The organism is Aurantimonas marina, assembly GCF_017183135.1.
Taxonomy (GTDB): Bacteria; Pseudomonadota; Alphaproteobacteria; order Rhizobiales; family Rhizobiaceae; genus Aurantimonas; species Aurantimonas marina.
In genome coordinates, this window is the sequence record NZ_JADDXW010000007.1 from 1 (window position 1) to 191,515 (window position 191,515).

At 65.6% G+C, this 191,515-nt stretch carries 192 protein-coding genes, 2 tRNA genes and 3 pseudogenes; 109 read left to right on the top strand and 88 right to left on the bottom strand.

All coding sequences use genetic code 11. The features are described from left to right. Window positions 1-106: 106 nt before the first annotated feature. The 3 genes from ING15_RS09660 to ING15_RS09670 all read left to right on the top strand — a co-directional run bounded on the left by ING15_RS09660 (window position 107) and on the right by ING15_RS09670 (window position 2,060). Window positions 107-886 carry a 3-hydroxybutyrate dehydrogenase gene (locus ING15_RS09660; protein ID WP_206454600.1) on the top strand — a complete coding sequence of 260 codons (780 nt, stop codon included), beginning with the start codon at window positions 107-109 and terminating at the stop codon, window positions 884-886. Window positions 887-931: 45 nt separating this feature from the next. Continuing rightward, window positions 932-1,090: a DUF3096 domain-containing protein gene (locus ING15_RS09665; protein ID WP_206454601.1), complete on the top strand. Its 159-nt coding sequence runs from the start codon at window positions 932-934 to the stop codon at window positions 1,088-1,090. 124 nt (window positions 1,091-1,214) lie between these two features. After that, window positions 1,215-2,060, top strand: coding sequence for an SDR family NAD(P)-dependent oxidoreductase (locus tag ING15_RS09670; RefSeq protein ID WP_206454602.1), 846 nt, complete (start codon window positions 1,215-1,217; stop codon window positions 2,058-2,060). On the opposite strand, the gene ING15_RS09675 is transcribed toward ING15_RS09670, so the two are convergent. After that, window positions 2,035-3,549, bottom strand: a complete 1,515-nt coding sequence (locus ING15_RS09675) for a cobyric acid synthase (RefSeq protein WP_206454603.1) — start codon at window positions 3,547-3,549, stop codon at window positions 2,035-2,037. The two genes, ING15_RS09670 and ING15_RS09675, sit on opposite strands and share 26 nt — an antisense overlap. A gap of 108 nt (window positions 3,550-3,657) precedes the next feature. Here ING15_RS09675 and ING15_RS09680 point away from each other — a divergent pair, with 108 nt between their 5' ends. From ING15_RS09680 to cobM, 10 genes are all read left to right on the top strand, one after another. Beyond that, on the top strand, window positions 3,658-3,909 hold the full coding sequence (locus ING15_RS09680; RefSeq protein ID WP_206454604.1) for a type II toxin-antitoxin system Phd/YefM family antitoxin: 252 nt from the start codon (window positions 3,658-3,660) through the stop codon (window positions 3,907-3,909). Next, window positions 3,909-4,349 carry a type II toxin-antitoxin system VapC family toxin gene (locus ING15_RS09685; protein ID WP_206454605.1) on the top strand — a complete coding sequence of 147 codons (441 nt, stop codon included), beginning with the start codon at window positions 3,909-3,911 and terminating at the stop codon, window positions 4,347-4,349. Before ING15_RS09680 ends, ING15_RS09685 begins: the two co-directional genes overlap by 1 nt. A gap of 254 nt (window positions 4,350-4,603) precedes the next feature. Then, window positions 4,604-5,752 carry a sirohydrochlorin chelatase gene (locus ING15_RS09690; RefSeq protein ID WP_206454606.1) on the top strand — a complete coding sequence of 383 codons (1,149 nt, stop codon included), beginning with the start codon at window positions 4,604-4,606 and terminating at the stop codon, window positions 5,750-5,752. An 881-nt stretch (window positions 5,753-6,633) separates the two neighbouring features. Further along, entirely contained in the window at window positions 6,634-7,311 is a 678-nt protein-coding gene (locus ING15_RS09695) for a precorrin-8X methylmutase (protein WP_206454778.1), read from the top strand. 2 nt (window positions 7,312-7,313) lie between these two features. Continuing rightward, window positions 7,314-8,537, top strand: coding sequence for a precorrin-6y C5,15-methyltransferase (decarboxylating) subunit CbiE (gene cbiE / locus ING15_RS09700; protein ID WP_206454607.1), 1,224 nt, complete (start codon window positions 7,314-7,316; stop codon window positions 8,535-8,537). Then, window positions 8,534-9,277: a precorrin-2 C(20)-methyltransferase gene (cobI, locus tag ING15_RS09705; protein ID WP_206454608.1), complete on the top strand. Its 744-nt coding sequence runs from the start codon at window positions 8,534-8,536 to the stop codon at window positions 9,275-9,277. The genes cbiE and cobI overlap by 4 nt, the downstream gene beginning before the upstream one ends. Then, window positions 9,274-11,097, top strand: coding sequence for a precorrin-3B C(17)-methyltransferase (gene cobJ, locus ING15_RS09710; protein ID WP_206454609.1), 1,824 nt, complete (start codon window positions 9,274-9,276; stop codon window positions 11,095-11,097). Before cobI ends, cobJ begins: the two co-directional genes overlap by 4 nt. Before the next feature lie 32 nt (window positions 11,098-11,129). Then, window positions 11,130-11,417 carry a toxin-antitoxin system TumE family protein gene (locus ING15_RS09715; protein ID WP_206454610.1) on the top strand — a complete coding sequence of 96 codons (288 nt, stop codon included), beginning with the start codon at window positions 11,130-11,132 and terminating at the stop codon, window positions 11,415-11,417. Then, window positions 11,410-11,775, top strand: coding sequence for an HVO_A0114 family putative DNA-binding protein (locus ING15_RS09720; RefSeq protein ID WP_206454611.1), 366 nt, complete (start codon window positions 11,410-11,412; stop codon window positions 11,773-11,775). The genes ING15_RS09715 and ING15_RS09720 overlap by 8 nt, the downstream gene beginning before the upstream one ends. Further along, window positions 11,772-12,551 carry a precorrin-4 C(11)-methyltransferase gene (gene cobM, locus ING15_RS09725; RefSeq protein WP_206454612.1) on the top strand — a complete coding sequence of 260 codons (780 nt, stop codon included), beginning with the start codon at window positions 11,772-11,774 and terminating at the stop codon, window positions 12,549-12,551. The genes ING15_RS09720 and cobM overlap by 4 nt, the downstream gene beginning before the upstream one ends. 1 nt (window position 12,552) lies before the next feature. Here the strand turns inward: cobM and ING15_RS09730 are convergent, their stop codons facing one another. After that, window positions 12,553-13,308, bottom strand: coding sequence for a cobalt-precorrin-6A reductase (locus ING15_RS09730; RefSeq protein ID WP_206454613.1), 756 nt, complete (start codon window positions 13,306-13,308; stop codon window positions 12,553-12,555). Next, complete coding sequence (locus ING15_RS09735) at window positions 13,292-14,425, bottom strand: cobalt-precorrin-5B (C(1))-methyltransferase (RefSeq protein WP_206454614.1); 1,134 nt, start codon at window positions 14,423-14,425, stop codon at window positions 13,292-13,294. Before ING15_RS09735 ends, ING15_RS09730 begins: the two co-directional genes overlap by 17 nt. A 50-nt stretch (window positions 14,426-14,475) precedes the next feature. On the opposite strand from ING15_RS09735, the gene ING15_RS09740 reads away from it, so the two are divergent. The 3 genes from ING15_RS09740 to cbiB are packed head-to-tail and all read left to right on the top strand — an operon-like array spanning window position 14,476 to window position 17,788. Continuing rightward, the gene (locus ING15_RS09740; protein ID WP_206454615.1) at window positions 14,476-15,783 is read left to right on the top strand and encodes a cobyrinate a,c-diamide synthase; all 1,308 of its coding nucleotides are present in this window, start codon (window positions 14,476-14,478) and stop codon (window positions 15,781-15,783) included. Then, window positions 15,783-16,814, top strand: a complete 1,032-nt coding sequence (cobD, locus tag ING15_RS09745; RefSeq protein ID WP_206454616.1) for a threonine-phosphate decarboxylase CobD — start codon at window positions 15,783-15,785, stop codon at window positions 16,812-16,814. The genes ING15_RS09740 and cobD overlap by 1 nt, the downstream gene beginning before the upstream one ends. After that, the gene (cbiB, locus tag ING15_RS09750) at window positions 16,811-17,788 is read left to right on the top strand and encodes an adenosylcobinamide-phosphate synthase CbiB (protein ID WP_206454617.1); all 978 of its coding nucleotides are present in this window, start codon (window positions 16,811-16,813) and stop codon (window positions 17,786-17,788) included. Before cobD ends, cbiB begins: the two co-directional genes overlap by 4 nt. Window positions 17,789-17,799: 11 nt before the next feature. Here cbiB and ING15_RS09755 read toward each other — a convergent pair whose 3' ends face one another. After that, a complete protein-coding gene (locus ING15_RS09755) occupies window positions 17,800-18,573 on the bottom strand; it encodes an adenosylcobinamide-GDP ribazoletransferase (RefSeq protein WP_206454618.1) in 774 nt (257 codons plus the stop codon). 110 nt (window positions 18,574-18,683) lie between these two features. On the opposite strand from ING15_RS09755, the gene cobT reads away from it, so the two are divergent. Both cobT and ING15_RS09765 read left to right on the top strand, forming a co-directional pair. Then, a complete protein-coding gene (cobT, locus tag ING15_RS09760) occupies window positions 18,684-19,700 on the top strand; it encodes a nicotinate-nucleotide--dimethylbenzimidazole phosphoribosyltransferase (RefSeq protein WP_206454619.1) in 1,017 nt (338 codons plus the stop codon). Window positions 19,701-19,865: 165 nt separating this feature from the next. Beyond that, window positions 19,866-20,963, top strand: a complete 1,098-nt coding sequence (locus ING15_RS09765) for a YeeE/YedE family protein (RefSeq protein WP_206454620.1) — start codon at window positions 19,866-19,868, stop codon at window positions 20,961-20,963. 13 nt (window positions 20,964-20,976) lie between these two features. Here ING15_RS09765 and ING15_RS09770 read toward each other — a convergent pair whose 3' ends face one another. Then, entirely contained in the window at window positions 20,977-21,393 is a 417-nt protein-coding gene (locus ING15_RS09770; protein ID WP_206454621.1) for a universal stress protein, read from the bottom strand. 194 nt (window positions 21,394-21,587) lie between these two features. Between ING15_RS09770 and ING15_RS09775 the strand changes: the two genes are divergently transcribed. The 4 genes from ING15_RS09775 (at window position 21,588) to ING15_RS09790 (ending at window position 24,223) form a co-directional block, all read left to right on the top strand. Continuing rightward, window positions 21,588-22,109, top strand: a complete 522-nt coding sequence (locus ING15_RS09775; RefSeq protein ID WP_206454622.1) for a prolyl-tRNA synthetase associated domain-containing protein — start codon at window positions 21,588-21,590, stop codon at window positions 22,107-22,109. Continuing rightward, window positions 22,106-23,152, top strand: a complete 1,047-nt coding sequence (gene trxA / locus ING15_RS09780; protein ID WP_206454623.1) for a thioredoxin — start codon at window positions 22,106-22,108, stop codon at window positions 23,150-23,152. The genes ING15_RS09775 and trxA overlap by 4 nt, the downstream gene beginning before the upstream one ends. 138 nt (window positions 23,153-23,290) lie before the next feature. After that, window positions 23,291-23,971 carry an LON peptidase substrate-binding domain-containing protein gene (locus ING15_RS09785; RefSeq protein ID WP_206454624.1) on the top strand — a complete coding sequence of 227 codons (681 nt, stop codon included), beginning with the start codon at window positions 23,291-23,293 and terminating at the stop codon, window positions 23,969-23,971. A 60-nt stretch (window positions 23,972-24,031) separates the two neighbouring features. Continuing rightward, the gene (locus ING15_RS09790) at window positions 24,032-24,223 is read left to right on the top strand and encodes a Trm112 family protein (RefSeq protein ID WP_206454625.1); all 192 of its coding nucleotides are present in this window, start codon (window positions 24,032-24,034) and stop codon (window positions 24,221-24,223) included. Between the two features lie 68 nt (window positions 24,224-24,291). Here ING15_RS09790 and ING15_RS09795 read toward each other — a convergent pair whose 3' ends face one another. From ING15_RS09795 to ING15_RS09830, 8 genes are all read right to left on the bottom strand, one after another. After that, on the bottom strand, window positions 24,292-24,603 hold the full coding sequence (locus tag ING15_RS09795; protein WP_206454626.1) for a hypothetical protein: 312 nt from the start codon (window positions 24,601-24,603) through the stop codon (window positions 24,292-24,294). A 317-nt stretch (window positions 24,604-24,920) separates the two neighbouring features. Next, window positions 24,921-26,585 carry a sulfate adenylyltransferase subunit CysN gene (gene cysN, locus ING15_RS09800; protein WP_206454627.1) on the bottom strand — a complete coding sequence of 555 codons (1,665 nt, stop codon included), beginning with the start codon at window positions 26,583-26,585 and terminating at the stop codon, window positions 24,921-24,923. Between the two features lies 1 nt (window position 26,586). After that, the gene (gene cysD, locus ING15_RS09805; protein ID WP_206454628.1) at window positions 26,587-27,489 is read right to left on the bottom strand and encodes a sulfate adenylyltransferase subunit CysD; all 903 of its coding nucleotides are present in this window, start codon (window positions 27,487-27,489) and stop codon (window positions 26,587-26,589) included. Then, on the bottom strand, window positions 27,486-28,274 hold the full coding sequence (locus ING15_RS09810; protein WP_206454629.1) for a phosphoadenylyl-sulfate reductase: 789 nt from the start codon (window positions 28,272-28,274) through the stop codon (window positions 27,486-27,488). The genes cysD and ING15_RS09810 overlap by 4 nt, the downstream gene beginning before the upstream one ends. Window positions 28,275-28,278: 4 nt before the next feature. Continuing rightward, complete coding sequence (locus ING15_RS09815; protein WP_206454630.1) at window positions 28,279-28,785, bottom strand: DUF934 domain-containing protein; 507 nt, start codon at window positions 28,783-28,785, stop codon at window positions 28,279-28,281. After that, window positions 28,782-30,473 (bottom strand): nitrite/sulfite reductase, encoded by a 1,692-nt coding sequence (locus ING15_RS09820; protein WP_206454631.1) that lies wholly within the window; start codon window positions 30,471-30,473, stop codon window positions 28,782-28,784. The genes ING15_RS09815 and ING15_RS09820 overlap by 4 nt, the downstream gene beginning before the upstream one ends. A gap of 77 nt (window positions 30,474-30,550) precedes the next feature. Continuing rightward, on the bottom strand, window positions 30,551-30,901 hold the full coding sequence (locus ING15_RS09825; protein WP_206454632.1) for a DUF2849 domain-containing protein: 351 nt from the start codon (window positions 30,899-30,901) through the stop codon (window positions 30,551-30,553). Between the two features lie 199 nt (window positions 30,902-31,100). Beyond that, window positions 31,101-32,351, bottom strand: coding sequence for a ubiquinone biosynthesis hydroxylase (locus ING15_RS09830; protein WP_206454633.1), 1,251 nt, complete (start codon window positions 32,349-32,351; stop codon window positions 31,101-31,103). Window positions 32,352-32,491: 140 nt separating this feature from the next. Here ING15_RS09830 and tesB point away from each other — a divergent pair, with 140 nt between their 5' ends. The 3 genes from tesB (at window position 32,492) to ING15_RS09845 (ending at window position 35,342) form a co-directional block, all read left to right on the top strand. Continuing rightward, a complete protein-coding gene (gene tesB / locus ING15_RS09835; protein WP_206454634.1) occupies window positions 32,492-33,364 on the top strand; it encodes an acyl-CoA thioesterase II in 873 nt (290 codons plus the stop codon). Between the two features lie 241 nt (window positions 33,365-33,605). After that, window positions 33,606-33,944, top strand: a complete 339-nt coding sequence (locus ING15_RS09840; protein ID WP_206454635.1) for a P-II family nitrogen regulator — start codon at window positions 33,606-33,608, stop codon at window positions 33,942-33,944. Between the two features lie 21 nt (window positions 33,945-33,965). Further along, window positions 33,966-35,342 (top strand): ammonium transporter, encoded by a 1,377-nt coding sequence (locus tag ING15_RS09845; protein ID WP_408628688.1) that lies wholly within the window; start codon window positions 33,966-33,968, stop codon window positions 35,340-35,342. A 1,277-nt stretch (window positions 35,343-36,619) separates the two neighbouring features. Here the strand turns inward: ING15_RS09845 and ING15_RS09850 are convergent. Beyond that, a complete protein-coding gene (locus ING15_RS09850; protein ID WP_206454636.1) occupies window positions 36,620-36,895 on the bottom strand; it encodes a GNAT family N-acetyltransferase in 276 nt (91 codons plus the stop codon). 201 nt (window positions 36,896-37,096) lie between these two features. On the opposite strand from ING15_RS09850, the gene ING15_RS09855 reads away from it, so the two are divergent. The 3 genes from ING15_RS09855 to ING15_RS09865 all read left to right on the top strand — a co-directional run bounded on the left by ING15_RS09855 (window position 37,097) and on the right by ING15_RS09865 (window position 41,748). After that, window positions 37,097-39,916, top strand: coding sequence for a DNA translocase FtsK (locus ING15_RS09855; protein ID WP_206454637.1), 2,820 nt, complete (start codon window positions 37,097-37,099; stop codon window positions 39,914-39,916). 157 nt (window positions 39,917-40,073) lie between these two features. Then, window positions 40,074-40,730, top strand: coding sequence for an outer-membrane lipoprotein carrier protein LolA (locus tag ING15_RS09860; RefSeq protein ID WP_206454638.1), 657 nt, complete (start codon window positions 40,074-40,076; stop codon window positions 40,728-40,730). A 214-nt stretch (window positions 40,731-40,944) separates the two neighbouring features. Continuing rightward, the gene (locus ING15_RS09865; RefSeq protein ID WP_206454639.1) at window positions 40,945-41,748 is read left to right on the top strand and encodes an exodeoxyribonuclease III; all 804 of its coding nucleotides are present in this window, start codon (window positions 40,945-40,947) and stop codon (window positions 41,746-41,748) included. 52 nt (window positions 41,749-41,800) lie between these two features. On the opposite strand, the gene ING15_RS09870 is transcribed toward ING15_RS09865, so the two are convergent. Next, entirely contained in the window at window positions 41,801-42,256 is a 456-nt protein-coding gene (locus ING15_RS09870) for a cyclic nucleotide-binding domain-containing protein (protein ID WP_206454640.1), read from the bottom strand. A gap of 247 nt (window positions 42,257-42,503) precedes the next feature. Then, window positions 42,504-43,187 (bottom strand): response regulator transcription factor, encoded by a 684-nt coding sequence (locus ING15_RS09875; RefSeq protein WP_206454641.1) that lies wholly within the window; start codon window positions 43,185-43,187, stop codon window positions 42,504-42,506. 123 nt (window positions 43,188-43,310) lie between these two features. Between ING15_RS09875 and ING15_RS09880 the strand changes: the two genes are divergently transcribed. Then, the gene (locus ING15_RS09880) at window positions 43,311-43,844 is read left to right on the top strand and encodes a L,D-transpeptidase family protein (protein WP_206454642.1); all 534 of its coding nucleotides are present in this window, start codon (window positions 43,311-43,313) and stop codon (window positions 43,842-43,844) included. 10 nt (window positions 43,845-43,854) lie between these two features. On the opposite strand, the gene ING15_RS09885 is transcribed toward ING15_RS09880, so the two are convergent. The 5 genes from ING15_RS09885 to tsaD form a co-directional block, all read right to left on the bottom strand. Beyond that, the gene (locus ING15_RS09885; RefSeq protein ID WP_206454643.1) at window positions 43,855-44,517 is read right to left on the bottom strand and encodes a class I SAM-dependent methyltransferase; all 663 of its coding nucleotides are present in this window, start codon (window positions 44,515-44,517) and stop codon (window positions 43,855-43,857) included. Window positions 44,518-44,539: 22 nt separating this feature from the next. Beyond that, on the bottom strand, window positions 44,540-44,977 hold the full coding sequence (locus tag ING15_RS09890; RefSeq protein WP_206454780.1) for an EVE domain-containing protein: 438 nt from the start codon (window positions 44,975-44,977) through the stop codon (window positions 44,540-44,542). Between the two features lie 14 nt (window positions 44,978-44,991). Then, a complete protein-coding gene (locus ING15_RS09895; RefSeq protein WP_206454644.1) occupies window positions 44,992-45,282 on the bottom strand; it encodes a YciI-like protein in 291 nt (96 codons plus the stop codon). 79 nt (window positions 45,283-45,361) lie between these two features. After that, a complete protein-coding gene (locus tag ING15_RS09900; RefSeq protein WP_206454645.1) occupies window positions 45,362-46,342 on the bottom strand; it encodes an NAD(P)H-dependent glycerol-3-phosphate dehydrogenase in 981 nt (326 codons plus the stop codon). Beyond that, window positions 46,339-47,427 (bottom strand): tRNA (adenosine(37)-N6)-threonylcarbamoyltransferase complex transferase subunit TsaD, encoded by a 1,089-nt coding sequence (gene tsaD, locus ING15_RS09905; RefSeq protein WP_206454646.1) that lies wholly within the window; start codon window positions 47,425-47,427, stop codon window positions 46,339-46,341. Before tsaD ends, ING15_RS09900 begins: the two co-directional genes overlap by 4 nt. 158 nt (window positions 47,428-47,585) lie before the next feature. Between tsaD and hemC the strand changes: the two genes are divergently transcribed. Together hemC and ING15_RS09915 are read left to right on the top strand one after the other, a co-directional pair. Continuing rightward, window positions 47,586-48,524 (top strand): hydroxymethylbilane synthase, encoded by a 939-nt coding sequence (hemC, locus tag ING15_RS09910; protein WP_206454647.1) that lies wholly within the window; start codon window positions 47,586-47,588, stop codon window positions 48,522-48,524. Window positions 48,525-48,552: 28 nt separating this feature from the next. Further along, window positions 48,553-49,251 carry a uroporphyrinogen-III synthase gene (locus ING15_RS09915; protein WP_206454648.1) on the top strand — a complete coding sequence of 233 codons (699 nt, stop codon included), beginning with the start codon at window positions 48,553-48,555 and terminating at the stop codon, window positions 49,249-49,251. On the opposite strand, the gene ING15_RS09920 is transcribed toward ING15_RS09915, so the two are convergent. Beyond that, a complete protein-coding gene (locus tag ING15_RS09920) occupies window positions 49,210-50,112 on the bottom strand; it encodes a hypothetical protein (RefSeq protein ID WP_206454649.1) in 903 nt (300 codons plus the stop codon). The two genes, ING15_RS09915 and ING15_RS09920, sit on opposite strands and share 42 nt — an antisense overlap. A 16-nt stretch (window positions 50,113-50,128) precedes the next feature. Here ING15_RS09920 and ING15_RS09925 point away from each other — a divergent pair, with 16 nt between their 5' ends. Genes ING15_RS09925 through ING15_RS09945 form a run of 5 tightly spaced genes read left to right on the top strand, consistent with a single transcriptional unit; the run spans window position 50,129 to window position 54,887 of the window. Further along, on the top strand, window positions 50,129-51,214 hold the full coding sequence (locus ING15_RS09925; RefSeq protein WP_206454650.1) for a COG4223 family protein: 1,086 nt from the start codon (window positions 50,129-50,131) through the stop codon (window positions 51,212-51,214). A 9-nt stretch (window positions 51,215-51,223) separates the two neighbouring features. Continuing rightward, window positions 51,224-52,873, top strand: coding sequence for a heme biosynthesis protein HemY (locus tag ING15_RS09930; protein ID WP_206454651.1), 1,650 nt, complete (start codon window positions 51,224-51,226; stop codon window positions 52,871-52,873). Beyond that, window positions 52,870-53,385, top strand: coding sequence for a tellurite resistance TerB family protein (locus tag ING15_RS09935; protein WP_232845679.1), 516 nt, complete (start codon window positions 52,870-52,872; stop codon window positions 53,383-53,385). Before ING15_RS09930 ends, ING15_RS09935 begins: the two co-directional genes overlap by 4 nt. After that, complete coding sequence (locus ING15_RS09940) at window positions 53,385-54,173, top strand: glutamine amidotransferase (protein ID WP_206454652.1); 789 nt, start codon at window positions 53,385-53,387, stop codon at window positions 54,171-54,173. Before ING15_RS09935 ends, ING15_RS09940 begins: the two co-directional genes overlap by 1 nt. Before the next feature lie 9 nt (window positions 54,174-54,182). Next, window positions 54,183-54,887: an HAD family hydrolase gene (locus ING15_RS09945; RefSeq protein WP_206454653.1), complete on the top strand. Its 705-nt coding sequence runs from the start codon at window positions 54,183-54,185 to the stop codon at window positions 54,885-54,887. 23 nt (window positions 54,888-54,910) lie between these two features. Here the strand turns inward: ING15_RS09945 and ING15_RS09950 are convergent, their stop codons facing one another. Together ING15_RS09950 and ING15_RS09955 are read right to left on the bottom strand one after the other, a co-directional pair. Further along, the gene (locus ING15_RS09950; RefSeq protein WP_206454782.1) at window positions 54,911-56,134 is read right to left on the bottom strand and encodes an MFS transporter; all 1,224 of its coding nucleotides are present in this window, start codon (window positions 56,132-56,134) and stop codon (window positions 54,911-54,913) included. Window positions 56,135-56,275: 141 nt separating this feature from the next. After that, window positions 56,276-56,351 (bottom strand) — tRNA-Ala (locus ING15_RS09955). A 150-nt stretch (window positions 56,352-56,501) separates the two neighbouring features. Between ING15_RS09955 and ING15_RS09960 the strand changes: the two genes are divergently transcribed. Further along, complete coding sequence (locus ING15_RS09960) at window positions 56,502-56,804, top strand: YggT family protein (protein WP_206454654.1); 303 nt, start codon at window positions 56,502-56,504, stop codon at window positions 56,802-56,804. A gap of 4 nt (window positions 56,805-56,808) precedes the next feature. Then, complete coding sequence (locus ING15_RS19475; protein WP_206454655.1) at window positions 56,809-57,120, top strand: DUF167 family protein; 312 nt, start codon at window positions 56,809-56,811, stop codon at window positions 57,118-57,120. Window positions 57,121-57,245: 125 nt separating this feature from the next. Here the strand turns inward: ING15_RS19475 and ING15_RS09970 are convergent, their stop codons facing one another. The 4 genes from ING15_RS09970 to ING15_RS09985 all read right to left on the bottom strand — a co-directional run bounded on the left by ING15_RS09970 (window position 57,246) and on the right by ING15_RS09985 (window position 59,427). Further along, the gene (locus ING15_RS09970; RefSeq protein WP_206454656.1) at window positions 57,246-57,395 is read right to left on the bottom strand and encodes a DUF1127 domain-containing protein; all 150 of its coding nucleotides are present in this window, start codon (window positions 57,393-57,395) and stop codon (window positions 57,246-57,248) included. A gap of 215 nt (window positions 57,396-57,610) precedes the next feature. Then, on the bottom strand, window positions 57,611-58,147 hold the full coding sequence (ppa, locus tag ING15_RS09975) for an inorganic diphosphatase (RefSeq protein WP_206454657.1): 537 nt from the start codon (window positions 58,145-58,147) through the stop codon (window positions 57,611-57,613). 187 nt (window positions 58,148-58,334) lie between these two features. After that, window positions 58,335-58,841, bottom strand: a complete 507-nt coding sequence (locus ING15_RS09980; protein WP_206454658.1) for a GNAT family N-acetyltransferase — start codon at window positions 58,839-58,841, stop codon at window positions 58,335-58,337. Between the two features lie 205 nt (window positions 58,842-59,046). After that, on the bottom strand, window positions 59,047-59,427 hold the full coding sequence (locus ING15_RS09985; RefSeq protein WP_206454659.1) for a PH domain-containing protein: 381 nt from the start codon (window positions 59,425-59,427) through the stop codon (window positions 59,047-59,049). A gap of 215 nt (window positions 59,428-59,642) precedes the next feature. Between ING15_RS09985 and ING15_RS09990 the strand changes: the two genes are divergently transcribed. Beyond that, on the top strand, window positions 59,643-60,878 hold the full coding sequence (locus ING15_RS09990; protein WP_206454660.1) for a pyridoxal-phosphate-dependent aminotransferase family protein: 1,236 nt from the start codon (window positions 59,643-59,645) through the stop codon (window positions 60,876-60,878). A 115-nt stretch (window positions 60,879-60,993) separates the two neighbouring features. Here ING15_RS09990 and typA read toward each other — a convergent pair whose 3' ends face one another. The 3 genes from typA to ING15_RS10005 form a co-directional block, all read right to left on the bottom strand. After that, window positions 60,994-62,820 (bottom strand): translational GTPase TypA, encoded by a 1,827-nt coding sequence (gene typA / locus ING15_RS09995; RefSeq protein ID WP_206454661.1) that lies wholly within the window; start codon window positions 62,818-62,820, stop codon window positions 60,994-60,996. A gap of 163 nt (window positions 62,821-62,983) precedes the next feature. Further along, window positions 62,984-64,771, bottom strand: coding sequence for an adenylate/guanylate cyclase domain-containing protein (locus ING15_RS10000; protein ID WP_206454662.1), 1,788 nt, complete (start codon window positions 64,769-64,771; stop codon window positions 62,984-62,986). Window positions 64,772-64,898: 127 nt separating this feature from the next. Continuing rightward, window positions 64,899-66,956 carry a M3 family metallopeptidase gene (locus ING15_RS10005; RefSeq protein WP_206454663.1) on the bottom strand — a complete coding sequence of 686 codons (2,058 nt, stop codon included), beginning with the start codon at window positions 66,954-66,956 and terminating at the stop codon, window positions 64,899-64,901. A gap of 170 nt (window positions 66,957-67,126) precedes the next feature. Between ING15_RS10005 and ING15_RS10010 the strand changes: the two genes are divergently transcribed. Next, entirely contained in the window at window positions 67,127-67,618 is a 492-nt protein-coding gene (locus ING15_RS10010) for a MarR family winged helix-turn-helix transcriptional regulator (protein WP_206454664.1), read from the top strand. 152 nt (window positions 67,619-67,770) lie between these two features. Next, window positions 67,771-69,003: a multidrug effflux MFS transporter gene (locus ING15_RS10015; RefSeq protein WP_206454783.1), complete on the top strand. Its 1,233-nt coding sequence runs from the start codon at window positions 67,771-67,773 to the stop codon at window positions 69,001-69,003. A gap of 19 nt (window positions 69,004-69,022) precedes the next feature. Here the strand turns inward: ING15_RS10015 and ING15_RS10020 are convergent, their stop codons facing one another. The 5 genes from ING15_RS10020 to ING15_RS10040 all read right to left on the bottom strand — a co-directional run bounded on the left by ING15_RS10020 (window position 69,023) and on the right by ING15_RS10040 (window position 74,585). Further along, window positions 69,023-70,147: a site-2 protease family protein gene (locus tag ING15_RS10020; protein WP_206454665.1), complete on the bottom strand. Its 1,125-nt coding sequence runs from the start codon at window positions 70,145-70,147 to the stop codon at window positions 69,023-69,025. A 134-nt stretch (window positions 70,148-70,281) separates the two neighbouring features. Beyond that, window positions 70,282-70,869, bottom strand: a complete 588-nt coding sequence (locus ING15_RS10025; RefSeq protein WP_206454666.1) for a protein-S-isoprenylcysteine O-methyltransferase — start codon at window positions 70,867-70,869, stop codon at window positions 70,282-70,284. Beyond that, entirely contained in the window at window positions 70,866-72,056 is a 1,191-nt protein-coding gene (locus ING15_RS10030) for a hypothetical protein (protein WP_206454667.1), read from the bottom strand. Before ING15_RS10030 ends, ING15_RS10025 begins: the two co-directional genes overlap by 4 nt. Window positions 72,057-72,268: 212 nt before the next feature. After that, window positions 72,269-73,279 carry an LLM class flavin-dependent oxidoreductase gene (locus ING15_RS10035; RefSeq protein ID WP_206454668.1) on the bottom strand — a complete coding sequence of 337 codons (1,011 nt, stop codon included), beginning with the start codon at window positions 73,277-73,279 and terminating at the stop codon, window positions 72,269-72,271. A gap of 85 nt (window positions 73,280-73,364) precedes the next feature. Next, window positions 73,365-74,585 carry an argininosuccinate synthase gene (locus tag ING15_RS10040; RefSeq protein ID WP_206454669.1) on the bottom strand — a complete coding sequence of 407 codons (1,221 nt, stop codon included), beginning with the start codon at window positions 74,583-74,585 and terminating at the stop codon, window positions 73,365-73,367. A 195-nt stretch (window positions 74,586-74,780) separates the two neighbouring features. Here ING15_RS10040 and ING15_RS10045 point away from each other — a divergent pair, with 195 nt between their 5' ends. Further along, on the top strand, window positions 74,781-75,425 hold the full coding sequence (locus ING15_RS10045) for a LysE family translocator (RefSeq protein WP_206454670.1): 645 nt from the start codon (window positions 74,781-74,783) through the stop codon (window positions 75,423-75,425). Window position 75,426: 1 nt separating this feature from the next. Further along, window positions 75,427-75,879, top strand: a complete 453-nt coding sequence (locus tag ING15_RS10050) for an EamA family transporter (RefSeq protein ID WP_206454671.1) — start codon at window positions 75,427-75,429, stop codon at window positions 75,877-75,879. A gap of 6 nt (window positions 75,880-75,885) precedes the next feature. Here the strand turns inward: ING15_RS10050 and ING15_RS10055 are convergent, their stop codons facing one another. The 7 genes from ING15_RS10055 to thpR all read right to left on the bottom strand — a co-directional run bounded on the left by ING15_RS10055 (window position 75,886) and on the right by thpR (window position 80,700). After that, on the bottom strand, window positions 75,886-76,545 hold the full coding sequence (locus ING15_RS10055; protein ID WP_206454672.1) for a glutathione S-transferase family protein: 660 nt from the start codon (window positions 76,543-76,545) through the stop codon (window positions 75,886-75,888). A 61-nt stretch (window positions 76,546-76,606) separates the two neighbouring features. Beyond that, window positions 76,607-76,828: a BrnA antitoxin family protein gene (locus ING15_RS10060; protein ID WP_206454673.1), complete on the bottom strand. Its 222-nt coding sequence runs from the start codon at window positions 76,826-76,828 to the stop codon at window positions 76,607-76,609. A gap of 6 nt (window positions 76,829-76,834) precedes the next feature. After that, window positions 76,835-77,296, bottom strand: coding sequence for a hypothetical protein (locus ING15_RS10065; RefSeq protein WP_206454674.1), 462 nt, complete (start codon window positions 77,294-77,296; stop codon window positions 76,835-76,837). 50 nt (window positions 77,297-77,346) lie between these two features. Next, window positions 77,347-78,588: a 23S rRNA (adenine(2503)-C(2))-methyltransferase RlmN gene (rlmN, locus tag ING15_RS10070; RefSeq protein WP_206454675.1), complete on the bottom strand. Its 1,242-nt coding sequence runs from the start codon at window positions 78,586-78,588 to the stop codon at window positions 77,347-77,349. A 189-nt stretch (window positions 78,589-78,777) separates the two neighbouring features. Next, a complete protein-coding gene (locus ING15_RS10075) occupies window positions 78,778-79,284 on the bottom strand; it encodes an invasion associated locus B family protein (RefSeq protein ID WP_206454676.1) in 507 nt (168 codons plus the stop codon). A 342-nt stretch (window positions 79,285-79,626) separates the two neighbouring features. Then, window positions 79,627-80,007, bottom strand: coding sequence for a YkvA family protein (locus ING15_RS10080; protein WP_206454677.1), 381 nt, complete (start codon window positions 80,005-80,007; stop codon window positions 79,627-79,629). Between the two features lie 48 nt (window positions 80,008-80,055). Beyond that, window positions 80,056-80,700 carry an RNA 2',3'-cyclic phosphodiesterase gene (gene thpR / locus ING15_RS10085; RefSeq protein ID WP_206454678.1) on the bottom strand — a complete coding sequence of 215 codons (645 nt, stop codon included), beginning with the start codon at window positions 80,698-80,700 and terminating at the stop codon, window positions 80,056-80,058. A 173-nt stretch (window positions 80,701-80,873) separates the two neighbouring features. Here thpR and ING15_RS19935 point away from each other — a divergent pair. Together ING15_RS19935 and ING15_RS19485 are read left to right on the top strand one after the other, a co-directional pair. Beyond that, window positions 80,874-81,299, top strand: a pseudogene (locus ING15_RS19935) (N-acetyltransferase family protein); the annotation flags it as partial. A 33-nt stretch (window positions 81,300-81,332) separates the two neighbouring features. Continuing rightward, window positions 81,333-81,566, top strand: coding sequence for a hypothetical protein (locus ING15_RS19485; RefSeq protein ID WP_232845682.1), 234 nt, complete (start codon window positions 81,333-81,335; stop codon window positions 81,564-81,566). Here the strand turns inward: ING15_RS19485 and ING15_RS10095 are convergent. Further along, on the bottom strand, window positions 81,508-82,209 hold the full coding sequence (locus ING15_RS10095) for an arylesterase (RefSeq protein ID WP_206454680.1): 702 nt from the start codon (window positions 82,207-82,209) through the stop codon (window positions 81,508-81,510). The genes ING15_RS19485 and ING15_RS10095 overlap by 59 nt on opposite strands. Window positions 82,210-82,273: 64 nt before the next feature. On the opposite strand from ING15_RS10095, the gene ING15_RS10100 reads away from it, so the two are divergent. The 4 genes from ING15_RS10100 to ING15_RS10115 all read left to right on the top strand — a co-directional run bounded on the left by ING15_RS10100 (window position 82,274) and on the right by ING15_RS10115 (window position 87,274). Next, the gene (locus ING15_RS10100) at window positions 82,274-83,011 is read left to right on the top strand and encodes an ABC transporter ATP-binding protein (protein WP_206454681.1); all 738 of its coding nucleotides are present in this window, start codon (window positions 82,274-82,276) and stop codon (window positions 83,009-83,011) included. Next, window positions 83,008-85,602: an ABC transporter permease gene (locus ING15_RS10105; protein WP_206454682.1), complete on the top strand. Its 2,595-nt coding sequence runs from the start codon at window positions 83,008-83,010 to the stop codon at window positions 85,600-85,602. Before ING15_RS10100 ends, ING15_RS10105 begins: the two co-directional genes overlap by 4 nt. Before the next feature lie 232 nt (window positions 85,603-85,834). Then, window positions 85,835-86,605 (top strand): Bax inhibitor-1/YccA family protein, encoded by a 771-nt coding sequence (locus ING15_RS10110; protein WP_206454683.1) that lies wholly within the window; start codon window positions 85,835-85,837, stop codon window positions 86,603-86,605. A 105-nt stretch (window positions 86,606-86,710) separates the two neighbouring features. Next, window positions 86,711-87,274 carry a GNAT family N-acetyltransferase gene (locus ING15_RS10115; protein WP_206454684.1) on the top strand — a complete coding sequence of 188 codons (564 nt, stop codon included), beginning with the start codon at window positions 86,711-86,713 and terminating at the stop codon, window positions 87,272-87,274. Window positions 87,275-87,288: 14 nt separating this feature from the next. Here ING15_RS10115 and ING15_RS10120 read toward each other — a convergent pair whose 3' ends face one another. From ING15_RS10120 to acnA, 4 genes are all read right to left on the bottom strand, one after another. Further along, the gene (locus tag ING15_RS10120) at window positions 87,289-88,431 is read right to left on the bottom strand and encodes a YihY/virulence factor BrkB family protein (RefSeq protein WP_206454685.1); all 1,143 of its coding nucleotides are present in this window, start codon (window positions 88,429-88,431) and stop codon (window positions 87,289-87,291) included. 134 nt (window positions 88,432-88,565) lie between these two features. Then, window positions 88,566-88,943 (bottom strand): DUF2794 domain-containing protein, encoded by a 378-nt coding sequence (locus ING15_RS19490; RefSeq protein ID WP_332873810.1) that lies wholly within the window; start codon window positions 88,941-88,943, stop codon window positions 88,566-88,568. 166 nt (window positions 88,944-89,109) lie between these two features. Next, window positions 89,110-89,898 (bottom strand): DUF1223 domain-containing protein, encoded by a 789-nt coding sequence (locus ING15_RS10130; RefSeq protein ID WP_206454687.1) that lies wholly within the window; start codon window positions 89,896-89,898, stop codon window positions 89,110-89,112. A gap of 234 nt (window positions 89,899-90,132) precedes the next feature. Then, window positions 90,133-92,907, bottom strand: a complete 2,775-nt coding sequence (gene acnA / locus ING15_RS10135) for an aconitate hydratase AcnA (RefSeq protein WP_206454688.1) — start codon at window positions 92,905-92,907, stop codon at window positions 90,133-90,135. 384 nt (window positions 92,908-93,291) lie between these two features. On the opposite strand from acnA, the gene ccmA reads away from it, so the two are divergent. The 6 genes from ccmA to ING15_RS10165 all read left to right on the top strand — a co-directional run bounded on the left by ccmA (window position 93,292) and on the right by ING15_RS10165 (window position 96,974). Beyond that, window positions 93,292-93,984 (top strand): heme ABC exporter ATP-binding protein CcmA, encoded by a 693-nt coding sequence (ccmA, locus tag ING15_RS10140; RefSeq protein WP_210348852.1) that lies wholly within the window; start codon window positions 93,292-93,294, stop codon window positions 93,982-93,984. Next, a complete protein-coding gene (ccmB, locus tag ING15_RS10145; RefSeq protein WP_206454690.1) occupies window positions 93,981-94,640 on the top strand; it encodes a heme exporter protein CcmB in 660 nt (219 codons plus the stop codon). The genes ccmA and ccmB overlap by 4 nt, the downstream gene beginning before the upstream one ends. An 83-nt stretch (window positions 94,641-94,723) precedes the next feature. Continuing rightward, window positions 94,724-95,482 (top strand): heme ABC transporter permease, encoded by a 759-nt coding sequence (locus tag ING15_RS10150; protein ID WP_206454691.1) that lies wholly within the window; start codon window positions 94,724-94,726, stop codon window positions 95,480-95,482. 9 nt (window positions 95,483-95,491) lie between these two features. Next, complete coding sequence (ccmD, locus tag ING15_RS10155) at window positions 95,492-95,683, top strand: heme exporter protein CcmD (RefSeq protein WP_206454692.1); 192 nt, start codon at window positions 95,492-95,494, stop codon at window positions 95,681-95,683. Then, window positions 95,680-96,360: a DsbE family thiol:disulfide interchange protein gene (locus ING15_RS10160; RefSeq protein WP_206454693.1), complete on the top strand. Its 681-nt coding sequence runs from the start codon at window positions 95,680-95,682 to the stop codon at window positions 96,358-96,360. Before ccmD ends, ING15_RS10160 begins: the two co-directional genes overlap by 4 nt. Before the next feature lie 50 nt (window positions 96,361-96,410). Further along, window positions 96,411-96,974 carry an NUDIX domain-containing protein gene (locus ING15_RS10165; protein ID WP_206454694.1) on the top strand — a complete coding sequence of 188 codons (564 nt, stop codon included), beginning with the start codon at window positions 96,411-96,413 and terminating at the stop codon, window positions 96,972-96,974. 3 nt (window positions 96,975-96,977) lie between these two features. Here ING15_RS10165 and ING15_RS10170 read toward each other — a convergent pair whose 3' ends face one another. The 9 genes from ING15_RS10170 to ING15_RS10210 form a co-directional block, all read right to left on the bottom strand. Further along, entirely contained in the window at window positions 96,978-97,763 is a 786-nt protein-coding gene (locus ING15_RS10170; RefSeq protein WP_206454695.1) for a tellurite resistance TerB family protein, read from the bottom strand. A gap of 84 nt (window positions 97,764-97,847) precedes the next feature. After that, a complete protein-coding gene (locus tag ING15_RS10175; RefSeq protein WP_206454696.1) occupies window positions 97,848-98,513 on the bottom strand; it encodes a septation protein A in 666 nt (221 codons plus the stop codon). A 105-nt stretch (window positions 98,514-98,618) separates the two neighbouring features. Then, complete coding sequence (gene ftsY, locus ING15_RS10180; protein ID WP_206454784.1) at window positions 98,619-99,992, bottom strand: signal recognition particle-docking protein FtsY; 1,374 nt, start codon at window positions 99,990-99,992, stop codon at window positions 98,619-98,621. A 62-nt stretch (window positions 99,993-100,054) separates the two neighbouring features. Beyond that, window positions 100,055-100,375, bottom strand: coding sequence for a hypothetical protein (locus ING15_RS10185; protein ID WP_206454697.1), 321 nt, complete (start codon window positions 100,373-100,375; stop codon window positions 100,055-100,057). Window positions 100,376-100,393: 18 nt separating this feature from the next. Continuing rightward, window positions 100,394-101,689 (bottom strand): tRNA (N(6)-L-threonylcarbamoyladenosine(37)-C(2))-methylthiotransferase MtaB, encoded by a 1,296-nt coding sequence (mtaB, locus tag ING15_RS10190; protein WP_206454698.1) that lies wholly within the window; start codon window positions 101,687-101,689, stop codon window positions 100,394-100,396. Continuing rightward, the gene (dapF, locus tag ING15_RS10195) at window positions 101,689-102,603 is read right to left on the bottom strand and encodes a diaminopimelate epimerase (RefSeq protein WP_206454699.1); all 915 of its coding nucleotides are present in this window, start codon (window positions 102,601-102,603) and stop codon (window positions 101,689-101,691) included. The genes mtaB and dapF overlap by 1 nt, the downstream gene beginning before the upstream one ends. Before the next feature lie 170 nt (window positions 102,604-102,773). Beyond that, entirely contained in the window at window positions 102,774-103,157 is a 384-nt protein-coding gene (locus ING15_RS10200; RefSeq protein ID WP_206454700.1) for a hypothetical protein, read from the bottom strand. An 89-nt stretch (window positions 103,158-103,246) separates the two neighbouring features. Then, window positions 103,247-103,903, bottom strand: coding sequence for a DUF1236 domain-containing protein (locus ING15_RS10205; protein ID WP_206454701.1), 657 nt, complete (start codon window positions 103,901-103,903; stop codon window positions 103,247-103,249). Window positions 103,904-104,038: 135 nt separating this feature from the next. Continuing rightward, on the bottom strand, window positions 104,039-105,127 hold the full coding sequence (locus ING15_RS10210) for an endonuclease/exonuclease/phosphatase family protein (protein ID WP_206454702.1): 1,089 nt from the start codon (window positions 105,125-105,127) through the stop codon (window positions 104,039-104,041). Window positions 105,128-105,551: 424 nt separating this feature from the next. On the opposite strand from ING15_RS10210, the gene ffh reads away from it, so the two are divergent. The 7 genes from ffh (at window position 105,552) to rplS (ending at window position 111,807) form a co-directional block, all read left to right on the top strand. Further along, a complete protein-coding gene (ffh, locus tag ING15_RS10215; RefSeq protein ID WP_206454703.1) occupies window positions 105,552-107,090 on the top strand; it encodes a signal recognition particle protein in 1,539 nt (512 codons plus the stop codon). A 95-nt stretch (window positions 107,091-107,185) separates the two neighbouring features. Beyond that, complete coding sequence (rpsP, locus tag ING15_RS10220; RefSeq protein ID WP_206454704.1) at window positions 107,186-107,632, top strand: 30S ribosomal protein S16; 447 nt, start codon at window positions 107,186-107,188, stop codon at window positions 107,630-107,632. 121 nt (window positions 107,633-107,753) lie between these two features. Next, window positions 107,754-109,277, top strand: a complete 1,524-nt coding sequence (locus ING15_RS10225) for a sensor domain-containing diguanylate cyclase (protein ID WP_206454705.1) — start codon at window positions 107,754-107,756, stop codon at window positions 109,275-109,277. A gap of 156 nt (window positions 109,278-109,433) precedes the next feature. Beyond that, window positions 109,434-110,012 carry a ribosome maturation factor RimM gene (gene rimM, locus ING15_RS10230; RefSeq protein WP_332873812.1) on the top strand — a complete coding sequence of 193 codons (579 nt, stop codon included), beginning with the start codon at window positions 109,434-109,436 and terminating at the stop codon, window positions 110,010-110,012. Window positions 110,013-110,126: 114 nt separating this feature from the next. Then, window positions 110,127-110,429: a putative quinol monooxygenase gene (locus ING15_RS10235; protein ID WP_206454706.1), complete on the top strand. Its 303-nt coding sequence runs from the start codon at window positions 110,127-110,129 to the stop codon at window positions 110,427-110,429. A gap of 7 nt (window positions 110,430-110,436) precedes the next feature. Further along, window positions 110,437-111,120, top strand: coding sequence for a tRNA (guanosine(37)-N1)-methyltransferase TrmD (gene trmD / locus ING15_RS10240; protein ID WP_206454707.1), 684 nt, complete (start codon window positions 110,437-110,439; stop codon window positions 111,118-111,120). 228 nt (window positions 111,121-111,348) lie between these two features. Next, window positions 111,349-111,807 (top strand): 50S ribosomal protein L19, encoded by a 459-nt coding sequence (gene rplS / locus ING15_RS10245; protein ID WP_206454708.1) that lies wholly within the window; start codon window positions 111,349-111,351, stop codon window positions 111,805-111,807. A 135-nt stretch (window positions 111,808-111,942) separates the two neighbouring features. On the opposite strand, the gene ING15_RS10250 is transcribed toward rplS, so the two are convergent. Beyond that, on the bottom strand, window positions 111,943-112,185 hold the full coding sequence (locus tag ING15_RS10250; protein WP_206454709.1) for a DUF2061 domain-containing protein: 243 nt from the start codon (window positions 112,183-112,185) through the stop codon (window positions 111,943-111,945). Between the two features lie 310 nt (window positions 112,186-112,495). On the opposite strand from ING15_RS10250, the gene ING15_RS10255 reads away from it, so the two are divergent. Next, window positions 112,496-113,275, top strand: a complete 780-nt coding sequence (locus tag ING15_RS10255) for a transcriptional regulator (protein WP_232845683.1) — start codon at window positions 112,496-112,498, stop codon at window positions 113,273-113,275. Window positions 113,276-113,290: 15 nt separating this feature from the next. On the opposite strand, the gene ING15_RS10260 is transcribed toward ING15_RS10255, so the two are convergent. Continuing rightward, window positions 113,291-114,613, bottom strand: a complete 1,323-nt coding sequence (locus tag ING15_RS10260; RefSeq protein WP_206454710.1) for a cation:proton antiporter — start codon at window positions 114,611-114,613, stop codon at window positions 113,291-113,293. 167 nt (window positions 114,614-114,780) lie between these two features. On the opposite strand from ING15_RS10260, the gene ING15_RS19735 reads away from it, so the two are divergent. Together ING15_RS19735 and leuC are read left to right on the top strand one after the other, a co-directional pair. After that, window positions 114,781-114,909, top strand: coding sequence for a hypothetical protein (locus tag ING15_RS19735; RefSeq protein ID WP_269812743.1), 129 nt, complete (start codon window positions 114,781-114,783; stop codon window positions 114,907-114,909). Between the two features lie 96 nt (window positions 114,910-115,005). Continuing rightward, complete coding sequence (gene leuC, locus ING15_RS10265; protein ID WP_206454711.1) at window positions 115,006-116,424, top strand: 3-isopropylmalate dehydratase large subunit; 1,419 nt, start codon at window positions 115,006-115,008, stop codon at window positions 116,422-116,424. Window positions 116,425-116,466: 42 nt separating this feature from the next. Here leuC and ING15_RS10270 read toward each other — a convergent pair whose 3' ends face one another. Further along, window positions 116,467-117,654 carry a GGDEF domain-containing protein gene (locus tag ING15_RS10270; protein ID WP_206454712.1) on the bottom strand — a complete coding sequence of 396 codons (1,188 nt, stop codon included), beginning with the start codon at window positions 117,652-117,654 and terminating at the stop codon, window positions 116,467-116,469. 306 nt (window positions 117,655-117,960) lie between these two features. Here ING15_RS10270 and ING15_RS10275 point away from each other — a divergent pair, with 306 nt between their 5' ends. The 14 genes from ING15_RS10275 (at window position 117,961) to ING15_RS10340 (ending at window position 130,580) form a co-directional block, all read left to right on the top strand. Continuing rightward, entirely contained in the window at window positions 117,961-118,440 is a 480-nt protein-coding gene (locus ING15_RS10275; protein WP_206454713.1) for a GNAT family N-acetyltransferase, read from the top strand. Window positions 118,441-118,662: 222 nt separating this feature from the next. Then, the gene (gene sdhC, locus ING15_RS10280) at window positions 118,663-119,055 is read left to right on the top strand and encodes a succinate dehydrogenase, cytochrome b556 subunit (RefSeq protein WP_206454714.1); all 393 of its coding nucleotides are present in this window, start codon (window positions 118,663-118,665) and stop codon (window positions 119,053-119,055) included. A gap of 11 nt (window positions 119,056-119,066) precedes the next feature. Further along, on the top strand, window positions 119,067-119,447 hold the full coding sequence (gene sdhD / locus ING15_RS10285; RefSeq protein WP_206454715.1) for a succinate dehydrogenase, hydrophobic membrane anchor protein: 381 nt from the start codon (window positions 119,067-119,069) through the stop codon (window positions 119,445-119,447). Between the two features lie 2 nt (window positions 119,448-119,449). Beyond that, on the top strand, window positions 119,450-121,312 hold the full coding sequence (sdhA, locus tag ING15_RS10290) for a succinate dehydrogenase flavoprotein subunit (protein WP_206454716.1): 1,863 nt from the start codon (window positions 119,450-119,452) through the stop codon (window positions 121,310-121,312). A 12-nt stretch (window positions 121,313-121,324) separates the two neighbouring features. Then, window positions 121,325-122,182, top strand: a complete 858-nt coding sequence (locus tag ING15_RS10295; RefSeq protein ID WP_206454717.1) for a hypothetical protein — start codon at window positions 121,325-121,327, stop codon at window positions 122,180-122,182. Window positions 122,183-122,311: 129 nt separating this feature from the next. Then, on the top strand, window positions 122,312-122,965 hold the full coding sequence (locus ING15_RS10300) for a hypothetical protein (protein ID WP_206454718.1): 654 nt from the start codon (window positions 122,312-122,314) through the stop codon (window positions 122,963-122,965). Between the two features lie 99 nt (window positions 122,966-123,064). Continuing rightward, complete coding sequence (locus tag ING15_RS10305; protein WP_206454719.1) at window positions 123,065-124,204, top strand: App1 family protein; 1,140 nt, start codon at window positions 123,065-123,067, stop codon at window positions 124,202-124,204. Between the two features lie 185 nt (window positions 124,205-124,389). Further along, the gene (locus ING15_RS10310) at window positions 124,390-125,169 is read left to right on the top strand and encodes a succinate dehydrogenase iron-sulfur subunit (RefSeq protein WP_206454720.1); all 780 of its coding nucleotides are present in this window, start codon (window positions 124,390-124,392) and stop codon (window positions 125,167-125,169) included. A 255-nt stretch (window positions 125,170-125,424) separates the two neighbouring features. After that, complete coding sequence (locus tag ING15_RS10315; RefSeq protein ID WP_408628689.1) at window positions 125,425-126,168, top strand: cell wall hydrolase; 744 nt, start codon at window positions 125,425-125,427, stop codon at window positions 126,166-126,168. Window positions 126,169-126,250: 82 nt separating this feature from the next. Further along, a complete protein-coding gene (locus ING15_RS10320) occupies window positions 126,251-127,714 on the top strand; it encodes an alkaline phosphatase D family protein (RefSeq protein ID WP_206454722.1) in 1,464 nt (487 codons plus the stop codon). Between the two features lie 239 nt (window positions 127,715-127,953). Next, window positions 127,954-128,346 (top strand): septal ring lytic transglycosylase RlpA family protein, encoded by a 393-nt coding sequence (locus ING15_RS10325; RefSeq protein ID WP_206454723.1) that lies wholly within the window; start codon window positions 127,954-127,956, stop codon window positions 128,344-128,346. Window positions 128,347-128,702: 356 nt separating this feature from the next. Further along, window positions 128,703-128,873: a hypothetical protein gene (locus ING15_RS10330; RefSeq protein ID WP_206454724.1), complete on the top strand. Its 171-nt coding sequence runs from the start codon at window positions 128,703-128,705 to the stop codon at window positions 128,871-128,873. A gap of 70 nt (window positions 128,874-128,943) precedes the next feature. Continuing rightward, window positions 128,944-129,732, top strand: a complete 789-nt coding sequence (locus ING15_RS10335) for a polysaccharide deacetylase family protein (protein ID WP_206454725.1) — start codon at window positions 128,944-128,946, stop codon at window positions 129,730-129,732. Next, window positions 129,729-130,580, top strand: coding sequence for a GNAT family N-acetyltransferase (locus tag ING15_RS10340; protein ID WP_206454726.1), 852 nt, complete (start codon window positions 129,729-129,731; stop codon window positions 130,578-130,580). Before ING15_RS10335 ends, ING15_RS10340 begins: the two co-directional genes overlap by 4 nt. A gap of 13 nt (window positions 130,581-130,593) precedes the next feature. Here ING15_RS10340 and ING15_RS10345 read toward each other — a convergent pair whose 3' ends face one another. Then, a complete protein-coding gene (locus ING15_RS10345; RefSeq protein WP_206454727.1) occupies window positions 130,594-131,946 on the bottom strand; it encodes an adenylate/guanylate cyclase domain-containing protein in 1,353 nt (450 codons plus the stop codon). Window positions 131,947-132,128: 182 nt separating this feature from the next. Between ING15_RS10345 and ING15_RS10350 the strand changes: the two genes are divergently transcribed. From ING15_RS10350 to ING15_RS10385, 8 genes are all read left to right on the top strand, one after another. Then, window positions 132,129-133,382, top strand: coding sequence for a glycosyltransferase family protein (locus ING15_RS10350; protein WP_206454728.1), 1,254 nt, complete (start codon window positions 132,129-132,131; stop codon window positions 133,380-133,382). Further along, the gene (locus tag ING15_RS10355; protein WP_206454729.1) at window positions 133,379-134,536 is read left to right on the top strand and encodes a glycosyltransferase family 4 protein; all 1,158 of its coding nucleotides are present in this window, start codon (window positions 133,379-133,381) and stop codon (window positions 134,534-134,536) included. Before ING15_RS10350 ends, ING15_RS10355 begins: the two co-directional genes overlap by 4 nt. Further along, window positions 134,536-135,693, top strand: a complete 1,158-nt coding sequence (locus ING15_RS10360; RefSeq protein WP_206454730.1) for a glycosyltransferase family protein — start codon at window positions 134,536-134,538, stop codon at window positions 135,691-135,693. The genes ING15_RS10355 and ING15_RS10360 overlap by 1 nt, the downstream gene beginning before the upstream one ends. A 151-nt stretch (window positions 135,694-135,844) precedes the next feature. Then, complete coding sequence (locus tag ING15_RS10365; protein WP_232845684.1) at window positions 135,845-137,770, top strand: ABC transporter ATP-binding protein; 1,926 nt, start codon at window positions 135,845-135,847, stop codon at window positions 137,768-137,770. A 1-nt stretch (window position 137,771) separates the two neighbouring features. Next, window positions 137,772-140,477, top strand: coding sequence for an ABC transporter ATP-binding protein (locus ING15_RS10370; RefSeq protein ID WP_206454732.1), 2,706 nt, complete (start codon window positions 137,772-137,774; stop codon window positions 140,475-140,477). Between the two features lie 69 nt (window positions 140,478-140,546). Next, window positions 140,547-140,999, top strand: coding sequence for a cyclic nucleotide-binding domain-containing protein (locus ING15_RS10375; RefSeq protein WP_206454787.1), 453 nt, complete (start codon window positions 140,547-140,549; stop codon window positions 140,997-140,999). Next, window positions 140,996-141,850, top strand: coding sequence for an MBL fold metallo-hydrolase (locus tag ING15_RS10380; RefSeq protein WP_206454733.1), 855 nt, complete (start codon window positions 140,996-140,998; stop codon window positions 141,848-141,850). The genes ING15_RS10375 and ING15_RS10380 overlap by 4 nt, the downstream gene beginning before the upstream one ends. 1 nt (window position 141,851) lies before the next feature. Continuing rightward, the gene (locus ING15_RS10385) at window positions 141,852-143,084 is read left to right on the top strand and encodes an adenylate/guanylate cyclase domain-containing protein (protein WP_206454734.1); all 1,233 of its coding nucleotides are present in this window, start codon (window positions 141,852-141,854) and stop codon (window positions 143,082-143,084) included. Window positions 143,085-143,092: 8 nt separating this feature from the next. Here the strand turns inward: ING15_RS10385 and ING15_RS10390 are convergent, their stop codons facing one another. From ING15_RS10390 to ING15_RS10400, 3 genes are read right to left on the bottom strand one after another with little or no spacing between them, the layout of a single operon-like run. Further along, complete coding sequence (locus ING15_RS10390; protein ID WP_206454735.1) at window positions 143,093-144,247, bottom strand: ABC transporter permease; 1,155 nt, start codon at window positions 144,245-144,247, stop codon at window positions 143,093-143,095. Next, entirely contained in the window at window positions 144,244-145,242 is a 999-nt protein-coding gene (locus ING15_RS10395) for an ABC transporter permease (RefSeq protein ID WP_206454736.1), read from the bottom strand. The genes ING15_RS10390 and ING15_RS10395 overlap by 4 nt, the downstream gene beginning before the upstream one ends. Continuing rightward, on the bottom strand, window positions 145,239-147,221 hold the full coding sequence (locus ING15_RS10400; protein ID WP_206454737.1) for an ABC transporter substrate-binding protein: 1,983 nt from the start codon (window positions 147,219-147,221) through the stop codon (window positions 145,239-145,241). The genes ING15_RS10395 and ING15_RS10400 overlap by 4 nt, the downstream gene beginning before the upstream one ends. A gap of 195 nt (window positions 147,222-147,416) precedes the next feature. Here ING15_RS10400 and ING15_RS10405 point away from each other — a divergent pair, with 195 nt between their 5' ends. The 3 genes from ING15_RS10405 to ING15_RS10415 all read left to right on the top strand — a co-directional run bounded on the left by ING15_RS10405 (window position 147,417) and on the right by ING15_RS10415 (window position 149,703). Continuing rightward, window positions 147,417-148,640, top strand: a complete 1,224-nt coding sequence (locus ING15_RS10405) for a glycosyltransferase family 4 protein (protein ID WP_206454738.1) — start codon at window positions 147,417-147,419, stop codon at window positions 148,638-148,640. Continuing rightward, window positions 148,637-149,434 (top strand): polysaccharide deacetylase family protein, encoded by a 798-nt coding sequence (locus ING15_RS10410; protein ID WP_206454739.1) that lies wholly within the window; start codon window positions 148,637-148,639, stop codon window positions 149,432-149,434. The genes ING15_RS10405 and ING15_RS10410 overlap by 4 nt, the downstream gene beginning before the upstream one ends. A gap of 179 nt (window positions 149,435-149,613) precedes the next feature. Next, window positions 149,614-149,703 (top strand) — tRNA-Ser (locus ING15_RS10415). A 462-nt stretch (window positions 149,704-150,165) separates the two neighbouring features. Here the strand turns inward: ING15_RS10415 and ING15_RS10420 are convergent. From ING15_RS10420 to ING15_RS10475, 12 genes are all read right to left on the bottom strand, one after another. Beyond that, window positions 150,166-150,789 (bottom strand): cysteine hydrolase family protein, encoded by a 624-nt coding sequence (locus ING15_RS10420; RefSeq protein ID WP_206454740.1) that lies wholly within the window; start codon window positions 150,787-150,789, stop codon window positions 150,166-150,168. Window positions 150,790-150,816: 27 nt separating this feature from the next. Continuing rightward, a complete protein-coding gene (locus tag ING15_RS10425) occupies window positions 150,817-152,187 on the bottom strand; it encodes an amidase (RefSeq protein ID WP_206454741.1) in 1,371 nt (456 codons plus the stop codon). Then, window positions 152,184-152,954, bottom strand: coding sequence for an RraA family protein (locus ING15_RS10430; RefSeq protein ID WP_206454742.1), 771 nt, complete (start codon window positions 152,952-152,954; stop codon window positions 152,184-152,186). The genes ING15_RS10425 and ING15_RS10430 overlap by 4 nt, the downstream gene beginning before the upstream one ends. A 67-nt stretch (window positions 152,955-153,021) precedes the next feature. Further along, window positions 153,022-153,762: an SDR family NAD(P)-dependent oxidoreductase gene (locus tag ING15_RS10435; protein WP_206454743.1), complete on the bottom strand. Its 741-nt coding sequence runs from the start codon at window positions 153,760-153,762 to the stop codon at window positions 153,022-153,024. 37 nt (window positions 153,763-153,799) lie between these two features. Next, window positions 153,800-155,116, bottom strand: coding sequence for a type I glutamate--ammonia ligase (locus ING15_RS10440; RefSeq protein ID WP_206454744.1), 1,317 nt, complete (start codon window positions 155,114-155,116; stop codon window positions 153,800-153,802). A gap of 46 nt (window positions 155,117-155,162) precedes the next feature. Next, window positions 155,163-156,053: a MurR/RpiR family transcriptional regulator gene (locus ING15_RS19740; RefSeq protein WP_206454745.1), complete on the bottom strand. Its 891-nt coding sequence runs from the start codon at window positions 156,051-156,053 to the stop codon at window positions 155,163-155,165. After that, entirely contained in the window at window positions 156,050-156,841 is a 792-nt protein-coding gene (locus ING15_RS10450; protein WP_206454746.1) for an N-formylglutamate amidohydrolase, read from the bottom strand. The genes ING15_RS19740 and ING15_RS10450 overlap by 4 nt, the downstream gene beginning before the upstream one ends. A gap of 71 nt (window positions 156,842-156,912) precedes the next feature. Beyond that, window positions 156,913-158,076, bottom strand: a complete 1,164-nt coding sequence (locus ING15_RS10455) for an ABC transporter substrate-binding protein (RefSeq protein ID WP_206454747.1) — start codon at window positions 158,074-158,076, stop codon at window positions 156,913-156,915. Window positions 158,077-158,090: 14 nt separating this feature from the next. Next, the gene (locus ING15_RS10460) at window positions 158,091-159,122 is read right to left on the bottom strand and encodes a branched-chain amino acid ABC transporter permease (RefSeq protein ID WP_206454748.1); all 1,032 of its coding nucleotides are present in this window, start codon (window positions 159,120-159,122) and stop codon (window positions 158,091-158,093) included. Further along, window positions 159,119-160,015: a branched-chain amino acid ABC transporter permease gene (locus ING15_RS10465; RefSeq protein ID WP_206454749.1), complete on the bottom strand. Its 897-nt coding sequence runs from the start codon at window positions 160,013-160,015 to the stop codon at window positions 159,119-159,121. The genes ING15_RS10460 and ING15_RS10465 overlap by 4 nt, the downstream gene beginning before the upstream one ends. Beyond that, window positions 160,015-160,740 carry an ABC transporter ATP-binding protein gene (locus tag ING15_RS10470; protein WP_206454750.1) on the bottom strand — a complete coding sequence of 242 codons (726 nt, stop codon included), beginning with the start codon at window positions 160,738-160,740 and terminating at the stop codon, window positions 160,015-160,017. The genes ING15_RS10465 and ING15_RS10470 overlap by 1 nt, the downstream gene beginning before the upstream one ends. Next, on the bottom strand, window positions 160,727-161,527 hold the full coding sequence (locus ING15_RS10475; RefSeq protein ID WP_206454751.1) for an ABC transporter ATP-binding protein: 801 nt from the start codon (window positions 161,525-161,527) through the stop codon (window positions 160,727-160,729). The genes ING15_RS10470 and ING15_RS10475 overlap by 14 nt, the downstream gene beginning before the upstream one ends. Before the next feature lie 172 nt (window positions 161,528-161,699). On the opposite strand from ING15_RS10475, the gene ING15_RS10480 reads away from it, so the two are divergent. Together ING15_RS10480 and ING15_RS10485 are read left to right on the top strand one after the other, a co-directional pair. Beyond that, window positions 161,700-162,344: an isochorismatase family cysteine hydrolase gene (locus tag ING15_RS10480; RefSeq protein ID WP_232845685.1), complete on the top strand. Its 645-nt coding sequence runs from the start codon at window positions 161,700-161,702 to the stop codon at window positions 162,342-162,344. Continuing rightward, window positions 162,344-163,264, top strand: a complete 921-nt coding sequence (locus ING15_RS10485; RefSeq protein ID WP_206454753.1) for an NAD-dependent epimerase/dehydratase family protein — start codon at window positions 162,344-162,346, stop codon at window positions 163,262-163,264. Before ING15_RS10480 ends, ING15_RS10485 begins: the two co-directional genes overlap by 1 nt. Before the next feature lie 57 nt (window positions 163,265-163,321). Here ING15_RS10485 and ING15_RS10490 read toward each other — a convergent pair whose 3' ends face one another. Then, window positions 163,322-164,683, bottom strand: coding sequence for an amidase (locus ING15_RS10490; RefSeq protein ID WP_206454754.1), 1,362 nt, complete (start codon window positions 164,681-164,683; stop codon window positions 163,322-163,324). A gap of 217 nt (window positions 164,684-164,900) precedes the next feature. Here ING15_RS10490 and ING15_RS10495 point away from each other — a divergent pair, with 217 nt between their 5' ends. Genes ING15_RS10495 through ING15_RS10510 form a run of 4 tightly spaced genes read left to right on the top strand, consistent with a single transcriptional unit; the run spans window position 164,901 to window position 168,171 of the window. Further along, window positions 164,901-165,803, top strand: coding sequence for a branched-chain amino acid ABC transporter permease (locus ING15_RS10495; protein ID WP_206454755.1), 903 nt, complete (start codon window positions 164,901-164,903; stop codon window positions 165,801-165,803). Further along, window positions 165,800-166,741: a branched-chain amino acid ABC transporter permease gene (locus ING15_RS10500; RefSeq protein ID WP_206454756.1), complete on the top strand. Its 942-nt coding sequence runs from the start codon at window positions 165,800-165,802 to the stop codon at window positions 166,739-166,741. Before ING15_RS10495 ends, ING15_RS10500 begins: the two co-directional genes overlap by 4 nt. Beyond that, the gene (locus ING15_RS10505) at window positions 166,734-167,465 is read left to right on the top strand and encodes an ABC transporter ATP-binding protein (RefSeq protein ID WP_206454788.1); all 732 of its coding nucleotides are present in this window, start codon (window positions 166,734-166,736) and stop codon (window positions 167,463-167,465) included. The genes ING15_RS10500 and ING15_RS10505 overlap by 8 nt, the downstream gene beginning before the upstream one ends. Then, on the top strand, window positions 167,452-168,171 hold the full coding sequence (locus tag ING15_RS10510; RefSeq protein ID WP_206454757.1) for an ABC transporter ATP-binding protein: 720 nt from the start codon (window positions 167,452-167,454) through the stop codon (window positions 168,169-168,171). The genes ING15_RS10505 and ING15_RS10510 overlap by 14 nt, the downstream gene beginning before the upstream one ends. A 108-nt stretch (window positions 168,172-168,279) precedes the next feature. Here the strand turns inward: ING15_RS10510 and ING15_RS10515 are convergent, their stop codons facing one another. Then, window positions 168,280-169,497, bottom strand: a complete 1,218-nt coding sequence (locus ING15_RS10515; RefSeq protein ID WP_206454758.1) for an ABC transporter substrate-binding protein — start codon at window positions 169,495-169,497, stop codon at window positions 168,280-168,282. A gap of 197 nt (window positions 169,498-169,694) precedes the next feature. On the opposite strand from ING15_RS10515, the gene ING15_RS10520 reads away from it, so the two are divergent. From ING15_RS10520 to ING15_RS10550, 7 genes are all read left to right on the top strand, one after another. Next, on the top strand, window positions 169,695-170,543 hold the full coding sequence (locus tag ING15_RS10520) for a helix-turn-helix transcriptional regulator (protein ID WP_206454759.1): 849 nt from the start codon (window positions 169,695-169,697) through the stop codon (window positions 170,541-170,543). Window positions 170,544-170,756: 213 nt separating this feature from the next. Next, entirely contained in the window at window positions 170,757-171,746 is a 990-nt protein-coding gene (locus ING15_RS10525; protein ID WP_206454760.1) for a TRAP transporter substrate-binding protein, read from the top strand. A gap of 74 nt (window positions 171,747-171,820) precedes the next feature. After that, a complete protein-coding gene (locus ING15_RS10530) occupies window positions 171,821-172,348 on the top strand; it encodes a TRAP transporter small permease (RefSeq protein ID WP_206454761.1) in 528 nt (175 codons plus the stop codon). 2 nt (window positions 172,349-172,350) lie between these two features. After that, window positions 172,351-173,628 (top strand): TRAP transporter large permease, encoded by a 1,278-nt coding sequence (locus ING15_RS10535; RefSeq protein WP_206454762.1) that lies wholly within the window; start codon window positions 172,351-172,353, stop codon window positions 173,626-173,628. Between the two features lie 43 nt (window positions 173,629-173,671). Beyond that, complete coding sequence (locus ING15_RS10540; protein ID WP_206454763.1) at window positions 173,672-174,388, top strand: ribonuclease activity regulator RraA; 717 nt, start codon at window positions 173,672-173,674, stop codon at window positions 174,386-174,388. Then, window positions 174,364-175,125 (top strand): FadR/GntR family transcriptional regulator, encoded by a 762-nt coding sequence (locus ING15_RS10545; RefSeq protein WP_206454764.1) that lies wholly within the window; start codon window positions 174,364-174,366, stop codon window positions 175,123-175,125. The genes ING15_RS10540 and ING15_RS10545 overlap by 25 nt, the downstream gene beginning before the upstream one ends. 33 nt (window positions 175,126-175,158) lie before the next feature. Then, complete coding sequence (locus ING15_RS10550) at window positions 175,159-175,905, top strand: SDR family NAD(P)-dependent oxidoreductase (protein WP_206454765.1); 747 nt, start codon at window positions 175,159-175,161, stop codon at window positions 175,903-175,905. Window positions 175,906-176,159: 254 nt separating this feature from the next. Here ING15_RS10550 and ING15_RS10555 read toward each other — a convergent pair whose 3' ends face one another. Genes ING15_RS10555 through ING15_RS10565 form a run of 3 tightly spaced genes read right to left on the bottom strand, consistent with a single transcriptional unit; the run spans window position 176,160 to window position 179,011 of the window. Then, window positions 176,160-177,065, bottom strand: coding sequence for a sugar kinase (locus tag ING15_RS10555; RefSeq protein WP_206454766.1), 906 nt, complete (start codon window positions 177,063-177,065; stop codon window positions 176,160-176,162). Continuing rightward, entirely contained in the window at window positions 177,062-178,258 is a 1,197-nt protein-coding gene (gene uxuA / locus ING15_RS10560) for a mannonate dehydratase (protein ID WP_206454767.1), read from the bottom strand. Before uxuA ends, ING15_RS10555 begins: the two co-directional genes overlap by 4 nt. A gap of 12 nt (window positions 178,259-178,270) precedes the next feature. Further along, window positions 178,271-179,011, bottom strand: coding sequence for a GntR family transcriptional regulator (locus ING15_RS10565; protein WP_206454768.1), 741 nt, complete (start codon window positions 179,009-179,011; stop codon window positions 178,271-178,273). A 72-nt stretch (window positions 179,012-179,083) separates the two neighbouring features. On the opposite strand from ING15_RS10565, the gene uxaC reads away from it, so the two are divergent. The 5 genes and pseudogenes from uxaC (at window position 179,084) to ING15_RS19750 (ending at window position 182,989) form a co-directional block, all read left to right on the top strand. Then, window positions 179,084-180,490 carry a glucuronate isomerase gene (uxaC, locus tag ING15_RS10570; protein ID WP_206454769.1) on the top strand — a complete coding sequence of 469 codons (1,407 nt, stop codon included), beginning with the start codon at window positions 179,084-179,086 and terminating at the stop codon, window positions 180,488-180,490. A 5-nt stretch (window positions 180,491-180,495) separates the two neighbouring features. After that, window positions 180,496-180,651, top strand: a pseudogene (locus ING15_RS19500) (TRAP transporter large permease); the annotation flags it as partial. A 5-nt stretch (window positions 180,652-180,656) separates the two neighbouring features. Continuing rightward, window positions 180,657-182,174 (top strand): mannitol dehydrogenase family protein, encoded by a 1,518-nt coding sequence (locus ING15_RS10575; RefSeq protein WP_210348849.1) that lies wholly within the window; start codon window positions 180,657-180,659, stop codon window positions 182,172-182,174. 77 nt (window positions 182,175-182,251) lie between these two features. Further along, window positions 182,252-182,613: pseudogene (locus ING15_RS19745) on the top strand (DegT/DnrJ/EryC1/StrS family aminotransferase); the annotation flags it as partial. Between the two features lie 64 nt (window positions 182,614-182,677). Then, on the top strand, window positions 182,678-182,989 hold the full coding sequence (locus ING15_RS19750) for a DegT/DnrJ/EryC1/StrS family aminotransferase (protein WP_269812746.1): 312 nt from the start codon (window positions 182,678-182,680) through the stop codon (window positions 182,987-182,989). Between the two features lie 660 nt (window positions 182,990-183,649). Here ING15_RS19750 and ING15_RS10585 read toward each other — a convergent pair. From ING15_RS10585 to ING15_RS10610, 6 genes are all read right to left on the bottom strand, one after another. After that, the gene (locus tag ING15_RS10585) at window positions 183,650-184,975 is read right to left on the bottom strand and encodes a TRAP transporter large permease (protein WP_206454771.1); all 1,326 of its coding nucleotides are present in this window, start codon (window positions 184,973-184,975) and stop codon (window positions 183,650-183,652) included. After that, window positions 184,972-185,526, bottom strand: a complete 555-nt coding sequence (locus tag ING15_RS10590; RefSeq protein ID WP_206454772.1) for a TRAP transporter small permease subunit — start codon at window positions 185,524-185,526, stop codon at window positions 184,972-184,974. Before ING15_RS10590 ends, ING15_RS10585 begins: the two co-directional genes overlap by 4 nt. Window positions 185,527-185,668: 142 nt before the next feature. Further along, entirely contained in the window at window positions 185,669-186,736 is a 1,068-nt protein-coding gene (locus ING15_RS10595) for a C4-dicarboxylate TRAP transporter substrate-binding protein (protein WP_206454773.1), read from the bottom strand. A gap of 50 nt (window positions 186,737-186,786) precedes the next feature. After that, window positions 186,787-189,168, bottom strand: a complete 2,382-nt coding sequence (locus ING15_RS10600; protein ID WP_206454774.1) for a xanthine dehydrogenase family protein molybdopterin-binding subunit — start codon at window positions 189,166-189,168, stop codon at window positions 186,787-186,789. Further along, entirely contained in the window at window positions 189,165-189,680 is a 516-nt protein-coding gene (locus tag ING15_RS10605) for a (2Fe-2S)-binding protein (RefSeq protein WP_206454789.1), read from the bottom strand. The genes ING15_RS10600 and ING15_RS10605 overlap by 4 nt, the downstream gene beginning before the upstream one ends. A gap of 5 nt (window positions 189,681-189,685) precedes the next feature. After that, window positions 189,686-190,537, bottom strand: a complete 852-nt coding sequence (locus ING15_RS10610; protein ID WP_206454775.1) for an FAD binding domain-containing protein — start codon at window positions 190,535-190,537, stop codon at window positions 189,686-189,688. A 195-nt stretch (window positions 190,538-190,732) separates the two neighbouring features. Here ING15_RS10610 and ING15_RS10615 point away from each other — a divergent pair, with 195 nt between their 5' ends. After that, window positions 190,733-191,347, top strand: a complete 615-nt coding sequence (locus ING15_RS10615) for a TetR/AcrR family transcriptional regulator (RefSeq protein ID WP_206454776.1) — start codon at window positions 190,733-190,735, stop codon at window positions 191,345-191,347. Here the strand turns inward: ING15_RS10615 and ING15_RS10620 are convergent. Next, a partial coding sequence (locus ING15_RS10620) for a hypothetical protein (RefSeq protein ID WP_206454777.1) occupies window positions 191,332-191,515 on the bottom strand: 184 nt, incomplete at its 5' end. The genes ING15_RS10615 and ING15_RS10620 overlap by 16 nt on opposite strands.

A 191,515-nucleotide genomic window follows, 5' to 3' on the forward strand; every position in this document is an offset into this window, starting at 1 on the left:
GGAGAGCGGGTCGCAGCATCAATAAATTCGGTCGAAAGGGCCGGCGGGAACTTTAAGTCCTCGCCGGCCCTTCCATGTCCGCGGACGGACAACAAGGAGCGCGGTCATGCAACTGGAAGGCAATGTCGCCGTCATCACCGGCGCCGGCTCGGGTATCGGCAGGGAAATCGCCCTCGCCTTCGCGCGCAAAGGTGCCAGGATCGCGGTCTGTGACATCGATGTAGATGGGGCCGACGCGACCGTCGCCGAATTGGAAGCGGCCGGCGCCGAAGCGATGGCGGTGACGATGGACGTGACCGACGAGAGCGCCGTAAACGCCGGGGTCGATGACGTCGCGGCCCGATTCGGCCGCGTCGACACGATGGTCTCCAATGCCGGCATCCAGATCGTCCACCCGATCGAGGACTTTCCCTATTCCGAGTTCCGCAAGCTGGTGGCGATCCATCTAGACGGGTCGTTCCTTTTGACCAAGGCCTGCGTGAAACACATGTATCCCCGGAAATCCGGCGCGCTGATCTATATGGGCTCGGTCCACAGCCACGAAGCCTCGGCGCTGAAGTCGGCTTATGTCGCGGCCAAGCACGGCATTCTCGGGCTCTCCCGGGTGATGGCCAAGGAGGGCGCCAGGCATGGGGTGCGGTCCAACACGATCTGTCCAGGCTTCGTGAAGACGCCGCTGGTGGAAAAGCAGATTCCCGAGCAGGCGCGCGATCTCGGTATTTCCGAGCAGGAGGTCGTCGACCGGGTGATGCTCGGCGAGACCGTCGACCAGGAATTCACGACGATGGCGGATGTCGCCGCGGTCGCCGTCTTCCTCGCCGGTTTCCCCTCGAACGCGTTGACCGGCCAGTCGATCGTGCCGAGCCATGGCTGGCACATGGCCTGACGCGATTCGCGTCCTATCTCTTTCGCCGGAAGAAGGAGTCTCCCCATGGAAATCATCACCCTCCAGCCGATCGTCGCGCTGGTCGCCGGCATTTTGATCCTGATCATGCCGCGGCTGCTCAGCTACATCGTCGCGTTTTACCTGATCTTCGTCGGATTGACCGCGATGTTCCCGGACCTCTTGACCCGCTTCACGGCCGGTTGAGGTGCGAAATCGGCGCCGGCCTCGGCGTTCAGGCAGGCCATCTGCGATGACGCCGCGAGCCTGACGGCCCGGACGGTGGAACGCCGCGGCCATTCCCCGCGAACTCACGCGAAAGGAGATCGTGATGACCCATCCCATCATTGCCGAAGGCCGCGTCGCCGTCGTCACCGGCGGCGCCTCCGGTATCGGGCTGGCCGCAGCCAAGCGCTTCGCCGAAGCCGGCATGACGGTCTGTCTCGTCGACCGGGCGGCCGAGCGCCTGGCCGAAGCGAAGGAAGCGGTTGCGGCGCTGAGCCCGTCCGGCAGCGTGCTGACCTCGCACACCGACGTCGGCGATCGCGCGGCGGTCGAGGCGCTGGCGAAGAACCTGTTCGGGCGCTTCGGGACGGTTCATCTGCTCTTCGACAATGCCGGAATTCAGCCCGGCAGCGACATCTTCGGGCCGGTCGCCAATTGGGACGCGGTTCTGCGCGCCAATCTGCACGGGATCATCCATTTCGCCCAAATCTTCGGCGAGCGGATGGTTGCCGAGGGCGAGCCGGGGCTGATCGTCGTCACCGGCTCCAAGCAGGGCATCACCACGCCGCCGGGCGATCCCGCCTACAATGTCGCCAAGGCCGGGGTGAAGGCGTTCACCGAAGCGCTGCAGCATGATCTGCGCAACCGGGAGGGCTGCCGGATCGAGGCGCGCCTGATGATCCCCGGCTTCGTCTTCACCCCTCTGACCCAAAAGGGGCGCACCGGGAAACCCGAGGGAGCCTGGACCCCGGAGCAGACCGCCGATTTCATGCTGGAAAAGCTCGGCACCGAGGATTTCTACATCCTTTGCCCGGATGGCGAGGTGACCCGCGAGATGGACGAAAAGCGCATCGCCTGGGCGGCCGGCGACCTCGTCGAAAACCGCCCGCCGCTGTCGCGCTGGCACACGGACTGGGCCGAGAAGTTCAAGGCGTGGGCGAAAGGGACTTAGGACGGTTAGCTGTGGCTTTCGCTATGGTCAGCAGCCCTTCCACATCCACCACCCGCTCCAGCGCGTCGGCGATTTCGTCCAGCGCGGCCTCGACACCGGCGCGGTAGCCGGGTCCGGCGGCCTCCAGCCCGAAGCGCGACAGATAGCGCCGGCGCCAGTCGTCGGCGCCGAACAGCCCGTGTAGATAGGTCCCGAAGACGCGGCCGTCGGGCGATGTCGCGCCGTCCGGCTGCCCCTCGATGAGGCACACCGGCCGGGCGCAGTCCGGGCCGCTCGTCCGTCCGAGATGGATCTCGTAGCCTTCCAGTGGCTCGCCGTCGGGGGTCGTCGCGCGGGCCTCGCGCACGGTCTTTTCCGGCTCCATCACGGTTTCGACGTCGAGGAGGCCGAGCCCCGCCGCCTCGCGCACCGGACCCTCGATGCCGTCCGGATCGCGGACGCGGCGCCCCAGCATCTGGTAGCCGCCGCACAGCCCGACGACATCGCCGCCGCGCGCGTGATGTTCGGCAAGGTCCCGGTCCCAGCCATTCGCCCGGAAGGCGGCGAGATCCGCGATGGTCGATTTCGAGCCCGGAACCAGCACCAGCGCCGCGTCGTTCGGCAGGCTTTCGCCGGGTCGTATGAACGCGACCGCGATATCCGGCTCGGCCTTCAGCGGATCGAGATCGTCGAAATTGGCGATCCGACCGAGCAAGGGAACGGCGATCTTGAGCTTGCCTGACCGGCCGCCGCGCGACAGGCGCTCCAGCGCGACGGAATCCTCGGCCGGCAGTTTCGCCGCCGCATTCAGATGCGGCACGACGCCGAAGGACGGCCAGCCGGTAAACCGGGTGATGGCGGCAAGCCCGTCGTCGAACAGCGAGACGTCGCCTCGGAACTTGTTGATCAAAAAGCCCGCCACCATCGCCCGGTCGTCTTCGCTAAGGATCGCATGGGTGCCGACGAGCGAGGCGATGACGCCGCCGCGATCGATATCGCCGACGAGGATCACAGGCACCTTCGCGGCTGTGGCGAATCCCATATTGGCGATGTCACCGGCCCTCAGATTGATCTCGGCCGGCGAGCCGGCGCCCTCGACGATAACGAGATCGGCCTCGGCCGACAGCGCCGCGAAGCTGTCGAGCACGTTCTGAAGGAGGGTCGGTTTCAGACGCTGGTAGTCGCGGCCCTTGGCCTCGCCGGCGACGCGGCCGCGCACCACGATCTGGCTGCCGGTCTCCGATTGCGGCTTGAGGAGAACCGGGTTCATGTCGACGGTCGGCGGCGTGCCGCAGGCCAGCGCCTGCAGCCATTGCGCCCGGCCGATCTCGCCGAAATCCGCCGTGCCGGGAATGGCGGCAACGGCCGCGTTGTTCGACATGTTCTGCGGCTTGAACGGGCGGACGGCGAGCCCGCGCCGGGCGAACAGCCGGCAGAGCCCGGCGACGAGCACCGTCTTGCCGACATCGGAGCCGGTGCCCTGCAGCATGATGGCGGCGGTCTGGCGCATGTTCCCCTCCTCGCCTGCCGCGCGGCCCAAGTCCAGTACCCGACCACAGCTTGATCGTCCCGGATGCCCGTATTACATTTGAGAAAACGTAATACAGATGGGGCGGCCATGCGGACCTTCGGCAGCCGCGAATTCAATCAGCAACATGGCCGCGTCAAGGATGCGGCGCGGAAGGCTCCCGTTCGCATCACCGAGCGCGGGGAGCCGGCCTTCGTCCTGATGTCCGAGGCGGAATACCGGCGGCTGTCGCGCCAGCGGCAGACGCTTCTCGACCTCCTGGCCGACCCTCGCCCCGAAGCCGATTTCGCGTTTTCCCCCGAACGCGTGGACATTATGAGCCGAGACATTGACCTCGGCTAATGCGCTATCTGTTCGACACCAACGTAATTTCCGACAGCCGGCGGCCTGAGCGGACCAACGATCATTTCAGGGGCTTCATCGCGGCAATCGCGCCGGAGGATTTCGGTGTGTCGGTCGTGACGATCCTCGAAATCGAATTCGGCATCCTGCGCCAGGAGAGGCGGGACGCGAACTTCGCGCGACTGCTGCGCGAATGGCTCGAAGCGCTGGTTCTGCCGCTGCTGGAAAACCGCGTCATCGACGTGACGCTGCCGATCGCGCGGCGCTGCGCGACACTTCCGACGCCGAACAGCGCGTCCACGAACGACGCGCTCATCGCGGCAACGGCGCTGGAGCTCCAGCTCCCTGTCGTCACCCGCAATATTGGCCATTTCGAACGATTCGGCGTCGAGATCATCGATCCGTGGCAGGCGGATCGCTCCGGTCCGCACCCGCGATAAGAGGCTTGCCGCAGGTGCCCGCTTCAATTTCCCGGCGTCGGGCGACCCCCGCTTTCGCAGACTCCGTTTGACCGTGTGGCTCTCCCGGTCTACGCGTTCCGTCGAAACTGACGGTGCCCGGTTACGGGCTGAAACACATTCCGGTGCGGCCGACCCAAGCAGGGGGCCAAGACGGAGCTGTCGGACCGAACCGCGCTCCGGATTCGCCGGGCGCGGCTCCTCCGGCGTCGGAACGAGATGAACGGAGGCCGATCATGAAGGCTCTGATGCTGTGCGGCCATGGTAGCCGCGACCAGGGCGCGATGACCGAGTTCGGCGGCTTGGCGGACAAGCTCCGCGCGCGCCTGCCGGACTGGCATGTCGAACACGGCTATCTGGAATTCGCCAAGCCGGTCATTCGCGACGGCCTCGACCGCCTGCGGGAAAGCGGCGCGGACACCGTCCTGGCATTGCCGGGAATGCTGTTCGCCGCCGGTCACGCCAAGAACGACATTCCCTCGGTCCTCAACACCTATGCGGCCGCCAACGGACTTCGGATCGAATATGGCCGCGAGTTGGGCATCGATCCGAAGATGATCCGGGCCGCCGGCGATCGGATCCGGGAGTGTCTGCGGGCCGATGGCTGGCGCGAGGGCGAGCCGCTGCATGACACCATGCTGGTCGTCGTCGGGCGCGGCGCCTCCGACCCCGACGCCAACTCCAACGTTTCCAAGGTCATGCGGATGCTGTGGGAAGGCCTCGGCTTCGGCTGGGGCGAGACCGCCTATTCGGGCGTCACCTTCCCGCTGGTGGAGCCGGGTCTCGACCACGCCGCGCGGCTCGGCTACCGGCGCATCGTCGTCTTCCCCTATTTCCTGTTCACCGGCGTACTGGTGCGGCGCATCTACGATCAGACCGACAATGTCGCGGCCCGCCATCCCGAAATCCGCTTCCTCAAGGCCGGCTATCTCGCCGCTCATGATCTGGTCGTGGAAACCTTCGTCGATCGCCTGAACGAGATCCTCGAAGGCACCAACAACATGAACTGCCAGATGTGCAAATATCGCGAGCAGGTGCTGGGTTTCGAGGCGGAGGTCGGGCTCGCCCAGGAGAGCCATCACCATCACGTCGAGGGCGTCGGCTCCTCCGCTGACTGCACACTTTGCGACACGGTCTGCACCGGTGCCTGCCGCGCGGCGGCGCAGGAGCCAGACCACGGTCATCAAATCGCCCACGGTACCGGGCATGTCCACCATGACCATACGCATGAAGGAGGGCAGGCGCATCATCACGATCATGACCACGGCCATTCGCATGGCGACGCCGGCCATCACCACCACCCCTATCCGCAGGCCGACCATCCGCTTGGTCCGCGGTCTATGAAAGCCGGGACGATGCCGAGCGCGGCCGTGAGCAAGCCATGAAGCCGCTATTCGACCGCTACGCGATCGTCGACTGGTCCGCGTCCAACACGCCGACCACCGGCAAGGATTCGATTTGGATCGCCTTTGCCGATCGCGACGGGGCCGAGACGCGCCTTCTCGAGACGGTGAACCCGTCGACGCGGGAAGCCGCGATGGCGAAATTGCGCCAGTTCTTCCGCGACGCCTTGGCCGAGGAGAAGCGCGTCTTCGCCGGCTTCGACTTTCCCTTCGGCTATCCGGCCGGCGCCACCGGCGCGATCGCCGGCGCGCCGGGCTGGCAGGCGCTGTGGGGTTTTTTCGCCGATGCGCTCAAGGATCGCGACGACAATTTCACCAACCGTTTCGAAGTCGCCGGTCGGCTGAACCGCGAGGCCTTGGCCACGGCGCCGATGTATTGGGGCCGCCCGATGCATCAGGAGATTCCGGGCCTGCCGGTCGCCAAGCCCGAGCCCTATCCGACCGGGCTGGCCGAGCGGCGTCTCGCCGAGCGCCGGGCGGTCAAGGCCCAGCCGGTGTGGAAGCTCGCCTTTGCCGGCAGCGTCGGCAGCCAGGCGATCACCGGCATCGCTCGGCTGGAGCATCTCAGGCGTGATCCGGAATTCGCCGAGCATCTGGCCGTCTGGCCGTTCGAGACAGGCTTTGCCGAAAATCTCGCCGCGACCATCGTGCTGGCGGAGATCTATCCTGGGCTGGTGCCGGTCGAGCAGGGCGAGAAATCCTGCCTCGACGAGGCGCAGGTCGAAACCCTCGCCGACATCTTCGCGCGCTTCGACGCGGAAGGGCGCCTCGGCGAGCTTTTGTCGGCGCCGGCCGATCTCTCCGAGGCCGAGTCCGCCGCCGTGTTGTCCGAGGAGGGCTGGATCGCGGGGCTCGGACATCGGCTGGGTGAGACCGCTGCCGAAGAGTCCGACCCTTATCTCGCCCCCGGCGCGCGCCTCTCCTACATCCGCAACCCGGCGGCGATCTACGCCGAAAGCTTCCGGCTGATCCGCCAGGAAGCGGATCTGTCGACCATTCCCGAGATCGGTCATGATCTGGCGATCCGCCTGGTCCACGCCTGCGGCATGCCGGACATTCTCGCCGATCTGGTTCTGTCCGACGGCGCGATCGAGGCAGGACGCGCGGCGCTCGAAAGCGGGGCGCCGATCCTGTGCGATGCCGAAATGGTGTCGCACGGTATCATCTCCGCCAAGCTGCCGCGCCAGAACAAGATCGTCTGCCGGCTCGGCGATCCGCGCACAAGGCGGATCGCCGAGCGCGAGGGCACCACGCGCTCGGCCGCGCAGGTCGATCTGTGGACCGATCTGATGGAGGGGGCTGTGGTCGCGATCGGCAACGCGCCGACGGCGCTCTATCGCCTGCTGGAAAAGCTGGATGAAGGGGCGCCCCGTCCGGCTCTGATCATCGGCCTGCCGGTCGGTTTCGTCGGCGCGGCGGAATCGAAGGCCGAGCTCGCGCGCGACGTCCACGGCGTGCCCTTCGTGACGCTGACGGGGCGGCGCGGCGGCAGCGCCATGGCGGCGGCGGCGGTGAACGCGCTGGCAACCGGTCTCGACTGACGATGGCGGAGACGGCCGGGCCGTGGCTGACGGTGATCGGTATCGGGGACGGCGGCCTGACGACGCTCAACGACGAATCGCGCGCCGCGCTCGCTACGGCCGAGACCGTCTTCGGCGGCGAGCGGCATCTGGCGATGCTCGGGGATTCGCAGGCCCGGACCGTCGCCTGGGCCAAACCCTTCGCGGATTCGCTCGCGGCGCTGAAAACCTGCGCCGGCACGCCGACCGTGGTGCTCGCCACCGGCGACCCGATGTGGTTCGGCGTCGGCGCGACCCTGACGCGGCATTTTTCGCCTGAGGAGCTGCTTGTCATCCCGGCGCCGTCGGCGTTTCAGCTCGCGGCGGCCCGCCTGGTCTGGCCGCTGGCCGGCTGCCGCTGCCTGACGGTGCATGGCCGGCCGGTCGAGACCGTCAATCGCTATCTGGCGCCCTCGGTGCGGCTTTTGATCTATTCCGAGGATGCGTCGTCGCCGCAGGCTATCGCGCGGCTCCTGACCGGACGCGGCTTCGGGCCGAGTCGGCTCGTCGTGCTGGAGCATCTCGGCGGCGACCGCGAACGCGTCCGCGAGACCACCGCCGCCGGTTTCGACCTCGCCGACATCGCCGATCTGAACACCGTCGCGGTCGAGTGCGTGGCCGGCCGGGCGGCGACGCCGCGACCGCTGGTGGCCGGGCTTTCGGACGACGCCTTCGTCAATGACGGCAAGATGACCAAGCGCGTGTTGCGGGCGCTCGCCGTCGTCGCGCTCGAACCGCTGCCGGGCCAGCTGCTCTGGGATGTCGGGGCTGGCTCTGGCTCGATCTCGATCGAATGGCTGCGCTCCGGCGCCGGCATGTCGGCCGTCGCGATCGAGCCGGTGGCCGAACGCCGGGCAATGATCGCCGAGAACGCCGCCGCGCTGGGCGTGCCCGAACTCGCGATCGTCGGCGGCGAGGCACCGGCCGCCTTCGCGGGGCTGGCGCAGCCCGACGCGGTGTTCATCGGCGGCGGCCTCACCGACGGCGTATTCGACGCGGCCTGGGGCGCGCTGAAGCCGGGCGGCCGGATGGTCGCCCATGCGGTGACGCTGGAATCGGAAGCGATCCTGATCGCGCTGCATGCCAGGCTGGGCGGGGAATTGATGCGGATCGGGGTCGAGCGGGCCGAAAAGGTGGGACCCTATCGCGGCTTCAAGCCGGCGATGCCGGTCGTTCACTGGCACGTCACCAGGGGCGATGCTCCATGAGCGCGGCGACCGGCACGCTCTACGGTCTCGGCGTCGGGCCGGGCGACCCGGAACTGATAACGCTGAAGGCCCTGCGCCTGCTCAGGGCGGCGCCGGTCGTCGCCTATCCGGCGCCCGATCACGGCACCAGCTTTGCCCGCGCCATCGTCGCGGCCTATCTTTCGGCCGAACAGGAGGAATTGCCGATCGTCGTGCCGATGCGCGTCGAGCGGTTTCCGGCGGCCGCGATCTACGACGAGGCGGCGGAGCGGATCGGCGCGCGTCTTGCCGGCGGCCTCGACGTCGCCGTCCTGTGCGAGGGCGATCCGTTCTTCTACGGTTCTTTCATGTATCTCTTCGAGCGCCTCGCCGGCCGTTTCCCCACCGAGATCGTGCCGGGCGTCAGCTCGGTGATGGCCGCCTCGACCGCGCTGAAACGGCCGCTCGCGGCCCGCAACGATGTCCTGACCGTGATTCCCGGTCCGCTCGACGACGGCGCGCTCCGCGCCCGGATCGAAGCGGCGGAGGCCTTCGCGATCATGAAGCTCGGCCGGCATTTTCCCCGGGTCAAGGCGCTGATCGAGACGCTGGGGCTCATCGACCGCTGCGCCTATGCCGAACGGGTGTCGCTGCCCGAGGAGCGGCTGCTGCCGCTTCGCGACGTCTCGGGCGACGCCCCGTACTTTTCGATGATCCTCGGCTATCGCGGCACGGAGCCGGCGATCCGGGGCGCCGCCCTTTGCCGGGAGCCGACCCGATGACCGGCAAGACCGCCGCCATCGTCATTCTTACGCCATCCGCCCGCGCGCTGGCCGACGGCGTGGCGACCCTGATCGGCGGCGCGGTGCACGGCCCGGCCAAGCGCTGCCCGGATGCCGCGATCGTCTTCGATGAAGCGGGGCCGCATCTCCGCGCCCTGTTCCGCGAGGGTCGGCCCATTGTCGCGGTGATGGCGACGGGGGCGCTGATCCGCATCCTTGCGCCGCTTCTGTCGGACAAACAGGCGGAGCCCCCGGTTGTGGCGCTGGCCGAGGACGGTTCGGTCGCCGTGCCGCTCTTGGGCGGCCATCACGGCGCCAACGATCTGGCCCGCAAGATCGCCGACGATCTGGGCGGCGTTGCCGCGATCACCACCGCCGGTGACCTGCGCTTCGGTGTCGCGCTCGACGCGCCGCCGCCCGGCTGGCGGCTGGAAAATTCCCAGGACGCCAAGCAGGCGATGGCCGATCTCGTCGCCGGCGCCACCGCGCGGCTCGACGGCGAGGCGGCGTGGCTGTCCGCCTCCCGCCTTCCTTTCGCGCCCGACGGCACGGTTCGGCTTTCGGTCACGGAAGAGGCGCGCGCGCCGGTCGTCGGCGAACTGCTTTATCGCCCACAAACCCACATCCTCGGCATCGGCAGCGAACGCGGCGCGCCGGTCGCGGAGGCCATTGAACTGGCGGACCGCGTTCTCGCCGAGGCCGGCATCACCCCGATGTCGCTCGCCGCCGTCGCCTCGATCGATCTGAAGGCCGATGAGGCCGCCATCCATGCCGTCGCCGAGAATTACGGCGTTCCCGCGCGCTTCTTCGCCGCCGCCGAACTGGAAGCTGAAGCCGGGCGCCTGGAAAATCCGTCCGACATCGTCTTCGCCGAGACCGGCTGCCACGGCGTTGCCGAGGGCGCGGCGCTCGCCGCCGCTGGCGCCGAAGGCCGGCTCGTCGTCGCCAAGCGCAAGAGCCGGCGGGTGACGGCGGCGCTCGGCCGGGCGCCGCAGCCGCTCGCCCCGGCGCGGATCGGCCGCGCGCGCGGCACACTGTTCGTCGTCGGCATCGGCCCCGGCGGCGAGGAATGGCGCTCGCCGGAAGTCAGCCGCATGGTCGAGACGGCAAGCGATCTTGTCGGCTATTCGCTCTATCTCGACCTGCTCGGGCCGCTGACGAATGGCAAGATGCGGCACGATTTCGACCTCGGCAAGGAAGAGGCGCGGGTGCGCCACGCGATGGAACTGGCCGGCGAGGGCCGCACCGTTGCGCTCGTCTGCTCGGGCGACGCCGGCATCTATGCGATGGCTACGCTGGTCTTCGAACTCATCGACAAGGGCGGGGTGTCGGACGCCGCGCGGCGGATCGCCATCCAGTGCTCGCCCGGCATTTCCGCCCTGCAAGGGGCGGCCGCCCGCGCCGGCGCGCCGCTCGGCCACGATTTCTGCACCATCTCGCTGTCCGACCTGTTGACGCCGTGGGACGACATCCAGCGGCGGGTGCGCTCGGCGGCCGAGGCCGATTTCGTCATCGCCTTCTACAATCCCGTGTCGAAGAAGCGCCGCACCCAGTTGGCCTTCGCCCGCGACGAACTGCTGAAGCATCGCCCCGCCGCGACGCCGGTGATCCTGGCGACCAATCTCGGTCGGGACGGCGAACGGGTTCGGTTCGTGCCGCTCGCCGAGCTCGACATCGACGATGTCGACATGCTGACCGTGGTGATCGTCGGCTCGTCTGAGACAAGGCTGGTCACCACCGGCGACGGGCGCCAATGGGCCTATACGCCGCGCGGCTATGCGGCAAAGGCGGGAACGGGGATGCAGATCGGTGCGGCTTGATGTAAATTACAGCATATGGGATAAAGAACATCATGAAGGCGCAGTTGCTGGACCGCCGGAAGGAGAACTTGCGGAACGGCGCCATCGTCGAAATCACCATCTGGCGCCTGCCGGCGCCCACGTCCGAGCGGCCGCATGGGCTTAAATATTCGCTCTTCTATGGACGGCCGGGCAAACGGATCATCGGCTACGACAATGAAAGGGGCAAAGGCGATCACCGACACTATCGAGGCCGTGAGGAACCTTATGTCTTCGTCGATATCGCTACGCTCCTCGATGATTTTCAGCAGGACATCGAGAAGGAGCTGAAAGATGGATGAAGTCATCGTCAAGGTGTCGTCTCTCGATGAGTTCTTCGATGAGGCGAAGCTGGCCGCTCGCCGTATCGATGCGGGGGATTTCACCCCGTCGCCGGCCGCTTGCCTTGGATTCGAGACCGCCGAGCTGTTGCTGAAGACCTTGACGCCCAACCGTTGGACCCTGCTGCGTACGCTTCGAAAAGCCGGCCCCATGTCGATCCGGGCTCTTTCCCGGCTGCTTGGACGCGACTATCGGGGGGTCCACTCGGATGTTTCGGCGCTTCTGGAGCTTGGCTTGATCGATCGGGACGACAAGGGCCTGATCCGCGTCCCTTGGTCGAAAATCACCGCCGAACTGTCCATCGAAGAGGCCGCATGACCGTTCATTTCATCGGCGCCGGTCCCGGCGCGCCGGATCTCATCACCGTTCGCGGCCTGCGGCTGATCGAGGCCTGTCCGGTGTGCCTTTATGCCGGCTCGCTGGTGCCGGAGGAGGTCGTCAGGGCGGCGCCCGAGGGGGCGCGCGTGCGCGATACCGCCCCGATGACGCTCGACGAGATCATCGCCGAAATGCGTGAGGCGCACGAGTCGGGCAAGGATGTCGCCCGCGTCCATTCCGGCGACCCGTCGCTCTACGGCGCCATCGCCGAGCAGATGCGCCGGCTGGATGCGCTCGCCATTCCCTACGACGTCACGCCGGGCGTGCCGGCCTTCGCGGCGGCGGCGGCGGCTCTGCAAAAGGAACTGACGGTCCCGGAAATCTGCCAGACGGTGATCCTCACCCGCACGGCGATGAAATCGTCGAAGATGCCGGAAGGCGAGGAGCTATCGACCCTCGGCCGGAGCGGCGCGACGCTGGCGATCCATCTGTCGGTGCGCAATATCCCGCACATCCAGCGCGAGCTCCTGCCGCTGCCGGCCTACGGCGAGAACTGCCCGGCGGTCATCGCCTACCGGGTCGGCTGGCCGGATGAGACCTTCATCCACGGCACGCTCGGCGACATACACAAAAAGGCGCGCGCGGCCAAACTGACTCGCACCGCGCTGATCTTCGTCGGACGGGCGCTGGGCGCCGAGGATTTCATCGATTCCAAGCTTTACGACGCCGGTCACGTCCATGTGCTGCGGCCGAAGCGCAAGACGCTCGCTTCGTGATCTAGACGGAAGGGTTCATGCCGATAAGGGTCAGCACCGCGTCGAGGGAACCGGCGACCGGCGGTGGAGCGCTGGGCGGCCGTTCGATCATGATCACCGGCAGGCCGAGCCGCCGCGCGGCTTCGACCTTGGCGTATGAGGCCGCGCCGCCGGAATTGCGGCAGACCAGATGGGTGATGGCGAGACGTGCGAGCAATTCGACCTCTTCGTCGGCGTCCGGAGACGGCCGGCCCAGTACGATCTCGGCCGGAAACGGCAGCGGGTCCGGTGGCTCGATCATCCGCACCACGATGTCGAGATCGGGCCGGCGCGCGAAGGGTGCCAGATGCTGCCGCCCCAGCGCCAGCAGCGGCCGCGCCTTTGCCGGCAAAGCATCGCAGGCATCGCCGAGGCACGCGACGCAAGTCCAGCGGTCGCCCGTTTGCGGCTCCCAGGCGGGACGGACCAGCGCGACGCGCGGCACGCCGGCGGTCTCAGCGGCTTTCACCGCATTGCGCGAGATGCCGGCGGCGAAGGGATGCGTCGCGTCGACGAGATGGGTCACGCCTTCCTGGGCGAGGAATGTCGCGAGACCATCCGCGCCGCCGAACCCTCCGACGCGGATCTCGCAGCCCTCGGGGAGCACCGGCGTCGCCGTTCGGCCGGCGAGCGACAGCAAGATCCTTGCATCCGGTCGCATGATGCGAATCCGGCTAACCAGCCGGTTGGCCTCCGCCGTCCCGCCGAGGACGAGGATGATCTCAGTCGGTGCGAGCAAGGATCGCGCCCTCCCGATCGACGACGACGATGTGCGGCGTCACCGGCGCGCCGCGCAGGATATCGGCCGCGCTTTGCCGCGCCCGCTCGGCGATGGCGGCGGACAGATCGATCCCCTCGCCGGCGCAAAGCTCCAGCACCGCCTTCGCGGTGTTGGCGGCAAGGATCGCTGGACGCAGCGCATCGGCCTGATCCGGCGAAAGGTCGCCGGCGATGTCGGCGAGAAAGGCAGAATCCACCTGGCTGCGGCCGGAGTGCAGGTCCATCGCGCCCTGCGCCAGCTTGGTGAGCTTGGCGAAGCCGCCGGCGATGGTGACGCGGTCGACGGGATGGACGCGCAGATATTTGAGCAGGCCGCCGGCAAAGTCGCCCATGTCCAGCCAGGCGCTCTCCGGCAATTCGGGATAGAGCGCCCGGGCGGCGTCCTCGCTGGCCGAGCCGGTGGCGCCGACCACATGGGTGAGCCCCGCCGCGCGCGCCACGTCGACGCCGCGATGGATCGAATGGATCCAGGCCGAGCAGGAGAAGGGGTGGACGATCCCCGTGGTGCCGAGGATCGACAGCCCGCCAACAATGCCGAGGCGCGGGTTCCAGGTTTGCCGCGCCAGCGCCTCGCCGTCGGTGACGGAGATCTCGATGGCGACGTCGGCCGCGCGGCCGTGATGAGCGCAGAGGTCGTCGATCACACCCCTGATCATGCGGCGCGGCACCGGGTTGATCGCTGGTTCGCCGGGCGGAATCGGCAGGCCGGCGCGGGTCACCGTGCCGACGCCGGGGCCGGCGGAAAAGACGATGCCGGAACCCGGCGCGCCGAAATGGACAGTCGCGACGATCTCGGCGAGATGCGTCACGTCCGGATCGTCGCCCGCGTCCTTGATGATCGCCGCCATCGCCCGGCCGCTTTCGAGCCCCGTCCGGTTGAGCGCGAAGGCCGGTGTCTCGCCCTTCGGCAGCACGATCTCCACCGGATCGGGAAATTCTCCGATAAAGAGCGCCGTCAGCGCCGCCTTGGTCGCCGCGGTGGCGCAGGCGCCCGTCGTCCAGCCGCGACGCAATGCGCCGGCCGGCTTGCCGTCGCCGCGCTGTTCCACCTTGCCGTCGCCGAGATTGAAACCCATGCCCGGCTTATAGGTGTCGCCCGCCGGGACGGAAAGCCGGAGGCCCGCCGATGACGGGGCTCTTGATCGCGGCGCCGCATTCGGGTGCCGGCAAGACGACGGTGACGCTGGGGCTTTTGCGTGCGCTGCGGCGCTCCGGCGTCGCCGTCCGCTCGGCCAAGGCCGGTCCCGACTATATCGATCCGACCTTTCACGCGGCGGCGAGCGGCGGCCCCTGCGTCAATCTCGATCCCTGGGCGATGCGCCCGGCATTGATCGCCGGCCTTGCCGGCGAGGCACGCCAGCAAGGCGGGGCCTTTGTCGTCGAAGCCATGATGGGTCTGTTCGACGGCGCCGCGGACGGCAGCGGTTCGGCCGCCGATCTGGCGTCGATGCTGGATCTGACCGTCGTCCTCGTCGTCGACTGCGCCAGACAGTCCCATTCGGTCGCCGCGCTCGTCCGTGGTTTCGCCACCCATCGCGCCGACGTCGCGATCGCCGGGCTGATCCTCAACCGCGTCGGGTCCGACCAGCATGAGAGCCTTTTGCGCGAGGCGCTGGCGCCGCTGGCCATTCCGGTGCTCGGCGTGCTTCCACGCCAGCCCGATCTCGCGCTGCCCGAGCGCCATCTGGGTCTGGTCCAGGCCGGCGAGCACAGCGATCTGGAGGCCTTTATCGAGCGCGCGGCGGACTGGATCGAAGAAGGCTGCGACCTGCCCGCGTTGACGGCGCTCGCGAGTGCAGGTCTGGAACCGATGGCTGCCGCCTCCCCCGGATCCGTCGCACCGCTCGCGCCGCTCGGCCGGACGATCGCCGTGGCCCGGGACGACGCCTTCGCCTTCGCCTATCCGCACCTTCTCGCCGGCTGGCGGGAGGCGGACGCCGCGCTGTCGTACTTCTCGCCGCTCGCCGATGAGGCGCCGGACACGGCAGCCGACGCGATCTATCTGCCGGGCGGCTACCCGGAGCTCCATGCCGGGCGGCTTGCGGCGGCGTCGGCTTTCCTAGCCGGAACGCGCGCGGCGGCGGAGCGAGGCGCCCTGATCTACGGCGAGTGCGGCGGCTACATGGTGCTCGGCGACACGCTCACCGACGCGGACGGCATGTCTCATCCGATGCTCGGCCTGTTGCCACTGGAAACGAGCTTCGCCCGGCGCAAGCTGCATCTCGGCTACCGCCGGCTCACCCCGCTAGGCGACGGACCGTGGTCCGGCCCGCTGCGGGCGCACGAGTTCCACTATGCGTCGATCGTTTCGGAAGGACCCGGCGAGGCGCTGTTCTTAGCATCGGACGCGCGCGGCGCCGATCTCGGCCATCACGGGCTGCGCCGGGGGAACGTCAGCGGCTCCTTTCTCCACGTTATCGACAGGGAACCCTGATGCAGCCCGACGCCACCGCCCTTCGCCACGGCGGCGCCCTCGACGCCGCGATCGCCCGGCATGGCGGCCGCCGCGCGGACTGGCTGGATCTGTCCACCGGCATCAATCCGGTTCCGTCGGAACTGCCGGAATTTCCGCCCGAAGCGTTCTCACGCCTGCCGGAAGCCAGCCTGGAACGGGCGGCGCTCGACGCCGCGCGCCGCGCTTATGGCGCGCCGGCCGACGCCGGCATCGTCGCCGCGCCGGGCTCGCAAGCGCTGATCTCGCTGCTGCCGTTCCTTCTGTCGCCGGCCGAGGTCGCGATCGTCGAGCCGACCTATGCCGAGCACCGGCGCGCGTTTGTCGCGGCGGGGCATGCGGTGGCGGGGATCGACCGGCCGGGCGACATCGCCGCCACCGTGAAAATCGCCATCGTCGTCAATCCGAACAATCCCGATGGACGGGTATTCTCGCGGGCCGAGCTGTTCGCGCTTCACAAGAGAATGGCGGCGCGCGGCGGCCTTCTCGTGGTCGACGAAGCCTTCATGGACGTGACGCCCGACATGAGTCTGGCCTCGCAAGCCGGCCGGCCGGGGCTGTTGATCCATCGCTCCTTCGGCAAGTTCTTCGGCCTTGCCGGGCTTCGCCTCGGCTTCGCGCTGACCACGTGCGACCGCGCCGGGCAATTGTCGGAACGGCTCGGGCCGTGGGCGGTGTCCGGGCCGGCGCTTCATTGCGCCGAGGCGCTTCTCGGCGACGGCGCGGTGATCGAGGCGACCCGCCAGCGCATCCGCCGTCAGGCCGAAATGCTGTTCGATGCGGTGCTCGACCGCCGGGCGCCATTGGTCGGACGCACCGCCCTGTTCGCGACCATCCGCCACGAGCGGGCCGGCGCGCTGTTCACCGCGCTCTGCCGTCGGCGCATCCTGACGCGGCCCTTCACGGAGCGGCCGGATTGGCTGAGAATCGGCAATCCGGCCGGCCCCGACGATGCCGCGCGGCTGCGGGCAGCGCTTGGGGAAGCGCTCGACGAGATCGGCGACGGCGGATGACCGAGCGCTTCGCCATCCTGTTTCTCGGCACCGCCCTCGACCGGCTTGTCGGCGATCCCGACTGGCTCTGGCGCCGCGTGCCGCATCCGGTGGTGCTCGTCGGATGGGTGATCGACCGGCTCGACCAGACTCTCAACCGGCCAGGGCTCGGCGAATCGGTCCGGTGGCGCAACGGGATCTTCGCCGCCTGCCTGCTTGTCGGCGGGGCGGTGCTGTCGGGCCTCGTTCTATCGACGCTCTTTGCGATGGCCGGCCCCGTCGGCTGGCTGCTGGAGGCGGCCGTGCTCGCCGTCTTTCTCGCCCAGAAGAGCCTCGTCGATCATGTCCGCGCGGTCGAACGCGCGCTCGGCCAAGGCTTGGAAGCCGGACGCCGGGCGGTCGCGATGATCGTCGGCCGCGATCCCGATGCGCTGGACGAGGCTGGCGTGTGCCGCGCGGCGATCGAAAGCCTTGCCGAGAACGCCTCCGACGGCGTCGTCGCGCCGTTTCTCTGGTATCTGGTCCTGGGGCTTCCGGGCCTCCTAGCCTACAAGGCGGTCAACACGGCCGATTCGATGATCGGCCACATGAACGAGCGCTATCACGCCTTCGGCTGGGCGTCGGCGAAGCTCGACGATTGGATGAACTGGCCGGCGGCGCGGCTGACGGCGCTGCTGATCGCACTGGCGGCGGGGATGCGCCATCGCAGCCGCGCGGAAGTCCAAGCCGCCCTGTCGACTGCGCGGAGGGACGCGCCTCTGCATCGCTCGCCCAATGCCGGCTGGCCGGAGGCGGCGATGGCCGCCGCCCTCGGCCTATCGCTCGGCGGGCCGCGCCGCTACGGTAATCTCGAAGTCGAGGCGCCGATGCTCAACCGGGAAGGCCGGCGCGGGGCGCGCCCGGCCGACATCGCCGCCGCGATCGGGCTGTTCCGGACCGCCGCGAATCTGCTTCTGGCGTTCGCCGCGCTCCTTTTTCTCGCGGCGGCGGTATAGACACGCGGCGCTCAGCCGCTGCCCAGCGCCAGGCCGAGCAGCGCGGCGATTTCCACGAGCTGCTGCGACGCGCCCAGGCAGTCGCCGGTCTGGCCGCCGAGCCGGCGTTCGATGAAGCCGCGAAACCATAACAGCACCAGCCCGCCGAGGAGGAAGCCCGCGAGCGTCGGGCCGAAGCCGACGGCGAGGATGCCGGCGACGAGGTAGAGGCCATCGCCGATAAGAAGGGCCGCGCGGCCGTTTCTGTGGTCCGGCCGACCCATCCGATCGGCCGTGCCGCCGATCGAGGCGGAGGGCAGCGACGCCCACAGCCAGGCCATCGCGCCTCGGCTTGCCGCCGCGACACCGAGCATGGCGAGCGCCGCGCCTGCGGGGCCGGCTTCGATCAATTCGGCGAGGATTGCGATCCGCAGCGCGACCGACAGGATCAGCGCGAGGGCGCCATAGCTGCCGACCCGGCTGTCCTTCATGATCGCCAGCGCGCGATCCCGCTCATGGTGGCCGCCGAGCCCGTCGGCGACATCGCCGAGCCCGTCCTCGTGCAGCGCGCCGGTGACGAAGACCAGTGCCGCGACCGCCAGCGACGCGACGACGAGCGCCGACAGGCCGACCGCCGGCCCGAGAAACAGGATCAGCGCCGCCGGCAGCGCCGCGATTAGCCCCGCCAGCGGAAATGAATGGACGTCCTCGCCGAGCGGGTGCGTTCCGGTAAAGGCGCGGCGCGCCGGCGGAAGCCGGGTCAGAAAGGCCAGCGATCGCATCGTCGAAGCGGTGAATTCCCTCATTGCGGACTTGCTCCTTGCGCGTCGCTGCGCCATTCCCGCCACAGTCAGACCGTAACGGCGCCGCCGACTTTCCGTCGTTGTTCGCCGAAGCAAACCCCGAGGAGCGAGCGATGTCCACAACCGGGCTGCCTTTCGACGATATTCGTGATCTCGTCCGCCGGATGCCCGGGCCCGACGAGGCGGCGGTTAGGGTGAAGCGCGAGCGCGAGGGGCAACTGACCAAGCCGGCGGGCGCGCTCGGGCGCCTGGAAGACCTGTCCGAGTGGCTCGCCGCTTGGCAGGGCCGTCAGCCGGCGGTGCGCCGGCCGCTGGTCGCGGTCTTCGCCGGCAATCACGGTGTGACCCGGCAAGGAGTCTCGCCCTTTCCCGCCGAAGTGACCGCGCAGATGGTGGCGAATTTCGGGGCCGGGGGCGCTGCGATCAACCAGATTTGCGCCGCCTATGACCTCGGCCTCAAGGTCTTCGACCTCGCCCTCGAAATACCGACCGAGGACATCACGGAAGCCGCGGCGATGGACGAGCGGACGTGCGCCGCCACCATGGCCTTCGGCATGGAGGTGCTGGCCGGCGAGCCCGATCTCCTGTGCATCGGCGAAATGGGCATCGGCAACACCACCATCGCGGCGGCCATATTCGCGGCGCTGTTCGGCGGGGACCCGCGCGACTGGACCGGCCCCGGCGCCGGCCATGACGCGGCTGGCGTCGACAAGAAGGCGCGGGTCGTCGCCGCGGCGCTGGAGCGTCACAAGGGGCATCTCGCCGACCCGCTGGAGGTGCTGCGGCGCCTCGGCGGCCGCGAGATTGCCGCGATGGCCGGCGCGATTCTTGCGGGGCGCATGCAGAAGGTGCCAGTCATCGTCGACGGTTTCGTCTCGACCGCTGCCGCGGCGATCCTTTACGCCATGGACCCGAGGGCTCTCGACCATTGCCTGTTCGGCCATGTCTCGGCCGAGCCGGGCCATATCCGTGCGGTGGAAGCGATTGGCAAGGTGCCGCTCCTGGCTCTCGGCATGCGACTCGGCGAAGGCACCGGGGCGGCGATCGCCGCTGGCATCGTCAAGGCAGCGGCGGAATGTCATTCCGGCATGGCGACATTCGGTGAGGCGGCGGTCTCGAATCGGGAATGACGCCGGATCGGCTATCGCTTCGACGAGGCAGGAACGAGAATCCAAGCTTCGCCACTTTCGGAGAAAAGGCATCCTCGTGAGGAAGTGCCGGCGCAACTCCCGTAGCCTGAATAGATCGCGGCTCCCGCATATGTTCACGGCACACGCAATTCGGGAAACAACGCGATGGATTTCGTCCCCCTGATCGATCTGATTGGCGAGAATCAGACGGCACTCGCCGGTGGCGCCGTGATCGGCGCGCTGTTCGGCTTTTTCATGCAGCGCAGTGCGTTCTGCACGCGCTCGGCGATTCTCGATCTCACCCGCAAACGCGATCTTGCCGCGCTGGCGACCTGGGCGGCGGGCTTCGCGGCGGCCGTTCTGGGCGTCCAGATCCTTTTGACGTTCGATGTCGTGAATGTCGTCGAAACGCGCTTCTTCGCGACCGCCCAGAGCCTGTCCGGCGCCATCATCGGTGGCGTCTTGTTCGGCGTCGGCATGATCCTGGCGCGCGGCTGTGTTTCGCGATTGCTGGTCTTGTCGGCCACGGGCAATCTGCGGGCGCTCTACACGTCGCTCATCATCGCGATTGTCGGGCTTGCCACCTACAACGGCGTTCTGGTGCCGCTGCGCGACAGCGCCGGCGGGCTCTGGAGCACCGCAGCGATCGGCGGCAACGATGTTCTCGCCCATCTGGGTCTGGGGCAGCAAGCCGGCGTGATCATCGGCGTGGTCCTGGCGACCGCCGCTGTCGGCCTCGCTCTGGCATCGCGGGCGTCCATTTGGCGGCTGGCGGGCGGCGTCGGCGTTGGCGCGACCATCGTCGCCGGCTGGTATTTCACCTACACGCTCTCACAGCAGGTGTTCGAGCCGATCCAGGCCGAAAGCCTCTCCTTCATCCGGCCTTTGGCCACCACGGCGGCACTTCCCACCGAAGCGGACGCCTTTGCCGGCCTGGACCAGGGCGTTCTCGCCGGCGCATTGCTGGGCGCCTTCGTTGCAGCGCTGTTGTTCCGGCAGTTTCGCATCCAGACGTTCTCCGAGCCGGGCACACCCTCCTTCCTGCGCTACACCGTCGGCGCCGCGCTGATGGGTTTCGGTGGCATCCTGGCTGTTGGCTGCACCATCGGCGCGGGCTTCACCGGCGGCGCTGTCCTGGCGGTGTCGGCGCTTCTCGCCTTGTTCTCGATGGTCGTCGGCGGTGCGCTTGCCGACCAGTTCGTCGACCGTCCGCGCCCGGTCCGCGATCTGGGGTCGGAGGCGGGCGTGGTTCCGGCGGAATAGCGGTTCGCAATCGTCAGCGCACTACCATGACCGAGGTCTTGGCATGGGCGGCGAGATAGATGGCGTTGGATGCGAAGATGTGCTCGGGGAGCCCTGGCACATGCGAGGCGACGACCACCAGATCGGCACCGCTCTCCTCGACCGCTTTCAACAGCGTTCGATCCAGATCGACCGACGGATCATGGCTGACATAGGTTGCTGTCGTCTCCTGCGGGAGACTGTATTTCTCGGCCTGCGCGAGACCGAAGGCGTCGAGCTTGCTTGTATATTCCTCGGGCGTATGCGCGACCGTGCCGGGCCCGGACGTCGTCACGCCCACATAGTGGACCGCACTGCCATAAAGTCCCGCAAGATCGGCGGCTATCATCAACGCCTTTTCCAGGCGGTCGGTATGGCTCAAATCGACCGGGACCATGATCTTCTTGTACATGGCGATCTCCTCTTCATCGGCGATCTCTCTTCATGTCTATGTACCCTCGGGGCGGGCGGGCCGTCTTGATGTCGATCAATGAGGTGCTCAGCGAACGGTCGCATTCGCCGCGTTTCGATACTATCAGGAGCCGAACCGCCGAAGCCTCGCATTGAAGGCGATGTAGACAAGCAGGACGGAGAACCCTCACTGCGATGAAGACACGCGACGACCTCATCCACCATCTGGCCGGGCTCGGAATTCAGACGAAGACCGTCGAGCATCCGCCGCTTCATTCCGTGGAAGAGAGCCAGGCGCTGCGCGGCACGATTCCCGGCGGTCACACCAAGAACCTGTTTCTGAAGGACAAGAAGGGTCGGATCTTTCTCGTCGTGGCGGAGGAGACCCGCGCCGTCGACCTGAAGGGGCTGCACAAGCGAATCGGAGCATCCGGGCGGCTGTCCTTTGCCAGCGGCGACCAGATGCGTGCGCTGCTCGGCGTCGAGCCGGGCTCGGTCACCGCTTTTGGCGTCATCAACGATACCGGGGGCGAGGTCTGCGTGGTGCTTGATGAAGGGCTCCTGGCGCACGATATGGTGAACTGCCATCCGCTGACGAATGCGGCGACGACGACCATCGCCACATCGGCGCTGATGGCGTTCTTCCAATCCACCGGGCACGAGCCGCTTGTCATCGGCCTCGAAGCACCGGCAGACGACGACGGGCAGGCGGCATGAGCGACAATCCCTACGGCAATCCCTTCGGCGGCTACGGCGCGCAGATGACCGGTCCGGCGGGCCAGACGGTGGGCAATGCCCAGCCGCAGGCGCCGGCTGCGCCGGCCTCGCCGGGGCTGGAAGGTTTTGCGGATCTGGGCGGTAGCGCCGCGCAAGCCGATCTGGTCAAGGATACGACGACGGCTAATTTCTCCGCCGACGTGATCCAGGAGTCGCGGCGGCAGCCTGTCCTGGTTGATTTCTGGGCGCCCTGGTGCGGCCCCTGCAAGCAATTGACCCCGATCATCGAGCGGGTGGTGAAGGCGGCCGGCGGCAAGGTCAAGCTGGTCAAGATGAACATCGACGACCATCCCGCGATCGCCGGCCAGCTCGGGGTCCAGTCAATCCCGGCGGTGTTTGCCTTTGTCGACGGCCAGCCGGTCGATGGCTTTATGGGCGCGCTGCCGGAGAGCGAGGTCAAGGCGTTCATCGACCGCCTGCCGAAGGGCAAGGGCGGCGGCGCGGACGATCCGGTCGCCCAGGCGCTCGAACAGGCCAGACAACTGCTCGCCGACGGTGACGCGGGCGGCGCCGCGCAGCTCTTCGGCGCTATCCTCCAGCACGAGCCCAATCATGCCGCCGCAACTGCGGGGCTGGCGGAGTGCTATCTGGCGGCCGGCGATGCGGCGCGGGCCAAGGCATTGGTCGATGGATTTGCGGCCGACGATGCCGGCAAGCCGGAGGATCCCGCGCTCGCGGCCATCCGCACCAAGCTGAAGCTCGCCGAGGAGATTTCGCAGCTGGGCGATCCGGTGGCGCTGCAGGCCCGGATCGAGGGCAACCCGGACGACCATCAGGCCCGCTACGATCTGGCACTGATTGCCCAGGCCAAAGGCGAGCGGGCGACGGCCGCCGGCCATCTCCTGGAGATCATCGGCCGCGATCGTACCTTCGAGGACGATGCCGCGCGCAGAAAGCTCCTCGAATTCTTCGAGGCCTGGGGGCCGACCGATCCGGCGACGAAGGAGGCCCGGCGCAAGCTGTCCTCGCTGCTCTTCACCTGATCGACCAGGCGGGTGCGGCACGGGCGATCGGCCCGCGCCGCCCTCGGCCTTCCAGTCGGTTCGGCCGCTGCTTGTTGCCGCATCCCTTGAGATCGCGTGTTCGCGTTCCAAATTCGGTCTCGGCAACGGAGACATGGTTTGGTTCACGCCGGCAATTTCAACTATCGGAACGCATCGGACCTTCCGAGTGTCGTCCCGCTCTTTCCACTGGCGGGCGCGCTGCTGCTGCCGGGCGGGCAACTGCCGCTCAATGTTTTCGAGCCGCGCTATTTGCAGATGGTCGACGACGCCATGGCCGGGACACGGATCATCGGCATGATCCAGCCGGCGCTCGACGGGGCGCGGCGAAGCGATGGCGAGCCGGAGCTTTGCAAGGTCGGCTGCCTCGGCCGCATCACGTCGCTCAGCGAGTCCGGCGACGGGCGCTACATCATCAATCTGCACGGTGTCGTGCGATTTCGGGTGCTGGAGGAGTTGGTCGACCGGGCGCCCTATCGCTCGTGCCGGGCGGCGGCCTTTCTCGGTGATCTCGATCTGGGGCAGGGAGCCGGCGACGTCGATCGCGACTCGTTGCTGGGTACCTTCAAGCAGTATCTGGAGGCCAATCAGCTCGAGGCGGATTGGGAGAGCGTGACCCGCGCTTCCAACGAGACACTGGTCAACGCGCTTTGCATGATGTCGCCCTACGGCGCGGCTGAGAAACAGGCGCTGCTCGAGGCCCCGGACCTGAAGACGCGGGCGGAAACGCTGGTCGCGATCACCGAGATCGCCTTGGCGCGCGATGGCGACGACGACGGCTCCTCGCACACGCTGCAATAGGGCCGGACGGCCGCCGCGCGTTTGCTGGGGCGGACGACCGCGAAACGAAAGACGGAATGGATGAACCAACGGCGCGAAATGGGACGACCCGATCCGAAGCTGCTCGAGCTTCTGGTCTGTCCCCTGACCAAGACGTCTCTCGTCTACGATCGCGAGAACAACGAACTTGTCTCGAAGGCGGCGAAGCTCGCCTATCCGGTTCGTGAAGGTATCCCGATCATGCTGCCGTCAGAGGCGAGAGAGCTCGACTGAGATCGCTTGGTCGCCGTCGACGGCGGAAGACCGGGCATCGGGCCCGGCCTTCCGATGTCATTCGTGATCTATTGCGCGGCCGCGTCGGGCTCGCCGTCGGCTTTCGACAGAACCTCGCTCTGCGCGAGCTGAAGCGCGCGGATGCAGCCATCCTCGTCGCCTGCCCCTTGCGCATTCTCGGCGGCGGCGACGTACCCCTTCGCCGTTTCAGTATCGACCCCCGATTGTTCGGCCTGGTCGACCAGCGCCTGGATCTGAGGCAGCGCCTCGGCGCAGCTTGACGCCATGGGGGTCTCGCTCTCCGCCGGGGTTTCTGTCTGAGCCGCGGCGATATGAACGCCAAGCATCAGGGTCGCGGCTGTCAGTAGCAGTGTTTTCATCGGAACTCTCCATCTTTCCGAGGGTCGACGAGTCACCGCTTCTGGTGATCCGTCGATGGGGAGAGATTCTCGCCGCTTCGTGGTCGGTTCACGTTCGCGCGATGATCATTGGAAGGTGATTTCGGGCAAGCCGGCCAAGCCGTCGCCACGTTGTCTTGACGATTGCGGCCGGAGGCGGGTGGTCAACCCAAAATGCCGACCGTCAGGGTCAGGCATGCGACGAGGGATAACGCCAGGAGAGCAAGCTCGGTCAGCGGCGGCCGGCGGCGCCGCACTCCCCCGGAGCTGCGGTGTCCACGGCCCCGGCTGCTTGCCGGTCAGATGCCCGCCCCGTCGCCCACCGCCGCAACGCCTTTCTCGGTTGCCGAATGGGTCGGATGCGCGCCGAATGCCAGGCGAAGGAACGGCCGAAGGGCGAAGTCCACTAGGGCGAGGGCAGCCGCCAGTACCGGAGCAAGCCCGAACAAAAACCCGATGAAGCCAAACAGCACCGCCGCCGCCGCCCGGAACCGCACCATCGACCAGCGTTGCGTGGACTCCCTCGCCTCGCCGAGCCAGAGCGTCTTGAGATGATCCAGCGTCGAGCCCGGCCTCGCGGAGGAATGCGACGGCTCCCTGTCGTCGTTGACCGTCCGCACGACGCCGAGCGCCACCGTTTCGTTGGTCAGCGGGTCGATCAGGATGAACGCGCCGAATTCGCGGCTTTCCTCGTAGGACGCCGCGACCAGGGGCCGGTCGAAGGCGAGCGTCACCCGGCCGATCTCGTTCATCAAAAGGACGTTCGCGGGTTTCGGCGCGAAGGAATGGATGTCGACCGCGGCGTCGAGACCGCGCACGCTCGCCGGCGTCGAGGCGGTGCCGAGTTTGGCGACGAGGCGTCCGCCGGGCACCAGCGGCCGGTCGACCATCCACAGAATCTCGGCGGCGACGGATTTCACCGCCGCCAGCATATCGTCCGGCCTTGCCAGCACGTCGCCGCGCGAGACATCGACCTCGTCGGTGAGGGTCAGGGTGACGGCCCCGCCGGCCGCCGCCGACAGCACCTCGCCGTCGGGATCCCGAACGGCCTTCACCCTTGTTTCGCGCCGCCCCGGCAGAACGACGACCGGGTCGCCGGCCGTGATGCTGCCGCTGGCGATGGTGCCGGCAAAGCCCCGGAAATCGAGATCGGGCCGGTTGACCCATTGTACCGGCATCCGGAACGGCGCCGATCCGGCGTCGAAGGTCTCCGGCGTGACGGATTCCAGCCGCTCGAGCAGCGTCTCGCCCCGGTACCACGGCAGGTTGGGCGAGCGCGCGGCGATGTTGTCGCCGTTCTTCGCCGACACGGGAACGAAGGAGACGTCGGTGAAGCCGAGCGCTGGCAGGATCGCCTCATAATCGCGCTTGATCGCCTCGAACCGGTCCTCGGCGAAGTCGATCAGATCCATCTTGTTGATGGCGATGACGACGCTCTTGATGCCGACCAGCGAGGTGATGAAGGAATGCCGCCGGGTCTGCGGCAGGATACCCTTGCGCGCGTCGACGAGGATCACCGCGAGTTCCGCCTGGCTGGCGCCGGTCGCCATGTTGCGCGTGTATTGCTCGTGGCCGGGCGTGTCGGCGATGATGAAGGCGCGGTGGCCGGTGGAGAAATAGCGATAGGCGACATCGATGGTGATGCCCTGTTCGCGCTCCGCCGACAGCCCGTCGACCAGCAGCGCGAAATCGAGATCCTCGCCGGTGGTGCCGAATTTCTTCGAATCGCGGTGCAACGCCTCGAGCTGATCATCGAAGACGGCGTTGGTCTCGTAGAGCAGCCGGCCGATCAGCGTCGACTTGCCGTCGTCGACCGAGCCGCAGGTGATGAAGCGTAAGAGCGAGGCGGCAGGCGCCGCCAGCGGCACGACGCCGGCCTTGGGATCGACGAGAGCAAGCTTGGCGTGACGAGGGACCGCGTCGGTATCCTCGGCGACGGGGCGCTGTTGCAGGGCGCTGGTCATCTCAGAAATAGCCTTCCTGCTTCTTTTCTTCCATCGAGGCGCCGGAATCCTGGTCGATGACCCGTCCCTGGCGCTCGGAGGTGCGCGATCCGCGCATTTCGGCGATGATGTCGGCCAGCGTCGCGGCGTCCGATTCGACCGCGCCGGTCAGTGGGTAGCAGCCGAGGGTGCGGAAGCGGACCATCATGGTCTCGATCGTCTCGCCCGGCTTCAGCGCCATCCGCTCGTCGTCGCGCATGATCAGCGCGCCCTCCCGTCTCACGATGGGCCGGGGGGCGGCGAAATACAGCGGCACGACGGGGATGTTTTCGAGCGCGATGTAGTCCCACACATCCTGCTCGGTCCAATTCGACAGTGGGAAGACGCGGAAGCTCTCGCCCTTCTTCTTGCGGGTGTTGAACAGCCGCCAGGGCTCCGGTCGCTGGTTCTTGGCGTCCCAGCGATGCTCGGCCGAGCGCAGCGAGAAGATCCGCTCCTTGGCACGGCTCTTCTCCTCGTCGCGGCGCGCGCCGCCAAAGGCCGCGTCGAAGCGGTATTTGTCGAGCGCCTGCTTCAAGCCTTCCGTCTTCATCACGTCGGTATGGACGCGGCTGCCTGAATCGAACGGGTTGATGCCGGCGCGCACGCCCTCCTGGTTGATATGGACGATGAGGTCGAGACCGAGATCCTTGGCGCGGCGGTCGCGGAATTCGATCATCTCGCGGAACTTCCAGGTCGTATCGACATGCAGGAGCGGGAAGGGCGGCTTGCCGGGCGCGAAGGCCTTCATGGCGAGATGGAGCATCACCGCCGAATCCTTGCCGACCGAATACAGCATCACCGGATTTTCGGCCGTCGCGGCGACCTCGCGCAGGATGAAGATCGACTCGGCTTCGAGCCGCTGCAGATGGGTCAGCTGTTTCATTGCGGCAGTCTCTCGAAGGCTGCGTCCGCGCTGGCGGGACGATGGGCGTCGTTGCGGACGGGGCGGCCAGCGTCATCGACATGCAGGCCGCATTCGCGCTTGGTCTCTTCCTCCCACCACCAGCGGCCGGCCCGTTCCGGCTCGCCTGGGCGGATCGCGCGGGTGCAGGGGGCGCAGCCGATCGACAGGAAGTTCTTCGCATGCAGCGCGTTGACCGGAACGCCCTGCTCGGCCGTGAACGCCACGATCGCGTCGCGGGTCCAGTCGAAGATCGGGTTGGCCTTGATCAGACCGCGGGCGCCGTCGAACGAGACGAAATCCATGTCGGAGCGGTTGGCCGACTGATCGCGGCGAAGGCCGGTGATCCAGCCGGCGGCGCCGGCAAGCGCGCGCGCCAGCGGCTCGACCTTTCTGACGCCGCAGCAGTTCTTGCGAAACTCAGGCGCGTAGTAGAATCCATCAATGCCCTGGTCGTTCACCAGCGTCTCGAGCGCTTCGGCTTGCGGGTACAGCGCCTTGATGCGGCGGCCGTATTTCTCCTCGGTCTCGCGCCAGAGCGCGTAGGTTTGGGGAAACAGCCGGCCGGTATCGAGCGTCTTCACCTGCACCGGCAGATCATTGGCAAAGATCAGATGAGTGATCATCTGGTCCTCGATGCCAAGGCTCGTGGTGAACACCACCGGTCCGCCGGCGCGCTTGACCAGCGTCCGCAGGCGCTCAAGCGGCGTCAGCGCGACGAAACCAGCATTCAGCTCCCCCGCGAGATGTCTACGCTCCGCGCACATGGCGTCAGGCCCTCCGGGCGGCGAGCCGCTTCTGGAGGATGCTGCGCTCTTCGCCATAGCCGGTCTGGTAGTGCCGTGTGACGCTGTCCTTGGCCGCCATCCATTGCTGGACTGGCTGCCGGTTCGCCATCGTTTCGGGCAGCTCGATCTCGTCGAAGCCGCAGGCCAGCGCCTCGGCGAACTGGTCGGCGATCAGCGGTCCCGACGCGCGCAGGGTGCCCTTAAAGTCGGCCCGGCGCAGCCGCTTGGCCAGCGACAGGCCACGGCCATCGGAAAACGCCGGGAACTCGACCGCGATCAGGTCCGCCGCGTCGAGATGCGGGGCGATCTCCTCGATCGACGCGCTGTTGGGCACCGACAGGCCGAAGCGCAAATCCGGCAGGACGGCGCGCGCGGCGTCGGCCAGCACCAACGGCATGATCACCGGACCTTCGGTTTTCGTCGCCGCCTCGGCTGTGTCAACGCGGGTATAGGCGTCCGGCTTCGCGCCGGTGGCGGCGATCAGCGTCATGCCGCGTCCTTTCGAAGGTTTTCGCGCCCGGCGACATAGGCGGTGAAGCTCGCCTTGAACGGCTCCAACCCGGCCCGGCGCACGGTCTCGATGAATGCTTCGCCGTCCTGCCGCTCGCCGAGATAGGTTGTGACGATCGCTTCGATCGCGCCCGGCACCTCGGCGGCGTCGATGCCCGGGCCAAGCCGTTCGCCGAGTGCGGCGTTCTCGGTGGCGTCGCCGCCGACGGTGATCTGGTAATTTTCCTTGCCGGCCTTTTCGAGCCCGAGAATGCCGATCGCGCCGACATGGTGGTGGCCGCAGGCGTTGATGCAGCCGGAGATCTTGATCGGCAGATGGCCGATTTCCAACTGGCGCGCCTCATCGGCGAAAGTCTTGGCGATATCCTGCGCGATCGGGATCGATTTCGCCGTGGCGAGCGCGCAATAGTCGAGGCCGGGGCACGCGATGATGTCGGTGACAAGTCCGGCATTGGCCGTATGCAGCCGTTCCGCCTTCAGCGCGGCGTAGACGGCCGGAACGTCGTCTTTCCTGACATGCGGCAGAACCAGGTTCTGGCCATGGGTCACGCGCAACTCGCCGAAGGAATAGCGCTCGGCGATATCGGCGAAGGCGCGCATCTGATCGGCGCTCATGTCGCCGGGAACCTCGCCGATGGCCTTGAGCGAGACCGTCAGGGCGATGTAGCCGGGCTGGCGATGGGCAAAGCCGTTCCGCGCGACGAAACGCTCGAGGCCGGGGTCGCTTGTCCGAGCCGCCGCCAAAGCTGCGGAATCCTCCGGCAGGTCGTCATAAGCCGGCGGCGCGAAATACGCCGCGATCCGCGCCACCTCCTCCTCGGGCGCGTTGACCGTCGGCCCGTCGAGCTTGGCGTATTCGGCCTCGACGCGGCGGCGGAATTCCTCCTCGCCGGTCTCGTGCACGAGGATCTTCACGCGCGCCTTGAACTTGTTGTCGCGGCGGCCTTCGAGATTGTAGACGCGCATCACCGCTTCCAGATAGGCGAGCAGCTCGCCCTTCGGCAGGAACTCCCGGATCAGCTTGCCGATCATCGGCGTGCGGCCGAGGCCGCCACCGACCACGATTTCGTAGCCGATCTCCCCGGTCTCGGGGTGCCGCTTGATCTTCAGGCCGATGTCATGCGTCTTGATCGCCGCGCGGTCGTGCTCGGCGCCGGTGACGGCGATCTTGAACTTGCGCGGCAGCCAGCCGAACTCCGGATGCAAGCTCGACCACTGGCGAATGAGTTCACCGGTCGGGCGGGGATCTTCGACTTCGTCGGCGGCAACCCCGGCGAACTGATCCGCGGTCACGTTACGAATGCAGTTACCGGAGGTCTGGATGCAGTGCATCTCGACGTCGGCGAGCAGATCCAGGATGTCCGGCACGTCCTTCAGCTTCGGCCAGTGGAACTGCAGGTTCTGGCGCGTGGTGAAGTGGCCGTAACCCTTGTCGTAGGTGTCGGCGATATGGGCGAGCTGGCGAAGCTGGCGCGCGTTCAGCGTGCCGTAGGGGACGGCGATCCGCAGCATATAGGCGTGCAGCTGCAGATAGAGCCCGTTTTTCAGGCGCAACGGCTTGAACTCATCTTCTGACAGCGAGCCGTTGATGCGCCGCTCCACCTGACTGCGGAACTGCGCAACCCGCTCGCGCACGAAGCGCTCGTCGAATTCGTCGTAGCGATACATGATCGTATCCTTTGATGGTGCTGCTGAAGGCGCCGGGCACGTGAGCCTGTCGCCGTTTCGCGCTTGCCTTCCCGCCTTCAGGCGGGCGTGCGGTAGTCCGCCTGCTTGCCGATATCCGGGTGAACCGACGGACCTTTTTGGCGCATCGCGTCGCGAAAATGCCGGGCGACCGGAAGGCCGGTGCCTTTGAGATCGACCGGCACGAGATAGGGGTCGACCACTTCATTCGCCGCGAAGGCGGCCTTGCCTTCGGCGTCCATCGCCTCGGCGGTATCGGCGTCGAAGGCGATGCGGGCCTTGGACGGGTCGAGCGTCCAGCCCTTATCGGACAGGAACACCACGTCGCCGTCCAGCAGGTGGTTTGCCATCAGGATCGCCGGGAGCTTGTCGCCTCGGACCTTCGATCCGGCGCGGTGATCCTTCGCCATTGTCATCTCCCTTGTCGCTGGTCCATGCGGGCCAATGGGGCCGGGCCAGTGTTCGGTCGATGATAGATAAGCTGAATCGCGGCGGTCAGCGGCGGCGTCGATTGCCTTGTCGCGGTGCGAGGAGAAAGAATTTCCTGTCCCGGACGGTCTCCGCGACAGGATCGTTCCAGATCGGTCCTGGATGCGTGGCCGGGTGGTCTTAGATCGGCTCGCCCTTGAGAAGACGCGGCGATGGACCGCGCGACAGCCCGGCGGCCTGGCCGATGAAGAAGTCCTTCAGCGGCGGGGCGCGGTCGACCAGCGACAGTCCGAAGCTGCGGGTCGCCCGCAGCAACGGGTTGTCGTTGGAAAACAGGCGGTTCAGGACATCGGTGGTGATGCCCATCTGGACCGTGTCGAAACGCCGCCAGCGCTGATAGGTCTCCAGCACGTCGAGCGCGCCGATATCGAGGCCGAGACGGTCCGCCTCGACGATCGTCTCGGCCAGCGCCGCGGCGTCCTTGAAGCCGAGGTTGAGGCCCTGGCCTGCAATGGGGTGGATACCGTGGGCGGCATCGCCCGCCAGCGCAATCCGCGGCTTGACGAAATCGCGCGCCAGCGTGAGTCCCAATGGAAACGCGCGGCGGCCGCCTTCGACGGTCAGCGCGCCGAGCTTGTGACCGAAGCGCTGTTCGAGTTCGTGCTCGAACAGCATCTCGTCGGCGTCGACGAGGCGCTCGGCCTCACGGGTCGGCTCTGTCCAGACGAGCGAGGACCGGTTGCCTTTGAGCGGCAGGATAGCGAAGGGGCCCGAGGGGAGGAAATGCTCCTCCGCCCGGCCTTCGTGCGGGCGCTCGTGGGCGACGGTCACGACGATGCCGGACTGGCCGTAATCCCAGTGGACGGTGTGGATGCCGGCCATGTCGCGGATCGTCGAGCGGACGCCGTCGCAGGCGATCAGCAACCGCGCGTCGATGGTCCCGCCGCCGGTGAGGGTGACGCGGATCGCCGCCATCTGCCGGTCGATGCCGGAGACTGCTGTCGCTTGTCTTATGTCGATGCCGAGCGTCTTCGCGCGCTCGCGCAGGGCGCCGTTGAGGGCGGTATTCGGTAGCATGTGCGCGAAGGGCTCGCCGGACTTGGCCTCGCCGCCGAAGGTGAGAAACACCGGACGGACGGGGTCGGACGTGCGTGAATCGGTGACGATCATCTCGGTGATCGACTGCGCCTCGTCCTTGACCTTTTCCCAGATGCCAAGCCGCTCCAGCATCCGCACGGCGGCGGCGGCCACGGCGGAGGCGCGGCCATCCTTCTTCCAGACCCCCTCGGGCGCGGCATCGACCAGGACGATCTTGAGATGCGGCGCGGCGTCGGCGATCGCCACCGCCGTCGTCAGGCCGACATAGCCGGCTCCGGCGATGACGATGTCGGCCTGCTCGGCGGTTGTCGTCTCGGCTCTGGTGTCGGACATCCAAGTCTCCTTGCTCTCGCCCCTTGTGCGGCGCGGTCGGTGCGGATCGCGAAAACCGGTTGACCACGCCCGGTATATTGGTGCAACGCCGCGAAAGGCGAAGGGGCGCGTGGCTCCCCGCGACTTTGGAGTAGTTTAGGATGACCGAGGCCGTTGAAAAGCTCCTCCATATCCTCGATCTCGAACGCATCGAGGAAAATCTGTTTCGCGGCATCAGTCCGGATCAGAGCTGGCAGCGGGTTTTCGGCGGCCAGGTGATCGCCCAGGCGCTGGTCGCCACCCAACGTACCGTCCCCGCCGACCGCCATTGTCATTCGCTGCATTCCTATTTCATGCGGCCGGGCGACCCCGCCGCGCCGATCATCTACGACGTCGACCGGATTCGCGATGGCGGCTCCTTCACCACCCGGCGCGTCGTCGCGATCCAGCACGGTCACGCGATCTTCTCCCTCTCGGCCTCCTTCCAGAAGGACGAGGACGGGCACGATCATCAGGTGTCGATGCCCGACGTGCCGGGCCCGGACGACCTGCCGCATGGCGACGACCTCAAGGAGACGATCTTGAAGCGGGCACCGGAACCGGTCCGCCGCTACTGGCTGCGGCCGCGGCCGATCGAATTCCGTCCGGTCTCCTTCGATCATTATCTGACCCGCGACAAGCTGGAGCCGGTGCAACAGGTCTGGGTGCGCTGCGCCAGTCCGATCGGCGGCGATCGCGATCTGAACGCGGCGGTCCTCGCCTATCTCTCCGACATGACGCTGCTTGACACCTCGCTGTTCGCGCATGGGCTGTCGGTGTTCGACGAGCGCATCCAAGCCGCCAGTCTCGATCACGCCATGTGGTTCCACCGGCCGGTGAACGTGTCCGAGTGGATGCTCTATTCGCAGGACAGCCCGTCCTCGTCGGGCGCGCGGGGCCTCACCCGTGGCTCGCTGTTTTCGCGTGACGGCACGCTGGTCGCATCGGTGGCACAGGAAGGGCTGATCCGCCCGCGACGCGTCCGACCTGCCTAATTTCCAGTCAGACTGGCAGTTTTTGCCGCATCTTTGAGCGGCGATGAACCAGCCCGACCGGCAGGCAACGCCGGTGGAAGCTGTGATTTCGCACCGCAAAATATGACCGAATGATGGCGCGACGTCCGTTTGGCACGAACCTTGATTCCTGAAGGTCAGTCATCGCCGCGGGCATGGAGCCCGGGCGAGTGACGGCTCAACACGGTGGCGCTCCCGCGGCCGCCCAAGGTTCGAGGTGAACATGAAAATCGTGATGGCGATCATCAAGCCATTCAAGCTGGACGAAGTGCGCGAGGCGTTGACCGGCATTGGCATTCAGGGCCTCACCGTCACCGAGGTGAAGGGGTATGGCCGTCAGAAAGGCCATACCGAAATCTATCGCGGCACCGAATACGCGGTGAGCTTCCTGCCCAAGCTGAAGATCGAGATAGCCGTTGCGCTCGACATGGTCGAGCCGGCGGTCGAGGCGATCCAGGCCGCCGCCAAGACCGGCCAGATCGGCGACGGCAAAATCTTCGTCTTCGGCATCGACCAGGCCGTCCGCATTCGGACGGGCGAAGTCGACACGAACGCACTCTAAGGGGACCGACCACCGATGAATATCAAGAAACTTCTGTTCGCCGGCTCCCTGATGGCCGGGTTCGCCGCCACGGCGGCCTTCGCCCAGGACGCCGCCGCGCCGGCCGCCGACGCGGCTGTCGCGGCCACCGAGGCCGTGGCGCCGACGGTCGACAAGGGCGACGTCGCGTGGATGATGACGGCCACACTGATCGTCCTGTTCATGCTCATGCCTGGCCTCGCTTTGTTCTATGGCGGCCTGGTGCGCGCCAAGAACATGCTGTCGGTGCTGATGCAGTGCACCGTCATCTCCGGCGTCGGCATCATCGTCTGGGTGGTCTGGGGCTATTCCTTCGCCTTCGGCGGCAGCACCAGCCCCTATTGGGGCGGTCTCGGCAAGCTGTTCCTGGCAGGCGTCACCGTCGATTCGACGGCGGCGACCTTCACCGACGGCGTGGCCCTGCCCGAATATCTGTTCATCGCCTTCCAGATGACCTTCGCGATGATCACTCCGGCGCTGATCGTCGGCGCCTTCGCCGAACGCATCAAGTTCTCGGCGGTGGTGCTGTTCACCGTGCTGTGGCTGACCTTCGCGTACTTCCCGATCGCGCACATGGTCTGGGACGGCGCCGGCCTGATCTTCAACGGAACCCTCTCCGGCGGCGTCGGCGCGCTCGACTTCGCCGGCGGCACCGTCGTGCACATCAATGCCGGCATCGCGGCGCTGGTCGGTAGCTACTTCGTCGGCAAGCGTACCGGCCTCGGCAAGGACATGATGGCCCCGCATTCGATGACGCTGACCATGGTCGGCGCCTCGATCCTGTGGGTCGGCTGGTTCGGCTTCAACGCCGGTTCCAATCTGGAATCGACCGCCGCCGCGGTTCTCGCGATGATCAACACCTTCACCGCGACGGCCGGCGCGCTGCTCACCTGGTGCGTCATCGAGACCATGATGCGGGGCAAGGCCTCGATGCTCGGCGGCGCTTCCGGCATCGTCGCGGGGCTCGTTGCCGTCACCCCAGCCTGCGGCACGATCGGGCCAGTGGGCGCGATCGTTCTCGGCGGGCTTGCCAGCGCCGGCTGCTATTTCTTCGTCTCGGTGGTGAAGAACAAGTTCCAGTACGACGACAGCCTCGACGTCTTCGGCATCCACGGCATCGGCGGCATCATCGGCGCCGTCGGCACCGGCATCTTCACCGCCTCGTCGCTGGGCGGCGTCGGCCTCGCCGAGGGCGTCTCGATGGGCGCCCAGGTCTGGGCCCAGATCGTCGGCGTGCTGATCACGCTGGTCTGGGGCGGCGTGATCTCGGCGATCCTGTTCAAGATCGTCGATCTCATCGTCGGCCTGCGTCCGACGCTGGAGCAGGAGCGCGAAGGTCTCGATCTCGTCTATCATGGCGAGGCGGCCTACCACTCCTGAGCGGCGCGACGGGGCCGATGAGCAAGGCAAGCGGGGTGGGCGAGCGATCGCCGACCCCGTTTCAATTCGGCGGTGGCGCGTATGGGCGTCGGAGCAAGACAGGGCAGGAACGAGATCTTTTCGCAAGCGGCCTCGCGCACACTCCCTCGCCCTTCGGGGCTCCTTCGCTCCGCGCCTCAGGATGAGGGAGAGGACGCAGGACATCGCCCGCACCGCGTTCGCGGCCGGCGTGTGCATTCCCCGACACTGACACTTCCTCCTTTCGCTGCGCTTCGATTCTCTGTCCTCGGGGTCCCCGCCAGCGACGAGCTCCGCGAGGAGCTTACGGGCGGGGCAGCGATTCTTTGACCCGTCCTTAACTGTCGCGGCTTCGCCACTCACTGACGGGCCAGTTTCTTTGTCCCACCCTTAAGCTTTGCCTTGCGGCTCGCTGGTGGGCCCCTGTTGCCGTCTCGTCTCTGACGAGGCGAGCGGCGGGACGCCGGAGGCGAACCCTCCGACTGTTTTAAGTCAATACGGTCCGCCTCCGGCATCCCGCGCGGCGTTTGACCAACCCTTCGACACGCGAACCCCGCCTTTCTCATGGGCTTGCGCGCGCTGCCGGATCTTCACGCCCCTGGCGGGGGCGTTCAAGTGGACCCAGACCACGGACCCCTCATCAGTGGGGGACGGTCCGGCGGGAGCAAAGGGCCGTCCGGGCCAGCGCTTCTCCGGAAGAAGCCCCGTCGCGGACACCGCACCGCCAGGGATTTCTCCCCTTGGCCCAACGAACGATCCCGGTGATCATTCGCGCCCGTTCCGTGGGCCGGCGGTGATCAAAGTATGCGGGAGGGGAAAAGGGTGGGGAGAAAATTTTGCGGCAACGTCGGCTTTCCAGCACTCACGCGGGCCCCGCCATCCCTGCGAAAGCGCTGTGGAAGATGGGGGCGCCGGAATCCAAACCTCGTCACCCCGGCCTTGAGCCGGGACCCATGCCGCGACGTTTATTCCATCCTGTCCGCCAACGGATTGGCGGCTCGAGCGACTTGGCATGGGTCCTCGGGTCAAGCCCGAGGATGACGCCCGCGTGGGGCGGGTTCGCCAATCACCGAAGTCGAGATGACGACCATGTTGGACGGTCTCGCCAATCACTGACTTCGGAAGGACGCCTGTCTGGGAACGGCGCAACCTCCGAAGCTGGGATCACGACCGCCACCGGATGTCGCAGCGAAGCGAGCAGACTTTGCCTAGCGGTGCCTGGCACGACGACGTTCAGGAGCGGCGCCGCCGAATGCCACTCATTCCTTGAGAACGTCGCGATATTCCGGCTTGCGCTCGAATGCGGCCCGGGCGAAGGAGCATTGCGGAATCACCTTCAAATTCTCCGATCGCGCCCACTCGACCCCGGCGGCGACCAGTTTCCCCGCGATTCCCTCGCCGCGATATTGGTCCGGAACAAAGGTATGATCGAAGATGACGGTGGTCTCGCCCACCCGGACATAGGTCATCTCGCTGTCGCCTTTGGCAGTGGTGAACCGGCCTTTCGATCCGTTGTCCTCGCGCTGGATATCCATCGTCGCTCCCTTCCGTTTGAACCGTAAGACTGGCGGACGATCCGCCCTCGGCAAGAGCGAACCCGATCGAACGGCGAGAGGCCCCGGATCGTAAGGCGCTCTTAAGCTTAAACGGGTCTTAACCTCGGCTGCCTAATCTGGCCGCAAGCAGCGGGCCGGCTCGAAGGCACGATCCGCGTTGGACGAGACAGGCAGGGACAGATGGCAACCACGGTGTCAGGCGGCAGCCAAACGTCATTCCTTCGGCGGCAGGGCGAAATCGGCGCGGGGGCGGCTTTGATCGCGCTGGCGGGCTATCTCGGCGTGGCCTTCGCGACCTGGAGTGTGAGCGACCCGTCGCTCAGCCAGTCCAATCAGAACATGGTCGAGAACTGGGCCGGCCCCACCGGAGCCATCGCCGCCGATCTCGCCATGCAGATTTTCGGTCTTGGTGCCGCGCTTCTCGTGATGCTGCCGGCGATCTGGGGCCTGATCTTGTTGTCTGGTCACGCGATCGACCATATCTGGCGCCGCGCCTGGTATGCGGTTGCCGGGACCGTGCTGGCCGCCGCCGCACTCGGCTGTCTGCCGGCGCCCGCGGGCTGGCCGCTGCCGATCGGCCTCGGCGGCGTCGCCGGCGACCTTGTGTTGAAATTTCCGGCGCTGGCCACCGGCGCCTATCCGCAAGGGTTCCTCGCGATCGTGCTTGCTGTGATGATCGCCGCCCCGGCGACCTGGCTCTTCCTCAATGGCGCCGGATTGATCGATCGACCCCGCCCGGCACCGGCTGCGGGCCGCCGCAAGGCCCCGGTGGTCGAAGCGGACGACGAGGATGAGAGCGAGGGCCGTCTGGCGCTGTTCTTCGGAGCTGTGGCCCATACCGCCTATTCGGCAAAATCCGCCATCGGCCGACGCCTCGCCGCCCGCCGCGCGGCCCGCGCGTCGAAGGAATTCGGCGACGGCTTCGCTAACTGGTCGGACGAGGAGGAGAATTTCCCGCCCCACCCGGCGCAAGGACGCGGCGCTCGGCGCTCGATCCGCGTTTCCGAACCCGAGCACATGGAAAACTACTACGGGGCGGATGCAGATGATGGGCGCGCGGAACTCGATGCCGGATCCGAAATGCCCTGGGACGAGACGGACGCGGACCAGCCTCACCATTTCGCCGGCGGTGACTTTGCCGATGACGACGCGATGATCATCGGACCCGGTGACCGCGTCTCTCCGAACGCGGCGCCGCTCCCCGACGAGGCCGGTGGCTGGCGGGGCCTTCTGTCCGGCAACATCGTCGCTTTTCCCGGTCGCAGGCCCGCGAAGGACGAGGTTCCCGAGGGGGCCCGCGGCCGCCCGGCACCGGCTCCGCAAACGCGGTCCGGCGGCGGGACGCCGAACCAGCCCGCCGATCCGGGCGTGCGGGTCGTGCCGCAGGCGACCGTCACAGCCGAGCAGCAGCGGCTGCGTGGCGGCTCGGGCCGGGCTGTCGCGCTGAAGCCGGCGACGACCGTCGCCGATCCCGTCCGCTTCGAATTGCCTTCCATCGATTTCCTGACGCCGCCCAAGCCCCGCAGCCGCGACTCGACCTTGTCGCCGGAAGCGCTGCAGGAAAATGCCCGCCTGCTCGAAGGCGTGCTGGAGGACTTCGGCGTCAAGGGCGAGATCATCGAGGTGCGCCCCGGCCCCGTGGTGACGCTCTACGAGCTCGAACCGGCGCCTGGTATCAAATCGTCCCGCGTCATCGGCCTTGCAGACGACATTGCACGCTCGATGAGCGCCATCGCCGCGCGCGTCGCGGTCATTCCGGGCAAGAACGCCATCGGCATCGAGCTACCCAACCAGCGCCGCGAAACCGTCTATTTCCGCGAGATGATCGGTTCGGAAACCTTTACCCACAACAAGAGCAAGCTGGCGCTCGCCCTCGGCAAGACCATCGGCGGGGAGCCGGTGATCGCCGATCTCGCCAAGATGCCGCATCTTCTCGTTGCCGGCACCACCGGTTCGGGCAAGTCGGTGTCGATCAACACGATGATCCTGTCGCTGCTCTACCGGCTGACGCCGCAGGAATGCCGGATGATCATGATCGATCCGAAGATGCTGGAACTGTCGGTCTATGACGGCATTCCGCATCTGCTCGCCCCGGTCGTGACCGACCCGAAGAAGGCGGTCGTGGCGCTGAAATGGACGGTCCGCGAGATGGAGGACCGCTATCGCAAGATGTCGAAGGTGGGTGTCAGGAACATCGACGGCTTCAACGCCCGCGTGAAAAGCGCCCTGGAGAAGGATGAAACGATCTCCCGCACGGTCCAGACCGGCTTCGACCGCGAGACCGGCGAGCCGATCTTCGAGACCGAGGAATTCGATCTCGAGCCGTTGCCCTACATCGTCGTCATCATCGACGAGATGGCCGACCTGATGATGGTCGCCGGCAAGGACATCGAGGGCACCGTGCAGCGTCTGGCGCAGATGGCCCGTGCCGCCGGCATCCATGTGGTGATGGCGACGCAGCGGCCCTCGGTTGACGTCATCACCGGTACGATCAAGGCGAACTTCCCGACCCGCATTTCCTTCCAGGTGACCTCGAAGATCGACAGTCGCACCATCCTGCAGGAGCAGGGCGCCGAGCAGCTTCTGGGCATGGGCGACATGCTGTTCATGGCCGGCGGCGGCCGCATCAAGCGCGTTCACGGCCCGTTCGTCGACGACAGCGAGGTCGAGCAGATCGTCGCGCATTTGAAGAGCCAGGGCGTGCCGGACTATCTGGACTCGATCCTGGAGGACGAGGACGAGGACGGCGATGGCGGCGGCGCGTCCGGGAGCGGTGGGGGCGGGGAGGTCGACGAGGGCGCCGATCTCTACGATCAGGCGGTGGCGATCGTTCTGCGCGACGGCAAGGCGTCGACCTCCTATGTCCAGCGCCGCCTGTCGATCGGCTACAACCGTGCCGCCTCGATCATCGAGCGGATGGAGCGGGAAGGTATCGTCGGTGCCGCCAACCACGCCGGCAAGCGCGAGATCCTGGTGCCGACGGAAGACGACCGCATGTAGTCGATGACGAAATGGTTAGGTTTTCGCCATTGCCGCGCCCCATTGCTAGCGGAATGATGCGAACCGACATGAGGGAGCGAGACGACAGCAGCGTTTCGCCCTATCTGCGTCGGCGAGACGAAGGGCAGACTTCGGAACAAGGGAAGCCTCCACCACCATGGCCAAGAACGATACACTCAATCGATCTTTCCGCTCTGCGCTCGTTCGCGGCGCGGCGTCGACCTTGATCGCGGCCGCGGTCGTCGCGCCGCTTACGGCAGGCCCGGCGGCGGCGCAATCGAGCGCCGCGGCACAAAAGATCGCCGACCATTTCTCGGGTGTTCCGTCCATGCACGGGACCTTCATGCAGTTTGACCCGAACGGTCGGCAGACCGAGGGCAAGTTCTACATCGAGCGGCCCGGCAAGGTGCGTTTCGACTATTCGGGGACGCCGCTTCGGGTGATCTCCGACGGCTCCAACGTCGCGGTCAACAACAAGAAGCTGAACACCTGGGACGTCTATCCCCTATCGAAGACGCCGTTGAAGCTGTTGCTGAACCGGCGGATCGACCTGTCGGCCGCGAATATCCAGAGCGTCAAGGAAGAGCCGGATCTCACCACCATCGTCATGGGTGACAAGTCGGTGTTCGGCAATTCGCGCATCACCATGATGTTCGACCCGAAATCCAACGAGCTCAAGCAGTGGACGATCCGCGACCAGCAGGGCAAGGACACCACGGTGATGATCTACGACGTCAAGAACGGCGGCGACATCAAGGATTCCGCCTTCAAGATTCCCTATACGGCGATTTCGCAGGGCCAGACCGGCAACTGAAGCAAGCGCCGCACACGCACCGGAACGTGTCGCGTTGTGATGCGGCGCGTTCGCGCGTTCGGGGGAATTTGCGAAGCGCGACGCGGCGGGCTTTTGTTGCCGTGGCACCGGCCGCCGAAAAAAGATCCCTCGTGGGTGAGCGCCGGCAAAGGGTTGCGGGCCGGCGGCCGGCCCCATATGCCGGTTTCGTCCTTCAAGCCGGAACCTCCCGCCCATGCCCTTCAAGATCGCCACCTGGAACATCAACTCCGTGCGGCTGCGCATGCCGCTGGTGGAGCGCTTCCTGAAGGAGACCGCGCCGGACGTCTTGTGCCTGCAGGAAACCAAATGCCCGAACGACCAGTTTCCCGAAAAGGCGTTCCGGGCGCTCGGCTACGAGCACATCGCGATCCACGGGCAGAAAGGCTATCACGGCGTCGCGACCGTCTCCAGACAGCCTTTCGACGACATCGTCCGGCAGGATTTCTGCGCCATCGGCGACGCGCGGCACCTGTCGACCCGGCTCAGGGTCGGCGAACGCCGTGTGCGGGTGCACAATTTCTACGTCCCGGCCGGCGGCGACGAGCCAGATCCGGCGATCAACCCGAAATTCCGCCACAAGCTCGACTTCATCGAGGAGATGCGGCTGATCGGCGCCGAGGCCGAGCCGGGTGTCTCGTCGCTGCTTGTCGGCGATCTCAACATCGCGCCGTTGGAGACCGACGTGTGGTCGCACAAGCAGCTCCTCAGGGTGGTGTCCCACACGCCGGTCGAATGCGAGGGCCTGCTGCGGGCGCAGGGCGACGGCAAATGGATCGATCTGATGCGCCATCACATCCCCGTGGAGGAGACGGTGTTCACCTGGTGGAGCTACCGTGCCAAGGATTGGGCGGCGTCAAACCGCGGCCGGCGGCTCGACCATGTCTGGGGGTCATCCGATCTCGCGCCGGCGCTGACGGCCATCGACGTGCTCAGCGAGGCGAGGGGCTGGGAGCGCCCGTCGGACCATGTTCCGGTGACCGCGACCTTCACGTCGTGACAATCGCTCCGCCATGCGGCGGCGGGCGATCGTCTCGGCTGGTCGGCGACATCTATCCGGAGAACCGGTCCTCCAGCGCGAGGATCTGCCGGGTCATTTCAGCGAACTGAACCTTCAGCCGTTCGTGCAGGCCGGCGGCGTATTCGGGATATTCCTCCAGCATGCGGCGGAACATCGGTCGGGTAATCCGGAGCAGTTCGCAATCGGTCTCCGCATTGGCGCTGGCGGGCCGGGTGGTCTCGGTGATCAAAGCGAGTTCGCCGAGCAGCGTCCCCGGTCCATACATCCCGACGAGCTTTTGTTGGTTTCCCGCTTGCCGAGCGAGCGCAACCGTGCCGACGGCGATGACGAAACCGGCATCCGCCTGTGCATCCTGGCGAAAGACGATTTCCCCCGCGGAAAGGCGCCGGCGCTCGGCGCCAAAGGCGAGGAGACGCAACTGGTCGCTCGCCAAGCTTTCGAACAGCGGCACGTTTCTGAGGATCGCGATGTCGCTTTCAAGGCTCATCTCGTCGAATTACCGTTTCCCTAACCCGCATCACGGCCGCGATGGCCTTGATCCAGCGTCCGACGCACGGTTTTCCCCGGCGGTCGGGTGGGCCGTGATCTCTCGGCTGTTCCTGCGCCACCGTTAACCGAGCGTTTCAATGAAGGGTAGAGAGAAAGCGAAGCGAATCGGCAAACCTACAGCGCGAGACAATGCCCCCAGCCCCGCAGTAGACGGGCTGGGAGCATCGCGAGATCGCTGAGAAGGCTCACGGGACCAGCTTGTAGCCGCCGGACTCCGTGACCAGTATCCGCGCGTTCGAAGGATCGGGCTCGATCTTCTGGCGCAGGCGATAGACATGGGTTTCGAGCGTATGGGTGGTGACGCCCGAATTGTAGCCCCAGACCTCCTCCAGGAGGACGTCCCGCGTGATCACCCGGCGGTCGGCGCGATAGAGATAGCGGATGATCGCCGTCTCCTTCTCGGTCAGGCGAATCTTGCCGCCCTTCTCATCGAGCAGCAGTTTCTGGCTCGGCTTGAAGACGTAAGGGCCGACCTGGAAGGTGGCATCCTCGCTCTGTTCGTGCTGGCGCAGCTGCGCCCGGATGCGGGCCAAAAGCACTGCGAAGCGGAAGGGCTTGATGACATAGTCGTTGGCGCCAGCCTCGAGCCCGAGGATCGTGTCGGAATCGGTGTCCTGGCCGGTCAGGATGATGATCGGTGCCTTGAAGCCGCCCTTGCGCAGAACCTTGACCGCCTCACGTCCGTCCATGTCGGGCAGACCGACATCCATGACCACGAGATCGATCAGTCCGGCTCTGGCTGTACTGATACCCTTGGTCGCCGTCGGCTCTTGCAGGACGGCAAACTCCTCGTGCAGCGACAGCTGCTCGGCGAGGGTCTGCCTGAGGTCGTCGTCGTCGTCTACGATGAGGATACTGCGTGCGGTCATGCGATTCAGCCGTTCGGTTCTTGCCTCAAGGGTGGCCGTAAGAAAGGGCGGCGCACGTTCGAGCTTGTAACAATTCGTGACGACAAATGGGTCGATTGCAAGGAAAGTCAGGAAAAAAGGCAAATGACGCGAAAAAATGGCGTGATCGCGGTGCGCCGGGCCCCCGGATCGGGAACACGCGGCATTCTCGCGGCCGGCTCCCTGCGCATTCCTTGTGCGCTCGGCCGAACCGGCACGACGATCTTCAAGCGCGAGGGCGACGGCGCGACGCCCGTGGCGTCGATGGCGCTCCTGTCGGCCTGGCACCGGCCGGGGCGAATGGCGCGGCCGGCGGCGCGATTGCCGATTCGGCGCACGCGGCCGGGCGTCGACCTCTGGTGCGACGCGCCGTCCCATCCTGCCTACAACCGCTATGTCCGCGCACCGTTTTCCGCGAGCGCCGAGAGCCTCGCCCGGGCCGATCGACTCTATGATTTCGTCGTTGTGCTCGACTGGAACATCAGCGCTCGCGCCCGCCATCGCGGCAGCGCGATCTTCCTGCACATCGCCAGGGAAGGCTTTCCGCCGACCGAAGGCTGCATCGCTGTGGCGCCGCGGGACATGCTGCGGCTCGCGCCGCTGCTGGCGCCAAGGACGCGTTTGGTCGTTCGACGCTGAGCGGATGCCGTCAGCCCGCGCGCCACCGCCAGACGGTCGCGCGCTTGACCTCGGCGTCCTCCAGCGCGCGGGTAACCGGCACCTCGAAGGTCGCGAGGTTTTCGACGCGGTCGGCCGGCAGATAGGCGCGGCCCGGATCGCCGACGAGGGCGGTCACGCCGTCGCGGACGAGGCGATCGAACCAGGGCGTGATCGCGGCCGCCATGGCCTGATCGTAGAAGACGTCCCCGGCGAGCAGGATGTCCGCGTCGAGCGGGTTGCCGATGGGGTCTCTGTCATCGAAGGGAAGGTCGACGCCGTTGAGCGCGGCGTTGAGCCGGACGGCCGTTCCGCAGAATGGATCGACGTCGATCGCCGTGACGTCGGCCGCGCCGGCCTTGGCGGCGGCGATGGCGACGAGGCCCGAGCCGGTGGCGAAGTCGACGACGCGGCGTCCGGCGACCCGCTCCGGATGATCAAGAACGAAGCGGGCGAGCGCCTGCCCACCGGCCCAGGCAAACGCCCAGAAGGGCGGCGGCAGGCCGATCGCCTCGAGTTCCGCTTCGGTCTTCAGCCAGAGGTCATGCGCCTCATCGGCCAGCCGCAGCCGGATTTCCGGCACATGCGGCGGGCAAAGCACCGCCGTGTTGGCGAGGACGAAGGCCTCGCAATCGCGATCGTCGGGCTTCGGCATGATGGAGCCCCGCGCCCGCGGCTCAACCCGCCATCGCGGTGCCGGGATCGAGACCGCCCATCTCGCAGACCAGTCGAAACTCGGTCGGCTCCACCGGCTGGACGGAGAGCCGCGAATTGTTGACCAGCACCATGTCCTTCAGCTTGGGCTCCGCCTTGATGGCGTCGAGCGTCACCGGCTCCGGCATGTCCATGAGGGCCTTGATGTCGACGCATTCCCAGCGGGCGTCCTCGGTGGTGGAATCGGGGTGCGCCTCGCCGATTACCTCGACGATGCCGACGACTTCCTTGCCCTCGTTGGAGTGGTAGAAGAAGCCGCGGTCGCCGACCGCCATCTCGCGCATGAAGTTGCGGGCCTGGTAATTGCGGACCCCGTCCCATTCCTGGCCCTTGGCGCCGGCCTTTTTCTGATGATCGAAGGACCATTTGTTCGGTTCGGATTTGAACAGCCAATAGCGCATCGATTTCCGTCCGCTCACGCCGCCGCCGGGTTCTTGATCGCCCAGTTCCAGGGCCGAACCGCGACATTGGCCAAGAGCCCGGCCTTGGCATAAGGGTCGTCGGCGGCAATCGATTGGGCCGCGCCCAGACTGTCGGCCTCGATGACGACGAGGCTGCCGCAGGGCTTCTCATTTCCGTCGAGGAACGGACCGGCGAATTTCAGCGCGTCGCCGAGACCGTTCAGGAATTCCAGATGCGCCGGGCGGTTGTCGAGGCGCAGCTGCAGCGAATCCGGCTTATCGTCGCAAAGAAGGGCGTAGAGCATGGAAAATCCTGTGATCGACGGTGGTCGGGTTGGTCCGAGATGGCGGACGCGGCGAAGGGTAAGGGTCTCGGCGTCGGTTTCAATCGAATTCGCGCTTCAACGGCCGGGCGAGCAACGACTGCACGGCGGCGTCGACATCGAGATCGCCCGACAGGATCGCCGCGACGGTCGCGATGATCGGCGCATCGATGCCAAGGTCGCGCGCCAGGCGGGCGGCGATCTCGGCGGTGAAGACGCCTTCGGCGAGCTTCAGCCCGGAGCGGTCGTCGCCCCGGCCGAGGGCCATTCCATAGGCGAAATTGCGCGATTGCGGGCTGGAACAGGTCAGTACCAGATCGCCGAGGCCGGACAGGCCCATCAATGTCTCCGGGCGTCCGCCGAGCGCGGCGCCGAGGCGGCGCAGCTCGACGAAGCCACGAGTGATGATCGCCGCCTGCGCCGAGGCGCCGAGGCCGCGGCCGACCACGGCGCCGGCTGCGAGCGCCAACACGTTTTTCAGAGCGCCACCGGCCTCCACACCGACGACGTCGCTGGCGGCGTAGCAACGGAAGGTCTCGGTCGACAAAAGCCGCGCCGCGCGGTCGGCGAGGGCAGGCTCGCCAGCGGCGATGGTGACGGCCGTCGGCAGGCCGCGCGCGACATCGGCGGCGAAGCTCGGGCCGGAGAGCACCGCGAGCGGCTGGGCGGGCAGGGCTTGCGAAAAGATTTGCGAGGCGAAGCGGCCGGTGCCGCGCTCGATCCCCTTGGCGCAGAGCACGGCCAGCGCATCGGGCGGAATCAGGCCACCCAGTTCGGCCGTCGCGGCGCTCAGCGATTGGGCCGGGACGACGACAAGCACGAGGTCGGCGCCGGCCAGGGCCTCGGCCGGGTCGCTGGTCGCGGAGAGGCTGGCGGGGAGGTCGATATCCGGCAGATAGCGCGGGTTCAGGCGATCGCGGTTGATGCCAGCCACGGTCTCCGCGTCCCGGGCATAGAGCACCGTGTGATGTCCGGCGCGGGCATAGAGACAGCCGAGCGCCGTGCCCCAGGCGCCGCCGCCGACGACCGCGAACCGCGTCATGCTTTGGCTCCGCGCCGGCCGAAGCCGACCATCGGCTGCGATTTTTCATCGAGCGGCCAGCGCGAGCGCACCGGGGCGTCGAGCCCGTCGAGAAGACCGACCTCGAAGCGCTCCAGCCCGGCATAGGCGATCATCGCGGCGTTGTCGGTGCACAGCGCCGGCGGCGGTGCCACCAGCCGGACCCCCGCCTTGGCGGTTTCGGCCTCCAGCGCGGCGCGGATCGTGCGATTGGCCGCGACGCCGCCAGCGACCGCGAGGGCGGGATCGGTAAGCTCTGGAAAGCTTTCGCGGAACCGCGTCAGCGCCCGACCGATGCGGTCGCCGAGACTGTCGGCGGCGGCCGCCTGGAAGCTGGCGCAGAGATCGGCGACGTCCTTGCTCGACAGGGGCGAGGCCGCCTCGGCGGCAAGCCGTACAGCCGTCTTGAGGCCCGAGAAGGAAAAGTCGAGCCGGGCTTCCCCCTTCAGCGGGCGGGGCAGGGCGAAGCGCTTCGGGTCGCCGCCTGCGGCCGTCCGCTCGACATTCGGGCCGCCGGGATGGGGAAGCCGCAACAGCTTTGCCGTCTTGTCGAAGGCCTCGCCCAGCGCATCGTCGATCGTCGTTCCCCAGCGCTCGTAGTCGCCGAGCGCCCGGACCAGGACGATCTGGCTGTGACCGCCCGAGACCAGCAGCAGGAGATAGGGATAGGCGAGGCGGTCGGTCAGGCGCGGGGTGAGGGCGTGGCCCTCGAGGTGATTCACCGCGATGAAGGGCAGGCCTCCGGCCGCGGCGATCGCCTTGCCGGTCATCGCGCCGACGATCAGGCCGCCGACGAGGCCGGGGCCGGCGGTGGCGGCGACAGCCGACAAATCGCCGAAATCGATGCCGGCATCCGCCATTGCCGCCCGGACGATGCCGTCGAGCGCCTCGACATGGGCGCGCGCGGCGATCTCCGGCACGACGCCGCCGAACGCCGCGTGTTCCTCGACCTGGGACAGCACGACGTTCGAAAGGATCACCGGTGCGCCCGACGCGTTGCGGCCAACAACGGACGCGGCGGTCTCGTCGCAGCTCGTCTCGATGCCGAGGATCAGCGTGCCGTTCATGGGCTTCCTTTCGAGCGGTTCTTCTACCGCCTTCGCCGCGAGATGGAAGAGCGCCGCCGCCGGCTCGCCGCCGCCATTGATTTCGGCGGGACCGATCCCCTATGCAAGGGCACGATCATGCCGGCCGACGCCGGGGCGATGCAACGACAGGGGCATCTATGGGGACGAACGACATCATCCGCATCGGGACGCGGGGCAGCCAGCTGGCGCTGGCCCAGGCCAGCGAGGTGCGGGCGCGGCTGATGGCCGCCCATGATCTGCCCGAGGACGCCTTCGCGATCGCGGTGATTTCCACCTCCGGCGATCGCATTCTCGATCGCCCGCTATCGGAGGTCGGCGGCAAGGGCCTGTTCACCAAGGAGATCGAGGCGGCGCTGCTGGAGGATCGGATCGACCTCGCCGTGCATTCGTCCAAGGACATGGCGACGGCGATACCCGATGGATTGGCGATCTCGGCCTTCCTGCCGCGCGAGGATGTGCGCGACGCCTTCATCGGGCGAAGCGGCCGTACCATCGCCGATCTGCCGGAAGGCGCGACGGTCGGCTCCGCCTCGCTGCGGCGCCAGGCGCTGTTGAAGCGGCAGCGGCCGGATCTCGAGGTCATCAATTTTCGCGGCAACGTCCAAAGTCGCTTGCGCAAGCTCGAGGAAGGCCAGGTCGACGCGACGCTGCTGGCGCTGGCCGGACTCAACCGCATGGATATGGGGCACGTCGCGACGGATGTTCTCGACGTCGAGGCATTTCCGCCGGCGCCGGGCCAGGGCGCGATCTGCATCGAAAGCCGGATCGGCGATGCCCGGATCGAGACGCTCGTCGCGGCGATCGCGCATCGCGAGACGACCGACGCGCTGACCGCCGAGCGCGCCTTCCTCGCCGAGCTCGACGGTTCCTGCCGGACGCCGATTGCGGCCCATGCGACACGCCATGAAGACGGCACGTTGACCCTGCACGGCATGATTCTCACGCCGGATGGCGCCGGGATGCATGAAACCCGGCGCAGCGGCCTCGTTACTGACGCCGAGACGATCGGGCGGCTGGCCGGGCGCGACGTCCTCGATGCGGCCGGACCCGGCTTCTTCGACGGCTGGGCGAAGTGAAGACCCGCGATCGGTCGCAAGGTTCGCGATGGCGCGCGTCCTGATCCTGCGCGAGCGCGACGAGGCGATGCGCACCGCTGAAGCGCTCGAAGCGCGTGGCCACCAGCCGCTGATCCTGCCGCTGGAAGCGACGCTGCCTCTCGACCAGGGTCCGCCGCAGGGGGCGTTCGCCGGATTCGCCGTCACCAGCGCCCGCGCCGTGCCGGCCCTCGCCCGGCATTTTCCCGCCGATCCGCGGCCGGTCTTCGCGGTTGGCGAACGAACCGGCGAAGCGGCGCGCGCGGCCGGCTTTGCCGATGTGCGGATTGCCGGCGGCACAGCTCTCGACATCGCCCGGCTCGCCGATGCAGCGGAGCTTTCCGCCGCGACCCCGCTTCTTTACGCGGCGGGCCGGACGCGAACCGGCACGCTGGAGGAAGCTCTATACGCGGCGGCGATCCCGTATGTCGTCTGGGAGGTCTATGAAATGACCCGCCTCGCACCGGACGAAGCGGCGGTCGCTTCCGTGCTCGGCGGTGCGGCGCCGGATGCCGTGCTCCTGCTTTCGACGGGGCAGGCGGAGGCATTTTCCGAGCTTGCCGCGCGGCTGCCGAAGCTGTTCCAGCCGATGCCGACCATTCTCGTCCTGTCGCGGCGAATCGCCGAGGCGCTGTCGCTGGTGCTTCGCCGCGATGCGATAATTTCTTCAAATGCCCGGCTTGCTTCGCTTTTCGAATGCATCGACTAACCTAGATTGATCATTTGGACGAGACGATGCTTGCGCGGCCCGCACGAATGAAGGACCAATACGCCTCGATTGAGTGCGGTGCGCGAATCTGGCGAAACCACGCGCCAGAGCCAGCAGGAATGGAGCAAACGCGATGACCAACCGTCCCCGGCGGTCGAAGCCGAAGCAGACGCGTGGGCAGACGATCGATCTCAAAGCGGAAAAGAACACGGTGACTGACGGCGACAAAACAACAGAGACCGGCGCGCAGGCGGCAGCGAAACCAGACGGCGGCGCCGGCGCGCCCAAGGATGTGGCGGCGCCGCAAGCAACGCCCACACCGGCCGTGACGGCCGGGGCAGGAGCCACTACGGTATCGAGCGCCAGCGCAAAGGACGTATCCAAGGCTTCCCCTGACACCACGAAGCCAGCTTCGTCGGCGCCAACCGGCGCAGCATCGTCGGCACCGGGGGTCACCGTGCCGACTCCGCCCGCGAAAGAGGATGCCCAGGCCCCCGCAGCGGCAGCCGCGACGGGCGGAGCATCGGCATCGTCAACCGCGAAACCGACCACAGCCAGCGGCGCACCGGGATCGGTGCCCGCGACCCCAATCGGAACAGCGCCCGTCGTCGGCAGCGGCTCGGCGGCCGCCGCATCGCCGAGCGCGGCGAGCAAGCCGGGTTCGGCCACAGCCAGTGGTTCGAGCGTCAAGCCCACCGACGCCAAGGCGACACCCTCGTCCGCGACGACGCCCTCGTCTGCCATCAAGTCCGGGCCAGCGACCGCTCGGCCGACGGCGTCGAGCGCCGGCTCTTCCAGAAGTGCCGCGCCAGCCCCTTCTTCCGGGACTGGCTTCGGCGGTGCCCTGGCGGCCGGCATCATCGGTGCGATCCTGGTATTGGGTGGCGCGGCGGCGTTGCAGGCGGGCGGCTATCTGCCCGCGCTCGGCGGCGTTGAGGAGACCGGTGAAGTTGCTGCAAGCGCCGAACAGCTCGATGCGTTGAGCGGCGAGGTCGCCGCCTTGCGCGATCAAGTGCAAAGCGCGCCCGCCGCACCCGCTGCAAACGGTGCGGCGGAACAATTGGCGGCCCTCGGTCAGCGGATCGACACCCTCGAAACCACCGCATCCACCGCCGGAGCGGATGCGACCGCGGGTCTACAGCAGGCCGGCGAGACGGCGGCAGCGGCTCAGCAAACCGCAGCAGCAGCACAGCAGACCGCCACGGCCGCGCAAGAGTCCGCCAAAGCAGCGCAGCAGGCCGCGACCGCCGCGCAGCAATCGGCGACGCAGGCCAATGAGGCCGCGATGGCTGCGCAACAGGCGGCGGAGCAGGCGAGCGCCAAGGTGGACGAGGCCGTCGCGCAGTTCGAAAGCCGGGTCGCCGGAATGGAAGCGAGCAATCGCCGGGCTGACATGGCGCTGGCCGCCGCGAATCTGAAATCCGCCATCGACCAGGGTGGTCCGTTCATGAGCCAGCTCGAGACCTATGCCGAGGCCACGGGCGCGAGCGCCGCAACTGAGGATCTGCGCGCCTTCGCGGCCGATGGCGTGCCGTCGAAGCAGACATTGGCCGTCGAGTGGACGGCGGTCGACGAGAAGATCGCCGAAAGCCTGCGGCCGGCATTGCCCGACGCGCCGGTGCAGGAGCAGCTCCTGTCGGGGTTGCGCTCGCTCGTCCAAGTGCGGCCCACCGGCGAGGCAGCGGCGACGGGCGAAGGCCCCGATGCTGCGTTGGCCCGGCTCGACGCGGCCATCAAGGGCGGTGATCTGGCGGCCTGGCAGTCCGAGTGGCAGGCCCTGCCCCAAGCGGCGAAGGACGTCAGTGAAGACTTCGCGAGCCGCGTGGCGGCGCGGCTGACGGCTGATCGCGTTGTCGCCGAGGCGCTGTCCTCCGCGCTTGCCCCGTCGGGTTCGGCAGGGTCGGGTGACGCTGGCGGCGCACCTCCGGCGGACAAACCGGCCGGCCAAGGCAATCAGGGCTAAGGAACCAACATGCTGCGAATCCTCGCCTTCTTTCTCATCGTCCTGGCCGCCGGCATCGGTTTTTCCTGGCTGGCGGACAATCCCGGCCAGGTGACCTTCGTCTGGCAGGGGCAGAATGTCGAAACCAGCCTGATGATGTTCCTGATCGCGCTCGGCGCCCTGATCGCGGCAATTCTGGTCGTTGTCTGGCTGGTCGGGGCGTTCTTCAAGACACCAGGCGCCATCGGCAGTTGGTGGAGCACACGGAATCGCGACCGGGGCTATCGGGCGCTCTCGGCGGGTATTCTGGCCGCCGGCGCTGGCGACGCGATCGAGGCACGGCGGATGACCAAGCGCAGCGAAAAGTTGCTGAACGCGCGCAAGGAGCCGCTGATTCGCTTCCTCGACGCCCAGACGGCGATGATCGAGGGCGATCATGCGCGGGCGCGCGGTGCCTTCGAGCAGATGGAGCGCGATCCCGAGACACGCTTGCTCGCGCTGCGCGGCCTGTTTCTGGAGGCCGAGCGCGTCGGCGACGAAGGCGCGGCCCGCCATTATGCCGAGCGTGCGGTGCGAATTGCGCCGCATGTGCCCTGGGCCGGCGGCGCCGTTCTGGAAGCCAAGTCGCTAGCCGGCGAGTGGGACGGGGCGCTCGATATTCTCGAAGCGCAGAAGAATACCCGTCTGATCGACCGGGACGAATCCAAGCGGCTGCGCGCGGTGCTTTTGACCGCCAAGGCGATGACCGTCGCCGAGAGCAATCCGTCGGCGGCCAAGGCCGCCGGCATCGAGGCGCAGAAGCTTGCGCCGGATCTGACCCCGGCTGCCCTGGTCGCAGCCGAGGCTTTGTTCAGGTTGGGCGATCTACGGCGCGGGTCGAAGATCTTGGAGTCGAGCTGGACCCACGCGCCTCACCCCGACATTGCCGAGACCTATGTTCGGGCGCGGCTTGGCGACTCCGCCGAGGACCGGCTGAAGCGGGCGCGCAAGCTGCACGGGCTTCGTCCCGGCAATTTCGAGGCGGAGATGTGTCTCGCCCGCGCCGCGCTCGACGCCGGTGACTTAGAGCTTGCGCGCAAGTCGGCGCTCGCGGCAGTCGAGGCGGAACCGCGCGAAAGCGGTTACCTGTTGCTCGCCGACATCGAGGAAGAAGACACCGGCGAGGTGGGCCGGGTGCGCGAGTGGCTGGCCAAGGCGATTCGCGCGGAACGCGATCCGGGGTGGACCGCCGATGGCTATGTATCGAAGGTCTGGGCGCCGATATCGCCGGTAACGGGGCGGCTGGACGCCTTCCGCTGGAAAGTGCCGGTGGAACATATGGCGGGCGAAGGCCCGCTCATCGAAGCCGAGACGGCGCGCGATGCCAAGACCATCGAGGTGACCGAGATACCGGAGCCCGAGCCAAAGCGCACCGACAAGGCGGCGGAGGCGCTGGCCAGTTCGGTTGAGGCCGGGAATGGCGATGCCGAACCGGCGCCCGCGCCCACGCCCGCGCCGTCCAGCGGGTCTCAGAGCACTGGGACATTGGCTGGAAACGGTGCGCCGACTCCGTTCACGCCGGGAGACCGGAAGGCTGGGGACGGCTCCGCCGGCGTCAAAAATAAGCCGGATGGCGACAAGCCGGCGGCAAGTGGCGCCGGCCCCACCAGCGAGGACCGCAAGGAGGCCCGCTTCGCTTGACCGGAGCCGGCGTCGGTCCGATCAACCAGACAGAGCGTGAGATGATGTTCGAGGCGTTTCGGGATTTTCTGCAGACGATCGGCCGAGACGCGGCGATGCCGGATGCGGCGGGCACGGACGATTTGAGGGTCGCGACCGCGGCGCTTTTATTCCACATTATCGGCGCCGACGGCATCGTCACGGACGAAGAACGGACAAAAATGCGGGCGGTGCTGGCGCAGGAGTTCGGGCTCGACCCGGCCGAGGCCGACAGGATCGCCGACGCCGGCCGTGAGGCTGATGCCGGGGCCGTCGATCTCTACCAGTTCACCTCGGTGCTGAATGCGAGGCTGGAGCCCGAGCATCGAGTCCGTTTCGTCGAGATGCTCTGGGAGGTGACCTACGCCGACGGCAACGTCCATGAGCTCGAGGACAATCTGATCTGGCGCATTTCGGATCTCCTCGGGGTTTCGACTCGCGATCGCATGTTGATGAAGCGGGAGGCGGCGGACAGGAGCGGGCTTTCCGACTGATGGCCTATTACGACAAGCGCGAACGGAACGCCGCCGAGACGGTCCGTCATGCGGCGGCGGAACATCGCTACAGCCTCGAGGGCGCGGTTGAGCGCCCGATCCTGATTGTCCTGCACCAGGAAACCTCGACGCCCGGCCGCGTCGGGCAGATGCTCGAGGCGCACGGCGTCACGCTCGACATCCGCCGGCCGGTGATGGGCGACCCGCTACCCGAAACGCTGGAGGCGCATGGCGGCGCCATCGTCTTCGGCGGGCCGCCCAGCGCCAACGACACCGACGCACATCTCGTCCGCGAGATCGACTGGCTCAAGGTGCCATTGGCCGAGGAGCGGCCGTTTCTCGGTATCTGCCTCGGCGCGCAGATGCTCGCCAAGCATCTCGGCGCCTCGGTCGCCAGCCATCCCAACGGCTGCGCCGAAGTCGGTTATTATCCGATCCGGGCGACCCCGGAGGGCCGGATGCTGATGCCGCACTGGCCGGACACGGTCTATCAATGGCATCGCGAGGGCTTCGACCTGCCGCATGGCGCGAAACGCCTGGCGACGGGCGACTGGTATCCGAATCAGGCGTTCAGCTATGGCAAGGCCGCCTATGGCGTGCAGTTCCACGCCGAACTGACGCTCGCCATGATGCACCGCTGGACGACGCGCGGGCATGAACGGCTGAAGCTGCCGGGCGCGCAGGGGCGGCGCCAGCATTTCGACGGGCGGGCCATCTACGACGCGCCGGTGCGGCGCTGGCTGGAGGAATTCCTCGCCCGGATTTTCGGGGCGCGGGTGGAGGAGTGAGGCTGGAGCATGCCGTCCACTACCACGCTCACCACCATCGGCTTCGACGCCGACGACACGCTCTGGCACAATGAGCGGTTTTTCCAGCTGACCGAGGCACGATTCCGCGAGATGCTCGCGGACCACGCGGAGGGCGCGGTCGTGTCGAGCCGACTGCTTGAGGCCGAACGCCGCAACCTTGGCCATTACGGTTTCGGCATCAAAGGCTTCGTCCTGTCGATGATTGAGACCGCGCTCGACGTCACCGGCGATGCTGCCTCGCCGGCGATCATGCGCGAGATCCTCGACGCCGGCCGCGAGATGCTGGAGCATCCGGTAGAGACGCTGCCCGAGGCGGAGGAGACGCTGGAGGCGCTGGCCGGACGCTATCGGCTCGTGCTGATCACCAAGGGCGATCTGTTCGACCAGGAGAGGAAGCTCGCCGCCTCCGGGCTCGGCGATTTCTTCGACGCGGTCGAAATCGTCAGCAACAAGTCCGCCGCGACCTACGAGCGGATTTTCGCCCGGCACGGCGATGGACCGACGCGGGCGATGATGATCGGCAATTCGCTGAAATCGGACGTCCTGCCGGCGCTCGCCGCGGGCTGCTACGGCGTGCATGTGCCGCATGATCTGATCTGGGCGATGGAGCACGCCGAGGCGCCGGCGGACGAGCCGCGCTTTCGCCGCATCGAGCGGCTCGGCGAGGTGCCGGGCCTGATCGGAGGACTTTGACCCGATTACGACCGAGCCCGGCGTCAGTCGCGGCCAGCGAGATGGCGGACCTGGCGCAGATCCGGGAACAGCCAGGCCCAGAGACCCGCGACGCCCATGGTGGCGGCGCCGCCCAAAACCACCGCCGGCACCGCGCCGATCCAGAACGCCATGACGCCGGCGCGGAATTCGCCGAGTTCGTTGGAGGCGCCGAGGAACACCATGTTGACGGCGTTGACTCGGCCGCGCACGGCGTCGGGAGTCCACAGCTGCAGCAGTGTCTCGCGGATATAGACGCTGATCATGTCGGACGCGCCGGCCAGCGCGAGCGCGGCAATCGCCAGCCAAGGGGCGGTGGCAAGGCCGAAGACAAGGGTGAAGGCGCCGAACAGGCCGACAAAGGCGAGCATGACGGCGCCGGCCTTGTCCTTGATGGGATGCGCCGCGAGCCAGATCGCCATCGATACGGCGCCCACCCCCGGCGCGGCGCGCAACAGGCCGAGGCCCCAGGGGCCGACCTCCAGCACGTCGCGGGCATAGACCGGCATCAGCGCGACGGCGCCGCCCAGAAGCACGGCGAAGAGGTCGAGCGAGATGGCACCGAGCACCACCTTTTGCGACCAGATGTAGCGGAAGCCGGCGACGACTGTCGCAAAGCTCGCGGGCTCGGGCACGCGCTTGCGCGCCGGTGCGCGGATCGACAGCACCAACGCCGCGGCGCCGAGAAAGAGCGTGAGGCCGATCGCATAGGCGGCGAGTGGCGAGACGCCGTAGAGCAGGCCGCCAGCGACCGGGCCGACGATCGCCGCGATCTGCCAGGAGGAGGAGTTCCAGGCGATGGCGTTGGCGAGTTCCTGCCGGGTCACGAGGTTGACGACGAGGGACTGGGAGGACGGGCCGAAGAAGGCGCGGGCGATGCCGAAGCCGACGAGGACGGCAAAGACCGGCAGCGGCGAGGCGAGGCCATGCCACGTCAGCAGCAGGAGGGCGAGCGCGCCGGCGGCCTCCACCAGGATCGAAAGTCCCATGATCAGCCGGCGCGAAAACCGGTCGGCCGCCGCCCCGGTGACGAGAACCAGGAGAAGCGCCGGCAGGAATTGGCACAGGCCGATAATGCCGAGATCGAGCGGATTGCGGGTCAGATCGTAGATCTGCCAGCCGACCGAGACGACGACGATCTGGATGGCGAATGTGGAAAAGAAGCGCGCCAACCAATAGCGCAGGAAGCGGGGATTACGGAAGGCGGCGAAGCGGTCGTCGTCGGGAATGACGGCGACGTCCGGACCGGGTTTTGATCCGATCTCGGCCTCCACATCCTGGGTCACGACCGCACCTGCCCTGGCTCGGCCCGAACCGTCGGGCGCGTCATACCAGGCTTACGGGAGGTCCTGGACAAGCATGAGACTGGTTGGTGGAGCTGAGCGGGATCGAACCGCTGACCTCGTCATTGCGAACGACGCGCTCTCCCAACTGAGCTACAGCCCCGTCCACCATTGCGACCGCGATATAGGGTGCCGGGCTCGGCGGTGTCAACGGGCAATCGGCGGCACCATCACCCCTGCCGCGCCGTCGCCGGCTTGCGATTTCAAGGGACGATGGCTACATCGGGGCCGTCGTCGGAAAGGTTCCCGTTTCATGCTCGCAGTCACCTATGTTCTGTATCAGGCGCTCAACCTCTATTGGTGGATCGTCATTGCCTCGGCGATTCTGTCGTGGCTCTATGCCTTCAACATCGTCAATCCGGGCAACCCTTTCGTCGATTCGGTCGGGCGCTTCCTGTGGCAGCTGACCGAGCCTGTCTATCGGCGCATCCGCAAGGTGCTTCCTGATCTCGGCGGCATCGATCTGTCGCCGCTGGTCGTGCTGTTCGGGATCATGTTCCTGCAATATCTGCTGGTCTATTACGTCAATCCGGCGATCTACAGCGCCGGCGTCTGAGCCGGTGGCCGACCCGCGCTTCTGGCGCGTCGTCGATGACGCCGTCCTCGTGCAGGTGAGGCTGACGCCGAAATCCTCGGTCGACCGGATCGATGGGCCGGGCATCGATGGCGATGGCAACGGACAGCTCAAAGCCCGGGTGCGTGCGGTGCCGGAGGACGGCAAGGCGAACAAGGCGCTGACGGCCGTGCTGGCGAAAAGTCTCGGCGTGCCGAAATCAGCCGTTACGGTGGTCGCCGGTCCCACCTCACGCTCGAAGACCTTGCGGATCGCGGGCGATTCGGCGGCGCTGACCTCCGCGCTCGCCAAACTCTGACGCATCACCAACCGCGCAACCGGCGCACTGCGCGCGCAAAAACGCCGCCCATCCGTTGGTCACGGCGGCGGCGTTGAAGCAGTATCTCGTTCTGTCGCCGGCCTGGAAAGATCGGCGGTCCGGTATCAGCGCCGGCCGAAGCGCACGGCCCGGGCGATATCGCCGCGAACGACGCCGATATCGGCGAGTTCACGATCGTCCATGAGCTGGAGCTGGCGGATGTCGTTGCGCTGGTGGCGGTAGGCCTGCAGGCGGCTGGTGAGCTGGCGAAACATGGGTCTTGTCCAAAGCGGCGTTGCGATCACACGAATATAGGATATTGCATCGCACAAGAGGAGAGCATCGAATTGCAAATCTGGTGTGCAAACTGCGCATGACAAAGGCATCCGGCCATTTACCGGATCTCAATCGTTCATGATATGATCGCTCTTCGTTCGCGGAAGATCGCCCCCGGTCGGGCGGCGCTCGCGCGCCGACTGACAGGGCCCGTTCAGGCCTTCGTCTGCTTCTCGCGCTCGATGGCTTCGGTGATCAGGGTGCGCGCCTTGTCGCTATCGCCCCAGTCGCCGATCTTCACCCACTTGCCGGGCTCCAGATCCTTGTAGTGCTCGAAGAAATGCTCGACCTGCTGCAGGGTGATCTCGGGCAGGTCCTTGTATTCCTGGACCATCTCGAAGCGCCGGGTGATGTGCGGCGAGGGTACCGCGATGATCTTCTCGTCCTGGCCCTTGTTGTCCTCCATCACGAGGACGCCGATCGGCCGGCAGTTGATGACGCAGCCGGGAAACAGAGGGCGGGTATTGCAGATCAGGACGTCGATCGGATCGCCGTCGTCGGACAGCGTATGCGGCACGAAGCCGTAATTCCCCGGATAGGTCATCGGCGTGTAGAGGAACCGGTCGACGACGAGGCAACCGGCCTCCTTGTCCATCTCGTATTTGATCGGATGACCGCCGAGCGGCACCTCGATGATGACGTTGATATCGTCGGGCGGGGTATTGCCGATGGCGATCGCGTCGATGCGCATGATCTGTTCTCTTCCTTGTCTCGTTCCGGACGGTCGGCGCATCGTCGGCGCCGAGGCGTGAACGCCGGATTGGCATGTCAAAGCGCGGAGAAATCTCGATCGGGCGCCTTGGGGATCGCCCGATGCTCTAGCCGCTCGCGAAGGGCGGTGCAACAACCCGTGCGCCTGCCGCGATGGCGGCCCGCGATCAGGGCCAGACGAAGGCGATCTTGCCGAAGTTGCGGCCTTCGAACACTTCGTGGCCCTCGGCGACATCGGCGCCGCCGAGCCGTGCATAGAAATCGACGGCCTGGTGATTGTCCGCGAGCGCCCACACGACCAGACCGGTTAAACGGCGGTCGGCCAGCAGGCCTCTGGCCGCCTTGAACAGGCGCCCGCCAAATCCCAGCCCCTGATATTCGGGCTTGAGGTAAAGTTCGTAGATCTCGCCCTCGGCCTTGATCGCCTCGGCCCGGTTGTGCCCAAGCGTGGCATAGCCGATCGTTTCGCCGGCAAACTCCACGACCAGGATCGCCGCGCCGTTGCGGATCGCCCGGACCCACCAGGCTTCGTGACGGCGTCCGATCATCCGGGAAAGACTGTTGTGGGGGAGCAAGCCGCTATAGGCGCCGCGCCATGCCGCCTCATGCACCGCCGCCAGCGCCGCGGTGTCGCGTGGTTCGGCAAGGCGAATTTCGGCGGCAATCGTGTTCATTGGATGTTAATCATAAACCGTCTCGACCGATCCGTCTCGTTCGCCGGCTCGCTTTTCCGCTGATTGTCCGCCAACGGCAATCACGCATCGGCCCTGCCGACGCGGTTACCCGGGTTGTCCCCGGCTTTTTGGTTTGGGCGGAGGAGGGGGCCGACCTATCGCGGTGGCCGAACGCGCTTGCGCCACATGCCGATGGGAAACGGCCTCACGGCCGGCCAAGGACTCCGTGCGCCAGCGCGCGCTGGATACCGGCGATGTCGGCGCGGCGCGATAATTGACGCAACAGTGGCGGCTGCCCGCTCATCCACAGCGTGAGTTCGGAATCGGTATCGAAATTACCGGCCGTCTCGATCGCGAACATGGTGATCGCGCGGTAAGGGATCGATTGGATGTGCCGCTTGCGGCCGGTCATGCCCTGCTTGTCGACGATGATCAGGCGAAGATCGGTGAAGACGAGGAGATCGCGGACGACCCGAAAGGCGAGGTGGACCTCTTCGTCGACCAGTAGCATAGGGTCGAGGTCGGAGCGCACCGCCTCGATATCGGCGTCGCTGCTCAGCCCCATGAGGCCGGAAAGAAGACCCATCCCACTCTCTCGCTTTCGCTAATCCTGCTGCGCGACTGGATACCGATCTTGCCGGCCCTGTCCAGAACGGTCTGCCGGCAACGGCGGGGAAACGGCAGCGTACCTAAGAAATACTTATTGTAGCGAAAGAAATTGAAAGCGAGCATTGGAGCTATTGATTCTATAGGATCGGCGAAAGCCGGCGCGAGCGGGTGCCCGCAAACGGGTGCGCTCGCATGCGTGCCGGCCCATGGGAGGTATGCTTGAAGCACGGTATCCGACATCTGTTCATCCCTGGCCCGACCAATGTTCCCGAGCGCGTGCGCCGCGCCATGAACGTGCCGATGGAGGATCAGCGCTCGCCGGATTTTCCGGCGCTGACCCTGCCGCTGTTTCGCGATCTGAAGAAGGTTTTCCGGAACGGGGACGGGCGCGTCTTCATGTATCCGTCGTCAGGGACGGGCGCCTGGGAAGCGGCCATCCAGAACACGCTCGCGCGTGGCGATAAGGTGCTGATGTCGCGCTTCGGCCAGTTCTCGCATCTGTGGGTCGACATGGCCCAGCGTCTCGGGCTCGACGTGACGGCGATCGATGTCGAATGGGGCGCCGGCGTGCCGCTGGACGAATACGAACGCGTCATCGCGGCCGACAAGGCGCATGAGATCCGCGCCGTGTTCGCTACCCAGAACGAGACGGCGACCGGCGTGGCCTCGGACATCGCCGGGCTGCGCAAGCTGCTCGATACCCACTCGCACCACGCGCTGATCTTCGTCGACGGCGTCTCGTCGATCGCCTCGATCGATTTTCGCCAGGACGAATGGGGCGTCGACCTCGCCGTCGCCGGGTCGCAGAAGGGCTTCATGCTGCCGGCCGGGCTGTCGTTCCTGTCGGTTTCCGAAAAGGCCTTGGCCGCGCATCGCGCCAACCGGCCGAAGATGGAGCGGTGCTACTTCTCCTTCGCCGACATGATCGCGACCAACGATCAGGGCTATTTCCCCTATACGCCGCCGACGCAGTTCTTCCACGGACTGAGGGTCGCGTTGTACATGCTGTTCGAGGAAGGGCTCGACAATGTCTTCGCGCGCCACCACCACCTGGCCGAAGGCGTGCGGCGCGGCGTTGCCGGCATGGGGCTGAAGCTTCAGGCGGTGGCGCCGCAATGGCATTCGGACACGGTCTCGGCGATTCGCGTGCCGGAAGGTGTCGACGCGAACGCGGTGCTCAAAATCGCCTATGAGCGGTACGAAACCTCGTTCGGCAGCGGGCTCGCGCAATTGTCCGGCAAGGTGTTCCGCATTGGCCATCTCGGCGATCTCAACGCGGGGATGTGCTTGACGGCGCTGAGCATCGCCGAGATGGCGCTGGTCGACGCCGGCGCCCGAATCGAGCTGGGATCGGGCGTCGCGGCGGCGCAGGATTATTACCGCGCCGAGGCGTCCGAGGCGGCCGGCTCGCAGGTGGCGGCCGCGTAACACCTTCGATCGTGCGATCTCCCAAGTCGTGCCGACGAAAAAACGGGTGCCCGCGAGAGCAGGCACCCGTTTTTTCGTCAACAGAGAGGGTCGCCTGGTCCCAAGCGCCGGGCGATCAAGCCGCCTTGCGGCTCTTGTCGAAGCGCTTGCGCTCGTTCGAGTCGAGATAAATCTTGCGCAGCCGGATGGTCTTCGGCGTCACCTCGACCAGTTCGTCGTCCTGAATCCACGACAGCGCCCGGTCGAGCGTCATGCGGATCGGCGGCGTCAGCTTGATCGCCTCGTCCTTGCCCGACGCGCGCATGTTGGTCAGCTTCTTGCCCTTCAGAACGTTCACTTCCAGATCGTTCTCGCGGGTGTGGATGCCGATGATCATGCCGGCATAGACCTTGACGCCGGCATCGATGACCATCGGGCCGCGATCTTCCAGGTTGAACATGGCGAAGGCGACGCTTTCGCCGGTGTCGTTGGAGATCAGGACACCGGTGTTGCGGCCCGGAAGCGTACCCTTGAACGGCGCATAGGAGTGGAACAGGCGGTTCATGATCGCCGTGCCCCGGGTGTCGGTCAACAACTCCGACTGATAGCCGATGAGGCCGCGGGTCGGGGCGTGGAACACCAGGCGCTGACGATCGCCGCCGGAGGGGCGCAGCTCGATCATCTCGGCTTTGCGCTCGCTCATCTTCTGGACGACGATGCCGGAATGCTCCTCGTCGACGTCGATGACGACTTCCTCGATCGGCTCCAGGACCTCGCCGTTCTCGCCCTCTTTCATGACGACGCGCGGACGCGAAATGCCCAGCTCGAAACCCTCGCGGCGCATCGTCTCGATCAGCACGGCCAGCTGCAGCTCGCCGCGACCGGAGACGTAGAAGGAATCCTTGTCGTCCGCCTCATCGATCTTCAGCGCGACATTGCCTTCGGCCTCCTTCAGGAGACGGTCGCGGATGATGCGGCTCGTCACCTTGTCGCCCTCGGTGCCGGCGAGCGGAGAATCGTTGACGATGAAGGACATCGTTACCGTCGGCGGATCGATCGGCTGGGCGTGCAGCGGCTCGGTCACCGCCGGGTCGCAGAAGGTGTCGGCGACCGTGCCTTTGGACAAGCCCGCGATGGCGACGATGTCGCCCGCCTCGGCAAAGTCGAGCGGCACGCGCTCGAGGCCCCGGAAGGCGAGGATCTTCGAGATGCGGCCGGTTTCCAGCAGCTTGCCGTCGCCGTGCAGCACCTTGACCGCCTGGTTCGGCTTGATCGAGCCCGACTGGATACGACCGGTGATCAGCCGGCCGAGGAACGGGTTCGCCTCCAGAATCGTGCCGATCATCTTGAACGGCTCGTCCTTGCCGGCGGTATCGGGCTCCGGCACATGCTTCAGAATCAGGTCGAACAGCGGCGTGAGGCCCTGATCCTGCGGGCCTTCCGGCTCCTCGGCCATCCAGCCGCCACGGCCCGAACCGTAAAGCACCGGGAAGTCGAGCTGCTCTTCAGTCGCGTCGAGCGCGACGAACAGGTCGAAGATCTCGTTGAGCACTTCCTGATGGCGCTCGTCGGAGCGGTCGATCTTGTTGATCGCCACGATCGGCTTCAATCCGACCTTGAGCGCCTTGCCGAGCACGAATTTCGTCTGCGGCATCGGACCTTCCGACGCGTCGACCAGGATGACCGCGCCGTCGACCATGTTGAGAATGCGCTCCACCTCGCCGCCGAAATCGGCGTGGCCCGGCGTATCGACGATATTGATGCGGGTGTCCTTCCACTCGACCGAAGTCGCCTTGGCCAGGATCGTGATGCCGCGCTCCTTCTCCAGATCGTTGGAGTCCATCGCGCGCTCTTCCTGGCGCTGGTTCTCGCGGAACGAGCCAGACTGGGCCAGTAGCTTGTCGACGAGCGTCGTCTTGCCATGGTCGACGTGCGCGATAATCGCGATGTTGCGGAGCTTCATGATTGTCACCGGAAACAAGTTAAGGCCGCGGCCGACACCTCAAATGTCCGCCCGGCGCTGATCTGGAGGCTCATATAGGGTATTTTGTGCAATTGCGAAAGAGCGATCTTGCGGAAGCAGGCAAGCGGCGCGCGCACGCCTCGCATTCCGCTGGGCCGCCGATTCAACCACGGGCAAGCCAAGCCGGCGGGGCCGAGTTGTCGCGAAGGCCGGCTGCGAGAAGTCCGCCGACATAGCGGTCGAGTAGCGCCGGCTCCATGAAGTGCAGGGCGTCCCGGACCGCGGCGGCGGTGACGTCCGGGCGGATCGCCAGAAAGGCCAGAAGCGCACGCCGGGCCTCGTCCATCTCGCCGGCCGACGCCAGGAAGGTCGCCAGGTCCCGCAGCGGCCAGGTCATCCCCGGCTTTTCGACGAGCGCGCGCCGTGTCCAGCGCGCCGCTTCCGCCGGCCGACCGGCGGAAAAATGCGACAAGCCCATTCCCACGATCGAATTGAAGCTGAAGGGGTCGCGGGGCGATAGCCGCATCGAGCGCTCGAAACAGGCGAACGCCTCGTCCGGCCGGCCGGCATAGACCCGCGCAAAACCCCGGCGGGTCCATGCCCAGGCATGATTGACGTCGATGTCGAGGGCTCGGTCGATGAGCGCGTTGGCCCGGTCCAGCGCGCCGTCGGTTAGCATGATCGCAGTGGCGGCGGCGGTCAGCGCCAGCGGGTCATCGTCGATCTGTCCCGCCGTGGCTTCCAGATGCGCGCGACCGGCGGCGCGCTCGGCGGCAAAATCCTCCGACCAGTTGTAGACGATGTGCTGGGCGTGCGCCCAGGCACAGATGGCCGCCGCGCGGCCGTTGTCGGGCTCCAGCGTCAGCGCCTCGCCGAGCAGCGCGATGGCGCGGATGTTCTCGTCCCGCCGATGCGCCCACAGATGCGGCAATGCCCGCATGACGAGGTCGTAGGCGACAAGACTCTCCGGCGCCTTGCGGCGTGAGCGGTCGACCTCGGCCTGGCGGATTGTTGGATGCAGCGCCCCGGAGACCAGTTCGGCGATGTGGTCCTGCACCTCGAACACGTCGGCGACCTCCGCCTCGATCCGGTCGCTCCAGATCTGCATGGCGGTCTCGCCGTCGACGAGGCGAAGCGACACGCGCATGCGCTCGCCGGCAAACCGCACGCTGCCTTCAAGCAGGTAGCGTACGCCGAGCTCGGTGGCGATGGCCCGCACGTCGAGTGACCGTCCCCGATAGGCGTAGGCCGAGTGCCGAGCAATGACGAGGAATTCCCTGACCCGGGACAGGCTGGCGGTGATCTCCTCGACCATGCCCTCGATGAAGCTGTCGCGCTCGGCGTTGTTGCTCAGATTGTCGAAGGGCAGGACCGCGATGGAGGGGTGCGTCGCCGGGTCGGGTACGGCGACGGGGCTGCGTCGGCTGACGCCGACGATCTTCGGGTCCCATACCCAGATCCGATGGCGACCCGAAAAGCCTTTCAAAGACTGCTCGCCGATATCGGTGAAATAGAGATCGGTCTTGCCTGTCAGATACTCGAAGACCCCCCGCGAGATCGCCATGCCGCCGGCCGGCGAGAGTGCTTGAACCCGCGCTGCCATGTTGACGCCCTCGCCAAACCGATCGTCGTCCGACACCACCACGTCGCCGATGACGATCCCGGTGCGCACGCGCAGCGGCGCATCGTCCGGTTCGTCGGCGGCCATCGCGCGCTGGAAGCAAGCGGTCCATTTGACGGCGCTGACGGCGCTGGTGAATTCCGCCAGCAGGCCATCGCCGGTGGTCTTGAACACTGTGCCGCCGTAATCGCCGATCGTCGGGAGCACGCGCTTGCGATAGGTGTGCACGACGGCGCGGAGGGCGGCGGCTTCGTCGGCTTCGACAAGGCCGGAAAAGCCTTCCATATCCATCGACAGTATCGCGGCGAGGCGGCGGATCGGTCGGGCCATCGACATGGGTCCCATTGCGACGGGTCAATTTACCAGATCGACCCGTGCCGCGCTACAAGACTGTCGGCCGTTCAGGGCCGCAGTGCGGACTGCCGCCCCGGCTTGCCAGATCGCCGGTCGTCGTGCCCTAACCCGCGACGAAGCCGCGCTTCTTCAAGAGCGCCTCGGTGGTCGGCATGCGGCCGCGAAAGGCGGTGTAGAGTTCGGCCGCGTCGCGCGAATTGCCGGCGGAATAGATGTGCTTCAGTAGCCGATCCGCCGTGGCGCGATCGAACGGATTACCCGTCTCGCCGAACGCCTCGAAGGCATCGGCGTCGAGCACCTCCGACCACATATAGGAGTAATAGCCGGCCGAATAGCCGTCGCCGGAAAAGATGTGGGCGAAATGCGGCGAGCGGTGGCGCATGACGATCGCTCGCGGCATGCCGAGGGCCTCCAGCATTGCCCGTTCGGACTCCAGCGGCTTGTCCGGAACGGCTTCGGCCTCGTGCAGGCCCAGATCGACGAGAGCCGATGCGGTGTATTCGACCGTGTCGAAGCCGGCGTCGAAGGTTCGCGCCGCGATCAGCTTGTCGAGCAGGGCCTGGGGCAGCGCCGCGCCGGTCTCGGCATGGCGGGCGTGCTTTTCCAGGATCTCGGGCACCGTCAGCCAGTGTTCGTAGAGCTGCGACGGCAGCTCGACGAAATCGCGGGCGACGGCGGTTCCTGCAAGCGACGGCCAGGTCACGTCCGAGAGCAGGCCGTGCAGGGCGTGGCCGAATTCGTGGAACAGCGTGCGGGCGTCGTCGAGCGACAGCAGCGCCGGCTCGCCCTGGTTCGGCTTGGCGAAATTGCAGACATTGTAGATGATTGGCGTCTGGCCGCCATCCAGCTTGTGCTGGCCGCGCAGCGCGCTCATCCAGGCGCCGGAACGCTTCGAGGACCGGGCGAAATAGTCGCCGAGGAACAGGCCGCGCTCGGCGCCGGTCCGGTCGCGGACGGTCCAGGCCTTCACGTCCGGGTGCCAGGCCTTGACGTCGGGCGCCGGCTCGAAGGTCAGGCCGAACAGCCGGCCGGCGACGTCGAACGCCGCCTCGATCATGCGGTCGAGCTGGAAATACGGCTTCAGTTCCGCCTCATCGAGATCGAACGCGGCGCGCCGGCGTTTCTCGGCATAATAGCGCCAGTCCCAGGGCTCCAGCGCATGGTTGTCACCGGTGGCGGCCGCGAGCGCGCGCAACGCTTCTGCGTCCTCTGCCGCACGCGCCTTGGCGTGATCCCAGACCTCTTCCAAAAGAGTCCGGACGGCGGCCGGCGTCTTGGCCATCTGGTCGTCGAGCTTGTAGGCGGCGTAGCTTTGATATCCGAGCAGCTCAGCCTTTTCGCCCCGAAGCCGCAGGATGTCGGCCATGATCCGCCGGTTGTCGGAGGGCCCGTCGTTTTCGCCGCGGCTGGTCCAGGCGCGGAACGCGGTCTCGCGCAGATCGCGCCGGTCGGAATAGGTCAGGAACGGCACGACAAGGGAGCGCGACAGGGTCAACCCATAGCCGTCGGTGCCGCGCTCGGCCGCGACCCCGGCCATGGACGAGACGAGGAAATCCGGCAAGCCGGAGAGGTCGTCCGTGGCGAGCGGCAGCAGCCAGTCGCGCTCGTCGGCAAGGATGTTCTGGGAAAAGCGTGTGCCGAGCGAGGCCAATTCCGCGTCGATCTCGGCCAGCCGTTCGCGGTCGGCTCCCTGAAGATTCGCGCCGCCGCGGACAAATCCGCTGTGAATGCGCTCCAGCAGCCGCGCATCTTCCGGTGCCAGGCGCGACTTTTCGTCGTTGTTCTGGGCGAGGGCATCGACCCGCGCGAAGAGTCCGGCATTCAGCATGATCGCCGAGGCATGGCGGGACAGCGCCGGGGAAATCTCGCGCTCGGCCGCCTGCAAGGCCGCGTCGGTGTTGGCGCCGGCCAGCGCAAAGAATACCCGGGCCAGGGCGTCTAGTCGCCGGCCGGAGCGCTCCATCGCCCCAAATGTATTGCTGAAATCCGGCGCGGACGGGTTGTCGGCGATCGCCGCGATCTCGGCCAGGTGTTCCGCCATCGCCGCCCGAAACCTCTCGGGAACACCGGCCGAGCCGATTGTGTCGAAGTCGAGACGCTGGTCCGATAAATTAATCGTGAAGTCATCATTTTTCCGGGCCGTGATACCGCGATCGTTCATGGGAAGACCTTTGTTACAATAACATGAAGCCCGCCGGACGCTTCGGCCGGTTGGTCGAATGGCCTATAGACGCGCCGCTTCGGCGGGAGGATTATGCTAAGATGGACATGCCGATCCTGACGTGACGCTTCGGCATGCGCCAAACGAAAAAAAACGGGACATTTGCCATCATGTCGCAACTTCTTCCAGGAAACGCCCTCGGCTTCGTCGTGGTCGACATCGCCCGGCTTTATCGACAAGCCTTCGAAAAGGCGGTGGTGGAAGCCGGTCTGGCGTTGACGCCCGGAGAGATTCGCGCACTTGCCTATGTGGCACGCTACGAGGGCTCCCGCCAGGCGGTGCTGGCCGAGCGCATGGGCGTGGAGCCGATGACCCTGTCGGCCTATCTCGACCGTCTTGAGGCGCGCGGGCTGATCACCCGCTCCGTCGATCCGACCGATCGGCGCGCCAAGGTGATCGCACCGACAAAGGCCGCCGAGCAGGTGTTCGAGGAGGCCCGACCCGTAGCGCTCGCGGTCTATGAGCGTACGGTGAGCGGCCTGAACGAGGACGAGCGCAAATTCCTCGATTCCGCGCTACAGACGATGCGGGCCAATCTGACCAACGATCCGCAGGTTCTGGGCGAGACGCCGGTCGAACAGCCGCTGCGCGGCGCCGCATAGACTGCGCTGGCGGGCGGGTTTGCCAGGCCGCCGGATTGGAGTAGGACGCGAGCGGCCGCGGACCGTTCGCTTGGATGCGGCCGTGCGTCGCCGTCTGAGCCTCCAATAACGGATCGCCCCGCTTGACCGTCTCTTCTGCCCGCTCGCCTCTGATGTCCGAGCGGCGGACCAGCCTCATCGGCGGCTGCCTGGTCGCGATCGGACCGATCTCGCTGGCGCTTTATACGCCGGCGATGCCGACCCTGGTCGCCGAATTCGGCACGACCGACTCGCTGATCAAGCTGACGCTCGCCGTCTATTTCGCCGGTTTCGCCCTCACCCAGCTGGTCTGCGGGCCGGTCTCTGACGCCTTCGGCCGCCGGATCACCACGCTCGGCTTCATCGCGATCTATCTGGCCGGTTCGGTCCTTGCGGTCATCGCGCCCAACGTCGAGACGCTTCTGGCCGCGCGCCTGCTGCAGGGGATCGGGGCGTCCGTCGGAGTCGCGACATCGCGCGCCATCGTCCGCGATCAGTTCACCGGTGAAACCTCGTCGCGGATCATGAATACGATCGGCATCATCCTCGCCATCGGTCCGGCGGTGTCGCCGACGATCGGCGGTGTCCTGCTCGATCTCGCCGGCTGGCAGGCGATCTTCGTCGGCATGCTGGTCTGCGGCCTCGTGGTGGTTGGCGTAACGCTGGGCTACATGCGCGAGACCGTGATTCCCGATCCGTCCCGCATCCGCCCCATTGCGATCGTCCGCTCCTATCGGCAACTCGTCACCAACCGGCACTTCATGGCGACCAGCCTCACCGTCGCGGGCTCGGTCGGCGCGCTCTACACATTGGCGACGGTGCTGCCCTTCGTGCTCATCGATCGGGCCGGCCTGACGCCGACCCAGTTCGGTGTCGGCATGCTCACTCAGTCCGGCCTGTTCTTTTCCGGCTCGCTCGCCGTGCGCTTCCTGATGCCACGGACCGGCGCCCATCGCCTCGTTCCGGTCGGGCTCGGCTTCATCGCCGCCGGAAGCCTCAGCCTCGCCATATCGATCGCGGCGCTGCCGGTTTCCTATCTCTCGATCATGGGGCCGGTCGGCCTTTATGCCTTCGGCATCGCCTTCGTCATGCCGGCGATGACCACGGCTTCGCTGGCGCCGTTTCCGCATATGGCAGGCGCCGCCGCGGCGATGGCCGGCTTCATCCAGATGGGCGCCGGCCTCGTCGGCGGGGTCATCGCGGCGCTGATCGGCGAGCCGGTGTTGGCGACGCAGATCGTCGTGCCCGGCCTCGGGATCATCGCGATCGGCGCCTATGGGGTCTATCGCGCCCATCCGCATCTCGCCGAGCCGGAGCCGCGACCGCGCGTATCGGCGCCGCCGATGCCGCGCGAGGAGCGGGAGTGAGCGGCGGCGGCGATGTGGCTCAGAACGGGCCGATCTCGGTCCGGGCGGCGGGCTTCGGCCGGTCGACGCCGCCGGCCTGCGCGAGCATCAGATATTCGGCGATGTTTTCCTGGGTGATGTAGGCAATGAACCGCCCGGCGTGATCGACCACGCCGAGGACGCCGGCGCCGCGCTCGCGCATCGTCTTCATGGCGAAGGATAGCGCCGCGTGCTCACGCACCAGCGGCACGTCCCTGATCATGACGTCGACGACCGGCGTCTCCCGTCCCGACTGCGCCAGTGCCGCGATCAGCGTCTTCTGGGTCAGGACGCCGCGCAGCTTTCCGCCGCCGTCGACCACTGGGAATTCATGTTGGGTGGTGTGGATCAGCGCCTCGGCGGCGTCGGCGAGGCTCGCCGTGGGCCCGAGGCTCTCGAACCTTGTGATCATTACCTCATGGGCCGAGACCGAACGCGCCGCGTCGTCGACGCCGACCTGATAGCTCTCGCTGGCGGCGGCCACATAGACAAAGACGGCGATAAAGACCAGGAAGACGTTGCCGGTGGACAGGCCCCAGAATCCGAAGCCGAAGGCCAGGAACTGGCCGGCGCGCGCGGCGTAGCGTGTCGCCGTCGGACGGTCGAATTTGAGCGCCAGCAGGGCCCGCAAGACGCGCCCGCCGTCCATCGGGAAGGCCGGGATCAGGTTGAACAGGACTAGAAGGATGTTGATGGTGGCGATCCGCGCCAGGAAACCCGCCGTGGGACTGTCGAGAGATGCCAGGCTTTCGGGGTCGAAGCGGGCGCCGAGAAAGACGATCAGCACCGTGGCGATGACGACGTTGACGGCGGGGCCGGCCAGCGCGACGACGATTTCCTCACGCGGCCGTTCCGGCATCCGCTCGAGCCGGGCAATGCCGCCGATCGGTAACAGCGTGATGTCCGGAGTCTTGATGCCATAGCGCCGCGCAGCGATGGCATGGCCGAATTCATGGGCGACCACGCAGGCGAAGATGGCGATGATGAAGGCGAGGCTGGCGAGGGCGGCGGCAGCACCGCCTCTCTGATAGGCGGCGACGCCGATCCAGGCCAGGAGGATCAGGAAGGTGATGTGAATCCGAACCTCGGATCCGAACAGCCGGCCTAGGGTGAGGGACCAGGACATTCGCGGCTCTCCATTTCAGCGCCGGCCGCAAAGGCGGCGTGCGGGATGTGCGCCGACCAGCGTCGCCCCATCATATGGGGCTTCGGAATCCGCGAAACACCAGTCGGGGCGCTCGATCGAAGTGGATACCCGCGTCAGAAGATACCCGGAATGATCCGCGCCGTCCGTGCCTTGTAGGTGCGATAGGCGTCACCGAAGGTTTCTTCCATCATCCGCTCCTCCGGGCCAATCCGGGCGGCGAAGAGAATACCGAAGCCGATCAGGCCGGCCGGTCCGGCGATCCAGTTGGGCACCAGCAGCGCCTGCGCCAGCGCCATCGCCCAGAACGCGCTATACATGGGATGGCGCAGTCGCCTGTAGATGCCGGATGTCACCAATTCGTGCTTCTCGCGGATGTCGAGCGAGACCGACCACATCTTGCCCAGCGCCTTGTGGGTCTTGCGGAACAAGACCAGCGCCAGCGCCATCGCGGCGACGCCGAACGCGATCCGCCCCCAGGACGGGTCGGTGCGGGCGAAGTCCGGCCAGCCGATCGCGACGAAGATCGCTGGGAGAATGCCGAGACCGGTCAGCGAGATCGCCATGCGCAGCGTCTCCGCCGGGCCCCGCCGGGTGCGTTCGACGCGCCGCCGCTTGGCGCGGCGCTCGAACGGATAGCGGATGGCGTACCAGCCGACGACCATCAGCACCCACGCGATCGAACCGGCGAGGGCCGGACTCATGGAGCGGCACCCCCGCACGGAGCTGGCGCAAGCGGCGGGACATCGACGGTTCTGGTTTCGGCGAAGTCGGCGACAGGGCGGGGCCCGAGCAGCAACATGTGGAAGGAATAGGGGCAGCGACGCTCGACGGCGAGCACGAACTGTCGGTGCAGGCGAAAGAAATCGCGCTTGATGCGCCGGTAGGTCTGCGGCGAGACGAGCCGCCTGAAGTGAACCCGCACAACCGCCGGGATGCGGCCCTCGCGAATGCCGAGCGAGGTCGTGGGGTTCGAATTGTAGAAATTGATCGGGTCGGACAGGCCCTGGCAATCGGTCCAGGCGATGCGGTGCTCGGTGACGAGGCGGCGGACGGCCGCGCGTTGCGTCTTGGCGGCCGGATGCAGCGCCGTTTTCATCAGGCTGGAGCCGACGGTGAGAATATGCCAGCGGCGGTCGGTCTTCAGATCGCCCGATAACGCTCGGTCCAAGGCGAGGACGGCGAAGCTCGCGCCGAGGCTGTGGGCGGCGACGACGATCTCGTCCGCGTCACTCGCCGCCGCCCGCGCGGCGATTTCCTCGGCCTGCCGTGCGATCCGCGCCGACAATGCCGGGTTGCCCTCGCGGCAAAGGTCGCGGGCCAAGGCCCAATCGTCCATGGCCGTCAGAAGATGCCATCGCCGCTCCGCGAGAAACAGCAGCGCCAGCGCGGCGGCGAAGCCAAGGACGAAACCGATTGCGGAGCCGGCGAGGCTCGACAATAGGGCCGTCAACACGGCATGGACCAGCCAACCAATCAAGATGGCCGCCGTCATGACGGCAATCGGAAAGGCGAAGAAAAAGGCATAACGCCAGCTCACCCGGCAATAGCGGAAGAACGTGCCGGTCACGAGGAAGTCGGTCAGCGCCACCAGTCCGGTGGACAGCCGTTCGACTGCCGGGCGCGCGGCGTAAGCGAGAATGAGATCGCCCCACTCGCAGAAGACCAGTTCTGTCTCCGTGCGCCAGCCGGCCCTGCTAAGCGTCGCGTGAAGCGACGGGAAGAGCGTATCGTGCGGTGCGCCCGCAGATTGCTCCACATGGTCCAGCCGAAGGTCGGCTTCCCAGACGATGGCCGAGCGGTCGGCCGCCCGCCGAAACCGTTCCATATGGGCCAGGGCCAGCATCGGCTCGAAACCGGGGAACATAAACACGAGCCGCTTTTCGATCATACCTTCTCCACGATCCGCCCGACATGCTGTCGGGTGGCAGGGTCCACATTGACCGCGATCGAAAGGAAGCCAAGATCACGGTCGCGTATCGCCTAGCCCAGGGAGGGCGAGTTGAGAAGAAGGATACCCTCGGTCGGGTCCGGATATGCCTCGGGCGTTGCCATCCTGCCCCATCCGCCGGGACTCAATCACGCCGGCGAAGCGGTCGGACCCTACGCGACTGCGCTGCGGGTATCTGCGACTGCGCGCATCGCCTGCGCCGCGATCTCGAAGGAGCGCATGCGCGCCGCGTGATCGTGGATCTGGCCGGTGAGGATCACCTCGTCCGGCGCATAGGCTTCGACCAAGCGCGCAAGTTCGCGGCGGACGGTCTCCGGGGAGCCGGTGGCCGAGACTGCCAGCGCCTGCTCGACCATTGCCTTCGCCGCCGGTTCGACGCGAGCATCGAAGTCGTCCACCGGTCGCGGCAGCGGTCCCGGCTGACCGGTTCGCAGATTGACGAAGGCCTGCTGCATCGAGGATTTCAGCACGCGACCTTCCTTGTCGCTCGCGGCGGCAAACACGTTGATCGCCAGCATGAAATGCGGCTTCGGCCAGCGCGCCGACGGGCGATAGGTCTCGCGATAGACATCCACCGCCTGATCCAGCGCGCCCGGCGCGAAATGCGAGGCGAAGGCATAGGGCAGGCCGAGATGGGCGGCGAGCTGCGCGCCATAGAGGCTAGAGCCGAGAATCCAGACCGGAACGTGGGTGCCGGTGCCCGGCACCGCCCGGATCTTCTGGTTCGGCTCGGCCTCCTCGAAATAGGCCATCAACTCGACAACGTCCTGGGGGAAATTGTCGGAATTGTCGAGGCTGCGGCGTAGCGCCCGCGCGGTCGGCTGGTCGGTCCCAGGCGCGCGGCCGAGGCCGAGATCGACCCGGCCCGGATAGAGCGTCGCCAGCGTGCCGAATTGCTCGGCGATGACCAGTGGCGCGTGGTTCGGCAGCATGACGCCGCCGGCGCCGATCCGGATCGTCGACGTCTGGCTCGCGACATGGCCGAGCGCGACGGCGGTCGCGGCGCTGGCGATGCCGGTCATGTTGTGGTGCTCGGCCATCCAGAAGCGCAGATAGCCGAGGGACTCCGCATGCCGGGCAAGGTCGGCGGAATTCGCCAGCGCTTCGGCGGCGGTCGAGCCCTGCGGGATCGGCGACAGGTCGAGAACGGAATAGGGGATCATGGCGGGCGCCCTTGTCTATGGTGAACCCCGATATGGACGCCGCGCTCTATGACATCAATGAAACGCTGCGTTCTTCCGCCCCTGCCTACCGCCCGTCGCGCTTGGCCAGCGTCCTGAGCCTGAGGGCGTTCAGGCGAATGAAGCCGGCCGCGTCCTTCTGGTCATAGGCGCCGTGATCGTCCTCGAAGGTGACCAACTCGTCGGAATAGAGCGATTGCGGCGACGAGCGACCGACGACGATGACATTGCCCTTGTAGAGCTTCAGCGTCACCGAGCCCTCGACATATTCCTGGCTGCGGTCGATCGCCGCCTGCAGCATCTCGCGCTCGGGCGAGAACCAGAAGCCATTGTAGATCAGCTCGGCATAGCGCGGCATCAGTTCGTCCTTCAGATGCGCCGCCCCGCGATCCAGCGTGATCGATTCGATCGCCCGGTGCGCGGCGAGAAGGATGGTGCCGCCGGGGGTCTCGTAGATGCCCCGGCTTTTCATGCCGACGAAGCGGTTCTCGACCAGATCGAGCCGGCCGATGCCGTTGTCGCGGCCGAGATCGTTGAGCGCGGCCAGCAGCTCGTGGGGCTTGAGCGTCTCGCCGTCGATCGAGACCGGATCGCCCTTGGCGAAACCGATTTCGATCGTCGTCGCCTTGTCCGGCGCTTCCTCCGGGCTCACCGAGCGCTGGAAGACGTAGTGCGGCGGCGCCTCCGCCGGGTCCTCCAGCACCTTGCCCTCGGAGGAGGAGTGCAGGAGATTGGCATCGACCGAGAACGGCGCCTCGCCGCGCTTGTCCTTGGACACGACGATCTGGTTCTTCTCGGCGAAGTCGATCAGGTCGGTGCGCGACTTGAACTCCCATTCGCGCCACGGGGCGATTACCTTGATGTCCGGATCGAGGGCGTAGGCGGCCAGTTCGAAGCGGACCTGGTCGTTACCCTTGCCGGTAGCGCCGTGGGCAATGGCGTCGGCGCCGGTCTCGTGGGCAATCTCGACGAGGCGTTTGGAGATCAGCGGCCGGGCGATGGAGGTGCCCAGGAGATAGGTGCCCTCGTAGACGGCGTTGGCGCGGAACATCGGGAAGACGAAGTCGCGGCAGAACTCCTCGCGCAGATCCTCGATGTAGATTTCCTGGATGCCGAGCATTTCCGCCTTGCGGCGCGCCGGCTCCAGTTCCTCGCCCTGGCCGAGATCGGCGGTGAAGGTGACCACCTCCGCGCCGTATTCGGTCTGCAGCCATTTCAGGATGATCGAGGTGTCGAGCCCGCCGGAATAGGCGAGGACGACCTTCTTGACGTCACGGGTGGGTGCCATTGGAACTCTTTCGTCTTGCGCTTTGCCACGCCTCTAGCGCAAAGCAGGCCGGTAGGGAAACCGCTTCCTGGACGACGTGAGCCGCAGGCGAAGAAAACTCGGCTGGCGGGACGCGCGCCCGTTCCGTATTGACGATCAGCTCAGCTTGCGTTTTCGCCTCCCTCCAGATCGGGGGCACTGCGACGAGGCATACCGATGACATTCCTGCCCGACCTTCCGACGCTTCTCGCCTTCACGCTGGCGGCCTTCGTGCTGACCATCACGCCGGGGCCGGACATGACGCTGTTCCTCGGACGCACGCTGTCCGAGGGGCGGGCGGCCGGCTTTGCGGCCATGCTCGGCGCGGCGTCTGGCATCGTCGTGCATACCAGTCTGGCCGCCTTCGGCATCTCGGCGCTGATCGCCGCTTCGCCGCGGGCGTTCTTCGCGTTGAAGATCGTCGGCGCCGGCTATCTGGTCTATCTGGCCGTGCAGGCGATCCGCGGCGGCTCGACCTTCAAGCTCGACGGCAAGCCGGCCGGGCGACGGCATAGCCTTACCTCGAACTGGCTGACCGGCCTCGGCATCAATCTGCTCAACCCGAAGATCGTCCTGTTCTTCGTGACCTTCCTGCCGCAATTCGTCTCCGCGCGGGACGCCGACGTCACCGGCAAGCTGTTCTTCCTCGGCATGTTCTTCATCGCTCTGGCGGTGCCGATGAGCGTCGCGATGATTCTCGCCGCCGACCGCTTCGCCGCCGCGCTGAAGCGCCGCCCAAAAGTGATGCGGGCGATCGACTGGCTGTTCGCCAGCGTGTTTTCGGCCTTCGCGGTACGCATTCTTTTGACGCAGGGGCGGTGACATGGCGTCGCACCAGACATCGCTCGGCCTCGCGCAATCCTGGCAGTTCTGGGCGGTGCTTGCCGCGATGTTCGCTGCGGCCACAGCAATTCTGGCAAAGATCGGCGTCGAGGGGATCAATTCCGATCTCGCGACCTTCCTGCGGACGGCGGTCGTCGTCGTGCTGCTGGCGGCGATCGTGAGCCTGACCGGCCAATGGCAGCCACGCGCCGAGTTGTCCCGTCGCAGCCTCGTCTTTCTTGCCCTGTCCGGACTGGCGACCGGCGCGTCCTGGCTGTGCTATTTCCGGGCGCTGAAGCTCGGGCCGGCCTCGGCCGTCGCGCCCGTCGACAAGCTGAGCGTCGTCCTGGTCGCCGTCTTCGGCGCGGCCTTTCTCGGTGAGCGCCTGTCGTGGACGAACTGGCTCGGCGTCGTCCTCATCATGGGTGGGGCGGTGCTGGTCGCCTGGCGCTGATCGCGCTCAGGCGTAGGCGTAGGGGCCGCCGCGCTTGAGGCCGCGCCGATAGGCGGGGCGGTCGTGGATGCGCAGCAGGAAGTCGCGCAGCTTCGGGCGGTCATTATAGCCGAAGCGACGGGCGGCCGCCTCGACCGGAAAGCTCATCATGATGTCGGCGACGGAAAGCTCCGGCCCGGCAAACCAGCCGCTCTTGCCGATCGCCTCCTCCCAATGGTCGAGATGCAGGGCGATCTGCGGGCGCACCAGCATCGCATCCACCTTGGCCATCGACGCTTTCAGGATCGGCTTGGTGAAGAATGGCGCCCGGCGCGGGATCATCTCGAGCACGAGCATCAGGAACAGCGGCGGCATCGCCGAACCCTCAGCATAATGCAGAAAATGGCGGGCGGTCCAGTAGTCCTCCGTCCCCTCCGGCGGCATCAGCCGGCCGTCGCCATATTGCGCCAGGAGATATTCGACGATGGCGCCGGTCTCGGCGATCGTCCCGCCGTCCTTGGTCAGCACCGGCGACTTTCCCAGCGGATGGATCTGCTTGAGCTCCTTCGGCGCTTGCATATCCTTGGTGCGCTCGTACCGCTTCACCTCATAGGCGACGCCGAGTTCCTCAAGCAGCCACAGGACACGCTGGGAGCGGGAATTGTTGAGATGATGGATGGTGATCATAGGGCAAACCTTGCGCGCCACGTCCAAGAGGCAAGGCGCGAAGATCGTGCCCTGTGGCGAACTAAAGCCCGGCCGATTTCCGCAACGCGGCGTTGATGCGCTCCTGCCAGCCCGGACCGTCCTCCTGGAACTGCGCCAGCACGTCGCGATCGATGCGCAGCGACACCATCTCCCGGCCTGTTGGGATGGCGGAGAGGGATTCCTTCATCCGCTCCGGCGGCGTCGTGGCGGATTTGAAGGCCGCCTCGGCGGCGTCGCGGGGATTGGTCGGGCGTCGGGCCATGAAGTCTTATCCTTTGATTGTCGGTTCTGCGGCCGGCGTCGTCCGCCCGGAGCCGCGGCGCCACCGCCCCGCGCTATGTCCGGCCAGAATCCAGTAGATCAGCGTGAACGACAGCGCCGCGACGACGATCGCGGTCTGGACGCTGGCATGCGGCAGATTATCGCCGTAGGCGGTAACGAGGATCGCGCCCGCACCGAAAAGGCCGGCGGCAAGATGCAGAAGTATTGACGAAAGCCCGAAGAGTTCGCTTGCCACCATGAACAACGCCCACGGCAGCAGGATCACCGAGCCGATCTGCGCCGATTGGGCGAGGAAGGCGATGACCGTGTGGAACAGGAAGATCGGGTCGCTCGCTCCCATGCCGGCAGGAATGGTCAGGAACGGCCACAGCATCGCGAAGGCCGCCGTCATGCAAGCCGCGACGAAGCCGAACGGAATCACGAACAGAAAGCGGAGAACGGCGGTCATTCGACGAAGGCGGTTCCTTTGCTAGCGCGCCTCGGCGCCGTGCTCGGCCCTCAGTGGGCCGCGAGTTCCGAGATTCGCGCCGTTTCGAGCTTCACTCGATCGCTCTTCTTCATCCGCTCGGATTCCGATTTCAGCTGGCCGCAGGCGGCGAAGATGTCGCGACCGCGCGGCGTGCGGATCGGCGAAGCGTAGCCGGCCTGGTTCACATAGTCGGCGAAGCGCTCGATCTGGTCCCAATCCGAACATTCGTAGACCGTTCCCGGCCAGGGATTGAACGGGATCAGATTGATCTTCGCCGGAATGCCCTTGAGGATGCGGACCAATTCCTTCGCGTCCGCCATCGAATCGTTGACCCCCTTCAGCATCACATATTCGAAGGTGATGCGACGGGCGTTGGACACACCCGGATAGGCGCGGCAAGCGTCGAGCAACTCCTTCAGCGGATATTTCTTGTTGATCGGCACGAGTTCGTCGCGCAGTTCGTCGCGCACGGCATGGAGCGAGATGGCCAGCATCACGCCCATTTCCTCGCCGGCCTTCGCGATCATCGGCACCACGCCCGAGGTCGACAGGGTGACACGCCGCCGCGACAGCGACAGTCCTTCGCCGTCGGTGGCGACGGCCAGCGCCTGCTTGACGTTATCGAAATTATACAGCGGCTCGCCCATCCCCATCATCACGACATTGGAGACGAGACGGCCCTCGGTCGGGACGATCGCGCCCGCCGGCGTGTCGGCATCGGGAAAGTCGCCGAGCCGTTCGCGGGCCACGAGAACCTGCCCGACGATCTCGTCGGATGTCAGATTGCGGACCAGCCGCTGGGTGCCGGTATGGCAGAAGGTGCAGGTGAGGGTGCAGCCGACCTGGGAGGAGACGCAGAGCGTGCCGCGACCCTCTTCAGGAATGTAGACCGTCTCGATCTCCACCGGGCGGCCGGCGCCTTTCGCCGGAAAGCGGAACAGCCATTTGCGGGTGCCGTCGACCGAGACCTGCTCCTCGACGATTTCGGGGCGCGCGATCGAATAGGCATCGGCGAGCGCGTTGCGCAGGTCGCCCGCGACGTTCGCCATCTGGCCGAAATCGGCCACCCCGCGCACATAGAGCCAGTGCCAGAGCTGGGCGACGCGCATCCGCAACTGCTTTTCGGGCACGCCGACCGCGCGCAGTGCCTCGGCGAGGGCGTCGCGATTGAGGCCGATGAGCGATGGTTTTTCGCGGTCCCCGAGCGCCGAAACCGTTTCCGGAGGGCGCGGGCGGTTGGCTGCAGAGGCGAGATCGAGTGAAACGGGCATCATATCCTCGGCCAGCGGCTGCCGACGAAATCATCGGTCATGAATAGGAATTGCCCCCTCAAATGACCCCTTCCGGCCATTGACGCAAGGTTTCAGGCAGATCCGGGCCCGGAACCGCGAAACGCCGAGCACGGGTCCGGCGGTCGCGTTTCCTGGCGATGTCGGCGCCCAGAAGCAGCCGCCGGCGCATTATTTACAGTCGTTGATAGACTTCAGCGCGGCGGTCACGCCGGACAGGGAGAAGGTGTAGCTGGTCTGGGTGCCGCGCTGCGACACGGCGTCGACGGTCATCGCCTTGCCGGCGCGCAGATTGGCGACCAGTTGGGGTTCCTCGGCGGCGTTCTCCATCCAGGCCGACTCCCCCTTGACGAACATCGAGTAGTCCTTGCCGTCGACGTCGATCTTGACCTTGGAGCCCTCCTTGAGCGGATAGCCCATCACCGCCTGCGGCTCGTAGGAGACGCCCTGACCCGGCTTCTGCGAAATCAGGAAGAAGATGTCGCCATGATCGACATTCGCCGGCTCCATCTTGGTCGGCGTCGACAGGATATAGCAGACCTTGCCGTCTGCGCCCGCATAGGAATACGTGCCCCAGGCGTTGAATTGACTCATGCGCGTCGGGGTCTGGGCCGCGCCCGCGGCGCTCGAGAAGATCAGAATGGCCGCCGTGGCCGTCAGGACGTTCTTGAGGTTCATAATTCCCCGCTCGTTCGGTGCGTGTTCGTATGATTTCCCACGGTCGAGGCCGAGGCCGGCAAGGCGCCGGAAGCGATGATACCCGACAAGCTAGCGCCAGGGCCGTTTATCGCTGGTTAACAAATAGCCAAAGCCGAGGAGAAGGATCGAAATATCTCCATGATTCGGCACTTCATTCGGCGACAAGCAGGGCGCGAACGTCCCGTTTCACCGAAACCGGGCTCAAGCCGTGTGAATGACGGAACGAATTGGGCGACAATTTGGCGTGTCACGTCGAGGTCTTGTTACGGAATGGTAAGGCGCGCGCTGTGCGGAAGCAGGGCGCGCCCGCCGGTAGGCGTGCTACCGGTTCATTTCGCCAAGCGACTGGCGGGCCCGCTGATAATGCTCCGGCCGGATGTTCTGGCGCACCGCCCGGAACGCGGCCCACAACACCGCGATATCATCGGTAAAGCCGAGGCCGAGAATGAAATCGGGCACCACATCCATCGGAAGGACAAAATAGGCCAGCGCGGCCAGCAGGATGCCGCGGCTGGCGGCCGGCGTCTGCGGGTCGAGCGCACAGTAATAGGCCGCGACCACGTCTTCCATGAACGGGACCGACCGCAACGCGCGACGGACGGTCTGGAAAAACGATGCGCGAACGCGCTCTTCCTGTTGCGCCTGTTCCTCGCTGGAACCGGGCAATAAAATTTCGCCGACCTTCGAGGTGTCGAGTGCCATTGCGTCCTCCAATCTCGGGAGGTTAGATGGTCCATGACCGCCTCCGCCTCAAGAGGACCGGTTCATGGCGTTATTCGCGGCGGGCCGCGCCGGCCTGGTCAGCCGTTGCGCGTGGTCTCCCGAAACCGGCCGGGCGAGCCCCTCCGCCGAGGGGGTTCCTGTGTGCAGCGAAAACGCCTCCTCCAGCACATAAGGGCCGCCGCCGACCGAATCCCGCGCCGAATAGAGGCCGAATCGCTTGGCCGGGAACGCCGGAGTACGGAAATCGCCGCGCGTGGCGAGAAAATGCGCGACTTCCGTCGGTTTCGGCTGCCGCAACCGTGCCAGCGTCACATGCGGCACGAATTTGCGTTGGTCGGCGGGAAGGCCGAGGCGCTTGCAGATGCGCTCGATCTCACCCTGCAGTTCACATAGTTCGGACGATGCCTCGACGCCGGCGTAGATCGAGCGCGGCTTGCGTGTTCCGAATGCCCCCACTCCGCGCAACGCAAGCGCGAAGGCCGGCCGGTCGACCCGGTCGAGCGAAGCGACGATTTCATCGGCAAGCCGAGGTTCGACATCGCCGATGAAACGCAGGGTCAGATGATAGTTCTGCGGATCGATCCAGCGGGCCGACGGCAGGCCGCCGCGAAGAAAGGAGAGCGAAAGGGCGATATCCTGGGGGATTTCGAGGGCGGTGAACAGTCGGGGCATCGGATATCCTTCCCTGCGTCGTTGCCGTCGCGAAAAGACTCTCACCTTGCGAGCCATGTTTCAAGGACAGGGCAGCCTTGCATGCCGCCGATCACCGTTGTTTGCGACGCGATGCACAATTATGTTTGATTCGCGGAGGGCGTCGCTGGGAGGCTGGACAAAGGCTATGATCCATGCCCAACGTCACGGATTTCGTTTCCGCCAATATTGCCGACGGAGGAAATATCGTTCGCCATGAGCCAGTGGCGGGGGTGATATCCCCGGTTCACGTGCGCCGGCTGCACGCCCATGAAGCTGATCTCTTCCTTCTTCATCTCCAACGGCTTCCCGGTGAAACCCGGCGCCTGCGCTTCGGTAATTCCGTCAACGACACGTTCCTGGAACGCTATGCCGAGCTGGCACTCGGTCCGGACTCGCTGGTGAAGGGCCTGTTCGTCGGTGGCGAGTTGCGCGGTGTCGCGGAATTGCGGTTTCTGACCGGGTCGCGCGATGAAGCCGAAGGCGCGTTCTCGATCGAGCCGGAATTCCAGGGCCACGGTCATGGGGATCGCCTTTTCGGCCGGCTGGTTGCCGCAGCCCGCAATCGCGGCGTTCGCCGGATTTTCCTGACCTGCCTGCGAGAGAATCGCCGCATGCAGGCGATCGCCGCCAAGCACGGCGCTGATCTCAGTTTCATCGCCGGCGACGTGACTGCGGAGATCGTGCGGCCTTACGCGGACGCGAAGAGCCTCGCGCGGGAATGGGCGGACGAGAGCGAGGCCTATGTGTTTGCCATGATCGAGGAGCGCGGGCGGCACCTGCGATTCTTCACCGAGCCGCTGCGGCGTCTGGTGGCGAGCTTTGGTCCGACATCTGCCGCGCACTGACGGAATCGAGTGTCTCGCTCACCAAGGGCAGCATCTTTTCCACGATCGCGGCGACGCCGTCCTTGTTTGGGTGTATGGCGTCGCCCTGGTTCAGGCCCGGCTGAGCCGCCACCCCATCGAGAAAGAACGGATAGAACGCGACCTCGTATTTTTCCGCCAGCCTGGCAAAGATCGGATTAAAGGCGGCCGCATAATCCGAGCCCATGTTGGGCGGGGCGATCATGCCGGCGAGGATGACGGCCTGGCCGCGTTCGGTCAGCGTCCTCAGGATCTGGTCGAGGTTCTTTTCGGTGATTTCGGGAGCGATACCGCGCAACGCGTCATTGGCACCGAGTTCGACGATGACGATGTCGGCGTTCTCCGGCACCGACCAGTCGAGCCGGGACAGTCCGCCGCTCGACGTGTCGCCGGAGGCGCCGGCATTGGTCACCTCGACGGCGTATCCCCGATCCCGCAAGGCGGCCTGCAGCTGCTCGGGGAACGCCTCGCCGGGGCCGACGCCGTAGCCGGCGACGAGGCTGTCGCCGAATGCGACGACATGAAGCGAATTCTGGTGCTCAGCCCCTTGCGCGCCCGAAGCCGACGGCACCGTCAGCCATGACAATAGCGCTAGCGCCGCGAGGATCGGTTGGAAGCGTTGCATCATACACCCATATAGCGCAGGCCCCATACGGGGCGTCCGATCTCGCATATAGGAGCCGGCGGCCTTGGCAGAACCAGCGATCCGGTTACGAAACGTTCATCTCACGCTGGGAAGTGGCCGTAGCGCCGTCCACGTTCTGAAGGATGTCGGCCTTGCCGTCGACCGGGGCGAATCGGTCGGCATCGTCGGTCCGTCCGGCTCCGGCAAGTCGACGCTTCTGATGGTGGTTGCCGGATTGGAGCGGGCGGATGAGGGCTTCGTCGAAATCGCCGGCCAGTCGCTCGCCGGCCTCAGCGAGGACGAACTCGCGGCGTTCCGTGGCCGCAATATCGGCATCGTCTTCCAGTCGTTTCACCTGATTCCGAACATGACCGCGCTCGAAAACGTCGCGGTGCCGCTGGAACTCGCGGGCCATGATGACGCCTTCGAGCGAGCCGAGCGGGAATTGTCCAATGTCGGTTTGGCCGACCGCGTCACCCATTATCCCGGCGAATTGTCAGGCGGCGAACAGCAGCGCGTCGCGCTGGCACGGGCTCTGGCTCCGCAACCGGCAATTTTGATCGCCGACGAGCCGACCGGCAATCTCGACCAGGAGACCGGCCGGCAGGTCGCGGATCTGTTGTTCGCCGAATGCGAGCGGCGGGCCATGACGCTCGTCCTCGTGACTCATGATCCGGCGCTGGCGCATCGCTGCGGCCGCGAGGTCGCTGTCCGCTCGGGCGTCATTCATGACGACCGCGTGACGATGGTCGAGGCCGCCGGCGCGAACTTAGAGCCCGCCTTCGCTGGTGCCACTGGATGAGCGCACTCGATACCTCGGCCGGAATTGCCACCACCGCCCGGCCGAAGCCGACGAACGGACGCGGCAACCTGACGCTTGCCCTGCGTTTCGCGCTGCGCGAGATGCGCGGCGGCCTGTCCGGCTTCTACATCTTCCTTGCCTGCATCACCCTCGGCGTGGCGGCCATCGCCGCAGTGAATTCCGTTGCGACGATGATGACCACCGGCATTGCCGAACAGGGGCGCTCGATTCTTGGCGGCGATCTGCGCTTCGCCCTTGTCCAGCGCCAGGCGTCGGCGGAGGAGGCCGCTTATCTCGCTGGTCTCGGGACGGTCGCCGAAGCGGCGTCGCTGCGCTCCATGGTACGGCTCCTGGACGGCGCCGACCAGTCGCTGGCCGAAGTGAAGGCGGTGGACGGCGCCTATCCGCTCTACGGGGCAGTCGAAACCCAGCCCGACGCCCCGCTGGACGATCTTCTCGCCAAGCGCGACGGCCGGTTCGGCGCGGTCGCCGCATCGGAGCTGTATGACCGGCTCGGTATCGAGCCCGGCGAGACCATCAAGCTCGGCGATGCCGAGATCGAATTGCGCGGCATTCTCGAGCGCGAGCCGGACGTCTTGTCCGGCCGCTTCAACTTTGCGCCGCGGCTGATGCTGTCGCTGGACGGGCTCGCGGCGAGCGGGTTGATCCAGCCTGGAAGCCTCGTCGAATACGATTACAAGATCCGTTTGCCGAATGGCGGCGATGCCGCCGGGATCGCGGCGCAGGCGAAAGAGCGCTTTCCCGAATCCGGCTTCAACATTCGCACATCGGCAGATGCCGCCCCCTCGCTCCAGCGCAATATCGAGCGCTTCTCGCAGTTTTTGACGCTGGTCGGGCTCACCGCGCTCATCGTCGGCGGGGTAGGCGTCGCCAATGCGGTCAATGCTTATCTCGATTCCAAGCGGGGCGTGATCGCGACCTTCAAGAGCCTGGGGGCCGGGGGCGGCTTCGTTGTCACGGTCTATCTGATCCAGATCATGCTCTTGGCAGGTGTGGGCATTATCCTCGGCCTCGTCCTTGGAGCGATTGCGCCCTTCGCGACCGCCCGTTTCCTCGAAAGCGTCGTCCCAATAGCGGCCGAGGCGTCCGTCTATCCGGGCGCGCTCGCGCTAGCGGCCGTTTTCGGTGTGCTCACGGCGCTGGCCTTCGCGCTGCTGCCGCTCGGGCGCACCCGCGACGTTGCCGCGACGGCCCTGTTCCGCGAAGCCGGGGCGACCGGCGGCTACCGGATGCGCTGGGCTTATCTCGGCACGGCGCTCGGTCTTGCCCTCCTCATTTCCGCGCTGGCGCTGGTGATGGCCGGCGACCGCCGGGTGGCGCTTATCTTCCTCGTGGGCACGGCGGCTGCCTTCGTGATCCTGCGCGGCGTCGCGATGGCGGTCCAGTGGTTCGCCGCGCTGGCACCGCGGGTCCGCTCGACGCCGCTGCGACTGGCGATCGGCAACATTCACCGGCCGGGCGCGCTGACGGGGTCGGTGGTACTGTCGCTCGGCCTCGGCCTGACGCTGCTGGTGACGCTAGCGACCATCGACTACGATCTGCGCCAGGAGATCGGCACGGGAATGGCCTCGCGGGCGCCCGACTTCTTTTTCGTCGACATTCAGAACGATCAGATCGACGGCTTTCGCCGGACCATCGACACGCTGGCGCCCGGCTCGGCCCTCAATGCCGCGCCGATGCTGCGGGGCCGGATCACCGCGCTTGATGGCCAGGACGTCTCCACCATGGCGGCCGACCACGAAGGCAGCTGGGTGCTGCATGGCGATCGAGGCCTGACCTATTCACCGACAATTCCTGAAAATTCCACCCTGACTGAGGGCGAGTGGTGGCCACAGGACTATTCCGGCGAGCCGCTGGTCTCGTTCTCGGCGGAGGAGGCCGGCGAACTCGGCCTAAAGATCGGCGACACACTGACCGTCAACGTCCTCGGCCGCAACATCACTGCTCGGATCGCGAATTTCCGTGCGGTGGAATGGGAATCCCTGTCCATCAACTTCGTCATGGTGTTCTCGCCCAACGCTTTCGCAGGCGCCCCCCATTCATGGCTGGCAACGCTGTCGATGCCGCAGGATGGCGAAGCCGTGGAGAAGGGCCTGATCAACGGCGTCACCAACGCCTATCCGGCGGTGACCACGGTGCGGGTGAAAGAGGCACTCGACGCGGTGAACGGCCTGATCGCGCAGCTCGCACTGGCGATCCGGGTCGCCGCGGCCGTAGCGCTGATCGCCTCGGTCCTGGTCCTCTCAGGGGCATTGGCCGCCGGCAATCGCGGCCGGATCCATGACGCCGTCGTCCTGAAGACGCTCGGCGCGACCCGGCTGACCCTGATTCGCGCCTTCACGACCGAATATATGCTGCTGGGACTTGCGACGGGTGTCTTCGCGGTCGGGGCGGGCGCTCTCGCGGCGTGGTTCGTCGTCGCGCGGATCATGCAGCTTCCCTATGTTTTCGACTGGACGGTGGCGCTGACGACCCTGGCCGTGTCTTTGGTGCTGACGGTCGGCATCGGACTCGCGGGAACATGGCGCGTTCTCGGGCAGAAGGCGGCGCCGGTGCTGCGCAATCTGTGACGGGAGCGGCGTGAGCCGCCTCGCGCCGAGATCCCGGGGGATGAATTTACACAAAATTAACCCTCATCGGGCGGCATTTTGTCGTTCCGGGCCGGCGGAGGCTTGTGCGCGAAGGCCACGATCCGCATATTATACGCAGGATCGCTGGGCGTCTCGCCAGCGGCGCCTCTTCGTGCCGACTGAAACCGTCGCACGGGGACACCGGACGGGACACGCAGAAAGGAATTCTTCCATGGCGGAATATCGGAACGCCGGCGCACGCACAGTGCCAGCAGCCGGTACAAGAGCGGACATCGACCAGGGCCTCCGCTCCTATATGCTGAAGGTCTACAACCTGATGGCGGGTGGCCTTGCTCTCACCGGCGTTGCGGCCTATGTGCTGTACTCGCTCTCGGTGACGGGCGAGGCGACGGCCTATCAGGTCCGGCCCGACCTTTATCTGACAGAACTCGGCTATACGGTCTTCATGTCGCCGCTGAAATGGGTGCTGATGCTAGCGCCGCTGGCGATGGTCTTCTTCTTGTCCTTCCGCGTTCACAAGATGAGCGTCCAGGCTGCGCAAGCGACCTTCTGGACCTATGCCGCGATGGTCGGTCTGTCGCTTTCGACGATCTTCCTCGTCTACACGCAGGAATCCATCACCCAGGTGTTCTTCATCACCGCAGCCTCCTTCGGCGCGCTGTCGCTATGGGGCTACACCACCAAGCGCGACATTTCGGGCTGGGGTTCGTTCCTGTTCATGGGCGTGATCGGCATCGTCATCGCGATGGTCGTCAACATCTTCCTCGCCTCGCCGGCGCTGCAGTTCGCCATCTCGGCGATCGGCGTCCTGGTGTTCGCGGGCCTCACCGCCTACGACACCCAGCAGATCAAGGAAATGTACTATGAGGGCGACGGCTCGGCGGTGATGGGCCGCAAGGCGGTCATGGGCGCGTTGCGCCTCTATCTCGACTTCCTCAACATGTTCCTGTTCCTGCTGCAGCTGTTCGGCAATCGCAACTAAACGTCAGGGTGGAACCGAAGATTCAGGGCGGCTCGCGGGCCGCCCTTTTCATGTGTCGCCACGTCTGCGACACGAGCGCAGCAACTTTTTCCGGGCCAGCTTGCCATGAGCGCTCATACGATCCGACCAGCCAGCATCGATGACGTCCGCGCGATCCGATCGATATACGAGGACGCGGTGCTGCATGGCACCGGGACCTTCGAAATCGTGCCGCCGGACGAGGCGGAAATGGCGGTGCGCTTCACCGCGATAACCGGTCAGGGCTATCCCTTCATCGTCGCCGAGGACGCCGACGGCGTCGTCTTGGGCTACGCCTATGCCAATGCGTTCCGTGCCAGACCCGCTTATCGCTGGTCAGTGGAGGATTCGGTCTACATCGCGCCGACCGCCAGGGGGCAGGGTGTCGGCGGCGATCTATTGACCCGCCTCATGGAGATTGCCGCCGAGAGCGGATTTCGCCAGATGATTGCCGTCATCGGTGACTCCGGCAACGCGCCGTCCGTCAGACTGCATAAGCGGGCCGGCTTCCGCATGATCGGTGTCTTCCAGCAGTCCGGTTTCAAATTCGATCGCTGGATCGACACGGTGCTGATGCAGATGCCGCTCGGCGCCGGCGGTTCGACGCTGCCCGACGAAACGCGCTATCCGGGTACATTATATGACCGATAGCGCATTCGTCAGGTCTACGGTCCACCTCGCTCCGACCGGCGCTTGAGAAAGGTCAGCAGGAGCGCGGCGGGCAGCGCCACAGCAAGCTTGCCGACCGATAATCCCTCGCGCCGTCTTCGGGCCTCGGGGCTTTCCTCGCCTTGCACCCGTCCTGCGCGCCGGCGACCGGCGGAGTGGGAGCCGGACGGCCCTCCCGCCACCTGGTCGGCCATCACCGCGCCACGCTGACCCAGCGGCTGTGGCGCGCCGGTCGTCGTGTCTCGCGCCGTCTGATGCTCCAATTCCGAATTCAATTCGCCGCCGACGATCAGAATGGTCATCGTCATCCAGATCCAGGTCATGAAGCCGATCAGCGCCCCGAGGGAGCCGTAGGTCGCATCGTAGGAGCCGAAATTCGCGGTATACCAGGAGAACAGCAGCGAAACGATCGCGGTGACCACGAGAGTCAGGATGGCGCCGGGTGTGATCCACCGCCATTTCGCATTCGCCCGGGAGGGACCCCAACGATAGAGCGCGGCGATGCCAAGCGACAGAGCGAGGATGGCCATGAGCAAGCTGACACCTGAGATCAGCCATTCCAATCCCTTGCCGAGCCCGAGATAGCCGAGCAGGATCGGCAGGACCACGACCAGACCGATGAGCAGCAGTGCGGCAACGATCAGGCAGAGGGTGAAGGCGAGGGAGACCGCGTTCAGCCTGATGAAGGAGCGGGCCTCGCGTTCGTCATAAGCGACGTTCATCGCCTCAAACAGCGACTTGACACCGGCGTTGGCGCTCCAGAGCGAGATCGCGAGCGAGAGGACCAAGGAGAATCCGAGCGTCGTCTGGTCCTTTGAGGCGAGACGCTGCAGTTGGGACCTCACCATCTCCATCCCGCCGCCGGGAACGAACGCGCTCAATTGTGCCAGATGGTCGCCGACTGTCGCGGGATTGGCGAAAAGACCGTAGAGCGACACAAAAGCCGCAAGGCCCGGAACCATGGCGAGCAGCAGGTAATAGGTCACGCCGGCGGCGACCAAGGTGACGCGATCGTCGCCGATCTCCTCGTAGACACGCCATAAAGTGCTCTTCCAGCCGGTACCGGGAATTTCACTGGGCCCGTCGGCATGCCGACCTTCACCTCGGGACTCTCCCCGCTCTGTTTCGGTTCTGCTCATTCGCCCTCACGCGTTCCGGTTCTGCAGCAACGCCGGGACCGAGGCGGCGATCCCCTCCGTAAGCGGCAAGCGGAATAAAGTTCCGTAGCCGGCGATGGAATCGACCGTCCGAACCGTCCCCGCGGTGGACGGCATCAACCGTTCTCCGCCAGCTTCAGGCCCTTGTCGAAGACACGCAGAACGGCGGTCAGGTCATGGCCGCGCTTCATCACGAGGCCGCCGGCGGCGACGACCTGGTAGGCGCCCTGCTTGCGGGTGAGCTTGGGGGTTTTTTCCACTCGATAGAGCGGCATCTCGCTGGCCCGGCGAAACACAGAAAACACCGCCCGATCCTTCAACGTGTCGATCGCGTAGTCCCGCCATTCGCCGGCGGCGACCATGCGTCCGTAGATTTTGAGGATCTCGGACAGCTCCCGCCGGTCGAAGGACACGATGGCAAAACAGTTGGAATTCGGTCGGGGGAAGACGAGGAGATTGGTCGCGGCGTCTCCATTCGATCCGAAATCCGTCAAGACCGCCCCTCGTCCGATGTATTGCCGCGGACAAAGCCGCAACTCTTGGGCATGGTGGCATGAAAACGGGCCACGGGCAAAACCGTTCTGGCTGGTGACGACGTGGAATGTCCATCTGGCGGAAAAAGCCGGCCAGGTGGCTGACCAGCCGCGACGCGACTGGCGGTCACGGATCGTCGAAGTCCATCTGGGCGGCCGCGAGAATCGGACCCGGGACACCATCCCTCGTCACCGACTGGAGGATCACCGCGCAACCGCCGTTCGGTTCGCCACGCTTCAGCAGTGATGCCAAGGGCAGATCGATATCCATCGGTTCCTCCGAGGCCATGCCGAGGAGGCGCCAGTCGCGGACGGGGCGGGTGTTGACGATGGTGCGCCCGCTGTTTTCGCCGCGCTCGATCGTCGTGGTCGCTTCGTCATCGAAGGTGACCAGCATCAGCACCGGCGCCGGTGCGTCCGGATCCAGCTCGCCGACGTCGGCGGTGATGTGCAGCCGGTCGCCCTCGACACTGAGCGCTACCTTCGGCGTGCCATCACCCGCCGGCAGGGCGGTCGTCCGCATCAGCTTGCGGATCTTGGCCTCGTGCGACCCCACGACCCCCTTACGGCCATTCACCACCATTTGCGGGGTGTAGATCGTCGTGGTCGCGAAGGCCTGTGCGTAGGCTCGTTGCCGTTCGGTATTCGCTGCGGAGCCGAAGATATCGCGCCAGCCGATATAGTCCCAATAGTCGACGTGATAGCCGAGGGCAAGGACGCCCGGTTCCTTGGCGAGCTTGGTCAGGAGGCGATCGGCCGGCGGGCAGGATGAACAGCCCTGGCTGGTGAACAATTCCAGAACCTGGGTGATCGGCTCGGCATCGGCCTCGCCCGCTCTGGCCTCACTATGGGTCAGGGTGGACACCAGGACGGCGAGGATCGCGAAAAGGCGCCCGAGCGGGCGAGGGACGGTCACGGGACCGCCCAGGACAAGCCTGCAGGCGTGTCCACCGGCCACGGACAGCCAGCACTCTGCAGTGCTTTTGTTTGGGGTTTCGTCATCGATCGTACCGTAGCGATCGACGGCGTGGTCTGCCAGTCAATTGCGAATGACAAGTCATTGATCGGCCGGCCAAATGAGAGACGCCGCCGGCAGGATGCGCGGCGGCGTCGATGATCGTGATCAGCCCGCGCGGGCCGGCACCTGGGATCAGGCCGCCAGCCGGCGCAGAACGTAATGCAGGATGCCGCCGTTCTTGTAGTATTCCAGCTCATCGAGCGTATCGATGCGGACCTGCAGCTTGATCGTGCGGGTCGAACCGTCGGCCGCCTCGATCGTCGCGTCCATGATCTCACGCGGCTTGATGTCGGCGAGTCCTTCTACGGTGACCTTCTCGTCGCCCTTCAGGCCGAGCGATTCCCAGGACGTTCCCGCCTCGGCGAAGACAAAGGGAACGACGCCCATTCCGACGAGGTTGGAACGGTGGATGCGCTCGAAGCTTTCCGCGATCACCGCCTTGACGCCGAGAAGCACGGTTCCCTTTGCCGCCCAGTCGCGGGACGAGCCGGTGCCGTATTCCTTGCCGGCGAAGACGACGAGCGGCACGCCCTCGTCCTTGTACTTCATCGCCGCGTCGTAGATCGGCATCTCGACACCCGACGGGTGATGGATGGTCACGCCGCCCTCAACGCCCGGCACCATCTGGTTCTTGATGCGGATATTGGCGAACGTGCCGCGCATCATCACCTGGTGGTTGCCGCGCCGCGCGCCATAGGAATTGAAGTCGACCGGGCGCACCTGATGGCTGACCAGATAATCGCCGGCGGGTCCGTCCTTCTTGATCGAACCGGCCGGGGAAATGTGGTCGGTCGTGATCGAATCCTTGAACAGGCCGAGGATACGCGCGCCCTTGACGTCCTCGACCGCCGCCGGCTCCTGGGTCATTCCCTCGAAATAGGGCGGGTTCTGGACATAGGTCGAGCGGTCGTCCCAATCGTAGGTCAGGCCGCCGGACACGGCGATCTTCTGCCAGTGTTCGTCGCCCTTGAAGACGTCCGCATAGCGGCTTTCGAACATGTCGCGCGTCACCGTCTCGCGAACGATCTCGGCGATCTCCTGGGTCGACGGCCAGATGTCCTTGAGGAAGACGTCGTTGCCGTCCTGGTCCTGGCCGAGCGCGTCCTTGGTGATGTCGACGAACATCGAGCCGGCGATGGCATAGGCGACGACCAAGGGCGGCGAGGCGAGATAGTTCGCCCGGACATCCGGATTGACCCGGCCCTCGAAGTTGCGGTTGCCGGACAGCACCGAGCAGGCGACGAGGTCGTTCTCGTTGATCGCGTCGGAGATCGGCTCGGGCAATGGCCCGGAATTGCCGATGCAGGTCGTGCAGCCATAGCCAACGAGGTTGAAGCCCATCGCGTCGAGATCCTTCTGGAGATCGGCCTTCTCCAGATATTCGGTGACGACCTGGGAGCCCGGCGCCAGCGACGTCTTCACCCACGGCTTCACAGTCAGACCCTTGGTATGGGCTTTGCGGGCGAGAAGCCCGGCCGCGACGAGGACGTTGGGGTTGGATGTGTTGGTGCAGGAGGTGATCGCCGCGATGACCACATCGCCGTGCGACAGCCCGTGGTTGGCGCCTTCAACGGAATGTAGCGTCTGGCCGTGGCGGTTGTCCTGGGGCGTGTCGTTCACCCCGGTCGCGCCTTCGTCCATGTAGCGCGAATCGCCCGTGGAGCTTGGGGTGTCGTTTGTCTTGCGTCCGCCATGGATCTCGGCGAGCGCGCTGTGGAATTTCGCCGCCGCCTCGGTGAGGGCGACACGATCCTGCGGGCGCTTTGGTCCGGCAAGCGAGGGAACGACCGTCGACAGGTCCAGTTCGAGCGTATCGGTGAAGATCGGATCTGCAATGCCGTCCTCGCGGTACATGCCCTGGGCCTTGGCGTAGGCCTCGACGAGGGCGATGCGGTCCTTGTCGCGCCCGGTCGCCTCCAGATAGGCGATGGTGTCCTTGTCGATCGGGAAGAAGCCGCAGGTGGCGCCGTATTCGGGCGCCATGTTGCCGATCGTCGCCTGATCCTCGAGGGTGAGGTTGGACAGGCCCGGGCCGAAGAACTCGACGAACTTGCCGACGACCCCATGGGCGCGCAGCATCTGGGTCACCGTCAGGACGAGGTCGGTCGCGGTGGTGCCTTCCGGCAGCTTGCCCTCGACGCGGAAGCCGATGACCTCGGGGATCAGCATGGAGATCGGCTGGCCGAGCATCGCCGCCTCGGCCTCGATGCCACCGACGCCCCAGCCGAGCACCGACAGGCCGTTGACCATGGTCGTATGGGAATCGGTGCCGACCAGCGTGTCCGGATAGGCGATCGTCTCGCCGTTCTCTTGCCGGGTCCAGACCGTCTGAGAGAGATATTCCAGATTCACCTGGTGGCAGATGCCGGTGCCCGGCGGCACCACGCGGAAGTTCTCGAATGCCTCCGAGCCCCAGCGCAGGAAGGTGTAGCGCTCGCCGTTGCGGCCGTATTCGGCGTCGACGTTCTTTTCGAACGAATCCTTGCGGCCGAAGAAGTCGACCATCACCGAGTGATCGATGACCAGGTCGACGGGAACCATCGGATTGATCTTCTTCGGGTCAGCGCCGAGACTCCTGGTCGCGTCGCGCATCGCGGCGAGATCGACCACCGCCGGCACGCCGGTGAAGTCCTGCATCAGCACGCGCGCCGGGCGGTAGGCGATTTCGTGGCCGGCCTTGCCCTTGTCCTCGGTCCAGTTGGCGACGGCGCGGATATCGTCCGCCGTCACGGTGCGGCCATCCTCGTTGCGCAGGAGGTTTTCCAGCAGCACCTTCATGGAGAACGGCAGGCGCGAAGCACCGGCGAGGCCGTTCTTTTCGGCCTCCTTCAGATCATAATAGACATAGTCCTTGCCGGCGACCGAAAGGGTCTTGCGGCATTTGAAACTGTCGGATGCGTGAGACATGTGGCTTCGTTCCTTCTCGAACCAGGATGGAAGTCCGAAGGGCGAACGGCCTTGAGCGCCGCGGAAAAGCGCTCGAAGATGCGGGTACGACCATTTCCGCTTGTCCGCCCCGGCGCCCACCGGTGCCGGCGGGGCCATGAGATCGGCGCTGAAAAGTTTCCACGCCGGTCGCTGGTGTGGTTGCGGTCCTCATATCGAAGTTTGTAACGCCTATAAAGGGCATCTAGGTCCGAAGGCGGATTTTCCGGCGCGGCGAGAAAAGGCGGTTATGGTGGGGATGGGCAGACAGGGAGAAGTATCGGGCCGTCGCGCGCCGACGCATCGCGGATTACGATCGCTCTTCGGCCGACATCGCGTGACGGCGAATCGCGCCGGCTTACCGTGCTGACGATCGCTGCCGCCGGGCTTGCGGTCGGGCGCGGGCGTGAAACGGTCGCGGGACCGCTGGATTTCGCTGTTCATGCGGGCGAGGCGCTGGTCGTGACCGGTCCGAACGGCGCCGGCAAGTCGACGTTCCTGCGGACGCTTGCCGGGCTGCTGCGGCCGCTCGCCGGGCACCTTGCGGTCACGGGCGCCACCGCCGCCGACGGCGAACCGGCCCGGACCGTCGCCGAGATCGCGCATTATGTCGGCCACCGCAACGCCATGAAGCCGGGCGTCAGTGTTGGCGACAATCTCAGCTTCTGGCGGGATTATCTCGGCGGCGGTGGCGGCCGTTCGATCGAGGCGGCGCTTGCGGCAGTCGGCCTTCCCGATTTGGCGCACCTGCCGTTTTCCTATCTGTCGGCCGGCCAGCAGCGGCGCACAAGTCTCGCCCGGCTTCTCGTGGTTGAGCGGCCGGTGTGGATTCTCGATGAGCCGACATCGGCGCTCGATGCCGCGTCGCAAGAGCGATTTGGGACGCTGATGGATGCGCATCTGGCCGACGGCGGCATCGTTATCGCCGCGACCCATCAGCCGCTGGGGATGGCGGCAGTACGCGAATTGCGGCTGGAGTCGCGCCGCCTGCCTGCCGCTGGCGAGCGATCCGGCGGCGTCGACGAGGCGGCGATCGCGGCTGCGGAGGGCTGGTTGTGATCGCGCTGTTCCGCCGCGACTTGGCGCTCGCCTTTTCCGGCGGCGGCGGGGCGATGACCGGCGTGATCTTCTTTCTCGCCGTGGTCGCGACGATCCCGTTCGGCATTGGGCCCGACCTCAATCTTCTGTCGCGCATCGGGCCGGCGATCCTTTGGATCGGCGCGCTGCTGTCGGCGCTGCTCACCCTCGACCGGCTGTTCCAGGCTGACCGCGAGGACGGTACGCTCGACCTCCTGATTGCCGGGCCGACGCCGATGCCGCTTGTCGTCCTCGCCAAATGCCTGGCGCTCTGGGTCGCCTCCAGTCTGCCGCTGGTCCTCGCCGCCCCGGTTCTCGGCCTCTTCCTCGCCCTCGATCCGGTGGCGATCGGGGCGGTCATGGCGACGCTTCTCGCCGGCACGCCAGCGATCACCTTCATTGGCGCCGTCGGGGCCGCCGTCGCCGTCGCGCTGCCGCGCGGCGGATTGCTGGTCTCGGTCCTCGTCCTGCCGCTGGCGATTCCGGTGCTGATCTTCGGCGTCTCGGCGACCTACGGCGCGGTCAATGATCCCGATCCGTTTCTGCCGCCCTTCCTCATTCTCGTCGCTTTGACATTGTTCTTCGGAGCGCTCGGCCCGATCGCGGCCGGCGCTGCGCTGAAGACCAGCGCGGATTGAGAACGCGTCGGTCAAGTCATGCGGGGCGCCGATCATGCGATTGTCCATTTGCCGCTTGCCCTGGGAGCTTCTAGACTAGGCCTATGACCGACCTTTCCGCCGCCAAGCCGTCGCGCTTGACCATCCTTGCCAATCCGACCCGCTTCCTGGCGCTGTCGGGCAAGCTTCAGCCCTGGCTCTACTCGGTGGCCCTTCTGGCGCTCGCCGTGGGGCTGACGCTCGGCTTCACCGCGCCGCCGGATTACCAGCAGGGCGCGACCGTGCAGATCATGTTCATTCATGTGCCCTTCGCCTGGATCGCGATGATGGCCTGGACGGTGATGAGCGTGTCGGCCCTCGGCACCCTGGTCTGGCGTCATCCGCTCGCCGACGTCGCGGTCAAGGCCGCCGCGCCGATCGGTGCCGTGTTCACCGCGCTGTCGCTGATCACTGGCTCGCTCTGGGGCCGGCCGATGTGGGGCACCTGGTGGGTATGGGACGCCCGTCTGACCTCCGTCTTCATCCTGTTCCTCATGTATCTGGGACTGATCGCGCTAACCCGGGCGCTGGACGATCCGGGCAGAAGCGCCAAGGCAGCGGCGATCCTCGTCCTCGTCGGCTTCGTCAACATTCCGATCATCAAGTTTTCGGTCGATTGGTGGAATACGCTGCACCAGCCGGCCAGCGTGATGCGCCCCGATGGACCGACGATGCCGGCGGTGTTTCTGGCACCGCTGCTGATCTCGGCGATCGGCTTTACGCTGCTGTTCTTCGCCCTGCATCTGACGGCGATGCGCACCGAGGTGCTGCGCCGCCGCGTCGCGGCGCTGTCGCGGCTTGCGGCGCGCAACGCCGAAGCCTGAGGAAACGTCATGAATTATTTCGGTTTTATCGCATCGGCCTATGGGGTCTCGGCGCTGGCCCTCCTGGCGCTGGCGCTCTGGGTTTTCCTCGACGCCAGGGCGCAGCGACGCGCCTTGAAGGCACTCGAAGCAAGGGGTATTCGCCGGCGGTCCGCCGGTCGCCCCGCAGCCGCCTCCAAGATGACAGGGACGGCACAATGATCGAGGAGCCGACCGAGACGACGATCCCGACCGCGCCGGCTGCGGCGCATGATGGCGAGACGCAGCCATCGCGGCCCGCCAAACCGCGGCGCAACTGGCTGGTCCTCTTGCCGCTGCTGCTGTTCGGCGGGCTTGCCTCCGTCTTTCTCTATCAGTTGCTTTCGGGAAAGAACGCCCAGATCATCCCGTCGGTGCTGATCGGCAAGACCGCTCCGGAAACCACACTGCCGCCGCTGGATGGGCTTGTGGGGGAGGATGGGCAACCGATCCCAGGTCTCGACCTGACGGGGTTTGGCGACGGCCGTCCCGTCATCGTCAACGTTTTCGCCTCCTGGTGCGCGCCCTGCCGCGTCGAGCATCCGCTGTTGATGGAACTCGCCAAGGACGATCGCTTCCGGCTCCTCGGTATCAATTACAAGGACAAGCCGGAAAACGCGCTCGAATTCCTGAAATCGCTCGGCAATCCCTACGATGCGGTCGGGGTCGATCCCAAGGGCACGGCGACGATCGACTGGGGCGTCTACGGCATCCCGGAAACCTTCCTCGTCACCCCGGACGGCGAGATCGTCTACAAGCAGACGGGACCGTTCTCGCCCGAGATCATCGAGACCGGTCTGATGCCGGCGATCGAGGAAGTGCTGGCGCGAAAGCCGGCCGAGAAGGCGCCGACGAGCTGATCTTTCGTGCGTTGCCGGTTCGAACGACCGCCGAGATCATCTGTGACCAAATGACCGAGCCCTCCTTCTCCCTCCGTACGCCCGAAGACGACGCCCTGCCGCGCAAGATCTGCGATACTTGCGGTTTCGTCGCCTACGAAAACCCCAAGATCGTCGTCGGCTCGGTGGTCCGCCACGATGGCAAGATCCTGCTCTGCAAGCGGGCGATCGAGCCGCGCAAGGGGTTCTGGACGATCCCGGCCGGCTATCTGGAACTGAACGAGACGCCCGAGGACGGCGCCCGCCGCGAGGCGCGGGAGGAAGCCGAGGCGGCGCTCACGATCGAGCGGCTGCTGGCTGTCTACGCCGTACCGCGGATCAGCCAGGTGCAACTCATCTACCGGGCGCGGCTTGCGGAGGCGACCATCGCGGCGGGACCGGAAAGCCAAGCCGTGGACATGTTCGCCTTCGACGCCATTCCGTGGGACGAACTGGCCTTTCCCTCGGTCCACTGGGCGCTCCACCACGACCGCGAGGCGGAAGCCGGTGCGCCGCCGGCGCCGTTCGGCAATCCCGACGGCGCCACCGGCAACGTCATGCCCGATGGGCGCGCCTTGAAGACCGGCGAGTTCTGACGGCTATTCCCGCACTTCGCGCGCAGTGCGGCGAATTTCCGCCGTCAGCTCCGCCGGAAGGTTCAGCCGCGCGGCGAGATGATCGAGATACGCTTGCTCGGCCGGGTGGTCCGGATCGATGGCGAGAACGGACGCGGTGTAAATTTCCATGGCGATCTCCGGGCTCGTCGCCCGCGAGGCGAGTTCGTCCACGGAAAGCGGCCGACGCATCTCGTCGATGACAAAGCCTTTTTCCTCGGCCTCCAGCCCCAGATCGTCGATGCGCCCGAAGATCGCCTGCTGTTCCGCAGCGTCGATATAGCCGTCGGCCTTGGCCGCGGCGATCATCGCCGAGAGCATCAGGCCCGCCCGTCGATCTTCTTCGCCCTCCGGGAGGAAGGCCGTGCCCTCGGGGGCGGGGATTTCGCCGGCCGGGACCGGTTGCCGTCCGGAAACCGGCGTCGGCGCGGCGTTCGGCAGCGCGCCCGCGGCGGCGTTGTTCGCCTGGTAATTCTGATAGGCCTTGTAGGCGAGGCCGGCCACGAGCGCCGCGCCACCGAGTTTCAAGGCCGAACCGCCGAGCTTGCGAACGCCCTTGCCCCGGAACAGGCTTGAGGCCAAGCCGCCGACGAGCACGCCGGTCAGTGCCGACCCGCCCTTGCCGGACAGCATGTCGCCGATCTGATCAACGACGGAGCCCCCGGCGCCCGAGCCGCCAAGCCCGGCGCCGGCGCGCCGGTCTTGTCCGTAACCCTGCCGGCGGCTTTCACCTTGGCCGAGAAATTCACCGAGAAGCTTCTGCACATCCATGACATCGGATCCTTGTTGCTGCTGGCTCCGATATCGGGATGGTGATCCGGCATCGCAATGGCGGACGGCACCCCCCGGCCGGCGTCAATCCTTTGCGCTCACATGCTCCTTAACCAGTGGCTCGGTGGCGTGACGCTTGATCAGCGGGAACTGCGCCATCATGAATGCGATGGTGATCGGCATCGTGCCCCAGACCTTGAAGGCGACCCAGAAATCCGTCGAGAATGAACGCCAGACCACCTCGTTGAGGATGGCCAGGAAGATGAAGAACAGGCCCCAGCGAAAGGTCAGCTTGCGCCAGCCCTCGGCGTCGAGTTTGAAGGCCTGATCGAAGACGTAGCCGAGCAGCGACTTGCCGAATAAGAGCCCGCCGAGGAGGACGCCGGCGAAGAGGCCGTTGACGATGGTCGGCTTCATCTTGATGAAGGTCTCGTCCTGCAGCCACAAAGTCAGCGTGCCGAACACAAGCACCACCGCACCGGAGACCAGCGGCATGATCGGCAATGTCCGGGTGATCGCCCAGGAAACGCTCAGCGAGATGGCCATCGCCGCCATGAACAGCGCGGTGGCGACGAACAGCGGGCCACCCAGTTCCTGCAGCACCGGAAAGACGTTGGCGATCTGCTCGCCGCGCGCATTGGCGAAGAAGAAGACCAGCAGCGGCCCGAGCTCCAGCGCGAATTTCAGGAGCGGGTTCATCTCCTTTCGGGTCGGGGAATTCGGTTCTTCTTCGATGATGTGGTCGGTCATGGGCACTCCGTGTTCGCCCTCATATCGTTCGGGATCGCGGCAAATGATAGGCTGCGGCGCCAATATGGTCGGAATCTGACCGATCTTTGATGGACAGCCTAGCCATCAGGGGGAATCCGACACACTCGCGATCGCACTGGCGAAATCCTTCGCCTTGAACGGTTCGAGATCGTCGATGCCCTCGCCGACGCCGACGAAATAGACCGGCAGCTTGTGCTTGGCGGCGATGGCGACGAGGATGCCGCCGCGCGCCGTGCCGTCGAGCTTGGTCATCACCAGCCCGTTGACGCCGGCGACATTGCGGAAGATCTCGACCTGGTTGAGGGCATTCTGGCCGGTGGTGGCGTCGAGGGTCAACAGCACGGTGTGCGGCGCGTCCGGCTCACGCTTGCCGAGGACGCGGATGATCTTTTCCAGTTCCGCCATCAGCTCGGTCTTGTTCTGCAGGCGCCCGGCCGTGTCGATGATCAGGACATCGGAGTCGTTCTCGACCGCGCGGTCATAGGCCTCGAAGGCCAGCCCCGCCGCATCTGCGCCGATCGCCTTGGCGACGACCTCGGAGCCGGTGCGCTCGCCCCAGATCTTCAACTGCTCGACGGCGGCGGCGCGGAAGGTGTCGCCGGCGCACAGGGTTACCTTGAGCCCGGCGCGGCTGAGCTTCGCCGCCAGCTTGCCGATCGTCGTGGTCTTGCCGGTGCCGTTGACCCCGACCACGAGAATGACGTGCGGCTTCTTTTCCAGATCGAGCTCCAGCGGCATCGCCACCGGCGCCAGCGTTTTCTCGATTTCGCCGGCAAGGATCGAGCGGACTTCCTGACTGGCGATCTCGCGGCCGAAGCGGCCTTCCGACAGGCGGTCGGTGATGCGCAACGCCGTCTCGACGCCGAGATCGGCCTGGATCAGCACGTCCTCGAAATCCTGCAGCGTCTCCTCGTCCAGGCGCCGTTTGGTGAAGATCGAACCGATCGAGCCGGACAGCTGGTTGGACGAGCGCGACAGCCCCTGGCGCAGGCGTTGCAGCCAGGGCGCCGTTACTTCGGGGGCGGGCGCGGCCGGGGTCGCCTGTTCGCGAAGCCGAAAGCCGGCCTCGGGGTCCACCGGCGGGCGGGCGGTGACGGGCTGCTGGGGCGGGGAAGGGAGCGGCGCGTCGGTGCGGGGTTCGGGTGTCTCGTCGAAGGCGGGGACGATCCGCCCGGACGTCTCGAGCGCGGCGTCGTCGTCCGGCGGCAGCTCCGCGTCGAGCCAGGAAAAATCCGCCTCCTCGTCGGGCAGGTCTTCGCCATGCCCGTCCAGATGATCGTCTTCGGAGGCCGGCCCCACAGCGGGGGCCGCCGCGTCCGCGGCCTCGGAGGCTTCCCGCCGTTCGCCCGCGACGGGCGGCGGTGTCTCATCCTCGGGAGGAATCGGCTGTTCCAGAAACGAGAAGTCGGGGCTCTCCGCCGTCGCTTCCGCCGATTCGATCGGCTCCGGCGCCTCCAGCCAGGAGAAATCCGCGCCGTCGTCGGCTTCAGCCGGTTCGGCTTGTTCGCCCGCCGTTTGCCCTAGGAGGATTTCGGAGTTTTTTTTTGAGCCGCGCTCGCTTCATGGCCGATCGAAGCGTCCGCCGGGTCGTCCGTGGGGCGTTTTTCCGCGCCTTCGGCGAGTGGCGTGATGCCGCCTCCCTCATCGAGCGCCGCACCGGCCTCGCCGTCGGCGACGGAACTCGCCGCCGCCTCCGGATGCATGTCCGGGTCCGGCGATCCGGCGCGGCCGACTTCGGTATCGGACGGCCGCGGCAGTTCGCCATGCTCGGGAACGCGATCTTCCTCGCGGTCGGAACCGAAGGAGAAGATGCGCCGGAAGAAACCTTTTTGTTCAGCCATGTGTCAGATCGTTTCTCTTCAAACCCGGTTCGCCCCTTTTCGGGGCTGAACGACGCGGGCGGAAAGCCGCCCGTCGCGTTCCTGCGCGATGATAGTGTCGACAAGCTGGCCGGGGAGCCCGGCGTCGACATGACAGAGGGTGAAATCCTCGCAGCGGCCAATGCCGTCCCGTTCGATGAGCACGCTCTGTGCCGTGCCGACGAGGCGGGCAAGGTGCGCGGCATGGGCCGCGTCGCCGGCCTCGCGCAGACGCGCCGCGCGTTCCTTGACGAGAGGGCGGGACAGTTGCGGCATGCGCGCCGCCGGTGTGCCCTCGCGCGGCGAGAACGGGAAGACGTGGAGGTGAGTCAACCCGCACTCCTCGACCAGCTTCAGCGAGTTTTCGAACATGGCGTGGGTTTCGGTCGGAAAGCCCGCGATGATGTCGGCGCCATAGACGATGTCCGGCCGCGCCGCGCGCATGTCCGCGCAGAAGCGGATCGCGTCGTCGCGGTTGTGGCGGCGCTTCATCCGTTTCAGGATCATGTCGTCGCCGGCCTGCAGCGACAGGTGCAGGTGCGGCATCAGCCGCTTTTCCGAGCCGATCGCCTCGATCAGCGCCGGGTCGGCCTCGACGGAATCAATCGAGGAAAGCCGCAGACGCCGCAGATCCGGCACATGGCGCAGGATCGCCTGGACGAGGTCGCCGAGCCTTGGCTGGCCGGGCAGATCGGCGCCCCAACTGGTCATGTCGACGCCCGACAGCACCACCTCATTGTAGCCGCCGGCGACGAGGCGCTTGACCTGATCGACGGCCGCGCCCATCGGCACCGAGCGCGAATTGCCGCGGCCAAAGGGGATGATGCAGAAGGTGCAGCGGTGGTCGCAGCCATTCTGGACCTGGACGATGGCGCGTGCGCGTCCCTCGATCGCGTCGACCATGTGGCCAGCGGTTTCGGTGATGCTCATGATGTCGTTGACGCGGATTTTCTCTTCCGTCGCCACGCCGAAATCCGGCAGGGCGCGATAGGACGCGGCGACTAGCTTGTCGTCATTGCCGATCACGGCGTCGACTTCGGCCATTTCGGCGAAGCGGCCGGGTTCGGTCTGCGCCGCGCAGCCGGTGACGACGATGCGCGCTTGCGGGTTATCGCGCCGGGCCCGGCGGATTTGCTGGCGCGCCTGGCGCACCGCCTCGGCGGTGACGGCGCAGGTGTTGAAGACGATCGCGCCCGGACCGTCCTCGCCGAGGCCGGCGGCCAGCGCCTCGCGCTTCATCACCTCGGCCTCGTAGGTGTTCAGCCGGCAGCCGAAGGAAACGACATCGACGCCCATCAGGCGGGTTCCGCTGCGGTCTGGTTGTCGCGGACATAGGCGCCCCTCGCCGGGTCGAGGCGACCCGACCATTCCCATGTCGCGGGGCCGGTCATGATGACGTGGTCGTCGTCGCGCCATTCCAGCAGGAGATCGCCACCCGGCACGGTGACGGTCACCGTCCGGTCGGTTCGCTGCGTCCGCGCGGCCGAGACGGCGGCGGCGCAAGCGGCCGAGCCGCAAGCCATGGTCAGGCCGACGCCGCGCTCCCAGGTCCGAAGCGTCAACGCGCTCGGGCTTGTCACCTGAGCAATGGAGATGTTCGCCCGTTCGGGAAAAATCGGATGGTTTTCAAGGATCGGACCGAAGCGATCGAGATCGTAGCTCCAGACGTCGCGATCGACCCAGAAGATCGCATGGGGATTGCCCATCGAGGCGACCGAAGGCGAATGCAACACCGGCGCGTCGATCGGCCCGATCTGAAGTTCGATGGCACGGGTATCGTGGAATTCCTCGGCCAGCGGGATGTCCGCCCAGCCGAAACGCGGTCGGCCCATGTCGACGGAAATCAACCCGTCCGGCCGTTCGGTCGCGGTCAGGATGCCGGCCCGCGTCTCGAAGGTGAAGTCGCGCCGACCAGTCTCGGCAGAAAGTGCCTGGACGACGCAACGCGTACCGTTGCCGCAGGCCTCGGCCTCGGAGCCGTCGCGATTGATGATCCGGATATAGGCGTCGGTGCCGGCGGTTCTGGGGTCGTGGATCGCCATGATCTGGTCGAAGCGGGTCGCGGGGTCGGCAGCTAGCGCACGCGCGCTATCGGACGATATGCGGGCGTCGGTGCCGCGCAGATCGGCGACGATGATCTCGTTGCCGAGCCCATTCATCCGCGCGAAGGCGATGGCGGGCTCAGCGGCGGTGCCGGCGCTCTCGGTCATGGCGGCTATATGGCCGATCATGGTGGCAAAGGAAAGGAGGCCGCGTGGTCGCCCACGCGGCCGGAGGCTTTGGGCGTCTTGCCCAAGACCACCAGGCAGAGGTGCCAAAGCTGCTACCTTCCGGCTGCCACCGATCACGGCAACGAACCGCGCCAACCGGTTGCCATCGGTTAGTTGGCCGGTGCCGGGGCCTCTGTCGCGGCGGGAGCTTCCGGTGCTGCCGTGTCTGCCGGAGCTTCCGGAGCCGCGGGTGGCGCTTCGGAGGCCGCCGGGGTCGCGTCGCTTTCCGCGGCGGGCGTTTCGACGCTGGCGTCGGGGGTATCCACGGTAACGTTCGTCGTGCTGCTGTCGCCCACGTCTCCGCCGGAGAGGCCGTCACCGAACAGGAAGAAGGCGCCGACGAGGAGAACGAGAATGAGAACCGCCGCGGCGATCATGCCACCGCTGCCGCCGCCTCTCGGGCCGTCGACGCGATCGTTGTTGACGATGACGGTTCGGTCCTCGCCGGGAGGGACCCTGTCCACCGGAGGGGGGACGTCGCGTGGGTCTGACATGTGACTTACTCCTGTTGGGCCGCGGCGATCTGCATGCCGGGCGAGGGGGAGCGCCGGTGTTCCGGCGCTCCAATGATGCACGGCAGCCGTTAGCGTACGACGTAGACGACCTTGCGTGTGTTGGCTTCGACGAGGACTGGCTGTCCGTTCACATAGACATAGCGGTACTCGTAATCCGGAATCTCCCGAAGTTCGACCGTCTCGGGAAGGCTGGCGCCGACGACGGCTTCACCCTCGAGATAAACAGGATCGACCTGGTTCGAGCGGACGTAGGATACGGCGGTCTCAGGTGGGTCTATGACGGCGCCCGCGGCAAGACCCGCCGCTCCGCCGATCGCAGCGCCCACGGGGCCGCCTACGATGGCTCCCGCGACGGCGCCCGTCGTTGCGCCGGCGAGCCCGCCACCAGCATCGTTCTCGTAGGTCGTCACCGGAACGGAAAGTTCCTGTCGGCGGGTGGTGACGACGACCTGCTCACCCGCCATGTCGGCGGTCAGATAGTCTGAGTAAGCCCAGCCTTCCTTGCCGTCGACGCTCACCTTGCACCAGGAACCGCCTTCGATGCACCCATCGACCGTGGCGCTACCTTCATTCGCAATCATACCGATGATCTCGTAGTTCGGTCCGGGTCCTGCGCGGAGGTTGAGATCGGTCGTCGCCTTCACGGCTGTCTGTGCGAATGCGGGCATGGCAAGCGCGACCAAAGCGGTGGTGGTGCCGGTGACGAGAATATGTCGAAGTTTCATAAATTTAAATCCTGACGAGAAAGCCCTTCGCTCGTCAAAATGTCGCAGATTGATAATTGTTCCTGACCAACCGCTGCATTGTGCAACGAACCTCTCACCTGCCTGCCCCTGGGACCCAGGATTCCGGGCGCGCGTCTATTTCTCCCAGTCGGTACCAATTGCATGGCGGTCGAGGGCGCGGGCGTCTTTTTCGATCTCCGCACACTCCTCGCGATCCGCCGCGTCTTCCCTCTCGGGCAGTTCCGCTTCCTCGGCCGAAGCCGTCAGGGCCAGCTTGAAATACATCGGATAGTGGTCGGAGCCGATATCGGGCAGCCGCTTCATTGCAATCAACTGGAAGCGGGCATCGTGGAACAGATGGTCCAGCGGCCAGCGCATGAACCAGAAGCGGGTGTCGAATGTGTTATAGAACCCGCGCCCGACGCGTGGATCGAGAAGCCGCGATATCCGCTGAAAGAGCCGGGTGGTATGGGACCAGGCGACGTCATTGAGATCGCCGCAGACGATTGCGGGCACGCGGTCTTCCTTCACGAGTTCGGCCACCTGGACCAACTCGGCATCGCGCCCGGCCGAATCCACATGCGGTACCGGCGGCTCCGGATGGACGCCATAGAGATGAAAGCGCTGCCCATCCGGCAGGACGACGGTCGTGATGATCGAGGGCACGTCTTCCATGACGAGATATTGGACTTTGGTGTCCCGCAACTGGTGGCGGGACATGAGAATCATACCATAGGAGTTCTCCAGCGGATGCGAGACCCCATGCGGCCAGTCGTCGCTCAGCGCCTTGATCGCATCGGCCCAACCCTCGTCGGTCTCCATGAAAATCGCGATATCGGGGTCGGCTTCGCGGACGAGGGCGATTGCCCTGTCATAGTCGCGATTGGACATTTTGACGTTGTAGGAAAGGACCGACACCGTGTTCTTGCCATTCGGGTCGCCCTCGTAGCTTTGGGACTGGCGCTTGCGCAGCGGCGTGAACTGCGCGATCGAAACCGCCTGCACGGCCAGCACGATGGCTTGTCCGGCAAGTAAGCTCCACATCCACATGGCGGACTCGACCAGCCAGACTGTCAGCGGCACGAGGACAAGCGTCAGGGCAAGGAATTGCAACCGGGGAAAGGCAAAAACCCGGACGAAGCCGTGCGCGATGCGGGCGAAGGAAATGCCAGTCGCAAAAAGAAGAAAGATCGTGAGTGCGGTCAGAATTAGGGCAGCCGTCATGACCTCAACGCGATTGGAGTGATCCGTAGACGGCCGGGAACAAGCCGACCGTTGTCGAGCACTTGTATCCAAAGCTGCATAGGACAAGGGCGCATGGTTGGCGCCTGCTGATAGCAGGGGGGCCGCGGCATCCCTTCAAGCGGCTCGCAGACCGCCGCCGGCTGCCCCGGCCTCCCGACCCGCCCCCGAATTGACAATTCGAGCGCTTTGGTGTTCTTGCTCGGCAAATCCGCGACATACCGTCCGCGACCCGCCGACCATGCCCCTTCTCCTGGAGCCGCATGGAGGTCCCCATCCGCCAGCGAGTTTCGCCCGCGGATGCGTTCATGCTTTGAGCAACGTCCGCTCCCGGCATGAAGGGTTTGCGGTCCTCGGCGATGCGCACCACCTTCCGGGGCAATTCGGAAGGACGGAAGGAAGCTTGATGTTCGACTCGCTCCAGGACCGCCTTGGGTCCATCCTGAACGGTCTTACCGGCCGCGGCGCGCTCTCCGACAAGGATGTGGGGGCGGCGCTGCGCGAGGTCCGCCGGGCGCTGCTCGAAGCCGACGTCGCGCTGGAAGTGGTGCGGGGCTTTACCGACCGGGTGCGCGAAAAGGCCGTCGGCGCCGAAATCCTGAAGTCGATCAAGCCCGGCCAGATGGTCGTCAAGATCGTCCATGACGAACTGATCGAAATGCTCGGTCGGGACCAGGTGCCAATCGACCTCAACGCGCCGGCACCGGTCGTCGTGATGATGGTCGGCCTGCAGGGCTCGGGCAAGACCACGACCACCGGCAAGATCGCCAGGCGCCTGACCGAGCGGCAGCGCAAGAAGGTGCTGATGGCCTCGCTGGACACCCGTCGGCCGGCCGCGCAGGAGCAGTTGAGGGTTCTCGGGGAGCAGACCGGTGTCGCGACGCTGCCGATCATCGCGGGGCAGGGACCGGTGGAGATCGCCGTCCGGGCCCATCAGGCCGGCAAGCTCGGCGGCTACGATGTTGTCATTCTCGACACCGCCGGCCGCACTCACATCGACGAGCCGCTGATGGTCGAGATGGCGGAGATCAAGGCGCGGGCGAACCCGCACGAGATTCTCCTCGTTGCCGACTCGCTTACCGGTCAGGACGCGGTCAATCTCGCCCGTTCCTTCGACGAACGGGTCGGCATCACCGGCATCGTCCTCACGCGCGTCGACGGCGACGGACGCGGCGGCGCGGCGCTGTCCATGCGCGCGGTCACCGGCAAGCCGATCAAGCTGATCGGCACCGGCGAGAAGATGGACGCGCTGGAGGATTTCCATCCCTCGCGCATCGCCGACCGCATCCTGGGCATGGGCGACATCGTCAGTCTTGTCGAGAAGGCGGCCGAGAACATCGACGCGGAAAAAGCCGCGGCGATGGCCAAGAAGATGCAGTCGGGGAAGTTCGACCTGAACGACCTTGCCGACCAGATCCGCCAGATGCAGAAGATGGGCGGCATGGGCGGCATGATGGGTCTGATGCCCGGCATGGGAAAGATGAAGGACCAGATGGCCTCCGCCGGTCTCGACGATAAGATGCTGAAGCGCCAGCTCGCCGTCATTTCGTCGATGACCCCGGCCGAGCGCGCTCGCCCCGACATCCTCAAGCACAGCCGCAAGAAGCGCATCGCAGCCGGCTCCGGCACGTCGTCGGCCGAGATCAACAAGCTCTTGAAGATGCACCGACAGATGGCCGACGTCATGAAGTCGATGGGCAAGGGCAAGGGCGGCATGATGGGCAAGATGATGGGCGGCCTTGCCGGCAAAATGGGCCTTGGCGGCATGGGTGGTCCCGGCGGCGGTATGCCCGGCGGCATGCCGGACCTGTCGAAGATGGATCCCAAGCAGATCGAAGCGATGGCGAAAGCCGCGCAGGGCGGTGGGCTTCCCCCTGGTCTCGGCGCGCCCGGCGGATTGCCGGGCCTTCCCGGACTTCCCGGCCTGCCGGTCAAGAAAAAATAGGGGTCCAGCGGCCAAGCCGCGACCACGCGAACACCTCGAACAGCAAACTCCGGCATCCGACAACGGGCCGACATCCAACAGAAGGAAAACTCCACATGCCCCTGAAAATGCGCCTCGCCCGTGCCGGCTCGAAAAAGCGGCCTTATTACCATGTCGTCGTCGCGGACGCCCGGAGCCCCCGCGATGGCCGGTTCGTCGAGCAGCTCGGCTCCTGGAACCCAATGTTGCCGAAGGACGCCGAGCGCGTGAAGTTGAACGAAGAGCGCATCAAGCACTGGCTCGGCGAGGGCGCACAGCCGACGGATCGCGTCATGCGCTTCCTTGATCAGGCCGGCATTCTCAACCGTCCCGCCCGCGTCAATCCGGTGAAGGGCAAGCCGGGCAAGAAGGCACAGGAGCGCGAAGCCGAGCGCGTGCAGCGCGAGGAGGACGCCAAGGCGGCGGCCGAGCAGGCAGCCGCCGATGCCGAAGCCGCCAAGAATGCGCCGGCCGAAGAGGCTCCCGCCGCAGATGAGGCGACTACGGAAGAACCCGCATCGTAAGTTTGCGTGAGGAAAGTTTCCACTGTAATCGTTAGACCTGAGCAACGGCGCCATTCGGCGCCGTTCGAGCAATCGGAACGCATCTTACGAAATGCGGACCGCCTGTCATCGAGGTCAGCCGATGCCGAGTTCCGCCGAAGCCCCAATGGACGCTCGCTACGAGGCCGTGTCCACAGGGGATCTCGGCTTGTTCGAACTCGCGCCGATCCCGCTCTGGATCGAGGATTTCAGCGGCGTCAAGGCGCTGTTCGACGAATGGCGTGACGCCGGCGTCACCTCGATCCGCGAGCATCTGGAGGAAGACCCGGGCCGTGTGAAGGCGGCGGCGGATCGCATCGGGCTTATCGCCGTCAATGCCTGCACCCTGTCGCTGTTCGAGGCGGGTGGCTTCGACGAACTGGCCGCGAACCTCGACCAGGTGTTTTCAGGCGACATGCTCGACAGCCATCGCGAGGAACTGATCCAGCTGTGGGAGGGGCGGACTGCGTTTACCAGCTACGCGGTCAACTACACGCTGTCCGGCCGTCGGCTGGACGTCCAGCTGAAGGCTCGCATCCTGCCCGGTTTCGAGGATGATTGGAGCTGCGTTCTGATCGCCACCGAGGATGTGAGCGAGCGCGAGGAAGGCCGGCGCAGGCTGGTCGCCAGCGAGGCGTTCACCCAGGGCCTGTTCGAGCATTCGCCGATCTCCCTTTGGGTTGAGGATTTCAGTGCGGTGAAGGCGCTGATCGACGATGTCCGGGCGCGCGGCGTCGTCGATTTTCGCACCTTCGTCGACGTGCATCCGGAATTCGTTTCGCGCTGCATGAGCGAAATCCGCGTCATCGACGTCAATCAGCATACGCTCGAACTGTTTTGCGCGGCGGACAAACCCGCGTTGCTCAGCCGTCTCAACGAGGTTTTCCGCGATGGCATGGAGCAATATTTCCGGGAGCAACTGATCGATCTGTGGGACGGCAAGCTGTTCCAGCAGCGCGAGGTGGTGAATTATTCGCTCGAGAGCGACGAACTGCACGTTCACATGCAGTTCTCCGTCTTTCCGGGGCGTGAGGCGGACTGGTCGCTGGTGCAGGTGGCGCTCACCGACATCACCGCGCGCAAGAAGGCAGAGGCGTATCTGGAATATCTCGGAAAGCACGACGTACTGACGAAACTCTACAACCGGTCATTTTTCGTCGACGAGCTCAATCGGCTGGAGCGCAAAGGGCCAACGCCGGTGACGCTGATCGTCGTCGATCTCAACGGGTTGAAACCGGTCAACGACCATCTGGGGCACGCCGCGGGAGACGCCCTGCTGCGGCGCGCCGGCGAGGTGCTCAACAAGGCGGTTGCCAAACCCTGTCATGCCGCCCGCATCGGTGGAGACGAGTTCATCGTTCTGATGCCCGCGACCAGCGAAGCCGAAGGGCTGGAGATGATCGCGACGATCGAGGATCTGGTAGCGGTCAACAACCAGTTTTATCCGGGCGCCCATCTGTCCTTTTCGCTGGGCCTGGCGACGGCCGGCCCGGACGAGCGGCTGGAGGAAGTGGTCAAGCGCGCCGACATGCGGATGTACGAGGCGAAACGCCTGCATTACCTGAAAGCCGGTCTCGACCGCCGCGGCAAGGCGGAAGGGGATGTCGAGCCGGCCCTCAATGCGTAACGCCAGCAACGTTTCGTCGATGATCCGAACCTGCTACCGGGTGCACCGGTCGCATGGTCTCGGTAAGATGGGCGCCTGACCGCGGGTCCCGATGCCCTGTTCGTGGGGAGCCATTGTCGAGTTCGGCGCGTCAGGCGCCAATGGATGTGAAGTCTCGTGTCGCAAATTGCATCAAAACCGGAAAATCCGGTCCTGCTTGGCGTCGTCGGCGGCGCGCACGGACTGAAGGGCGAATGCCGCGTCCGCTCGTTTACCGATAGCCCTGTCGATCTTGGCGCCTATGGGCCGCTCTTTGACGCGGAGGGCAATCGCTACACGGTGAAGAGCGCCCGCCTTCAGAAGAACGTCGTTGTCGTCCGCTTTGCCGAGGTGGAGGATCGCAACCACGCCGAGCGGCTGAACGGCCGCGAACTCTTCATCGATCGCTCCGCCTTGCCGGAGCCGGACGAGTCGGACGAGTTCTACCTGGGCGACCTTGTCGGCCTCGCCGTGGAGACGGTGTCCGGCGCAAGCGTCGGAACGGTCGTGGCGTTCCATGATTTCGGCGCCGGCGACATCGTCGAGATCAAGCCGCCCGAAGGCCCGACCGTAATGATCCCGTTTTCCGAGGCGGCGGTTCCTAAGATCGACGCGGATCGCGGCGTGATGATCGTCGAACCCTTCGCCGCCGGGCTTGTCGAGGCCGAAACAGATGAGCCAGGCGGTGCGACCGAGCCACCGGCGGACGATGACTGACGCCCCGCTCCGTCGTCGTCTGCGGTTTACTCCGCACCTTGTGGCGCGTAACCGATCCCCTTTTTTGCCCGCTGCGCGTATCTCTGCCCCTGCCGCCATCGAAAGGAATGCCTCATGATCATCGTCGCCGGAACCCAGCGTCTTCATCCCGCCGATCTCGAAGCTTTGCGGGAGACCGCGAATGCCACCATCGCCGCGACCCGAGCCGAGCCCGGCTGTCTCGTCTATTCCTTTGCCCAGGATCTGACCGAGCCGGGCCTGGTGCGGATCTACGAGGAGTGGGAGAGCCGGGACGATCTGACGCGTCATGGCAAATCCGACCACATCGCGGCCTGGCGCGCGGCGCTGAGTAAGGTCGAGGTGCTCGGGCGCGATCTGAAGATCATTGAGGTCGCCAAGAGCGAGCAGCTCGCCTGATCCCATCATGAGCTTTCGCGCCACCGTCCTCACGCTCTATCCGGAGATGTTTCCCGGACCGCTCGGCGTCTCGCTGGCCGGCAAGGCGCTCGCACGCGGTGATTTCGCGCTGGAGACGGTGCAGATTCGCGACTTCGGCGTCGGCCGTCATCGCACGGTCGACGACACGCCGTCCGGTGGCGGCGCCGGCATGGTGATGCGCGCCGATGTGCTGGCCAACGCGATCGATTCGGCCTCGCCGGCGGGCGACCCACGGCCGCGACTGCTGATGAGCCCGCGCGGCAAGCCGCTGACCCAGGTGCGTGTGCGCGAACTCGCTGCCAGTGCGGGCGCCGTGATCCTCTGCGGGCGCTTCGAGGGGGTCGACGAGCGGGTGATCGAGGCGCGCGACCTCGAGGAGGTCTCGGTCGGTGATTACATCCTGTCGGGCGGAGAGATGGCCGCCATGGTGCTGCTCGACGCCGTAGTCCGGTTGCTGCCCGGTGTCATGGGCAACGCCCGCTCGGGCGAGACGGAAAGCTTCGAAACCGGCCTGCTCGAACATCCCCATTATACGCGGCCGGCAGAATGGGAGGGTCGGACAATCCCCGACGTTCTGACCTCCGGCGACCACGGGGCGGTCGAACGCTGGCGGCAGGCCGAGGCGGAGTTCATAACCCGGACGAGGCGGCCGGATCTGCTCGCCGAGTGACGTTGCTTGGTCGACTCCGCAGCCCCGTTCGGGCATAATCGAACCGCCGCGAATGCCGCTGGTGCCTGGGGCCTTGCAAAAGTCGCGTCGGAAGTCGGCGCGAGATAGTGACAAAGGCGGCAAAGCGGTGTATGGGCGACACCGATTTCCTCAGAATAACTTGACCGTACTCGCGGCCATGTCGGCTGAGACTGACTTTTCCGGCATGAAACGAATTGAGGCTATGCCATGAACATCATCTCCGAACTCGAGGCGGCCGAGGCCGAGCGGATCAACGCGATCCGTACCATTCCGGAATTTTCCGCCGGCGATACGCTACGCGTCAACGTCAAGGTCACCGAGGGCACGCGCACGCGTGTCCAAGCCTATGAAGGCGTCTGCATCGCGCGATCGGGCGCGGGCATCCAGGAAAACTTCACGGTCCGCAAGATTTCCTATGGCGAAGGCGTCGAGCGCGTCTTCCCGCTCTATTCGCCGCAGCTCGATTCGGTCGAGGTCGTTCGGCGCGGCAAGGTGCGGCGGGCTAAGCTCTATTATCTGCGCGATCGCCGCGGCAAGTCGGCCCGTATCGTCGAGGCCACGAATGTTCGCGCCCGCAAGCTGAACGACGACGCCCGCCAGATCCTCGTCGCCGAGCGCGACAAGGCCAAGGCCGAGAAGCAGGCGGCCAAGGACGCCGCCGAATAAGCCGACCTCTTGGTCGGACAGGATTTCAGAAGGCGGTCCTGCGGGGCCGCTTTCTTGCGTTTGGGCAGTGAAATTTTCAGGAGCACCGGCGGACGGCGTTTCCAGCATCGACCAGAAGCGCCTCTCGCCGCGCATTCAGCGATCAAGAGTCGCCGTCTCGCGGATCGTGCCGGTCGCCGAAATCCAGCCCCACCGAACACCGGCCCACACCCGCTCGTGCGCGAGATAGGTGAAGAAGCCGAGCAGGCCCGATGCGGCGGCCAGCGCGCCGCCGGAGGAGAGCGAGCCGGTAAACAGAAACCCCAGGATCGACATGGTCACGAGGCCGAGAAGCTGCCACGACGCGGCTTTCACGAGGCTTCGGCTGCGGGTTTCCATCGAAAATCTCCATGTGCATGAGCGAATTAGTCCGTCGCGATGCGCCGCATCGGTGGGCAGATTCGATTGTTTGTCGAAATCCAGGGCGCCGACGCCGGCTTGGGAGGCGGGCGGGGAGCCGACGCCCTGGGAGCAGATGTCGCGACCATAGGCTTCTCGGCTCTTCACGGGAATTCTGTGAATTCTCATGGTTTGATTCACAAATGTAGATATCGATCTGCAATCATGATAATTATCACTAATCATGGATAAACGACAAAGATCCCGCCTTTTTCGCGAGCGCCTGGCCTCTGCCATGACCTCGGCGGCGATGTCGAAGAGTGCGTTGGCGCGCGCCACCGGCGCCGATCGCTCGACCGTCTCGCTGCTCCTGTCATCCGACGAGGGGCGCCTGCCCAACGCGCAATTTGCGGCCGAATGCGCCAGCGCGCTCGGGGTTTCCTGCGACTGGCTGCTGGGGCTCACCGACCGGCGCGAGCGCAGTGCCGATGTCCTTCAGGTGGCAATGCGCATCGAGGAGGCGGCGCGGGCGCCCTCCGACAAGTCGATCTATCGCTGGCACGAGGAGGCGCGCGGCTACAAGATCCGCCACGTCCCCGCAACGCTGCCGGACATGCTGAAATCCGAGGCGGTGCTACACTTCGAATATGGTGACTTTCTCGGCCGCACGTCCGATCAGGCGATCGCCGACATGCGCGACCGCCTCGCCTATCTGAGGGCGCCGGACACCGACTACGAGATCGCCATGCCGATCGACGCGCTGGAAAGCTTCGCGGCCGGCGAGGGCTACTGGCGCGGATTGCCAAGCGCGGAGCGGCGGGTGCAACTGGAGCGGTTGGCCCGTTTGACCGAAGAGTTATATCCCTCGCTTCGGCTCTATCTCTTCGACCGGAAGAAGGTGTTTTCCGCGCCGGTGACGATCTTCGGCCCGCTGCAAGCGGCAGTCTATGTCGGCCGCTTCTATCTCGCCTTTCGCGAACGGCGGCAGGTGATGGAATTGACCCGGCATTTCGACGGCCTGGTGCGCGAGGCCGATTTCGAGGCGCGGCATACGCCGCGCTTCATCGAGGGGCTGGTCGTGCCCGACTAGGCTGGCGGGGTGTGCTCAGGTGGGGCTCGCGCGTTGCCGGTCGCCCACCGAATCCGTCCGCTTTTTCCGCCCGCCGCGCCGAATGCGGATAGGGAATGGAAATACGGTTCGCCGCTCGCTGTTTGTACGTTCCTCCCCCGCCGCTTCGATGCGGCGGCCATAGGCCCGCGCCGCCGGCGATGCCGAAATACCATGCAGCAAGACGCTCAGCAGCACCGTGAGCAGTACCGTGGTCGCAACATCGCTCATGCCTCCAGGTTCGCCGCGCTCGATGATCAGAAGAAGATAGAGGATCGAAGCCAGTCCGCGCGGACCGAACCATCCGAGAAAGACGACCGTCACTGGCAGAAGCCGCGTTCCTACGAGACTGATCGCGACCGCGAACATGCGGACCAGCGTCAGCGACAGGATTGCGTAGATGACATGCCGCCAGCCGATATCGCTGAAGATGCTCGGAAGAAGAATCGCGCCGAACAGCATAAAGACAACCAGATTGAGCAGTTGACCCTCGGTCTCGCCGAAATCCTCGATCGCTTCGAGCAGACGGCGCGACCGCGTGCCCACCACCATGCCGGCGACGAAGGCCGCGATGAAGCCGTTGCCCTCGATCAATTCCGCTCCGCTGAAGGCGAGGACGGCCAGGCCGAGAACCGAGATTTGCAGGAAGACGTGGTTCATCCACCTCCGCCTGTGTGCAAACTCGACGAGATAGGCGCCTCCGAAACCGACAATGAGGCCGGCGACGGGGCCAAGGACGATCTGCTGGGCTACGAAAAATCCCCATTCGCCCGCCGAACGTCCGCCTTGTGTTTCGATCGCCAGCGAAATGGCGATCAGTAGAACCGGGAACGCGAGCCCGTCATTGAGACCGCTTTCAACATTTAAGGCTTGCCGTATCCGCAGCGGAATCTTCTCGTTGGCGATCACCGCCTGGCCCAACGCGGCATCGGTGGGCGCCAGGATGATCCCGAGGATCGCCGCCTGCCAGAGGCCGAGTGAGGGAAAGACCAGCAGAGCCAGCCCGGCCCCGAGCAGCATTGCCAACGGCAGGCCGATGCCCAGAAGCCGCAAGGGCACGTCGTGTTGGCGATCGAGCCGCCTGATGTCGATCCGCGAGGCATCCGCAAACAGGGCCAGGACGAGCGTGATCTCGGCGAGCTCGTTGATAAAGGCATTCTCGACGGGAAGATCGACAAGATTGAGCGCCGCCGACCCGATGAGGAGCCCGAACAGCGTGAACACGATCGGCCCGGTCACGCTTCCCTTCTCGCTCTTTCGCGAAAACAGCGCGTATGCGAAGATTCCCGCTGCGATGACGAAAAGGTCGGGAGTGTTCATGCCGTGCGCCCTGCCGATTCATGCCGGTCGTCGAGGGCCGCCGTGCCGGCTATCGACTGCCATCCAAGCATAGGCGTCAACCGCCGCTCGGCCAGAGGGTGGGCTGCTCCGCTCGTGGCGACCGCCGCGTCGTTGTCACGGTCGTGCGCAGTTGCTATTTCTTGCCCATGACCAGAATTGGAAACAGGAAGGCGCGGGCGCCTCTGCCGACCAGCGAGGGCTTCGCCAAGCTCTCCGATCACGCGCGCCTGCCCGGCCGATTCTTCTACCGGCTGATCGCCGCTGACGGCCGGTAGAGCGGCCGACGAGCGCCCCGATGGCGCGCGACGCGATCCATTCTTTTCGCATTCTACCGACCGTGGCCCGAGAGGCCGCCGGACAAGGACCGAGCCATGAGCAACGCCGAAGCCAAACCCCGCACCGTCTACGACAAGATCTGGGACGAACATCTGGTCGAGGAACAGGAGGGCGGTACCTGCCTGATCTATATCGATCGCCATCTCGTCCACGAGGTGACGAGTCCGCAGGCCTTCGAGGGTCTGCGACTGGCCGGCCGCAAGGTGCGTCAGCCGGAGAAGACGCTGGCCGTCGTCGACCACAACGTTCCGACCACCGATCGCTCGCACGGCATCGCCAACGAAGAAAGCCGCATCCAGGTCGAGGCGCTGGCGAAGAACGCCGCCGATTTCGGCATCGAATATTTTAACGAGGTCGACCGGCGGCAGGGCATCGTCCACATCATCGGTCCCGAACAGGGCTTCACCCTGCCGGGCATGACCATCGTCTGCGGTGACAGCCACACCTCGACCCATGGCGCCTTCGGGGCGCTGGCGCACGGCATAGGCACCTCGGAAGTCGAGCATGTGCTGGCCACCCAGACGCTGATCCAGTCCAAGGCGAAGAACATGCTGGTGGAGGTGAACGGCCAGCTTCCCGAAGGCGTCACCGCCAAGGACATTATTCTGGCCATCATCGGCGAAATCGGCACGGCGGGCGGCACCGGCTATGTCATCGAATATGCCGGCGAGGCGATCCGCGCGCTTTCGATGGAAGGCCGGATGACGATCTGCAACATGTCGATCGAGGCGGGCGCGCGGGCCGGGCTCATCGCGCCGGACGAGACCACCTTCGCCTATATCAAGGACAAGCCGCGCGCGCCCAAGGGCGAGGCTTTCGAGATGGCCGTCGACTATTGGCGGACGCTGTCATCGGACGAGGGCGCCCATTACGACAAGGTGGTGCGGCTCGACGCAGCCAATTTACCGCCGATCGTCTCCTGGGGCTCGTCGCCCGAGGACGTCGTCTCGATCGAGGGCGTCGTGCCCGATCCGACGGCGATCCCGGACGAGAACAAGCGCAAGTCGAAGCAGCGCGCCCTCGACTATATGGGACTGACCCCCGGCACGAAGGTCACCGATATCGCGGTCGACAAGATCTTCATCGGCTCCTGCACCAACGGCCGGATCGAGGATCTTCGGGCCGTCGCCAAGGTGGTCGAAGGGCGTCGTATGGCGACGGGCGTTTCCGGCATGATCGTCCCCGGCTCGGGGCTGGTAAAGGCGCAGGCGGAGGAAGAGGGGCTCGACCGGATCTTCACGGCGGCCGGCTTCGAGTGGCGCGAACCTGGCTGCTCCATGTGCCTCGGTATGAACGAGGACCGGCTGAAGCCGCATGAGCGTTGCGCCTCGACGTCGAACCGCAATTTCGAGGGCCGTCAGGGCTCCAAGGGGCGCACGCATCTGGTGTCGCCGGCCATGGCCGCGGCGGCGGCGATCGCCGGCCGCTTCGTCGACATCAGAACCTGGAAATAGAGACTGTCGTCCGAGGCTCCAATCGGCTTTGGGCGAACGGGATTAGGCGACCCGCGAGATTGAACCGACTGCGCCCGGTTGTCTGGTTGCGACGACGGTCATCGCGGCCGCGATGACGCAGTCCCGGCCGGCTTGCTTTGCCTGGTAGAGCCTGTCGTCCGCCCGCCGATAGGCGGATTCGAAGCTCTCGCCCGGCCGGGCGGCGGCGACCCCGAAGCTGGCCGTAATCTGAATGCCGACCAGCGGCAGCGGCCAGGCGACGCCCTTTAGCGCCTCGCGGATTTCGAGAGCCCTCGCGGCGCCCGCCGATGTATCGGCTCCTTCGACGAAGATCGCGAACTCCTCGCCGCCCATTCGTCCGGCAAAGCCGAGGCGATCGGCGAACAGACCGAGAAGCGCCCCCAAGCCGGCGATCACCATGTCGCCGGCCGCATGACCATTGCGGTCGTTCACGGCCTTGAAGTGGTCGACGTCGATCAGGACGAGCGCACCCTCGGCTTCCCGGCGCTCCGTGGCGGCGCGTAGTTGCAACTCGAAACCGCGGCGATTGAGGAGGCCCGATAGAAGGTCCGTCTCGGAGGAGACGCGATAGCGCTCGACGGCATCGAGACCGATGGCGATGAGCGCGGTGAAGGCGAACAGAAGACCGAACGCAATGCCGCCGAGCTGGAAGAAAAACGCCCAGCTCGACTGTCGCCAGTCGGCCATTGTCAGCTGGGGAGACGGATCGAGGAGAAACCAGACGTTCTGCGCCAGCAGGTTTGTTGCCAAAAGCAGGGCGAGTGCGAACAAGGCCCGGTTGACCGGTTTTTGCAGATTGCCCCACATTCGTGTGGCGGCGAAAAGCGCGAAGGCGGCGCATCCGGTCTGCACGGCGGCGATCTCCGTCGGAACGCTGTCGTAGAAGACCAGAGCGAGTCCGGCCACGACAAGCGTCAGCGCGACCACGGCCAGGGCGGCGCAGTCGTGCGGACGGCGCTGGAACCGCTGGGATATGCCGCGCGCCATCGCCATCATGGCGAACAGGAACAGGGAATCTTCGAAGATCGCTTTTGCGGCGCCGTAGTCCCCGCCTGGAAAGACCGCCGTCGCATAGCCGATGGCCGCCAGCGCGTATGCGATGCCCCATGAGACCCCGCCGGGAACGGTGACGCCGAGGACGAGGAAGACCCCCGAGATCGCCGCAAGAGCGAGAGGCACGCACCAGGCCAGAATGTCTGCTTCGCTCATGGCGGCTCGTAATCGAAAGACGGCCACGGGGCCGTGCGGGGTGACGGCGCCCCGATCCGTTGCTTGGAGCCATCGTATCTGGCTTAAGTTAACGCACCGCTTAAGTTGATCGTAGTATTGGCTCTGACTAGATCCGGAAATTGCTTTTAAAAACGGTGTGGTGACAGAGGCATGACGGAGGGGGATGCGGCCATCATTGGAGATTTGCGTGGCGGTCGTGCTGATCGGGCATGGCGCAAGCGAATCGGCCTCAGGGCCGGTCGCGAGGCTTGACGCCGGCCCCCGCAGGCGTGAAAGGCTTTTGCCATGGAAACGCTGGCCCCCGACATCGATATCAGGCGACTGCGCCTCAGCGACGCGCGCGATCTGGCACCGTTGATCTCGGCCTACAACCAGTCGCTTTTTCGCGGTGCGCCGGGGCCTCCGGACACCTATTACGCCGAGCAGCTGCTGCAGGACCGGACAGCGGAATTGCTCGGCGCGCGGCTGGATGGCGAGCTCGTCGGCTTCGTTCTGTTCTATGACATCCCGGATGTGTGGACCGGCATGCGCTCGGGGCTCGCCGACCACATCTATGTGGATCATCGGCATCGCCGCAAAGGCATCGCCAAGGCGATGATCGATCTGCTTGCCGACGAGGCGGACGGGCGCGGCTGGTCGAAACTGGTTCTGCATTCGCCGAGGAATCCGGGCAATGGGCGCCGGCTCTATGAAAAGATCGCCGATCCCGCGGACTGGTCGAGCTACGTGATCCGCTTTATCGACCGGGAGCCCCCGCCGACGTGATTCGAAAGCAGCAAGGAAGGTGCCGGACCTGTCTGGGCGAGTTGCGCCCTCTTGCCGCGCCTAATCGATTAAGCTGGCCTCGCCGTCCCGACTGCGATGCGAGAGACTTGCTTTCGCAGTTGCGATAAGCCTTTTAGGGTTCATCCGATCGCGCTGTGCGGCGTGAGGCCTTTGCCTATATGCTGCGTGGCGCAAGGGAAATTCGAGGACGAGAGAGCACCGATGTCCGACGCCCCACCCCCGCGGCCCCTCTCGCCGCATCTCAGCATCTACAAATTCCGCCCCACCATGGCGATGTCGATTCTGCATCGAATCACCGGCAGCGCGCTTTACGTCGGCACGCTGTTCTTCGTCTGGTGGCTGGTCGCCGCGGCCAGTGGTCCTGAGGCCTTCTCCTATGCCTCGTCGTTTTTCGGCTCCATCGTCGGCCGGTTGATCTTGTTCGGCTACAGCTGGGCATTGCTCCACCACATGTTCGGCGGCATCCGCCACCTCATCTGGGACACGGGGCACGGGCTTGGCAAGGAAACCTCGACCCTTCTGGCCCAGGCGACGCTGGTGGCATCGCTGGCCGTCACGCTGATCCTGTGGGTCGGCATCCTGGTCTTCGGTTGAGGGAGCGCGCCATGACCGACATGAGAACACCTTTGCGCCGCGTCCGAGGTCTCGGATCGACGCGCGGCGGCACCGATCATTTCTGGCAGCAGCGGCTGACCGCCGTCGCCAACCTGTTTCTGATCAGCTTCTTCGTGATCCTCGTCATCGCCCTTCACAACGAGAGCTATGCGGATGTGAGAGCCGCCTTCGCTAATCCGCTCGTCGGAATCGCCATGGCGCTGGTGACCGTGTCGGCGGCGGTTCACATGAAAATCGGCATGCAGGTGATCATCGAGGACTATGTCCACGGCGATGCGAAAGTGCCGCTGCTCATCCTCAACACCTTCTTCGCGGTCGCCGTCGCCGGCGCGAGCCTGTTCGCGATCGTCAAGATGAGCTTCGGAGTCTGACCATGGCAACGAATGGAACCGCCGACGGCAATAGAGCCGGGCAGCCGCATCGCAGCGCCCCGGCCCAGAACGGCAAGGCCTATCCCGTTACCGACCACACCTTCGACGTCGTCGTCGTCGGGGCCGGCGGCGCCGGTCTTCGCGCGACCCTTGGCGCCGCGCAGGCCGGACTCAAGACCGCCTGCATCACCAAGGTGTTCCCGACGCGCTCGCACACCGTGGCCGCGCAGGGCGGCGTCGCCGCTTCGCTCGGCAACATGGGCAAGGACGACTGGCGCTGGCACATGTACGACACCGTCAAGGGGTCGGACTGGCTGGGCGACCAGGACGCCATCGAATATCTGGTGCGCGAGGCGCCGGCCGCGGTTTATGAGCTGGAGCATTTCGGCGTGCCCTTCTCGCGTACCGAGGATGGCAAGATCTACCAGCGGCCCTTCGGCGGTATGACCACCGATTTCGGCCAGGGTCCGCCTGCCCAGCGCACCTGTGCCGCCGCCGACCGGACCGGGCACGCGATGCTGCATACCCTCTACGGGCAGTCGCTACGCCACTCCACCGAGTTCTTCATCGAATATTTCGCCATCGACCTGATCATGGACGAGGAGGGGGTCTGCCGGGGCGTGATCGCGCTCTGCCTCGACGACGGCACGCTGCATCGCTTCCGCGCCAAGAAGACGATCCTGGCCACCGGCGGCTACGGCCGCGCCTATTTCTCCGCGACCTCGGCCCACACCTGCACCGGCGACGGCAACGCCATGGCGCTCAGGGCGGGCCTGCCGCTGCAGGATATGGAGTTCGTGCAGTTCCACCCAACCGGCATCTACGGCGCCGGCTGCCTGATCACCGAGGGCTCGCGCGGCGAGGGCGGCTATCTCACCAATTCCGAGGGCGAGCGCTTCATGGAGCGCTACGCGCCGTCGGCCAAGGATCTGGCGTCGCGCGACGTGGTCAGCCGGGCGATGACGCTGGAAATTCGTGAGGGGCGCGGCGTCGGCAAGCAGAAGGACCACATCTTCCTGCACCTCGACCACCTCGATCCGGCGGTGCTGCACGAGCGGCTGCCCGGCATTTCGGAATCGGCAAAGATCTTCGCCGGGGTCGACGTGACCCGCGAGCCGATTCCGGTGCTGCCGACGGTCCACTACAATATGGGCGGCATACCGACGAACTATCACGGCGAGGTGCTGACCAAGAACGGCGGTAATCCCGATACTGTCGTGCCGGGGCTGATGGCGGTAGGCGAGGCGGCCTGCGTCTCCGTCCACGGGGCCAATCGGCTCGGCTCCAATTCGCTGATCGATCTCGTCGTGTTCGGCCGTGCCGCGGCGCTGCGCTGCGCCGAAACCGTCACGCCCGGCGAGGGCCACGCGCCGCTGCCGGCCGATGCCGGCGACAAGGCGATCGCCCGCCTCGACCGGTTCCGCCATGCCGCCGGCTCGACGCCGACGGCCGAACTCCGTAACCGGATGCAGCAGACCATGCAGTCGAACTGCGCGGTGTTCCGCACCGGCGAGGTTCTGGAGGAGGGGCACCAGAAGATTCACGAGGTCTGGTCCGCCTCGGAAGATGTCAGGGTGACCGACCGGTCGCTGATCTGGAACACCGACCTCGTCGAGACGCTCGAATACGACAATCTGATCGCACAGGCGGTGGTGACGATGGATTCGGCGCGCAATCGGACGGAATCGCGCGGCGCCCATGCCCGCGAGGATTTCCCCGACCGCGACGACGCCAACTGGATGAAGCACACGCTGTCGTTCTGCGACACCGATGCCAGGACCGTGACACTCGAGGACCGGCCGGTGCATGCCTATACGCTGTCGAACGAGATCGACTATATTGAGCCGAAAACGCGGGTGTATTGATCGACAATCGGCATGGCGGAATTTGGCAGGTGTAAGCTAACCGGGAAACACGGGCGATTGGTAAAGTCCCATATCATCCCCCGAGCCTTCACCGACCTTGTCTTGGACCATATTACCAGAGTCGAATATGGCTGTGGGTCCGATAGGCCGGTCGTCAGGAGAAGTAGCTGGTTCGACAACAAGCTGGTTACCAAAGAAGGTGAGGACATCCTTGCTCGGATCGATTCGGACGCGGTCAACGAAATAGATCGGCTCGGCTTGGCATGGCGTAGCTTTCCATTGACGGAAAATGCGGGGCGTTATTCGCTACCGGGCGCAGAGTTTGAGATTCTAACGCTTTATGATGTTAATTCGGAAAAGCTTAGACTATTCTGCCATAGTCTCCTGTGGCGGGCTAGTTTTAGTAGACGGTCGGAGTTTAGGGAAATTCGTATCGACCCAGTCGCAAAAAGAAAGCTGACGAACATTATTGTGGGAAGAGTTGAAGCGTCGCTTTCGGACTTCCCATGCTCGTTGATGCTGATAACGTCAATCGGGCAGCGGCATGTGCATAGTCCGTGTCGCGTGAAAATTCCTGTCTTTGGTTATAACAATGAAACATACGCGGACTTAAAGGTATTTCGTTTCTTTGTAGATGGATTGATAATCTATACGGGCAGGAAATTGTCTGATAAAAATCTGCTGAAATTTTGGGGCAATCGCGTAATCGGTGCATCCAACCAGCTTATGGTGCTGGGTAGAAAATTCGAAGGCTCTCGGCAGGAGGCAATGCTTAATTTCTTTCAGGATGAAATGTCTGAAAAATTTCCGGAGAACGCGGCGCGCATCTATCAATACCTCAACAACGAGAAGCTCCGAAACGCGCCCTAATTTTCGGGTCTAACCGTTACAGAAGGGGGAACCGGTCTGCCACAACCCGTCCATTGCCCTAGATATTTCTCGGGCACCGGTGACCGGTCCGCTTGAGCGGCCGACATTCAGTCATTTCGGAGGAACTGCATGAACCGATCAACAGGCGCCGGGCTCGCGGTAGTTGCCGCGCTCGCTCTGATGAATGCGCCAGCCCTTGCGCAATCGACGACCGAGGTGCCGAAGACCCGAAGTGAAGGGATTGCCGAGGCCGAAGCGGGTGGACCTGCGCAAGGAGTCCCGACGCCGACCAACCCAGCCGCGACGGAAACGCCCGAGAAACCGGCCGCTTCGGGCGGCGAGGCGAGCGATGCGACGGCCTCCGGTTCGCCGGCGGGCTCGGCGACGTCAGCGGCCGGGTCAGGTACGGTGGAGAGCGAGGGCAGCGCCATGCCGTCGAACGAGGTCGGCGAGAAATTCGAGCTGCCCCGCGTCAGCGGCGACAATCAGATCGAGATGATCGCGGGGCTCTGCGGCGTGCAGATGAAGCAGATGACGCCGGCCGCGTGCACCTGTCTTGCGACTGAAGCGATGAGCGAATTGTCAGACCCGCAGCGCGATTATCTGATTGCCAGTGTGGTGGCGCCGCCGGTCGCCGACCGCATGCTCAAGGACCGCCGCGTTAGCGAATCCGATCAGAAAACGATTTTCGCCTTCCTCAACACGACGTCGGACGCCTGCGCGACCGGAACGTTCGTTCCGGCACAGAACGGCAAGTCAGAGGCGCCGGCGCCCGCCAAATAGTCCTCGCGACGGAAGGGGCCGGTTGTGAAGCGACCGGCCTTTCGTCCGCCAGCAAGATTTTTTCTCGCCGAGCCATCGCGCAGCCCTATCGTCTGCGCGATGGCTCACGACAAAATTCACGCGCTCGCGCACCGCGCCGAAAATCTATGGGACAGAGCTCGCTTCCGGGCGAAGCGGGCGACCGGCCTTCTGGGCACGCCGATTCTTCTGGCCTATCGCGGGTTTCAAACGCCGCATGGGCTGTGGCTGCGCGGCCGGGTCATCGAGGATCAGGGCGTGATCTCGGCCGAACACTCCGAGTCGATCGTCGGCAATATGTGGCTCAGTCTCAAACGCTATGAGACCGACGAGGTCAGGGACGCGCGAATTGCCTATTCGACGGGCAGCATCACCGGCGAGGTGACGACCGACGAAGAGGGATATTTCGATCTGACCATCGAACACCCCGCGCTGAGCGAGGCGGCCCCTTGGCTTCCCGTCGAACTGATCCTCACCGAAGTGCCGCATTACAACGTGCGGCCGCTGGGAGCGAAAGCGGAAATCCGCATCGTTTCGCCAAAAGCCCGGTTCGGCGTCATCTCCGATATCGACGACACCATCGTGAAGACCGGTGCCACCAATTTCCTCAAGCACTGGCGGACGGTGGCGGCGAATTCGGCCGAGAGCCGGACCGCTTTTCCCGGCGTCACGCACCTTTACCGCGGGCTCGCAGAGGGCGAGGCGGGCCCGCAAACCAATCCGATCTTCTATGTCTCGTCCAGCCCCTGGAACCTGTTCGATCTGTTCGAGCGCTTCATGGTGCTGCACGATATTCCGCTCGGTCCGATGCTTCTGAAGGATTTCGGCCTCGACGCCACCAAATGGCTGACGGGCGGCCATGACGACCACAAGCTGACGATGATCGAGCGGGTGATGGCAGCCCATCCGCAACTGCCATTCGTGCTGGTCGGCGATTCCGGTCAGCGCGACGCCGTGATCTACGCCGAAGCGGCGCGCCGCTATCCGGACCGCGTCCTGGCTGTCCACATCCGCGACGTGACGGCGGGGCACCTCGCGCAGGAGGCCGACGAGGGTGTTGCCAGCCTGAAGCGCGCCGGCGTAGCCGTCACCGTGGCGCCGACGCTAGAGGAAGCGGCGGTCCACGCCGCCGAATCGGGGCTGGCGCGACCCTCCGTTCTCGAAGAGGTTCGCGGGGCCATTGAACAGAGGCGCCGGGAGGAGGGCCGTGTAGACGGCTAGGCCGCCGGCCCTGGATAGAGGCCGCACGGCGACATGGAAGGGGGCGTCGCCTGCCGGCGGGGCCGGTTCGCATCGGCACCGCGCCTATTCGGACGATCGGGCCACTCCTGCGCCGTTTCGTCTCTGGTGTTTTGCAGCGCACGCTTTATGTTGCGGCCAATCCAACCGGCACCGGATAAAGCGTCATGGTCGAACTCGCCCTTCCGAAGAATTCCACGATCAACCACGGCAAGGTGTGGGACAAGCCGGCGGGGGCGACGAACGTCCGCGAATTCAAAATCTACCGCTGGTCGCCGGATGATGGGGAGAATCCTCGCACGGACACCTTCTACGTCGATACCGACGACTGCGGGCCGATGGTCCTCGACGCGCTGCTGTGGATCAAGAACCGGGTCGATTCCACGCTGACTCTGCGCCGCTCGTGCCGCGAGGGCATCTGCGGTTCCTGCGCCATGAACATCGACGGTTCCAACACGCTCGCCTGCACCAAGGGCATGGACGAGATTGCCGGGCCGGTGAAGGTCTATCCGCTGCCGCATATGCCGGTGGTCAAGGATCTGATCCCGGATCTGACAGTGCCCTACGCCCAGCTTCGCTCGATCGAGCCCTGGCTGAAGACCGAGACGCCGGAGCCGGAGAAGGAGTGGCGCCAGAGCCACGCGGATCGCGAGAAGCTCGACGGCCTCTACGAGTGCATTCTGTGCTTCTGCTGCCAGACCTCGTGCCCATCCTATTGGTGGAACGGCGAACGCTATCTCGGCCCGGCGGTGCTGCTTCAGGCCTATCGCTGGCTGATCGATTCCCGCGACGAGGCGACGGGCGAACGGCTCGACGATCTGGAGGATCCGTTCAAGCTGTATCGCTGTCACACGATCATGAACTGCACCCAATCCTGTCCGAAGGGGCTGAATCCCGCCAAGGCGATCGCCGAAATCAAGAAGATGATGGTCGAGCGCCGCGTCTGATCGCGGGTGCTTGTCGATTTCTCGCTGCGAGGGAACGCCGCGTGTGCGGCGACTCTGTCACACTGACGGTCAAAACGGCCGCGATGGGTCGTAAACGCGACGCCGGTCCAATTTCCGGACATTTTCTCCCGTCACGGATGCGGGATGACGAGCATCCGATCTTTCCGCCGACTCGCGAGCGTATCCACCATCCTGTTCCCCTTCGTTCTCGCCGCCTGCGTCGGAACGCCGGAGATTGAGGATGTGATCAAGCCGATGAGCTACGGCCCGAGCCAGGAGTGTTTAGCGCGGGCGATGTATTTCGAATCCAACCGCTCCAGTCCCGACGGGATGCTGGCGGTCGGCACCGTGGTGATGAACCGGGTGGAATCGGACCGCTATCCCGGTGATGTCTGCGAGGTCGTCGGGCAGCCGCGCCAGTTCGCCCCCGGTGTGATGACCCGCCAGATGGGGGCCGGCAAGGAACTCGCCATGCAGACGGCCGCCGAGGTACTCTCCGGCAAGCGGCATGGCGGCGTCGAGAACGCCAAGTTCTTTCATACGGCGGGACTGAAATTTCCCTATAACAACATGAACTACAAGGCGATTGCCGGCGGCAACGCGTTCTATGAAAAGGTGTCGCGCCGGCGTCGTCCAGACGTCAGGATTGCCTCTCAGGCGGAAATTCGCGGGACGGGAGCCTCCGGCGCCATCAACCGGATTCGGCGGAAGCCGACGGAGAAGACCGACGCCGAGACGCAAGTGGCCGCGGTCGCGAAGACAGAGGCGCGGACGCCGGATGACAGTCAGTTTCTGGCACTGTGGCAGGGCCTGGCCGCCGGGCAGCCCGTCCCAAGGCCGGCCAAGGCGCAGGCCGCAGCCGCTGTCCCGCAGGGGAAGTCCGCGAGGCTTTCGGGCGCGACCGCCTTGCCGGGCGTCTCGGCCGAGCCCACGGCTGAACCCTCTCTCGCGGTGGCGAACGATCCGGCATCCGAAGTGGGCGGAAACCTCGGCCAATAGACTTATATCCGGAGGCAACGCCGCCGCCGCTCTCCCGGGCGGTTGATGCGCGGGCGTTGGACGGCAATCCGGGCAGGGATCGATGATCGTTGAACAGGGCAAGGATGGTCCGGCCGTCGACCGGGTCGGACCGATTCTTTATGCGCGCGGCGGCGACGGTCATCGCAACCGCCTGGCCGCGCTGGTCGTGCGGCCAGAGACAGACGAGCCGCCGCCGCTGCACGTTGGCGAAGAGGGCGTGGCGATAAAGCCCCGGCCGATCGCCACGCTGTTCGGCGTCGTGGTCTGGCGGTACGATTTCTCGTTGCCGGCAGGCCGGCCCGCCGCCTACCGGCTGGGCGGCGAGCGGTTCGAAATCGCTCCGCCCGACGATCCGGGCGTTCGGATTGCCTATGTCTCCTGCAACGGCCAGGAGCACGGCGATCTGGACCGCGGCGTCGGCGAGCGCGACGCGATGTGGAGCCGTCTCGTCGAAGAACATGGGCGCGCGCCTTTCGCACTGATGCTGCAGGGTGGCGACCAGCTCTATGCCGACGACGTATTGAGCGCGCACGAGGTGGTTCGGCGCTGGTCCGAGCGGCCAAAGCGCCAGCGGGCGGACATTGCCTTCACCGATGACGTGCGCGAGGCGGTCCGGCGCTTCTATTTTCGTCGCTATCTGACGACCTTCGCCCGTCCGGCAATGCGGACCCTGGCGGCGCGCATTCCTTCCATCATGATGTGGGACGATCACGACATCTTCGACGGCTGGGGCAGCCATCCCGAGCCCCTGCTCGACAGTCCGGTCGGGCTAGGCCTCTTCGCGGCGGCGCGGGAGATGTTTCTTCTGTTCCAACTCGCGGCCAACGAGGGCGCCATGCCCGACATCGCGTTCGATAGAAGCGGACGGACGCTCGGCGTGGCCGTGCGCTATCCGGGCCTGTCCATCCTTGCTCCCGATCTGAGGAGCGAGCGGCGCCCGGACCGGGTGATGGGCGACGCCGGCTGGTCCGGGTTCGAACGCGCCATGGCCGCGACGCCCGATGGCGAGGCCATCCTGTTGATGTCGAGCGTTCCCGCACTCGGCCCACGGTTGAGCTGGGTGGAGGCCGTCGCCGACATCGTTCCCAAGATTCGCGAGCTGGAGGACGATCTGCGCGATCAGTGGCAGAGCCGCGCGCACCGGGAGGAGTGGAAGCGCTTCCTGCGCCTGATCGCCGAACGCCAGGAGGGCCATCGCGGTTGTATCACGGTGGTGTCCGGCGAAATCCACCTCGCCACCCGTGGCGAGATGCGGCTGAAGGACGGCTCGACCCTGCACCAGCTCGTCGCGTCCGGCATTTCACATCCGGCGCCGCGCGATTTTTATCCAATGATGCTCGGTCTCCTGGCGCGGGTCGGCGAAAGCCCGCTGCCGAAGCGGAAAATCCGCCTTCGGCCGCTGCCGTCGCAGCGTGCGATCTATACCGCGGAGCGGAACTACTTGGTTCTCACGCTCGTGGATGCCTCCTGGACGGTGCAATGGGAGCTAGAAGACAGCGGCCGCACGCCGTTGCTCTCGCTGTAAAAGGCGGCCGACGATTGTGATTCAGGCGCCGAATGTGGCCAGTTGCGATGCCGTTGCCGCGTTGACTTGGCCGACGCATCCCGATGTCCCAGGTTTGGCGGGATGTTGCGGCCAAATCGAGAAAAGTTCCATGATCACGGAATGACCCCATTGCTGCCAGGGTCCGTTCAATTTTTCGTCACAGCAATTACCGACAAGGCCGGCGTCGCGAATGTCGCAACGCAACATTAGGACTTGTCATGAAGCTTCTGCCCCAGGCCGCGCTGGCCGCCGCCCTCTTCGCCAGCACGCTGGTTACCGGATACACCGCCAGTGTCGCGCCTGTCGCCGCGCATGGTGTCCACAAAGCCGCTTCGGGCGCGGCCTCCTATTACGGCAAACGCTTTCACGGCCGCACGACCGCCAACGGCGAAAAGTTCAACATGAACTCGATGACGGCGGCGCACAAGACGTTGCCTTTCGGCACCAAGGTCCGGGTCACCAACCAGCGCAACGGCAAGTCCGTCGTCGTCCGCATCAATGATCGCGGCCCTTATGCCGGCGGTCGCGTCATCGACCTGTCCAAGGCAGCCGCCTCGAAAATCGGCATGATCCAGTCGGGCACCGCCCGGGTCACTCTCGACGTCGTCTGATCGAGCGACGCGCCGGGGCGACCGAGCGCCGCCACTGCATAGAGGCCGGTGAGGCCTGGGGATGACGGGAGCAATGGGGCCCGTCGGAACGCGAGGGGAAGGGGAGCAGGTCACTCCCTCCCGATGCCAGGCGGTGAACGCGCCGCGACGCAATTCCTTCCGCATCAATCTGTTGGTTCAGAGCGTCCGCTTCCCTCGGGCTGTTGGTTCAGAGCGTCCGCTTCCCTCGGGATCGGGCGCTTTCCTCATCTGGATCGGCCTTGTTCGATGCTGCCCCACTTGCTGACAGGCTGGCCGCCCGGGAACGGATACGGCCATTCGCCGGTTTCCTCGTCAGGAAACCGAGGAGCGCGACGATGCCGGACCCCAAAAATACCCAAGAGCCGCAAGCGCCCGATGGCGACGTTCTCGGCAACGCCGTGGAGCGGACCGACAATGCCTTTCGCGGCAAGAAGGATGGCGAGCGTCTGATCGGCAAGGACATCCCGATCGAGGAGCAGGATGCGGAGGAAGAGGAAAAATACTGACACGGACCCGGTGCTGAAACCGACGACCCGGCCGATTGCCCGCAAACCATGTTCCCGCTAAGCGTCGGCGATGTCAGGCACCGACGCGCTTCTCCATGAACTCGACCACTGGATGGCCGAAGGCCGAACCGTGGTTCTGTGGTGGCGCGACGACGACGCGGCGCAGCCCACTCCCGCGCTCGTCCGCCTCGTCGCGGCGGCGCGCCGTCACGGCGCGCCGCTGGCCCTGGCGGTGATCCCGGCGCGCATGTCCGATGCGCTCATTCCGTCCATCGACGACCCGCTGGTCAGCGTCCTGCAGCACGGATTCGCCCACCAGAACCACGCGGCAGCGAGCGAGCGCGCAGTGGAATGCGGCGGCGATCGGCCCGCAATGGCCGTCCTCGACGAGCTCGCTGCCGGCCGCGCGCGCCTGACCGCTGCTTTCGGGTCGCGATTTAGCCCGGTCATGGTGCCACCGTGGAATCGCATCGAGCCGGCGATCGCGACGGCGCTTCCCGATCGGGGCTTCGGTGGCCTTTCGGTCTTCGGCCCCCGCGCCGCCACCCAGGCGGGGGCCGGAAGCTTCGCGGTCAACGCTCATCTGGACCTTCTGACTTGGAAGGGTGGAGCGCGCTTCGCCGGGCGCGACAAGCTGCTCCGGCTTTGCGCGGAGCGGCTGGCCGATCGCCGCTGCGGCCGGACCGATCCCGACGAACCCTTCGGTCTTCTCACCCACCATCTCGACCATGACGCCGAGACCTGGGCATTTCTCGACGAGATCCTGGGTTTGCTCGCCGCGCACCCGGCGGTGCGCTGGACCGAAGCCGGCACGCTGTTCGCGAACGCCGCGCCCGGCTCCAAAGCAGCGCGGCGATGAGCGTCGTCGTCAGACCGGCCGTCGAGACCGATATCGAGGCGGTGGCGCGGCTTCTTCACGAACATATGAATGCGAAGATTCCGCCCGAACGCTGGCGGCTGCTCCTCGACTATCCCTGGCGGCCGGACGGGGTCGAGCGGGGCTGGCTGGTCGAGGATCGCGGCGTCGTCGTCGGCTTCATGGCGACCATCTACAGCGACCGGGACATCGCCGGGCAAACGCGTCGCTTCTGCGACCTGTCCTCCTGGTATCTGCTTGCCGATTACCGCGGTGACGGCACCGGCGACACGCTGCTCCAGGCGGGGATGGCGAAACCGGACGTGACCTATCACACGATGACCGCCCGGCGGGCGACGGGGCGAAAGATCCGCGCGTTGGGTTTCGACATTCTCGACGATACACGCAGCCTGTTCCGGCCCCTTGCGGAACCGCGCTCCGCGCCGCTGCCCTGTATCAGCGATAGGGCTGATATCCACACGCGGCTGACGCCGCCACAACGGGAGATGTTCGCCCGCCATGCCGGTTTCGATCTGCATCAGGCGATCGTCGACGGCGTCTGGCTGGTCTGGCAGCGCAAGCTGAAGGGCGAGGCGATCGCCTATCACGAAATTTTGCACGCCAGCGATCCGGCGTTTCTGTCGGCGAACGCGCAAGCCGTGGCCGATACGATCGCGACCGGCGAGCGGGGCGTATTGGCGGTGGATTCGCGCTGGATTGCGCCGGCGGACGATCCCGGCACCATCGAGCGGATCGTCCTGCCGCGCTGGTACCGCTCGCCGGACCTCGAGCGCCGCGACATCGACCACCTCTATTCCGAAGTGATCCTGCTTGATCAGAAGCTACCCTGACGGCCGGCCTGGTTCAGGCGGCCATGACGACGAGATCTGTAGGCTTTTCGACGCCGGCGACGCGACAGCCTACGCGTTGCGTAACCTGCTCGGCGGCGGAGAAACCCTGAATGCATGCCAGATCGTAGGTCGATCGGGTGGTGAGGGCGGACGTCGCCTCCGCCTTGTTGTGTTTCTCCAGCTTCGCCGCAAGGTTCACGGCATCGCCGATGACGGTGTATTCCAGGCGGAACTCGTCGCCGAGCGCGGCGAAGACAACCGGGCCGGCGGTGGCTGCGCCGTTGACCCGCAGCGAGCCGTCACCGTGTTCTGCGCTCATTCGCCGCGACCACTGCCGCGCCACGTCCATGATCTCGACGAGGGCGCGCAGCGCGTCGGCCGCCGCCGTATGCGAAGGCGAGGTCGCGCCGAAAGTCGCGAGCAGGCCGTCGCCGAGATATTTGTCGACGATCCCGCCATGGCGCTGGATGATTGGGACGATCAGCGCGTGCAGGCCGACCAGGGCCGCGACCACCCGCTTCGGTTCGTTGGCCTCGACGAATCTGGTGAACCCGCGAATGTCGAGAACGATGATCGCCGCGTCCCGTTCTTCCGCGTCGCCCGCGACCACCGCCACCGGCGACTTGGTGATGGCCCGCTCGACGTCGGCGGGAAGAAAGCGGCGGATTTCCTCACGTTCGACATGCTCGAGCACCGCCGCCGCAAGCAATCGCTTGGCGCGCGTCAGCGCCAGCGCGAGAACGATGGTCAGGACGAGGATAGCGACGATCTTGTCGATTTCCGCGCCGACGAGGATGCGATCGCTTTGGATATACTCGACGAAACTGCGGGTTATCGCCTGCATCCCCGCCGCGTGTATGGCGTAGAACGTCATGCCGACCCACCCGAGGGCGGCGATGGCGCCGATCGAGATCACCCAGATTGGATCGAATCGCAACGCGCGGATGGCGATGAAGATAAAGACGTACATCACCGTCGGCGCTTGCAGGGAGAAGCCGGCGCTTTGGCCGTACTGGATGTGAAAATACCAGATCAGTCCGTACAGCAGCGCGATGTCGACCAGCATCGACACGACCAGGAACCAGCCGGGCAACCGGATCCGATAGGACAGAAACAGGCGGAGCGCGGTGAAGGCGAGATAGATCGCCAGACTGACCGGCACCGGCTGTTGCATCAAGGCGTCGCTCGGACGCGGGGAGATGAGATAGAGAAGCGTGATGAAAACGCCGATGGCGAACTGCACCCACCCGATCAGTCGCTCGCTGACGGCCTCGAACTCCGCGACGACCTCCTGCACCCGGTCCGGAATCGCGGCGGCGGTCCGACGCCCCGCAAAGGGGGATACGAGTTTGGCGCGTTTGCTCATACCCGCGATCGAATCGGCCCGCCCGTGAACGGTCCGTCGCCTTCCTATGTCGCCGTTGGCCCATCAATTGGGCGGTGCCACGCCGGGCTGGAATGTGCGAGGGATAGTGCGATCTTGCGCCTCAAAAGGAAAGTCGCCAGTGTGGCGTGCAGAGAGCACGGCACGAGCGCCAGGAGTAGTTCATGAAAGCCCGGCCTCCGCGCGTCCTCATCTATAGTCACGACACGTATGGGCTGGGGCATCTGCGCCGCTGCCGCGTCATCGCGCAGGCGCTGGTTGCCCACCGTCCCGATATCGCCATCCTGCTCGTCGCCGGTTCCCCGGTGGTCGGCTCGTTCAGCTTTCCGCCGCAGGTGGATTTCATCCGCGTGCCGGGGGTCGTCAAGCTCGGCGCGGACAATTACGCGCCCTCCAATCCCGGCCTGTCGATCGAGGATCTCACCGAAATCCGCAGCGCCGTCATCAAGAAGACGGCGGAGATTTTCGACCCCGACATCTTTCTGGTGGACAAGGAGCCGCTGGGCATGCGCGGCGAGGTGGAGGCTTCGCTACGCCATCTGAAAGCCACCGGCGCGCGCCTCGTCCTCGGCTTGCGCGACATCATGGACGAGCCGTCCCGGCTGGTCGAGGAATGGACCCGCAAGGATGCCTTCGTCGCTCTCGAGGAGTTCTACGACGACATCTGGATCTATGGTCTGCCGCAGATCTGCGATCCGCTGGAGGGCATCGGCGTGTCGGAAAGGGTGCGTCAGAAGGCGGTATTCACCGGCTATCTGCACAGGGCGGACGAGCCGTCCGGCGCCCTGCCCGATCGTATCCGGATCGGCGAGAGACCCTTTGTCCTCGTCACCACCGGCGGCGGCGGCGACGGGACGATGCTGGTCGACTGGGTCCTGCGCGCCTATGAAAGCGACCCCGCGATCGGGGTTCGTGCCAAGATCGTCCTCGGCCCCTTCATGGAGCCGGGCTTCCAGGCGGATTTCCAGCGTCGGGCGGCAAAGCTCCACAGCGTCGACGTGATCACCTTCGCGGCCAGTATCGAGCCGCTGTTCGAGCGGGCCGAAGGCGTCGTCGCCATGGGCGGCTACAACACCTTTTGCGAGATTCTGTCCTTCGACAAACCGGCCGTCGTCGTGCCGCGCCGGCAGCCGCGGCTCGAGCAATATATCCGTGCTTCCCAGGCCGAGAATCTGGGCCTGTTGACGATGCTGCTCGACGACCGCCTCGACGACGCGTCGGCGATGGCGGACGCCATCCGGGCGCTGCCGGGACAGGCCAGGCCAAAATCCGCGGCAATTCCCGGCATTCTCGACGGGCTGAAAACGGTCTGCGAGAGGGCCGACGCGTATATCGCCGCCGGTCGGACGGAGAAGGACGACGCCTACGACTGGAAGGGTGCGAGGCTGCGTCCGATCTCCAAGGCCGGGATGGCATGAGGATCGCATTCTATGCGCCGATGAAATCACCGCGCGATTCGCATCCATCCGGGGATCGCACCGTGGCGCGTGGCCTCGTCGAGGCGTTGCGGCTTGCCGGACACGATGTCGTGGTGCCTTCCGATTTTCGCAGCTACGATCGGGGCGACCCGTTGCGGCAGGCCCGCATCGAACGGCTCGGCCGGCGGCTCGGCGACCGAGTCATGCGTCGGAATGACGGCCGCGCGCCGATCGACTTCTGGTTCACCTACCATCTCTATCACAAGGCCCCGGACTGGCTGGGGCCACGCGTCGCCACGGATCTCGGCATTCCCTATGCGGTCGCCGAGGCGTCGGTGGCCGAGAAGCGCAAGGGCGGGGCCTGGCACAGGGGGTATGAGGCGAGCCTTGTGGCGCTGGCGCGAGCCGACCTCGTTGTCGGTCTCAATGCGACCGATCGGCCCGGCGTGCTGTCCCGGATGCGGCCGGAGGCGCGCTATCTGGAGCTCGCGCCATTCCTCGATATCAGGCCCTATGCCGAGGCAGTGGCGAACCGGGAGACCACGCGGGCGCGGCTCGCAGCGCGCCACGGCCTCGCCGGCGACCGTCCCTGGCTGCTCACCGTCGCGATGATGCGCCAGGACCAGAAGCTCGTCTCGTACCGCTTGCTCGCCAAGGCTCTGCAATCGCCCGGCGATGCCCAGTTTCATCTGATCGTCGTCGGTGCCGGACCGGCGGAGGAACAAGTGCGCGAGGCCTTCGCCGCGCTCGGTTCCCGTGTCACCTTTCACGGCGCGGCCGACCCTGCCGAGATGCCGGCCCTTTATGCCGCGGCCGACCTCTATGTCTGGCCGGCCATCAAGGAATCCTGGAGCATGGCCTTTCTTGAGGCACAGGCTGCGGGCGTGCCCGTTGTCGCCGGCCGCAGCGGCGGCGTTCCAGGCGTTGTCGCGGACGGAGTGACCGGATGCATCGCCCCGGAAGGGGACGCCTCTGGCTTTGCCGACGGCGTTCGGCGTCTGCTCGATCCAGCCGTGCGAGAGCGAATGGGCCGCGCCGCTCGGCAGCGCATGCTCGCGCACCACGACCTCGCCGTGGCGTCGAAGACGCTCGATGACGCGCTGGGAGAAACGCTCGCCCGCAACCGGCCCGGGCCCTTACGAAAGATGATGTGATGCGGGTTCTCTTTCACGTGCAGCATCTTCTGGGCGTCGGGCATCTGCGGCGCGGCGAGCTTCTCGCCAACGCCATGGCCGGGCGCGGCATGGCGGTGACCATCGCGCTCGGCGGCATGCCGGTGCCCGAAATGCCCTTTGCTGGCGCCGATGTCGTGCAACTGCCTGCGACCAAGCTGAAGGGCGCCGATTTCAAGGTGCTCTACGACGCCGACGGCAAGCCGGTGACGGATGCCTGGCGCGTGGCGCGGCGTGACGCGCTGTTGCATCTTTACGAAGAAATCCGGCCCGATATCGTCCTCCTGGAGATGTATCCCTTTGGGCGCTGGCGCTTCGGTTTCGAGCTCCTGCCGCTGCTCGAACGCGCCGCCCGCGACAAGCCGCGGGTCAAATGCGTCACCTCGGTGCGCGATATATTGGTCGCGACCAAGCATCCCGAACGGGCCGAGAAGGGCGCGGCGATCGCGCGCGCGCATCTGGACGCCGTGCTCGTCCATTCCGATCCCACGCTCTTCGCCTTCGAGGAGACCTATCCGCATGCGGAGGAACTCGCCGATCTCATTGGCTATACCGGCTACGTGACCGAGCCGGCCGAGCGGGTTCCCGGAGCCTCGAATGGCGAAGTGATCGTCTCGGCCGGTGGCGGAGCGGCCGCCGGTGGCCTGATGCGGGCCGCCATGGCTGCCCGTCCGTTGACGCCCCTTGCCGACCGGGTCTGGCGTTTCTTCACCGGGCCGCGCTTTCCCGCCGAGGCCTTCGAGGAATTGTCCGCGATGGCGGACGAGCGGACCGTCGTCGCTCGTTTCGCGCCGAATTTCCAGGAACTGCTCGACGGCTGCGCCCTGTCGATTTCGCAGGCCGGCTACAACACGGTGATGAATCTCCTGCGGGCCGAGGCGCCCGCCGTGGTGGTGCCCTATGACGAGGGCGAGGAGACCGAGCAATGGCACCGCTCGCAGCGCATGCGGGACATGGGGTTCCTGTCCGTCGTCAAGGCGTCCGAACTCTCCCCGCCGACGATGGCGGCGGCGATCGCCGAGGCGCTGGAGCGACCAGCCGCCAAACGTCCGTCGATCGATCTCGATGGCGCGGAGCATGCGGCACGGATGATCGAGGCGCTTGGCAAAGGCGATGATCGCAGCGGGATGACCCGGTAGATGGCCTCCATGCGATCGAGAAATTGCATGACTTCGGCTGCGGGATCATGGTGCAATCGATTCGATGGCCACTCTGCCTCCCGCCGGGAAGTGGCGGGAGGCGCATAGGAGGATGGGCGTGGCGAGCGAGACGGCGATACTGGAACGCCCCATGTCGGATAGTCTGGAAACCAGCCCGTGCGACGCCTCCGCGCTTCTGTCAATCGAATCCCTGTCGGTCGAGTTCCGTTCGATGGCCGGCATGGTAAGGGCGGTCAACGGCCTGTCGATGACGATTGGCGCCGGGCAAACCGTCGCGCTGGTCGGGGAATCCGGTTCCGGCAAGACCGTAACCTCGCAGGCGATCCTTGGAATCTTGCCGAAGGGCGCCCTGATCACCGGCGGCCAGATCCTATTCCGCGACCCTCTGCAGGGCGTCGTCGATCTCGCGGGCCTATCGCCGAGGAGTTCTCGCTTTCGGGCGATCCGCGGCCAATCCATCTCCATCGTCTTTCAGGAGCCGATGACCTCCTTCTCGCCGCTCCATACGCTCGGCGACCAGATCGGCGAAGTGCTCGAAGTGCACGGGCGCGGCAGCGGCGCGGAAGTCCGCGAGCGCACGATCGAGACGCTACGGCTGGTGCGGTTTCCCGAACCGGAGCGGGCGCTGAAATCCTACCCGTTCGAATTGTCGGGCGGGCTACGGCAACGGGCGATGATCGCGATGGCGCTGATCTGCAAGCCGGCGCTGCTGATCGCCGACGAGCCTACGACCGCCCTCGACGTCACCTTGCAGGCCCAGATTCTCAAGCTCCTGCGCGACATGCAGGCCGAACTCGGCATGGCCGTTTTGCTGATCACCCACGATCTCGGCGTGGTCGCCAATCTTGCCGAGGAAGTGGTCGTCATGCACCACGGCAAGGTCATGGAGTCCGGTTCCGCGACGGCGATTTTCGCGCGCCCGCAGCACCCCTATCTGATTTCGCTGATGAAGGCGGTTCCCGATCTCGACCGGGAAGAGGCGCCACGCCTCAAGCCGATCCGCGAGATCAAGGTCGATGCCGAGGCACTGTTCACGCGGGAATCGGTGGGCGTGCCCGGCGAAGCGCTGCTTGAACTCAAGGGGCTCGGCAAGAGCTTTTCCCGGCGTGGCGACAAACGTCTTTTCTCGCGGGCGCCAACGCCGGGTGTGCATGCGCTCAAGGATGTGTCCTTGACCGTTCGCCGCGGCGAGTGTCTCGGTCTCGTCGGCGAATCCGGTTCCGGCAAGACGACGCTGGCGCGCGCCATCATGCGTGCCGTGACGGTGGATTCCGGTTCGATGGTGTTCAACACCCAGTCCGGGCCTGTCGACCTCGTTAACGCCGACCGCGCTGAACTTTTCGCGGTTCGCAACTGCCTGCAATATGTCTTCCAGGATCCGTTCTCCTCGCTCGATCCGCGCATGACCGTCGGCGCGATCCTGGCCGAACCGTTCGAGATCCATCGCAAGAGCGGCGGGTCCGAGAAGCAGGCGCGGATCGAGCGGCTGTTGGCAGCGGTGGGACTGGAAGCGCAATACGCCAATCGCTATCCGCACAGCTTCTCCGGCGGCCAGCGCCAGCGGATCGGCATCGCGCGGGCCCTAGCTTTGCAACCGGAATTGCTCATCTGCGACGAACCGGTAGCCGCTCTCGACGTTTCGGTTCAGGCGCAGATTCTCAACCTGTTGAAGGACCTGCAGCGCCTCTGTGGGCTCACCTACCTGTTCATCTCCCACAATCTGGCGGTCGTGAATTACGTCGCCGATCGTATCGCAGTGATGTGCGACGGCGAGATCGTCGAGCTCGCGCCGCGCCGGGAGTTGTTTCGTGCGCCGCTGCATCCCTACACGCAGATGCTCATGCAAGCGGTGCCGCATGCGGATCCCTCGCGGCCGCTCGACTTCGCCCGTATCCCCTCGGCCGGCGAGTCCGGCCGGCGCGAATGGCCGGAGCCGTTCACCGTTGTCGAGGGGATCGAACGGCCGCTGCTGGAGGCCCGGCCGGATCATTTCGTGCGTGCGGCCAATCTCGAATTCCTGACCGCCATGTCCGCCGCCCCGCCAACGGCAGGCTGAGATGGCGGTGCACGACAGCCTCGACGAAAGCGTCTTCCGCTACGTCTGGCGGCACACGCGCCGGCAACAGCTCTGGCTGTTCTTCGTTCTGCTGGTCTCGCTGCCGTTCTATTATCTGACGCTCGATCTGCCGAAACGCATCGTCAACGGCCCGATCCAGGGCGAATGGCAGCCAGGCAAGACCGAAACGATCTTCGAGGTAATCCTGCCGGTTCCGGACTTTCTCGGCGGCGGGACAGTCGCCCTGTTCGACGGGGTCGAATTCGACCGGTTCGGCGTTCTCGTCAGCCTCAGCCTGACTTTCCTGTTTTTCGTCGTCGTGAACGGGCTCTTCAAGTTCTATCTGTCGAACTACAAGGGCCAGCTCGGCGAGCGGCTGCTCCGCCGCCTGCGCTATCAACTGGTCGATCGGGTGCTGCGGTTTCCGACCGGCCGCTTCAAGCAAATCCGCGGGCCCGAGATCGCGTCGATGATCAAGGACGAGACCGAGCCAGTCGGCGGTTTCGGCGGTAGCGCGTTCGCCGATCCGGCGCTCCTGCTCAGTCAGGCGCTGACGGCTCTCGTTTTCATCTATCTGCAAAACATCTGGTTGGGCATGGTGGCGGGCGCCATCGTGCTCGTCCAGCTTATCCTGATCCCTCAGATGCGCCGCCGCCTCATCGTTCTCGCCCGCGCACGCCAGTTGACGGCGCGGCTGCTGTCTGGCCGAATCGGCGAGATCGTCGAAAGCATTCCCTCGATCCGCACCAACGATACTTCCAACTGGGAGCGCGCCGAACTCGGCAGCCGCCTCGGCAAGATCCTCTGGATTCGCTATGATTTCTTTCGGTGGAAGTTCCTCACCAACTTCGTCAACAATTTGCTCGCCCAGATCACGCCCTTCATCTTCTATCTCGTTGGCGGTTATTTCGTCATTGTCGGACGGCTCGACATCGGGCAGCTCGTCGCGGTGATCGCGGCCTACAAGGATTTGCCCGGACCGCTCAAGGAACTGATTACCTGGGATCAATTCCGCGTCGACGTTCAGTCCAAATATTCGCAAATCCGCGAGCAGTTCGCGCTGGGAAATCTGCTCTCGCCGACAATCCATGCGGTATCTTATGAGGAACCACCGCGAATCGGCGGTGATATCTCCATCGTCGGTTTGCGGATCGCCGACGATGCGGGCAACGACCTGTTGGAGCCGACGAGCTTGCGAGTTTCAGCGGGCGAGGCGCTTGCCGTCGTCGGACCGGTCGGAGGCGGCGGCGAATACCTCGCCGAGGCGCTGGTCCGGCTGGTGGATGTTGCCGGAGGACGCATCAGTATCGACGGGCATGCCCTGGATGGCTTGCCGGATTCCTTCGTCGGGCGCCGCATCGCCTATGCGGAGGCCGGCCTCTACTTTCCCAGAATGTCGGTTCGCGAGGCGCTGGTCTACGGCCTGCGCCACGCCCCGCTGATCCGCGAGAAACGGCGCGGACGCGAGGAGGCGATCCGGCTCGAGGAGGCGCGAAAGTCCGGCAATATCGACCTCGATATCCGGGACGACTGGATCGACTACAAGGCGGCGGGTGTCGATGGGCCGGAGGCGTTGACGCAGCGTCTTGCCGAGGTGCTGGAGATTGCCGGGCTGGGGCTCGACATCTCGCGGCTCGGACTGCGCAACCGGCTGCCGTCCGACCTGCCGGATGAGGTGACCAAGCGTATCCTCCATGCGCGGCAGCATTTTCGCGCCTGTCTCTCGGAGGGCGGCGACGAGGAGTATTTCGAGTCTTTCCACGCGGAGCGCTATTCCGACTACGCCACGCTGTTCGAAAATCTCGTCTTCGGAATTGCCCTCTCCGAGGCCATAGAGGGGACCCCGCTTGCCGCGCGGCCGCAGATGCGAGCGGTTCTCAAGCAAACTGGGCTCGATCGGACACTGTTCGACATGGGCCGGCAGATCGCCGAGACCCTTATCGAGATTTTCGGGGACCTTTCTCCCGACAATCCGCTGATGGACAGTGTCGACCTGATCTCGCCCGACGACGTCGATCTTTACCGTTCCACGCTTCGCCGTGTCGCTGGGGGCGGCCAGGTGTCGGACGAGGACCGCTGCGCCCTGCAGGAACTCGCCTTCGGCTATATCGAACCGCGCCATCGCATGGGCCTCCTCGACGAGGACATCAAGGCGGTGGTTCTTCGCGGCCGGGACCGGTTCCGTGAAGGCCTCGATCCGGACCTGGCCCAGGCTGTCTCCCTCCATTCGCCCGAATCGGTCAACCACGCGGCGAGCTTCCAGGACAACGTTCTGTTCGGCCGCGTCGTCGACCGCTACGCCGAAGCTTCGACGCGGATCAACGAAGTGCTGCTGGAGACGCTGCGCGAGACCGGTCTGTCCGACGTGGTATTCGAGATCGGGCTCGATTTCGACATGGGTAGTGGCGCCAAGCGTCTGTCCTCCGGCCAGCAGCAGAAGCTGGCGTTGGCTAGAGCGCTGCTCAAGCGCGCCGACCTGTTCGTCCTCAACCGGCCGATTTCCACCCTTGACGGCGACAGCCAGCGGGCGACAATTGAGCGGGTCCTTGCATCGCGCGAGACTCTCGGTGCTGAACGGCAGACGATTTTCTGGGTCTTGAGTCATGCCGAGCATGCGGAACTGTTCGATCGGACGGTCGAATTCCGGGACGGCCGGATGACGACCTCGCAGCGCAAGGTCAGTCGCGCGATCGACGAGCCGGCCTGAGGGGATACGGGTAACGATGATTCGGACGATTGCGGGCAGAGGGACGACGTGACGCTTCTGAAATCCGAAATGGATCTTCTGCGGTCGGTCCCGATCTTCGCCGGCATCGAGCCGAGCCGGTTGAAGCTGATTGCCTTTACCGCCGATTCGATCGCCTACCGCGCCGGACAGGTGCTGGTCCGGCAGGGGCAGCCGGGAGACGCGGCTTATGTGCTGGTGGAGGGTGAGGCGGAGGTGTCGGTGGAGACGGAATCCGGTGACTATGTGGTCGCGACACTCGGATCCGGCGATGTCGTGGGCGAGATATCGATCCTTTGCGATTCTCCGCGAACGGCCACGGTGACCGCCAGCACCGACGTGTCGGCGCTGAGGGTGCGCAAGGATTCGTTCCTGCAGCTTCTGCGCCAGTTCCCGGAGATCGCGGCGGAGGTGATGCGCACCCTGGCTGAACGCCTGACCCACACCAACGAGGAACTCGTCCGGGCGCGCAATCTGGCAGCGTCACGGGATGACGACGCTTGACCCGCTTCCAGCTGACGATCTGGGGCGCGCGCGGCAGCATTCCCGCGCCCGCCGCCGCCAACACCCGCTTCGGCAGCGACACGAGCTGTATCGAGGTCCGCTGCGGCGACCATGTTCTGGTGCTCGATGCGGGAACGGGGGTCGTCGGCTGCGGCCGCAAGCTCTGCTATGAGGGCGTGCGGGACCTCGACATTCTTTTCACCCACTGCCACTTCGACCATATAATGGGCCTGCCGTTCATGACTCCGCTGTACACGGAGGAGGCCGTGGTGCGGCTTCACGCCGGGCACTTCCTCGATGAAACCACCTGCCGCCGCATGGTCGAGCGTTTCATGCGCCCACCCTATTTTCCGGTAACGCCGAAGCAGTTCACCGCGCGCATCGACTATCGCGACTTTCGTCCGCCAGAGGTTCTGGAACTCGCCGACGACATCCATGTCCGCACGGTCCGGCTCAACCATCCGAACGGCGCCGTCGGGTATCGGATCGAGTATGGGGGGCGGTCGTTCTGCTACATCACCGATACGGAGCACGAATCCGGCAAGCCGGACGCCGCGATCCTGAATTTCATCGCTGGCTCGGATCTGATGATCTACGATTGTATGTATACGGACGAGGAATTTCCCACGTTCCAAGGCTTCGGCCACTCGACCTGGCAGGAGGGTGCACGGCTTTGCCGCGCGGCCGGCGTGGCAAATCTCGTCATCTTCCATCATGATATATCGCGAACCGACGCTTGGCTGGAGGCTCTCGCAATAACAGCGCGGGAGGCGTTCCCCGGAGCGATCGTGGCGCGCACGGGCCTCACTCTGGACATCGGTGAAGGCGTGCGAATCCCGGAAGGCGGCTGAGATGGGCCTGGCAAAGCAGGTTGACGACTGGCTGATCCGCGAGGCACTCGGCAATCCCAATCTGGAGGAGCTCTTCCATCAGCTTTGCCTGAGGCTGAGCGGCATCGGAATCCCGATCACCAGGGCCCGGCTGAACTGGCCAACCCTGCATCCGCTGTTTCGAGCCGAAATGATCAAATGGCACCGGGACGAGGATGCGGTTCTCGAGCATTTCCATCATCAGGACGCCAACACCGAGGCCTGGCAGAGAAGCCCGCTGCGCTACATGCTGGAAGCGGACCTTCCCGTTCTTCGGCGGCGGTTGACCGGACCGGGCCAGCTTCTCGACTTCCCGCTGTTCGAGGAACTCGCGGCCGAGGGCTACACCGACTACATCGCGCTTTCGACCGAATTTTCGCAACCCACGACATTCATGGATATGCCCACGGCCGGAATCTTCGTCATTTGGGCGAGCGATCGTTCTTCCGGGTTCACCGACGAGGACATTGGCGTTCTGCAGGCGATCCAGCAGACCTTCGCTCTCGTGTCCAAGACGATCATTCAGTCGCGGATCACGACCAACATCGTCGAGACCTATCTTGGACGTCAGGCTGGCCATAGCGTGCTCAGCGGCAATATCCGCCTCGGCGACGGGGCGACGACGAGGGCCCTGGTCTGGTATTCTGATCTGCGCGACTCCACCAGGCTAACCGGTCGGCTCGAGAGCGCCGCATTCTTGCGGCTTCTCAACGACTATTTCGAATGCGCCGCGCGTCCGGCGATCCGGGCCGGCGGCGAGGTCCTGGCCTTCATCGGCGATGCCGTGCTGGTGATCTTTCCGCTGGACGACGTGGCGGATGCCTCGGCCCTTAGCGTCAAGGTGTTGGAGGCGGTCGGTGAATCGTTCAAGATGCGCGAGGAGGCCAACGCCGCCCGGCGCGAACGCGGCCTGGAGGTCATGGATTTCGGCATCGGCCTCAATATCGGCAACGTCGTCTTCGGCAATATCGGCGTGCCCGAGCGCCTGGCCTTCACCGTGATCGGACCGACGGTCACCGAGGTCGAGCGCATCGAAAAACTGACCAAGACGATGGAGCTCAGCGTCCTCGCCAGCGCCGAGGTCGCCGCGCTCTTGCCCGAACGCTGGGATTCGGTCGGCGTCCATGCCCTCAACGGCATCGAGCGGCGTATGGAGCTATTCACGCCGCGTCTGGCGGAGGCCGTGCCGCTCCGCGCTGCCGGCGCGGGTGAATAATCGATGCGCTAATGATGCGGGTCGACCGCGTCGCGCAACCCATCGCCGACGAAGCTGAAAGCGAGCACGGTCAGGACGACCGGCAGCATCGGCAAGAGCAGCCAGGGATAGAGCGCCACCGCCTCGATGTTCTGCGCTTCCGACAACAGGACGCCCCAACTGGTGATCGGCGGACGGAGACCCAGCCCGAGGAAGCTCAGAGCCGTCTCGGCGAGAATCATCGTCGGGATCGACAGCGACGCCGAGGCGATCAGATGGCTCATGAAATTAGGCAGGAGGTGCCGGAAGATGATCCGCCGCGGGCTCGCGCCGAGCATTTCGGCAGCGACGACGAAATCCTCCTCGCGCAGCGCGAAAAGCTTCGAGCGCACCGCGCGCGCCAGCCCCGGCCAGTCGAGCAGCGCCAGGATCAGGGTAATGCCGAAATAGATCAGCAGCGGGCTCCATGTGACCGGGAGCGCCGCCGAAAGGGCGAGCCAGAGCGGCAGTTCCGGGATCGACCGCAGGATTTCCGTCGTCCGCTGCACGACGGAGTCGACCCAGCCGCCGAAATAGCCTGCGAGACCGCCGATGGTAATGCCCAGAAGAAAGCTCAGCGTCACGCCGACGAGGCCGACGGTCAGCGATATGCGCGCGCCGTAGGAAATGCGCGAAAACATGTCCCGGCCGAGACGGTCGGTGCCCATCAGGAAGAATGTGCCTTCCTCGGGAGGGCAGATAAAATGGAACCGGGCTTTCGCCATGCCCCAGAATTCATAAGGGTCGCCCTGGCAGAAGAACCGCAGCGGCAGCGGCCGGGATGTGTCTTCGCTGTATTCGCGCTTCAGCGTCTCCAGATTGAGATTGTAGTCGAGGCGATAGACGAAGGGGCCGACGAACTGGCCTTCGTGGATGAGATGCAGCGGCTGCGGCGGAGCGAAGATAAAGTCGGTGTTGCGGGTCTGGAGTTCGTAGGGCGCGATCATCTCGATGATGACGATCGCGGCGTAGCTGAACAGAAGGAAGGCGAGCGAGACGACCGCCACGCGGTGGCGCAGGAAGCGCCACCAGATCAGCTTCGTCTGGGAGGCCTCCATATAGGCCTGGGAGACCGTCGAGCCTGCGGCGACCGTCGCCTCCGGATCGAACGGTTCGCGCGAGACGAAATGGGGGGTGGGGCTCATCGCGCCGTACTCCGGCCGAGGCGAATACGCGGATCGAGTATCGCCAGCAGGATGTCGGAGACGAACATGCCGACCACCGTCAAGAGCGCCAGGAACATCAGGAACGAGCCGGCCAGATACATGTCCTGACTGCGCAGCGAGGAGAGCAGCATCGGCCCGGTGGTCGGCAGTGACATCACCGCTGAAATGATCACCGAGCCGGAGACGATCTGCGGCAGCAGGCTGCCGAGATCGGCGATGAACGGGTTGAGCGCCATCCGCAGCGGGTATTTGAGCAGAAGCCGGCGCTCCGGCAGCCCCTTGGCGCGGGCGGTGACGACATATTGCCGGTTGAGCTCGTCGAGGAGGTTGGCCCGTAGCCGCCGGATCATGCCGGCCGTACCCGCCGTGCCGATCACCAGCACCGGCACCCACAGATGCGACAGGACCGAGCCGACCTTGGCGAGCGACCACGGCGCGTCGATATATTCCGGCGCCATCAGTCCGCCGATCGAGGTGCCGAACCAGATATTGGCGAGATAAAGCAGGATCAGCGCGAGCAAGAAGTTCGGCGTTGCCAGGCCGAGGAATCCCAGGACGCTGAGCCCGTGGTCGCCCCAGCTGTATTGGTGCGTGGCCGAATAGATGCCTATCGGAAACGAGACGAGATAAACGAAGATGACTGTCGCCACATTGAGCAGGATGGTCATCGGCATCCGGTCGCCGACGACGTCCGCGACCGGCTGATTGTATTCGAAGGAATAGCCGAGATCGCCCTGCACGAGGCCGGTCACCCAGACCACATATTGCTGCCAGAGCGGCTTGTCCAAGCCGTATTGCTCGCGCAGGAACGCGATCTTGTCGGCGGTGACGTTTTCGCCCTGGGCCTGGATTTCGGCGATGTAGCTGGTCAGGTAGTCGCCGGGGGGCAGCTGGATGATAATGAAGATCAGAACGCTGATCGCGAGCAGCGTCCAGGCCATGGTGACGAGACGGCTGGCGAAATAGCGGATCACGAGGGCGAACCTGCAGCCACGTTCGACTGGCAATCGAACCAGAACGTATCGGGATGGTAGACGCCGAAATAGGCGCCGGGATTATAGTTGTAGACGCCACGCTCCGGCACATTCCGCAGCGCGTCCGAAACGACAACGATCTGATCGACGCCTGCGACAATGCCGATCGTGTAGACCTCATCGGCCGAGATCTGCAGCATCTTGTCCCAGATCGCCGCGAGCTCCGCGGTGTCGGTCGTCCGCATCCATTGCCGGCGAAGTTCGATGAGGCGGCGGATGCCGGCCAGGTCCGGGCCGTCGCCGGGCGCCTCGCCGCCGGTGCCGCCGGTTTCGACCCACATACCGAAGCCGGGCCATTGCATCTGTTCGGCCGTGGAGGGCGCCAGTTCAGCCGGGTCCGTGGCCGGGGTGGGCAGCCCATTATCGAGCCCCGTCCAGACCGACATCAGGGTCGAGCCGGCCTTGATGCGGTTGCGGAAGATTTCCCGCTGGGATTCGCGTATCAAAAGATCGATCCCGATCTTGCGCCAATCGTCGCGGACGAGCTGCAGGACGTCGGACTGTTCGCTGCTTTCTCCCGCCGTCTCGACGACGATGCGGATCTCGCGCCCATCCGGCAGTCGCCGCAGGCCGCCATGGGTGGCGGGCTTTAGGCCGAGGTTGTCCAGAAGCAGGTTCGCCTTGTCGGGGTCGTAGGCGGCCCAGCGGGAACCCAGTTCCGGAGCGAACAGCGGGGAGTTTGGAAGCACCGTATTGGCGCCCGGCTCGGCGAGGCCATAGAAGATTGCCTTGTTGATGTCGGCCCGGTTGATGGCGAGCGAGAGGGCCCGGCGGAACTCGGCGTCGCGGATCACCTCGCGCCAGACCGGGTCCGTCACATTGAGATTGGGATAAAGCGCGACATGGGAGCCGCGTCCCGATTCCCAGCGCCGGACCTCGTACCCGCTGCGTTTCTCGCCGCGTTTCAGGAACGGGTAGTTGGGGAAGCTGAGATAGGCGGCCTGGAGATCGGCCTCGCCGTTGGCGACCTTGGCCGGTATCAGATCGGAATTGGAGATCGTCAGGGTGACGCGGTCGATATAGGGAAGTTGCCGGCCTTTCAGATCGACACGGTAAAAATAGGGATTGCGCTCGAAGGTCAGCCGCTCGGCCGGTGGTTTCGTCGCCAGCACCCAGGGCTGTACGGTTGGCAAATCCGGATTGTCGTTGCGATGGCTGCGATCCTTCTTGAAGTGCAGCGCGGCCCAGTTGCGCTGGCCGGCGGCCTCGATCTTGGCCTTCAGCTTTTCCGGGTCGGCATATTTCTCGTGATACTTCTTGAGATAATGGGCGGGCCGGAAGATCTCGAAGGGGAGAGCCGCGGCAAGCGAGGCGAGGAAGTTCGGATTGGGTCCCGTCCAGGCATAGCGGACCTCGTAAGGGCCGGGAAAGGTGACCTCCGGTTCCTCTCCATCGACCAGCAGCTCCGCGGGGACGCCGAACTTGGCGATGTCCCGATTCTTCGCCATGTCCTCCCAGAAATAGCGAAAGTCCTCCGAGGTGAACGGCGCACCGTCCGACCATTTCATGCCGGGCCGCAGCCGGAAGGTGAAGATGCGCCCTTCTTCGACGTCGTAGCTCTCGGCGATATCCGGCACGATCTCGTAGCTCTCGTCGTAGCCGACGAGGCGCGCATAGCCGAAGACCGACAGGATCCGCGTATCCTTGGCGCTGGCGCCGAGCATCCGCAGCGTACCGCCGGGGCGATCGGCCGGGCAGGCGCTGTCGACCGGCAGGGCGAGTGGCGTTTGCGGCAGACGCTCCGTCACCGGCGGCAACGTGCCGTCCGCGACCTTGGCGGCGAGGGAGGCCGGTTCCGCGGCGAGGGTCTGGGCGTGGAGTGGGGTGGCAGAGCCGCCCGTCATGTCGATCGACAGGGCCACGACTGCCGCGAAAATGCTCCGCGAGCCAATCCATCGTCGCGCTGTCGGTCGGTCCATCGATGCGTCCTCATGGCGTCGTCGCTATCAGTAAGGTTCGAGCGCCGAAGTTTTGTCAAATGACGGTTTGATCGCCGGCGGCCGCGAGGCGCTTCGCCTTGCAGGCTGGCGGTTCGTCGCCTAGATGCCGCGATGTCCCGTCTCGCGAGCGATGTCGCGATGCCGCCGCCGGCGAACCGGAGAATCAGCGATTCGATGCCTCTGCGTATCGCCACACTCGTCAAAGGCTATCCGCGTCTGTCGGAGACCTTCATCGCCCAGGAAATCGCGGGGCTGGAGGATCGCGGCGTCACACAGCTGATCGTCTCGCTGCGCCAGCCGGCGGAAGCGCGGGTTCATCCCGTCCATCGCCGCATCAAGGCGGACGTCCTTTATCTTCCCGAGTATCTCAAGGACGATCCGCCCCGGGTTAGCGCCGGTCGCGATTTCGCCGAGCGTCAGCCGGGCTATGCCTTGGCGCGGCGCCTGTTCGAGGCCGATCTTGAGCGCGACCCGACGGCCAACCGCTATCGCCGTTTCGGCCAGGCCTGCGTCCTCGCCCGCGAGCTTCCGGCCGACATCGACTGGCTGCATACCCACTATCTGCACACCCCGGCCTCCGTCGCCCGCTATGCGGCGGCGATTCGCGGCCTTGGCTGGTCGTTCTCGGCGCACGCCAAGGACATTTGGACGACGCAGCCGTGGGAACTGACCGAAAAGCTCGCATCGGCGGCTTTCGGCGTCACTTGCACCAAGGTCAATCTCGACTATCTGCGCTCGCTTGCGGCGACACCGCGCGCGGTCGAACTCGTCTATCATGGCCTCGATCTCTCCGAGATCCGGCCGGTCGACCGAAATATCCGGCGAAGCGGTCCGTTCCGCATCGTCTCGGTCGGCCGCACCGTCGAGAAGAAGGGCTATGGCGACCTCATCCGCGCGCTGGCTCGGCTGAAGGACCGAGACTGGAGCTTCGAGCATGTCGGCGGCGGGCCATTGACGGCAAAGCTCCAGGCACAGGCCGACAAGGCCGGCATTGGCGAGCGCATCGTCTGGCATGGCAGCCGCGAGCGCGAGCATGTATTTGCCCTGCTGGCGGGCGCCGACCTGTTCGTGCTGCCGTCCCGCATCGCCAAATCCGGCGATCGCGACGGCCTGCCCAACGTGCTGATGGAAGCGCAGGCGCACCGGCTGCCGGTTGTCTCGACGCGGGTCTCGGCGATTCCGGAACTCATCGAGGACGAACGGACGGGACTGCTTGTCGCCGAGCGCGACCCAAAGGCGCTGGCCGCAGCGATGGGGCGGCTGATGGACGATCCGCAGCTCGCCGATCGTCTCGGCCGGGCCGGCGAGGTCAAGGTTCGCCGGCAGTTTTCGCCGGAGCCCGGCATCGATCGTGTCGCGCGGCTGTTGACCGAGGCGGCCGAGCGCGCCGCCGCGTGAGCGCCGCCCTGTTTCCCCTTGCCCGCGCGGCGCTGGAACCGGCCCGCGATGATGGCCGGACGATCGCGTTCTGGTGGCGGGACGACGATGCGCGCCGGCCGACCGAGCCGCTCGCCCGTCTTCTGGCCTTGCGCCGCGCCGCCGGTGTGCCGCTGGCGCTCGCGGTGATCCCCGATGGCGTCGAGGTGGAACTGGCCGAAACGCTCGCCGACGAGGGTGCGGTGACCGTTCTTCTGCATGGCTGGCGCCACGCCAACCACGCGCCGGAGGGACAAAAACGCGCCGAGTTCGGCGATCACCGGCCGACCGGCGCAATGCGCGACGAAGCGGCGGCGGGTCGCGCGGCGCTGGCCAGTCTGTTTCCCGGCCGCTTCCTGCCGGCGTTCGTGCCACCCTGGAACCGGATCGGGGAGGGGGTCCGCACCCGGCTCGTCGAGGCGGGACTGCAAGGCCTGTCCACCTTCGGCCGCGCCGCGCCGACCGAGCCGCACCGGCTGAACACCCATCTCGACCTGATGAACTGGCGCGAGGCGAGGGGGCTGACACCGGCCGAGGCCGACCGGCTTCTGGCCGCCGAAATCAACCATCGCCTGAATGGCGGCGGCGCCGGCGAGCCGATCGGCCTGCTCAGCCATCATCTGCAGCACGACGAGGCGGCCTGGACCCTGCTCGGCGCGCTGCTGGAGCTCCTCGCGCCGCGAGCCGAGCTTGTCTGGCCACCGGTGCCGGCGCTTTTCGATCTGGTTCCAGCCAACAGGACTCGCCTGCGAGACCGTCGGCGGGCGATGAAGTGACGAAGTCGGCGCCTTTGCTCTTGTGTCGGCGCCCAAGCCTTTGATAAGAGAGCCGCGCGCTGATGAAGCGCCGACCATGCCTCGGTTCACAAGAATGCGGGCTCGGAAGCGCAACGAGATGAACATTTGTTGCCGCCTTGCCTTCGATAAGATGCCTCGATCGATTCGGGGTTTCGGCCGGAGAGGTGGCAGAGTGGTCGAATGCACCGCACTCGAAATGCGGCATACGTGCAAGCGTATCGGGGGTTCGAATCCCCCCCTCTCCGCCAGATACGCCCCCTGCCCCCCCATTCTGTGGGCTTATCTGCCGATTACCGCTTACACAGCCCACGTTCCACCCCACATTTTTTGCGGGATTGCTATAGACGATGTACCATGTCGCGGAGGATTCGCTGGAATGGAGGGAACCTCGGGGATGCAGTCGTCGATCTCCGCAGGGCTGACGAAGGATTCTCGCTCGATTCTTCTGAGCTTCAGCTCCGTAGGCCGTAACCGGTCTCGTCTCGCTCCGACCTCAAGGAAGGAGAACTATACCGAGGTCGACGGTCTTGAGGGGCTGGAACCGGAGTGACCCGAGAATAATCATCAGTGTGAATAAGCGCAGAGACCGCCCCCGGTTCGAAGCGGCCTAATCTCTTAATTCAGCTCATAGAATTCTGCCCTGACGGGGTCCCGCTTCGGCGCTTATTCACAGTCCGGGCCGCCGCTTCACGGCGAAGTCGAGTGCTCCACTACGAGTTCGCATACATTACGAATTCCTGCGTGGACATGGTGCGGCAATAGCCGGCGAAAGCGGCCAGGGCATTGTCGTGCCTCTCTTGGGAGTGGGTGGCGCAGGAATCGGAAACGCAGATCGGATAAAAGCCCCGATCGGCCGCGTCCCGCACCGTGTGATCGACGCACTGGTCGGTGAGAAAGCCGGTCAGCACCAGTGTGTCGATGCCGATATTGCGCAGCAGATACTCGATATTGGTCGAGTTGAAGACGCCGGACGAGGTCTTCGGCAGCACGATGTCGTCGTCGCCGGGTGCGACGCCGTCGAGCACCCTGGCTTCCCACGACCCCTTGCCGATGAAGAATTGCGACAGCTTGTAGTCGAGACTGCGGTCGCGGCCGTCGCGGGTCATGTTCTCCATCACCGTATACATGACCTCAGCGCCGGCCTCGCGGAACGTGGTCACGAGGCGCTGCAGATTGGGCATGACTACGTGGCGCACCGTCGCGTCGAATTCCGGCAGCGCAGCGGCGACCGTGTCGTTCCAGACATAGTTTTGCGTGTCGATGAGCAGCAGGCAGGTTCGCTTCGGGTCGAACGGGCGATGGCGGGAGAGGGCGGCGTCTTCGGGGCGTTGCATGAACGGGCCTTTCATTGGGAGGGAATGTCAGATGGCGATCGGCGGATGCCAGATGTCGTGCGCCGCGAACAGGCGCTCGAATGCCTGGCCGAGGGCGAGCAGCCGGGCCTCGCTACGCGGCGGCCCGATCAACTGCAGCCCGACCGGCATGCCGGCCGCATCGAAGCCCGCCGGGAGGGTCAGGGCGCATAGGCCGAGGAAGCTCACGACGCAGGTGTTGCGCAGCGCCAGCATGTTCAGCCGCCCATAGGTCGCGTCGTCAGCCAACTCGGCAATCGGCGGCGGGGTGATCGGCGTCGTCGGCGCGAGCAGGACGTCGACGGCGCCAAGCGCGTCGACCGCTCCCGCGCCGAGCGCGGCGTAGCGGGCCTTGCGCTGCAGATACTCCCAGGCCGGCAATGCGCCGCCAGCGTCCATGCGCGTGCGGACCCGTGGATCAAGGGTCGGCAGCCATTCCGGCAGGTCGCAGGTAAGGAAGCGGCAGAGCTCCGGCGCCACGATGCCACCTTGGTGGTAGAGGTCGAAAAGCTCGGCGCAGCCAGGCAGGGCCAGTGGCCCCAGTATCGCGCCGGCGGCTTCGAGCGCCCGCGACGCGTCCCCGATCCGTTCCGTGATTCCGGGAGACGCCGTGTCGAAGAAGAAGGATTCGGCTATCCCGATGCGCAGTCCGGCGAGGCTGTTGACCTCCGGCACATTCTCGCCGTCGAGCGCCTCGAAAGCAAAGGCAGCGTCATCGACGCTGCGGGTCAGGATGCCGGGCGTGTCGAAGCTGGGGCTGAGCGGCACGATCCCGTCCAGCGACCACCGGCCCCAGGTGGTCTTCAGCCCGACCGTGCCGGTGACGCTAGCGGGGATTCGGACCGAGCCGCCGGTGTCGGTTCCGACGGCCAGCAGCGCCGTGCCCTCGCCCAGCGATACGCCGGCGCCGCTGCTCGACCCGCCGGGGGCCCGATGCATCGTCCGGTCGTGCGGGTTCCAGGGCACGGGCCAGTGCCCGCTGGTGCCCAGCCCGCCAAAGGCGAACTCGACCGTGTGGGTCTTGCCGGTAACGACGGCCAGCTGTCGGCGGAGGCGTTGCACCACGGGGCCTTCGCGGCGCCATGCGGCCGGCAGTTCCCGCGGCGAGCCGGCGAAGATCGGCAGCCCGGTGACGCCGCAGAGATCCTTGATCGATGTCGGGACGCCCTGCAGCGGCCCGGTGCGGATACCGGCGGAAAAGGCCGCGTCGGCCGCCTCGGCCTGCCGCAGGGCAAACTCCGGCGCCCAGCATTTGTAGGCATTCAGCGCAGGATCGTGCCGCGCCTGCGTCGCTTCGCAGAGTGCGACGGCCGACGACGAGCCGTCCGCCAGCTGCCGGCCGATCTCGCGCAGGCTGTGCCTGTCGACATCCGCTGTCATGCGTCCGGCCTCACGGCACGGGGTGGTGTCTGTGCGCCCAGCGCCTGCCGCACGGTGGCCGGGTCGGGCATCTCGGCGGTCGCGGCAAAGCGTTCGAGGCATGGCTCCAGCGAATCCGGCAAGGGAAACACCTCGGTGAGCGCGAAGCCGGCGAGAAGCAGCTGGCGCGAAAATCGCTCCTTCACCGCACCGGCCTCGTGGCGCGCGATCACTAGATCGACCAGCGGGCGCGGCAGCACCAAGACACCGTCCTCGTCCACGAGAATCCAGTCGTCCGGCAGGACGGTGACGTCGCCGAGGCGGACCGGGCAGCGGCTGGCCACCGGGATGAGCGTCGCATGGGCGGCCATCGGGGCGATGCCGCGCGCCAGCACCGGCAGCCCTGCCTCGTCCATGCCGGCGACATCGCGCGCCGCGCCGTCGACGATCGCACCGGAGGCCCCGCGTGTCTTGGCACGCGTCGCCAGCACATCGCCGAACAGGGCGCCGTGCAGCGATCCGCCGGCCGCCAGGACCAGAACCTCGCCCGGTTCCAGCGTGTCGATCTCAGTGAAATGCAGCGGCGGGGCCGGACGCGTCCGCAATTCCGGGCGGCCAGGCAGGAAGGCGATGGTGCGGACCGGCCCGGCGAAGGCGGTTATGCCGCGCGTCATCGGGCGAAAGCCGGCCGCGCTACGCTCGAACATGTCGCGATCCTTCAGGAGGTCGGCGGCGAGCGTCGTGGGAATGCGCTGCAGTCGTTCAGCGATGGTGCTGCGATTGGTCATGCACTGTCCTCGGTGAGGGAATGGGTGGAGCGCGGGATGCGGCTACGCGGCGGTGCCGGGCACCGGCTCAGACCATGATGTCGCCGCCGTTCGGATGGAACGTCGCGCCGACATAGAAGGCCGAGTCCTCGCAGGCGAGGAGAAGGGCGGTGGGCGCCACCTCCGCCACTCGGCCCTGGCGGCCGATCACCAGCTCGGACTGTTTTCTCGCCGCCCATTCCGACGGTAGCTTCATGTCGGTGTCGAGCGGGCCGGGGCAGATCGTGTTGACGGTGATGCCCTCACGGGTGACCTCGTAGGCGAGGGAGCGCGAGAAACCGAGAATGCCGGCCTTCGCGGCGGCATAATGGGTCATGCCCTCGGCGCCCTTGTAGGCGATCTGCGAGGAGATGTTGATGATCCGGCCGTAGCCCTTCCCGCGCATCGCCGGCAGCGCCGCGCGGGTGCACAGGAAGACGCTCTTCAGATCGATGCGAAGCATCTCGTCGAAGGTCGCGGTCGTCATGTCCGCCAGCAGCGACACGGTGACGATGCCGGCATTGTTGACGAGGATGTCTGCTGCGCCCAACTCTTCGGCGATGGTGGCGAAGGCCTTCTCGACCGATGGCTCGTCGCCGACATCGGCCTCGACCGCGAGACTGCGCCGTCCCGTCGCGCGGATTCCAGCGGCGACGGCGCGGGCCCCGTTGCCATTGCGGTCGACGATCGCGACATCGGCGCCCTCGCGCGCATAGAGTTCGGCGATGCCGCGTCCCAGCCCGGTCGCCGCGCCGGTGACGACGGCGATCCTGCCATCCAGTTTGCCCAAGCCTGTCACTCCTCTCATCGTGCCTGAGGCACTGTGGTCAGTAGATCTCGGCGTAGCGCCGACAGATTTCCTCGGGCGCCCAATCCCGCGCGATCGCAAATTCCCCCGCCTTATTGACGCGATAAGCTTCCAGCAGCGGCTTCGGCAGGAAGCCCTGCACCGTGGCGTCAGCTGCAAGGGCCGCCATCGCCGCGTCGACGGAGGAGGGCAGGCGGGCGATGCTGCGGGCTTCGCGCGTGGCGGGCGTCATGGCTTCCGGATCCTCGCCGACCGTCGGGTCCGGCATAGTCAGATTCTCGTCGAGCCCGGCGAGTCCGGCGCGAATGATCACGGCGAGGGCGAGATAGGGATTGGCGGTCGCGTCGGCGGCCCGGAACTCGAAATTGAACTGCCGCGCCGTGGCTTCCTCTGATTGGCCGAAGGTCGGGCAGATGCGGATGCCGGCCTCGCGGTCGCGCACGCCGATATTCGACCAGATGCCGGTCCAGGCATGGGGCACGAGCCGCAGGTAAGACACCGGGGAGGGCGCGGTGAAGGCGAGCAGCGCTGGCATGTGCCGCACGATGCCGGCGAGGAAGCTGCCGGCCCGGGCGCTGACGCCGTGGGGGCCGGAGGCCGCGTGACTGACGGGATCGCCGGCCTCGTCCCACAGGCTGAAATGGATATGCACGCCGCTGCCGAGGCCGTCCGGCGACAGGCGCGGCGAAAAGCTGACGCTGGAATCGAGGCGCCAGGCGGTGGCCCGCGCCATCTCCTTCAGGGTGACGGCCGCGTCGCAGGCGGCGAGCGGCTCCAGCGGTGGGACCGTCACCTCGAACTGGCCGGGAGCGAATTCCGATAGATAGCTGTCCACCGGGACACCGGCGGCGGTGAGCGCGGCGAGGAAGGTCTCGCCGAACGCGCCGTGCCGCCTAACGGCGTCGAGGGCATAATTGTCGGCGGTCCGGGCATGCGCGCCGGCATAGACGAATTCGTGCTCGAAGGTGGCGCGCAGGGTCAAACCGGTCCGGGCCTTGAGCGCGGCGACCGCCTCCTTCAGCAGCGTGCGCGGACAGCAGTTCCACGGCGTGCCGTCGGTGTCGTGGACATCGCAGAGGTAGAAGCGCTCGGCCGGCGTGCCGTCGCCGAACTCGACTTCGACCCTTGTGTCGGGGTCGGGCATCAGCGTCAGGTCGCCGAAGGAGCCCCAGACGGATTCGGCGATGGTGCCGAGGGCGGTGAACATCAGATTCGTCGGCGTCCAGCCGATGCCGCCCTTCAGCCGCTTCTCGAGTAGCCGCGAAGGAAAGCCCTTGCCGCGGACCGCGCCGGACAGATCCGTATAGCAGAACATGGTCAGCGGCTCGCGCAGCATGGCGGGGTCCTTCTGTCTGGCGGGGGCAATGTGCGGTCAGCCACGGTCAGCCTCCGAAGTTGTAGGATTTGCGGAGCTGCTCGAGCCCGGCGATCCGGTCCTTGGCCGTTTCGCCGAGCGTTTCGACGACGCCGGCCACCAGGATCTCGACCATCGCCAGCCCACTGGCGCCGCTGTCGAAGGCGCTTGGAATGCCGACCGGACAGGCGATGCAGAAATCGGCATAGGCGGCGACCGGCGAATACCAGACGTCGGTGATCAGCACGATCGAGGCGCCCAGCGCCGCCGCGCCCTTGGCGAAGTCGAGCACGTCGTCCTGATAGCGGCGGAAGTCGAAGACGACGAGCACATCGCCGGACCGCACGTCGAGGAGGTAATCGGCCCAGGCGGCGTTGGAGTCGCGGATGATGCGGGCGCCAGGCCGCAGTTCGCGCATGTAGTGGTGGAAATAGGAGGCGAGCATCCAACTGAACCGGCCGCCGAGGAAGAAGATGTTGCGGTCGAGGTCGCTGAGCTGCGCCACGATCGTCGCCAGATCCTCGCGCGAGAGGTTGCGGGCGGCGCCCTCGATATTGCTGCGCAGGGCCTCGGAGACCTGCTCCGTCAGATCAGCCTCGTCGCCGCGCGGCAGCGCCGAATAGCGCGTCAGCGGCCCCTGCAGCCTGACATGGATCTCGTCGCGTAGCGCCTCCTGGAAGGCGGCGTAGCTGGTGAAGCCGAGCCGCCCGACGAAGCGAAGGATAGTCGGGCCGCTGGTCCCGGCGCGCTTCGCGAGCCGGGCGACCGTCTCCAGCCCGGCCACCGGATATTCGCCGAGTAGGGCATGGGCGACCCGACCCTCCGCATCGGTGAAGTTCGGCAGGTCGCGGCGCACCCGTTCCTGAATCGAGACCTCGGGGGCGACCTCCGCCGGAGGGCCAGGGCGATCCGTCGTCACGCGGCGAGCACTCCGGAAGCGGCGACCGCGCGTGGAAAGATGTCCGCGAGAAGCTTCGCCCATCGGCGCTGGCCGGCCGCGTCGCCGATGAGATCCTGGCGGATCTCGATCTCGACGTAGGGCAGGCCGCGGCCCTCCGCGTGCATCGGTATGGTGTAGTCGGATTCGGCATTGACGCTGTAGGGCTGGTTGCGGCCGACGCACAGGTCGGTCTCGTCTTCCAGCAGCGCGATCAGCGGATCGCCGATGCGCCAGTCCTTGTCTGCGAGAATGCCGATATCCCAAGGGCGCGGTTCCGGTTCACCGCCGAAGACCGGCGTGCAGCTGTGCATGGCGAAGAGGACCGTGGGCAACCCGCGCGCCTCGCGAGCGGCGAGGGTGGCCAGGATCTCGTCGTGATAGGGTGCTAGGATTTCGTTCTGCCGTGCGGCAATCGCCGCATTGGAAAGGTTGTGATTGCCGGGAACTAAGGTGCCGTCGCTCTCAGCCATGATCGATTGGGTCGTGCCTGGGCGCCGGTTGCAGTCGATGACGAGGCGCGAATAGGGCTGGAAGACGTAGGCGGCGTCGAGGTCGCGCGCCAGTTCGGTGGTCACGCCGTAGATGCCGATGTCGTAGGCGATGTGGCGGGCGAGCTGCGTCGCATCGAGGCCGAGCGTGCCGAGGGCTACTGGGATGGCGACGCCGGCATGGTCGGAGACGAACAGGATCGGCGACGCGCCGTGCGGGTTCTCCACGCCGGCCGGGATCGGGTCGCCGCTCTGCAGCAATGTATCGATGGTGCTCACGTTCCGGCCTCCTCATTGCCGCGGTCGGCGAACCCGAAGTCTGGCGAAAGGCCCCGGATCCGCTGCTTGCGTCAGCCTTTCGGGGTGACGGTCGTGTCGAAGGCTACCTCGCCGTCGACGACCTTCATGATGGCCACCGGCTTGGAGGGCACGCGGCTGCCGTCCTTGTAGGCGATGGTGCCGGTCACGGCTTCGTAGCCGTCGGTGCTGGCAAGCGCCTTGGTCACCTCTGCCGGCTCGGCTGAACCAGCCCGCGTGATCGCGTCGGCGACGAGACCCATCGCGTCGTAGCCGAGGGCTGCGAAGGCGTTCTCCGGCGCATTGCCGTATTCTGCCGTGTAGGCCTTGCGGAACTCGTCGGCCGGTCCGCTGTCGATGCCGGTATAGGCATGGGTGGTGAAGTAGACGTCGGTGGAGAGCTTCGGCCCCGGAACGCTGGTCAGCAGGTCGGTGTCGAAGCCGTCACCGGCCAGGATCGGCGCCGCGATCCCAGCCTCGCGGATCTGCTTCACGATGATCCCGGCGGTGTCGGGACCGGAGGACGCGAAGACGCCATCGACGTCGCCGGAGGATTTCAGCCGCGCCACCAGTGCCGAGAAGTCCTGGTCGCTGGTCATGTAGGAATCTTCCAGCAAGACCGTGCCACCGAGTTCGGTGAACCGCTCCTTGAAGTATTTCGACAGGCCGGTGGTGTAGTCCATGCCGTTGTCGGTCCACATGGCGATGTTGCGCAGGCCGAGTTCCTCATAGGCATATTCGGCCATGGCGTGCGCCTGCACATCGTCGCCGAAGGGCACGAGGAACATCTGGTCGCCGACCATGGTCGGCAGGTCCGGCGAGGTCGCGCCGGAGGTGACGAACGGCACGCCGGCGGACTGGAACAGCGGCGCGGCAGCGAGCGCGAAGGTGGTGTCGCTCTGGCCGATACCGGCGGCGAGATTGTCGATGGACAACGCGCGCTTGGCGGCGGTGGCGGTTTCACCGGTGTCGTTCTTGGTGTCGATGGCATTAACATCGATCATCCTGCCGTCGAGCAGCCCACCGGCATCGTTGATCATCTTCGCCTTGAGCTTCACGCCGTTCAGCGACGGCCCGTCCAGCGAGGCGAGGCCACCGCTGGAGACGTTGTAGAGCGCGGCGATGGAGATCGGCTCCTGGGCGCGGGCCGGCATAGAGGCGGCCGCCGCGATCGCGGCGACGGCTACCGCCGATAGTCTTGATTTCCAGTTCTGCATGGGACTGCTCCTGGCTAGCCGGCTGATCCGGCGGGGGTTTTGGATCGCGACATGAGGCGCCCGATCCATGCGAACAGATTAGGCTCGGCGGTGCCGAATAGCCCGGCGGGGCGATAGATCAGCACCAGCAGCACGGCGAGGGCGACGATGATCTGGCTGGCGCCGAAGATCCCGGCGGCTTCCTCGGCTGGGCGCAGGATCTCGGTGAACAGCGTCAGAGCCGCGGCGGCGATGGCCGCGCCGGTGATCGAGCCGGTACCGCCCAGCACCACCATCACGACGAGCTGGAAGGCGAGCAGGAAGGAGAAGGAGGACGGGCTGATCAGGGTGACCAAATGCACCCAGAGGCCGCCGGCGATGCCGGCGAAGAAGGCGCCGAGGGCGAAGGCGAGGACCCGAGTGCGCGCCACCTTCACGCCGAGGCAGGCGGCGGCGAGCTCGTTCTCGCGGATCGCCAGCATGGTGCGCCCGAGGGATGAATGCTTCACCTGCCAGCAGACATAGATTGTCACCAGCACGAACAGGAATACCCACCAGAGCGTGGTCTCGGCCGGCAGTCCGCTGAGGCCGAGGGCGCCGCGGGTGATGCCGCGCAGATTCACAGCGAAGCTCTGGACGATGAAGATCAGGCCGAGGGTGGCGACGGCGAGATAATGGCCGCGCAGGCGCAGCACCGGGAAGCCGACGATCACCGCCGCAGCGGCGGCCACGACGCCACCGGCGAGGAGGGCAGGTAGAAACGCCCATTCCTGTGCGACGAGCAACCCTGGCAGATCCGGCAGCATCAGGCCCTTGCGCGCCGACGGCATGGCCAGGATGGCAGTGACGTAGCCACCGATGGTCATGAAGGCGGGATGGCCAAGGGAGAACAGGCCAACGAAGCCGTTGGTGACATTGAGGCTCACCGCCAGGATGACGTTGAGCCCGGCGAACTGGATGATCGATAGGATGTACGGATCGAAATTGGCCCTGGCCGCCCAGACCAGCACCGCGCCGATGGCCGCCATCGTGGCAAAGCGGGGCAGGAAGGTGTCGCGCCTACTCATGCCCGGCCCTCCGTGTTGCGACCGAGAAAGCCGTTCGGCATCACCAGGAGGACGAGGATCAGCGCCCCGAACACGAACGCGTTGCGATAGCCGGAGAATTCCGGCGGCAGCAACCCGACGAACAGCACCTCCGACAGGCCCAGAACATAGCCGCCGAGCATCGCGCCGGGGATCGAGCCGACGCCGCCGATCACCGCCGCGACGAAGGCCTTCAGGCCGGGCAGCAGCCCCATCAACGGGCTGATCTGGCCGTATTTGCTGCCCCACATCAGCCCGGCCGTGGCGGCGAGGGCGCTGCCGATGGCAAAAGCCATGGTGATCATGCGGTCGATATTGATGCCCATCAGCCGCGCGACGTCATAGTTCTCGGCCGTGGCGCGCATGGCGACGCCGACCTTGGTGAAGCGAACGAAGCAGACCAGGGCGATCATCAGCACGATGGCCAGAATGACGATGACGACGTCGATGACCCGGAAGCTGAGCGTTCCGAGGGTCAGCAGCTGGCCGAGATAGGCCGGCACCACGAAGGTGCGCGGCTGGGCACTGATCGTGATGACTGCGAGGTTCTCCAGGATGATCGCAACGGCGAGCGAGGCGATGAAGCCGGTCACCTGCGGGGCGCCGCGCATCGGCCGGAACGCCGCCCGCTCGATGATGACGCCGGCCAGCGCCCCGGCTGCAAGAACGATCGCCACCGCGACAGGGAAGGGCGCATGCGCCACGGCGAGGCTCGCCAGTGTGGCGAAGGCGCCGATGGTGAAGATGTCGCCATGAGCGAAATTGATCAGCCGGACGATGCCGTAGATCATCGAGAAGCCGATCGCGATCAGCGCGTACATCGAGCCGAGGATCAGGCCGTTGACGAGCTGGGCGAGAATGTAGGAACCGGTCATCAGGCCGCCCCGAGATAGGCGCGTCGGACGTCGGCGTCCTGCGCGAGTTCCCTGCCGGTGCCCGACAGGACGAGGGAACCAGCCTCTAGGACGTAGGCGCGGTCTGCGATGTCGAGGGCCATGGCGGCGTTCTGCTCGACGAGGAGGACGGTAACGCCCTCGCTGCGGATCCGCTCGAGGATATCGAAGATCTGCTCGACGAGCTGGGGGGCAAGGCCGAGGGAGGGCTCGTCGAGCAGCAGCAGCTTCGGCCGGCTCATCAGCGCACGGCCGATCACCAGCATCATCTGCTCGCCGCCGGAGAGCCGATCGCCGGGAACGGACCCGCGCGTCTTCAGGATCGGAAACACCCCCTGGATGTCCCGGATTTCCTGCTCGATCGCGGCCTTGTCCTTGCGCAGATAGGCGCCGATCCGCAGGTTTTCCGTGACCGTGAGATTGGCGAAGACCTGACGCCCCTCCGGACAATGGGAAATGCCGGCAGCGACGATCTGGTCGGCCTTCATCCGGCCGAGATCGAGCGGTTCGGCGCTCGGTTCGGGCGTGAACAGGATCCGTCCGCTCTCGGGGCGCAGCAGGCCGGAGATCGCGGCCAGCGTCGTCGTCTTGCCGGCCCCGTTGGCGCCGATCAATGCGACGATCTCGCTCTTCTCGACGGTGAGGTCGATGCCGCGCAACGCGTGGGTGCCCCCACGTCTGACGTTGAGATCCTCAAGCCGCAGCATCGGCACCCTTCCTGCGACGGCCGAGATAGGCCTCGATCACCTTCGGATTGCTCTGGATCAGCTCGGGCGTCCCCGAAGCCAGCACTATGCCCTGGTTGACGACGATGATGTGCCGGCAAAGCCCCATCACCATCTTCATGTCGTGCTCGACGAGAAGCGTGGTGATGCCGAGTTCGCCGTGGAGGCGGCGGATGGTCTCGCCGAGATCGGTAGTTTCCTGCGGATTCATGCCGGCGGTCGGCTCATCGAGAAGCAGGAGGCTCGGCTCGGTTGCGAGCGCGCGGGCGAACTCGACCTTGCGCTGGTCGCCATAGGGCAGGCTGCCGACGATCTCTTCCGCGCGGCGGGCGAGACCGAGTACCTCTAGGGCCGCCATGGCGCGCTCCCGGATGTCGCGCTCGGCCTTCTGCGCCGAGGGTAGGCGCAAAACGGTGGGCACGAAGCCCGACCCGTGGCGCATGTGAACGCCGACCATGACATTGTCGATCACCGGCAGTTCGCGGAACAGCCGGATGTTCTGAAAGGTGCGCGCCATGCCGAGCCATGCGTTGCGTTCCGGCGGATTGCCGCCGACCGCCTCGCCGCGAAAGCGGATTGCGCCCGAACTCGGCTTGAGCACCCCGGTGAGAAGATTGAAGGCGGTGGTCTTGCCGGATCCGTTCGGGCCGATCAGCCCAGCCAGTTCGCCCTCGGCCAGCGAGAAGGTCACGCCGTCGAGCGCTTTCACGCCTCCGAAATTCTTGCGGAGGTCGTCGACCGTCAGGAGGGCTCCGGATGCCGATGCCATTGAGGAGATGTGCCCCGCCAAGTTCGTATGCAGGCCGTTACGGTCCAGCTATCTTCCATTTGTTAGAAAGCTAGCACGCATATTTCATTTGTTACAAGCCGGCTTGTGCACTAAAAAAGCTTGCCCGACACGAAGGCAAATGTCGCGGCGGCCTGTGATCGGAGGAGTGGGGATGGCGAACTACAGTCGAGAAATTCCGGTGGTGCGGGAACAGACGGCACTGCTGTTCATCGACGTGCAGAACTATACGGCCGACCGGAATGGCGGCGAGTTCAAGGGCTCCGGCGGGCCGAGCGAGGCCGAGCGGGCCTATTATTTCGACCGGATGGAAAACCTCGCGCTGCCGAATATGCAGCGGCTTCAAGCGGCCTGTCGGGCGGGCGGCGTCGAAGTCCTCTACACGCTGATCGAAAATCTCACCGCCGACGGCCGCGACCGCAGCCTCGACTACAAGATCTCCGGCATCGACGTACCGAAGGGCTCCTGGGACGCAAAGGTCGCCGAAGCCATCGCGCCGGGGCCGGACGAGATCGTTCTTCCGAAGACCTCCTCCAGCGTTTTCATCTCCACGAACATCGATTACGTACTGCGCAATCTCGGTGTGAAGCAACTGATCCTGTGCGGGGTCGTGTCCGACCAGTGTGTCGAATCAGCGGTCCGCGACGCCTGTGATCTGGGCTATCTCGTGACCCTTGTGCCGGACGCCTGCGCCACCTTTACCGAGGAACGCCAGCAGGCCTCGGTGAAGGCGATCGCCGGCTATTGCCGCCAGCGCACGACGGACGAGCTTCTAGCCGAACTGAGGGCGGAAGCCTGATGGAACGGCGCGACCTCGGGCGGGTGCTGATCACCGGCGCCGCCGGCTTCGTCGGTGCAGCCCTGGTCGAGACCCTGCGCGCCGACGGTATCGTGGTGATAGCCTCCGATGTCGGGGCGCCTAGCGCGGCGGGCCTCGTGCCGTGCGACATCACCGACGGCGATGCCGTCGCCGCGATGGTTGGAGGCAGCGCGCCCAACACGATCATCCATTGTGGCGCGGTCTCCGGCCCGATGGTCATGGCCGACCGGCCCTTGGATATCTGGCGCATCAATGTCTTGGGCACTGCGCATGTGCTGGAAGCAGCCCGGCGACAAGGGGTCGGCCGTGTAATCGTCTGCTCGACGAGCGAGGTTTATGGCAGCCGCAACGAAGGGGTTGTCGATGAGCAAACCCGGCCCGAGCCCGACAATGTCTATGGGGCCAGCAAGCTGGCGGCCGAGCAGGCGGTGATCGGCTACCGCCGGGAACATGGCCTCGACGCAGCCGCGATCCGCCTGTCGTGGATCTACGGTCCGGGCCGCCGCACCCCGACCGATCTCGAACGCCTCCTGCGAAACGCGCTCGGCGGCCGGCCGACGGTTTTCGGCGGACGGCCGCAGGACGTGACCCATTACCTCTTCCTAGATGACGCCGTGGGCGGTCTCCTCTGCGCTGCCACGGCCGGATCGGTCGGATGGCCGGTCTGTAATGTGACCACGGGCAGGGGGAAGCCGCTTGCGGATGTCGTTGCGGCGATCCGTACGGTCCTACCGAACCTGCAGGTGGAGTTCAGCGGCACAGAGCCGACGGTTGTGCGGCCGAGCGGCTTCGACCAGACCCGCACCGCGCAATCCTTAGGATTTCGGCCGGAGATCGATTTTGAAACGGGCATAGGACGCATCATCGAAGCGCTTCGTCGCGCGCCCAACGTCTTGTAATCATCGCCGGGCATCATGCCGATTGAATCGCACCGGCGCCGCTGCGCCTCTGCCGGTTCACGGCCGGTCTTCGGCGAGGCGATTGCGCTCTTGCATGGCAGCCTGCAGTGTCGCCGCCACGGCCATGGCGAGATCCTCACGGCCGTGTCGCGCGCAGATCTGCATGCCGATCGGCAGGCCGTCCGCGGTCGTGGCCACCGGCACAGAGATTGCGCAGAGATCGAGATAGTTCGCCAGTCGCGTCAGCCGCGACATGGGGAAGACCGCCTCGTCGACATCGCTTAGGGAGCAGGCGGGGAAGGGCGTCGTCGGCAGCAGGATGACCTCGCCGGCGCCGAGAACGTCGTCGAGTGCGCCGAGCGCCTCGTGCCGCGCAGCGACCCGCGTGGCATGGGCTGCGTCGTCTATGACGGCTCCCTGCCGGACGCGGCTGCGCGCGGCCGGGTCGAGCGGCATGTCGGGATCGTCGACGAGATGGCTGAGCGCGCCATAGGCCTCCTTCGCCATGATCGCCCCGGTATCGGCCTGATAGTCGACGAATGCACGCGGCAGGATGAGAGACTGCACCGACACGCCCGTCTCGGACAATGCGGAGATGCTGGCGAGAAACGCGGCAGCCACGCTCGGGTCGAGCGGGTCCAGTTCCGCACGCGACGGCGTCCTGACGATGCCGGTTGATGTGCGCGGAACCGAGGGGCGGGCCTGCGGCTCGCGCATCGCCTCGAAGATGAGCCGCGCATCGTCGATGTGGTGGGTGAGGGGGCCGATCGTGTCGAAGGCCGGCGACAGCGGCGCGACGCCCATAGTGGGGACCGCGCCGTGGCTGGTCTTCAGGCCGATCGTCCCGCAGAGCGCGGCCGGAATGCGGACCGAGCCGCTCGTATCGGAGCCGATCGCCGCCGGCACCATGTTGGCCGCGACGGCCACCGCCGAGCCGCTGCTGGATCCGCCGGCCACGTAATGGTCCTCTGCGACCCGCGGGTTGCGCGGCGAGCCAAGTGCCGCGTTGGTGCCCCAGCTGCCGAAGGCAAACTCCACCATCTGGGTCTTGCCGATTAGCACCATGCCGGCGTCTTCCAGCCGGCGCAGGAACGGCGCGGTCGTGGTTGCGGGCATCGTGCCATAGGCGCGCGAACCAAATCCGGTGACCCGGCCCTTCATGTCGGCGAGGTCCTTCACCGCGATGGGAATGCCGTGCAGAGGACCGCGCACCCGTCCCTCGGCGCGCTCGGTATCCAGCCGGCGGGCAGCGGCGAGTGCGGCTTCGGGATAGACCGCCACGAAGGCGTGTAGCGTACCGTCCTGCGCCTCGATCCGGGTCAGGCATTCCGTGACCAGCGCCTCGCTGGTCAGCTCTCCCGCCGCTATGCGGCGCGCGAGTTCCGCAAAGGGCAATGCAACGATATCTGTCTGCAGCATGGCGGAATTCTCCGGCGTGGTTCGCCGTGAAGGGGGTGTGGACCCGAGTCATATCCGATCCGTGCTTTCGCGCCTGCCCTTAAACTGTCGCGAAGTGTCGCTCCAAGCGAGCCCCCTTGCGACAGTTGCCGCGCTGCAAACCCATTGTCCCGTTTGCGGAAAGCGTCCATCGTTCCCGCTGCCCTGCCGTTTCCCCGCAGAACCGAAGAGCACCAGCATGAGCCTCCTGGCGATCTCCGAACAGGCGATCAACGGCCTGATCATCAGTTCCTTCTACGCGCTTACCGCGCTGGGGTTGGCGGTCATCTTCGGCGTCCTCAGGATCGTGAACTTCGCCCATGGCGAACTCTACATGCTTGGCGGGTATGCCTATTACCTGGCGATCAGCGCGCTTGGCCTGCCGCCGCTCTTCGCGCTTCTGGTCGCGGCGGTGGCTTTGTTTGCCGTGGGGGCCGCGATCGAATGGCTGCTGATCCGTCCGATCCATACTGGCAAGATCGACCGGCCCGAAGAATATGCCATCATGATCACCTTCGCCCTGTCGATCTTTCTCCTGAATCTCGCCAACAGCGTCTTCGGCCCCTGGCCCCAGCGACCGGAGCCCCTGATGCGCGGCCGCGTCGAGATTGGCGAGTTGATCATCAGCGGTGACCGACTCGCTGCCGCCGCAGCCGCGGTCATCCTCATGACTGCCGTCATCATCGCGCTGCGCTATACCTGGGCCGGTAAAGCCGTCCGCGCCGTCAGCCAGGACCGCATGGCCGCAGAGATCTATGGCATCAGTGTGCAGCGGGCGGGGCTGATCGCCTTCGGTGTCGGCGCCGCTCTGGCAGGGCTTGCCGGCGCGCTGATCGGCCCGGTCTTCAACGTCACGCCGCCGATGGGCGTGGTGCCCGTCATCAAGGCCTATATCATCGTCGTTCTCGGCGGGCTCGGATCTGTGCCCGGCGCGATCATCGGGGCGGTGATCCTCGGACAGGTGGAAAGCTTCGCCACGATCCTGATCCCCGACCCGAGCCGGGCGCTCGCCTACAAGGACGCCTACGGGCTTCTCGTGCTGGTCGCGGTGCTGCTTTTGCGTCCGCAGGGCCTCTTCGGTCGCGCGGAGCGCCGGGCGTGAGCGGGTACGCATCGCCGAAACTCGCCGGTTTCGCGTCTCTTGCCCTCGGCTTCGCCGTGCTGCCCTTCGCCGGGCTTTCCGACTACTGGATCTATACGGTCACGATCGGCTTCTACTACGCGCTTCTGGCCGCAAGCTGGTCGCTGCTCGTCGGCTATGTCGGTCGGATCAGTTTCGCCCAGGCGGCAATGAGCGGTCTCGGCGGCTACGCCTCGGCGCTTAGCGTCATCCATCTAGGGCTGCCGGTCGGCCTCGGCCTCGTCACGGGCGTCGTCGTGGCGGCAGGCGTCGGCTTCGCGCTGGGCTGGCTGACGCTTCGGCTGCACGGCGCCTATCTCGGCCTGACCACGATCGCCTTCGGCGAAATCCTGCGCATTACTGTCACTGCCGAGCACGGCATCACCGAGGGTAGCCTGGGGCTGCGGGTACCGGCGCTCATCCCGGGCGGCAGCCGGTTCGACTACTACTATTTCTTCCTGGTGGTGACGGTCGTCTGCCTCGTCGCCATGGGGCTGCTCCTGCGTTCGCGGATCGGCCTGTTCTTCCAGTCGATCCGCGAGGACGAGGACGGGTCCGCCAGTCTCGGCGTCGACGTGACCCTGTGGAAATGCGTCGCCTTCGCCGTGTCCAGCGCGTTTGCGGGCCTTGCCGGCGGGCTTTACGCGCATTTCGTGCAGCTCATCACGCCGTCAATGATGTCGCTACAGGAGATGGGAATCGTCCTGGCGATGGCCGTCATCGGCGGATTTCACAACATTCTATACGCCGCCCTCGGCGGGATGCTGCTGCAGGTCCTGCTCGAGATGCTGCGTGAGGTGGAGCAATGGCGGCTGGTGGTGTTCGGCCTCGTCGCCATCCTGATGCTGCGCTTCGCGCCGAACGGTATCTTCGGCACGCTCGTCGACGCCTTCGCAAGCCGGAGGAAGCGGGATGCCTGAACAACTCGTCATACGGGAACTGAGCAAGCGGTTCGGCGGTGTCGTCGCGCTGAACGCCATCGATCTGTTGGTGGAAGCGGGCGAACTGGTCGGCCTGATCGGGCCGAACGGCTCCGGCAAGACAACGCTCCTGAACATCGTCAGCGGCTATTACGATGCCGACGGCGGCACGATCGACTACGACGGGAAGCCCGTCGCCGGTCTGTCGCCGCATCGTCTGGCGCGGATCGGCATCGGCCGCTCCTTCCAGATCACCAAGGTCTTCCGCCGCTTGACCGTCCTGGAGAACATGCTCGTGTCGGGCCTGTCGGACTGGAGCGAGAGCCGGGCTGCCGCAACCGAACGCGCCATGGAAGTGCTCGCAGACCTCAACCTGACCCGTCTCGCCCACGAACGGGCGGGCAATCTGTCCGGTGGGCAGGCCAAGCTACTGGAATTTGCCCGGATCATGATGCTCCAGCCGAAAATCGTCCTCCTGGACGAGCCGTTCGGCGGCGTTCATCCGGAGCTCAAGCGCTTCATGTACGAACGCATCCGTGAGTGGAATGCGAATGGCGTGACGATCATCCTAATCAGTCACGACATGGGCTCCATCTTCGGCCTCTGCCGACGGGTGGTCACCCTGAGCTACGGAGACATCATCTGCGACGGCACGCCCGACGAAACGCGCGCCAATCCAGCCGTTCTGGAGGCCTATCTGGGGGACCGTCATGACGCAGCTTGAGGTCTCGAATTTGCGCGCCGGCTACAGCCGGGACATCGACATCCTCAGCGGCGTCAGCGTCATCGCCCGGCCGCGGCAGCTGACGACGATCATCGGCGCCAATGGCGTTGGAAAGTCGACGCTGCTCAAGACCATCATCGGGCAGTTGCGGCCGCATGCCGGATCGATCCATTACGGCGAAAAAGATCTGTCAGGTGTCGCGACGCGCAATCTGGTGCGCATGGGGATCGCCTATGTTCCCCAAGGTCATGCGCTGTTCAAGGACATGACGGTGGTGGAAAACATCGAGATCGCTACGTGGTCGTTCCGGTCCGACCGGCCGCGCTGTCGCGCCGCGACCGAACGCGTGTTCGAGCGGGCGCCGTATCTGAAGGAATTTCGCCAGCGCCGGGCCGGCCTGATGTCGGGGGGGCAGCAGCGGCTCATGCAGCTGGAGCTGGCGCTGATGAGCGATCCGGAGCTGATGCTGATCGACGAGCCGACCGTCGGCCTCGATCCGAAGCGGGCAGGGGTGATCTACGATCATCTGCGGAGGCTGGTCGGAGAGGGGGGGCGGACGGTCCTGATGGTCGACCAGAACGTCATCGCGGGCACCGACGTTGCCGACTACATCTACGTCCTGGAACTCGGCGCGAACAAGATCGAGGGCAGCAAGGCGCACTTCGACGAGACTTACCGCGACACGATTGCAGACTGGCTGTTCTGACGAAGCGCCGTCCGTCCGGCCTGCGTTTCCGCCATCAGCTCCTGCCAAACGAAAACCCCGCCGGTCTGCACCGGCGGGGTTTTCTGTGTCGGGGCGGACTGTCGCCGGTTACGGCTTGAGGACGATCTCGTCGGTGGTCGCCTCAGCCCGCGGCCACAGGATGGCGGAGTCCGACGGGGTCTGGTTCGCCTCGGTGTACTGGATCACGAAGATCGGCACGTCCGGCCACTGCTGGAACTTCCAGGCCGGGTCCTTGTCCTGTGGGAAGTAGATCTCGCCGCGCGTGCCGTTCCAACGAAGCTGGCGCAGCGCTTCCTGCAGCGCGGGTCCGTCAGTGATTCCGGCCGCCTTGATAGCTTCCGCGATGACCATGACGCCGTCATAACCTTCCATGGCGACAGCGTTTGCAGGGCGGTCGAACTCGGTCTGATAGGCTTCCGAGAATGAGCGGGACAGCTCCGTATCCGGCTTTCCAGGAAGCCCGGCAGGATTGCCGATCACGTATTTTCCTGCATCGCCCATGACGTTCCAGAATTCCGGCTCGAGGACGTCGGCGCCGGCGGCGAAGATCGCCGTATCCTTGGAGGGGGCGAGGCCCAGGTCATAGGCTTGGCGCAGCATGAGAAGCAGGTTCGAGCCCGTGAAGCCGGCCACGATCAGGTCGGGCTGGGGATCGGCGCGCTTGAGTTGCAGGAGCTGCGGCGTGAAGTCACTGACTGTGCGCTCGGCGGTGAACGAGGTGACGTTCGCGCCGGTATCCTGAAGGTTCTTGGTGAACACGTCGATGATACCGAAACCCCAGTCGGAGTTTTCGGAGATGATCGCGATGTTCTTGAACCCGGCTTCCTTCACCCAGTCCGCCGCGACCGAATAGACTAGCGAGTTGGCTACGGTGATGCGGAAGACTTCCGGGATGCCGGCCGCCGTGACCGCATCGGACCAGCATTCGCCAGCGATGAACGGGATGTCGTATTTCTCCGCGACGGGACCGACGGCGGAGCAGACGGCGCTGTGCGCGCTACCGGTCACCGCCACGACGCCCTCGCTCGACGCCAGACGTTCGAAGGCGGCGACGCCCTTTTCAGGAACGCCCGACGTGTCCTCGACGACGAGCTCGATCTGCTTACCGAGAAGGCCGCCGTTCTTGTTGATCTCCTCGACGGCGATGGTCATGCCGTCGCGCAGGGATTCCCCCGTCTGCACACCGCCGGGGGGCGAGAGCGGCGCGATGCCGCCGATCTTGATGGTCTCCTGAGCCCAGGCCGCGGACGTGCCGAGGGCAAGGGTTACCAGGGCCGTGGCTGACAGTTTCGCGATTCTGGTCATGGCCTCTCCTGTTGACTGGCGAGAGCGCGAAAGTGCGGCACTCGCGGCACCGTCCTGCCCACGATTTAGGCGTGCCCAGAACGAGACCTTGTTTGAAGTGTGGGCCGAGAACCGGCACGGGCGCAATCACCAGAAACGACTTGATCCGAAGCAGTCTGAAGTTTCAATAGCGTCACTCAGCGACAGGAGCCGCGCCGATGAACGCCGATTTTATCCCGAATCTTAGATTGCTGTGCAGCTACCAGCGCTCGATGGCGGATGTCTGCCGGAAACTGCAGATGAACCGCCAGCAGTTCATGAAGTATCTCGGCGGCGGCGCCTTCCCCTCAGGCCGAAGCCTGCGCCGCATCTGCGACTATTTCGGCGTCGACGAGTACGAGATCCTGATGCCGCACGACCAGTTCCGGGACATCGTCCGGCTGCGGCCCGTCCGGCACGAGACCAATGACCTGCTGCCGCCTGCGGTGAAACGTATCGCCGAGCAGGCGGCGCGCCAGCATGCGCAGCTGGCGAAATATTGCGGCTATTACTACAAGTACTTCTATTCGTTCTCCACGCCGAGCTTCGTGCTACGGTCGCTTGTCTGTGTCGGCCAGGTCGGCGAAATGACCTATTACAAGACGATCGAACGATTGACTCCGGCCGGCAATCGGCATGCGCCGGGCGATCTGTTCAAGTACAGCGGCGTGGTCCTGCCGGTCGGCGACAGGATTCACATGATTGATCATGAATCGGTGGTGGGCAACGAGATGTCCCAGACGATCCTCTATCCGCCCTATCGCAATCGGGTCTCAACGCTGATCGGGCTGATGATCGGTATCACCGCGACGGAGGCGCACCAGCCGGTGGCCGCCCGTGTGGTGATGGAATATCTCGGTCGCCGCGTCGATCACCGTCAGGCGATCCGGGGCTGCGGACTCTACGAGGAGGACGCGCTGGAGATTTCCCGGCCGATGCTTCACTATCTCCGCGAGCCGTCGCCAACGGACGGCTTCCTCATCCGGGCGGGCTCGACCTACGAAAAGGTCCAGGTACGAAACCGATAGGCTAGGGACCGGGGACGCACCGGCCTGCCGCCGACAGCACGATTCCCTTGCAATGTTGCTCCTTGTTGCTTGGCCATTGTCCTGCCGGCCGGGTCGCCGCTTGGCGAACAAGCTCCAGAAGGCAAGAACCGGACTTTTTCGATTTCGACTTGTAAAAATTTGTAAGGGCAATAAAAGGAAATCCTCACAAATATGAACAATTAGGAGGAGGACATGCTTGTGACCCCATCAAACTTTGTGAAAGCGCTGGTACTGGCGGCCAGCCTCGGCATGACGGCGGCGCCCGCACTCGCGATCGAATGGCGCGGCTGGAACATCCATGTCGAGGACTATCCGGTTTCCATCGGCATGGAATCCTTCATGAAGGAAATCGCCGAAAAGACAGGCGGCGAGATCACCGGCAAGGTCTACCACAATGGCGTGCTCGGCGATCAGCCCGACGCCATCGAACAGACCCGGCTCGGCGCCATCGATTTCGGCGAATTCAGCCTCGGCCCCATGGGTCAGTCCATCCCCGAGACCAACGTCGTTTCGCTGCCCTTCATCTTCAAAAGCATTCCGGAAATGTACAAGCTGATGGACGGCGAGGCCGGCGAGGCGATCGGCAAGGGCATGGAAGCCAAGGGTCTGGTTCCGGTCGGTTGGTATGGTGCGGGCGCGCGCTCGTTCTACAACTCGATCAAGCCGATCAATACGCCCGACGACGTCCAGGGCATGAAGGTCCGCGTGATGAACAACGACCTCTTCGTCGGCATGATCGAATCGATGGGCGGCAACGCAACGCCGATGGCGTTTGCGGAAGTGTTCCAGTCGCTGAAGACCAATGTGGTCGACGGCGCCGAGAACAACCCGCCTTCCTACGAGTCGACCAACCACTATGAAGTAGCGAAATACTACTCGCTGACCGAACACCTCATCATCCCGGAATGCCTGTGCGTGTCGAAGGCCGCGTGGGACAAGTTGACGTCGGAGCAGCAAGCCATCGTCAAGGAAGCCGGCCGCACCAGCGCCGAATTGCAGCGTAAGCTGTGGGCCGAGCGTGAACAGGCCAGCATAGAGAAGGTTGTCGCCGGCGGTGTCGAGGTCAACGAGGTTGCCGACAAGGCGCCCTTCCAGGATGCCATGGCTCCGGTCTACGAGCAGTTCCTCGCGGCCAATCCCGGCCTGACGGACCTCGTCAACCTCATCCGCAACGCCGAGTGACGGATTGCCCGGCAGCCCGGCCTTCCCGCGAGGGCTGGGCCGCCGGGGACATCTCGCAAGGGAAAGATCCGTAGATGCACCACGCATCGACAGTTACGCGTATCGAAGACGTTCTCGCCAGGATCAGCGCCGCATGCATCTTCATCGCGTCCTGCGCCCTGGTGGTACTGATCGCGACATTCGGCTGGCTGGTCTTCGGCCGCTATGTGCTCAACGTGACGCCGACCTGGGTGGAGCAACTTGCCCTCGTGCTGGTTGGCTACATTGCTTTCCTCGGCGCGGCAGCGGGAATCCACGAAGACAGTCACCTCGGCGTCACCATGTTCCGGGATGCGCTGGGCGAGCCGGTCCGCACGGCCGTGACGATCGCGGTCGACCTGGTGTTGGCGGGCTTTGGTGCGGTGATGTTCCTCGCCGGAATTGACCTGATGCGCTTCGGCTGGGACACGCTTCTGCCGATGCTCAACATTCCACTGAGCTTCCGCACGCTATCGGAAGTCTTCTGCGGGGGGCTGATCGTGCTGTTTGCCGGCACGCGGGCCATTCTGCGAATCCTCAATTTCCCCCGATCCGATCGGGCCGCGACCGACGAGGCGCCCTGATTATGGGTCTCGCAATCCTGCTGGGAATATTCGCCGTTGGCGTGGTTGTCGGCATGCCCGTCGCCTTCGCCATGGGCATCGCCGCGGCTTCCGCTTTCTTTTACGAAGGTTTTCCGACCCTGATGACGTTTCAGCGGGCGATGGCCGGCGTCACGGTGTTTTCGCTTCTCGCCATCCCGTTCTTCGTCTTCGCTGGCGAGATCATGCTGCATGGCGGCATCGCCGTGCGCCTAGTGCGATTCGCCGCGGCGCTGGTCGGCCATATCAGGGGCGGCCTGGCCATGGTCAATATCTTCTCCAGCATGCTGTTCGGCGGCATATCCGGCTCGGCCATCGCCGACATCTCGGCGCTCGGATCGCTGCTGATCCCGGTGATGAAGGAGCGCGGTTACCGTCCCGAATACGCCGTCAACGTGACGGTGACGTCGTCGATCGCCGGCATCGTCATTCCGCCCAGCCACAACATGATCATTTTCGCGGTCGCGGCCGGAGGTGGCATTTCAATTTCCAAACTGTTCCTGGCCGGGGTAGTGCCGGGCATCCTGATGTGTGTGTGTCTTGCCATTGCGGCCTACGTGCTTGCGGTAAAGCACAAATACCCCGCCGAACCGTTTCCCGGCGGCGCCGAACTGGCACGCACCGCGCTCGATGCATTGCCCGGACTGGTCACCGCCGTGATCATCGTCGGGGGCACGCTTTCGGGGGTTTTCACCGTCACCGAGTCCGGCGCTTTCGGCGCGATCTACGCGCTGCTTCTGACCACCTTCTACTACCGCAGCCTGAGCTGGCGTGGCTTCATCACCGCCGTCACCTCCTCGGTGCGCACGACCGCCATGGTGATGATCCTGATCGCCTTCGCCAGTTCCTTCGCCTATCTGCTGGCTCTCTATCAGGTGCCGGCCAAGCTCAGCGACCTGCTGGTCACGATCTCGGACAACAAATACGTCATCTTGCTGATGATCAACGTGATCTTGCTGCTGCTCGGCATGATCATGGATATGGCGGCGCTGATCCTGATCTGCACGCCGATCTTCCTGCCGATCGCCAAGAGCCTGGGCATGGCGCCGGAGCATTTCGGCATCATGCTGCTGATCAATCTCGGCCTTGGCCTGTGCACACCGCCGGTGGGCACGTGCCTGTTCGTTGGCTGTGCGGTCGGCAAGGTGCGGATCGAGGACGCCGTCCGCACAATCTGGCCGTTCTACCTGGCAATCCTGGGGGCCTTGCTTCTCGTGACCTACGTGCCCGGCTTTTCCATGTGGCTGCCAGGGCTGTTCTGAGTCGGACACTGAAGCGCGGCAACATACCGAAGAGGAGAGCGAAATGACCGACCTGTCGGGCGAAACGCGCAGAACCCTGATGGGCGTCAGTACCGCAACCTTGACGACCGCTCTATTCAAGCGCGGTTTCAGAAACGTCTTCCTTCAGGGGCTTGGCCGCCTGGCGCCTGGCCCGAACATGGTCGGCTTTGCCTATACGCTGCGCTACATCCCCGCTCGCGAGGATCTCGACGTGCTGGCTTCCTTTGCCGACCGCGAGAACCCGCAGCGCAAGGGCGTCGAGGAATGTCCGGCCGGCGCGATCTTCGTCATCGATTCGCGCGGCGACGCGTCGGCAGCATCGGCCGGCTGCATCCTCGCCGCGCGGTTGCAGGCGCGCGGCTGTGCGGGGCTGGTGACGGACGGTGGATTTCGCGACTCACCGGAGATTGCCGACCTCGGCATGCCGGCCTTTCACCAGAGGCCGAGTGCGCCGACCAATTTGACCAAGCACCATGCCGTGGCGCTCAACGAGCCTATTGCATGCGGCGGGGTATCGGTGTTCCCCGGTGACACGCTAGTGGGCGACAGTGAAGGGGTGGTGTGCATACCGGCGCACCTGACCGTCGAGGTGGCCGCCGAAGCGGCGGAAATGACGGTCTTCGAAGACTACGTAATGGAAATGGTGAAGGGCGGTGCGTCGAGCTATGGGCTTTACCCGCCGACCGGAGCCACAACGATGGACGAATTCAGGGCATGGCGACAGGTAAACGGCAGATAGGCGGTGCATCGCCAGCATCAGGCCGCCGGTCCGGCCGCCTTTTGCGCGACGGGACGCTTCCCGACCGTGCCTATGAGCGGATTTTGGCGATGATCGCCGATGGCGCAATCGCGGTCGGCGACAAGATGCCGTCCGAGCACGAGCTGTGCAGCGAACTGGAGGTCTCGCGTCCGGTGCTGCGGCAGGCGCTTAAGCAATTGCGCGCCGACGACGTAATCGTGTCGCGACAGGGCTCGGGGTCCTACGTCGTGCGCCGACCGGAAAAGGCGATCCTCGACTTTGCCCCGGTGGGCTCTGTCGCCGATATCCAGCGGACCTTCGAATTCAGGGCCGCCATCGAGGGTGAAGCCGCCTATCTGGCGGCGGTTCGCAGGACCGATTCGGACATGCTGCGCCTCAATGCCGCGCTTCAGGAACTCGACCGCTGCATCGAGGCGGGTGAACTCGGCGTCGATGCCGACGAGGATTTTCATGTCGCGGTCTGCGAAGCCTCTGGCAACCGCTACTTCACCGTCGCGCGGACCTCGATGAAGGCGAACATTCTGACGGGCATGAACCTGACCCGCAATCTGTCGCTGACCAAGCCGCGCGAGCGGCTGGCGCTGGTGCAGAAGGAGCACTACGCGATTTTCGACGCCATCCGGCACAAGAATCCCGCCGCGGCGCGCAACGCGATGCGCAGCCATGTCGAGAACGCCCGCAAGCGCGTCTTCGAAGGCAAGATCGCGTCCGCCTGAGCCGTGAACACGATGTCAAACTGGAGCAAGAAAATGAACCTCAAGGGAAAAACGGCGGTCGTCACAGGTGGCGGGCGCGATATCGGTCGGGCCTGCGTGATGCGCCTGGCTGAAGCCGGCGCGCAGGTGGCGATCAACTACCACAGCAGCAGCGCCGGCGCTGACAGCGCAGTCAAGGAGATCGTTGCGGCTGGAGGACAGGCTTTTGCCATGCAGGGCGACATGACCAAGCCGGCCGATGTGCAGGCTTTGGTCGATCGCGCCATTGCGGAGTTCGGCAAGATCGACATCGTCATGCCGATCACCGGCGGCATCGTCGCACGCAAGGCGATTGCCGAAATGACCCTCGATCACTGGCAGGCAGTGATGGATCTGAACGCAACGTCGGCGTTCCTGCTAATCAAGGCGGCACTTCCGCACATCCCGGAAGGCGGCGCCATCGTCAACATGGCATCACAGGCCGCAAGAGATGGCGGCGGCGGCGGCGCCATTGCATATGCTGCGTCCAAGGGCGCGGTCCTGACCATGACGCGTGGAATGGCAAAGGAACTGGGTCCGAAAATCCGGGTGAACGCGCTGTGCCCCGGCATGATCGATACGGATTTCCACAACGTGTTCACCAAGCCGGAAGCGCGAACGCACGTGGCAGGCATTACGCCGCTCAAGCGTGAAGGCTCTTCTGAGGACGTCGCCAATCTCGCGGTCTATCTTGCCTCGGACGAAGCGGCTTTCATCACTGGTGCTTGTATCGATATCAATGGTGGGTTGCTGTTTTCGTAGAAGGGCAGTCCGCTTCGGCAAATTCGTCGATCAGCGCGTGGCGTCAGCGGCCGTTGATCTTCTTGCCGGCATCGGAACCTGTGGCGTCGCGGGCGCCTTGGTGGTTTTGAGGGTCTCACCATCAATGATCGCCGCCAAGGAGACTTGCGGCGCCACCGCGCTCAATGCCGGTTTGGCTGGGCTAAAACGGACGGTCGGGCGAAGGCGAGGAGGAAAAAGTCCGGCGAGAGGGAATTCGCCAGCCTCGCCGACCACTATCGCATCAAGGCGCCGTAGTGCCGTACGACCTGCGCGGCCAGCGCATGGCCCTTGCGCGCGGCCTCGACCGGCGGCAGACCGCTGAGGCGGGCGGCGAGATATGCGGCGCTGAAGCTGTCGCCGGCGCCGGTCGTATCGAGTGGCTGTGTGACCGTTTCGGCGGCGACGTCCTGGCGTTTGTCGGCATAGGCGACGAGAGCCGGATCGCGACCGTCCTTGACCACGACTTCGCCTGCTCCGAGCCCGAGATAGCGCTCCGCCGTCGCGGCCGGCGAAGCGTCGTCGAAGGCGGCTTCCTCGTCCGGAAAGCTCGGCAGGCAGATGGTCGCGGCGCTGGCCGCCGCTTCGATCGCGCGGTGCATTTCGGCGGGATCAGGCCAGAGGCGAGGGCGGAGATTGGGGTCGAAGGCAACGGTTTTCCCGGCCGCCTTCGCCGTGCCGAGTCTTTCGAGCAGCGCAGCCCGGTCAGCGGGGGGCAGGATCGCCAGGGTAATGCCGGAAAAATAGAAGGCATCGCCGGTCCCGATCGCTGCGTCGAGGTGTTCCGGATCGGCGGCGAGCTGCTTCGCAGCGCTGGTGTCGCGCCAATAGGAGAAGCTGCGCTCGGCGCCGTCCAGATGGATCATGTAGAGACCCGGCATGGCGCCATCGATGCGCCGCACGCGGTCGGTCTCGATACCGGCATCGGCGAAGAAGCCGAGCATCTCTTCGGATGTCGTGTCGGTGCCGAGCGCGGTCAGATAGGCGACCCGCCAGTCCGCGCCGAGTTGGCGGCGCAGATACCAGGCGGTGTTGAAGGTGTCGCCGGCAAAGCCCTTACGATAAAGGCCCTGTCCGGCGGAGGCCAGTTCGATCATGCATTCGCCGATCGAAACCACGCGGCGCATCGGTATGCCGGTCATGCGGCGCTCCCTTCGAGGGCTTCGATGGTGGCCATGACGCCGCGCAGTTCCGCGAGCCCGCGCATCCGCCCGACCACCGGATAGCCGGGATGCGTGCCCCGGCCGATATCGGAGAGAAGCTCGTGGCCGTGGTCCGGCCGCATCGGAATCTGCCAGTCGGCGCGCCCCTCGGACCGGCGGCTGCGCTCCTCGGCCATCAGCACGCGTACCAGCGCCACCATGTCGGTGTCGCCGGCCAGATGGTCGGCCTCCTCGAAGGAGCCGTCGGCATCCTTGGCGACGTTGCGCAGATGCGCAAAATGGATCTTGTCGGCGAAGCGCCTGGCGATGGCCGGAACGTCGTTGGCCGGATTGGCGCCCAGCGAGCCCGAGCAAAGCGTCAGGCCGTTGGAAGGGGAGGGGACGGCGTCGAGCACGAAGGCGATGTCCTCGGCATTGGAGACGATGCGCGGCAGGCCGAACAGCGATCGCGGCGGATCGTCGGGATGGACGCAAAGGCGCATGCCGGCCGCCTCTGCGGTGGGGACGACCGCTTCGAGAAAGCGAACGAAGTTGGCGCGCACGTCGTCGCGGGTCACGCCGTCATAGCGCTTCAGGATCTCCCGGAGCCCCAGTACGTCGTAGCGCGCATAGGCGCCGGGCAGGCCAGCCATGATGGCGGCGAGGAGCCGGTCGTGATCGGCCGAATCCGAGGCGTCGAACCAGGCCCTGGCGCGCGTCAGGACCTCGGGCGAGACCTCTTCCTCGGCGCCCGGCCGTTCCAGCATGAACACGTCGAAGGCGGCGTATTCGTGCAGGTTGAAGCGCAGGCTGGTGCCGCCGCCGGGAACCGGCGCGGCGAGTTCGGTGCGCGTCCAGTCGAGCAGCGGCATGAAATTGTAGCAGACGGTCCGGATGCCGCAGGCGGCGAGATGGCGCAGCGATTGGCGATAGGTCTCGAACAGCGGTTCGAGATCGCCGTCGCCGAGCTTGATGCGCTCGTGGACCGGCAGGCTTTCGACGACCTCCCAGGTCAGGCCGAGCGACGTGTCCGCCTCGATCAGCGCCTTGCGTGTCTCGATCGCTTCGACTGTCCAGACCTCGCCATAGGAAATCTCGTGCAGCGCATTGACGACGCCGCGCGCTCCAGTCTGGCGTATTTCGCTCAGAGCGATCCTGTCGGCCGGCCCGAACCAGCGCCATGTTTCCTGCATATATACCTCTTGCTATCCGTCCCCGTCCGGCGCCAGGCCGTTTGGCGATCCATCGCCCGTATCGTCGAAAAACTGGTCGAACTCGTGCTTGAGCCGCACCAGATGGTCGTTGATGCGCGATAGATGGAGCCGCGTCGCGGATTCGGCGGCGTCCGCGTCGCGTGCCTTCAGCGCGTCGAAGATCGCCAGATGGTCCTCGTAAACGGCGGGCTGGCCGAAGGCGAGCGAGAGGAAGCGGGTGCGATCCATCTGCGCCTTCTTCTCGTCGATCAGGTCCCAGGCGAAGTCGCAGCCGGCACCCTCGGCGATGATCCTGTGGAAGTCATCGTCCAGCCGGTGAAACTCCTGGCGGTCGTCGGCCACCTGCGCCGCCCGCTGGTCCTTCAGATTGTCCGTCAGCCGCTCGATCAGCGGGCCTGTGTCGCGAGCGCAGGCTTTGCTCACGACCGCCACCTCGAGCGCCTCGCGTATGAAGCGGGCGTTGAGCACTTCGCGTACCGAAATCTTGACCACTTCGGTCCGACGCTGCGGCTGGATCTTCAGGTAGCCGACCCGCCCGAGACGGAGGAACGCTTCGCGCACCGGCTGGCGGGAGACGCCCATGTGACGAGCGATCTCGGCCTCGGAAATTCGCGTTCCCGGTGACAGGCGTAGTTCCAGGATCGCGCGACGCAAATCATGGAACACTGCCTCGGCGATCGTCCCGCGGGCGGGCAGCATCGGTGTGTTCGGAAAGGCGGTTTCGAGCGACATGGCTTCCTCTTGACTCGCTTTGGATACTACCATACCAGTTTTATGGCAAGCTCGCCCTGCGCGAAGGACACGATGGCGCTTCTGAACCCCGACAGGCTGTTTCCGGCGGAGGAGAAAACCCACTCCGTGGCGCGCGCGCTCTACGAAACGGTGCGCTCGCTGCCGATCGTCAGTCCGCACGGTCACACCGATCCGCGTTGGTTCGCCGAGAACGAGGCGTTTCCCGACCCCGCCCGGCTGTTCGTGACGCCCGATCATTATATCTTCCGGATGCTGGTCTCGCAGGGCGTGTCGCTCGCCGACCTCGGCGTGCCCTCGGCCGACGGAACGCCGGTCGAGACGGATGGGCGCGCCATCTGGCGCCGCTTCGCCGGCCACTATCATCTCTTCCGCGGCACGCCGACCCGGCTGTGGCTGGACCATGCCTTCGAGACGTTGTTCGACCTCGACATCCGGCTGTCGGCGGAGACGGCGGATCACTATTACGATCGCATCGCCGACTATCTGCGGCGCAAGGAGTTTCGGCCGCGCGCGCTGTTCGAGCGGTTCGACATCGAGGTCATGGCCACCACCGAGAGCGCGCTCGACGACCTCGCTTGGCACCGCACGATCCGCGACAGCGGCTGGACCGGCCGCGTCGTCACGACGTATCGTCCGGACGCGGTCGTCGACCCGGATTTCAACGGCTTTGCCGACAATCTCGTCCGCTTCGGCGAGATCACCCGTTGTGACACAACGTGTTTCGCCGGCTATCTCGACGCCCATCGCGTCCGGCGGGCGTTTTTCCGCGAGCACGGCGCCACCGCCACCGACCACGGCCATCCGACGGCGCTGACGGCCACCCTTTCACCCGCCGAAGCCGAGGCCCTTTATGGCCGTGTGCGCGGCGGCCAAGCTTCGGCGGCCGACCGTGAGCTGTTCCGCGCCCAGATGCTGACCGAGATGGCGCGGCTGTCGGTTGAGGACGGCATGGTCATGCAGATCCATGCCGGCTCATGGCGCAATCATTCGGACCAGATCGCCGCCCGGTTCGGCCGCGACAAGGGTTTCGACATCCCGCAGCCGACCAACTACGTCGCGGCGCTGAAGCCGCTGCTTGACGCGGTCGGGCTGGAGCCGGGCCTGACGATCATCCTCTTCACCCTCGACGAGACCGTCTATTCGCGGGAACTGGCGCCGCTGGCCGGTGTCTATCCTTGCCTGAGGCTCGGCCCGCCCTGGTGGTTCCACGATTCTCCCGAGGGGATGAAGCGGTTCCGCGAACAGGCCACTGAGACAGCCGGCTTCTACAACACCGTTGGTTTCAACGACGACACTCGCGCTTTCTGCTCGATTCCCGCCCGCCACGATGTCGCCCGGCGGGTCGACTGCGCGTATCTTGCCGATCTGGTGACGACCGGACGCCTCGCCGAGGACGAGGCGTTCGAGGTGGCATACGATCTGGCCTACCGCCTCGCCAAAGAGGCCTACAGGCTCTGACCACCGGCGCCGCACTCTTCGCCGGCTGCGCCGTCGGCCGCATCTCGGTCCGGCAAGCGGTGGGCACGATCTCGCCGTTCTACGGCGCCGAAGTGCCGGTATTGGGCCTCGTCACCTACGTCCCAGCGGTTTTGCTGTGGCTTCCGTCCTTGTTCAAGTGAGCTCCATGTCCCGCCTTTCCTACAAGACGCTGGAGAATTTGCCGCCGGCGGTCGCTCGCCCCTCCTACGATCCGCGCGTCACGACCGCCGGCATAGTCCACCTCGGCGTCGGCGCGTTCCACCGCGCCCACCAGGCGGTCTATCTCGACGATCTGCTGGCAAGGGATCCGCAATGGGCGATCGCCGGTGCCTCGCTCCGCCGGGCCGACATGCGCGATGCGCTGGCGCCGCAGGACAATCTCTACACCGTGGCGATCCGCTCGGGCGAGGCGACGCGGCTGCGGGTGATCGGCTCGCTGAAGATGATCCTCGTCGCGCCGGAAGATCCGGAGGCGCTGCTTGCCGCGCTGTGCGATCCGGCGATCCGCATCGTCTCGCTGACCGTCACCGAAAAGGGCTATTGCCACGATCCGGCGACCGGTGATCTCGATCCGGACCATCCCGACATCACGGCCGATCTCGATGCGCCGATGCGCCCGACATCGGCGCCGGGGCTTCTCGCCGAGTCGCTGCGCCGCCGCAGGGCCGCAGGCATCGTGCCGTTCACGGTGATGCCCTGCGACAATCTTCCCGAGAACGGGCCGACGGCGCACCGGATCGTCACGCAATATGCCGCGCTCCGCGACGGCGGCCTCGCCGGTTTTATCGAGCGCGACGTCGCCTTTGCGGGGACCATGGTCGATCGCATCGTGCCGGCGACCAGCGAGGACGACATCACCCAAATTTCCGCGGCGCTCGGTGTCGCGGATGCGTGGCCGGTCGCTACCGAACCGTTCAGCCAATGGGTGATCGAGGATCGCTTTCCCACCGGACGGCCCGACTTCGCGTCCGTCGGTGCCGAGATGGTCACCGACGTCGAGCCCTATGAGCGCATGAAGCTCAGAATGCTCAACGGCGCCCATTCGACGCTGGCCTATCTGGGCTACCTCGCCGGCTACGAGACGGTCTCCGAAACGATGGCCGACCCGGCCTATGAGCGGCTCGTCCGGGATCTGATGACAGACGAGGTGATGCCGACGCTGGAGATGCCGGGCACCGACCTTGCCGCCTATCGCGACGCGCTGATCGCCCGCTTCCACAATCCGGCGCTCCAGCATCGTACTTGGCAGATCGCCATGGACGGTTCGCAGAAACTGCCGCAGCGGCTTTTGGGAACGATCCGCCACCGGCTTGCAAGGGGGGAGGCGGTGGACCGGCTGGCGCTCGGCGTCGCGGCCTGGATGCGCTATGCCACCGGCATCGACGAAACCGGCGCACCGATCGACGTGAAGGACCCGCTGGCCGGACGGTTGCGCGCCATCGGCGACGAAGCGGGGCGCGACCCGGCGAAGCTCGCCGCCGCCTATCTCGGCGTCGAGGCGGTGTTTGGCCGTGACCTGAGCGACCACCCGGAATTCGTGCGCGCGGTGACCGCCGCGCTCGCCTCGCTTTTCCAACGCGGTGCGGCGGCGACCGTGGCGGCTATGATGCGGCCTTCGACTTTTCCGATCGCCGCGTCCAGTCCAAGGCGGCCCGATCCATGACGATCGCCCGCGTCTCCAAAGGCTTCACGCAGCAGGAGCCGATCCCCGAGGTCGGCATCGCGGCGGCGATCGAGGTGATGCGCTCGGGGCGACGTCACCGCTACAACGAAGTGCCCGGCGAGGAATCGCAGGTGTCCGCGCTGGAGCGGGAACTGGCGGAGTGGCAGGGCAGCGCATATGCGCTGGCCCGCAGTTCGGGCGGGGCGGCGCTTCGCATCGCGATGCGCGCGGCGGGGATCGGCGCGGGCGACGTTGTTCTGACCAACGTCTTCACGTTGGCGCCGGTGCCGGGCGCGATCGTGACGGTCGGGCAAGACCCGTGCTGATCGAGATCACCGAAGATCTGCGGATGGATCTGGACGATTTCACGGCGAAGATCGCCAAGCATCGTCTGGCGGCGGTCATGGCTTCGCACATGCGCGGGCATCCGCGCGACATGGACTGGCTCACCGTCATCTGCGCGGAGGCCGATGTGCCGCTGTTCGAGGATTGCGCGCAGTACCATGGGCGCCAGGTGGAGCGGTCGGCGCAGCGGCTCCTTCGGGCTCGCCGGAGCCTTCAGTTCTCAGATCTACAAGCATCTGAACTCGGGCGAGGGCGGGTTTCTCGTGTCGGATGGCGCCGATTTCATGGCGCGCGCGATCATACTGTGGGGATCCTACATGCTCTATGCCCGGCATGGCGCCGCGCCGTCGGAGGATCACTTTCGTCAAGCGCGCCTCGACATGCCGAATACCTCGGCACGGATGGACAATCTGCGTGCCGCGTTGCTGCAGCCCCAGTTGGCGCAAATAGAAGATGCGATCAGCCGCTGAACGACCGATATCGCGCGACCGCCGACGTCCTGGCCACCTGCCCACAAATTGTGATGCCGATCCGGCCCGCGCGGGAAGCTTTTGTCGGCAGCTCGATTCAGAGGCCGGCTTGGTGCGCCGGGGGGTGACGCTCGACGGCGCGAAACTATCCTACTTGTCACCCTGCTGTTACAGGGAGGGTCGGATTTTCCACCGAGGACTACGTCGGATCAGTGGTTTAGATAAAAAACGGGGTAGAATCCCCTCTCCGCCATTGAAAATCCCATAAGCATCGGTGGGTTCTGTCAGCGCCAGCCGTAACGGAAAACTGCCTCTCTGAGTCGGGGAGGAGATGTGTAGCGCGCAAAATCATGTGCACACGCGCGCAACTTCAAATGCACCCCGTTTCCCGCGTCGTCTAATCTTTTCGACGCGGTTTGAAGGGCACTGGCGAAAGTTGTTTAGTACCACGTCGACCGACTCGCCGTTCGGCCTGCTGACAAGATCAAAGGGCTGCAGTTTCACACGGCTTTCACGGTCGGATCAAGGATATGCTGCGGAGCCGGTCTGGTTGAGCCGGTAGCGCGGAACACCAGTGCAAACCTTTCGTCGGCACAGAACCCGCGCCAGCATCCGAGGCGCCTTCTCGCGGCCGACCGAGTTGGCGTGATAGGGCGTGGTTCAGACGAGAGCGAGCGTCAGGACTGGTACGGTTGCAACGGCAAGAAGCGTCACCAGCATGACAACAATATAAGGCATGGCACCGAGGAAGATCGTCTCGACGCCCACATCCGCGTCGTCGAGTGTCGTGTGGACCGTAAAGACCGATATCCCGAATGGCGGTGTCAGAAGGCCTATCTCGACCGCGAGCACCGTGACCACGCCGAACTGGATCAGGTCAAATCCGAAGGTTTTCGCGATCGGCGCTGCGATCGGAACCAGGATCAAGAGGATAGAGGTCGAATCGAGGATCATCCCCATCAGAAGGACGATGATCACGTAGAGTAGAATGAAGCCCCAGGCGCCAAGACCGCCGGCTGCGACAAGCTCGCCGATGGCATTGGGGATGCCGGCGACGGCGAGCATGCGGCTGTAGAAGCCGGCGGCGATCAGCAAGACGAGGATCGAGACGGAGACGACACCGGTTTGCTTCAACACCTGCCACATCTTGGTGCGGTCCAGTTTCCGGCGGACAAGCGCGATGACGAGGGCGCCGAAGGCCCCGACGCCGCCGGCTTCGGTCGGCGTGAAGAAGCCGGTATAAAGCCCGCCAAGGACGAGAACCACGAGAAGCAGGATGGGCACGAGCTTCAACGTCATCTCGCCAATGGTGAGCACAGTCTCGGCCTCGCCGCGTCGCTCCTTCGCGTGGGCCGGATCGGTAAAGACGCTCGCGGGCCGGAATCTCGCCATCAACAAGATCGCGGCGACGAAGCCGAGCGCGAGCAGGATGCCGGGAATGATGCCGGCGATGAACATCGCGCCAATCGAGACTTCCGCCAAAACACCGTAGATGATCATCAACAGGCTCGGCGGGATCAGCATTCCTAGAATCGACGAGCCCGCGACGGTGCCGGCGGAAAAGCCGGCAGTATAACCGTGACGCCGCATCTCGGGGACCGCGATCTTGGTAAAAACAGCGGCCGAGGCAATCGATACGCCGGTAACGGCGGCAAAGACCGTGTTGGCTGCGACGGTCGCGATGCCAAGGCCGCCAAGCAGGCGCCGCAGAAGCGTTTCGGCGACTTGGAAAGTATCCTTGCCGACATCGGAAACGCTGACGATCAGCCCCATCAGAACGAAGAGCGGAATCGTGGCGAACAGGAAATCGGAGACACCACTATAGGCGGCGAGCGATAACAGCCGCATCGCCAGTTCGAAATTCTCGCGGATGATCCAAATGCCCGCGAAACCGGCGGCGAAAAGCGCGATCGCGATCTCCATGCCGAGAAGCACCAGCAGAATCAGCGCGCCGATGAGCAGAAAACCAACAGTGAGGGTGGTCATGCGGAACCGGCCGGCGCCCGGCGCATTTCCGTGAGGGCGACCTTCAGGTAAGCGATCAAGGTGATCGCCGATCCCGCGACGATCAGCGCCCAGAATGGGAAAGTCGGCAGCGTGAAGACACCCTGAACACCGAAAAACTCGTCATTTTGCCAAGCGCGCACCATCCCTGGCCAAGTCGCATAGATGATCGCGCCGAAAATTGCCGCGCCGGTCAGCGCAAAGAGCGTGTCGATCCCCTTCACCAGCTCAGGCGAGCGTGTGCGCAGCATGCGGGAAAGGAAGTCCGCCCGGGTCATGCGGCGCGCCAGAACCGCGGCTGACATCTGCAGGAAGACGATCGCAACCACCGAATGGGCGGAGAACTCCGCGACGCCGGTAATCGGATGATTGAAGAAGTTGCGGCCGAGCACGTCGGCGACGACGAGCAGCATTAAACCGAAGATCCAGAGTGTGCCGATCGCGGCGAAGACCGAGACGATCAATCCCAAAAGCCCTCTGTCGCTCCGACGGGTCTCTGCTATCGGCGGTTCCGGCCGCGTTTCGTCCGTCACGCTTTTCTCCAACGGCATGGTTGAAAATTGATTGCGCGCACAGGGCCCCCGGCGGCGTGACGCGGGCCGAGAATGTCACATACGTGACCCTGGCGGCGACGGCATGACCGCCGCCGGGGCGACCGCGGATGTCCGACCTGGCTCAGCGGTCGGCGTCCCAGTCGCGCAACGGCTTGGCTCCGCGTTCGCGAAGCGCGTCGAAATAGGCTTTCAGCACGGTCTTGCCCGCTTCGCCGGTCTGGTCGAGCCAAGGCTGGACGATATCGGGAAGCTTTTCCACCCAGGCTGTCTTCTCAGCGTCCGGCAATTCGGTGATCGCAAGGCCCGCCTTCTGCATTTCGTCGATCGCGGTCGTGGCTTTCTCGGTGACGTATTCGCCGTGGCGCTTCGAGGTGATCTTGCCGGCCTCGCGAAATGCCGCCTGGACCGCTTCCGGCTGGCTGTCGAAGAAGTCCTTGTTGACCGCGATGCCCCCGAAATACATCGATCCGATGCCGACGCGGGTCAGCTTCGGCGCGACTTCGTAGACGCGGGTCGGCAGGATGCCGCTGGCAAAGGACAGGGCGCCTTCGGAGACGCCGGTCTGTATGTCGGTGTAGTAAGTCGTCAGCGCGCCATCGAGCGGCGTCGCTCCGGTATCGGCGAGCCAATTCGCCGAGGTGCCCGGCGCATTGATGCGATGATTGGCGAGATCGGCGAGCGTGTCGATCTCGAAATTGGCGTAGACGTCGTAGCTGTCGGTAATCAGCGAGGAGAGGTGAACCATGTTTTGGGCCGCCCAGCTGTCGCGCAGTTCGGGCAGCTCATCGGAGAGCTTGTCGAAGATGTCGATGATCATCGTGTGATCGGACGTGGCGAAGGGCGTGAAGTAGGTCACGTTCTGGAGCGGCATTTCCGAGCCCTCCCAGACCGTGCCGACCATGCCGACATCGACGATACCGTCGCGCACCGCCTCGCGGGTGTCGGTGTATTTATAAAGGGTACCGCCGTAATTCTCGACCCAGTCGACCTGATATTCGTTGCCGCCCTCCTTCAGGATGCGGTTCACCTCGGGCTGGAAGACGTTCTTCATCGCCCAGACCCAGATATTGGCCTCCGGATGGCTGGAGCCGATATTAGCGGTGATCATCTCCTGCGCCCCAACCGGTGAAGCGAGCATCGAACCGGCCAGAAGCGCTGCTGCCGCGGCGTGGCATGTGAAGTGTTTCATGTGTTCCTCCCAGAACGTTGGTCTCGTTTGTTGCGTGGCATTGCCTGTCGTCAGTCCGCCATCGCGCCGATCGCCGTCAGCACCCGCTCGGGCGTCATCGGCATCTCGGTGATCCTGCCGCCGAAGGGGCGGATGGCATCGTTGATGGCATTCATGATCGCAGCCGGCGCCCCGGCGGTGCCGGCCTCGCCCGCGCCCTTGGCGCCGAGCTCGCTCTCGGCAGTCGGTGTTTCCACATGGCCGACGACGATATCCGGCATTTCCGCCGACATGGGCACGAGATAGTCGGCCATGGTGGCGTTGGTCAGCTGACCACTCGCGTCATAAAGGCTCTCTTCATACAGCGCGTCGCCGATACCTTGCACGATGCCACCGCGGATCTGCTCATCGACCAATTGCGGGTTGATCACCCGGCCGCAGTCTTCGACGCACCAATGCCCGAGCAGCTTGACGAAGCCGGTTTCGGTATCGACCTCGACATAGCTCGCCTGAACACCGTTGGTGAAGGCGAAGGGATATTCGCTAGTGATGTAGTGGCGCGTGACGACGAGTTCGCGCGGCAGGTCTTTCGGCAGCGTGTCGCCGCGGAAATAGACGACGCGGCCAAGCTCGGCGAGCGTCATTCGCTCGGCTCCGCTTGCCGCATCAACGATCTGACCAGAGCGTATGTCGAGATCGTCGGGCGTCGCTTGGAGCATCACCGCCGCGACGCCGAGGATGTTCTGCCTGAGCGCACGTCCGGCCTGCAAGGCTGCTTCGCCGCCGATGCCGGTGCCGCGCGACGCCCATGTTCCGCCACCGAACGGGGTTGTACGCGTATCGCCGGTGACGATTTTGATCTGACCGATCGCGACGCCGACGGATTCGGCGACGATTTGGGCGAGCATCGTCTCGGTGCCCTGGCCCTGTTCGGTGACGCCGGATAGCGCAACGACGCTGCCGTCCGGGTCCATGCGGACGGTACAGCCGTCTTGCGCGGAAATGCGCGCCCCACCGATGCCGTACATGAAGGGGCTGGGATTTGTCAGCTCAATGAAGCTGGCGATGCCGATGCCGCGATGGATGCTCTTGCTGCGGTGCGCCCTTTGGTCGGCCCGAAGGCCGTCGTAGTCCATCAGTTCGATGATCTTATCGAGGCTTTGATGGTGGGACAGCCCTTCGAACCTTAGATTTGCGACGGAGGTGACGGGGTAGGCGTCGTCGCGGTAGAGATTGCGTCGGCGGATTTCGATCGGGTCCATGCCGATCGCCTCGGCGGCCATATCGACGAGCCCTTCGGTGACCGTCACTGCGATCGGGTGGCCGACCGCCCGGTACTGGCAGGTCGGGGTCTTGTTTTGCAGGACGACCGTGGTGCGGGCGCGGTAGTTCGCGAAGTCGTAGGGTCCGCCGCAGAGATTGACGACTTGATTGCCCTCGATCGCGCTGGTGCGCGGATAGACCGAATAGGGGCCGATGCCGGTATAGTCGTCGACATCGATGGCGAGGATCTTGCCGTCACTGGATACCGCGATCCTGGCGTCGATCTCGTGATCGCGGGCATGGATGTCGGTGGAAAAGCTCTCGACCCGGTCGGCGATGAATTTCACCGGCCGCCCCATTGTCTTGGCAATCGCGGCGGTCGCGACCTCATCCGGATAGACATGGACCTTGATGCCGAAGGAACCGCCGACATCGCCGCACTGAACCCGCACATGGGATTCAGGCAGGCCGAGTTGTTCGGCCAGCACTACCTGGATCATGTGCGGCGCCTGGGTCGAATGGTGCACCGTCAACTGGTTTTCGGAAGGGTCGTAATCCGCCAGGATCGATCGCGGCTCGAGCGTCACGCCAGTGTGACGACCGGTCTTGAAGCTTGCCGAGACGATGGTGGCGTCGGAGCTGAAGACGGCATCCACATCGCCGGCCTCGTGCAGGCGGCGAAAGGTGAGATTGTCGCCGAGGCTTTCGTGCAGCACAGGTGTCGATGGATCGAGTGCCTTGCGCATATCGACCAGCGGGTCGAGCGGCGCGTAATCGACGTCGATGAGAGCGATCGCATCCTCGGCGGCTAGCCGCGTATCGGCAACGACCGCGACGACTGCTTCGCCGACCCAAGTCGCGCGATCGACAGCCAGCGCATGCTGCGGTGCCGACTTCATACCTTTCAGGTGTTGGAGCACGCCAACCCATGGCTTGCAGAGCGGCACCAGATCGCGGCCGGTAAAAACGCGCTTTACGCCCTTGGCCTTGTCGGCGCCGTTCAGCGCAATGGCGTTGATCTTCGCATGGGCATGCGGGCTGCGCAAAAAGACGACGTGCAGCATGCGCGGCAGGACGAGATCGTCCACATAACGGCCGCGTCCTTCCACCAGCCGGCGAGCATTGGGGCGGGGCACGGTGCGACCGATATAGCTGTTCGGCCGGTCGGGATTGCCGAAACGGATGTTCATGCGGCGTCTCCCGGGGTTGGAGATTTGGCGCGCGCTTCGGCGACCGTCTGGATTGCGTCGATGATCGCTTCGTAACCTGTGCAGCGGCAGTAATTGCCACCGAGATATTCACGGATCATGGCGCGATCCGGCGAGGGAGATTCATCGAGCAGCGCTTTTGCCGCGATCAGCATTCCGGGTGTGCAAAAGCCGCACTGCAAGGCATTGCGGGCAACGAAAGCGTCTTGGAGATCGCGAATGACGTTCGTCTCCGACGCGCCTTCGATTGTCCAGACATCGGCGCCGTCGAGTTGCGCGGCAAGCATCAGACAGCCGCGCACGATGGCGCCATCGACTTCCAGCGTGCAGGCGCCGCACACGCCATGTTCGCAGCCAGCATGGGAACCGGTCAGCCCGAGATCGAGGCGCAGGAAATCGACGAGGTGACGGCCGGCTTCGACACGTGCCTCGACGCGCTCGCCGTTTACGGTCAGCGCGATCTCAACGGTGCGCGCGATGCTCTTCGCCGCCATCTGGCTCATGCTGCCATTCCCACATGCGACCCGGACGACAATTCTGCGACCATCCGCCGCAAAAGAACCGCGGCAAGATGCATGCGATAGCGCGCGCTGCCATTGGCGTCGGAAGGCGGATCAAGATCATTCGAAAGCGCCGCCACCGCCGCGTCGAGGGTTGCTCCCGCGTCGAGCGCCTTCATCGCATTCGTGGCGAGAATCGGCGTGTCGCCCACGCCGAAATACGCCAGGCGAGTCGATTGCCCGCGCCGCACCCCGGCCAGACCGACGATCGCAAAGTCCCCCGAGCGCCGGGCGAGTTCCAGGATCCGCTGGCGTTCCCCGGGTTCGGCCTTCCTCACGATGATCGCGCTGATGAGTTCGCCGGGCCGAAGGGCGGTGTCGAACAAACCGGTAAAGAACCGCGAGGCGGGGATGCGCCGCTCGCCGGCCCGGCTCGTCGCGACGATCTCGGCGTCGAGCGCTACGACGCATGCGGCGAGTTCCGCGGCTGGGTCCGCATTGGCGAGAGAGCCGCCGATCGTGCCTCGGCAGCGAATGGCCGCATGTGCAATCAGCGGCACGGCTTGGTGAAGCAGCGGAGCGTGCTCAGCGATGAGCGTCGACGCGCCGAGGTCGACATGACGGGTGAGCGCGCCGATCCGCAAGGTGTCGTCCCGATCCGCAATTCCGGAAAGTTCCTGAATGCGATTGATGTCGATCAGCGCGACATCCTCGTCGAGACGCAGATTGAGCGCGGCGACAAGACTTTGTCCGCCCGCCAGAATCCGGGCTCGCTCTCCGGCCTCGTCCATGAGGCCGAAGACGTCGTCGAGCGTCTCGGCACGCCCATATGCGACCTTCGAAGCCTTCATGGACTGAGTCCCTCCCGTTTTGAACGGCCGGCAGTTCAACCTGCTGAACCAATCGGATTTCGCCTCCACAAAATCCGACTTAATTGATCAAATGATCTATAATACCGGCGACGAATGCAAGCGGTATTCGATCGTGTTCGCTGGCGGACGGAAAATCGCTTGTCCTGCGGGCTTTCCGCGGGGATAGAGGGTGCGATGGATCATCGAACGCAACATCCAGCCGGACGCAAGCGGCTATCGCCAGACGAGAGACGGCGGCAAATTCTCGATGGCGCGGTCGCCTATTTCGCTGAGGTCGGGCTCGGCGGTAACACCCGTGAGTTGTCGGCGCGGCTCGGGGTCACGCAATCGCTCATCTTCAACTATTTCAACTCCAAGTCCGAACTGATCGAGGCGGTCTACAACGAGGTCTATCTCAACCGCGTCTCGCCGAAATGGGCCCCCCGACTCGCCGATCGCTCGCATCCGCTTCAAACGCGGTTGACCTCGTTCTACAAGGAATATGCAGCGGCGATCTTCACCTACGAATGGATGCGGATATTCGTTTCAGCAGGTCTTGCCGGCGCCGATCTCAACGCAAGATATCTAAACCATATCTCGGAACTGTTTTTCGAGCCATTGCTTGCGGAGATGAACGATCGTGCGTCGACCGGCGTTACTGTCTCCTTAGAAGATATCTGGCTTCTTCATGGCAGCATTGTTTATCTGGGTATTCGAAAGTTCGTCTATCGGGTGCGCGTCCCGGACGATGTCGATGCCGTCATCGAGCGGGCGATCGCAAATTTCCTGACCGCTCATGGCCTGGACTGACAGAGCTGGGTCGTCGGAGTTTCCTCTGTCAAGGTTGACCCATTCCCTTCCAGAGCCTCGACGGCAGCCATGACGCCGCGCAATTCTGCAGGGCCGCGCATGCCCCCGATCACCGGATAGCCGGGATGCGTGCCCCGTCGCTCAAGATGATCCGAAACCCGAACAATC

Coding starts and splice junctions, on each gene's coding strand:
- ING15_RS09660 (WP_206454600.1), top strand. CDS start 107: ATGCAACTGGAAGGCAATGTCGCCGTCATCACCGGCGCCGGCTCGGGT.
- ING15_RS09665 (WP_206454601.1), top strand. CDS start 932: ATGGAAATCATCACCCTCCAGCCGATCGTCGCGCTGGTCGCCGGCATT.
- ING15_RS09670 (WP_206454602.1), top strand. CDS start 1,215: ATGACCCATCCCATCATTGCCGAAGGCCGCGTCGCCGTCGTCACCGGC.
- ING15_RS09675 (WP_206454603.1), bottom strand. CDS start 3,549: ATGCGCCAGACCGCCGCCATCATGCTGCAGGGCACCGGCTCCGATGTC.
- ING15_RS09680 (WP_206454604.1), top strand. CDS start 3,658: ATGCGGACCTTCGGCAGCCGCGAATTCAATCAGCAACATGGCCGCGTC.
- ING15_RS09685 (WP_206454605.1), top strand. CDS start 3,909: ATGCGCTATCTGTTCGACACCAACGTAATTTCCGACAGCCGGCGGCCT.
- ING15_RS09690 (WP_206454606.1), top strand. CDS start 4,604: ATGAAGGCTCTGATGCTGTGCGGCCATGGTAGCCGCGACCAGGGCGCG.
- cbiE (WP_206454607.1), top strand. CDS start 7,314: ATGGCGGAGACGGCCGGGCCGTGGCTGACGGTGATCGGTATCGGGGAC.
- cobI (WP_206454608.1), top strand. CDS start 8,534: ATGAGCGCGGCGACCGGCACGCTCTACGGTCTCGGCGTCGGGCCGGGC.
- cobJ (WP_206454609.1), top strand. CDS start 9,274: ATGACCGGCAAGACCGCCGCCATCGTCATTCTTACGCCATCCGCCCGC.
- ING15_RS09715 (WP_206454610.1), top strand. CDS start 11,130: ATGAAGGCGCAGTTGCTGGACCGCCGGAAGGAGAACTTGCGGAACGGC.
- ING15_RS09720 (WP_206454611.1), top strand. CDS start 11,410: ATGGATGAAGTCATCGTCAAGGTGTCGTCTCTCGATGAGTTCTTCGAT.
- cobM (WP_206454612.1), top strand. CDS start 11,772: ATGACCGTTCATTTCATCGGCGCCGGTCCCGGCGCGCCGGATCTCATC.
- ING15_RS09735 (WP_206454614.1), bottom strand. CDS start 14,425: ATGGGTTTCAATCTCGGCGACGGCAAGGTGGAACAGCGCGGCGACGGC.
- ING15_RS09740 (WP_206454615.1), top strand. CDS start 14,476: ATGACGGGGCTCTTGATCGCGGCGCCGCATTCGGGTGCCGGCAAGACG.
- cobD (WP_206454616.1), top strand. CDS start 15,783: ATGCAGCCCGACGCCACCGCCCTTCGCCACGGCGGCGCCCTCGACGCC.
- cbiB (WP_206454617.1), top strand. CDS start 16,811: ATGACCGAGCGCTTCGCCATCCTGTTTCTCGGCACCGCCCTCGACCGG.
- ING15_RS09755 (WP_206454618.1), bottom strand. CDS start 18,573: ATGAGGGAATTCACCGCTTCGACGATGCGATCGCTGGCCTTTCTGACC.
- cobT (WP_206454619.1), top strand. CDS start 18,684: ATGTCCACAACCGGGCTGCCTTTCGACGATATTCGTGATCTCGTCCGC.
- ING15_RS09765 (WP_206454620.1), top strand. CDS start 19,866: ATGGATTTCGTCCCCCTGATCGATCTGATTGGCGAGAATCAGACGGCA.
- ING15_RS09770 (WP_206454621.1), bottom strand. CDS start 21,393: ATGTACAAGAAGATCATGGTCCCGGTCGATTTGAGCCATACCGACCGC.
- ING15_RS09775 (WP_206454622.1), top strand. CDS start 21,588: ATGAAGACACGCGACGACCTCATCCACCATCTGGCCGGGCTCGGAATT.
- trxA (WP_206454623.1), top strand. CDS start 22,106: ATGAGCGACAATCCCTACGGCAATCCCTTCGGCGGCTACGGCGCGCAG.
- ING15_RS09790 (WP_206454625.1), top strand. CDS start 24,032: ATGAACCAACGGCGCGAAATGGGACGACCCGATCCGAAGCTGCTCGAG.
- ING15_RS09795 (WP_206454626.1), bottom strand. CDS start 24,603: ATGAAAACACTGCTACTGACAGCCGCGACCCTGATGCTTGGCGTTCAT.
- cysN (WP_206454627.1), bottom strand. CDS start 26,585: ATGACCAGCGCCCTGCAACAGCGCCCCGTCGCCGAGGATACCGACGCG.
- cysD (WP_206454628.1), bottom strand. CDS start 27,489: ATGAAACAGCTGACCCATCTGCAGCGGCTCGAAGCCGAGTCGATCTTC.
- ING15_RS09810 (WP_206454629.1), bottom strand. CDS start 28,274: ATGTGCGCGGAGCGTAGACATCTCGCGGGGGAGCTGAATGCTGGTTTC.
- ING15_RS09815 (WP_206454630.1), bottom strand. CDS start 28,785: ATGACGCTGATCGCCGCCACCGGCGCGAAGCCGGACGCCTATACCCGC.
- ING15_RS09820 (WP_206454631.1), bottom strand. CDS start 30,473: ATGTATCGCTACGACGAATTCGACGAGCGCTTCGTGCGCGAGCGGGTT.
- ING15_RS09825 (WP_206454632.1), bottom strand. CDS start 30,901: ATGGCGAAGGATCACCGCGCCGGATCGAAGGTCCGAGGCGACAAGCTC.
- ING15_RS09830 (WP_206454633.1), bottom strand. CDS start 32,351: ATGTCCGACACCAGAGCCGAGACGACAACCGCCGAGCAGGCCGACATC.
- tesB (WP_206454634.1), top strand. CDS start 32,492: ATGACCGAGGCCGTTGAAAAGCTCCTCCATATCCTCGATCTCGAACGC.
- ING15_RS09840 (WP_206454635.1), top strand. CDS start 33,606: ATGAAAATCGTGATGGCGATCATCAAGCCATTCAAGCTGGACGAAGTG.
- ING15_RS09850 (WP_206454636.1), bottom strand. CDS start 36,895: ATGGATATCCAGCGCGAGGACAACGGATCGAAAGGCCGGTTCACCACT.
- ING15_RS09855 (WP_206454637.1), top strand. CDS start 37,097: ATGGCAACCACGGTGTCAGGCGGCAGCCAAACGTCATTCCTTCGGCGG.
- ING15_RS09860 (WP_206454638.1), top strand. CDS start 40,074: ATGGCCAAGAACGATACACTCAATCGATCTTTCCGCTCTGCGCTCGTT.
- ING15_RS09865 (WP_206454639.1), top strand. CDS start 40,945: ATGCCCTTCAAGATCGCCACCTGGAACATCAACTCCGTGCGGCTGCGC.
- ING15_RS09870 (WP_206454640.1), bottom strand. CDS start 42,256: ATGAGCCTTGAAAGCGACATCGCGATCCTCAGAAACGTGCCGCTGTTC.
- ING15_RS09875 (WP_206454641.1), bottom strand. CDS start 43,187: ATGACCGCACGCAGTATCCTCATCGTAGACGACGACGACGACCTCAGG.
- ING15_RS09880 (WP_206454642.1), top strand. CDS start 43,311: ATGACGCGAAAAAATGGCGTGATCGCGGTGCGCCGGGCCCCCGGATCG.
- ING15_RS09885 (WP_206454643.1), bottom strand. CDS start 44,517: ATGCCGAAGCCCGACGATCGCGATTGCGAGGCCTTCGTCCTCGCCAAC.
- ING15_RS09890 (WP_206454780.1), bottom strand. CDS start 44,977: ATGCGCTATTGGCTGTTCAAATCCGAACCGAACAAATGGTCCTTCGAT.
- ING15_RS09895 (WP_206454644.1), bottom strand. CDS start 45,282: ATGCTCTACGCCCTTCTTTGCGACGATAAGCCGGATTCGCTGCAGCTG.
- ING15_RS09900 (WP_206454645.1), bottom strand. CDS start 46,342: ATGACGCGGTTCGCGGTCGTCGGCGGCGGCGCCTGGGGCACGGCGCTC.
- tsaD (WP_206454646.1), bottom strand. CDS start 47,427: ATGAACGGCACGCTGATCCTCGGCATCGAGACGAGCTGCGACGAGACC.
- hemC (WP_206454647.1), top strand. CDS start 47,586: ATGGGGACGAACGACATCATCCGCATCGGGACGCGGGGCAGCCAGCTG.
- ING15_RS09915 (WP_206454648.1), top strand. CDS start 48,553: ATGGCGCGCGTCCTGATCCTGCGCGAGCGCGACGAGGCGATGCGCACC.
- ING15_RS09920 (WP_206454649.1), bottom strand. CDS start 50,112: ATGATGCCGGCCGCCAGGGCACCGCCGAAGCCAGTCCCGGAAGAAGGG.
- ING15_RS09930 (WP_206454651.1), top strand. CDS start 51,224: ATGCTGCGAATCCTCGCCTTCTTTCTCATCGTCCTGGCCGCCGGCATC.
- ING15_RS09940 (WP_206454652.1), top strand. CDS start 53,385: ATGGCCTATTACGACAAGCGCGAACGGAACGCCGCCGAGACGGTCCGT.
- ING15_RS09945 (WP_206454653.1), top strand. CDS start 54,183: ATGCCGTCCACTACCACGCTCACCACCATCGGCTTCGACGCCGACGAC.
- ING15_RS09960 (WP_206454654.1), top strand. CDS start 56,502: ATGCTCGCAGTCACCTATGTTCTGTATCAGGCGCTCAACCTCTATTGG.
- ING15_RS09970 (WP_206454656.1), bottom strand. CDS start 57,395: ATGTTTCGCCAGCTCACCAGCCGCCTGCAGGCCTACCGCCACCAGCGC.
- ppa (WP_206454657.1), bottom strand. CDS start 58,147: ATGCGCATCGACGCGATCGCCATCGGCAATACCCCGCCCGACGATATC.
- ING15_RS09980 (WP_206454658.1), bottom strand. CDS start 58,841: ATGAACACGATTGCCGCCGAAATTCGCCTTGCCGAACCACGCGACACC.
- ING15_RS09985 (WP_206454659.1), bottom strand. CDS start 59,427: ATGGGTCTTCTTTCCGGCCTCATGGGGCTGAGCAGCGACGCCGATATC.
- ING15_RS09990 (WP_206454660.1), top strand. CDS start 59,643: ATGCGTGCCGGCCCATGGGAGGTATGCTTGAAGCACGGTATCCGACAT.
- typA (WP_206454661.1), bottom strand. CDS start 62,820: ATGAAGCTCCGCAACATCGCGATTATCGCGCACGTCGACCATGGCAAG.
- ING15_RS10000 (WP_206454662.1), bottom strand. CDS start 64,771: ATGGCCCGACCGATCCGCCGCCTCGCCGCGATACTGTCGATGGATATG.
- ING15_RS10005 (WP_206454663.1), bottom strand. CDS start 66,956: ATGAACGATCGCGGTATCACGGCCCGGAAAAATGATGACTTCACGATT.
- ING15_RS10010 (WP_206454664.1), top strand. CDS start 67,127: ATGTCGCAACTTCTTCCAGGAAACGCCCTCGGCTTCGTCGTGGTCGAC.
- ING15_RS10015 (WP_206454783.1), top strand. CDS start 67,771: ATGTCCGAGCGGCGGACCAGCCTCATCGGCGGCTGCCTGGTCGCGATC.
- ING15_RS10020 (WP_206454665.1), bottom strand. CDS start 70,147: ATGTCCTGGTCCCTCACCCTAGGCCGGCTGTTCGGATCCGAGGTTCGG.
- ING15_RS10025 (WP_206454666.1), bottom strand. CDS start 70,869: ATGAGTCCGGCCCTCGCCGGTTCGATCGCGTGGGTGCTGATGGTCGTC.
- ING15_RS10030 (WP_206454667.1), bottom strand. CDS start 72,056: ATGATCGAAAAGCGGCTCGTGTTTATGTTCCCCGGTTTCGAGCCGATG.
- ING15_RS10035 (WP_206454668.1), bottom strand. CDS start 73,279: ATGATCCCCTATTCCGTTCTCGACCTGTCGCCGATCCCGCAGGGCTCG.
- ING15_RS10040 (WP_206454669.1), bottom strand. CDS start 74,585: ATGGCACCCACCCGTGACGTCAAGAAGGTCGTCCTCGCCTATTCCGGC.
- ING15_RS10045 (WP_206454670.1), top strand. CDS start 74,781: ATGACATTCCTGCCCGACCTTCCGACGCTTCTCGCCTTCACGCTGGCG.
- ING15_RS10050 (WP_206454671.1), top strand. CDS start 75,427: ATGGCGTCGCACCAGACATCGCTCGGCCTCGCGCAATCCTGGCAGTTC.
- ING15_RS10055 (WP_206454672.1), bottom strand. CDS start 76,545: ATGATCACCATCCATCATCTCAACAATTCCCGCTCCCAGCGTGTCCTG.
- ING15_RS10060 (WP_206454673.1), bottom strand. CDS start 76,828: ATGGCCCGACGCCCGACCAATCCCCGCGACGCCGCCGAGGCGGCCTTC.
- ING15_RS10065 (WP_206454674.1), bottom strand. CDS start 77,296: ATGACCGCCGTTCTCCGCTTTCTGTTCGTGATTCCGTTCGGCTTCGTC.
- rlmN (WP_206454675.1), bottom strand. CDS start 78,588: ATGCCCGTTTCACTCGATCTCGCCTCTGCAGCCAACCGCCCGCGCCCT.
- ING15_RS10075 (WP_206454676.1), bottom strand. CDS start 79,284: ATGAACCTCAAGAACGTCCTGACGGCCACGGCGGCCATTCTGATCTTC.
- ING15_RS10080 (WP_206454677.1), bottom strand. CDS start 80,007: ATGGCACTCGACACCTCGAAGGTCGGCGAAATTTTATTGCCCGGTTCC.
- thpR (WP_206454678.1), bottom strand. CDS start 80,700: ATGCCCCGACTGTTCACCGCCCTCGAAATCCCCCAGGATATCGCCCTT.
- ING15_RS19485 (WP_232845682.1), top strand. CDS start 81,333: ATGCAGGCGATCGCCGCCAAGCACGGCGCTGATCTCAGTTTCATCGCC.
- ING15_RS10095 (WP_206454680.1), bottom strand. CDS start 82,209: ATGCAACGCTTCCAACCGATCCTCGCGGCGCTAGCGCTATTGTCATGG.
- ING15_RS10105 (WP_206454682.1), top strand. CDS start 83,008: ATGAGCGCACTCGATACCTCGGCCGGAATTGCCACCACCGCCCGGCCG.
- ING15_RS10110 (WP_206454683.1), top strand. CDS start 85,835: ATGGCGGAATATCGGAACGCCGGCGCACGCACAGTGCCAGCAGCCGGT.
- ING15_RS10115 (WP_206454684.1), top strand. CDS start 86,711: ATGAGCGCTCATACGATCCGACCAGCCAGCATCGATGACGTCCGCGCG.
- ING15_RS10120 (WP_206454685.1), bottom strand. CDS start 88,431: ATGAGCAGAACCGAAACAGAGCGGGGAGAGTCCCGAGGTGAAGGTCGG.
- acnA (WP_206454688.1), bottom strand. CDS start 92,907: ATGTCTCACGCATCCGACAGTTTCAAATGCCGCAAGACCCTTTCGGTC.
- ING15_RS10150 (WP_206454691.1), top strand. CDS start 94,724: ATGACCGACCTTTCCGCCGCCAAGCCGTCGCGCTTGACCATCCTTGCC.
- ccmD (WP_206454692.1), top strand. CDS start 95,492: ATGAATTATTTCGGTTTTATCGCATCGGCCTATGGGGTCTCGGCGCTG.
- ING15_RS10160 (WP_206454693.1), top strand. CDS start 95,680: ATGATCGAGGAGCCGACCGAGACGACGATCCCGACCGCGCCGGCTGCG.
- ING15_RS10165 (WP_206454694.1), top strand. CDS start 96,411: ATGACCGAGCCCTCCTTCTCCCTCCGTACGCCCGAAGACGACGCCCTG.
- ING15_RS10170 (WP_206454695.1), bottom strand. CDS start 97,763: ATGGATGTGCAGAAGCTTCTCGGTGAATTTCTCGGCCAAGGTGAAAGC.
- ING15_RS10175 (WP_206454696.1), bottom strand. CDS start 98,513: ATGACCGACCACATCATCGAAGAAGAACCGAATTCCCCGACCCGAAAG.
- ING15_RS10185 (WP_206454697.1), bottom strand. CDS start 100,375: ATGGCTGAACAAAAAGGTTTCTTCCGGCGCATCTTCTCCTTCGGTTCC.
- mtaB (WP_206454698.1), bottom strand. CDS start 101,689: ATGGGCGTCGATGTCGTTTCCTTCGGCTGCCGGCTGAACACCTACGAG.
- dapF (WP_206454699.1), bottom strand. CDS start 102,603: ATGACCGAGAGCGCCGGCACCGCCGCTGAGCCCGCCATCGCCTTCGCG.
- ING15_RS10200 (WP_206454700.1), bottom strand. CDS start 103,157: ATGTCAGACCCACGCGACGTCCCCCCTCCGGTGGACAGGGTCCCTCCC.
- ING15_RS10205 (WP_206454701.1), bottom strand. CDS start 103,903: ATGAAACTTCGACATATTCTCGTCACCGGCACCACCACCGCTTTGGTC.
- ING15_RS10210 (WP_206454702.1), bottom strand. CDS start 105,127: ATGACGGCTGCCCTAATTCTGACCGCACTCACGATCTTTCTTCTTTTT.
- ffh (WP_206454703.1), top strand. CDS start 105,552: ATGTTCGACTCGCTCCAGGACCGCCTTGGGTCCATCCTGAACGGTCTT.
- rpsP (WP_206454704.1), top strand. CDS start 107,186: ATGCCCCTGAAAATGCGCCTCGCCCGTGCCGGCTCGAAAAAGCGGCCT.
- ING15_RS10225 (WP_206454705.1), top strand. CDS start 107,754: ATGCCGAGTTCCGCCGAAGCCCCAATGGACGCTCGCTACGAGGCCGTG.
- ING15_RS10235 (WP_206454706.1), top strand. CDS start 110,127: ATGATCATCGTCGCCGGAACCCAGCGTCTTCATCCCGCCGATCTCGAA.
- trmD (WP_206454707.1), top strand. CDS start 110,437: ATGAGCTTTCGCGCCACCGTCCTCACGCTCTATCCGGAGATGTTTCCC.
- rplS (WP_206454708.1), top strand. CDS start 111,349: ATGAACATCATCTCCGAACTCGAGGCGGCCGAGGCCGAGCGGATCAAC.
- ING15_RS10250 (WP_206454709.1), bottom strand. CDS start 112,185: ATGGAAACCCGCAGCCGAAGCCTCGTGAAAGCCGCGTCGTGGCAGCTT.
- ING15_RS10255 (WP_232845683.1), top strand. CDS start 112,496: ATGTCGAAGAGTGCGTTGGCGCGCGCCACCGGCGCCGATCGCTCGACC.
- ING15_RS10260 (WP_206454710.1), bottom strand. CDS start 114,613: ATGAACACTCCCGACCTTTTCGTCATCGCAGCGGGAATCTTCGCATAC.
- ING15_RS19735 (WP_269812743.1), top strand. CDS start 114,781: ATGACCAGAATTGGAAACAGGAAGGCGCGGGCGCCTCTGCCGACCAGC.
- leuC (WP_206454711.1), top strand. CDS start 115,006: ATGAGCAACGCCGAAGCCAAACCCCGCACCGTCTACGACAAGATCTGG.
- ING15_RS10270 (WP_206454712.1), bottom strand. CDS start 117,654: ATGAGCGAAGCAGACATTCTGGCCTGGTGCGTGCCTCTCGCTCTTGCG.
- ING15_RS10275 (WP_206454713.1), top strand. CDS start 117,961: ATGGAAACGCTGGCCCCCGACATCGATATCAGGCGACTGCGCCTCAGC.
- sdhC (WP_206454714.1), top strand. CDS start 118,663: ATGTCCGACGCCCCACCCCCGCGGCCCCTCTCGCCGCATCTCAGCATC.
- sdhD (WP_206454715.1), top strand. CDS start 119,067: ATGACCGACATGAGAACACCTTTGCGCCGCGTCCGAGGTCTCGGATCG.
- sdhA (WP_206454716.1), top strand. CDS start 119,450: ATGGCAACGAATGGAACCGCCGACGGCAATAGAGCCGGGCAGCCGCAT.
- ING15_RS10295 (WP_206454717.1), top strand. CDS start 121,325: ATGGCGGAATTTGGCAGGTGTAAGCTAACCGGGAAACACGGGCGATTG.
- ING15_RS10300 (WP_206454718.1), top strand. CDS start 122,312: ATGAACCGATCAACAGGCGCCGGGCTCGCGGTAGTTGCCGCGCTCGCT.
- ING15_RS10305 (WP_206454719.1), top strand. CDS start 123,065: ATGGCTCACGACAAAATTCACGCGCTCGCGCACCGCGCCGAAAATCTA.
- ING15_RS10310 (WP_206454720.1), top strand. CDS start 124,390: ATGGTCGAACTCGCCCTTCCGAAGAATTCCACGATCAACCACGGCAAG.
- ING15_RS10315 (WP_408628689.1), top strand. CDS start 125,425: ATGAGCTACGGCCCGAGCCAGGAGTGTTTAGCGCGGGCGATGTATTTC.
- ING15_RS10320 (WP_206454722.1), top strand. CDS start 126,251: ATGATCGTTGAACAGGGCAAGGATGGTCCGGCCGTCGACCGGGTCGGA.
- ING15_RS10325 (WP_206454723.1), top strand. CDS start 127,954: ATGAAGCTTCTGCCCCAGGCCGCGCTGGCCGCCGCCCTCTTCGCCAGC.
- ING15_RS10330 (WP_206454724.1), top strand. CDS start 128,703: ATGCCGGACCCCAAAAATACCCAAGAGCCGCAAGCGCCCGATGGCGAC.
- ING15_RS10335 (WP_206454725.1), top strand. CDS start 128,944: ATGTCAGGCACCGACGCGCTTCTCCATGAACTCGACCACTGGATGGCC.
- ING15_RS10340 (WP_206454726.1), top strand. CDS start 129,729: ATGAGCGTCGTCGTCAGACCGGCCGTCGAGACCGATATCGAGGCGGTG.
- ING15_RS10345 (WP_206454727.1), bottom strand. CDS start 131,946: ATGAGCAAACGCGCCAAACTCGTATCCCCCTTTGCGGGGCGTCGGACC.
- ING15_RS10350 (WP_206454728.1), top strand. CDS start 132,129: ATGAAAGCCCGGCCTCCGCGCGTCCTCATCTATAGTCACGACACGTAT.
- ING15_RS10355 (WP_206454729.1), top strand. CDS start 133,379: ATGAGGATCGCATTCTATGCGCCGATGAAATCACCGCGCGATTCGCAT.
- ING15_RS10360 (WP_206454730.1), top strand. CDS start 134,536: ATGCGGGTTCTCTTTCACGTGCAGCATCTTCTGGGCGTCGGGCATCTG.
- ING15_RS10365 (WP_232845684.1), top strand. CDS start 135,845: ATGTCGGATAGTCTGGAAACCAGCCCGTGCGACGCCTCCGCGCTTCTG.
- ING15_RS10370 (WP_206454732.1), top strand. CDS start 137,772: ATGGCGGTGCACGACAGCCTCGACGAAAGCGTCTTCCGCTACGTCTGG.
- ING15_RS10375 (WP_206454787.1), top strand. CDS start 140,547: ATGGATCTTCTGCGGTCGGTCCCGATCTTCGCCGGCATCGAGCCGAGC.
- ING15_RS10385 (WP_206454734.1), top strand. CDS start 141,852: ATGGGCCTGGCAAAGCAGGTTGACGACTGGCTGATCCGCGAGGCACTC.
- ING15_RS10390 (WP_206454735.1), bottom strand. CDS start 144,247: ATGAGCCCCACCCCCCATTTCGTCTCGCGCGAACCGTTCGATCCGGAG.
- ING15_RS10400 (WP_206454737.1), bottom strand. CDS start 147,221: ATGGACCGACCGACAGCGCGACGATGGATTGGCTCGCGGAGCATTTTC.
- ING15_RS10405 (WP_206454738.1), top strand. CDS start 147,417: ATGCCTCTGCGTATCGCCACACTCGTCAAAGGCTATCCGCGTCTGTCG.
- ING15_RS10420 (WP_206454740.1), bottom strand. CDS start 150,789: ATGCAACGCCCCGAAGACGCCGCCCTCTCCCGCCATCGCCCGTTCGAC.
- ING15_RS10425 (WP_206454741.1), bottom strand. CDS start 152,187: ATGACAGCGGATGTCGACAGGCACAGCCTGCGCGAGATCGGCCGGCAG.
- ING15_RS10430 (WP_206454742.1), bottom strand. CDS start 152,954: ATGACCAATCGCAGCACCATCGCTGAACGACTGCAGCGCATTCCCACG.
- ING15_RS10440 (WP_206454744.1), bottom strand. CDS start 155,116: ATGCTGCGCGAGCCGCTGACCATGTTCTGCTATACGGATCTGTCCGGC.
- ING15_RS10455 (WP_206454747.1), bottom strand. CDS start 158,076: ATGCAGAACTGGAAATCAAGACTATCGGCGGTAGCCGTCGCCGCGATC.
- ING15_RS10460 (WP_206454748.1), bottom strand. CDS start 159,122: ATGAGTAGGCGCGACACCTTCCTGCCCCGCTTTGCCACGATGGCGGCC.
- ING15_RS10465 (WP_206454749.1), bottom strand. CDS start 160,015: ATGACCGGTTCCTACATTCTCGCCCAGCTCGTCAACGGCCTGATCCTC.
- ING15_RS10470 (WP_206454750.1), bottom strand. CDS start 160,740: ATGCTGCGGCTTGAGGATCTCAACGTCAGACGTGGGGGCACCCACGCG.
- ING15_RS10475 (WP_206454751.1), bottom strand. CDS start 161,527: ATGGCATCGGCATCCGGAGCCCTCCTGACGGTCGACGACCTCCGCAAG.
- ING15_RS10480 (WP_232845685.1), top strand. CDS start 161,700: ATGGCGAACTACAGTCGAGAAATTCCGGTGGTGCGGGAACAGACGGCA.
- ING15_RS10485 (WP_206454753.1), top strand. CDS start 162,344: ATGGAACGGCGCGACCTCGGGCGGGTGCTGATCACCGGCGCCGCCGGC.
- ING15_RS10490 (WP_206454754.1), bottom strand. CDS start 164,683: ATGCTGCAGACAGATATCGTTGCATTGCCCTTTGCGGAACTCGCGCGC.
- ING15_RS10495 (WP_206454755.1), top strand. CDS start 164,901: ATGAGCCTCCTGGCGATCTCCGAACAGGCGATCAACGGCCTGATCATC.
- ING15_RS10505 (WP_206454788.1), top strand. CDS start 166,734: ATGCCTGAACAACTCGTCATACGGGAACTGAGCAAGCGGTTCGGCGGT.
- ING15_RS10510 (WP_206454757.1), top strand. CDS start 167,452: ATGACGCAGCTTGAGGTCTCGAATTTGCGCGCCGGCTACAGCCGGGAC.
- ING15_RS10515 (WP_206454758.1), bottom strand. CDS start 169,497: ATGACCAGAATCGCGAAACTGTCAGCCACGGCCCTGGTAACCCTTGCC.
- ING15_RS10520 (WP_206454759.1), top strand. CDS start 169,695: ATGAACGCCGATTTTATCCCGAATCTTAGATTGCTGTGCAGCTACCAG.
- ING15_RS10525 (WP_206454760.1), top strand. CDS start 170,757: ATGCTTGTGACCCCATCAAACTTTGTGAAAGCGCTGGTACTGGCGGCC.
- ING15_RS10530 (WP_206454761.1), top strand. CDS start 171,821: ATGCACCACGCATCGACAGTTACGCGTATCGAAGACGTTCTCGCCAGG.
- ING15_RS10535 (WP_206454762.1), top strand. CDS start 172,351: ATGGGTCTCGCAATCCTGCTGGGAATATTCGCCGTTGGCGTGGTTGTC.
- ING15_RS10540 (WP_206454763.1), top strand. CDS start 173,672: ATGACCGACCTGTCGGGCGAAACGCGCAGAACCCTGATGGGCGTCAGT.
- ING15_RS10545 (WP_206454764.1), top strand. CDS start 174,364: ATGGCGACAGGTAAACGGCAGATAGGCGGTGCATCGCCAGCATCAGGC.
- ING15_RS10550 (WP_206454765.1), top strand. CDS start 175,159: ATGAACCTCAAGGGAAAAACGGCGGTCGTCACAGGTGGCGGGCGCGAT.
- ING15_RS10555 (WP_206454766.1), bottom strand. CDS start 177,065: ATGACCGGCATACCGATGCGCCGCGTGGTTTCGATCGGCGAATGCATG.
- uxuA (WP_206454767.1), bottom strand. CDS start 178,258: ATGCAGGAAACATGGCGCTGGTTCGGGCCGGCCGACAGGATCGCTCTG.
- ING15_RS10565 (WP_206454768.1), bottom strand. CDS start 179,011: ATGTCGCTCGAAACCGCCTTTCCGAACACACCGATGCTGCCCGCCCGC.
- uxaC (WP_206454769.1), top strand. CDS start 179,084: ATGGCGCTTCTGAACCCCGACAGGCTGTTTCCGGCGGAGGAGAAAACC.
- ING15_RS10575 (WP_210348849.1), top strand. CDS start 180,657: ATGTCCCGCCTTTCCTACAAGACGCTGGAGAATTTGCCGCCGGCGGTC.
- ING15_RS19750 (WP_269812746.1), top strand. CDS start 182,678: ATGGGCGCCAGGTGGAGCGGTCGGCGCAGCGGCTCCTTCGGGCTCGCC.
- ING15_RS10585 (WP_206454771.1), bottom strand. CDS start 184,975: ATGACCACCCTCACTGTTGGTTTTCTGCTCATCGGCGCGCTGATTCTG.
- ING15_RS10595 (WP_206454773.1), bottom strand. CDS start 186,736: ATGAAACACTTCACATGCCACGCCGCGGCAGCAGCGCTTCTGGCCGGT.
- ING15_RS10600 (WP_206454774.1), bottom strand. CDS start 189,168: ATGAACATCCGTTTCGGCAATCCCGACCGGCCGAACAGCTATATCGGT.
- ING15_RS10605 (WP_206454789.1), bottom strand. CDS start 189,680: ATGGCGGCGAAGAGCATCGCGCGCACCGTTGAGATCGCGCTGACCGTA.
- ING15_RS10610 (WP_206454775.1), bottom strand. CDS start 190,537: ATGAAGGCTTCGAAGGTCGCATATGGGCGTGCCGAGACGCTCGACGAC.
- ING15_RS10615 (WP_206454776.1), top strand. CDS start 190,733: ATGGATCATCGAACGCAACATCCAGCCGGACGCAAGCGGCTATCGCCA.